Origin of the sequence: Mucilaginibacter sabulilitoris (assembly GCF_034262375.1) — a bacterium.
Lineage (GTDB): Bacteria > Bacteroidota > Bacteroidia > Sphingobacteriales > Sphingobacteriaceae > Mucilaginibacter > Mucilaginibacter sabulilitoris.
Genome location: NZ_CP139558.1, coordinates 1557130 through 1787815 on the forward strand (window position 1 = coordinate 1557130; position 230686 = coordinate 1787815).

Consider the following 230686-nt stretch of genomic DNA (forward strand, 5'->3'; position numbering starts at 1 on the left):
TATAACTGCTGATAAGGTGAAGGCCCACATTCAGCCTACCATGTATGGGATATTTTTTGAGGATATAAATCTTGCTGCCGATGGCGGTGTATATGCAGAGCTTGTAAAAAACCGTTCGTTTGAGTTTAACATGCCCCTGATGGGATGGAAGGAGCAAAAAAGGGATGGTGGTGATGGCCGTACAGAGGTAATTAACCGTGCCGTTGAACGGCCGGAGAATGCTCACTTTATAAAAAGTTATATCACAACCGATGCCGGTTTTTATGGTTTCTCGAACGAGGGTTTCCGCGGAGGGATGGGTGTTAAGGAAGGCGAGGAATACAGCTTTTCGGTGATCGCTAAGCAGGACGGAGATACCAATGTAAAACTGAATGTTGAACTGCATGGTGACAATGATGTTATTATAGGTAAAGCTGAACTTACCCCAACCGATAAGGAATGGAACCATTACAGCTTGAAATTTAAATCAAGTGCTACTACGCCAAACGCACAATTATATGTTTGGATGAGCGGCAAGGGTATCATCGACCTCGATATGATCTCCCTGTTCCCAGAGCATACCTGGAAAAATCGTCCGGGTGGTTTACGTGCCGATCTAGTACAGAAGCTGGCCGATCTTAAACCTGGTTTTCTACGTTTCCCCGGAGGCTGTATTGTGGAGGGCCGCGATTTAAGCAACCGTTATCAGTGGAAAAAAACCATAGGTGCGGTTGACAAACGCGAGAATATCATTAACCGCTGGAATACCGAATTTAAGCACCGCCCCACGCCTGATTACTATCAAACTTTCGGACTGGGTTTTATGGAATATTTCATGACAGCCGAAGATATCGGAGCTTCGCCTCTGCCAATTCTGAATTGCGGTATGGCCTGTGAGTTTAACACCGGCGAGCTTGTACCGTTAGATAAACTTGACCCTTATGTACAGGACGCGCTTGACCTGATTGAGTTTGCCAATGGCAATGCCAGCACCAAATGGGGCAAGCTGCGTACGGATCTTGGCCATCCGGCACCTTTTAATTTAAAAATGATAGGTGTTGGTAACGAGCAATGGGGTCCGCAATATATTGACCGCTGGAAAATTTTTACCAAAGCTATCAAAACTAAATACCCGGATATCAAGATCGTATCTGCCCTGGGGCCGTCGCCTGAAGGCAAGGAATTTGATCTGCTAAATAAAACATTCCGCAGTTTAGGAGCTGATATTTTAGATGAGCATTACTATGCGCCGGCAAAATGGTTTAGGGATAATGCCCGCCGTTATGATAATTATGACCGTAAAGGGCCTAAGATATTCGCCGGTGAGTATGCTGCACAGAGCAAATCAACCGTGAGCCCGCAAAATAAAAACAATTGGGAGTGCGCCCTTTCTGAGGCAGCTTTCATGACCGGTTTGGAGCGTAATGCTGATGTGGTGAACATGGCTTCATATGCACCGCTTTTTGCTCATGTGGAGGGTTGGCAGTGGACACCAAACCTTATCTGGTTTGATAACCTGAAAAGCTATGCTACGCCAAATTACTATGTGCAGCAATTATTTTCCCTTAATAAAGGCACCGATGTGGTTCCGCTTACCTTGAACAACGAAGCCGTAGCCGGGCAAAATGATAGCTATGCGACTGCGAGTTTAGACAAGAATACCAACGAACTGGTGATCAAATTTGTGAATACCAGCACATCGGCACAAAACGTGAGCTTTAAAATTACAGGTTCAAAAGGTTATCAAAAACAAGCTACTGTTACAACGCTAAAAGCTGATAGCAAAGACGCTGAAAATTCATTGACCGCGCCTACAACAGTTAGCCCTGTTGAAAGTACCGTTGACATTTCGGGCAATACCCTGAAGCTTGCTGTTGAACCATATGCGTTTAAAGTAGTAAGGCTTAAAAATAAATAAATTGAAAAAAATCTTTCTGATCATATCCTTATTGTTCCCGGGCATTATCAGCAATGCCCAGGAGCTAAGGACTAATATATCGGTGCATGACCCGGTAATGACCCGACAGGATAGTACTTATTATATCTTTGTACGGGTAATGGGATTGCAATGTGTTCGCCGGCTGATAGGGTACTGGAAGGCTGAAAAACCGGTATTTGCAACGGCCCCGCAATGGGCTGTTGATGGCATCCCCGGTTTTAAAGGTCACATTTGGGTTCCGAAAGCAGGATGGAGCAGGACGCTTAAAAAGATTTCATATTATACATTTACTAAAAGTGCAATATCTGAACATTGTACTAATTGCCAATTATTACAGCTGGTTATTTCCAATAAGTTGTTGTTAGTGCTTTTGTATTAATAACTGACATGTGATTATGTTATGATTGGTACTGGTAATTCAGGAATAATGTAAATGTGAGTATAAATGCATTTTGATAACGAAAAAACATTATTAGTAGAGGTAGCTCAAAATAATCCAGCCGCTTTTGAATTGCTGTTTAAACAATATCACAATAAAGTTTATAGTTATTCGATAAAAATTTGCCAATCGGCTTTGCAAGCAGAGGAAATAGTACAGGATGTATTTATAAAGGTTTGGATTAATAGGGCCAGCCTACCCAATATTGAAAACTTTGGTGCTTACATCCGTATTATGGCGCGTAACCAGGTACTACAGGTTTTAAAACGTATCGCGTTAGAAACCCGCTGCCATGCCTTAATGAACCAGGATTGGACAGAACAACAGAAAGAAACCGAAAATTATATCTATTACAACGACACAAGGAAAATACTGGATAGGGCCTTGAGCACATTGCCCCCTCAACAAAGGTTAATTTATAACATGTGTCATTTGCAGGGAATGAAACAGCAGGAGGTGGCCAATCAATTGCATATTTCGCGCCTTACGGTTAAAGCACATTTGCGTCGGGCCGTACAAACCGTACGAAGTATTGTACTTGTAGATTCCCATATATTGGTAGCCATCATTCTCAGTCAACTGTTTAAGAAATAAAAATAATTTCATTTTTTATTTTCCCGACTACTCCCTTTTTGCCGCCCGTTAATCATACTATAAATAGTTAATCAGCAACAATAATGTGGCTTTAATTAACTGTTCATTTTAATTTATGCAAAACAGGCGGCTGGAGTATTTATTCCAAAAATATATCAACAAAAACTGCACTCACGAAGAGTATATAGAATTAATGCTGCTGATAGATCAGTGTGATGAAAGTGTGCTTCGGGGTATGCTTGATAAAGCCTATGACAATCTGCCTGACGAACATTTATCCAAACATGCCGCAGGTAAAATCCTAAAAAACATAGTACAAACCAAAGTCGACCGGAAACACTTTTGGCCGCCGGCAAAATGGACCATAATAGCGGCTTCCATCACTATTATCTGCGCCATCAGCATCATTTATAAATCATATAAGCATGAGGCACCTGCAATAGCAATAACCCGCTCGCAATTATTAAATGATCACCAGCTTATTAAGTTTAGTGATGGGAGCTCAGTAACATTAAATAAATACAGCTATGTAAAGTACCCCAGAAAATTTAATGGATCAACAAGGGAGGTATCGTTAATGGGAGAAGGGTATTTTGACATCAGGCATGATGCCGGCAAGCCATTCCTGGTACATGTTGGTAAATTGACTATTACAGTATTAGGTACCGCTTTTAATATTAACGCCACTCAAAAAAACATTGCAGTAACTGTAACGAGAGGGAAAGTATCGGTAAGCGAACACGGTAAAGTTTTAGGTGCTATCACGCCAAATCAGCAAATGAACTACAGCGTGATAAACCAAACAGCCCGGCAGGTTACGCTGAATGCAGAACAAGTTGTTAAGTGGCAATGTGACGATATGTTTTTTGATGATATTACCATGGAAAAAGCCGCTGATTTACTGGCAACTCGCTTCAATACCAAAATAGCATTCGACAATGAGCGTGTGAAACACTGCAGGCTTACCGGTACTTTCACGCACAGTGAAAGTTTGAAGGAAATTCTGAAAGTAATTTGTGCTTTTAATAATGCTACTTATGAGGAATCTCAGGGCGGGGGCATTTTAATTAAAGGCGGTGGCTGCTAAAAAAACTATTTATTAAACTAAAAGAAAGTAGAATGATGAGAGATTACCAAAAGAATTAACGAAAAAATCTCCCTGTATCACCAGGGAGATCAATGTAGGCATATTACGGCGCCAACCGTAAATATGCATGTTTCAATTAATTATTTGAGAACCAATTAAAACCAATCAAAATTATGATTTTTTCTGAAAAACCAACAGAAAAGGGGGAGGGCTATGTGCCACCTCCAAAATCCAACTGTAAAAAATATTATTTATTTCACCGGCTCATGCGGATAGGTTTATTAACAGGATTTTTTTTAGCAACAACTGTTCAGGTATTGCTGGCGGGGAATGTATCGGCGCAAAAAACCAATGAAGTTCAGATTAATTTTGAATTAAAAAATCAGTCAGTAGTTGCGGCATTCAAAAAGCTGGAAAAAGCGACCCCTTTCCATTTTGTTTATCGCGATCAGGAGGTTGATCAGATTAATTTGATCACTATTCCGGAAAAGGAAAGATCGGTTGATGAGATTTTGAACCTCCTGCTGAATAACTCACAGCTTACATATAAACAAATAGATAACAGCATTCTGATCCTGAAAAAAGGTTCATCGCAAACTGATCTTTTAAATGGAAGAGGTGAAAGTGAATTCCAGGTTATAGAGGTAACAGGCACGGTAACCAGCAGTGATAATTTACCATTGCCCGGAGTGAGCGTAAGAGAGAAGAATACCAATAACGGTACCGTAACAGATGTCAAAGGGCATTTCTCTATCAAGGCTCAAACGGATAACGCAGTGCTGGTATTTAGTTTTATCGGCTTCGTGACTCAGGAAGCACCGGTTAGAAATCAGCACATTTTGAAAATCATCCTGGCCGAAAACGCCTCAAAGCTAAATGAGGTAATTGTTGTAGGGTATGGTACGCAAAAAAAGGGTAATGTTACCGGGGCCATAGCCAAAATTACCGACAAGCAAATTGAAGAGCGCCCGATAACACGAATTGAGCAAGCTCTGCAAGGACAGCTGGCCGGTGTTACTGTACGTAGTACTTCGGGTTCTCCGGGTAGCGATATCACTGTTAATGTTCGTGGGGCTGCTTCGATATCCGGAAGTGCAACTCCCTTATATGTGGTTGATGGGGTGCCTCTTGATAATCTTTCGGGGATCAATCCTGCTGATATTGCTTCTATAGATGTATTAAAAGATGCTTCATCCGCCGCAATTTACGGCTCACGGGGATCAAACGGGGTTATATTGGTCACCACCAAACGTGGCAAACCAGGTAAACCGGTTTTGTCTGTATCTGCCTATACTGCATTAGCCTCGGCCGAAAGAAAAGTTCAGGTAATGACTTCAGACGAGTGGATTGATTTTAATAAAAAATGGCTTGACAGGATTTGGACGAACACAACCGGTTTAGGTGCCGATGTGAGCCAGGCCGACAGGATTGCTTACGCACAGAGTAAGACAGGGCTGACTTATGCTACCCGTAATGACCTGCTTGGTATCCGTGGAACCTATGGCATTTACGACCCCTATTGGAGCAACGGCGCCTTAGAGCCAATTAACTGGCAGGATGTGCTGCTCCGCAGGGCACCCGTTAATGATCTTCAGGTTAGCGCGTCGGGAGCTAATGACATTATAAATTATTCCGTGTCTGGCGGTGCTTACCGGCAGGATGGTATCGTGGTTGGATCTTCTTATAGACGATATTCCTTCCGGGCAAACCTCGAAGCGAAGTTAAGCGACCGCGTTAAGATAGGTTTGAGCTTGTCGCCCTCTATAGGTACAATCAAAGGTGCTAATGTAGACGGAAAAGACAACGCGGTATCCCGTGCTTTAAGTTACCCGGGCTGGGTTTTGGCCGGTACGGGTAAAATGGCTGGTGCCTCGCCATATAAATACTATGATGGCTGGGGACCGGGTGCAAATGTAGTTAGCCCTTATGTACTGGCCGTTTATAACGACAGGCTCAATAATGATGTAAGGCTCAATTCCGCATTTAATACTACGGTTAATATCATTAAGGGGTTAAATATTAACGGCCTCATCGGCTGGAACTATCGTGGTAATTCGCAGCGCACTTATAGCCCTACATGGATACAGGGAACCTGGGACTCGGCCACGCCCGGGCAGCTGTCAAGTTCCAGAAAAACAACGCTGGCGTCTAACAGCGTTCTGTTACAGGCAACGGCCAACTACACCAAAGACATCGGGAAACATTCCATAACTGCCTTATTGGGTGCATCGCAGGAAACCTATTCGGATGAGAGCACAGATCAGGGGCAAACCGGTTTCCCGAATGACAAAACCTATATTTTTGATATTACCCGTGGTACAACTACTACATCAAACACCATTACCGGTTCAAGCAACGCGCTGATCTCTTATTTTGGCAGGGTACAGTACAGTTATGATAATAAATACCTGTTTTCAGGCTCGCTTAGAACTGACGGCTCATCAAAATTTGGTCCGAACAATAGGTGGGGAATATTTCCTTCCCTGTCAGCCGGATGGGTTATGAGCGAAGAGCCCTTGCTGAAAAAGGTAGACTGGTTGGGTACCACCAAATTAAGGTTAAGCTGGGGACAGGCCGGGAACGACAGGATTGGCAACTCCGTGTTTTTATCAAATATGGCCGCACTTAATTATCCAACAGGCGATGCGCAAACGGTTACCAGTGGCTTCGTGGTTAGTAACATATCAAATTCAAAACTGCGTTGGGAAAAAACAACCAGTTATAACTTAGGATTGGATATCGGGCTTTTTCGCGATAGGGTTAGTTTATCAGCAGATGTTTATTATAAAAAGACAACGGATTTGTTACTGAACGCGCCGGTATCTTTAACCACGGGTTTTGCGAACATGTATAATAACGTAGGCAGTGTTGATAATAAAGGGTTTGAATTGGAGCTGAATACTGTAAACATCCAGGGCAAAAGCTTCCGGTGGAATACCTCTTTGAATTTCTTCATTAACCGCAATAAGATAACTTCCTTAACCAATGACAATGCTGATATTAAGCTGGGCCAGGGTAATACTATTATTCAACGGGTTGGATCTCCTATTAACTCCTATTACCTGTTAAAAGCTACCGGCGTATTGCGTGAGGCTGATTTTAATAAGGATGGTTCTGGTAATTATATCGCTAAAATACCAATTTACTCGGGCCAGAAACCAGGTGATACCAAATATTTTGACGCTAATAATGATGGTAAAATAGATGCCAGTGATTACATCGTTGCCGGAAATTACCAGCCCAATTTTGAATACGGAATCACCAATACTTTCAATTACAAAAACTGGGATTTGAGCATCCTGGTACAAGGACGGGTAGGTGGGGATTTACTTTCCATTGGTTCACGCGGATGGAACAGGGCCACCAATGATCCACGGTATAATTATATGGATAGCTGGTTAAAAGATGCTTATTGGTCAGAAGCAGAACCGGGCAACGGGAAAGTTCCTGCATTTTTCTCGGCAGTAACAAGCCAATATGATACCAATTGGATGTACAGTGCCAGTTATGTACGCATAAAGAACGTTACCCTTGGCTATAACCTGCCAGTATTAAAAAGCACGTTTAAAAGATTAAGGTTATATGCCTCATGCGACAACGTATTCCTTTGGGATAGCTATTATCCTGGATATTCGCCCGAGGGTGCCACACAGGATAATGCTTCAGCCGATTGGGGTTCTTATCCTTTGGCCAGGACATTCTCAGTCGGCTTAACCGCAACATTTTAAATCAAATATTTAAATCAAGAGAGATGAAAAAAAATAAAATATGTCTGGTTGTTTTGGTTTGTTCGGCATTGTGTATGCAGGCTTGCAAAAAAACTATAGATATAGCTCCCATAGAAAACAACACTTCAACTTCATTTTACGCTAATGAAATTGAAATAAAACAGGCGGTTATAGGTATTTATGCCCGGTTAGGAAGAAATGGCACTAATACCGATTTTGCCACAGATTATTTTTGGCTGGCCTCTGAAAACCGCTCAGACTTATTATACATAGCAGGAGAAACATCTGCCCAGAATGACCAGCTTGATCTGCGCAAGTATTTGACCACGCCAACATCAGGTACTGTATCTGCCATATTTGCCCGTTTGTACCAAATCATCAAAGAGGCTAATAACCTGTTATATTATACCAAGGAAGATCAATACCTGAGATATCGGGCCGAAGCCAGATTTTTAAGGGCCTATGCTTATACTGAATTGGTAAGGTCTTTTGGACCGGTTGCATTGGTTACCTCGCCAATTGAAAACGATAAAGCTGTTGCGTTACCCCGCGCACCGGTTACAGAAATCTACACGCAAATTATTGCTGATCTGCAGTACGCTGCAGCGAACCTGCAAAAAGTGTACAGTGGCTCAGAGGCTGGTAGGGTAGGAAGCCTGGCTGCCAACGCCTTATTGGGTGAGGTTTACATGACCATGGCCGGGTATCCATTAAATGATGCATCTGCTTATCCGAAAGCAGAGGCTGTATATGCCGGTATTATTAACGATGTAAGCGCCCGGTTTGGTCCGGTGTATGCGCAATTGTTTACCCTGGCCAATGAAAATAAATACGATCTGTTTTCTATCCAATTTGCATCAGGCGGATTAAATACAGGCTCAAGTTTAGCTGGCTTTATTACCAGTTCATCATCCTCAGGAACACCTTTTCCGGAGTGGATGTATTCAACTTATACCATGCAGGGACAAGATATGAGGGTTGATAGCGCTTTGGTAAAGGAAATGAAACAGAATAAAGACCTCCGTTTTTCGGCGAGTATTGATACGGGCTATTATAGCGCGCTTAGCACAGTTCCCACGCGCACTTTTGTTTTGAAAAACATCGTCACCAAGTTTTTGGAAAAAGACAATACCAATTCAACCATTAAAGCCTGGAACGATCAGCCCAGAAACTTTCCGATTATCCGCGATGCAGATGTGTACCTGTTATATGCGGAGGCATTAATTAAAAACGGTAAAGCTGGGGTAGCAAAACAGTATGTAGACAAGATCAGGACGAGAGCCGGCTTACCTGCGTTACCAGGCGACCCAACACTTGATGATATTAAAAAAGAAAGGAAATATGAGTTCATCGGCGAAGGAAAACGGTATTTTGACCTGGTTCGCTGGGGAGAAACCGATGCAGTAACTATACTGGCTGCTTCTGCGGCTCACTATCATTCTAAATTAAATGGACAATTGCCAACTAAACGAGACCTCTTACTGCCGATACCTCAAAATGAACTGAAAACTCGTTCAAACTGGGCTCAGAATTTTGGTTATTAATTTGAGAATCGTATTTACTTTGAAATGACGCATTATAAAAAACATCCTATGAGCCGCCGGTCCTTTCTGACAACTGCTGGCATCGCAGCGGCGGCTACCGCGTTCTATCCGAAAACTGCGCTCTATGCTAAAGCGGTTGCGGCTCATCCACCTACAAAAGGTGCTATCTCTTTAGCCGGTGTCTGGCGATTTGCGATGGACCGAACCGACGAAGGTGCCAATACTGGTTGGTTCAAAAAACCACTGGCGGCGGATGCTAGTATATCCTTGCCCGGCATCCTTCAAACCCAGGGGTTTGGCGACGAGATCACCGCCGATACGAAATTTGTAGCAGCCCTCCCCCGCGACATGCGCTGGTATTTGTTGCCGCAATACAAGCCTTACACAGTGCCAGGTAACGTCCAGGTACCCTATCTCTCGCAACCCGTGCGTCATTATCTGGGTGTTGCCTGGTATCAACGGGATATCGATATTCCAAATGGATGGACGGGAAAACGCATTGAGTTGTTTCTTGAGCGAACGCGTTGGCAAACAGATGTTTATCTTGATGGCCAATTGATCGGAAGCAATCGTTCACTCGTGGCCCCGCATGAATTTGATCTGGGTATTCAAAAGCCGGGACAGCATCGTTTAACGATCCGGATTGACAACCGTATGCTGACGCCGGCTTATCGTCCCGATGGTCATGGGGTCTCCGATGGCGAAGGATCAACCTGGAACGGAATCGTAGGCCGGATTGAATTGTCGGCAACTTCCCTCGTTTGGATCAACGATGCCCAGGTGTTCCCTAACCTTGCCGCCAAGTCGGCACAGGTTCGCGTTTCAATCAGCAATCTGTCTGGCAAGGCCGGCACGGGCACCCTTTCCGCAGGGGCGGTGTCCGTGCAGGTTTCATGGGATGAGACCGGTGGCAAGGCGCTTATCGACGTGCCCATGCCCGCTGCAGGTCCGTGGTCGGAGTTCACACCAGAACTCCAGCAACTGCCGCTGACTCTTCGCGGGGGACTGGCCGACCATGACCTGAAGGTTACGTTTGGCATGCGTGAAATTAAGGTCGACGGGAACCGCATTTTGCTGAATGGAGAGCAACTCTACCTGCGGGCCACACATGATGGCGGCGGATTTCCTTTAACCGGCTATCCCGCAACAGATGTTGCCACGTGGAGAAAGATCATCGGCACCTGCAAGTCTTGGGGGCTGAACGGCATGCGCTTCCATTCCTGGTGTCCTCCAGAAGCGGCCTTTATCGCCGGCGATGAGCTGGGTTTCTATTTTCAGCCGGAATGCGGGATGTGGAATGCGTTCGACAGAGACGGCAAAATGCTCGCGGTGCTCAATGATGAAACCGAGCGTTTGCTGAAGGCCTATGGTAATCACCCGTCATTCGTCATGCTTGGCGCAACCAATGAGCCGGCTGGTGCTTACTCCCAGCAGCTCCCTCTATGGGACAAGGCCTGGAGGCAAGCTGATTCCCGGCGCCTTTACACCGATGGTACCGGTCGATGGGCCGTGCAGCCGGCCGGGCCGGGTACAGCCTTCGCCGCAGACTATCTTGTTACCGGCTCCGAGGCGCGCGGCCCCAGGTGCTGGTTCGGGTTAGATTACGAAGAGGGCTTGAAAAAGATAAGATCGGGCGCAACCATTCCTTGCATCGGGCACGAGATTGGTCAATACTGCGCATATCCGGATTTTGGAATTATCGAAAAATTCAAAGGGAAGCAGGCTAATTATAGCGCATTCCCAAAAGGAATCGACTCCGGCAAGGTGCCTTATATGCACCCGGGCAACTACATCATCATGCGGGATGGTGCCCGAACACATGGTATTCTCGCGCGGAACAAGCAACTCGCTCATGCTTCCGGCCGTTTCCAGGTCGCCTGTTACAAGGAAGAAATCGAAGCCCTGCTGCGCACTCCATCCTATTCCGGATATCAGCTGCTAGACCTGCATGACTATCTTGGCCAGGGTGGTGCGCTCATCGGCATGCTTGACGCTTTCTGGGAAGAAAAGGGATATGTTACCGCTGAACAGTTCAGCCGCTTCAATAATGCAACAGTTCCGTTGATCCGCCTGAAAGATCGCGTCTTTACTACCGATCAAAGCCTCACGGCGAGTGCTGAGGTAGCGCATTTCGGGCCTAAGACGCTTACTGCGGTTAAGCCCACGTGGCGGATTGTCGACAACAGCGGAAAATCCGTCATGACAGGCAGCCTTCCCACCCGTGACGTGACGCGTGGCAATGGTCAGGAACTGGGAACCATCTCGGCATCTCTTTCCAAGCTTTCCGCGCCAGCCTCTTATTCGCTCATTCTTGATCTTGCAGGCACCGGCTTCAGCAATCGCTGGTCCTTTTGGCTCTACCCGCCGGCGGCCAAAACCGAAGTTCCTTCGGACGTTCTGGTTTCGAGCTTCTGGGAAGAGGCGAAAGCACGCCTGAACAATGGGGGTAAGGTTCTGTTCCTATCAGGTGTGCCTGAAAATCCGTCTCGTGATCTATCTCTAACCACTACTCCAATCTTCTGGAATCGATTGATGAACCCGAGCCGGACATGGATGCTTGGACTTCTGAATGCTTCGGACCACGGGGCTCTTGCTGGATTTCCCACTGAAAACTGTTGCGACTGGCAATGGGTTAATTTGCTTCCGAAGACTATCGCGATGAATATGGAAGCCCTTTCTCCCACGTTAACCTCCGTGGTCCAACCGATCGACGACTGGAACCGGAATCTGCGGCTTTCTATGCTTTTCGAATGTAAGGTCGGTACCGGCAGGCTGATGGTCACGTCTTTCAATCTTTCGGATGAAGGAATTGAAGAGCAGCCTGCGGCCGCCTCGTTACGGAAATCAGTGCTTGACTACATGGCTTCGCCCATATTTAAGCCAGAAAATGTGGTTTCAATGCGTGAATTCGAGAGCTGGGTGCCTACGCGTTATGTAGCACCCGTCATTCTGAACTCGCCTCCTGCGACACATGACGTTGCCGATCCAGGACAGTTGAAAGGGTGAAGTGCCTATATATCTTCGGTTAGCTCACGATAGGGCCGGTGAACCAAAATCCGGGAGGAATAAGTACGACGCCACCACCGGTTTCACTATACGTGTTGATAGCAGCATTGATGTTTTGTGTATTAAGTGTAAATCCGTTTGCTTTGGCACCAAATTTTTCAATGTTAATGGTGTCTGTTTTAAAGGATGGAAGTTCAGCGCTCGGTAAATGCCGGCAGGAGTAAACATTAGTGCTTTTTTGCCCGTTCGCTTCTAAGCCTAAGCAAAATAATAGAATCACTAATAAGTTCAGTTTTTTGAAATGCATGTTATCAGGTATTTGTTTAATCCATCCTATACGGGTGATATTAAATAACCAACATAATCGGCTTTTTTAAAGCTGGATGAGTTGCTTTTGAGCTGATATATTCATTATTTTCTGGTAAGCTGCCAGGTTCCAGTTCGGCGGTGTACAAGATTTTTAATTCTGATGAAATATTTTATGAAACCGATTGTATTTGTTTAGTAATTTTCAATGCTTTTATCAATGAGATTTGATCGATAGCTTAGTTTTTTACTCATTCAATTTTTTTATTTTCATCTCTTGCTAATAGTCTAATTGCCTTTCAAAACCTCCAATAGCTGTTATTTGTGCTGTATCTTTAGCTAAAATAACAGCTATTGTAAATAATTACGCTCAGTTTTTTTAACGATTATACTGGTTCTATCCTTAATTCAATATAGTGGCTACATAAAATAAATTTTTGCAACCGATTGCATTTTTGTTAAAATATTTTTTACTTTAGTCATCAATTATAAACTAACCGGCTAAATACCCGGTGCTGTACACCAATATTTTAATCTTTTATTAACCTATTTAATAGCACGCTTATGCGAATGACAGTTTACTCAAAACAAAAGGTAACTGAATCAGGCAGGTTTCACTCTAAAGGTGTTTTTACTTTCGCTTTTATTGCCCTGTTGGCTCTTTTTTCCTTGTCGCTTTATGCACAAAACATCAAAATTCACGGACGGGTAATGGACTCATCCGGTCAATCAGTACCCGGAGCCATAATTAAGGTAAAAGGTTCTCAGATTGGAGTAGTAGCCGATGCTAACGGCAACTTTCAGGTTTCTGCACCAGGTAATGCCATATTGCAAATATCTTTTATAGGCTTTACTAAACAAGAAAAGGCTGTAAATAACCAAACCAACATCATTATTACATTGGCGTCGGAGACAAAAAATTTACAGGACGTGGTTGTAGTAGGCTATGGTAGTCAACGCAGAGAAGCTGTGACCGGTTCGGTAGCTTCAGTGAGTGGGGCTAAATTGAATGAGGTGCCCTCGGCTAATATCGCTCAGGCGCTGCAAGGCCGTGTGGCAGGTGTGGAATTGGCCCAAACTTCAACAAAGCCTGGCGCCACCATGCAAATCCGCATCCGCGGTACGCGTTCTATTAATGCGGAAAACGATCCTTTAATTGTCCTTGATGGGATTCCTTTCGGCGGGACTATCGCAGATATCAGTCCTGACGATATTAAAAGTTTAGACATTTTGAAGGACGCCTCTGCAACCGCTATTTACGGATCTCGCGGAGCTAATGGTGTAATATTAATCACCACCAAAAAAGGCAGCAAGGGGCAGGAGCCGCAAGTATCTTATAATGGTTATTACGGTACCAAAGACGTTATGAAATATCCGATGATGCAAGCCGACCAATATATTGCATTGCGGAAAAGAGCCGGATTGAATAAGAATCCCGGTGCAGACGAAGATCCGACAGGAGCGATAAATACAGATTGGCAGGATTTATTTTACAGAAAAGCCGCCGTACAAAACCATGATTTAAGCGTAACAGGTGGGGCCGCCAAAACCAGCTACAAATTTGGCGTAGGGTATTACAGGGATGAAGCCCCGATACCCCTGTCTCAATACAACCGTATTTCGCTGCGCGGCTCTGTTGATCAGGAAATAGGTAAGCTCTTCCGTATAGGATTTACAACTAATAATAGTTACAGTATCACCGATGGCGCCAATTTAGGTATGTATGGTGTTTTAAGCATGTCGCCAATTGCAAATCCGTTTAATACCGATGGAACCACCAAAAGAGTAGTTACCATGCCACAGGACATTCAATGGGTTTACACTAAAGGAACGATGAATGCTTTGGGAGATAAGTATATCAACAGGACAAAAGAATTTGGCTCTTACAACTCGGCCTATGCAGAAATGAAAATCCCCGGAGTAGACGGCTTAAAATATCGTTTAAATCTCGGTGGAAATTTTCGTTCGGGGTATACAGGAAGTTACACGGGTATAGGTGTTTTTAGCTCTGATGTAGCAAACCCTAACACGGCATCAGTCAATAATTCACTTACCACGCAATGGGCAATTGAGAATTTGCTTTCTTATGACAAGACTTTTGCTCAAAAACATACCATTAATGTGGTAGGATTATATTCATCAGAACAAATAAGCTATAACAGTTCATCTATCGGGAGAAAAAACCTCGCCGGCGACGACTTTCAGTATTTTAACCTGGGGCAAACTTCAACAGGAAGTAATGATGATATCACGATTGATCCTAACAACCAGTCTTATTGGGTTAGCGGCCTGAAATCTTTTATGGGCCGTGTAATGTATTCTTATGATGATCGTTATTTGCTGAGCGCTACCTTCCGTAGTGATGCTTCTTCAAGATTGGCCGAAGGCCATAAGTGGCACAGCTATCCGGCTGTTTCGGTTGGATGGAACATTCATCGGGAATCATTTATGCAGGGCCAGGATTGGATCAATTCCCTGAAGCTGCGGGTTGGTTATGGGCAAACATCCAACCAGTCTGTAGCGCCGTATGCCACCCTCGGTCAATTGAGCGTAAGACCTTATAACTTTGGCGCTACAAATGCCAACGGGTATTACGTAACTCAATTACCTAACACTTCACTGGGTTGGGAATATTCCAAAACGAAAAACCTGGGATTGGATTTCTCCCTGTTTCAGGGCCGGCTTTCGGGTACCGTTGAAGGCTATGTTACCAATACCAATAATCTTTTACTTAGCGTATGTCTGCCTGCTACCTCAGGTGTAAGCAGCTACACCGGGAATGTAGGCTCTACCCAAAATAAAGGATTTGAGATTTCGCTCAACGGGGTGATCTTCAGCGATAAAAATGGCTGGACATGGGAAGCTGGTGTAAATTTATATCGTAACGTTAACAAAATTGTGAGCCTTGCATCAGGACAAACACGTGATGAAAGTAACTGGCTTTTTGTTGGGCATCCTTTGAACGTAATATTTGATTATCAAAAAGTAGGGATTTGGCAGGCCGATGAAGCTACAGCTGTGAAGCAGTATGAAGGCAGCGGAGGTCAGGTAGGTATGATTAAAGTGCTCTACACCGGTGATCACAATCCGGACGGATCGCCTACCCGCGTTATTGGATCTGATGACAGGCAAATTATGAATGCCGACCCTAAATTTCAAGGTGGATTTAACACGCGGGTGGCTTATAAAGCGATAGACCTGACCATTGTAGGAGCTTTCCAGAACGGCGGTATATTGAACAGTACCCTATATGGTTCTAATGGTTATCTCAATCTTGAAGACGGACGACGCGGACAAATTGCTATAGACTACTGGACTCCGGACAACCCTAATGGGCAATACCCTGATCCCAACGGACCTAAAAATAGTAACAACCCTAAATACGGTTCTACTTTGGGCTATTTCAGTGCGTCTTACATGAAAATACGTACCATTTCACTGGGTTACAATTTAACAGGTAAATGGGTTCAAAATGCCGGGATAAAAAGGCTGCGTATTTATGCTACTGCACAAAATCCGTTTATATTCTTTTCTCCTTACTACAGCCAATCGAAATTGGATCCTGAACCTAACTCATACGCAAACGACAGCGCAAATATGGCAGTTGCCTACGGATATGGACAACGAAGGTTGCTTACGGTAGGATACAATACGCCTACAACACGTAACTATCTATTGGGTATTAATGTAACATTTTAAAATATAAGACAATGAAGCGTGTATATACGAACATATTCAGACTAACAGTCTTGACCGCATTCGTCTTAACAGGATGCAAAAAAATTCTGAATGAAAAGCCCCGTAGTATTTTTACTCCGGAATATTTTAAAACACAGGCAGGTGTAGTAGGTGGAATCACCTCATGCTATGCTCACCTGCGATTGATGTATGGTAATGGCTATTTTTTAAATTCAAATGAAATTAGCACTGATGAGGCTACCTGGGGCCAAAACTCCGATGGAAATGTAAGGAATCTCGATTTCTCAGGTGTAGGAAATATAGATCCTTCAACCAGCAATACCGGGATCCTTTGGGGAGCGGCATTTCCCAATATTAATACTGCCAGTGGTGTAATTGAGAATGGAGCAGCTGTGGGCGTTTCTGATGCACTGATTGCAGAAGCCAGGTTTTTCCGGGCGTTTGATTACTTTTTGCTGGTGCAAACCTTTGGCGGGGTGCCGTTGGATTTGGGCGGAGGTGAATTAAAATTTAATACATCTACCATAAGAACTTCAAAACGGAATACTGTACCCGAGGTCTACGCTAAAGCAGTGTTTCCGGATTTATTAATTGCAATTGATAAGTTACCGGCCACAGGACGTGTTGTTGGTGGGGTTACCAAAACGGCGGCGCGTCTTTTCCTGGCGAAAGCTTATTTAACCTATGCCTGGTGGTTGCAAAATCCAAACAATATTCCAACCTTTCCGAGTACATCAAGAACCGACCCCAATGGTCATGATGCGGCGTGGTATTTTCAGCAGGCCTATGATGTAGCGGTATCTGCTATTCAGGATCCAGGTCCGTTTGGTTTACAGCCTACCTTCTACGATGTAAGTGTAGCCACCAATGATCGCAATAATGAAGTTGTGTTGTATGCTGATCACACACAAACCAGCAGCATTTATAACGGCGGTGATTTAAGCTATAGTGGCGGCGGCTTTGGTACCGATAGCTTTGCACAATGGTTTGAGCAATGGAACTATACAAATATTAAAAGCAGTACTTCCAGTACAAGCTGGGCCCCTGTCAACTCTGTACAGCGTGCAGCAGTTCAGTCGTTGGGCCGTCCGTGGACAATGCTGGCTCCTCCACAAGCTATATTTAAAAACACTTTTGCCGATAAAACGAGCGATTCGCGTTATGACGGTACTTTCGTAACCCGTTACCGTACCAATTTTGTAGAGGCAGCTGTAAAAGTGAATAACGTAACTCCAGCCTATTTGTATAATGCTAACTTTTTGCCGGTAGCCGAAGGTGAACCGATCCTTACCTTTTTAAATGATGATGTAACAGGTGTGGATTATTCCAATTCAAAATTTAACAGTACCGTTGGCGCTGGAGTTTTACCCGGCCGGGCAGATTTTGTGATTGAACCAAGTGCATACAGCAGGATTTGTTACCCCGGTAACTGGAAACTGGGTCCTTACCGTACAGATAATAATGGTGGTTTAGGCCAACCCAACGGTAGCCTTACCCGGCCTTTTCCGGTGGCTAAATTCTCTGAGTTGTTCTTTATTGCGGCCGAAGCTGCGGTTAAAGGCGCCGTGACGAAAGGGGTTAGCGGTACCTATGCAAATGATGGTACTGCAAGGGGCCTGATTAATGTTATCCGCGGACGTGCAGGGAAATGGCGTTGGGATAATGGTAATAATGTGGCTAAAATACAGGATAACAGTGCTGAAGTGATAGCCGCTACACCTGCCGCCATCGACATTAATTACATTTTGGCCGAAAGATGCCGGGAGTATTTTGGAGAAGGTTATCGTTGGCTTGATCTTGTGCGTACACAAAAATGGGCTGAGTTAAGCGGCACCTTTGTAATAGCGGGCAAGACAAACGCCAACGATTGGAACGATCATACAGTTGGAACGTTTACCCGTACTATAACCCCAAATTATTATTTGCGCCCCATTCCCCAATCTCAGTTAGATGGAATGGATATGAGTGCAGCAGATAAAAAAAGCTATCAAAATCCGGGATATTGATTTGCTTATGCATCTGTTAATTAACAGTTAAGATTGTACTATTAAGGGGAGATGGGTTCATCTCTCCTTTTATTATTTTTAATAAATTACTCATCCGAACCATTCTGCCTGATATGAAATCCTCAGTCCCCTTAGTTTTTAACCAACAAAATCTTTTAAAATGGTTTCTTTTTCAACAAAGTAAAATAGGTTTGAAATTTTTGCCATTCATTTTAATATTAATACATTTTCAATCCATTGCTCAGCAAAAAGTGATTAATCAGGCTAAGGCGAGAGAAAGGATCAATATCAATAAAGGCTGGCTGTTTATGCGCTACAACGGCAAAGCTGACGACCTGATCTATGATGAGCGCCCGGCTGTTTTCAACCGCAAAGATGACATCATAGCAGATAGCAGACCCTCGCAAACTGTATTTGAAGGCACTTCCGAAAAAGTATTAAAAAAGTGGATACTGCCAACAGCAAATGATTTTATTAAAGATTCCTCAAAGCGTTTTGTAAGACCACAGGGCAATCCAGGCAACAATTTTCCTTTTGTACAAAAGGGTTTTAATGATAAAAATTGGGAAAGTATAAATCTACCTCATGACTGGGCGGCGAAAGGCCCATTTTATAAAGAAGCAGATGCTATTGTTGGCGGAGGCATGGGGCGGCTGCCCATTCAGGGTGTTGCCTGGTACAGGAAAAAGATCAATATTTCGGCGGCGGACCAGGGTAAATCTATTTATCTGGAAATTGATGGCGCTATGTCTTATGCTATGGTGTGGCTGAACGGAAACCTGGTGGGCGGCTGGCCTTATGGTTACAATTCTTTCAGACTTGATTTAACTCCGTATATCAGATTTGGTCAGGACAATCAAATAGCGATCAGATTAGATAATCCGACCAATTCATCCAGATGGTACCCTGGTAGTGGATTATATAGAAATGTCTGGCTGCTTAAAACTCATTCTGTACAGGTGGCCCAATGGGGAACCTTTGTACATACATCCAATGTTTCTGAATCTTCCGCAACGGTGAATCTGGACGTGAACATTGAAAATAAAGGCAGGACCGATAAGCAGGTGAAAGTAGTGACTGACATATACAGATTGGACGAGCAGGGGAGCAGGTCAAAAAAGATTAGCAGTTTTCCTGTATCGGCAATTAATCTTGGCAGTCATGCTAAGTATTTGGTAAAAAGCCAGGTTTTGATAAATAACCCGGCTCTTTGGGGGCCTTTGCCAAAGCAAACTCCCAATTTGTATGTAGCTGTAACCCGTTTATTTACGGATAATCGGCTTGTTGATACATACGAAACACAATTCGGTGTCAGGGATATCAGGTTTGACCCTGTTAACGGAATATTGGTTAACGGGAAGCCTGTTAAAATACAAGGCGTTAACCAACATCATGATCTGGGGGCGCTCGGCGCTGTATTTAATTACAGGGCGGCAGAAAGGCAACTGGAATTGCTGCGGGAACTGGGATGTAATGCTATCAGATTATCTCATAATCCGCCCGCTCCCGAACTATTGGATATGACAGATCGGATGGGTTTTTTGGTGATCGATGAAATATTTGACTGCTGGGAACAGGGAAAAACACCGTTAGATTTTCACCTCATCTTCCCGGATTGGTATGAAGCGGATACCAGGTCATTTATCAGGAGAGATAAAAACCATCCTTCCATTATTGCCTGGAGTTTTGGCAATGAGGTAGGGGAACAATATACCGCAGAAGCAGGAGCAAACGTAGCCAATAAATTAAAGGCAATTGTAAAAGATGAGGACCCGACGAGGCCAGCGACCGCTTCAATGAATTATGCAAAGCCGGATATGCCATTCCCTAAGGTTATGGATATTATTTCGTTAAATTATCAGGGTGAAGGCATCCGGGATGCACCGGCTTATGCCCATTTGAAAGGAATTAAAGGTCCCCCTTTATATCCGGCATTTCATGACAAATTTCCTGAAAAACTTATCATTAGTAGTGAAACAGCATCTGCGTTAAGTACACGCGGGACCTATATATTTCCGGTATTTAATGGATTTAGTGCACCTGTGAGCGACACGACAGGCGGCGACCCGAAGAATCAATATGTAAGTGCGTATGAGCTGTATACCGCTCAGTTCGGTGCTTCGCCAGACAAAGTATTTGCCTCACAAGATAAGCATCCTTTTGTAGGCGGGGAGTTTGTTTGGTCGGGTTGGGATTATTTAGGAGAACCGACTCCTTATTACGGAGCGCGGAGTTCATATTCTGGTATCATAGATCTCGCTGGCTTTAAAAAGGACAGATTTTACTTATATCAGGCAAGATGGAGGCCCGATTTACGATTCGCTCATATTCTACCGCATTGGACCTGGCCCGGCAGGGAAGGAAAAGTTACGCCGGTCCATGTATTTTCCTCGGCAGATGAGGCTGAATTGTTTCTTAACGGAAAATCACAGGGACGAAAAAAACGCGGCGAGTATGAATATCGTTTCAGATGGGACGAGGTAAAGTACGAGCCTGGTGAAATCAAAGTAGTGAGCTATAAGAATGGCAAGCTCTGGGCAACAGAAACGGTTAAAACTGCGGGCAATGCCGTTAATTTACAATTAATCGCCGACCGAAATGAGATCAGAGCAGATGGATCTGATCTGTCTTTTGTAACATTAAAAGTTTTAGATAAAGATGGGAACCTGGTGCCGCAAGCTAACGATAACATTACTTTTTCAATATCCGGTCCTGCAGAGATTGTAGCTACGGATAATGGAGATCCGACAGACCTGGTGGCTTTTCCTTCAAAAGAGCGGAAGGCATTTAGTGGCATGGCATTGGTCATTATCAGATCGAAAAGCAAACAGCCGGGTAAATTAATATTGACAGCAAAGGCTTCAAATATGAAGTCAGCGGAACTTGTTTTATCCAGCAGGAATTAATTTAAAAGTAGAAGGTATATTAAACAGCACAGCCGGTTGGATTTTCCAACCGGCTGTGCTGTTTAATTAGGGTTTATCGGTTCGGAAAGGTGCGGCAGGTAAACCTTCTTTGTTAATCAGGTTCGGGTTAACCGGATCGTCGGCCCAGGCATAACGTACATACATCGGATGAGGTACTTCATCACTTGTTAGCACGACTGTATTATTTTCAATTTTTGCCTTCGCCCAAACAAATACCTTGTCAGCTCCAGCAATTGCGAACTCCTGTGGCTCCTCATTATCTTTGGTGACTAAACCAAGGCCGACCGACTTAAAAACAACGGTGATTTTATTGTCATCAATGGTTGCTGATTGGAAAACCGGTCCCGAGGCTACTACCTCATTATCATGATAAGCTGTTTTTTGCGCTGCTAAGGCAAGTCGCTCGCCTACTTCCTTTTTCGCATCGGGGTGAATATCATTCCACTCACCAATATCAATAGCCACGGCCATAGCTGTGTTTGGAACGGATAATGAAGCTGCCTGCGCCTCGCGAAAGGCGGCCCATTGACTTTCGGAAGGTAAATAATTCATGTCCATGAATCCGGGGAGCTGAACAAAAAGAAACGGCGCATCCGGATTTTGGAATTTTTGCCGCCAGTCGGCAATCATTGCCGGTTGTAGGTTAGCATACTGGTCAGCTTTACCTGTATTTGCTTCCCCCTGGTACCACAGAAATCCTTTAATTCCATAATTAAGCAAAGGGGCAATCATGGAATTATACAATGCAGTTGGCTGATTTTGAGCGTTAAAGCTACCTCCACCCGAGAAAACGTGCTGCGGAACTTTTACGAGGCCAACCTTGTATTGCCAGTATCCGGTCAGGTCAACCGTGTCGGCCCCGGCAATAAGTTGATAAGGTTTATCAGGCACAAAGCCACCTTTACCGGCGTTATTGGTAACGCGCACCACGAACAAGTTTTTGCCCGGTTTCAGTACCCCTTCGGGAATGGTATAACGCCGTTGCGGATACATATAAGCGGTGGTACCAACTTGCTTTCCATTGATGTACATGACATCCGCGTCAACGATACGACCCATAAAAACCTTTGCCGGCGCGGTAAGCATTGACTGTGGAATATTAAACTCCCGGCGATACCATACTACACCATCCAGGTTATGAACGCCCTGATCTTCCCAATAACCAGGAACTGCAATTCTGCGCCATCCTTTTGGTATGTAATCGGGGGCGAACCACTTTTCGGTTAGCCCACGATCTTCCGGCTGATGCAGCGGGACAGCATGTACCGGCCCTCTTTTCAATTTGTTAACGAAGGCCGTGTCTCTGTTCCTCGTTGCTATATTTTCAATGTCTGGAAAAGTTTTAAGACTTTCATCACTCATCCAGGCCTCAATCGGAGTACCGCCCCAACTTGCGTTGATTAACCCAATAGGGATGTGATATTTTTGATAAAGTGCGTCAGCAAAAAAATAAGCAACAGCAGAAAATTCGCCAATATTGACTGGTTCGGTTTTTTTCCATGAACCACCAGGGACATCCTGTTGCGATTCCTGCATATTCGTAGCATTCGCTACCCAAAAATGCCGGATTGCCGGGTTGTTTGCGGCAGCAATTTCTTTGGCGTACCGGACACTATGTAATTTCATTTGATGAACCATATTTGACTGCCCCGAGCAGATCCATACATCACCGATAAGAATGTCAGTTAATAAAATGTGATTTGTTCCGTCAATTTGCATGGTGAACGGTCCGCCGGCCTTCATGGGCGGTAGTATTATCATCCATTTCCCGTCAGTAGCGGTATTGGTTTTGAATGATCTGTTGTTAAACTTAACCATAAGTTTTTCCCCTGCCGATGCCCATCCCCATACTTTTATTTTTGCGTTGCGTTGCAGCACCATACCATTACTGATCAGTTTTGGCAAGCGTACTTCCGAATACGAAGTATATCCTACAAGCAGAAACATTGTCAATATGAACAGGCTTTTTATTTTCATCATTATATAGGTTTATTAATAGGTTGTTTATCACTTCTCATCGCGCTAACGGTTCATTTCAAATAAAGTAGCTGCAATAAACCGGTCTTTAACTTTTACACAAAGTAAATGTGAAAAATAAAAATAATAAAAGCAATCGATTGCATATAAATATTTAATATGTATTTTGCAGCTGCCAATCAAGAAAACTTAAAGTTCATTTTAATTATGAGAAACCATATTAAACATATAGGCGTAAAATTATGCATAGTGCTTAATCTATTGATGGTGATGAGATCGGTTGCACAAACTGAAACTGGAAAAGAATTAAAGGAGAGCTATCGAAATTATTTTCCAATAGGAGTGGCCGTGTCTGCCCGCACATTGAAAGATCCGGCACAATCTGAATTGATATTAAGACAATTTAACAGCATTACTCCGGAGAATGCCATGAAGATGGGGCCTATTCACCCGGAAGAGAACCGGTATTTCTGGCGTGACGCCGATTCCATAGTGGCGTTTGCACAAAAACATAATTTGCGTGTAAGAGGGCATAACCTTTGCTGGCACGAACAAACACCCAAGTGGCTGTTTTACGACAAGAATGGCAAACTGGTAACTAAAGAGGTTTTGCTAAGACGTCTCAGGGACCATATTTACAATGTAGTAGGCCGCTATAAAGGGAAAATTTATGCATGGGATGTGGTCAATGAAGCAGTTTCCGATGACAGTACCAGGTTACTGCGTAACTCCTTATGGTACCAGATTTGTGGCGAAGATTTCATTTTAAAAGCCTTTCAGTATGCGCATGAAGTCGACCCGCAGGCGATACTTTTTTATAACGATTATAATACAGAGCGCCCTGAAAAACGTGAAAGGGTGTACAGATTGCTCAAAAAGCTGGTAGATGCAAAGGTGCCGGTAAATGCTGTCGGCTTGCAGGCACATTGGTCTTTCGATGAACCCACTTCAAATGAACTTATAGCCACCGTTAAAAAATTTGCCTCTTTAGGATTAAAGGTACAGATTACAGAACTTGATATTTCCGTATATCCGTGGGAAAAGAACCATCGTACGTTAAGGCCCGGAGAGGATACATCTTATTCGCCTGAGCGCGAGCAAAAGCAGGCTGATCAGTACGATATGGTATTTAAGGTGTTCCGGAAATATAAAAAATACATTACCGGCGTAACGTTCTGGAATGTTTCAGACCGTTACACCTGGCTGGATACCTATCCTGTTGAGGGCCGCAAAAATTATCCTTTACTGTTCGATCAAAACTTACAGCCCAAGAAAGCATACTGGCGGGTGGTTAATTTTTAATCCTATGAAAAAAATCATAATAATCTCTTTACTTGTATTAACGGCATGGGCCGTGCGCGGCCAGGCGCCCGGGCGCGAAAGCTATGTTACTGAAAAGAATGGAGCGGGGTATTTCCCTTTGTTCGTTGCAGAAAAACCTGTATTTATTTATACAGATGGCCGGGATTATGCAGGCGTTAAAAGAGCTGCAAACAGTATGATGGGCGATATTAAATCGGTAACAGGTAACTTGCCTAAACTTACTGATAAGATGAATGCGAAACATATTGTGCTCATCGGAACCCTTGGTAAGAATGATAAGATTGACCAGCTGGTCAGCCGGAAAAAAATCAACGTTGCTGCAATCGAAGGCAAATGGGAAACTTACTTTATTCAAATAGTACAAAAGCCCTTTCCGGGTGTTGAAAGTGCGCTGGTTATAGCAGGCAGCGACAAACGCGGGACCATTTACGGTTGCTATGATCTTTCGGCGCAGATTGGTGTTTCGCCTTGGTATTGGTGGGCGGATGTTCCTGTCAAACACAAAAAAAACTTATATATACTTCCCGGCAGGCATACTGATGGCGAACCGGCCGTAAAGTATCGTGGAATATTCATTAACGATGAGGCTCCGGCATTTTCGGGTTGGGCGCACGAAAAATTCGGTGGCGTAAATCACCAGGTGTATGAAAAAGTATTTGAACTTATTCTGCGGCTTAAGGGTAATTATTTGTGGCCGGCCATGTGGGGAAACGCCTTTAATGATGATGATAAGCTAAACCCTGTATTGGCAGATGAATATGGCGTGGTAATGGGCACATCTCACCATGAACCAATGGACAGGGCGCAGCAGGAGTGGAAACGTTACGGAAAGGGTGAGTGGAATTACGAAGCCAACAAGCAAGTATTGCAGGATTTCTGGCGTAAAGGCATTGAAAATATGGGTTCAAAAGAAACCATTGTTACCGTCGGGATGCGGGGCGACGGCGATATGCCCATGACTGAAGGTAGTAACATATCACTACTTGAAACCATTGTTAAAGATCAGCGGCAGATTATTAAGGAGGTGCTCAAAAAAGATCCGGCTGAGGTTCCGCAAATGTGGGCGTTATATAAAGAGGTACAGGATTACTATGATAAAGGCATGCGGGTGCCGGATGATGTTACCCTGCTGCTTTGCGATGATAACTGGGGCAATATCCGTAAACTCCCATCATTAACCGAAAAGCCACGCAAGGGCGGTTATGGTATCTATTACCATTTTGACTATGTAGGCGGACCGCGTAACTATAAATGGCTCAATACTAATCCCATCTCAAAAACCTGGGAGCAAATGCACCTGGCTTATGCTTATAATGCGAGGCAGGTATGGATTGTTAATGTTGGTGATCTGAAGCCGATGGAGTTACCGATCAGTTTCTTTCTTGACTATGCCTGGAATCCCAGCCGCTGGACAGCCGACAATCTTCGCTGGTATACAGAGGCGTGGGTTAAACAGCAATTCGGAGCGCAGCATGTTAAAGAGATATCTGCGATACTTACCCGGTATACACTTTATAATGGAAGAAAGAAGCCGGAACTGCTTGACCAGAATACCTATAGCCTAACCAATTACCAGGAGTTTGAGAAAGTAGTGGCAGATTATAACCAACTGAGAGATAAAGCTGAAAGAATATCGGCCATTATTGCACCCCAATATAAAGATGCCTATTATGAACTGGTACTGCACCCGGTGCGGGCTTGTGCTAATCTGAATGAGATGTATTTGGAAGCAGCCAAAAACAAGTACTATGCAGAGATAGGGAATGCGCAGGCTGCAAATGCAGCTGCTGTAAAAGTGAAAACGTTTTTTGATAAGGATAAGGAAATCTCAAATTACTACAACACAGTGCTGGCTAACGGTAAGTGGAATCACATGATGGATCAAACCCATATCGGCTATACCTATTGGCAGCAGCCGCCAATCAATAAAATGCCTGATTTGGCTGAGTCAGATCCTTCCCATCCAAAATCGATCGCTTTGTTACCGGTCTACCACTCGCAGCCCACAGATCACGGTACTCCTCCAAAGGTTTTTAACGAACATGAAGGCTATATTGCCATTGAAGCCCAATATTTCAATAAGGCTATAAAAAGCGATACAGTAAGCTGGATGGTGATACCTGATTATGGTAATACACAATCAGGTGTTACGCCGTGGCCGGTAACTGCCTCAAGAGTGAGGTCCGCATTAAACACGCCGCACCTCGAATATGATATAAATCTAACGGATACAGGAATGGTGTCTGTATATACCTGCGTATCGCCTACGCTCGACTTTAGGAACAAGGATGGGCTATTTTACGCGATATCTATTGATGATGAAAACCCGCAGTTAGTTAATATCACTACTACGGTAGACGGTAAGGAATGGGCGATGGCAGTAAGCGATAATATCCGTAAGCTGGTGACTAAACATCATATAACCAAAGCCGGCAAACATTTACTTAAATACTGGATGGTTGATCCTGCGGTAGTAGTTCAAAAGTTGATAATTGATGCCGGAGGGTTGAAGTCAAGCTATTTGGGTCCGCCGGAAAGATAGGTATAATCAAAGCCCCGGCTCCTTTAGGAGGAAGCTTTGATTATATAAGTGTTCAGAAGCTTGAATTTAAGACACTGAAGCGGAAAAACCTAACGTGTTCACGTTCACAACGTATGAACAATCATGAACATTAATGAATACTTGATAATCAGGTATTTGCATTCTTCCGGGCACTGTGGTGTATAGTCGTTTTATCAATATTGTTATGTTGATAACTAAAAACCAACAGAGTTACCGCCGTCTACAACTAAAACCGTACCGGTTACATACTTAGCTGCATCAGAAGCCAGGTAGTAAACGGCTTCGGCAATATCGGTCGGTTCGCCCAACTTTCCCATCGGTGTCCTGGACATAACCTTGTTTTTCCGCTCCGGGTCGTTGTTAAGCGCCTGGGCCGACATGTCTGTAGCGATAAAGCCCGGAGCAACGCAGTTGACACGGATGCCTTTCGGCGAAAGTTCGGTTGACATAGCCCGGGTCATGCCTTCAATGGCCGCCTTGGTGGCCGAATAGGCGATAACATAGGGTATGCCGTACCTTGACGCCATTGAACTGATATTAACAACACTTCCAGATTCTTTTTCAGTCATATATTTGATCACTTCGCGGCTAATGGCAAATACTGATATTAAGTTAGTTTGCAAAACATGCTGAAAATCTTCATCCGTAACATCAAGAAAATCTTTTTTTTGATTGATACCGGCATTGTTTACCAAAATGTCAGGTATACCATATTCTTTTACAATTTCGTTAATAAGCGCAGGAATACCCGCCAGATCATTCAAATCATATGATTTATAAACACAAAGGGGGCCAAATTTTGCGGCTGTTTCAGCCAGTTTTTGTTCGTTGCGGCTAATCATGATAGTTTTGATGCCGTTTTCAACAAACTTCTTAGTTGTTGCTAAACCCAGGCCCGAGGCGCCGCCGGTAATGATAGCAACTTTAGTTTCAGAAATCATTTATTATTGTTTAGGTGTAAAACAGGTTACTTTCTTAATGAAGATTCTCGTACCAAAAGCTCGGAGCGTAAGATAACACTATGAGCAGGCTGTACGCTATCCTTGTCAGTTAGATAATTGATCATCATTTTAGCGGCTACTTCTCCCATCTCATAGCCCTTGTAATTTACTGTGGTAAGATTTGGTTCAACCACGCAGCATGTGGGGTCATTGTTAAATCCTGCAAAGGCAAGTTGCTGGGGTATTTTAATCCCCGCCTGCTTAACCGCTAACATACAGGCAATAGCGCAAATATCATTTGATGAAAATACACCATCCGGCAAGGGTGTCATTTGTAAAATTTGCTGAGCAGCGACGGTACCGGCGGCTGCGCTTAAATCGTTAACAATTACCAGGCTGTCGTCAAACGGTATCCCCCTGTCTTCCAGTGCTTTTTTGTATCCGTCAAAACGATCTTTATAAACATTCCTTAGTAAGTTGCCTGTAATATGAACAATGCGTTTACAGCCCTGGTCAATCAAATGCAAGGTAATTTCATAGGCTGCTTTAAAATTATCAATATGGATAAGCGGGCAATTTTCGAGTTCAGTTACCCGGTCAAAGAATATGACAGGTGTTTTTCGTCTGATAAATTCTCTAAAGTGGTCAACATCTGTTGTATTATAAGCAAGAGATACTAACAAACCCTCCACCCGGTTATTCAACATAGCGTCAGCGTTGCTGATTTCCCGTTGCATCGTCTCCAATGACTGGCTAATGAAAAGGCCGTAATTCGCGTTGTTAACAACTTTTTCAATACCGGCAATCACATCAGACATGAAGTTGCTGTTAAGACGCGGAACAATGACTCCAATAACTTTACTTTTCTTTTTGCGTAAATTACTGGCAAAGCTGTTAAAATGATATCCCATTTCTTCGGCAGTTTTTCTAATCAGCTTTTTGGTGTTTTTGTTAACCCGGGGATGGTCTTGAAGTCCCCGGCTCACGGTAGCGGCAGAAATGTCAAGCTTTTTCGCGATATCATAAATTGTTATGTCTTTTCCGTTATCTGCCATGCAGTTTTTTTTAATATAAGTTAACAGGTAAAGATAAAAAAATGAATTAGAAAATCGAAAAAATGGCAATCGATTGCCATTTTTATTTTACATTTGAATTTACGAAGAAATAGCTATGATACCCAATTTAGAGCAAACCTTTCGGTGGTTTGGACCAAATGATCCGGTTACCTTAAAAGCCATCAAACAAACAGGCGCTACAGGAATAGTAACGGCACTCCATCACATCCCTTGTGGTGATGTTTGGAGCGTTGAAGAAATACAAAAAAGAAAAACATTAATTGAGAGGGCCGGCTTCAGATGGTCGGTGGTGGAAAGTGTAAATATTCATGAAAGCATTAAGATAGGTTCATTAGAGCGGGATGAATATATCAGTAAATACATCGAAACACTTAAAAACCTGAATAAATGCGGCATTGGTATTGTTTGCTACAACTTTATGCCTGTGCTCGATTGGACGCGTACACATCTGGATTATCGTTTAAACAATGGTGCTTCGGCTTTGCGTTTTCACGCGCCGGCACTTGCAGCATTCGATTTGTATATTTTACAGCGGGATGGCGCTTACAAAGATTTTACTCCCGAACAACAAAATGTTGCTAAAGCCTATTTTGATAGCCTCGGCGAGCAAGAAAAGGAAGTTCTGAAAAATACCATATTGGCAGGTTTACCTGGTACAGAAGAGGTATATACCGTTGAAGAATTTAAGGAGCACCTGCAAAAATATTTAACGGTTAATGCACAAGTGCTCAAAGGTAATCTTGCTTATTTTCTGCAATCCGTTATACCTGAAGCAGAGCGTTTAGGTATTAAAATGTGCATCCATCCTGATGATCCGCCATTTCCGGTGCTGGGATTACCACGTGTAGTTTGCAATGAGCGGGATTTACATGAGGTAGTAAATGCTTATCCGTCACCATCCAATGGTATCACCCTTTGCACGGGCTCTCTTGGTGCAAATCCCGGGAATGATATTCCTGGTATTGTAGACCGTTTGGGCGCTCATATTCACTTTTTACACTTGCGTAATGTAAGGCTTGAACCCGATGGCAGCTTTTACGAAGATGAGCACCTGGCCGGTAGTACCAACATGTATGAGGTGATGAAAAGTATTGTAAAAGAACAGATCCGACGAAAATTGGCCGTGAGAGATGATATTGCCATACCAATGCGGCCAGATCATGGACATAAAATACTTGATGACTACCGTTATGATACTTATCCTGGCTACTCGGTTATCGGCCGCTTGAAAGGACTGGCAGAGTTACGCGGCCTGGAGATGGGTATTAAAAAAGGAATAGAAGAAGTAGTGTAACATCAATTGATCGTCTTTTTTAATGACGGAATGCCCGCTGTTATTAATTAATCGGCTAACTTGAAAAAATCGATAAACGTTTATATATTAGCAATCGATTGCATTGCTTGCTTTTGTAGGCAGGTTTGTCGAAAGCTTCATTCCAGTTGTCACCTTTAACCTGGTTTTATGAGACCTGTGATATTATTCAGAAAGATATTGCTGACTGTTCTGACAGTCGCGGCAACCAGCACCGTTTGGGCTGATAACGGCTATAAACTATGGCTGGAATATCATAAAATAACGGATGCAGCCAAGGTGAAAATTTATACATCACAATTGGGAACAACTTTTTTTCAGACAAAATCGGCACAAAGTGGGGTCGCTTACAATGAGCTTTCTTCCGGATTGATAGACATGCTTAATCTCAAGCCTGTTAAAGTAAGTAGCGTGAAAGATGGTGGGCTGATTATCGGTACGCGTAACGAATTGCGTGATATAGATCATGTTATAGCAGCCGATAGCCTTTTTGAGCGTATTGGCAATGAAGGGTACATTATAAAAAATATCGTTATAGCCGGAAGAAAAAAAGTTGTGGTGACTGCAAACACGGATATTGGAATATTGTATGGTGTTTTTGGTTTTCTACGGCTACTTGAAACACAAACAGATATTAATAAATTGAACATTGTCGAATATCCGCGAACAATGTACCGCATACTTGATCACTGGGATAACCTGAACCGGACCGTTGAACGCGGATACGCAGGTGCATCTATCTGGAATTGGCATAAACTGCCAGGATACATCGATCAGCGGTATATTGATTATGCCCGCGCCAATGCCTCTGTCGGTATTAATGGTTCTGTATTAAATAACGTAAATGCCAACGCGCTGATACTCACAACAGATTATTTGATAAAGGTAAAAGCATTGGCAGATGCCTTTCGGCCTTATGGCATCAAAGTTTACCTGTCTGTTAAATTTAGCAGTCCGATAGAAATTGGTAAACTAAAAACAGCAGATCCACTTGATCCGCAAGTACAGCAGTGGTGGAAAGATAAGGCAAATGAAATTTACCATTATATTCCGGACTTTGGCGGTTTTTTGGTCAAGGCTAATTCAGAGGGCCAACCAGGGCCGCAAACTTACGGGCGAACTCATGCCGACGGTGCTAATATGCTCGCAGACGCTTTGGCACCTCATCATGGCATTGTGATGTGGCGTGCGTTTGTGTATGATAACAATGTTCCTGATGATCGGGCTAAACAGGCTTACAATGAATTTAAGCCTTTTGATGGTAAGTTCAGACCTAATGTGATTATCCAGGTTAAGAATGGTGCGATAGATTTTCAACCTCGTGAACCGTTTCACCCATTATTTGGTGCAATGCCTAATACTTCGCTGATGATCGAGTTTCAGCTTACCCAAGAGTATCTGGGGTTCTCCACTCATTTGGTTTTCGAAGCGCCTTTGTTTAAAGAGTGCCTTGATGCTGATACCTATGCCATGGGTAAGGGGGCTTCGGTAGCAAATATCCTGGAAGGTAAATACAATCGCAAGCTGATAACCGGAATGGCCGGTGTTGCAAATATTGGTTCTGATATCAACTGGTGCGGTCATCCGTTTGCCCAAGCCAATTGGTTTGCATTTGGGAGGTTAGCATGGAACCCCGGACAAAGTTCGGATAAAATTGCAGATGAATGGCTTCGTATGACCTTCAATAACGATCTGACCTTTGTTAAGCCCATGAAACGGGTTATGCTGCAGTCAAGGGAAACCGCGGTAAATTATATGACCCCGCTGGGTTTACACCATATTATGGGTGTAAATACGCATTATGGGCCGGGCCCCTGGGTAGATGACGCCGGACGCGCCGACTGGACGGCTGTTTATTATCATAAAGCTGATTCCGGTGGCATAGGTTTTAACCGTACAAGTACAGGTAGTAATGCAGTTAGCCAATACCTTATACCTGTACGTGATAGGTTTGAAAATTTGAACACTTGTCCGGAAAAATATTTGCTGTGGTTTCACCACGTAAAATGGACTTACCCTACAAAATCAGGCCGTAATCTTTGGAATGAATTAGTCTATAGATATTATACGGGCGTTGATTCGGTTAAAAGTATGCAGCAAATATGGAATAATATGGCTTCAAAGGTGGATGCAGAACGTTTTACAGCTGTGAAGCAATTAATGAGCATACAATATCAGGAGGCGCAGCGCTGGCGGGATGCATGCGTGTTGTATTTTCAGACTTTCTCGCAGCTGCCGATACCGCCCGGATATGAAACACCTGCTCATGCGCTGTCCTATTATCGTGACCAAAAGTTTCTTATGGCGCCCGGTATAGGGGGCAATCAATAATCACATTATTTATAAATCTTCAAAATATGTTTGATATCAACACCAAAAAGAAGCTGATGTTACCGTTCCTGTTCATAGTAGCAGTCAATGCATCAGTATCAGTCGCGCAATCGAAAAAAGAGTTTTTAACAGAACCGCTTATTAAAAATATATATACTGCCGATCCATCTGCGCACGTATTTAACGGGAAAATTTATATCTATCCATCACATGATATTGACGCGGGCATTCCAGAGAATGATAACGGGGACCACTTCGCCATGCGCGATTATCATATCTTTTCCATGAATGACATAGGAGGACCCGTTACAGATCATGGAGTAGCCCTTGATATTAAAGATATACCATGGGCAGGCAGGCAACTCTGGGCGCCCGATGCAGCTTATAAAAATGGCATTTACTATTTGTACTTTCCGGTGAAGGACAAAAATGATATTTTTCGTATTGGGGTTGCTACGTCTAAAAATCCATCAGGGCCTTTTAAGGCAGAACCTAATCCTATACCGGGCAGTTTCAGTATAGATCCTGCTGTATTTACTGACACTGATGGTAAAACCTACATGTACTTCGGCGGTATTTGGGGCGGGCAACTGCAGCGATGGGCGACGGGTAAGTACAACGCTAATGGATCGAAAACAGATTTACAGCAGGATAACGCGCCAGCGCTGAGTTGTAAGGTGGCGTTATTAAAGCCCAACATGAAGGAATTCGCCGGAAAGGTAAAAGATGTAGTGATAGTGGATGATGCCGGAAAACCGTTACTGGGAAAAGACCACGACCGCCGCTTTTTCGAGGGTTCCTGGATGCATAAATATCAGGGTAAATACTATTTTACTTATTCAACCGGCGACACGCATTTCTTGTGCTATGCCGTTGGTAATAATCCTCTCGGTCCATTTACTTACAAAGGTGTATTCATGAAACCTGTGCAGGGATGGACAACCCATCATTCAATCATAGCGTTTAAAGGTAAATGGTATATTTTTTATCATGATACGGAGCTCTCCGGAAAAACGCATTTGCGCAATATTAAAATGATCGAACTCCATCATAACAAAGATGGGAGTATACAGTTAATTGATCCGTTTAAATGATGGTTTCATCCCTGAACTGCTCAGGGTTCGGTATCAATCTTATTTTCTTGTTATTTTACGGATGGCGTTATTCGAGAGATCAGCAACAAATATGCCGCCAGGGTTTACCGTAAGACCTGTAGGGCCCCTAAATGTTGCCTGAGCCGCAGGGCCATCTTGAAAACCTTCTGTCAATAAGCTGGTAATTGGTGTTAAAACCTTGTCGTAGGACAAATGTAGTATCTGATATTTTCGTTGAGTTAACGAAGATGTATCACTGGGCGAAGAGCGTGTTATGGATATAAAAGCATTTTCATGGGGGGAAATGTTGAAATTTTTATCCCGGTTTGTTACCGCTAAATCATTGATGAAACTCTGTTGACTGGGGGCTAATTTATAAAAAGTAGTTACTTTTCCATCCAAAGTTATTTTCCGTATGGTCTGCCCGCCGGTGCTTACACCATTTCCGTCAACAACCCATAAGATTCCGTCATTAGCATATCGTATGTTACTTGGATAACTAAAGCGTGCATTTCCTCCTTGTCCATCTACAAGGCCAATTTGACCGGTTTTACCAGCGAATATAGTAGTGTTACCTTGTTTTGTTATTTTCACAATACGATTATTTAGCTCGTCTGCAACGTAAATGGTGCTATCGGGTGCGATCGCCAGGTCAGCAGGATTGGCGAAAGTGACACTTGCCGGGATGGTAGTTACAACATTATTTTTATCGATTTTCACGATACTGCCGATGTCAGATGAAAATGTGATGCGCGTTAAATAAACTGATCCGTTTGCCCCCGCTTTGATTCCGTATGGGCTGTCCAGGTTGGGCAGTCTTGACACCTTTCCCTGCTGGGTTATTTTATATATCAATCCACCGGCATTTGGGGAAGATACATATAAGGTCCCGTCGGCGGCGCTGCATATGTGATAAGGAAATTGAACTTTGGGCAAGTTGTTAGAATTCAAACCGGAAACCAGGGTGCTTACAATGTAAGATGAGCTCAATGAGAATTGCTGTGGACTTTGCAAAGCGATATTTTCCTCAGATGTCTGAGGTTGTATTTGGCTTTCTTTTTTGCAGGTTTGGAAAGCGAGGATGGCGTAACAAATTATAATTAATTTCAACGCACCATTGAATATTGTTTTCATATGAAACTAATTTATATTTAGATTTTGTTAAAAGAATATAGCTTAGCTGACCAGGAGTATAATAAAGTTACTACTAAAACATATTCGGATAATACATCCCAATTAATTGTGTAAAAACCGTAAAGTTTTAACTATATTCTTTATAATATCTTATATAAGCTACATAAATAAAGTGCAATTAACGGTTGCTCCCATCCTTAAATAACCTTCAGATGGTTTATTGAACACTTTTACTCTTTGCCCGGAATACAAGCAATATAAACCATATTATCCTCAATACATTCCTGGGACAAACCCTCAATAATTTCGAATATTCACTTGCAAACGCAAGCCGTTGCAACGCGTGTAAAGCATATTTATTAATAAAATAAACTAAAACAATCGATTACTTTATAAAAAAATTATAAAGTTGTTAGTTTTATTTAAAATATATGTTAAGTTTGACGTAACCTATTATACAAAAATGACTGTTGTAAGAAAACACAGCCTATTACGAAAAGAATTACTTAAGCAGTTTTATTATCACAAGCAGCTTACATTAACGGAGTTAAGTAAGCTTACTAATAAAAGCCTGCCATTAATTACCAGTGCCGTAAATAGCTTGGTAGAGGACGAATATGTACTGGAATATGGTTTGGCACCGTCTACTGGTGGCCGGCGGGCATTGTCGTTTTTATTAAATGATAAAAAACAGAAATACATTGTAGCAGTAGCGGTTGATCAACTGCTTACGCAGGTTGCTATTTATGATTTGATGAATAACGCCAAGGTAAAACCTGAAACAAAGCAACTCGTTCTTTTAAAAGATGATGCTTCATCTCTTGAAAGCTTTACCGATTTCTTAAAAAATTACATTGCGGCGTCTGGTATACCCGCCGAACAAATACTGGGCGTTGGTATTGGTATGCCCGGGTTTGTAAACGCAATGGAGGGGATAAACTATACTTTCTTTAAGCCCGAAGGTAATATCACGCTCAAAAACTATTTGAGTGGCCAACTTAATTTACCTGTGTACCTTTATAATGATTCAAGTTTGATTGCACTTGCCGAGTTAAAATTCGGTATTGGAAAAAACTTAAAAGACGTACTCGTAATCAACATCGGGTGGGGCATCGGACTTGGAATGATTGTTAACGGTAGTCTTTTCAGGGGGCATACGGGTTATGCCGGGGAGTTTAGTCACATCCCATTGTCGTTAAGCAATAAGATATGTTCCTGTGGTAAAAGAGGGTGCCTGGAAGTAGATACTTCATTACTGGTGATGATAGACCGTGCTAAGTCGGCAATGGCAACAGGCGCATCATCAAGTATGGAACAGATTTTTAACGATACCGGAGATCTGCCGGTTGAACATTTTTTACTTGCCGCCCGCGACGGCGACCCGCTGGCGGTATCTATTGTATCAGATGCGGCTTTTTTAATAGGTAAAGGCATTTCAACTTTAATTCATATCATGAACCCTGGCCTTATAATTTTAAGTGGGACCGGCGCTCTTGCCGGTAAAATTTTAATGGCTCCCATTCAGCAGGCCATTAATGAATTCTGTATTCCGTGGCTGGCCGAACAAACTGAAATACGGGTATCTCAGCTCGCTTCTGACGCCAAACTATGGGGCGCCGCGACACTTGTTATCGAGAACTGTGATTTCTGAACCCTCAACTTAATCAAATATGAACAATCTATCTAATCCTTAATAAATAACCATTAATTACAAACACATGAAACAAATGTACTTAAGGTGCACAGCTTTGTTGTTACTGAGCATGGTAACAATAACCGCTTTTGCGCAAAAGGTGGTTACCGGAACGGTAACCGAAAAATCCGGACAAACCATGCCCGGTGTAAACGTCACTGAAAAAGGTACCACAAACGGTACTTCGACAGACGCAAATGGAAAGTTCAAAGTTTCCGTTAAACCAGGTGCTGTATTAACAGTTTCCTTTATCGGTTATAAAACCGTGCAGATTTCGGTAGGTTCACAAACAAACATCAATGTTGTTTTGGAGAGCACCGAGAACGCCTTAACCGAGGTAGTAGTAACCGCTTTGGGCATTAAAAGAGAGAAAAAATCATTAGGCTACGCCGTACAGGAAGTCAAGGGGCAAACCCTGGCCGATACCAAAGAGCCTAACCTGGTTAATTCGCTTTCTGGCCAGGTTGCAGGTTTACAAATTACTCGCTCTGCCAACGGCCCGGGTGCTTCTTCACGCATTACCTTAAGGGGTAACAACTCATTAACGGGCTTAAACCAACCGCTCATTGTGGTTGATGGCACGCCGATGGACAACTTTATCGGAAATGCAGTTGATGGGAAGGGAAAAGCTAACAATGATTATTATAACCCGAGCAGGGATATGGGTAATGGTTTGGCCGATATTAATGCAGATGATATTGAAAGCATCAGTGTTTTAAAGGGTCCGTCTGCGGCCGCGCTTTATGGTTCAAGAGCTGGTAACGGTGCTATATTAATAACCACCAAAACCGGTAAATTACAAAACGGCCTGGGCATTACAGTAACTTCATCATTTGGATCTGAGAATATCTTCGCGCGGCCAAAGATGCAAACTCAATTTTCGCAGGGATCTAACGGAATTTACGATGTTGCTGATGACGGAAGCTGGGGAGCAAAAATAGATGGGCGAACCGTTACCAAATGGGATAGCTCTAAAACCGCCCTGTCTAATTACGATAATATTGATAACTACTTTAAAACCGGTTTCACATCAAATCAGGGTATTTCGTTGCAACAACAATTTAAATCAACCTCAGTTTATACCTCCTATAACCGTCTTGACGATAAAAGTTATATCCCCGGAGCAAAATTGATCCGTAATAACCTTACGGCACGTACGGTAAGCAAATTTGGCGAAGGTGATAAGTGGACGGTAGATACCAAGGTACAGTATATCAACTCGAGCGCGATTAACCGTCCGCAGGCAGGTTATAACCCTAACAATTATTTCTATTATCTGCAAATGTTACCTGTGAACATTGATATACGCGATTTTCAAAAAGCTAAAGCTGCTAATGGCAATATGCTTTGGTGGCATGACGGTCAGGAAATTAATCCTTACTGGTCTTCACAATACAATTTAAATAAAGATGTAAGGAACAGGTTCTTGCTGAATGCATCGGTTAGGTATCAGTTTAATAGCTGGTTAAGCCTTGAAGGCAGGGGCGGTGCAGATACTTACACCATTAATGCCGACAGCAGACAATATGCAGGTGCGCCGGCTAATCTGGGAGGTTCTTACGGCGTAAGAAGGACATCATTTACCGAAACCAACTACAGTGGTTTGCTTACTGCTAAAAAAGATAACCTATTTGGTAAATGGGGCGGTACGGTAACCCTGGGTGGTAACTTAATGAATCAGCAAAATTCTTTTTTGAGTGCCAGCGCGGGTACACTGAATGTACCTAACCTGTTTGCCATAAACAATGCTGTAGGTAACCCCTCATTTGACCAGGGATTATTTCTGCATAACATTTATTCTGTTTACGGTTCATTGGGCATAAACTATGATCAGTTCCTGTTTGTGGACGGAACATTTAGAAACGACTGGACTTCTACGCTGAACGTGGCAAATCACTCCTATTTCTACCCGTCAGTGAGCACTTCATTAGTATTTAGCCAGTTACTGAATAAAAGCGGAAGCTTGCCATCATGGATAACCTACGGTAAATTAAGAGGCTCATTTGCACAGGTAGGTAACGATATGGACCCATATCAGTTATACAATACCTACACTATTTCTAAAGACCCACTGGGTAACACCAACGCCAGCCGTAACGATGTACTTTATGATCCCAACGTGAAAAGTGAATTGATCAAATCGTACGAGGCCGGTTTAGAAATGCGCTTCTTTGACAGTCGCTTAGGTTTTGATTTTGCTGTTTATAAATCAAACGCCACCCGCCAGCTCATCAACCTGCCTTTAGATAACCTTAGCGGTTATGCCTTCAAAAAAATAAATGCGGGCGATGTGCAAAACAAAGGATTGGAATTGATGGTTGATGGCCGGATTGTAAACAACCCTGATGGGTTTAACTGGAATACAACAGTAAATTACTCCATTAATCGCAATACTATCAAAGCTATTACGCCTGATGTTAAACAGTATCCACTTGGAAGTTATGATAATGTTGCTGTTGTTGCCCAAACCGGTGAGCTTTATGGTTCTATTTATGGGTCATCATTTAAAAGGGTTAATGACCCCAGCAGTCCTTACAATGGTCAATTATTGTTAACTTCAGCTGGAACACCACAGACTGGCGACACCAAATTATTAGGCAACCAACAGGCCACAAGCTTATTAGGCGTAACCAACTCTTTTGCTTATAAAGGCTTTAATTTTTCATTCCTTGTTGATGCCCGCTTTGGTGGTAAAATATTCTCCAGCACTATAGCACACATGGAGGCCTTAGGTACTTCAAACAAAACGGTAGTAAACGGCGGCAGGGAAGATTTTCTGGTTGATGGCGCGGTGCTTAATCCTACTACTAACCAGTACGAGAAAAATACCGTGAAGGTATCTCCACAGAATTATTGGGCAGCTGTTAGCACAGGAAACCAGGGTATAACCGAAGCAAACTTATATGACGCTTCAAACATCCGTGTACGTAACGTTCAATTGAGCTACAACCTGTCAAAAAAATTATTGTCGGGTACTGGTATTCAGCGTGCTAAAATAGGCGTGTCTGTAAATAACCTTTGGTTAATCACAAGCCACATGAACGGTATGGATCCTGAGTCTGTTTATGCAACAGGAACTAACGCCACAGGCTACGAAAGCGGGAGTGCTCCTACCACGCGTACTATTTTACTTAACTTAACTGTTGGCTTTTAATTAATAGCATATCATTAATAATATGAAAACGATACTAAAAAAATCATGCCTGATAGCTTCAGCAACACTGATGCTGACTTCATGCAAGAAAATGACCGATATAAATAACGATCCGTTTGCCGCTAATGGCGATCAGGTTCAAACCGAATATTTTATAAACAACTCTATTATTGGCGCGCAGCAGGACCCGGGCCTTTCAGAACGTATGTTTATCCTGTACTGGGTTCCTGGCGGGCGCGGTTTGCAGGATGAGGATGGCGAAACCTTTTCACAAGGCGGCTTTGTTGACGATTGGGCATCTGAGTATTACAGGCAATCATCGCAATGGCAAAATAATGCTAATACCGCCATACAAATTGGTAACGATCAAATTGCTAAAGGCACTTCCAAGCCATATACCAAAAATTTGATACAAGTAGCCAGGATATGGAGAGCCTATTTAATGAGCGAGTTTAGCGACACTTTTGGCCCAATGCCAACAGATGCTTTTCAGGGAAAAAACCCCGAGTTTAAAGATGTAAAAACTGTTTACTACTTTTTGCTTGATGAACTGAAAGATGCCGGTTCAAAACTTGATCTTACTGTTACCAACCCAGGTACTACTGTAACCAACGAAGATCCTGCGTATAAGTATGATTACGCCAAGTGGCGTAAATATGCCAATTCTATGCGTATGAGGCTGGCAATGCGTTTGTCTGAAGTTGATCCGAGTAAAGCAAAAACAGAGTTTGAAGCCGCAGCGGCTACCAATGATTTTATTACTACCGCTGATGATATGTTCAGCGTAGTAGAATCACATGGCTGGGATCCGTTGGCCAGTGTATTCCGTAAAGAATCATCATGGATGGGGCTTCCTATATCTGCAACCTATAACAACCTTGCAGTTGGTTTAGGCAGTATCAAATCTGCAGATCAATTGTCCGCAGGTTTTCAGTCGGCCATTAAACCGGCTAACTGGATGGGACAACGTTTTACAGACCAGTTTGCCACCAAAACAAATGATCCGATGGCTGGTTACTGGTTTAACGGCCTGCCGTTTACTATTGACCCGCGGGCTTATAAAATTTACAGTATCCCCGGCGATATTACCAATGTCAATTATCCGGCCATAGGAGGTAGCTTTACTACATCCCAGGCTAATATGAAAAACGCATCAGGAACTGTTGTTAAAGTGATAAACGCTAAATATACCTGGAACGCGAAAGCTGATGGTAACTGGGGTGCAAAATCTGCAATGAACCAGCCTATCACCACCAACGGTTGCAAACCGTTGCTAAGCCTTACTTACAGGAATGGTAATAATAAGAGAGTGTTTTTTGGTCCATGGGAAACTTATTTCCTTTTGGCAGAAGCTGCCGAACGTGGATGGACTACTCCTGTTGCTGCACAAACAGCTTACGAAACAGGTATTGCTAAAAGCTTCGAATACTTTGGTACCTCCGGTAATTTAGGTGCTTACCTGGCTTCAACTGATTATAACCGCGATGGTACGTCAGTTAGCTGGAGCCATACTGCTGAGCCGCCTGCAAAGCGTACCATGAATTATGAAGATGGTTTAACAGGTGTTGCCGGAACGGTAGATGCAATATATCCTAAAAATGATCTTTACAAAGCCGGCGCCGTGAAAAATGACCATTTAACTAAAATTATAACACAGAAATTTTTGGCCCAGCTGCCATGGCTTCCACTGGAAACATGGAATGATCACAGAAGGTTAGGATTGCCATTTTTTGAAAATCCGGCCGTCGAAGATATCATGCCAGATCTTCCTGCTTTGAATAGCGGTAATTACACTACTGGTAATATCAAATTCTTGCCGCAACGTGTAAAATATCCATCCAACTTAAAAAATGCCAATGTTGATGGTTATAATAAAGCCGTTACAGCATTAGGCGGAGACGACGCAGTTGTTACACCATTATGGTGGGCAAAACATTAATAATTAAAATTTCAATTAAAGGCCACCTCTAAAAAGGTGGCCTTTGTTTTTATGTTGATATGCAATTATATTAAACGCAATTTAGATCTGCGCTTTTATTAGCTTTATTTTGATCATCTATTAGCTTTTTATTTCAGCATTTGTATGTTTTGCAGCCACACTTTGACTTCTTCGCGTGCTTGCTTTTCTTTTTCTCCTTTAATTACAAAGAGAACCCCGTCCCTTTCTACACCTCCTTTAATGGAGAAACCTTCAGGGATTTTACTGTTTGGACATAACTGTTTTACCGTATCGAAACCACTCCCCACGCCATAACCGGCATTGGTATTAAAAGGAATAATGGTTTTCCCGCTCAGGTCATATTGATGCAAAAAGCTTTTCATTGGTGGCGGCATCTTCATATCCCAGGTTGGAAAGCCTACGAATACAGCGTCATATTTTTCGATGCTGTCAATTTTTGTTTTCAAGGGCGGCAGAAAACCAGTTTCGTTTTCGTTCACCACCTGTTGCACGGTTGCCCTGTAGTTTTCGGGATAGGGTTTTTGGAGTTCAAGTGCTGCCAATTTTCCGCCAACATAGCTATGTATGATCTCAGCAATTGCCTTAGTATTATTTGTTCGTGATAAATATACGATCAATATCTTTTTGGGAGACGGGGTCTGTCCATTTGAGCACGCCGATATCGTGCATAAGAAGATAAAAAGGAAGTAAAATAGCGCTTTTCTCATTTTTGCAGATTGATTGCTACTTGCGTTAGTGTTGCGATGGCTGTGATTGGTTATTTCCGTTCATTTTGACTGGTCTAAGCAGCGTTGAAAAGGTGAGTGAACCCATCTTCCATTTGCCATTTTCTTTAAGGTATACCTCAGTTACCATAAAAGCATGGGTAACTTCATTTCCACCAACTACTGCCAGCAAGTCAATGTCATTTAACACGATGGCCGTATTACCAAAAATATTTACCGAAGCGCCATAAACCTCCGCTTTCTTATACCAAATAAAGCCACCTTTAATGGTATTCAGCTCTTGGGTTTCCCCCCAGCTTCCACCCATATGAACAAAAACGCATTTCTCATCAAACAGTCCGTTTAAAGACTCTACGTTTTTGTCGGCCATCCATTGCCATTTAGTTTTCGATTGGTCAAGTATTTCCTGCTCTTCTTTTGTTGTGCTTGTTGTTGTTGAATTTGGCAGTTTAGCCTGGGCGTGTAATAGCTGCACACTTACTATGAACAGAAATATACCGATAATTGCTTTCTTCATAATTTAGTTTTAAGGTTATCTGTTGGTTAGTTTTTGGCACCGTTATACTCAACATCGGTTACACGTTGTAGCCATTCGGTCTTGTTCACTGCCCCTTTAGTGCTTACCGCTATGTAAGTGAATATACTTTTAGGCGCCGCGCCGTGCCAGTGTGCCACGCCAGGAACACATTTGATCACATCGCCTTTATGCACTACTTGTATAGGTTTTCCTTTTTCCTGGTAATAGCCTGTACCTTCGGTTATCATGAGTATCTGCCCGGCCGGATGAATGTGCCAGTCTAACTTCGCGCCTGGTGCAAATGTTGCCGTAGCAATGTTGCAATCAATCACGCTGTCGGCCTTGTTTAATTCGGTAAGCCATACATCACCTGTGTGATTATTGGTTTTTGATAATTCGCCTTTAGGGAAAATTGACACGGTTTGAGCTGTGGCACGCGTTGATACTACTGCTCCTAATAAGACTAACACGTACAATAGTTTTTGCATGATTCCTTGATTTATATAATACTCTTAAATACGTTTTTATTACTTTAAAATGTCCGGTTTTATACCAGTAAAAATGGGATCAACATCTACCAATTCCAGCGACCTGACCATGTTTTTGATTGTTTCTTTATATTTTTTGAAATGAGCCGTTTGTCGGTGTGTTTCGTATGCCGTGCTGTCAGCATATATCTCCATCACCGTGATATGGTTAGTTTTGATTTTGTCTGCCACAGAATAAAGCATCAATACTCCTGGTTCTGTCCGTAATGAAGCTTCACCAATGTCTTTTAGTGCCGCTTTATAATTGTCTATTTGCGAGGTATCAATTTCTATCCGGGCAATTCTTACCACTCGTTTTTTATTTTGAGCAATTGCATTGTTTAATGTCATGACCAAGAGTGCGATCAGTACCACTTTTAAAATATTGGGGATGCCGTTTATCTTTTTCATATGATAATAAATTACTATTAACGGTTTATCATTTTCTGTGCCTGCTCCGAATAACGATGGCCATGAACCTCAATATTAGACAGCGCTTCGTTAATGTCTTGTAAGTCCTTATTTGATAGCTCAATATTAGCGGCACCCAAATTTTCTTCCAGGCGATGTAATTTGGTTGTCCCGGGAATGGGTACTATCCACGGTTTTTGCGCAAGTAGCCATGCCAATGCAATTTGTGCAGGGCTTGCATCTTTTCCGGCAGCAATGCTTCCTAACAGATCTACCAAACCCTGGTTGACCCTACGGTTTTCTTCTGAGAAACGGGGAACAGTGTTGCGAAAATCTGTTTTATCAAACATGGTGTTTTCGTTGATGGAACCGGTTAAAAAACCCTTACCCAACGGACTGAATGGAACGAAGCCAATACCAAGTTCTTCAAGTGCCGGCAATATTTCCTGTTCGGGTTCGCGCCACCAAAGCGAATATTCGCTTTGCAAGGCTGTAACAGGTTGTACAGCGTGGGCTTTGCGAATAGATCCTACTCCGGCTTCTGACAGACCAAAATGTTTTACTTTCCCTTCCTGTATTAGGCCTTTAACAGTTCCGGCCACATCTTCAATCGGAACGTTAGGGTCAACGCGGTGCTGATAAAACAGGTCGATCACATCTGTTTTTAAACGCTTAAGAGAGGCTTCTGCTACTGTTCTGATGCTTTCCGGACGGCTATCTGCGCCCAATGGCGGTTTTCCTTCTGTAAAACCAAATTTAGTAGCGATCACTACCCGGTCACGATAAGGTGCTAAGGCTTCTCCAAGTAACTCTTCATTATCAAAAGGCCCATATGCTTCGGCTGTATCAAAAAAAGTAACACCTCGCTCAACAGCTGCATGTAATAGTTTTATCGAATCGCTTTTATCCGTTGCAGGGCCATAGCCAAAGCTCAATCCCATACAACCCAAGCCAAGTGTTGATACTTCCAGACCGCTTTTTCCCAATTGTCTCTTTTTCATGTTTTCTTTTTAATAAGTATTTAGTTATTCAGTTTCCGCTGTCAGGCATGCGCTCAGGAGCTTGCCGGTAATACAAATGTGAGGTGTTTCATCGATCCGGATATGATACAGATTACGGATGTTTTTACCATTATTACTGATTTGGAAAGATTGAGTATCAATCCATTGATAATTAACGTAAATTAGAGTTGAAAATAACCGGTTATGGATAGCATGCGACGTTTCAACACTATTAGTGAATACAATGCCTTTAATAAAAATGAAACGAAACACCCGTTAATAAGTGTGGTGGATCTGTCAAAAGCCGACCCAAGGCAAGGTTCACGCATGTATTTTGGCTTTTACATTGCGTTTTTAAAAGATGTAAAATGCGGCGACCTGGCATATGGCAGAGACACCTACGACTATCAGGAAGGCACGTTGGTTTTCATGGCACCGGGACAAGTTGCCGGTGTAAACAGTAACGGCGAAACCTACCAGCCAAAAGGCTACGCGCTCGCGTTTCACCCCGACCTGGTACACGGCACGTCGCTTGGCCGCCGTATCCAGGAATATACTTTCTTCGGTTATCAGTCAAACGAAGCATTGCATTTGTCCGGACGGGAAAGGAGCATTGTTTTAGATTGTTTCTCAAAAATAGATTATGAACTAGAGCGCGGTGTAGACAAACACAGTAAACGGCTCATCGTATCGAACATAGAACTTTTTCTGGATTATAGTGTTCGTTTTTATGAGCGCCAATTTATTACCAGGGATCATGTATATCAAGGTGTTTTAGAAAAATTTGAAAAACTGTTGAATGATTACTTTGCTTCTGACAAGCCACAGGATGTGGGATTGCCTTCGGTTGCTTATTGTGCAGAACAACTCCATTTATCACCCAATTACTTTGGAGACTTGGTAAAAAAAGATACCGGCAAAACTGCGCAGGAATATATACAAACTAAGCTAATAGATGTAGCCAAAGAAAAGATTTTCGATGGCAGTAAGACCATTAACCAGGTGGCATATGAGCTGGGTTTTAAATACCCTCAGCATTTTGCAAGGGTATTTAAAAAACGTGTTGGCCACACACCACAGGAATACCGCTCACTGAATTGAGTATAGCATCTTGCAGCAAGCGGCAAGATTTCACCACGTGAGATTGGTGATTTAGTTAATTACCTGAAGGTAATGGTGTTCTTGGGTGAGATCCGGAGCACTTTTTGAATGATAGATTAACCGAATTATAAACAAATTGTATGACCACAATTACAGTAAATGGAAAACAGCACCAGGTAGATGCTGATCCAAACATGCCTTTACTATGGGTGATCAGGGATATTATTGGTTTAACCGGTACAAAATACGGTTGCGGGGTAGCACAGTGCGGTGCGTGTACAGTGCATTTGAACGGAGATGCCGTACGCTCATGCGTTACCAAATTGAGCCGGGCAGCAGGCCAGCAGGTTATTACTATTGAGGGTTTATCACAAAACAACGATCATCCGGCCCAGGTGGCGTGGAATGTAGAAAATGTACCGCAATGCGGTTATTGTCATTCTGGCCAGATCATGTCGGCAGCTATACTGCTAAGAGAAAACTCAGATCCGAGCGATGCTGATATAGACACCGCCATGGCGGGTAACATTTGCCGTTGCGGCACTTACCAGCGCATTCGCAAAGCGATTCACGTGGCTGCCGAGCTGCAGAGAAAGGAGGCAGCAAGCAAATGAGAAAGGTTATTTCAATAATCGTTATAATGCTGACAGTAATAGGTATCATGGCTTTTGCATTAAATAATGATAAAAGACATAATAACGAAAGTCCTCTATCATCGCTACCCGTTGTTAAAAAAGACAGTGTAGCTTCCGTTAAAGCCTTTAAGCAGGTATATACAGTTCTGATGAGCGCACGTTGTATGAATTGTCATCCATCAGGTAATATACCACTTCAAGGAGATGACAGTCACCTGCATACGATGTCTCCGCAGCGTGGAATTGACGGGAAAGGCGTGTACGCTATGAAGTGTTCCAACTGCCACCAGCCGACCAATACGGCGGGATTGCATGCCCCTCCCGGAAATCCAAACTGGCATTTGCCACCTGCTGATATGAAAATGGTTTTCCAAGGCCGTACACCCCGCCAGCTGGCTAAACAATTAATTGATCCAAAACAGAACGGACACAAGGATTTGAAGAAACTGATAGCACATGCCGACGACGGCCTGGTATTAGCCGGCTGGAACCCCGGCGAAGGACGAACACTGCCGCCGATGAGCCATGCCGCGTTTAAAAAAGCATGGATCACCTGGCTTACAACAGGTGCATATGCGCCAAAAAAATAGAAGATTGGCAAAAATGAGGCTGATGCAGGCAGGAATATTTTAAACAGGGTTACAAAAGGTAAAAATTAAAACGAGGAGCCATGAACCATATTTCAAGAAGAAGTTTTTTAAGAGCTGCCGGACTTACCGGTACCGCTCTTTTTGTGGGGCTGTATTTTCCTTTAAATGCTGAGGAAGCTAAAGTGACTACCACAGATGCAGCAGAAGCTACCGGGTTTGAATTTAATGCCTGGATCCGTATTGATACTGATGGTAAAGTTACCTTAACTGACCATCGTGCAGAAATGGGCCAGGGTTCTTATCAGTCTGTACCGCAGATCATCGCAGAAGAACTGGAGGTCAATCTGAAGGATATTAATGTGATCTTTGCGCAAGGCAACCCCACAAAATTCGGAAGTCAGATCACCGGCGGAAGCTCCACTGTCAGAGGGTCATATAAAAACCTGCTGAAATTAAGCGCCACAGCACGTGAAATGTTGATTACAGCAGCGGCAAACCAATGGAACGTCCCTGCAAATGAATGTTATGCCGAGTCGGGCTACGTTATTCACAAACCCTCCGGAAAGAAATTGAATTACGGAGAACTGGTAACAGAGGCGTCAAAGCTTCCGGCTCCTCAGGAAGTTAAACTTAAAGAAATATCCCAATATAAACTGATCCGGAAACCTTTGCCCCGGATGGATACCCCTTTGAAAACCAATGGGGAAGCTATCTTCGGTTTAGATAAAAAATTGCCGGGGATGCTTTACGCTTCTGTCGAGCGCAATCCGAGGTTACGTGGCAAAGTAAAAAGCTTTGATGATTCTGCAGCCTTGAAAGTTCCTGGTGTTAAACAGGTATTTAAGGTGCAGATGTTTGTTTTTAATACCACACGTGACGGCGTTGCGGTTGTAGCTGATTCTACATGGGCAGCTATGCAGGGCAGAAAAGCCTTACATGTTGAGTGGGATGACAGTGGTTTTGAGCATGTAAACACCAGTGATATTTATAAAGCCCATGAAGAATTACTTAAAAAAGAGGAAGGACTTTTTTTTAAAAAACAGGGCGAACCCAGTCAGATTTTAGCAAAGGCCGGTAAAAAGATAGATGTGATTTATCAAACACCTTATCAGATGCACGCTGCCATGGAGCCGTTGAATTGTGTTGCCCATTATCAAAATGATAAAATAGAAATCTGGGGACCGATACAGGCCCCGGATTGGGTACAGGGCGACATTAGCGATAAATTTAAGGTGCCTAAAGAAAAGGTAATTGTGAACATGACCTTTTTAGGAGGGGGATTCGGGCGGAAAGCTTTTTTGGACTATACTCAAGAAGCTGTTGCTATCTCCAAACAAATAGGCGCACCTGTACAGGTAGTGTGGACAAGGGAAGATGATATTACCCAGGGCCCATATCGCGCCGGGATCTCTTACAGGGGAGAAGGATCAATTGAAAACGGCGAGATCAGCGCTTTGAAGTTTAAAATGGCCGGTCAAAATATAGATCATTGGAATAATGACAAAAGGGATAAGGCAAACGATAGCACTACAGAAGGTTTCCTGAAACCTTATTTTGACAGTGTTAAAAATATCAGTTTTGCAGACGTGCCGTACGAAATGCCTTTACCCAATATGTGGTGGCGCTCGGTTTATGCTTCAACAAATGGTTTTGCCTATGAAAGTTTTATAAACGAAATGGCTGTTTTAGCAGGGCAAGATCAGTTAGATTTCCGAAGGAAATATTTAAAAGATGAGCGTTGCCAGCAGCTAATAAATAGAATAGAAGAAGTATCGGACTGGAAAAACAAAAAAAAGAACGAAGGATACGGCGTAGCCATAACTGAGTGTTTCGAATCTACAGTAGGCCACGTTGTAAAAGTTTCCAGGAAAGCAGATGGGAAAGTGAAGATCGACCATGTTTGGGCGGTGATGGATTGTGGCTGGTACGTTAACCCCGATATTATTAAGGCGCAGGTTGAAGGTTCCATTTTGATGGCGCTGGGTGCGGCCACCATTCATGAGATCACTTTTAAAGACGGGTTAGTAGAACAAAAAAATTTTTACGACTATCTGATGCCGCGTATGAGCGACATGCCACCTGTTGAAGTGCATATTATGGAAAATACAGCGGATGCCGGAGGCGTGGGTGAGCCGGGTCTACCTCCTTTTGCACCAGCCCTTACTGATGCCATATATGATTTAACAGGAAAACGGATCAGAAAACTACCATTTAATTTAAATACAGTTTAAGCCAGATAATATCAAGGTACTTTATAGTATGTTATCAAAAACTTTCAATTCGTAAACCGTTCAAAGATGAAAGAAATTATAGACATCGTAGCGGCTTACGAGAAAGCTTTAAAAGAGCAAAAGAAAACCGCACTGGCCACTGTGGTGCTTGTGGAAGGTTCTGCTTACCGCAAGGCCGGTGCCAGGATGCTGATCACGGAAGACGGGCAATTAACCGGCGCCATCAGCGGCGGCTGCCTTGAAGGTGACGCTTTGCGAAAAGCCAGGATGGTCATCATGCAACAGGAACCACTATTGGTTACTTACGACACGATGGATGATGATGACGCCAAGCTTGGTGTTGGCCTGGGCTGTAATGGCATTATACATATTCTGATTGAACCTATAAACGATAAACAGACAAATCCGATAACTTTATTGAAGGCTGCTATAGCTTCAAACGGTTATTCCGTACTGATTACTGCCTTTTCTATCGAAGACAGGAAAAGGTCACAGCCGGGTTCCTGTTTGTATTTGGGTAATGATCAAATCATCTCCAACGGATTGGATGGCTTGCCTTATAAAAATGAATTACTGGAGGATGCAAAAAATGTGTTGGATAACCAAAGTTCAGCTATTACTTCTTACCGGGGTTATACCGTATTTGTAGAGTGTGTTAAGCCGCTGATCTCCCTGGTTGTTCTTGGGGCCGGTAATGATGCTATTCCACTAATCAGGATTGCTGCTGTATTAGGTTGGAATACCACCATTGTAGATGGGCGCCCCAATTATGCGACTGCTGAGCGCTTCCCATCTGTTAAAAAATTATTGATTGCCAAACCTGACAAAGTTTTAGATAGCCTGGAAATAAGCGAGTGGACGGCCTTTGTGCTGATGACCCATAACTATAATTATGAAATAGCTTTTCTGAAAGAGCTTTTGCCTTTACACCCTTCTTATATCGGAATTTTAGGGCCAAAGAAGAAACTGGAACGCCTGCTGGATGAACTGGGGGAAAACGGAACCGTTATAACGGAACGGAACCTGGAAACTATTCACGGGCCTGTCGGTCTGGATATTGGCTCAGAAACATCCGAAGAGATCGCACTGTCAATTATCGCTGAAATAAAAGCGGTATTTTCCAAAAGAAACGGAAGATCATTAAAATATAAAACAACCGTTATACACAGCGTTTAGATGCACGCTGAAGTTCAGCGAGCTTTAAATCCTCTACCCAAAGCGTACTTATTCACTCTTCTAAGTAGCCTACGCACAAACTCTTAACATAATAATAGTGATTTGTTAACAGTACAATACACTCCTTTTTCAGACTATACTACTAAATGAACGCAGATAAATTGTGTACAGGTAATTCGTCAACATTGCCTGTATAGAACGATTGCTGCAGAAAAAATCAACAATTGCCAACTATTACTAAACAACTGATAAAAATAATTTCAAACGATGAAAAAGATCATAATGCTATGTCTGATACTATTTACGCTTATGCGCACTACATCCGCGCAGATACAGGAAAAAGAAGATATTCAAAGGCACGTTTTTCTTCCCGATATACCGGGTTATAAAACGCTAAAATGCGATTTTCACATGCACACCGTATTTTCTGACGGACACGTATGGCCATCTTTTCGTGTAAATGAAGCGTTGCGGGACGGACTTGATGCTATTTCAATCACCGAGCATATTGATTTTGAAGGCTTTCCGGACGAAATAAAAAGAGACTATAATAAATCATATGAAATAGCTACAGACGCTGCTAAAAATAAAGGTCTGCTAATTATCAAAGGAGTCGAAATTTCGCCAAGGGTACCACCTTATCATAACAATGCCTTGTTTCTTACTGATGCAAACATATTGCCGATAAACTATATGAAGAGCGGGAAGAAACAGTTTGTCATGAAGGATAATATGACCCATGAGGAATTATTGGCCCCTTTTCTTGAAGCCAAAAAGCAGGGCGCATTCGTTTCCTATAACCATCCCGGTTATTCCTGGTGGGATAAAAAAGATACGGCAATATTTACTTCATTTCATAAAGAACTACTGGACAAAAAAATACTGTCGGGTATCGAAGTAGTTAACTCGGGCGTTTATAATATCATTGCACATCGGCTGGCCATGAAATATAACCTGACAATGCTGTGCAATACCGATGAACATTATGACATGTATCCCCGATATGCAAAAACGCATCGCCCCATGACACTTGTTTTTGCAAAGGATAAAACCACTGAGGGAATTAAAGAAGCCTTAATATCACGCCGCACGGCTTTATATTTTGATGACTATATCATTGCCAGACCAACTGAGGCGGAAGCGTTTTTTAAAGCTGCAGTGCAGGCTACAACCGAGAGGCAGACAAGAAATGGCGAACCTATTCTGCTAGTGCATTTGTTTAATAACAGCGATGTTCCGTTTCACGTGAGAGCTGCAAGCGACTACAATATTGAAAAATATCCATTAGGCCAAATCTCATTGGCGGCACATGATACAACTACAGTGATTTTAAAGGCAATTTGGAAATATCCAAAAGAAACCACGTTAACAATGCACGTGACTAACATATTGGTTTCGCCGGATGAAGATCTAAATACCCGCTTTAAATTGTTAACCGGAGAGGATAAGAAATAATGAGCCCCTTATAAAAATCGTTTTCATTTTTCTTTTGATATGTGGCGGCAGAGATCATCCCAAAGTTCACGCTACGAGCTGAGGTTACCTGTTTAGAGCCGTCAAGTTTAAGAAAAACATGAAAAAATTTGCGAAGCTGATCGGCTGCACATATATTTGCAACTGATCAGCTTCATAATTATCAAACCAATGAGACGAGATGTTTTTCAAGCCATAGCAGATCCTACACGGCGGGCAATTATTGCGCTCATTGCCATACAGGCTATGACACCAAATGCCATTTCCGAACATTTTAACTCTACCCGGCAAACCATTTCCAGGCATTTGAAAATATTAACAGAATGTGAATTGGTAAAACAGGAGTACCAGGGGCGCGAGATCTATTACCAGCTGGAAGTGGAGAAAATAAAGGAGATAGACAAGTGGATAGAACAGTTCAGAAAAATATGGGAAACCCGTTATAACCAGCTCGATGATTTTTTACTAACCATACAAAACAAAAAAGGAAATGAAAAATAACCTGCAATTCGACTTCCTTGTAGACAAGGAAAAAAACACGCTCACCATCAAACGGGAATTTCTTGCCGGCCGTCAATTAGTATGGGATGCTCATACCAAAAGCGAACTGCTCGATCAATGGTTTGCGCCCAAGCCATTAACCACTAAAACCAAATCAATGGATTTTCGCGAGGGCGGGCATTGGATTTATGCTATGGTTGAACCTAACGGTACAGAGTACTGGGGCCGTACAGATTACCTCACCATTCATCCCATTGACAACTACACAGCCCTGGACGCGTTTTGCAATAATGAAGGGGAAGTTAATCCCGATTTACCTCGTGCAAACTGGGATGTAACTTTTACTGACCTGGGCGCTAATGCTGTTGTTGAAACAGTTGTTACCTATCAATCGTTAAAAGATCTGGAAACCGTAATCAATATGGGTATGCAGGAAGGAATGACTTCAACACTCGAAAGATTAGACGATCTGTTATTGATTCTTAACAAATAAGCCTTTATGAAACAGAAAATTATTTTTGTATTAAGCCTGCTTTTTGGTTTGATGTTTATTAATGCGGGGTTAAATAAGTTCCTGAATTATATGCCTGTCCCTGCAGACATGCCCGAGAAAATGCAAAAAATGGGAGCCGCTTTTATGGAAATAGGCTGGCTCATGCCTTTAATAGGCTTTGCCGAAATTTTGGGTGGAGTACTCTTTATTATCCCCAAAACAAGAGCATTAGGGGCAATTGTAATTTTTCCGGTTATGATAGGTATTGTACTTACAAATAGCATTGTGGCACCCTCTGGTTTGCCCATTGCTTTGCCGTTATTTGCCATAAACCTGTGGGTAATCTGTGAAAACTGGAAAAAATATTTACCGATGATCCGATAGATATGAAAAACTTTGATCCAAAGGTTGATGAGTACATAGCCACATCTGCAGATTTTGCAAAACCTGTTTTAGAACACTGGCGACAGCTTATTCATGACAATTGCCCGGATGTCGTAGAAGCGATCAAATGGGGTTTCCCGCATTTTGACTATAAAGGAGATTTTATGTGTGTGATAGCTTCCTATAAAAACCATTGCTCTTTTACTTTTTTAAAAGCGGAGTTAATGAATGATGCCCGGTTGAAAGATAGTAAGACGTTGAAACCCATTCAACGTTTTCTAGGTAAAGTTACAAAGTTGTCTGATCTGCCACCTGATGAGGAGTTTATCGGGATGCTGAAGGAAGCCATGGTTTTGAATGAAAAGGGAATAAAAGTAATGGCGCCGAAATCTGATAAGCCCAAAGTGCTTGAAATGCCGGACTATTTTTCGGAAAAACTGGCCGGTAATGCAAAAGCTAAAGCCGTTTTTGAAAGCAAATCTGACTCTTTTCGCAAAGATTATATTATTTGGATAAGTGATGCCAAAACTGACGCGACGCGGCAAAAAAGAATGGAAGAAGCAATAGAATGGATAGCCGAGGGTAAAGGCAGATTCTGGAAATATGAAAAATAGATAATGAAGGTGGCAGAAATTAACCCTGCCGCCTAACCATTTCATTGATCCAGATGGGGGCAAAAGGCGAAGTACATCCCTTAGATACCGGATAGTCGCGATAAATTCCCAGTCGCTCTCCAATGGTAATTTCACTCATATACACGTAAGCCACTTCCTATGGTGTGATTAGTCCGGCTGGTTTTTAAACCAGCCGGGATCTTTTAGTTTTTAACACCTCCAAACGCGGCGAAGTAAGAGTTTTTATGCAGTATTTCCACATTGGTAAAGCCAACCTTTTTTAACAAATTCGTCTGATAATTTACAGAACGGGGAGTATCTTCATGAGCTATGTAATCTAAAACTTTCCGCCTGTACTCTGCTCCTCCAAGCGTTTCTAAATAAGCAGCATATTTATCATGAAAAAGCTTGTTGAGCGGCAATGAATCATGGGTTATCAAGTCAGATATCCATATACAGCCGCCGGGTTTTAAGGTTTTATATATTTTGGTAAAAACGGCCTCCCAATCATTATCATCACGCAGGTGATGCAACGTGGCGGCGGCCAAAATAATATCAAAATGATTATCCGGCAAATCGAGGTTACGCATATCGTCCTGTATAATGGTAACCTGGCCAAGCGTTTGTGAGCTTACGCGTTCCTGCGCTTTGCTCAGCATGGGCATACTCAAATCATTTAATGTACAATTTAAATTGCTGATCTTGCTCAACATTCTGAGTGTGTAGTTGCCCGCACCGCAACCAATATCGAGCAGGTTTTTTGCATTTGGATTGATATATTTTGCAGCCTCTGTGCAAAGTTCCATAGTTAAAGGCGCATCAATGGTTGTCGCCTGACCAGTGTCGAGGTTCGAAAAGCGATCAACATCGTTATCAAATCTTGCTCTGATCTCGTCATTTGTAGCTTTGTGCGAATAATCTGTTTCCATAATTGTATTGATTTTGATTTGTCAAAACTATCTGATATTGTGATATTTGAAAAATATCAATTTTATCAATTATTGATATTTATAAGGTATCAAAGAATGGAATTAAGACATTTGCAATATTTTAAAACAGTTGCCGAACAGCTGCATTTCAGAAAAGCAGCAGCGAGCCTTTTTATCTCGCAGCCGCCTTTGAGCAGGCAGATTAAAGAGTTAGAGGAAGAGTTAGGGGTACAGCTTTTTCTGCGCAACAATAAAAGGGTTATATTAACCGACGCAGGCAAATACTTTAAGCAGGAAGTGGATGCCATTTTTGCCAGGCTTGAAGAGAGTAAAAACATGACAAGACAAATTCACCTGGGCGAAAGCGGAGAACTGGCTATAGGTTATATAAGTTCTCTTTATCAGCCCCACCTGGCTGTAGTTTTGAAGGCTATGCGGGAGGCATTTCCGTACATAAAAACAAGTTTATATGAGCGTCCCACCATTAAACAAATTGAATCACTTGAACAGGGCACGCTGGATGTAGGGATACTAAGAGCCCCGGTACATTCTGATAAACTGCAACTGCAAACATTGTTTTTTGACCCGTTTATGGTGGTTATGAGTAATCAATATAAAAAAGTCAATAATACAGAAGAACTCGCCCTCGTTATAAAAGATAAGCCATTCATTTTTTATAACAAAGAATATGCCCCTCACTATAATGACAAGCTGATTGAGATATGTAACCGCATGGGTTTTAAGCCAGACATTGTCCATGAGGCCAACAATGTAAACTCTATTTTACAGTTAGTAGAAGCCGGGCTGGGAGTTTCCATTTTACCATTATCGCTCAGGCAACAATATGACTATCTGAAGTTATCGTTTATTGAACTGGCGGATATCCCTGTCAGTACAGAAGTAGTTTTGGCTTACAAAAAATCAAATCGAAATCTCGCTTTAAAGTGGTTTATTGATAATTACAACAAGAGGATTTAAAAGGTACTTCCGGGAAATAAACCCTAAAAGATGAAGGAAAATTCCACAATAGTATATAAAGTAAATTCTCTTTCATATGAGCAAGGGTTTTTGGTAATACACCTATTTAAGTTTAAGCAATAAGGTAATAATATATTAACTTGGATTTTGCTTTAAAGCAACCTGAGAAGCTGTTATTTGAGATGCAGGCAGCAGGTTATACAAACCTGGTGTCACAAACGTTGTTCTATGCATCATTCATTCATCGCGGTTATCTTTCCCTTTATAGGCCAGGTTGATCTAAGCGGTTACCTTGTGGCAGTTTTTATTCTCTGTATCCTGTCAGTCATCGGGTTTGAATTTGTAAACGGATTTCACGATACAGCTAATGCTGTTGCTACTGTGATTTATACCAAAGCACTCAAACCGGTACACGCAATACCATGGTCGGGCGCATGGAATTTTTTAGGTGTTTTCCTGGGCGGCGTTACTGTTGCCATGGGTATTTTGAAGCTTGTGCCACTCGACACATTGATGACCCTTCCTGTTAGTATAGGAGCCTGCCTTGTTTTGTCAGTACTGTTAGCTTCCATCATCTGGAACCTTGGTACCTGGTACCTGGGCATTCCTTGTTCCAGCTCACATACTATGATAGGTGCAATGATAGGTGCGGGCCTGGCTTTTACCTGGTATTATAATGGGCCTGGAGTGAATTGGGAAAAGGCAGAAGAAATCGGTTCGTCACTCATCCTATCGCCAATTATTGGCTTTGGTGCAGCCGCTTTACTAATGTTGTTCCTGAAACATGTAACCAAATCACATGCCCTTTTCCATATTCCATCAGGTGAAAATGACCGGCCGCCTATACACATCCGGTTGCTATTGATCACCACCTGTACATTGGTCAGCTTTTTTCATGGCAGTAATGACGGGCAAAAAGGAGTGGGCTTGTTCATGCTTATCCTGATTGCTTTCCTGCCCGCCCGTTTTGCTGTCAATCATGCTGTTCCTAAGGACAAGGTAACAGCCGCACTGAATCAAACAGAACAGGTAATTGGTAACAAACTCCATAATAATACTGATAAAAAAACAGTGTTAATGAAACTTGTCGCAGCGGTCAATCAAATGAAAGCATCCCTGGCAGAAAAGAACGAGAAAGAAGTGGCTAAAACCTATCGTTACCGTAAACAGGTGGAAGGCGTAGTTAAAGATATCAGGGAACTGTTAAAAGATAACCGGGTGATGTTATCCGGACATGAAAAAGAAATACTTACATCTGCCGCCAATGAGCTGGAACATGTAACTGATTTTGCACCGATATGGGTGATTGCCATCATATCCTTTTCGCTCGGGCTGGGTACCATGATTGGGTGGAAAAGGATTGTAGTGACTATTGGTGAAAAAATTGGCAATGAACACCTGAACTATGCCCAGGGTGCAACCTCAGAAGTAATTGCCGCTTCTACTATCGGCCTGAGTACTGCATTTGGTCTGCCGGTAAGTACAACACACGTTTTATCCAGTGGTATCGCCGGCGCCATGGTGGCTTCAGGAGGCAAAGGCAACCTTAATAATAACACCCTGAAAAACATCGCACTGGCATGGGTATTAACATTGCCCGTATCAATTATTTTAGCTATGTTACTGTTTATGTTATTTCATTTGTTTATATAACATCTAACTATTAAAAATGAAACAGATCCTGGTTGCCACTGATTTTTCACCCAGCGCTGCAAATGCAATGGAATATGCCATGTCGCTCGCTGTATTGCTGAAATTAGAAGTATGCGCTATTCATGCCATTCACCCTACAGAAGGCATTAATAACAGTACATATAATGCCATTTTTATTGAAGATTACTACCGTAATAAAAGAGAAGCGTTAAGGGATTGGGCATCGGTTTATACAGTTAAAGAAGAATTTAAGAATGTAGAAGTTACCACGCTTTGCGATGTGGGCTTTTTAAAAACGGTTATAACCAATTATATCGACAACCACGCTGTGGAACTGTTAACTATGGGAATCACTGGTGCTACGGGCCTGAGCGGAATTGTAGGCAGTAACGCCAGTATGATGGTTACTAAAGTAAAAACGCCAACCTTGATCATTCCCCTGGAGAGCCGGTTTCCGGATGTTCCGGTTATTACGCTGGCTACAGATTATGAAACAAAGCTATCTCCCAACGATGTAACCGCACTCAACGAAATGATCAAAGCATTCCGTGCCAAACAAATGCAGGTATTATATGTGGAAGAAAATTCAGATGCTAAACATATTCAAACAGGGGAGGCCCGGCTGAAAGAACTCATTCCTCACACCGAACTTATGTTTAATTACCTGAAAGACAGTAGCCCATTCAGCGGTATCATGGAATTTATCGAAAATAATGAAACGGATATCCTGTGCCTGGTTAAACATCACCACAATATTATTTACCGTTTGTTTAACCGGAGTACCGTTAACCAGATCATGAACCGTTCTGTAAAGGCTATTTTGGTACTGCATGAATAATATCGATAAATAAACGAGCCAGCCACGGCACAAAAGTTAATCAATATTATCTTCCAGTCGCTCTTCATCCAAATCCAGTCGCCTTTCAATTATACGGATAACGTCATCGTCAAACTCCGCTTTACGGCGGAAAACATGCAGTTGTTTGCGCTCATGTTCAGCAATTTGCATCATTACTTTTTTATATCTTTTGATCATAGCTACCGCTGTAGCTTTTTTTCCATCATCGTCACCAAGGTTCTCGTACACGCCATTTTTGAAAACTAAGAGGTCCATCCTGTTTTTAATCATGCCATTCTCCTCAACATCTTTTGGATATTTTGACTTTAGCTCATCAATAGCGGCTGAAAAAAGACGTTGTTCAATCTCTAATAATTGCTGCTGATCCTGTTTTTCGCCGGGAAGGGTTTCCGGTCGCAACATACGTATAACCCACGGAAAGGCTAAGCCCTGCCCAACAAGTGTAACAATAATAACCGTAAAGGTGATAAATAGGATGAGGCTTCTATATGGAAAAGGCTGCCCACCCGGTAACATTAAGGGTATCGATAGCGCAGATGCCAGAGATACAACACCACGCATACCAGCCCAGCTGATTATCATTGGGTTTCGCCAGCCTGGATGGCTTACCGCTACCGTTATATATTTGCTGATGAAAGTGGTGAATATTGATGATATATAACCGGCAATAAGCCTAACCACAATAATAATTGCCGAAATAGCTATAGCGATGAATAGCGCTTGAGAAAGCGGAAAGTTTTTTATTCCCTGCATAATGTCAGGGAGCTGCAGCCCTATCAGAAAGAAAATAACAGCGTTCAATATAAAAACTACAGCTGGCCATACTGCATTAGATTTTAGCCGGCTGGTGTGCGCAAAAATAAAGTGATTTTGATAAGCTATAAACACCCCTCCGGAAACAATTGCCAGTACGCCGGATGAATGAACGGCCTCTGCACTAAGATAAATTAGATAAGGTAATACGAATGAAAGTGCGATATCCATATTTGGTGTTGTTGGTAACCATTTATAAATTGCATAAAAAGCCAGTCCAAAAAATAAGCCGATCGCTATTCCCGATACAACTACGAGCGAAAAATTGCCGATTGCATGATACCAGACAAAGTTATTGCTAACTATTGCTGCAAGGGCAAACCTGAATATTGTTAAGCTGGTTGCGTCATTGAGCAAGCTTTCTCCTTCAAGAATAGCTACGAGCCCTTTGGGCAAACGCACATGCTGTAACACAGAGGTTGCTGCGGCTGCGTCGGGCGGAGAAATGATTGCACCCAAAAGAAAACCCTGAGCAAGGGTGAATCCCGGAATGAGCCAGCAAGATACTAATGCCACCACTGTTGATGTAAGCATTACATAACCAAGCGCCATAACGGTGATTATGCGCCGCCATTTCCACAATGCCTTAGTTGATGTATTTTGGGCCGCATCGAAAAGAATGGGAGGCAGAATAAGTAGGAATACGAGATTGGGATCAATATGGATACCAGGAATTCCTGGTATAAATCCGAGCACGAGTCCGGCTATAACCAGAAAAATAGGATAGGGTATATCCAAACGCCTTGCAATCAAAACTAAAAATAAAACGCTGATGATTAGTCCCAGGCAAAGTAGTAAGTTTTCGTGCATGTGTAGCTTAATTTGAATTTGTGAATCAACTATATGTATTGTTCCAAATAATCCGCACCCTGATATAAACAAAGTTCGCAATTACAATTCATGAACTGCCAGGTGGTTTAGAATAAGGTAAGCTTTATAATTGTTAATATTACTTTTTTGTTAAAAAAGTGGTCAATGTGTAACGACATGAGTAAAATCGATGTCATATAGTTATGAAACTACCACAAGTGTTTTTTTTAACCTTATTCTCAATATTTCTATTCAACCGTGCTAATGCTCAAACAAAAAATGGTAAAATTTCGGGAGTGGTCTTAGATGATGCTAAGAAGCCGCTCGATGGGGCAACTGTGATTTTACTTACAGCAAAAGACTCGTCAGTAACAGGTACCAAACTGGCCAATCCGGATGGCAGTTTCATTTTTCAAAACCTAATAGATAATACTTATATCATTAAAGTAACTTATATAGGCTATAAAAATTATCAAAGCGGTCCTGTAATTGTTACTCAACAAAAGGCGGTCAGTTTATTGCCATTCAATTTATCGCTGGCCGGGAAAAAATTGAATGAGGTAGCCGTAACAGCTCAAAAATCGTATGTACAACAAAAGATTGACCGCACAGTAGTTAATGTTGGGGCACTGATATCCAATACTGGTGCCAACGCACTGGAAGTGCTTGCCAAAAGCCCCGGTGTACAGATAGATGCAGATGGCAATATTACCTTTAAGGGGAAGAGCGGTGTATTGGTAATGATTGATGATAAACCTACCTATCTTTCGGCGGCAAACCTGGCAACTTACCTGCGTTCCCTGCCATCTTCGTCGTTGGATCAGATAGAGCTGATGGATAATCCGCCGGCTAAATATGATGCTGCAGGCAACGCGGGCGTAATCAATATCAAAACTAAAAAAAATACTACCAGGGGTTTTAATGCGGTAGTATCAGCGAATTTTGCCCAGGGTTTTTATGGCCGCATGGATGAAAGCATCAACTTTAATTACCGTATAGATAAAATTAATTTTTTTGCAAACGTTGCTTACAACAAACAGAAAACTTTCAGAAGGCTCGAGATAGACAGGAATTATTTTGATACAAACGGAGAGCCTACCTCATCTCTGCAGGATATTTCCTATTTCAGGCCTTCAAGCAATAATACCAATATCAAGGCAGGATTAGATTATTTTATATCGCCAAAAACAACCTGGGGTATAGTATTTACCGGCAACCTGTCAAACGATCACGACAGCAGCCCGGTATACAGCTTGTTATATGGCAAAAGCGGCGAGCTGGATTCGACCATTAACACCCTCAATACTTCCAAAAATAAATTTAACAGCAAGGGTATTAATGTAAACTATACTCATAAATTTGATAGCGCGGGCAGGGCGCTTACATTCGACCTGGATTATATTCACAATGACGCAGGTAGTAATCAGCTATTTGTAAATAATACTTTTTTGCCCGATGGTACTCTAACAAATTCGCAAACGCTGACTGATAATTTGCCTTCTACCATCAATATTTACTCCGCCAAGGCTGATTATACCCACCCGCTTAAAGGCAAGGCAAAGCTGGAGGCCGGTGTTAAGAGCAGTTATGTAAATACGGATAATGCCGCTAATTACTTTAATGTGATTGACAATGTAAACGTTATTGATTATAATAATACCAACCGGTTTTTATACAAAGAAAATATAAACTCCGCGTATGTTAATTTCAATAAAACCTTTGGCAGGTTTTCATTGCAAACCGGCCTACGGTTAGAAAATACCAACGGAGATGGACATCAGTTGGGAAATGCCCAAAAAGCCGATTCATCATTTGTTAAACATTATACCAACCTGTTTCCAACGGCCTATTTCTCCTACAATTTGGACACCGCGGGTCACAACGTATTGGTTCTTTCTTACGGCCGCCGGATCGGCAGGCCAAACTACGGAAGCTTAAACCCATTTACCTTCTTTGTAGACAAGTTTACTTATTTCTCCGGCAATCCGTTCCTGAAACCGCAGTTTACGGATAATTATAAACTGGCCTATAGTTATAAAAGCTTGTTTACTGTAGCGGTTGCTTATAATTATACAACCGACGTTCAAAATGAAACCATTCATAAAGACGGCAATGTGTTTGTTAGTACTACAGGCAACATAGGGCAACAGAAAACACTGGATTTTTCAGTCAATACCAATTTGCAGCCTGCCAAATGGTGGACGGTAAACCTGTACGCCGAAGTATATAACAATACCTACCAGGGCGAATTCTACACAGGCTACCTTCATCAGTCAAAAAATACGTTTAGCGCCAATGGTAATAATCAGTTCACTTTATCAAAAACATGGAACGCTGAATTAAGTGGTTGGTTTAATACCAGTGGCACTTACGGCCAGTTTGTTTCAATACCTACAGGCATGCTCAATGCTGCTGTTCAGAAAAAAGTATTAAACAATAAGGGTTCAATCAAGCTCAATGTGCGGGATGTATTTAAATCGTTTAGTCCAAGCGGTACTATTACCAATATTGTGGGCGCTACCGCAACCTATCACAACTTTGTAGACACGCAGGTGGCAACCCTCTCATTTACCTATAGTTTTGGGAGATTAACCAATGTACCGGCCAAACGCGATACCGGCGGTGCCGATAGCGAACAGGGTAGGGCACATTAATTTTAAGGCGAAGTTTGTATTTGCTACAAATGCCCGGCATAACCGGGCATTTCAGAAACATGTAAGGATCTATAACTATGATTTTATTTACTGGTGGAGTACAACTGATTAAAAAGTAATTTAAACGTACCGTGCGATTGTGCACGGAAAGTTATTTCGGGACCGAAGGCATACAGCTCACCTTTACCAACGGGAGCAACAAAGGCGGCAACACCATCTTTTAAATAACTCTGTCCCCATGCCCAGCCGCTCCTAAGCGGTTTGTCTGTAGCAAACCAGGCAATAGGTCTAACCCCTTTTTCGGCAGCATTACTATCCAGTTTGAAAACCTGGCTGTTGTCAAAATCAATGTCTGCAACATTGTTCATTCCCCAGGCGGCGGGTATAGTTGGGTCAACAGTTACGCTCAGGATACTGCCTGGTACATAGTACTTGGTTCCGGGCAATGGCTTGTCTTCATTTTTACTGTTCTTTTCAACAAGGGCGTTATGAACAGGCAAACCAAGATGATAGGCCAGGTTTGTGCTGCTCCCGATGGTCACTATTGAGCCACCGTCTTCCAGGAAAGCTTTAAGCTGTGGGATTGATTTTTCGGCAGTTATTTTACCCAGCCTGTTTTTGAATTCTGCCGGTGTGTCTTCCGGTTTGGGTTCACGGTCACCAAATAAGCTGTTCCTGTTTATCCTTTCTCCGCCAATTGGGGGTATGCCCCTTGTTACAAATATGATCACATCATATTTGCTGTGCAGGTTACCCGCATCCACATCCTGCGGATAGACCACATCATACGCAAAATGGTATTGCTCCATGATCCAGCGGATCCAACCTGAAGGTATCGAGCCGCCATACATATCCCAAAGCGCAATACGCATTGATGATATTTTAACAGCATTGGCGGGGCGCTGGGCTATTCCTGTAGCTTTTACGCCCAGTTTATCTGCAGCTTTAGCCAACACCGCTTTGGCATTGCCCCTGGCCGGCACAAAGAAAGTTCCGGTTTCTGACATACCTGCCGCACCTTTAGGTAAACGGTAAACTTCAACCCCTGCTTTAAGTAAATCATTAACGGCAATGAATGCATTATTTATCTGTGAGCTTAGTAAATAACCTGCTCCCGGAGTTACGGCAATCGTTTGTTTTGCCGGTGATTGCAATTGCCCGTATGGAATACGCTGAAATGGTCCATTAAAATTATCAAGGATACGATCAAAATGAACCCCCATTTGAAACGCCAGCGTCCATCCGGCAGCATCATAAGGTTTAATTGGCGGGCCGCCCGGATAAAGAAAGTCATTTGGGTGATCCTGCGGCTCAAACATATCCAGCACATGCGGACGAAACGCCTGGGCGGTTTTTACGATATAGGAGCCTGCCGGATATTTTTTGCCGGCTACGGTAAATTCTGCTGTCGCTTTATTAACCTGAATGCCGGCCTTGATCAACGCGTTAATAAACTTTGTAGCGGTTGGGAAATCGGGCTGATCGGCAGGTAGGATATAACCTCTCGGATCGCGAAGCTCCGGGTTTTTCAACACCGAATCGTAGTATTTTATAGGGATATTGTTACCTCTTGTGCTCCAGCCCATCGGGTCATCGGGGTTACCTTCTCCAGCGCTTGCACCAGCTCGTTTGCTTGTATCTTTCTGATCACTTTTATAGGCCTTCGTAATAGCTTCTGAGCGTTTTGGCGATAGTGTCCAGTGGTCTTCATTGCCTCTTTCAATTGCGTTTTTACCCATACGGTAAATATTGAAAAGCACCTCATCGTGCTGGCGTGCGGCATAATCAAGTACCGCGTAATTAAGCGATACAGAATAATCTATCGACTGGCGAAAATGCCATACACTCTGCGGTAAAACCGGGTTTGGCGTAGCCCCGTTGGGGATAAGGCGTTGCGGTACAACCGGGATATTCTCGGGAGTCGGGCCTCCAATAATTTCGGTAAGCAAACCGATCATATTATGGAATTGTGTGGTGGTGCGCAAACCACCATTGTACCAGGTAGAAAAGCTTGAACCGGTGAGCCTTGTATAACCCGGCTTGTTTTCGGTATTAAGCCTGCTGTACATAGCTGCTCCAAGCGCGTCTATCCCGGTTATCATTAACGGATCAAAAACGTAGTTGAACGGATCGCGGTAGGGAGGGCCAGCAAGTACCGAACCTTCCGGTCCTCTTTGATGATGATTGTACATAATTTGAGGGAACCATTCCAAAAACAGCTGATGGTTCATATTAGTACTTTCCTTAGTATTCATCATGTAAAAATCGCGGTTGTTATCATGCCCGATGTATTTTTCATACAGGCGTGGGATATTGAGGTTGCGCTTTTTAGGATCGCTATCCTTCATATACCAGTTTGATACAAGCTCCATTCCATCAGGGTTGGCATGCGTCATCAGGATAATCACGTTATCCAGTATCCGCATAGTTTCCGGGTCTTTACGACTGATGAGCTGATACGTGGTTTCTATTAACTGATGCGCGCCTACAACTTCTGTAGCATGCAGGCCGCCGTCAATCCAAACAACGGCCTTGCCTTTAGCGGCCAGTGCCCGCGCCTGCTGGTCAGACAAGCCCTCGGCCCGCGCCAGTTTTTGTGAAATATCCTTGTATTGAGCAAGATTTTTGATGTTAGCCGGCGACGATATGATCATCATATACTGATGGCGCCCCTCTTCGGTAAGGCCAATATCTACCAGTTTGGTGCGGTTAGATGCCGCGGCCAGCTTTTTAAAGTACTCCGCAGATTTGGCATAATTGGTTAGCTGATAATCATCGCCAATATTAAAACCAAAAAAGCTTTTTGGAGATGGTATGGTTTGTGCTGCCGCAATAGAAACCCACAGGCATAACAATGCAACGATAGCATAACAATTTTTTATTTTCATAAGATAAGTTTTAGTTGTATACCATGGTAATTAATTATTTTAAATAAATCATTTACGATAGTCCAATGCCGGTTTTCTATTACCAAGCATAGCATCATACTTAAAATCTGTACCTCTTTTATCAGCCAGTTCTGCGTTGGCTTTCTTCACCAGTTCTGGGTCTTTAAACAGGTCATATGCCGAAAGAGCCAGGGTTTTAGCAGCCACCATCATTCCTTTGGTGCCAATAGTACTACCCGCCGCCGCCACATTTTGCCAACTGTGGCCTGATGAACCGGGTACAAATGTTGCTGCAATAAAACCAGCGGTAGGAACAGTCCAGCTTACATCGCCTACGTCCGAAGAGGCCCCTCCCGCTTCGGTTGAAACACTAAAGGGTTTAATTTTTTCGGTTTCTGCTAAAGGAATGGTTTTATTATTACCCGTTAAGGTGGCCTGTATTTTTTCAGCAAACTGTTTTTCTGATTCGGTATATGTAAATCCATTTACAAGCCGCAGATTATTATCCATCACTTTGGATAAGGTTAAATTTGGCAGCATATTATACACACCACCAATTACCTCATAATCCATCCGGGTTCCGGTGCCCAAAGCTGCTCCTTCGGCTGCTTTTACCACCTGTTCCCAAATCTCTTTAACGGTTTGCATTTCAGGATTCCGTACATAATAATAAACCTCAGCAAAAGCAGGCACCACATTAGGCGCTTCCCCGCCATGCGTAATTACGTAATGGATTCTTGTATCTGAAGGGATATGCTCACGCATCATGTTCACCATGTTATCCATTGCTTCAACAGCATCCAATGCCGACCGCCCTTTTTCGGGTGCTCCCGATGCATGTGAAGCAACCCCGTAAAACCTGAACTTAGCATTTTTATTAGCAAGCCATGGTTCAATGGCCGCCGAGTTTTCATTACCCGGATGCCAGTGCAGCACAGCGTTTACATCATTAAAAAGCCTGGCCCTTACCATGTACACTTTGCCTGATCCACCCTCCTCAGCAGGGCAGCCATATAAACGAATAGTTCCTTTTGTACCTGAATTTTTAAGCCAGTCCTTAATCGCGATAGCTGCTGCCACAGATGCTGTGCCGAATAAATTATGGCCGCAACCGTGTCCTGCTGCACCACTAACCAATGCTTTTTGCTCGGGTTGGTCTATATTAGATAAACCGGGCAATGCATCAAACTCTGCCAGAATACCAATAACAGGCTCGCCGCTGCCATAAGAAGCCACAAATGCGGTAGGGATTTCAGCAACACCTGCTCTTATATCAAACCCGGCATTTTTTAGTTGGTCCTGAAGCAAAGCGGAACTTTTTATTTCCAGGTACCCCGGCTCTGCATATGTCCAGATCTGATGAGCTATGTTAGCATAGTTTGCTTCCTTACTTTGTATGGATGCTATGATTTTTTCTTTCTCCGTGTTTCTCTGTGCAAAGCCTATAAACACAACGCCCGAGAAAAAACTAAGCAATATGATTCTTTTAAGCATGAAAAAAAGTTTTGATATTTTGTTAAATCATCAATATAATTTTGTTTGCATCATTTGCTGAAATACAGTTGGTTAAATAATAACCGAAATGTACTTTGCGACTGGCCGCGGAAGGTAATTTCGGGTCCGAAAGCATATAATTTACCAGCACCAACAGGCGCTATAAAAGCAGCCACACCATCTTTCAAATAAGCTTGCCCCCATGCCCAACCGCTGTGCAATGGCTTATCGGTATCAAACCACGCCAGGCGTTTTACTCCTTTTGAATCAGCATCAGCATCCAGTTTAAATACCGGGCTCCGGTCAAAATCAACGTCATTTTCTGCAGGCATACCATAATTGGCGGGCTCTGAAGTTTCAAAGCGAGTGCTTAGCAAACTACCTGGTATATAGTATTTTAATGCGGATATGGGGCGCTCTTTACCATCGGCTCCATTTACTACTAAAGCATTGTGTACAGGCAAGCCTAAATGATAGGCTAAATTGGTGCTGGTACCAATAGTTACTATACTGCCGCCACTTTCCATAAATTTTTTAAGCTGAGGAATGGATTTCTCGGCCGTGATCTTACCAATCCATGGGCGGAATTCTGCCGCTACCGAATCGGCAGATGGCTGCTTGTTACGAAATTCGGAAACATCGCCTCCCTTGCCAAGCGGAGGAATAGCGCCGGTTACAAAGATCAGTACGTCGTATTTTTTACGAAGGTCACCCGCGTCAATCTCTTGCGGATAAATGATTTGCGCGTTATAGTGATATTGCTCCATTAACCAGCGTACCCAGCCCGACGGGATAGAGCCACCATAGGTATTCCAGACCCCGATACGCGTTGGAAAAATTTTAACGCCCCCTGCAGGGGCTTTCTCTACGCCCGTAACTTTGAGGCCCAGGCTTTTGGTTTCTTTAGCGAGTATCGTTTTTGCCTCGACGGATGCCGGAATATAAAAAGTACCTGGCCCGTCTTCGGGCATGCCTGTAACACCGTTTGGTAAACGGTAAACCTTGGCACCCGCTTTAAGCAAATCATTTACCGTTATAAAACCATTGTTGATGGACGGGCTTATCAGATAACCAGCCTTTGCATTCGTAGTAAGATTTAATGAAGGAGGCGATTGCAAACTACCGTAAGGCACTTTTTCAAACGGTCCGTTAAAACCTTCGGTCATGCGATCAAAGTTAACGCCCATTTGGAATGCCAGTGTCCAGCCGGCAGCGTCATAAGGTTTAATTGGCGGGCCGCCCTCGTATTGAAAATCATTTGGATGGTCCTGTGGTTCAAACATATCAATCACATGCGGACGGAAAGCCTGATCTGTTTTAACGACGTAGGAGCCCGCCGGATAATTTTTGCCTGCCACGCTGAAGTCGGTAGTTGCCTTCTGAACCTGGATGCCCGATAAAAGCAAGGCATTGATAAACTTAACGGCAGTTGGAAAATCGGTTTGATCTGCCGGGATAATATAAGCCCTCGCATCCCTGTTCTTGGGGTCTTTCAGCACCTGGTCATAATATTTTGCCGGGATATCGCCTTCCCTGCCAAAAGCAAACTCGCCCGATGAATTCGCACCACCTACGCTGTCCTTTTTTGATGGCTTCTTTTCTTTCTTATAAGCCATGTTTATAGAATCAATATACTTTGGATAAAACGTCCAGTGGTCGGTGCTGCCGCGCTCAATGGAGTTTTTACCCATACGATAAATATTGTATAGTAATTCGCTGCGGTAACGTGCAGCGTAATCAAGCACCGCGTAGTTTAAGGATACCGAGTAATCTATAGATTGACGAAAGTGCCATGTTTGCGGAACAATAGGATTTGGAGTTGCCCCATTCGGAATCAGACGCTCCGGAACCAAAGCCACGGTTTCGGGGGTTGGGTTTCCGATGATCTCGGTAAGTAAGCCAACCATGTTATGAAAATAGGGGGTAGTGCGTAAACCACCATTCCACCAGGTTGAGAACTGTGACCCTGCACGTTGTGTATATCCTGGTTTACCCTCTACATTAAGCCTGTTGTTCATGGCAGCGCCAACTGCATCAATACTGGTCACGATCAATGGGTCGAACACATAATTAAAGGGGTCGCGATAGGGTGGACCGGCCAGTACTGAACCTGCCGGACCGCGCTGGTGGTGGTTGTACATGATCTGCGGAATCCATTCTACAAACAGCTGCCTGCTGATGTTCTGACTTTCCTTCATGTTCATCATGTAGAAATCGCGGTTGTTATCATGCCCAACGTATTTTTGCCAAAGACGGGGTACGTTGGTATTGCGTTTTTTAGGATCTTTTTCGCCCATGTACCAGTTTGATACCAGCTCCTGCCCGTCGGGATTGGCATGTGCCAACAGAATAATATCATTGTTGAGGATGTTCATGGTTTCGGCATCGGTACGGCTTACCAGCTGCCACATGGTTTCAATAAGCTGATGTGCGCCAACCACTTCAGTAGCATGCAAACCGCCGTCAATCCATATTACTGATTTTCCTTCGGCAGCGAGGCTCTTAGCCTGCTCATCAGTAAGCGCATCGGCATGGGCCAGCTTTTGAGAGATATCCTTGTAATGATCAAGCTTTTTCAAGTTTTCGGGTGATGAAACGATGAGCATATATTGATGCCTTCCTTCTTCTGTCATGCCGATATCCACTAATCGTGCACGGTCAGAGGCAGCCAACTTTTTAAAATACGCCTCCGTTTGCGTATAATTTGCCAACTGGTAATCATCTCCAATATTAAAACCAAAGTGTTCCTTTGGTGAAGGAACTGTTTGTGCCTGCAATACCGACGCGTAAAACAGCGTGGGTAAAACAAGCATCCGGTTAAGTTTTTTGATCATGGTTTATTTTTTAATAGTGTTTAGTTCCTGATTTATTTTGACATACCTGCTTCGGTAAGCAATAGTAACATGGCCCTTTGTGTGGCTACATAAGCCCGTTTATCATCAAGCCACCATTCGCCCAAAGCATGGGCGCCGCCCGATTTGCCCCCACTGCCGATAGTAACTGCCGGGATACCTTTTGAAATAGGAATATTAGAGTTGGTTGAACCTACCCCCAGACTGGGAGAGGCTTGTAAAAAGCTCGCGGTAGCAATGGCCCGCTGCACAAATGGAATGCTGGGGTCTTCCATACCCGAAGGGCGTTCGCCAATCAGTTTCACATCAACGGTAAGATTAGGGCCGAGGCGTTTCATCTGGTTCTCCTCTGCCAGTGCCTTTTGAACGGCATCCTGCAGCATCTTATCTATCCCCACCAGGCGCTCCTGACTTTCAGACCGCATATCAACCTCCATCCATGACTCAAAGGGGATGGAGTTAACAGACGTTCCGCCGCCAATTACGCCAACGTTGTAAGTAACTCTTACACCTTTTTCGCGGGTAAATTTATCGGCATCCAAAACCCAGTAATGAATAGCGCGGGCTAAGGCATTGTGCGGGTTGGCCAAGCCAAACGCACCTGATGAATGCCCCCCCAAACCTTTAAATGTAATACGGTAACGGTGCGAGCCTAAACCCCGGTGAACAACCCTGTCAACACTGGTACCGTCAATGGCGATGTACGAATCTATTTTACCCGGCCCCGAACTACTGAAAAGGTTTCGTACTCCACGCAGATTACCCTGGCCTTCTTCCCCAACTGCGCCTATGAACAGGAGGTCGGCATCGGTTTTTATTTCGTTCTTTTTCATTGCTTTAAGTACGGTGAGTACTACGGCAAGCGCCCTGGTATCGTCAGATATGCCCGGAGCATATAGCGTATCGCCCTTGTGCGCTATCTTAACGTCGGTTCCTTCGGGGAAAACGGTATCCATGTGTCCTTCCAACGCCACTGTTTTTTTGCCCTTACGACCTTTAACCTTGGCTATTACATTGCCGGCCGTATCAGTCCATACAGAATCTGCTCCGGCGGCTTTTAGCATCTCGGCAAACTTTTTGGCTCTTACGGTTTCCTTATACGGTGGCGCGGGTATTTCGGTAAGCAGGATATGATCGGCCAGGGTTTGCGGTTGTAGATCAACAATGGTTTGCAGCGCCTTTTTTACAACAGATTTGCCTGCAATAGCACTCACCTCCTGGCTGTACTGTTTACCGGCAATAACTGTTTTTTTTACCTCCGGCGTGTCTTCCTGCGCGTATAATTTTGGCACAGCAAGCGTTAGTAATAAAAGCATTACTGCTTTTATTATATATTTTTTGTTCATGCTCATGTTAGCTTTTTTACGGGTTTAACTTCTATTTACCCGCAACTTATGTTACAGGTTTTTAAATTGGTTACTGCCGGTTACTGGCTTTTAAACCTTGCACCGGTACGGCAATCGCCGGGTTCGCCCCGCGCTTCATCAACAATGTTATTAAAGAAGGTAACTATCCTACGGCCATCATTCAGGTTCAGAATAAACTTGAATAAAAAGTAATCATTCACCTTAACATCATTTAGAGATATGCCTGTTATAGACGCCAGTTGTGCCGCAGTAAATGTGTACGTTTTGGGCAAATCGGTTGCCGTATCAAACAGTTTATCATTAGTACCAACTATGCTCGGAAGCGGAAACTGTGCGATGTTTGGATACTGGTTACCCGGATAAGAAATAACAATTGGATAGGCCGGCACACTTGCTTCGGCCCTGTTGAAACTGCTGTATACTTCAATTGATTTTACACCGCTTGTACCCAAAGCTTCCGAGCTAAGCACGAACGAAAATTGTTCGCCAGCCAAATTGGGGTCTTTCAGGTTAAAAAAGGCAACTTTAGCGGTTTGCCGTGTAGGCAGCGCTGATTTTGTGGTATCGATGGTTACAATAGGGACTGCCGTATAAGTATAGGCCTCCCACTCGTAATGCACCTTTTTACAGGCTGTCAATCCCATCAAAACCAGTGACATCACCAGTATGAGATTTTTCATATATTTTTTTGTTTGGTAATCCTTCATGTTTATTTAGTTAGGTTCAATAAATTATCAGTAAACCATATTATTTATCCCAAAAAACGGGCGTAATTTGCTGTGCTACCTGAAGCTGGCTGCCGTTAGCGCTAAAAAAGGTATTGGCAGACAATTCTGTTTGCGAATAATAAAGCCTGAGCGGAAACACATTAAGCGGCGATAACAGTGTGCGTAAAACCGGCAAGCCTGTTCGTCTGTAATCGTTGTAAACCTCCATGCCATTGCCAAAATCGGCAATGTATTTCTGCGTCATTACCAGGTTTAGCTTCCCGCTGTTATCTGCGGCATCATATTGCTCCAGCAACCTGTTTACGAAACCAGTTATAGCCGTGACTGATAATGTTGTACCGCCATTTGCAGCCGCGTAGGTACTTATACTATTTAAATTAGCGGTTACCGCATCGCTAAAATTCTGGCGTGCATCGTCGCCGGTCGCTAAGGTTAATGCGGCTTCGGCCCTGATGAATTTAACCATGGCATTGGTGATGAGCGGCATAATGCCGGCGCCTGTACCATCGGTAACAGCTACCACTTTTGCCGAACCCGTAGCGCCGGTGTTATCCAAATAAATGTTTGCATCTGTGAGGTTGTTGATGGGACTGTTATCATATAAACCACCTGCCGGATAGATGCCAAAGACCGACCGGCGCGACTGATCTGCCGGGGCGGCGGTACCGTCGCCGGGATTACGGCCGTAATAGCCGTTGCTGTTGGTGGAGTTATTCAAGCCAGCCGTAGCATTTTGCCTGAAGATAAAATAACGTAAACGGGGATCATCGCTGTTAAATAACATATCTATCCATGACTGGCTGGCATAAAATGTTTTTCCTGCCTGATAGTCGGCCCGGTGCCAGGGATGGCGGTTGTTGGGGTTTTGATTAGATCCGAATTTGAAAGTAAAATCGCCGGTATTGCTGCTTATTAACGGCGCCCCGCTGCTGATTATGCCTTTAATAGCTGTAGCCGAGCGGGCAGGGTCAACTAAACGGATCTGGTTGTATAATTTTAGCTTTAATGAATTAGCCATGCTTATCCATGAGCTTTTAGTACCTCCGTAAAACACATCCGCAGAAGATGGCACCAGCGTTGTCGCGGTTACTTTACCGGCGTCGGCTATACCTTCATCTATTAAAACCAGCAGCTTCTCATAAATATCGGCGCCCTTGTCTAACGCGGCGTTTGGATTTTGCCGGCCCTGTTCGGCGGAGGCATAAGGTATATCGCCCCACATATCAACCATTAAGCTATATAAATAAGCCTTTTCAAATTTGGCTACAGATACATAACCCCATTGCTGCTGCGCCGTGCCGTTGCTGATAACCAATTCAAGGTCATTAAGGGTTTGGCTGTAAAATCCATCCCATGAGTTGCTAAAATCATCGCCCTGTTGCTGAAAACGGCTTTGCCCGGTAGAGAAAACGGTTTGTTGTACGAAAGTTGAAGTGCCGCTGTTGAGCTGGTACATATTGGCCACCAGCGATATTTCTGTTGATGGAAGCAGTAATGACAACTGTGCTGTTGTAGGGTTGTTAGGATCGGCGTTTATGTCTACAAACTTTTTGCACGAACTACCCGCAAGCAAAACACCTGTTAGCAGTAAAATGTATCTTTTATTTCTGAGTTTCATAAAAATACTTAGTTTAAATACGTTTAATTTTGTTGCTTAAAAGCTGACCCTTAGGTTAATACCAAATCTTTTAGTTGTGGGAACCGCCAGGTTATCATAGCCCTGTGAATTACCCACACCTAATGAACTTACTTCAGGATCAAAATTTGTGTATTTAGGAAAGTTTGGTGCATAGTACCACAAATTGCGGCCGCTTACAGAAATGGTTGCCGAGCCAAATGGCGTTCCCTTTAAAACATTTTTGGGTAACTGATATGACAGGGATACTTCGCGCAGGCGAAATACGGTAGCATCAAATATAGATCCTTCGTTAACACCTCCGGGCCCTAAGCCACCACTAAAAAAATAATCTTCATAAGATATGGCTACGTTATTAGGGATCTCCTTACCGTTGGCATCAAGCAGGGGTTGCAAGGTAGATGCGTTACCCAGTACCCCGGGTGATACGATAACTATTTCCCTGTTTTCCGTGTCTTTGGTTACGCCGCGGGCCATCATTTGGCCAACCGTGTTGGAGTAAATATCGCCGCCTTTTTTCCAGTCGAACAATACACCTAACGAAAAACCTTTGAAATTGAACGTATTGGTGATGCCCAGTATAAAATCGGGATTGGGGTTACCTATAGGCTGCAGGGAACCAGAGATGAGCGGTTTACCTGTATTAGGATCTATCAGGATTTGACCAGACGCGTCGCGGGCATAAGCCGTACCATTAATTAAGCCGTAAGGCTGACCAACAATATGTACACTGCTGGTACCATCGGCGCCACCGTAAACAAATTTCTGGTAGCCACCCAAATCATTAATGATATTGCGGTTACGGGTAAACACGGTTGATACATCCCAGTTGAAGCCCTGGCTGCTGCGGAACGGTGAAAAATTAAGCCCAACCTCGATACCTTTATTGGTTGCCCTGCCCAGGTTGAGTATCTGGGTGGTAAAACCTGATGAAGGAGCAGCAGTTACTTCAAATATTTGCGATGTGCTTTTTTTGCTGTAATAAGTAAAATCGAGCCCAATGCGGTTATCAAAGAACTGTAATTCGGTACCTAATTCCAGCTCGGTAATAAACTCGGGTTTTAAATTATCATTGGTAAGCAAATTTGCCAGGGTAACTGAGTTGTAAGTGCTCCCGCCGGCGGGAGTAAATGGCGTACCTACTGAACCGGTACCCGATGACGACCCGAGTGGTGAATTAACAAGATAAAACTCGGCTGTTTGATAGGCTGATGCCTCATTACCCACCCGGGTATAGCCCGCCCTTATTTTACCAAAGTTAAGGATGTTGTCAGGAATATTTAATGCCTTGGTAAATATTAATGAACCATTGGCGCCACCGTAAAAGTAGCTGCGGTTATTGGGTGGCAGTGTTGATGATATATCATTACGGCCTACAAGATTTAATGAAGCATAGTTTTTATAATCTAAGGTAATATCCGTAAAGAAGGCATAAAACCGTTGCTCCAATATATTGCGGTTGTTTACCAGCTGAACAGGGGTAATGGAACTTGTGTTGGTAATGGTATTTAAATCGGCAACAATCATCCCATCGCCATAAAATGCCTTACGGTTGGTTAAGCGCTGGTTAATGTTATTACCCAGTATCCATTTTAATGTAAGGTTATTATTTATAGCCTTATTTACGGTAACCAGCAAGGTATTGTCAAGCTCCTGGCGATAAATATCATCAGTAGTTATACTTCCGTTAGGGTAGGATGATGAACCTTTTCCCCTTACGTTTAGCCTCCTGTCGGTATAAGCGTTAAAACCTGCTGTGTTTTGAATGTTTAACCAGGGCAGGGGATCAAAGCCCAGTACTAAGTTTCCATAATATCGGTCGACATCACTTGTGGAAACACTATGTTTAACAGACCAGTAAGGGTTATCGACGCCGGTATAATCATACACGTTGGTGCCATCAATAGGATTTTCGTAGGGATAGTGTGTTAAATCATAACTGGTAGGCGTGTACATGAGCGCCGACATGATGGAGCCGGTAGAACCACCGATAGGCGGTGTTTTTTGCCTGGTAGTTACATAGTTAATGGAACCGCTTGCATAAAATTTATTATCGAGCTTGATGTTACCCCCTATATTGATAGAAGTACGGTTAATTTCGTTATTGGGTACTACGCCAGTATTAGTGGTTCGGGATAAACCAGCTGTAAAATTGCCTTTTTCGCTGCCCGAAGATATGTTAACAGCGTTTTCGTACACGCTACCTGTTTGAAAAAAGTTTTTTACGTTTTGGTCTGCATAAGACTTGTAGGGAACCTGGATGGGGGTAATACCATCGGACTCATAAAACTGCGGAAATACGGCCGAACTGAACTGCCGGGTTAGCTGTGCAGGTACCGTAGTGCGGGTAGGCAGTAAACTTGGCACACCTACATAAGGTTGTCCCCACGAAGCGTATACGCCCTGCCTGTAATCATTATTGGTACCCTGACCATATTTATCCTGATACTCTGGCAGGCCCGATACATTTTCAAAGGCATAAGAAGTGCTGTATGTAATCTCGGTACCCTTACGGCTTTGCTTTTTGCCAGATTTGGTGGTGATGATCACCGCGCCATTGGCGGCCCTTGAACCATATAAGGCTGCTGCTGCTGCGCCTTTAAGCACCGTCATGTTTTGAATATTATTCGGATCGAGGTCAAAAGCACGGTTGGTAACCCCAGATGCTCCTACGCTGGTAGCGCCAACATTGGTAAAGCTGGAGTTATCAAACGGAACACCGTCAACCACAAACAGAGGTTGATTGTTGCCGTTCAAAGAGGAATTACCGCGGATGGTAATATTAGTACCGCCACCGGCAACACCACCCGACGATTGAATGTTTACACCCGCAACCTTACCGGTTAACGCCCTTAAAGGGTCGGGCTCTGATTTCTGAGCCAGCTTATCGGCATTTATGGTACTTACCGAGTAGCCTAATGATGATTTGTCACGCTTGATACCCGCAGCTGTTACTACAACCTCGCTAAGTGTTTTTGAATTTTGAGTAAGCTGCATATTGATCACTGTCGATTCGCCAACGGTTACTTCCTGCGTATCAAAACTGATGTAGGTAAAAACCAGTACACTGGCATTATTGGGAACAGTTATCCGGTAATTGCCATCCATATCGGTAACGGTACCTGCCTTTGTGCCCTTAACAGATATACTTACACCTGGCAAGGTGGTTCCGTCGGCTTTGACCGTGACTTTACCGGTAACGATGTGGTCTTTAATACTGGCTATCCAGTTACTGCTATCCTTAGCCTCGCTAATTGAGGCTACTTCGTGATTTTTTTTTAAGATGATGTAACCGCTGTGTTCGTTTACGCTATAGTCAATATCCAGTTTAATCAGTAATTTATTCAGTATGTCGCTTAGCTTTTCCTGACTGGCATTAACGCTTACCTTGCTTTTAAGCGGAATTATGCTGGAGCTGTAAACAAATTTTACCTCAACTTTATTTTTAATGTTATTGAGCGCGTCTTCCAGGGTAACATTCTTTAAGTTGATCGAAAGCCTTTTATTTAAAATATCCTGCGCATAATCAGGATTAGCGAATGCAACGCCTGACAGCATAATCACAACCATAAATTGTAAAACTGAAATTCGCATAAGCTTAATTAAAAGAACCTTTTTCTTTTCCTTACATTTTTGCATACATTTGTTTGTTTTGTTGATTTTTGAATGGAATGAGACAAAAAAATCCCTTACCCACAGCAATGGGTTATCTTATTAATAAAAGACCTGGGAAAATTTAGGGCAGAGGTGGCTTCAACATCTCTGCTTTTTTTGTGAAGAGGGTTTTTATTTAATCATACGCCTTTCTTTTAGTTTTAGTTAATTAGTTATTTATTTGATCAGTTAGTTGGGTTATCAGTTATGGTTACCGCGCCCTGCTTAATTGCAAATTCAAGATTAAGCGCCTCGCACATCATGTTCATCGTGTTTACTAACGACTGGTCGGTAAAATCGGCCGTTATGCGGGTGTTGTTGGGGCGTAAGGCCTTATAGTTAATTTTTACCTCAAACTTTTTTCCTATCCGGTGTAAGACCTCACCGATAGTGGCGTCGTTAAAAAACATGTCATACTCGGTTCCCCTGGTAAGTGAGGCCACTTCTACAACCGGATGCGTTTCCTGTATAATTGTTTTTTTTACTTCAGAGAATGTCCCTTTTTGGTGAGGGCGTAAGGTAACTGCAGCTGCATTGGCGGAGCTCAGAAAAACCCGACCCGTTAAAACATTCACCTCTATTTTATTTGAAGTTCTCTTTATATTAAAGCTTGTACCCAACACTCGGGTAGTTAAAACACCACAATGAATGATAAACGGATGGGCAGCATCTTTAGCAACCTCAAAAAGCGCTTCTCCCTCCAAATCAACATTACGCAAATTGCCCTGAAACTTCACCGGATAACTCAATTTGCTGTTTCCCTTTAACCAGACAATAGTACCGTCTGAAAGGATACTTTTTGTAATATGGCCGGCCGAGTTTGCAACCGACGTGTAGCGTTGTATGTTAAAAATATCTTTGAGCTGGTTACTGAAAGCAAAAACAGCAATGCCCAGTAAAACAAAGCATGATGCTACTTTTAACCATAGTCGCATCCTTATTATAACAGATGTACGTTTGGGGCTACCAACCGGTCCTATCCTGTTCATGAGGTCAGCATAGGTTTTGCTTTGAGAAGCATCCTTTTCTGTTTCTGTTAAATTGCCGAACGCGCTTTCATCAGTAATGTGCCTTAGCCATTCCTCAACTTTAAATTTTTCTTCCATGCTTAACTGATCTTTTAAATACAGATCAATTAATGTTTCAAACTCTTTGTCTCGCATCCATTTTAACTGCAATTTATTACAGCGTTCTATATGTAAGTAAACTCAGGAATACAAAACACCTATGCTTATTTAAGATTTTTTTATAAAAAATTAACATTTGTCACAAAATATGCAATCAAAGCGTAAAATAATTGTTAAAACGGTAGGAAAATATGAAAATGGGAAAGATGATTACATCAAAAAGTCACCTAATGATGAGCGTAAGTATTTTAACGCTTTAGTTAATTGATTTTCGACGGTCTTATGAGAGATATTCAATAAATTTGCTATGTTTTTTATGGACTGATGTTCGTCGCGGCTCAACCTGTAAATTTGCTGGCACTTTTCGGGGAGTTTGGACACTTCGTTTTCAACTTTCGATCTCAGATCGGAAAAATAGATATTCTCTTCGTTTGAATTATCAAAGAATATTTTCTCGAAATTGAAATAACTTTCGGCATAGTACCTTTTTACCTTTTCAGATTTGAGGTAGTTTAACGTTTGAAACCTAATAGCTGTAAATAAATAAGCTTTGAGAGAATGAGTTATGTTTAATTCGGAGCGCTTGTTCCATAATGAAAAAAAAGTCTCCTGTACAATTTCTTCGCAAATAACCTTATTTCTTAATATATTGTAGGCATAACTGTAAAGATCTGTGCAATACAGGTGATAAATATTTTCAAATGCAGATATATTTCCCTCTTTTAAAGAAAGAAGTGTGTTTTCTTCGCTATATTTGATAATTTTTTTAATGATTTTTTATATTTAGTAAAAAACTACGATAAATATAAAAAATTAAGTCAATAAAAATTGCATTTATGGCAATTTATACCCAATTAAAATCAAAAATATTACATTATTTGTTTCTGAATTTGAAAAATGATCAATACATATAACTTATATGTATCGAAGAGTATCAGAATCTAAAAAAAATCATTCGTTTATAATTATTGAGGCGCGCTTTTTCAGAAGTTGATCTGAATAGCTTGTGAAGTTTGTACTATTACTACAAAAAGTCAATTGATAAAAGTATTATTACTGTTCTTGTATGCTCTTATTTATTACTCCCAAGATAATTTGTGAATTTAAGTTCTAAATGATTATTTTTAATTGACCAATATGCCGTCATAATCATATTTATTGCCAAATAAACATGATTTTATAACCTTATTATGTCCTGAATTTCATGTTAGAGAACGTTAATAAAAGCCTGATTGACTGGGACCATCTGGATATAACAGATCATAGCTTATCCATGCTTGCCTATTGGGATCAAAATTTAATATGCAGGTATGCCAACCAGGCTTATTTAGATTGGTTTGGTAAGGGTGAGCATGAGATGGTTAATAAAATAAAGATGCAGGATTTATTGGGTGATTTTTTTCACAAATACCTGCCATTTATAATAGGGGTTCTGGAGGGCAAAGTACAGCGGTTTGAGCGCGAAATCGAAACCCCGTCGGGCGAAATACGACGCGCCATTGCTACCTTTACTCCAGATTACGAAAACGAAAAAGTAAAAGGCTTTTTTATATATGTATCAGATGTCACAAGCAAAAAAGCAGAAGGATATTTAAACGGTTTCCCCGATCCCGAGAATAATATTTCTGAAGGAGAGAAGATACTTGATGAGGTAGTAAAAACATTAAAATCTTGTTTACTAACCGGATTCCCGGGAATTACGCCGCTTGCCAAACTGCATTTTATATCTGAATCCAAGCTTAAAAGGGATTTTAAAGCTAGATATAACTCTAGCATTTTTTCATATTACAGAACCCTGCAAATGGAGCTGGCCGAAAAATATCTGCATGAAAAAAAATTCAATAAAAAACAGCTTGCCATAGTACTTAACTTTTCTAATCCTTCTAATTTCTCGGCTTGTTATAAAAAATATCGGGATTCAAAAAAAGCAAACAGCTTGCTTGAAAACATCAATAAAGCTATTGATGAACGATATAAAACTTTTGTTTCACAAGCCCCTTATGCAATTGCTATGCTTGATAAGGATATGAAATACATGGCATTTTCAAATCAATGGTTAATTGATTATGGTTGCCAGGAAAGGGAATTAATAGGGACCGTTCACAAATATATTTTACCCGAACTTGAAACAAAACTTAAGGAAATTTATAAAATATCGTTAACCGGGGAGGTCAATAAATGCGATGAAGAATTTGTAGAAAAGATAGATGGCTCTAAGCTATGGATCAAATGGGATATCAGGCCATGGTACAATTATAATAACGTAATTGGGGGACTATTGATTTGCACGGAAGACATTTCTGCCTTAAAACTAAAGGATTTGGAAAATGCCAAGATGTTAGAGATTCTGAATAAAACCAATGAAATAGCGCGTATTGGAACATGGAAAAGAGATTTTAAAAATAATACAGCTACCTGGAGTAAAATAACAAAGGAGATATTAGAAGTGCCTGAGAGTACAGAACCTGCTCCGGGTATAACTTATGAATTTTATAAAGAGGGCCGCAGCAGAAATTTAGTAAGGAAAGCGTTTAAGAATGCATTGGAAAATGGTTTAGAATTTGATATCGAGGTAAATCTAATTACATACAAGGGTAATTTAAAGCGGGTAAGGATAATAGGCTACCCTGAATTGTCTGATGGAACACATGAAAGAATTGCCGGTATATTTCAGGATATTTCAAAGTTTACCTAAGCTTAAAGAATACTTTACAGGTAAACGGAAATAAATTTAATAAATTTATAATTATATGGTTCTGATGGGGGTATAAATTAGCTGTGGATACACCAAATAGGAGTATTTATAGCTGAATTGACCCTCTACAGGTATAAATTGGTCTTTTACGAGTGTTAATTCTGTTTTTGTAAAGTGTAAGTTTGTTTATCCCTACCAATTTATTGTATGCTCGTCGAAATATTTTATGGAGACGGGAATTAAGAGCCGATAAAAGTTTACTTCCGATCGGAGGCAAATCAGTATCTAAAATTATGTTGTAAATAATTTTTTTATATGAATAGCTCCCGGCAGAAAGTCAGAAATAATAGAGTGTTAAACGGATTCAAGATTTATTAAGTTACGTTTTTAGAAAAAAAATTATTTTTTTATATAATCAGAACTAAAGTGAGTTAATACCCCAATAACTTTAACCTTATTGACCATGAACGAATGTATACTTATCATTGACGACGACGACGTAATGAGGAGCTTAGCGGCTAAGATTTTAAATCAAGTCGGTTATAATGTAATACAAGCCAACAATGGTAAAGCCGGCGTTAGCTTAGCCTCCCAAATGAAACCTGATCTGATATTATGTGATATCATGATGCCGGAAATGGATGGTTTTGATGTTTTACAACTAATAAGCAAGAATCAGGAAACAGCAATTATCCCCTTTATATTTTTAACAGCAAAAACAGACAGGCTTGATTTTAGAAAAGGTATGGAAATGGGTGCCGATGATTACATCATTAAACCATTTAACCGTACCGAATTGCTAAACGCGGTTGAGTGCCGATTAAAGAAAAACGAAGTACGTAAAGTTTCTTTTACCAAGGCTCTGCAAAACCTCGATAATTTGGCAAATAATTCGAAAGATGAAAAAGCCGAATTAAAAGCTTTAATAGCAAGCCGTAAAATACGCCAGGTTAAAAAGAAACAGATATTATATTACGAGGGCGATCAGCCAACCGGTATATATCTTATTCTTGACGGTTGTATTAAAACCATGAAATTATCAGATGATGGGAGGGAGTTTATGACAGGGCTATATAAGGCTGATAATTATTTAGGTGTAAATGCCCTGCTGTTAAATGAAGTCTATAAAGAAACAGCCGTGGCGGTTGAGGATGCCACTGTATGCCTGCTTCCAAAAGATATTATTTTATCGCTTCTTACACGCTATCCTGCAATTAGTCAGCAGTTTTTAAGGATACTTTCAAACAATATATCCGAAAAAGAAGACCAAATGCTGGAGCTTGCCTACAATTCGGTAAGGAAACGCTTGGCCCAGGTATTGTTGCGGTTAAATAAAAAATCAGACGATCCATTATTATTAAAAGTATCCCGCGAAGAACTGGCGGGCATGGCAGGTATGGCTATGGAAACCGTTAGCCGAACTTTAACAAATTTTAAAGATGAAGGATTGATTGAGAAAAAGAGCGGGCATATTATGATACTTGAACTTAACCGGCTTGAAAAAATAAAGAACTGATTAAAACCAGTTTTTATTTTTCGATGATGAATGTAAAATAATTTCTCTCTGAAATTATTTTTGAACCTTTTATAAGACTCGCGATTTTATCCCTTATAGCTTAACAGAGTTCCCCGGAAGCAAAATTCCGGGGAATTTTTTTTGTTTCACATTTTATTCAAAACCAATTATTTAGCTATCGGAATGCCATAATTTAATGTGATGAATCTCATTTTTAAAAGTGACGGCTGTCACTGCAAAGCTGATTCGGGGTAACGATATTTAGTTTTTAAACAACGAAGGCATTTCATTTAAAAAAATAGCGCTTATGTGTGGAATTGTAGGTTATATTGGGTTCCGTGAAGCATGGCCCATAGTAATTAAAGGTTTAAAAAGATTAGAATATCGCGGCTATGATAGTGCAGGTATCGCTATTATAAACACCAATGGTTTTAATATTTATAAGAAAGCCGGAAAGGTATCCTTTCTGGAGGGTTTCACCGAAGATAAAGACCGGAGCGGACATATAGCAATGGGGCATACCCGTTGGGCCACCCATGGTGCCCCATCTGATCGTAATTCACACCCACATAGCTCAAATGACCGGCGCCTGCACATTATCCACAATGGTATAATTGAAAATTACGCTACACTTAAAGAAGAATTGATTAACCGCGGCCATCAGTTTGAAAGCGATACCGATACTGAGGTTTTAGTCCATTTAATACAAGAGATCCAGGAAATAGAACAGATTGATTTGTTGGAAGCTGTTCGCCTGGCTTTAAATTCTGTAATTGGCGCTTATGCCATAGTTATTATGGACAGGGAAAACCCAGACCAGTTAATTGCTGCAAGAAAAGGAAGTCCGTTGGTTATCGGTGTTGGAGATAACGAATATTTTATCGCATCTGATGCTACCCCAATTGTGGAATACGTTAAAAATGTAATTTATTTAAAAGATAATGAAATTGCGCTGGTAAAACGCGGAGGCCTGTTAGTTAAACGCCTTGATAATGTGATACAAACCCCTTTAATACAAGAATTGGAATTAAAGCTGGAAGAACTTGAAAAAGGAGGCTTTGATCATTTTATGTTAAAGGAAATATACGAGCAGCCACGTTCTATCAGGGATTGTATGCGCGGCCGTATTAATTGCGAACAAGGCAAAATAGCATTGGGCGGTATTAAAGAATATGCCGAAAAACTGAAAAACGTTGAGCGTATAATAATCGTTGCCTGTGGTACATCATGGCACGCGGGTTTAACAGGTGAATATTTAATTGAGGAGTATTCCCGTATACCGGTTGAGGTTGAGTATGCTTCTGAATTCAGATACCGCAACCCTATTATTACCGAAAAGGATGTAGTAGTTGCCATATCACAATCGGGCGAAACTGCTGATACTATGGCTGCTATTGAAATAGCAAAAGAAAAAGGGGCAACAATTTTTGGAATTTGCAATGTGGTAGGTGCATCAATACCTCGTATCACACATGCGGGAGTTTACACACATGCCGGTCCTGAAATTGGGGTAGCTTCGACAAAAGCATTTACCGCGCAGGTAACTGTTTTAACATTAATGGCTTTGTACATTGCTCAACAGAAAGGTACATTAACAACATCTAAGTTAACCAGCCTTTTAACCGAACTGAATGGTATACCTGAAAAAATTCAGGCAGTTTTAGCCACCAATGAGTTAATTAAAAATATAGCTGAAAAAGTTAAAGATTCCAGAAATTGTTTGTTTTTAGGACGGGGAAGCGGTTTTCCGGTTGCACTTGAAGGGGCTTTAAAGTTAAAAGAGATATCGTACATTCATGCAGAAGGCTATCCTGCAGCCGAAATGAAACACGGGCCAATTGCGCTGATTGATAAAGAAATGCCTGTTGTTTTTATTGCTACAAAAAATTCTTCGTATGAAAAAGTTGTCAGCAATATCCAGGAAGTTAAAGCTCGTAAAGGAATTGTTATAGCTATTGTGACCAGCGGCGACCGGGAGGTTGAAAAAATGGTTGATTACTGTATTGAAATACCTGATGCCGATGAAGCCTTTTTACCATTACTGGCAACCATCCCTTTACAGTTGCTTGCTTATCATATAGCTGTAATGCGTGGCTGCAATGTTGACCAACCACGAAATCTGGCCAAGTCGGTTACTGTTGAATAAGCCGGTGCAGATTTAAAAAATAAGATCAATTTTTTATAAAAATCGCGTCATCCGATAGTTACTGAAAGCCACCTGAATCCTTCACAATACAATGCTAAGATTTTAAAAAAATCTTAGCATTTTTTGTTTCATAGCGGTGTTAATTTTAGCGTTTGTGAAGTTGTAAAACCAGGCATATTTCGTGCGTTATTATTTACATTATCTTAACGTTTAAATCACCTCTTCTTTAATTTTTATTAACCTTAATAAATGGATTATTTAACTAATTAAATATTGAAAAAAAAAGTTTCATTTTACCCCTGAAAGCTCTAAAAAATATCTCCGAAAATTACTCAGGTGGAGTTGCGTTTTGTACAGATTTTTTACAGTATGTGTAAATATAAGCCTATGTTTCTTTACACTTCTTGTAAAAAAAAATCACTTGTTTACAATTTAATTTCAATCGTGAAATTATATATAGTATTGATGGACAATTAGATATATTTGATTTGTAAAACCAAAGCAACTATAAACCATATCCTTATCACTCATGATTATGAAAATACTTACACGAAGCTCCCTCTTGTTACTGCTGGCAATAAGTGCCTGTGCACCACGGAGAGACCTGGTTTATTTTAGTAATATGGCAAACACTACTTCGGTAGCTGATGTACAAAACCCTGATATTCGTATCCGTCAAAACGACATTATTAGTATCACAATGAATAGCCTTAGCCCAGAGTCAAATTTGCTGTTTAGCAGCAATAAAAATCCATCGGCAGATCCTTCTTCAAAAGGCTATAGGGTTAACAAAAATGGCAACATTAATTTACCATTGATAGGTGACTTTAAAATAGAGGGAATGACCATTGAAGAGGCCCAAACCGGAATCGAAGCCGCATTGAGCCAGCACGTAAAAAAACCCGAAGTAGAGGTTCAGATCGTAAATTTCAAAATTACAGTTATTGGTGAGGTCAACAAGCCGTCCACATTTGTTATAAACGATGAAAAAGTTAATCTGCTTGAGGCCCTGGGAATGGCCGGGGATATGACCGTGTACGGTAAAAGAGATAATGTTTTGATTATACGTACCGAAGATGGACATAAAACTATGAAAAGGCTTGATCTGAATAGGCAGGAAACATTGAACTCGCCTTATTTTAATCTCAGGCAAAATGATATTGTTTATGTTGAGCCAGACCGGGCCAAGGCTATTGAGTATAGCTCAAATACCCGGATAATTCCAATTGTTGTAGCTTCTATATCAGCAGTGGCGGTTTTAGCAGCCGTGTTGTTAAGAAGATAATATAATAAACCGATTGCCAATTGTTAAAAACTGATATTATGGCCGCAAATTCTATTTCTAAACCCGCTGCGCATTCTGAAAATTTTGCCGATAAGCTGATGCCGTATTTAAAACGCTGGTATCTATTTTTAATAACGTTTGTTATTTGTATGGGCGCTGTTTGGCTTTATATTGATTTTGCTATACCTCAGTATAAAATAACCAGCACCTTGCTTATACCTGATGATAAAAAAGGCGACGGGATTTTAAAGGCAACAGCGTTTAGTGACCTTAACATGTTTATGGAAACTAAAACCGTAGACAATGAAATGGAGATTTTACGCTCCAGAGACCTGATTTACACTGCGCTAAAAAAGCTCAATCTGGATGTGGCCTATTTTGATATCCAGGGTCTTAAAACACGTGAGCTGTATGCTGAGGACGTCCCTTTTAAAATCACAATCAAAACACTGGGTAAACTCGCTTATCGCAAACAACTAAAATTGAAAGGTTTGTCTGCCGGCACTTTTAGGTTGGAGGACGGAGAATTAAGCTGGATATACCGTTACGGACAACAAATTAAGCACAAAGATTATTCATTTATAGTGGATAAAGGCCCGGCCTTTTCAAACGCCGACAGGCTTACACAAATACAATTTAAAAACCTGCATCAGCAAGCTGCATCTTACAGTGCAACCAAGCTCAACGTAAATCCTGTAGTAAAGGAGTCTAATACATTAATCTTGAGCTTGTTAGACCCTGTTCCTGCCAGGGGCGTTGATATTCTGACAACCATTATCACTACTTATAATATTGAAAATGTACAGAAGAAAAACGTTACTGCCATTAATACTATCTTGTTTATCGACAAGAGGTTAAAATCTATGGAACAGGATCTTTCTACAGCTGAAGGAGGAATAGAAGCTTTCAAGCAACAGAATGGAACAGTGGACGCAAGCAGCGACGCACAGCTGAACTTAACAAAATCTACAGAGTACAATCAATTGCTGGATGCTTCAAATGTGCAACTGGGTATTATACGTTCTCTTGAAAAATACCTGAGCAGTTCAAGCAATCAGTTTAGCGTAGTGCCCAGTACTATGGGATTAAAAGATCCGGTACTAAATACTTTGATCAGCCGCTTTAATGATCTGCAACTGGAACGGAACAGAATGCTGAACAGCGCCAACCTGAGCAACCCGCTGGTACAAAACCTCAGTGAGCAGATAGCCAGTCTGCGTGTTAATATCAAAGAGAATTTAGCAAATATTAAAAATGGGGTTGTTATAGAAAATAACAACCTGAAATCAAACTACCAGCACTATGATTCCAGGGTTCGTTCGGTACCGGCTCTTGAAAGGGGCTTGCTGCAGCGCAGCAGGGAACAAAGCGTTAAAACAACTTTGTATCAATACTTATTGCAAAAACGCGAAGAAACAGCTTTGTCATTATCAGCAACTATCCCAACCTCGCAGTTAGTGGATAAGCCAGCTTACGATTCTACACCTGAATATCCTAAACAATCTTTATTGTATTTATGCGGAAGTATTGTTGGCCTGTTACTACCTGCTTTATTTATCTATGTACGGGAGCAGTTTAATGTAAAAGTTAAAGATTCTTCAAGCTTAAATTATATATCGGGTGTGAAAATATTAGGCGAATTAAGCCATAATGAAGTTAAAAGCCCGATAGCTATAGAAAGGGGAGGGAATTCAGTTATATCGGAGCTTTTCAGATACATACGCACCAACCTCGGAGCAGTAAATCCCGATTCACCGCATAAGGTTATGCTGGTTACTTCCTGTATGAAGGGGGAGGGCAAAACATTTTTCAGCATCAATTTGGGTTTAACCCTGGCAATGCTTAATAAAAAGGTACTGATCCTGGAATTCGATCTGCGTAAGCCCGATCTGCTTCAAAAATTGGGCATAGAGCAGCAAAGGGGCATTACAGATTTTCTGCAAGGCTATACAGACGAATTGAACGATTGTATCCAGCCTTATGATAATGCAGAGAACCTTTATGTACTGGGTTGCGGTTCACTGCCCAAGGATCCTGCAGAACTGCTTTTGGATGAACGCATGGATATGCTTTTTGAGTGGGCGAAAGACAGGTTTGATTATCTGATCATCGACACCTCACCGGTTGGCGCTGTTGCTGATGCTTTTAGCCTTGCCCAATATGCAGATCAGAGTATTTACCTGGTAAGGTATAATTATACGAGCACACATCAATTAGACATCCTCAGGGATATTTATGATAACGAAAAATTTAAAAACCTGATGGTGGTTTTTAATGATGCTAAAAAAGAAAATCGTCCGGCTTATGCTTATGGCGGTTATGGTTATGCTGCTGAAAAAAGCAGAAAATAATATTTTATAAGAGCTTACCGGCCTTTAGCCGGCAATTAATTCAAATTTAATTTTTAAAAAGAAGAACTATGTAAGTGGTATGGCGAAGCTATACATAGTGCCGAACTAACAGTTTTTATTCGCCAAAACAAAAATTGCAGCAAAACCAATGGTTGCACTGCATAAAAAACGACAGGCTTTATTTAACCTGTATTAAACCCGGGGCTTTACCCGGTAAACCTAAATAAATAGCTTTTTAATTTTTTAAGAAAGGGGTCATGTAAGTGATATGGCGAAGCTATTGAATAAACTCAAGCAACGATCTTTTCAAAATAAATATTATGGAACCTAAACAATTACATGAAAAAAAATGGCTGGTAGTTTACACAAGGCCCAGATGGGAAAAGAAGGTTGACACATTGTTAAAACGGCAGGGCATTGAATCATACTGCCCGGTAAGGCAGGTTCAGAGCCAATGGGCCGACCGCAAAAAAGAAGTTAACCTCCCCATATTCAATTCGTACGTTTTTGTTCGGGTTAACCTTCGCGAAGAGTCAATGGTGCTGTACTGCATGGGGGTTATGGGCTACGTTTATTATATGCAAAGACCCGCTGTTGTGCGGGATAATGTTATTGAAGAGATTAAAAGGAACCTAACCCTTTATAAAGATTTAGAGGTCATTAATCTGCAGGATATATCAGTGGGCGACCGTGTGCTGGTAAAACAAGGTGCTTTTGCCGACCAGCCGGGCCAGGTAGTTCAAATACAAGGTAAAAATGTGCTCATGATTTTTGACAACATCCACTGCGCACTGGTAACACGAGTGCCATTTCAACACATCGCTATAAACAACCTTAAACAGAATAATAAAAATGCTACAAAATAACAAAATTGGAATCATTGGCCTCGGATACGTAGGCCTGCCGTTAGCCGTAGAGTTTGCCAAGCAGTACAAAGTGTTTGGTTTTGATATCAATCAGAAGCGCATTGATCAGCTTAAGTCGGGGTTTGACCATACCAAGGAAGTTAGTGAGGAGGAATTGAACGCTGTGATCACTCCTGTTTGTACAACACCAAAGGGCCTGTACTTCACCAATGAAGCGGAAGCTTTAAGGGCATGCTCCATTTATATTGTAACTGTACCTACCCCGGTTGATAAAAATAACCGGCCGGATCTGAGCCCGCTGATCAATGCGAGTTTGTTGATAGGAAAAGTGCTTAAAAAAGATGATATCGTTATTTACGAATCAACAGTTTATCCGGGTGTAACAGAAGATGAGTGTATGCCTGTATTGGAAAAAGCTTCCGGCCTACGTTTCAATGTTGATTTTTTTGCAGGCTACTCGCCAGAGCGTATCAACCCGGGCGATAAAGTACATACTGTAGCCAACATCCGCAAAATAACATCAGGCTCCAACGCTAAAACTGCCGAGATTGTAGATAATCTTTACAACTCGGTAATTAAAGCCGGAACATTTAAGGCTGATTCTATAAAGGTAGCTGAAGCTGCCAAAGTTATTGAAAACGCCCAGCGCGATATAAACATTGCTTTTGTAAATGAGCTGGCCATGATTTTCAATAAATTGGGAATTGATACCCATAAGGTTTTAGAAGCAGCCGGAACCAAATGGAACTTTTTAAACTTCCGTCCCGGGCTGGTTGGGGGGCATTGCATTGGCGTTGACCCGTATTACCTGGCGCAAAAAGCACAGGAGGCAGGTTATCACCCCGAAATTATATTGGCAGGGCGCAGGATAAATGATTCTATGGGAGCTTATGTGGCAGATCAGTTCATTAAAAAAATGATCTGTAAAGGAACATCTCTTATAGAGGCCGAAGTACTGGTACTTGGATTTACTTTTAAAGAAAATTGCCCCGATGTACGTAACACACGTGTAATTGACATTGTACGCCGCTTGCAGGAGTATAAAGTGAAAGTGCATATACATGATCCATGGGCTAATGCTGATCAGGCAAAAAATGCATATGGTGTTATTTGCGAAAACGGCGAATCAAAAGAGCGTACTTATGATGGCATTTTACTGGCGGTCGCTCATGAAGAATTCAAAGAGATGGATCTTAAGGTTCTGAGTAAACCAAACGCGGTATTGTATGATTTAAAAGCGTTTTTACCTGATGATGTAGTTAACGCCAGGCTTTAAACTTATTTACTATGAGTTTTAAAGAAAAAGCTGTTTCGGGCATATTATGGTCCTTATGGCAACAGCTAAGTGGTAAGTTGATAAGCTTTGGAATTTCCATTTTCCTGGCGCGAATACTCGACCCCGCAGAATTTGGATTGATTGCAATGCTCTCCCTTTTTATTGCAATCGGAAATTCTTTGTTAGACAGTGGCTTAACAGCATCCCTGATCAGGACAACAGATGCAGACCAGCGCGATTTTTCGACCATATTTTATTTCAATCTTATCGGGAGCACCATTTTATACGGAGTGCTTTTCCTTACAGCCCCGCTGATAGCTGATTTTTATCACCAGCCTATTTTAAAAGCAGTTGTAAGGGTATATGGGCTCATCCTTATATTGAACGCGTTTTTTGGTGTACAAAGCACCTTGCTTATTAAAGACATGAAATTTAAGAAGCAAACCAATATTCAAATACCGGCTGCTATAGGCGGTGGCATATTGGGTATAGTGCTGGCTAAGTTAGGGTGGGGCGTTTGGAGCCTGGTTTGGATGGGATTGTGCACCTCGTTTTTATCAACAGCCATGCACTGGATCTATTCGTCATGGCGGCCGGCATTACTGTTTGATAAGGAATGTTTTAAAAACCATTTTCATTTTGGTTACAAAATGACATTGTCGGGTTTATTGGATACCATTTATCAAAATTTATACCTGATTATTATTGGCAAGTACTTTTCAGCAGCTCAACTTGGATATTATTCCCGCGCCGACTCTATTAGTCAGCTGCCAATCGGAAATATCTCTTCTGCTATCAACAAGGTTACTTATCCAATGTTCGCTAAAATCTCCAACGATGTTGTGCAGCTTAAAAGTGTATACAAAAGGCTGATGCAGCAGGTGATTTTCTGGAATGCGCCGATAATGATCTTCTTATGTGTAATTGCCGAACCTTTGTTTAGGTTTTTGCTCACAGACAAATGGTTACCAGCTGTTCCGTACTTTAAAATTTTATGTATATGCGGCATCATGTATCCGCTGCATGCCTATAATCTGAATGTTTTAAAAGTGCTTGGCAAAAGCGCCTTGTTCCTGAGGTTGGAGATTGTTAAAAAAGTACTTAGTGTAATAGGAATATTTTCATTCATTTCTTTTGGAATTTATGGGCTGCTCTATTTTCAGCTGTTCTTCAATTTTGTAGCATATTACATTAACTCTATATACAGCGGCAAGCTGATTGACTATCCTGTAAAGGAACAAATTGAAGACATATTACCAATACTGATACTGGCAGGCAGTATAGGAGTAGGATGTTATTTTCTTGACCTGCTGCTTGCTCAACTGTTTACTCCCGATCTGATAAGAATAGCTGTGATTGCCGTATGCTATTCTATGCTTTACTATGCCTTTAGCCTGCTTATCAAACTGTCGGCTATGAAAGATTTTAAACAATTAATCCTAAAAAAATGATACCTGTAACCAAGCCTTTTTTACCCGCCGAGAGAGAGTTTAAAGCTTATGTAAAGACCATTTGGGAGCGTCAATGGCTCACCAATAATGGTCCGCTTGTAAATACGCTGGAATTAAAACTTAAGGAATATTTGAATTTGGATCATTTGCTGTACGTTTCAAATGGTACCATTGCACTGCAGCTGGCCATTAAAGCGCTTGATTTAACCGGCGAAATAATTACAACGCCCTTTTCATTTGTTGCCACTACCAGTACTATTGTGTGGCAGGGATGTAACCCCGTATTTGTAGATATTGATCCGGAAACTTTTAATATTGATCCGGGTAAAATTGAAGCAGCTATCACTCCGCGAACATCAGCTATCCTGGCAACGCATGTTTACGGAACCCCTTGCGATATAGATGCAATACAGCAAATAGCTCATAAATATAACCTTAAAGTAATTTATGATGCCGCCCATTGCTTTGGTACACGTTACAAAAACAAATCAATATTTGAGTATGGCGATATAAGTACCACAAGTTTTCATTCAACAAAACTGTTTCATACCATTGAAGGAGGGGCCGTGTTTACCCGCCAGCCAGATCTTTTGAAGAAAATGGCAATCATGCGTAATTTTGGCTACTCCGGAACAGATGAGTTTTCTGAGCTGGGTATTAATGCCAAAAACTGCGAATTTCATGCCGCTATGGGCTTGTGTAATTTGCCCCATATTGATGAGATCCTTAAAAAGAGAAAACTCTTATCATCCCATTATTTGCTCCGTTTAAATAAGCTTGATGTAAAGTTTCAGAAACTGCACAATGTTGATGAATATAACTATGCTTACTTCCCTGTTCTTTTCAGGAGCGAAGAATTAATGAAGGAGAGCAAGGAAAAGTTGGAGCTGGCACAAATTTATTGCCGTCGGTATTTTTATCCATCGTTATCGGCTTTGCCTTATGTTAACAACATGGAGATGCCGGTTTGCGATGACGTTGCCAAACGTATCATGTGCCTGCCGCTATATCATACTTTAACCCTTGCCGATGTGGATCTGATTTGCCGCCTCTTGTTGAGAACTCAAAATGCCGATCAGAACAACGTAACCGAACCAGCACATTTTGGCACGTTGATTACCACCCAGATAGAATCGGAGATCAATACCGGAACTGTGAAAATAGATGCCTGACAATGAGTGATCAACAGCCAACGGTTAGTATTTGCTGTATAACCTATAATCATGAGCGGTTTATTACTCATGCTATTGAAGGTTTTCTGATGCAGAAAACCAATTTCAGGTTTGAAGTGATTATCGGTAACGATTCTTCTGCTGATCGAACAGCCGAAGTTGCAGCAGAATTTGTAGCAAAATATCCCGATAAGATCAAACTGGTTTCTACGGAAGCAAATATGGGGATCCATAAAAACCTCATTAATACCCTTAAAGAATGCACCGGCAAATACGTGGCGTTTTGCGAAGGAGATGATTTCTGGACCGACCCGTATAAATTACAAAAACAGGTTGATTTTTTAGAAAACAACCAGGACTACATCATTTGCTGTCATTATACAAGAGTGGTTGATCCGGATAATAACACCATTTATGTTCATCCTAACCCCAGGCCTTTTGTATACACTTATCTGGATTTACTTGCCGGTAAACAGGAAGAAACCAAAACAGCTACTGTTGTATATAGAAATATTCCGGAAGTACATGATATAATTAAAGAGCCCTGGTTTTTTAAAAGTTATGCCGGTGATAAAATGTTTAAACTTTGGGCAACAATGAATACCGGGAAGAAAATCTATGTAATTCCGGAAGTAATGAGTTGTTATTGCAATCACGCTGGTGGAATATGGAGCATGATTGATACCAATGTGAGGAAGGGAATGATGATAAGCGATTTTAACCTGATTATCAAAAATTTCAATTATCCGGCACGACATAAAAAAAGACTACTATATCTCTACATGAAAAGATATTTTTTGTTCGAGATGCGCAATTCAAAAATTAACAAAGCCTTTAGTACCATTAAATATTTACTATAAAACTACCCCAGAAATTTTAGCCATGAACACAAACGTTGTTATGCAAAAAAAACAAAAGTTGTTTTTTGTAATATCATCCTTAAATGGAGGCGGAGCGCAAAGGGTATTGATCTCGTTGGCCAATCATTTTGCTCAATTAAAATGCGAGGTTGTTGTTATTGCACTTAATTACGAGGAACCATCGTATGCCATTGATAAAAGGGTAGAAGTTGTATATCTGTTGAATGAACGGAGACCCCAATTATGGCACAGGGCTTACTGCATGTTCCAAACCTTTTTTAAGCTAACCAGCTTGTTACATAAGAAAAAGCCTGATTGTGCTGTAGCCTTTATCACATCGGCAAATTTGTGGACTGGCATTACCTGTAGTTTGGCAGGAGTACCTTTTATTGTGTCTGAGCGTACATCGCCAAACCGTACCGTTAACCAGTTCAATTTTCTGTTGAAACGTATAGCAGCCATACTATATAAGAAATCATCAGCAGTGGTAGTGAGCGCTAAGGGCGTTGAAGATTGTATGCTCGAAAATAATGCCTTTAAAAACCTTACCAACATCAGCAGAATTACCAATGCCGTGCCGGTATTTAAAACACCATCGGATACAAGGGTACACAACAGGAGATTTATACTGGGTGTAGGCCGGCTTGCTTTTGTAAAAGGATTTGATCAACTCATAGAAGCTTATCATTTGGCCGGTGTGCGAGATGCAGACTTGCTTATAGTAGGCGACGGAGAAGAAAGAGATAACCTTGTTGTGCAAATAGCCAGCCTCGGTTTAAGCGACCGGGTAAAGCTTTTAGGATCTAAACCAAACCTGCAGGATTATTACAGCCAGGCCGAAATATTTGTTTTACCCTCAAGAAACGAAGGCTATCCAAATGCGTTGGTTGAGGCCATGAGCTTAGGCTGCCCATCTATTGCTATGGATTGTGAGTTTGGGCCCTCTGAAATTATAGATGATGGCAGGAATGGTCTTTTGGTTAAAGATAATACCGTTATCGGTTTATCCGAAATGATAAGCACCTTGATAGATGATCCGGCTTTAAAAGCCAATTTAAGCAAAGAGGCAGGTTATATTAATTATACAAACAGTGCCGATAGGATATTTAAAAAGTGGGAGAACTTGATTTTAAAACATGCTTAATAAAACAAAAAAATTATTTACTAAATCAACCCGATAAAGTATTTATGGTGCAATATTTAATTCGTCTGGATGATCTTTGTCCAACTAATAACCTGAAAAAATGGGAGCGGTTCTTTCACCTGTTCGATCTTTATGATATCAAACCCATTATAGCAGTTATACCCGATAACCAAGATCCCAAACTAAACGCCTGCGGCGATTTTAATCCGTATTACTGGCCGCTGGTTCGTCACCTCCAGAAAAAGGATTATATCATCGGGATGCATGGTTTTGAACATCGCTATCAGGTTAGTAATTCGGGCATATTTAAAATTAATAAACGCTCTGAATTTGCGGGTTTGCCATTATATATCCAGGAACAAAAAGTAAAAGCGGCAGTGTCAATTTTTAAACGAGAGGGTGTAAAAACCCCGCTTTTTATTGCGCCGGCACACAGCTTTGATCGTAATACGCTTAGGGCTCTTGATAAACACTCAGATGTAATGATCATTAGCGATGGGCTATTAAGTTCGCCCTATATCAGGTTTGGGTTTGGGTGGGTACCGGTACAATTGTCTGAGGTAGCAATAAAATCGAGTGACACCTGGACATTTAATTATCACCCCGAAACCTGCACCGATGAAGAGTTTGAGAAACTCGAAAAATTTATATCCGAAAATCATAAATACTTTGTCTCCCTGTCGCAATTAACTTTTAAGGACTATACTTTGAAAGATTATGTCAGCGAATATTACTGTGTTTATCATAGGTTGCTGCGAAAATTCGCAAAAGCGCAATTGAGCTGGTTCCGTAGTCTTAAACTGGCAAGGCAATAACTTGCCGTCACCTGGTACAGAAATATATACCTGAGTTTTTTTAATACTAATATTATGAATATCCCCTTTTCGCCACCATTTATTGATGAAGCCGTAATTGATGAGGTTTTACATACCCTTCGGTCTAAATGGATCACCACCGGTCCAAAAGTAGCGGCATTAGAACAGGAAATAGTAAAACTAACCTCGTCAAAAGCTGCTGTTTGTGTAAACTCATGGACCTCCGGAGCTATACTCATGTTAAAATGGTTTGGTGTAAAAGAAGGCGATGAAGTTATTGTACCGGCCTACACCTATTGCGCTACCGCATTAAGTGTTTTGCATTGTGGTGCAACACCGGTAATGGTAGATGTTAATGAAGATTGCTGCATATCACCAGAAGCTGTTCGTAAAGCTATAACTCCAAAAACAAAAGCAGTTATTGCCGTAGACATTGCCGGGTGGCCATGTGATTATAATAAGCTAAATGAAATTATTAATGAGGCTGAAATAAAAGATCTGTTTGTTGCAGAATCTATTAAGCAAAGCTTCCTTAACAGGATCATGCTGATTTCCGACGCAGCGCATTCCCTCGGAGCTAAAATTGATGGCGAGGCGGCTGCCCAAAAAAGTGATATAACTATTTTTTCTTTTCATGCGGTTAAAAATGTGACCACCGCCGAAGGTGGTTGCATTTGCCTGAATCTGCCAGATCATTTTGATACCGCTTCCGAATATAAATATCTGAGGATGTACACGCTTAATGGTCAAACCAAAGACGCGTTCTCAAAATCATTGGGCGGCGGCTGGAAATATGATATTATTTTCCAGGGGCTTAAAATTAACATGCCCGATATTTGCGCCGCCATAGGGCTTGCTCAAATAAAACAATACGAAACACATTTATTGCCCGCCAGAAAACAAGTAGCATTAAAGTATTGCGATGGCTTTAAAGGAATGGATTGGTTTGTACCTCCATCTTTAAAAGATGAAACCCGCGAATCAAGCTATCATCTATTCCCGCTGAGGATCAAAAATATAACAGAAGAACAGCGCGACCAGATCATCGAAGATATAACCGCTACGGCAGTTACCGTTAATGTGCATTTTATACCCATGCCTATGCTTACCTATTTTAAAAAACTTGGGTACCGCATAGCCAACTATCCTATGGCGTATAAACAATATGCCTGCGAAATTTCTCTTCCAATATATCCACAGTTAACCGACGAAGAGATTGCGTTCATCATTGCATCTGTTACTGCCGCTGTTGAAAAACAAGTTGGAAATAACCAGGCGCTTGACCTGGGAATGGAAAGCCTGAAACCGGCTGGCATAGATTTTTAAAATAGCGCTATGATCTGGAAAAGAATTTTTGATGTTTGCCTTGCATTAACAGGCATCATACTGTTTGCGCCACTGTTTATCATCATCGCCGTGATGATCAGGGTTGACTCTAAGGGAGGTGTGTTTTACATTCAGCGTAGGGTTGGTCGTTTTGGTGTTGATTTTAGCTTGTTCAAATTCAGAACCATGTACACCGATTCGGATCGCGGTGGACTTTTAACTATCGGCTTCCATGACTATCGTATCACCCCAACAGGTTACTGGTTGCGTAAGTATAAGCTTGATGAATTACCGCAATTGTTTAACATACTTATTGGTGATATGAGCTTTGTAGGGCCACGCCCCGAGGTACGCAAATATGTAGAGTTGTATACACCTTATCAGCAAAGGGTATTGACTATCAAACCAGGAATAACAGATTGGGCATCTATTCATTATTTCAACGAAAATGAACTGCTTGCACATGCCGAAGAACCTGAGAAACTTTATGTCAGTAAAATTATACCATCTAAAATCAATTATAACCTGAGCTACATCGATCAACATGATTTATGGACCGATGTTAAGATCATATATCAAACAATAAAACGAGTAGTTAAAAAATAGGTTTCGGCTATGTTAATCAGAAAGATGATCATTCTTGGCTTATTGGGTTTATACCTGTACGCCGTGGCTTTCGGTATTTTCATGACAGATATCATCAGGCTGCCAGCACCTCTGATTTTTGGTTTACCGTTACTTGTATTTATGAACGGTAAATTAAGAGCCTTTGGATATTTCAAAGAAATGGCTTTGATCACCGTGTCACTATTCCTGTACTACGTTGTAGGTATGGATGATTTTAAAACCTTTTTTGCGGCTTTCATCACTATTGTAGTTTGCGCTCTTTATTTTGATTATTTTGTAGCGTTAAGCAAACGACGTTTTAATATATCGGTATTTGTGTTTTTCGCGCTTTTGCTGTTTTCAATGATCATATTGGTTGGAGATCATTTTGCTCCAAGCATCATTGATCCCATAAGAAGTATACTGGCGGGTGAGCAAGTTCAGCAAAGCCCTTCGGGTATAGCGGTAACACAATTTAACTTCGGTTACCAGGTTGCAGCTTTTGCTACTTTCGTTTTTGTTTTTGTATGCGCTTTCAAACGGAATTTTCTGATTAAATCAATTGCTCTGGGTGTATGCCTCACCTGTCTTTATCTCGGCATGAACCGTTCGGCATTTGTTTGTTTCATAGCTGTTGTGTTCTTGTTTTTATTAAGCTACTATCGCGCTAAAGCTTTATTCGTAATTGCCGCGTCTGTACTTATTGGCTTTGCAGTATATTTTTATGTACTTAAAGACGATCCGGACAACAAAAACAACATCCTTGCAAAAAATGAAGCAAAGAGCGATGATCAGTATAACCGTACAGATCTGGTTACCGAGAATTTAAAAATTTGCGCCGACTATCCGTTCGGCCTGATATTTTACGGCAAAAGCTGGGAGGACGTTACTTACAGGCACCCATTGTTTGCATTTGGGTTAACATCACATAATTCATATTTAATGTTCCTGACCTTTTTAGGTCCGTTCTTTGGTTTCGGATTGCTTATCGCTATGTATTATAGGTTTATGCGAATGTTCCGGTTACTGATAAAGCATTCCAGGTTAAAAGATAATGCGTTAATAGTAAGTTTATATTTCTCGTTCCTGGCGGTTTGTTTAAATGCACTGTCGCACAACGGCTGGTTACTAAGCGTTGACGGACCTACTTTATTTCTGTACTTCAGCATTCTTCAATGTGAAAAAATATACCCTATTCAAACTGAAGAAGTTAAAGATGAAGAAGAGCCGGCTTTAGAAATGGCGTATTAAGCTCCTTGTTGCTTTAATTGATTATTCATACAATGAAAAAGAAGATATTTCTGATTGTTCCTTCATTAAGGTCAGGCGGTTCTGAACGCGTTTACTGGCTGCTTTCTCAATATTTTAATAAAGAAGAGTACGCAGTGTCTGTTGTTTTAATAAATGCCAAAGAGCAATGCTTTTCAAGCAAGGTTGAAGGTATATCGTTTATTGATTTGAACACCATAAAGGCATCCAAATCATTTTTTAAATTATATACACTGTTAAAAGCAGAAAAACCTTACGCCGTTTTTTCAACTGCAGATCATATCAATATTTTAACCGCAATGGTTTGCTGCTTTTTAAAGGTGCCTAATCTTATTGCAAGGGCATCCAATAATCCGCAGCAAATGAAAAAGTTTTATGGTAAAAAAGCCAACTTTTATAATTATTTCAGTCGTTTCTTTTTTACCCGGTTTAATTTTATTGTTTGCCAGTCTGGCGAAATGCAACAGTCCATTTCAAACTTATATGGCATACGCACAGAGAAATTAAAGGTTATACCAAACCCAGTTTTACATACATCTATTCTTAAAGATTACACTCCCACCTCTGAAAAAAAGAGATTAATTATTGTAGCCCGTTTATCGGCCGAAAAGGGAGTGGGAAGGTTGTTAGATGTGATGCGGGAATTACCTGAAAATTATGTTTTAACAATAGCAGGCAATGGCCCCCTGATGGATTCGCTTAAAGCCGAAACAGAGTTGCGTAAATTGAGTGACCGCATCACCTTTTTGGGCGAAGTTAGCGATGTACCGGCAAAAATAGCACAGCATGACCTTATGGTGTTATGCTCATTTACCGAAGGTTTTCCAAACGTAGTTCTGGAATCATTGTCGGTAGGTGTTCCGGTGGTTAGTTACCGGGTAGGTGGTATACAGGATCTGATTCGTGAGGGTTTTAATGGTTACGTGGCAGAACAGGATGATGCAGAAGGCTTTAAACAACTGATCATGCAGGCCTGCGCTAAGCCCTGGTCGCATGAGCAAATTAAAGCAGATGTGTACAACAGGTTTTCTCTTGATAAAATAGGTCAGGTTTACGAAGACCTGTTACATGCATAGTTCAACATTAAAAAATTAATCAATATGTGCGGAATTTACGGATCTACCATATACTATAACGATGATGTTGTCAAGGCCAAATTAGAAAGGATAAAATTCCGCGGACCTGATCATTCGGGCTTTGAGCGTGTTGGTTCCATTACTTTGGGTCATAACAGGCTGGCGATTGTAGATCTGGACCCCCGCTCTAATCAGCCATTTACCTATTTGCACCTGAAGGTTGTTTTTAACGGCGAAATTTATAACTATCAACAAATTAAAGCCACATTAAAAACATTAGGTCATGTATTTCAAACAGATTCGGATACTGAAGTGCTTGCCGCAGCTTACCTGGAGTACGGTGCAAATTGTGTTGAGCATTTTAACGGCATGTTTGCATTTGTTATTTATGATACCAAAGAATACAAACTGTTTGGCGCCAGGGACAGGCTTGGAAAAAAACCTTTTTATTATGCTCATAACGGCCTTGATTTTGAGTTTGCCAGTCAACCATCACAGATCACATTGGGCAGACAGGTTAATTTAGACCTAAAGGCCATTAATGAATATTTTGTATGGGGATACGTACCCGAACCACGGTCGGCCTGGGAAGAAATAAGCAAGCTACAGGCAGGATACAGTTTCACTTTTGATATTGCGACAGGGCAATTCAAAACAACAAAATACTGGGACTTAAATGATAACCATTTAAATACTTATAAAGGCAGCTATAATCAGGCTCAGGTCGAACTTAAAGAACTGTTAACAGATGCGGTTAATATCCGTATGCATGCAGATGTGCCTCTCGGTGTTTTTCTTTCCGGGGGAATTGATTCTTCGGTAGTAGCCGCTCTTGCCGCCGCGAATACAAAACAGGTAAAAACATTTTGTATAAAATTTAATGAAAAAGGGTTTGATGAAAGTGTTTTTGCCGGCAACATTGCAAAATATTTAAATACAGATCATCACGCAATTGAGTGTCATTATGACGAGGGAATGTCATTAATAGGCGATTTTGGAAGATACTATGATGAGCCCTTTGCCGATTCGAGCGCTATTCCTTCTTTGTTGCTTAGCAAGTACACAAAAAAACATGTAACAGTAGCTTTAAGCGGCGATGGTGGTGATGAAAGTTTTATGGGTTATTCCAGGTATAACTGGTTAAATCGGGCAAATAAGTTTTTCAACTGTCCTCGGGCTTTACGTAAAGCAATAGCAGGACTTGTAAAGTTATCACCCAATTATCGCCATAAGCTGATTGCAATGGGCATTGGTGTAGAGTCAATTGATTTGCTGTATGTACTGATGCTTGGCGGCCTCGAATATTCTTGGCTTCAGCAACCCGAACTGGGTTTAGAAGTGCCTTTCAAAAATATATTATCCGCCGGGTCCGGAAGCTTTTTACAAAAAATGTCGGCCTTTGATATCAAGACATATTTAAACGGCGACATTAATACCAAGGTAGATAGGGCCTCAATGGCATTTGCGGTAGAAGCACGCGCGCCACTGATGGATCACCGGATTGTGACGTTTGCCCAGCAGCTTCCGGATAGTTACAAATTTGGTAACGGGGTTCAAAAGAAAATACTAAAGGATATTTTATTTGAGCATGTTCCCGCTTCATTTTTTAACCGGCCTAAATCAGGTTTCAGTATGCCGCTAAAACACTGGTTCAGGCATCAGTTAAAGGATTATGTATTTGATAATCTTTCAAAAAGCGAATTAGAAAATATTCCTGGCATTAACGTTCCAAGAACAATGACGATGATAGATGAGCACATGACAGGTAAATGGAACCGCTCATCACAGATTTGGAAATTACTGGTATTTGTACAATGGCTTAAAGCACAAAAAACAAGCCCTGTATCTGAATATCAAATGGTTTAAAAACCGGGCATTGTAATTTTTACCCCGGTGTACTGCTGAATAAAAAATTACAGAATGAATTTAATCAACCCCATACTCCCGCTTTTTCACAAACTATTTACTTTAGAAAAATGGAATATCGGTTATGTATACCAAACGCCCGAAAATTTAATCCATTCAAAAAAGCTCGATGGCGAAATAAACTGGCTGCGCGAATGCAGCGCTGATGAGGCTGCTGATCCTTTTGTGATAAATATAAACGGGAACAAGCTGGTATACTACGAAGAACACAGCTTTTGGAAAGGAAGGGGCGAGCTGATGATGATGGATAAGTTGAGCTTTAAAAGCAAAAAAAAGGTATGTGGGATTACTCCAAATTCAATCCATCTTTCATACCCGTACCTGTTCACCGTAAAAGATAAACTATATTGTATACCAGAAACATCGGCAGCAAAGCAAATTGCCTTGTACCAGGTAGATAAAGACAGCCCTCAAAAGTTTAAGAAAATACGCATTCTTTTACAGGGTGATAAATATGTAGATAGTTCCATTATATTTTATCAGGATAAATACTGGTTGTTTACCAGTGTATCTGGAAAGCCGGGAGAGCTGCACATTTTTTATTCAGATACACTGCTCACAACATTTAAGGCGCACGCTTTAAACCCAATTGTTGTTGATACACACACAAGCAGATCTGCCGGAAGGTTATTCATTGTTGACGAAAAACTTTATATGCCAAGCCAAAACCCCGAAAAAGGTTATGGCGGTTCAATCATGATAAATGAAATTACGCATATCACCGAAACAGAATTCCAATATCGAACCGATTTTGAATTATTACCCCAGTTGCCCTATGACCGGGGTTTGCATACCATAAATTTTGCAGAGGGATTGCTTATTGTAGACGGAAAGCGCAGCGTACGAAGTGTATTAAACCCGCTGAAAAAAATTGTACTGAAAATAAGGAAACGAAAAAAAGCAGCCAAAAATGTCAGAGGTTAAACAAAACGTTGTTTTTATATCCATGTCTGACGCGGCCAATGGTGCCGAAAATGTGCTGCTCATGGCCTCTAATGCTATTGGTGCGCCCATATTGTTTCTGAAAAAAGTTAAGACAGGTGGCTTGCGTATCCCGGCCGAACAGGAATTTCGGTACGCAACTGATAAGAATATGCTGATGGGCTTTTTAGGGCTTATCAATTTAATAAAGCCATATCGCCGTGATTTTATTATCATGAGCACCCATCCCTACTTAAATGCTTGCCTGGGTTTTTTAAAAAGAACAGGGTATTTAAAATCGCAGCTTATTGTACGGGAATGTACTTCTGTTTTTACCAGGTTTGCGGGCTTTAAAAAATTAAGTTATCAGCTGGCATACCAGTTAGGTTACCCCGGCGTAAACCTGGTTGTTTGCCAAACAAGCTTAATGCGCTACCAATTTTTACAGCATGTAAATTTTGTACCCGATCATAAAGTAATTGTGCAGGAAAATCCTGTAGACCTGCAACAAATTCTTACAAAGGCAGGAGCTTCATTAAATGATCCTGATACTGATGCCAATTTTATTTGTGCCGCTGGTAGACTCATTCCGGAAAAGGGTTTTTCGGTTTTGATATACGCATTTAGCTGCATTGAAGAACAATATCCTGATTTAAAGTTATTGATACTGGGTGAAGGACCCGACAGAATCGAACTAACAAAATTAATTGAAACACTTGGGCTTACAACCCGGGTAATACTGAAAGGCCTGATTGATAATCCGATACCTTATTTTAAAAAGGCGAAAGTATGTGTGGTATCATCAATTAAGGAAGGTTTCCCTAATGTTTTATTAGAAATGATGACCATGAACCAATCGGTTGTTGCCACACTATGCGCTGGTGGAATAGAAAACATTCCAGGAATTTTAACAACAAAAGTAAATAGTGTTAATGAGCTTGCACTTACTATTGAAAAAGCTCTTAGCAAGGATGTTTGTAATGAAGGTGAAATAACTAAACAATACCTCCATAACAGAACACCCGAAAAGTTTATTAACGCTTTGCTACATAATCTCAACTACATACCTACTACCATGAACATCCAACAAGAAGGACACCAGTTACACTTTAAATTAAAATCGTATGAAAAAAGAAATTAAACTTCTTGGAAGAGTGATCTTATCTGTTATGGTAGTAAGTGCAGTTATATTATTAAATGGTTGTAAAAAAGAACTGACAGACCCAAATCCAACAAAAGACAAACCAGTAGAAGTAAAACCGCCAATAGAAATAAAGCCTGGCCTGTTCCGGGTAGACTTTGATGGACTAAGATCAGACGGAGGATTTTCCTATAAGATCGGCTATGTACTTGAGGGAGGAGATTCAAACGAAGAACCCGAAGTATCAAAACTGAGATTGTTTGAAAACGGCGTTGAGCTACATCCGCCGCATACCGATCATCAGGCCATCCGCGACTATGGTAAAGGCCGATACAGCCATTGGGGAACAACTTTGTATTTTTCTACCACTGATAATACCGATCCGGTAGCCAATGGCAGAGAGTATGCCTATACTTTAGATGGTTCGGGATATCCGACTAAGTAAATACATCTGTAAGGAGGCACCATTATAACCTTTATTAATGATACGCCGGAGCATAAATGAGCAATGCGAACAACCATCGCCCGCTCTTACCGGTATTAAACCTTTATTTCCCGGATATGTATTTGATAAGTGCTTTATATCAAGGCTTATCCGGGAATAAAACTAAATCTTATTTGGCATGGCAATAAAAGCCCCGGCAAGATTTATAAAATTATTCTGCTTGAATCAATAAAGCCTTCCTGTATTCTCTTTATCTGGAAGCTCCATTTTTTTATTCATTAAACTTAAAATCTTATGAAAATTTTAGTTACCGGCACAGCTGGTTTCATTGGCTATCATTTGGCAAAACGCTTGTTGGAGAGAGGCGATACCGTAGTAGGCATCGATTGTATAAATGATTACTACGATGTAAGGTTAAAATATGCCAGGTTGGAAGATACCGGCATTGCCACATCAGAAATAGAATATGCCAAGCCGGTTAGCAGCACTACCCATCCTAATTACACATTTATAAAATTAGATCTGCTGGATAAAGAGCAGCTTGAATTATGCTTTCAAACGCATAAGTTTGATGCTGTTTGTAACCTTGCCGCACAGGCAGGTGTAAGATATAGTTTAACTAATCCCGAGGTTTACATTGATTCAAACATTAAAGGGTTTCTGAATATATTGGAGTGTTGCAGACATTTTAAAATAGGACATTTAGCTTATGCCAGCTCATCAAGTGTTTATGGGTTAAATAAAAAGATGCCGTTCACAGAGCATGATATTGCTGATCACCCGGTATCATTATATGCAGCATCTAAAAAAGCTAATGAAATGATGGCGCATACTTATAGCCATCTGTTTAATGTACCCACTACTGGTTTACGTTTCTTTACGGTTTACGGACCGTGGGGCCGGCCAGATATGGCGCTTTTTATTTTTACAAAAGCAATGTTGGAAGGTAAACCTATCGAAGTATTCAACAATGGTAATATGAAACGCGATTTTACTTATATTGATGATATTGTAAGTGGAATTGTGCGTGTAATTGATACCCCGGCAGAACCAAATACCAACTGGGATGCACAGCAGCCTGATCCGGCTACTTCAAAAGCTCCTTTCCGTATTTTTAATATTGGCAGGGGAGCACCGGTAAGTTTGCTTGATTTTGTAAGTGAAATAGAAAAGCAAACACATATAACCGCGAAAAAGATATTTTTACCGATGCAGGAGGGGGATGTGGCAGAAACATGTGCTGATGTATCTCATCTCGACGGTGTTTTGAACTATAAACCTAAAACTACCGTACACACCGGAGTTTCCAGATTTATTAGCTGGTACAAGTCTTTTTATAAAATCGGTAAGCAGTATTCTGAACCTGCAATCTCTGATGTTGAAAACCCAGTTTTGTCATAGAAATGTCAGTAAGTGTGCAAATTTATACAATCGATTTACAAATGTATTTTACACATTTTAAGAGCGAAACGTTGTATTAAAGCAGTTTTTGAACCTTTTTTGATATAAGTCTATTCTTCCCGTGTAATTTTTTTGTGGCAATTTTTCAAACGCACTACCGTTTGATGGCCTTAATTAAAAAAATATACATGGAAAGAAAAACAAAACCTTTTACAAGAGTGGTAACAGTCAGCTTAATGCTAAGCGCAGTTGTCTTCTTTGGCAGTTGTCAGAAAAACGGAGAAGCTCCCGCGGGCAATATGCAAGATGACAGCGCGCTAACAACAAGTTTGGAGACTGATGCCGTAACAAGCACCACGAGTGCAACATCGAGTTTATTAACAGTAAGTTTAACGGGTTTAAAATCAGATGGAGGGTATGCCTACAAAATTGGATATCCTTTGAGCAAATCAGGCGATTCAAATTCCCAGCCATCAGTTTCAAAGCTCCGGCTGTTTGAAAATGGCAAAGAATTAAACCCAGCCCATTCAGACCATCAGGACATACGCGACTATGGTAAAGGGCGCTTCAGCCACTGGGGAACTACCCTGGTTTTTTCAGCCTCTGACAACTCTAACCCAGCGAAAAATGGCCGTAAGTACACCTATACTTTAGATGGTACTACCGGAACAACCACAGCTGCAAAACCACCAGCAAACCAATCATCAACAGCTCCGGCGTCAAGTGCCGGCCTTATTGGTTATGCCGCATACAACGGTACAACAACTGGAGGCAAGGGTGGTGCTTCGGTTACAGTGACCAGTCTTTCGGCTTTAAGGGCTGCATTAGATGATGGCACCAGCCGGATTGTTTACGTAAGCGGTACTATTAAAGGATCGGGCGATGACGCAGTTTATGTGAAATCGAACAAATCGATCATTGGAAAACCGGGTGCTGTAATTGAAGGTGTTTCGCTATACATATTTACTGTTAGCAACATTATTATCCAGGACATTAGGTTTAAAAACTATGTAACAGATGCCGCGGTTATGATCAAGATGCAAGCTCATCATATATGGGTTGACCATTGCGAGTTTTCAACAGACCGTAACCATGGCTGGGACTACTGGGGTAAAGATATCTCTATCACTCGCGAAGCTGATTATTGTACAGTTTCATGGTGTAAGTTCCATGATACTAACTTGTCTGTTTTGATAAGCGGCGGTATCGAAGGTCATGAATCTGATAAAGGTCACCTGCACGTAACTATGCACCACAACTACTGGTATAACATTGGCGAAAGAGAGCCTTCTATGAATTACGGCAGTGTACACATGTTTAACAACTACCATTTAAATAACGACAGTTATTCAATAGGTGCACGCGCTGGTGGTACGGTACGTACAGATAATGAGTATTTCTCAAACTGTCATAAACCGATTACCACAGATTTAGACGGAGATCCTCCGGGTTACATCAGTGGTGCTTCAACAAACACTTATGTTAACAGCGGTAAAAATGATATAACCACAGGAACATCAACCTGGGTACCGCCATACTCTTACAAAACGGCTTTGGATGCAGCTGCAAATGTACCTTCTTTGGTTACAAAAGGTACTGGTCCAAGATCAACATCTGTTAATTAATTGAAATTATCTTAAATAAACATTAAATACTCCCCAACTGCCAAAAGGTGGTTGGGGATATTTAAAAAAGATCGCGTTTATATAAACCAACCTTACCTGTTACAATCTATTGCAATAAATATACTATTGCCTGCATTTAGCGCCTGCTAAATTTTGCATTTTATCATATACCAATTATCTGTTCAATAGTATCTCTTAACTATTTGAACAAACTGTTACCAGCTTATTTATAACGCCTTTATGGCGACAATTTAAATCATACACGAGTAGCTGATACTAATTTAATATATACATGAACAAAGCAGGACAAAAAGTACTGATCGCATGTGATTCGCCTAAATCGCTGATCGATTTCAGAGGTAAGCTGATAGAACAGTTAGTACAGCGCCATAAGGTATGTGTATTTACACCGCGTATAACACAGCAGGGTATACGCGAAAAACTGGCATCATGGAATGTTGATGTTTACGAAAATGAACTTAATGGCAGTAACGTATCTGTTTTTTCAGATATGAAATATATCATACAACTGTTTAAACTGATCAGAAAATTAAGGCCCGATGTTTTTTTTCCATACACCTTTAAGCCGGTTATATACGGAACGCCCCTGGCAAAACTATGCAGGGTTAAAAGAATCACCCCAATGCTAAGTGGGTTGGGTTATAATTTTACGCCAAAAGGCAAGACCGGGTTACTGAGCAGCATAACCCGCAGGCTTTTAAAATTCAGCCTTATAGGAAGCCGCCGGTTAAGGATCATCTTCCAAAACAAAGATGATTATCAAACACTGCTTCAGCATCAAATTTTAACAACTAAGCATAAAGTGGGTATAGTTAATGGTTCGGGCGTTGATCTTGATCATTATGAATATACACCCCCAAATACAAAAAAAGTAAGCTTTTTAATGATAGCCCGTCTCATAAATGCCAAAGGCATAAATGAATACTATGAAGCGGCCCACAGCATTCGCCTCCAGTACCCAGATGTACAGTTTAAACTCATTGGTACATACGGACCTAACGTTGATACAATAAGTAATGACTTATATGAGAAAATAAAATCGGGTGAAACAATTACTTATGTAGGCGAGGTTAATGACGTTCGACCTTTCATCAAGGAAGCTTCGGTTGTTGTGTTGCCTTCATATTATGGCGAAGGCGTACCTCGTTGCCTGTTAGAAAGCATGGCTATGGGAAGAGCGATTATAACCAGCGACTCCGTAGGTTGTAAAGAAACTATTGAGTCAGCCCCTGGGGCAAATGGTTTCCTGGTTCCGGCAAAGAACGTTCCTGAGCTTGTTGCCAAAATGAAATTTTATCTCAGCAATAGCCTTGCTATATACTCTTATGGTATAAACGGGCTGGCTTTTGCCCGCAAAAAATTCGATGTGCATCTGGTTAATGCCGAGATGCTCAAAATTATGCAGCTAAACTAAATGTCTGCAGCAAAGAGCCTTAATTAACTAATAAACTTGATGAAATGAAGAACCGATTAATTTACTCGGAACGAACGTTAAATGATTTTAAGAATGTAATGGACGAATATGGTTGGGTTGCGTATGAAAGTGTTGTGAAACCAGATTTTATTGACATTATAAACGAAGATCTAACCAAAGCCTATCAACTCAGACGAACCATCCAGGAAAAGAACGGGATCAGTGCTAACATGCAAGGTACACTGCACCATTTACTGGAGCGGGAAAATTTCGCCCTTAGTTTTCTTGAAAACATGTATTGCGACGAGGAGATTAAGTATTTTTTAGGAGGCAATTACATTCTAAATGGTATTAATGCAGTTATTCACGCTAAACAGGCGCATCCTTATTTAAGTAATATGCACCGTGATGTACGGACCTTTATGGCCGATACAAAATTTCTGGTACAGATGATCGTAACGCTCGATGATTTTACTGAAGAAAATGGAGCCACCTATTTTCTGTCGGGCTCTCATAAAGCAGATCTTAAACCTGATACAGCTTATTTTTACGAACATGCCGATAGAGCTGTGGTACCCAAAGGTAGTATTATCCTTTTTAACTCAAATATCTGGCATGCTGCCGGTGAAAACCAAACCGCGGGTTTAAGAAGGGCATTGACACTGGGCTTTACCAAGCCTTTTTTTAAACAGCAAATGGATTACTCCAGATTTTTGGGTTATGAGTTTGTAGCCTGCCTCAGTGCAGAACTACGCCAGGTTATTGGGTATAATGCCCGTACCCCCGAAAACTTAGATGAGTATTACCAACCTCCGCACTTACGAATGTATAAGAGCGACCAGGGCTGAATATAATAGCCGAAACCAATCACTTATAAATTTTAACAATGCAGAAGACCAAACCTGCCCCTAAAACCATTGGTGGGTATTTTGAGCTGCAACTCACCCCCGGTAAGGAGCATTATCCCGATTTAGTCCGGTTAAATACCGGCCGCAATGCTTTGGAATATATACTAAAGCAAAAAGGGTATACCAAAATATATATACCCTATTTTACCTGCGATGTTTTACTTGAACCCATTAAAAGGCTTGATGTAGCATATCAGTTTTATTCAATTAATGAACAGTTTGAACCTATTATTGATTTTGAAATTGAACCCCACGCCTGTTTCCTGTACACCGATTATTTTGGTATAAAAAAGGAAACGGTAAAAAATTTAAGCGAACAGATCAAAAATCTGATAGTTGACAATTCCCAGGCTTTTTTTTCTGAACCCTTGCCTGGTATTGATACCTTTTATTCATGCAGGAAGTTTTTCGGAGTTCCGGATGGAGCCTATTTGCAGATCAATAAAAAACTTGGCAAAAAATTGCCGGTTGATTCATCCACTAACCGTTTCTCCCATCTTATTAAAAGTATTGAACTGGGTATAGAAGCCGGCTATTCCGATTTTAAAGCAAACAATGATGCTTTGACAGATAATGAAATTCGGAGCATGTCGGTTTTAACACAGAAAATTCTTTCGGGGATAAACTATGCAGACTGTGCCAGGATCCGGCGGCAAAACTTTAACTTTTTGCATAAACACCTGCAGGCTCATAATCTGTTCAAGTTTGATATTCCTGATGATTGTTCGCCAATGGTTTATCCATTTTTAAGCAACGACCGCGATCTGAAGTTACACTTAATACAGAAGAAAATTTTTGTGGCTACTTACTGGCCGAATGTATTTAAGTGGACCAATAACAAAATGTACGAAAATTACCTTGCCCGGTGTTTGGTGCCCCTACCAATAGATCACCGGTATAACCTTCAGGACATGTTTTTTATGTTAAACATTTTACAACAGTTTTTATGACAATTTCAGTATACATACGCCCCCTTGTATTGGAAGACGCACAAACTTCCTATTTATGGAGAAACGACCCGCAGGTATGGACATTTACCAAGTTTAGGGCCAGCCAGCGTATTACTCCCAAAATAGAAACCGCGTGGCTGCAGGATAACCTTAATAAGCCCGATCAAATGCGCTTTGCAATATGTTTAAAAGAGCTTGATACTTACATTGGTAACGTTCAGTTGCTTGACATACGGGACCAAAGCGCCGAACTGCATCTTTTTATCGGAAATAAGCTTTACTGGGGAAAAGGTATTGGCTACCAGGCTACCATGCTTATATTAAGATATGCCTTTTTTTATCGCGAACTGGAAGATTTATATTTAAGGGTGCACCCGGCTAATATTCCCGCCTTATCAATTTATGAAAAAGCCGGCTTTGAAATCACAGGTGAAAAGGACGGCCTTGTTAGGATGAGTATATCTAAGAAAAAATTTGTGGCTCTTGAGCATGCGGCAGTTAAGTAGCCATTTCTAAAACCAGATTAAACCTTATGATCAAATTATTCACTATCCATGACAAGCTGGAATGGACTTCTTATGTCGATAAGGCTGCTGAATACGATTTCTATCATACCTGGCATTATCATATGTTAGAGCCAGATAGCAGCGGCTCACCTACGTTGCTTGTTTATCAAGAACAGGATAATTTTATAGCATTTCCGTTTCTGAAGCGGGTAATTCCAGAATCTGATCTTTTTGATCTTAGCTGTGTATATGGCTATTCGGGCCCGTTCTCAAACAGAAAGATGGAAGATCTGGATGATACATTCACAGAAAACTTTAAGGAGGCTTTCCTGAATTTTCTTTCACAAGAAAAATACGTTTCTGTGTTTTCAAGAATGCACCCTTTTTTCAAACAGCAATTATTGCTCGAAAAATTTGGCGGAGTACATGAAAATGGCCGTACTGTGGTTATTGACCTCTCTGAAAGTATTGAAGAGCAGCGCAAAAAGTATCGCCAGTCAACTATGGATGCTATAAAACATGCCTGGAAAAGAGGGTTCAAAATTAGGGAAGAAACCGGGCCCGAAGCCATCGAATTATTTACAAGTATTTATACTGATAACATGAAGCGGGTTCACGCTTCAGATTATTACTTCTTTAATGAAGCGTATTTTGAAAAGATTTTAAATACCCCTGAATACGATGCCCGCTTGCTAACGGCCTATGATGGCGATACAGCAATTTGTAGCACCATCGTTATGTTTACAAGCGGCATTATCCAGGCCCATTTAATAGGAACACGCAGTGGTTATGAGCATCATAGTCCTGCTAAATTTATGGCTGATGAAATTTCAGTGATAGGCCGCTTATTTGGCATGCGCTATTATAACCTGGGTGGCGGCCTTGGCTTTAAAGAAGATGCACTTTTTAAATGGAAATTAGGTTTTACAGAACATTGCCTTGACTTTAAAAGCTGGCGCTACATTGTAAACCCCACCAAATACCAGGAGCTTCTTGATAAAAAAAACATTGATAAGAACGCCGATATCGACTTCTTTCCTTTATACCGATACGCCTAAATTTTTTAAACCCCTTAATCTTATTTGTCATGATTTACATCAGAAATTTAATATTTCAGGATAGAATTCACTCCAGGTGGTTAGTGTTATTAATTGACCTGATGATAGTCTTTGTATCACTTTGCCTTTCTATCTCATTGAAAGATAAGCTCGATTTGAAGCAGGATAATATTTACTACATGATTTTTTATTGTAGTAATGCTATTTTAATTTTCCTGATCATGCGTACCCACACGCGTATTATAAGGTATTCTAATACTAAAGATATGCTGCGCATTTTTGTAGCAGTACTGGTAAGCAACGCTGCATTCATGTTCCTGTGTAATGTATTATTCGCGCCCTACCTGAGGTTTAGCCTTAGCGGTTTGGGCGATATTTTGCTTATTAACTTTTTCATATCATCATCATTATTAATGGGGATGCGCATTGTGATAAAGGATTTGTTTGTATATCTGGAAGAACCTGTGCAAACCGAAAAGAAAGAAAATGTACTGATATATGGTTCGGGTATGTCATCTATTTTAATTAAAAATGCAATTGAGGGTCAAAAAGGACTCATGATACAGGTTCAGGGCTTTATTGATGTCAGTTCAGATAAAATTTATAAATGTGTTGAACAAAAACAGGTGTACCCCATACGCGCGCTTGACGGATTAAAGAAAAAATTTGATATCAAAACGATGCTGGTAACCTCCGAAGATCTGAATGTTGACGGTAAACGTAAAGCTGTTGATAAATGCATTGAGCTTGGCATAAAGGTTATTACAGTTCCACCGTCAGATCAATGGCTTAACGGAAAGCCAAACTTAAACCAGTTTAAAGACCTGAAAATTGAAGATCTTTTAGAAAGGGCACCTATTGAGCTATGTAAAGATCATATTTTGAGTGAGCTTAGCGGTAAACGTATTTTGGTTACCGGTGCCGCCGGTTCAATCGGGTCAGAAATAGTTAGGCAGGTAATGTCTTATAATCCCGAATGTGTGATATTGTGTGATCAGGCCGAAACTCCGTTACATGACATCCAGATGGAAATTGAAGATGGTAAAAATACATGCAAAACAAAAATGTTTATAGCCGATATTCAAAATACCGGCCGTATACGGTCACTCTTTAATTTATATAAACCGCAAATTGTTTTTCATGCTGCCGCGTATAAGCATGTGCCAATGATGGAAAATAATCCCACCGAAGCTGTATTGACTAATGTTTGGGGTACCAAAAACGTAGCCGATATTTCCCTGGAGTTTGGGGTAGAGAAATTTATCATGATCTCTACAGATAAAGCCGTTCGGCCAACCAATATCATGGGCGCTTCCAAACGAATTGCAGAAATGTATATCCAGTCGTTAGGTACCGAAATTAATAACAATCAGGATTTTTACCCGGTTGATGGAAACGGTGCAACCGGCCAAACCAAATTTATAACAACCCGTTTTGGAAATGTGCTCGGATCCAACGGCTCTGTAATACCCAGGTTTAAAGCGCAGATTGAAAAAGGCGGACCAATAACGGTTACCCATCCGGATATTACTCGTTATTTTATGACAATTCCTGAAGCTGTGCAGTTGGTGCTTGAGGCAGCCATAATGGGTAAAGGGTCTGAAATATTTTTGTTTGATATGGGACAACCGGTTAAAATAGCCGATCTGGCCGCTAATATGATCAAACTGGCGGGTTTTACTCCTGGTGAGGATATGAAAATTGTTTACACAGGTTTAAGGCCCGGGGAAAAACTGTATGAAGAGTTGTTGAATGAAGAAGAGCACATCATCCCAACCTATAATAAGGACATAAAAATTTCCAAAACCATACCTAACTCGTATACCGAAATTAATACGGTAATTAAAGAGTTATTAGAACTTGGCTTATTGAATAATACCGACCAGATGGTTCTCAAAATGAAAGCAATTCTACCTGACTTTATTAGCAATAATTCGCAATATGAGAAACTGGATCTGAGGCTTGCCAATACCGAAACACTGTAATACGACTTCAAACTCAATACGTTCTGTATTGAATATGCCGGGTTTCAAAAAAACAAATTCACTTGACGAGAATCACGGCCAAATGTGACCAAGATCATTTTTTAGAGCTCTGTATAACCTATTTTTATAATGTTGAATTTACGACGAATTTATAGCTGTATATCAGCTAAGAAAATTTAAAATGGTAATCATCATATATAAAATTTGAGTTATGCACAGTAAAATCGATTATCCAGTTATTAGTTATGATAATAATAACTCTGGTAGCATTGGTAATAGTTCGGACGTAAACTTCGGGCAAGTACTGGAAAGAGTGGTTCGGAGAGACCGTATGGGCATCAGTGAACTTGCAAGAAGACTAAACGTAAGCCGCAGAACCATTTACAACTGGTTTGAAATGGAAAAGCTTAGTATTGACATTATAAGCAAGATTGGCTTTGTTATAGGTCATGATTTTTCAAATGAATTTCCGGACGAGTTTGCTAAAACAAATAGTTACTATACCGATGATGAATCATTTAAAGATATGGCAAATGCCCCGGAACAGCCAAACGCTATTTATTACTGGATGGACAGATATATAAAGCTGCTCGAGAAATTTAACCAGGTTTTAAGCCATGATGTAAATCATGAAAACATGGTTTAGGGTTCTTTGAACTGCCCGTAGTTGGCAGTTAAATAGTATTGTTTGGGTATCAATACGAAAAAAGCGGACAACTGAAAAGTTGGCCGCTTTTTTTTTGCCTGAAATTTTATCATTACTGTATTCTCTAAGAGTAACAGGTATTTCCCCTGTCGCGGGCGCTTCCCAATAAAAATATTACATGAGGCAACCATAGAATGATTATCTTCGTATTCTTATTTAGAATAAGACTAATGTTTAAATGATAAACGTCATCGTTGCTGACAACCAGATACTCACCCGGGAAGGTTTGTCGGCAGTTTTAGCTTCTGTAAAAGATATACGTGTACTGGGTTGGGCCTCTACTCCAGCCTTATTAGATAATATGATCCGTGAACTGGAGCCAAAAGTAGTGATCATTGATCATGATGAGGGCTTCAGTTTGGATGATATTAAAAATATAATTGCACGTTACAATTTTATTAATGTTCTGGTATTGTCAAACAATCAGCAGCGCGTTGCTATACTCGAAATGATGTATAAAGGGGTAAAAAACCATATCAGCAAAAGCAGTCGCAAGGATGAAATTATTAACGCAGTTTATGTCACAGCGCGCGGAGAACAATACATTTGCGAACGTACTTCAAAAATATTATTTGGCGATAGGCCTGCAATAACCGAAACCAGTGAAGCACCATCGTTGTCATCCCGTGAAACCGAAATCGTTCACCTTATAGCAAAGGGCCTAACCAATAAAGAAATTGCCGAAAAGCTATACCTAAGCGTGCATACCATAAAAACGCACCGTAAAAACATCATCAAAAAATTAGGGTTTACCTTTAAAAATGCAGCTGAACTTGTTTTAATGGTAGGGTATCTTAATGATCTTATTATTTAGACTAATTCCAAATATACCCCCTGGGGGGTATTGTACCTCCTCTATGGTGCAACTAATTTTGAATCGTTCTAAATACACTAAAATCATTATGAAAAAAACCTCTACTGTACTGACGATTTTATCGGCTGTCTTAATTCTGGCTTCAAGTTGTAAAGACAACAAAAACGACAACCCCACACCGACCTACGATATTCCAACAACCTATAATTTCACCAACGCAGATTTTAGTGATGCCACTACCCGTTTAAGTATGGTTACTGAAATGTCGAATTTAATGAAGGTAGCTACAACCGGTACCCTTGATGGTCAGACATTAAAAAATATGTTTGCCAACACAAATTCACCTTTTACCGGTGCAGCCGCGGCTTATAATACTTCAGGCTTACAGATAAAAAATCAATGCGCTACCCTTTTACAAACGGATGTGTCAAATTATATTGACACTTTGGTAAAGGCCAGCAAATCAGGCGTACCGGCAAGCAGGGGAGTTGCAGGTGTTGGTGCCAGCTCGGCAAATCCGGCTTCAAAGTACGCGTTGAACGGCAGAGGGGCAAACTATGCGCAAATCTTCAACAAAAGCGTAATGGGCGGTTTAATAACTTACCAGATTGTTAACAGCATGAGCGCCGCTATGGGTTCATCGCTTGATAATACTACTGTGGTTGCCGGCAAAGGTACCGCGGCGGAGCATAACTGGGATATAGCGTTTGGCTATTGGGGTGTACCTATTGATTTCCCTACCAATAAAACCGGTGCCAAACTTTGGGGAAGCTACAGTACCCAGGTTGACTCAGGTTTCCATGCTAACAAAATTTTAATGGATGCTTTCCTGAAAGGCCGTGCAGCTATCAGCAACAAGGATAACAAAACCAGAGATGAGCAGGCTACAATTATCCTGCAAACTATGGAAAGATTAACCGGCGCCGCTGTTTTACAGGAAGTTAAAGAAATAAAGGAATCATTAAATGATAATATGGCCAGAAACAGCCGCCTCTCTGAGTGCTATGGATTTGTTTATTCATTAAAATATAATCCTAAACGTAAAATTACCGATGCGCAGATAGATGCAATCCTGGCCCTGTTCCCGGCAAGCTTTTATGATTTAACCTTAGAGCAGGTGAACGCCATCCGCGATGCTGTAGCTAAACAGTACGATTTTGAATCGGTAAAAGACATTCTTTAATCAGGTAAATAATAAATGAGCAAAAAATTAACCACCCGTACTGTAATTGTGCGGGTGGTTTTACTATAAAAATCCAAACTATGCGTAAATTCATTTATACAGCTTTAATAGCTGTTTCGGCGTTTGTACTCATCCAATCGTGTTCAAAATCAAACTCCGGTTCCGGACCAGCTGATGGGGGCGATAAAGGCTCGTCATTTGATCGTAAGGGCATGCTCACCAATCTGAGTACCAATATTATAATCCCGGCATATACAGCTTTTCAAACATCGGTTACTAATTTAGATGCCGCTGTTACTGCCTTTAATACAGCCCCTAATGCTACCACATTAGTAGCAGCGCAAACCGCGTTTAAAGCTTCCTACCTGCAATGGCAGTCAACATCAGAATTTGATTTTGGCCCGGCAGCCGATGTCACTTTAAGAGCTAATACCAATACTTATCCGCTTGATGTCGGTCAGGTAAATGATAATATTACCGCAGGTACATACGATCCTGATTTTCTGAAAAACCTGTCGGCTAAAGGTTTGCCCGCCCTTGATTACCTGTTATTTGGAACAGGAGTTGATAATAATGCCATACTATTGCAATACACAAGTGATGCTAAGGCAGCTAATAGGAAAGCATACCTTGCCAAGCTGTCGGCCGAACTGAAAACTAATATAACCAAAGTAACGGCTGCCTGGAACGGCGCTTATAAAGCCACTTTCTTAAATGCTACCGGTACAGATGTAGGCAGTTCTACCGGGCAATTGATTAACCAGCTGGTTTTTGATTACGAGATACTTAAAAATTATGAAATAGGTATTCCAGCAGGTGTACAATCAATGGGTACCACATTCCCGGAGAAAGTTCAGGCATATAATGCTAAAATTTCGGTACAGCTGGCACTGGCTCATTTGCAAGCCATACTTGATATTTACACCGGTAAAGACGGAATAGGACTTGATGATTATTTAATTTCTGCCAAAGCTAAAGCTTCAGATGGCAGTTCGCTCAATGATACTATTTTAAAACAATTCGCTACTGCAAAAACCAAATTACAGATATTAAAAGATCCATTGTCTGATAATATCAAGAACAATAATGCCGCTGTTACCGCTGCTTATACTGAGTTGCAAAAGCTAACGGTATTGCTAAAAACGGATATGACATCGTCATTAGGGATATTGATTACCTACGGAGATAACGACGGAGACTAAAAACATGCTCAGTTCCGTAAAGGAAAAGTTCCTGATATTTTTTAATGCACAAAGGCATATTGCTCCCCTTGCTGTTTTACGTATGGCATTCGGGAGCATTATGCTTGTTAGCGTTGTGCGTTTTTTATTGAAGGGCTGGGTTAATGCTTTTTATATCAAACCTAAACTTCACTTTACTTTTTATGGGTTTGATTGGGTAAGGCCATTGGGAGCCTTGGGAATGTATGCGTTATTTGCCCTGCTCATCGTTACCGCATTAATGGTAACTATCGGGTTATTGTACAAGATAGCCATAACCAGCTTTTTTCTGTGCTTTACCTATGTGGAGCTTATTGATAAAACTACCTACCTGAACCATTATTACTTTATCAGTATAATGGCTTTTTTAATGATACTGGTTCCCGCAAACCGTTACTTCTCGGTAGATGTATGGCGTAAACCAAATTTAAAGGCAACCATGGTGCCGGGCTGGTGCATTGGAGTATTTCAGGTACAATTAATAATAGTTTATTTCTTTGCCGGAATTTCCAAACTCAATCATGACTGGCTTATTGCGGCAATGCCGCTCAGGATATGGCTGCCGGCCAACAGCCAGTTACTTTTGATAGGTGGGTTGTTAACCCATTTATGGGTAGCTTATGTATTCAGCTGGTTCGGTGCCATATTTGACTTACTGATAGGTTTTTTGTTGTTAGCCCCCCGTACCAGGAAAGCGGCTTATTTTTTTGTAGTTGTTTTTCATCTGTTTACAGCCTGGTTTTTCAAAATAGGCATGTTCCCTTACATCATGATCTTTGTCACCATTATTTTCTTTTCAGAAAATACGCACCTCAGGATCATCGCTTTCATCAAAAAAATATTCCGGATTACCGGTACCGACACAAGCCAGCAGGTTTATCACGTGGCAGTTCCTAAAGCAAGGCTCATTTACACATTACTGGTTGTGCATTTCATTATCCAGTTAGTGTTACCATTTCGCTATTTGTTATATCCCGGTAAATTATACTGGACCGAAGAGGGTTACCGCTTTTCATGGCGCGTAATGCTGATGGAGAAAGGCGGTACTGCTTTTTTCCATGTTAAGGACCCGGCAACCGGGCACAAAACCGAGATTATCAATTCGCAATACCTTACTCCATTCCAGGAAGCACAGATGAGCACTCAGCCGGATATGATACTGCAGTTTGCACATTTTCTGGCCCAAGAATATCAAAACAAGGGTATTAAGGACCCGATAGTTACCGCTGAAAGTTACGTAACACTAAACGGTAGCGGCAGCAGGCTGTACATTGACAGTACGGTTAACCTGGCTAAAGAAGAGGACTCTTTCGGTCACAAAAAATGGATACTTCCATTTCATCATCAAGCACAATGAAAAAAACTTATATACTAATCTGTTTATTGATACTAACAGCCGCTTTCAGATCATCGGCGCAAACTTTTACAGTTAAGGGTAGTGTTACATCTGAAGTGGGAAAGGGTGTGGCCGACGCTACGATAATTTTAAAGAATACCGCCATTGTGGTTACCACAGATGCATCAGGTAACTATGTAATTAAAAACCTCAAAGGCGGAGATTACTCGCTTTCTGTATCAAACATTGGTTATGAATCACAAACAAAGGAGATAAAGATTAATGCCGATATCACAGTTAACATTACCCTCAAGCCGGCAGTTTACCAGCTGAAAAACGTGGATGTAAACACTCAAAAGGAAAAAACATTTGGTGTTACACGCTTAAAAGCTGTGGAGGGCACCACCATTAATGCCGGTAAAAAAAGCGAAGTGATAGTATTGGGCGATATTACCGCTAATGCCGCTACTAATAATACCCGCCAGATATACTCAAAGGTAGCAGGATTAAATATTTGGGAAAACGATGGCGCCGGTATACAACTGGGTATTGGCGGCCGTGGATTAAACCCTAACCGGGTTACCAACTTTAACACACGTCAAAACGGTTATGACATCAGTGCCGATGCATTGGGTTATCCCGAAAGTTATTACTCGCCGCCGGCCGAACTGCTCGATAGGATTGAAATACTGCGTGGCGCATCATCGCTGCAATATGGTACTCAGTTTGGCGGGCTCATCAACTTTAAATTAAAAGAAGGGCCAACGGATAAGCCGTTTGAGTTTACCTCCCGCGAAACAGCCGGTTCATGGGGCTTTTTTAATACCACTAACAGCATTGGTGGCACGGTAAATAAGGTACAATATTATGCCTTTTTTCAGCATAAACAAGGCGATGGCTGGCGGCCAAATTCAGAGTACAATGTAAACCTGGGTTATGCTGCTATTACCTATAAACCAACCAATAAGCTGTCGTTAACCTTTCAATATACCCGTATGGATTACCTGGCGCATCAGCCCGGAGGATTGACCGATGCCGAATTTGCCGCTGATCCACGACAATCAGTAAGGGCCAGGAACTGGTTTAAAGTTGACTGGAACCTGGGCGCCGTAATATTGGATTACCAGATCACCGATCATTTAAAATTCAATTCCCGGTTTTTTGGCTTAATGGCCGACAGGGACGCGCTGGGTAATCTCGACTTTATTAATCGCACAGATCCTGGTACAGACAGGCAGTTATTTAAAGACAGGTATCGTAATTATGGTAACGAGAGCCGCTTTCTATACTCGTATAAAATAAAAGATCAGGCTCAAAACCTGTTAGTTGGTTTCCGATATTATCGCGGCGCTACCAATCGTCAGCAGGGTTATGGCAATGATGGATCAACAGGTAACCCATCTGATTTTACTTATGTAAGTGCCGGCGCGCCGGATTATTCAAACTATGATTTTCCTAATTACAATGAGTCGGTATTTGTAGAAAATATATTCCGCATCAACTCAAAATTCAGCATTATTCCGGGTTTAAGGTTTGAGAACATTATTACCAAGGCCGATGGTGTTTATCAGAATGTAAACCGTGACCAGGCAGGTAATATTATTTTTGATGAGCAAGTAAATGATATCAGAAACAGCAGGCGGCATTTCCTGATTGGAGGCATTGGATTTAGTTATTTCCAAAGCCAGGGCGCGCAGCTTTACGCCAATATCTCTCAAAACTACAGGGGTATCAATTTTAATGACATCCATTCTACCAATCAAAACAAACAGTCGGACCCTAACCTGCAGGACGAAAAAGGATATTCTGCGGATTTAGGCATGAGAGGTAATCTGTCAGAAGTGTTTAATTATGATGTAAGTTTCTTTTACATCAACTACAACAACCGCATAGGTGATGTGCAGATGGTTAACCCGGTAACTTTTAATATATATCGTTTACGCACCAATGTGGCACAGTCGCGCAACTTGGGCTTTGAGTCATTTGCCGAATTGGAACTTTTACATTTTTTTAACCTGCAACGAAACGATAATAAACTTTCGGTGTTCAGTAACCTGGCACTCATTAACGCCCGTTATGTAAATAGTAAAGAGCCCGCTTATGAAAATAAAAAGGTAGAACTTGCCCCCGATGTGATATTTAAAACCGGGCTTACTTATAAGCACCGGAAACTTTCGGCCAGTTACCAGCTGGCTTATACCAGCTCGCAATTTACTGATGCTACAAATGCCACATTTACAGATGATGCCATTAACGGATTGATACCTGCCTATACCGTAATGGACCTTTCGGCCGATTACCAGATCAGTAAAATATTTACGCTGCAGGGATCAGTAAATAACCTGGCCGATAAAAGATATTTTACCCGAAGGGCCGATAGCTACCCTGGCCCCGGAATAATCCCGGCAGATGCACGTAGCTTTTTCCTTACCCTGCAGGTAAAATTATAGGTTATATTATAAATGAATTAATAACAAAAAAGCCGTACACACTGTACGGCTTTTTTGTTAAGCAAGACCATAAGCTTGTGGCAGTACGCCCCAGGTAATGTCTGCAATTTCTTTGATTAATTCATTAACCTTTTCAAAGTTAGCAGTTTGAGGACCACCGCCTACAACAGTAAATAATGGCCTTTGTCCGGCCGGCATTTCAACAAGGGCTAGCATCGCGTCAGCTACTTCCTGCGGATCGCGACTATCGGTAGTGGGTTCAAAGAATTTAAGCAGCGCCTCCTGGAAGTTAAGGGTATCGGTCCCGTAATATTTCTCTACATCTGCGTTATCGGCCTTTATCGATTTTGTAGTGATGTCGGTAGTTTGATAAGCGCCGGGTTGTATGGTAACTACATCAATACCTGACGATTTCAACTCATAATGATAACCTACAGATACAGCATCTAATGCGGCTTTAGTACCATTGTAAGTACTCAGGATGGGTATAAAATGTCTTGTTTGAACACTTGTAACGTTGATAATTAAGCCAGCTTTTTGTTTGTGCATGTAAGGGAGCACAGCTTTCATAGTACGCTCCGGTCCGATGGTGTTTATCTGATAAAGCATTTCAGTTTGTTCTATAGATAAAGTCTCTCCGGTACCCAGGTATGATACACCGGCATTATTAATTAATACGTCAACAATACCACCTGAGTGTTTTGCAATTTCAGCCACCGCATTTTTAACCGATTCGTTGCTGGCTACATCAAGCTCAATTACTTCTACATGGGCATTATTATCTGCTGCCCATTGCTTTAATTCACTGGCTGTTGCCGCGTTGGAGCCGTTGATGTTGCGCATGGTAGCATAAACAGTATGGCCTTTAGCTGCCAATGTTTTAACAGCCTGAAGGCCAAAGCCGCTACTGCTTCCTGTAAGGATGATCTTTTTCATTTGTTGTTAATTAAGTTTTTGTGTTTGTTATTATTAGCTATAAATACTTACTTATGTGTAAGTAAGTATTTTAATTAAATTTTTTTAATTCTTTTTTATACGGCTTTTACTGATTTACGGAGTTGGTCTATTACGCTATTAAAATAATTAGCGCCGAGCGCACGGCCAATCTGGAGCGAGCCTGGTAAAGTAGCGCCCCATAAATTGGCCATTTTTTCTGCAGTACCTTCAAATTTAAAGTCGCCTCTGTCTAAACCTTCCTGCAGGGTATTGGTCAGCCATTTGCTAACTATGTTTAGGTATTGCGTAGCTGCTATGCGTATATTTTGAGGTACATCATTGTACGAAGAGCAAAATGTGCCTATCATGCACATCTTATTATTGTCGTTAAAATACTGATCGTAATTATATAGCAGGGCTTCCAGCTTTTCCATTGGGGTTGCATTTTCAACCTGTTTGGTCATGACCTCAAAGTCTCGCCTGTCTTTTTCAATCACAGCTAAACCCAAATCTTCTTTGGTTGGATAGTAATGATGAACCGCGGCGTTTTTAATGTTTAACTGGGAAGAGATCTGCTTGTAATTAAAAGCATGATATCCAATTTGCTGAATAAAACTCCTTCCCAATTCAACTATCTTTTCTTTGGTACTCAATGCAGTGTCCATCTGGATTAAATTTTGATGAGCAAATGTACTTACTTGCATGTAAGTATCAATCTATATCAAGTTATATGACAAGACAATTACAAATGGTGATTTATTCAAAAGGTGAGTTCCTTGATCATGGTTGGGTTGTTATAGTTGCAATAGCGCACCCAATGTGGGCTTATTTTAAAATATACAATACCATGCAGGGTTTCCGCACGCAGTCGTGCGTCTTTAAACGTATCAAAATACAGGTTTTTGTACAGATCGTCAGCTCCGTTCAATTCCGTAGCCATTCCTTCGTATTGCAGCGTAATTTCATTGTCCCAGCCAATTACCAGGGCAACGGCCGGGTTGTACAGCATATTACGATATTTTCTGGAGATGTTGGCGGTATCAAAAACTATTTCGAGGTTGGGGGTAACAGCAATACCTATTAAAGCAGCTTCGGGCGCAGCATCTTTGTTAACGGTGGTAAGCACTGCCAATGAGTGCTTTTTGATAAAATTGTATATAAATTGTTTGTTCAAGCCCATAATCAATAATTAAATCATCCTCACAGTAATTTGTTTGCTTGTGCCCTTAAATTAAAAAATTAATATGAGCCCATGGGAAGTAAAATGGTATTATGTACGCGACTCGTTCGGTAAACTCATCAAAAGCATAAATCATAGAAAGTATATTACCGCAGTATAGCTACCCAGCCCGACAACGGCTTATCGCCATTTTTAAGATCGATCATATAATAATATGTACCTGGCGGCAATTTACCGCCATTGTAAATCCCGTCCCAGGCCCTGCCATAGCCTACTGAATGGAAAAGTAATTGGCCGTAACGGTTAAATACATCTACAACGCATGCCGGAAAAGGTAACAGATCATTAATGAGCCAGCGGTCGTTGAACCCATCGCCATTAGGGGTAAATGTATTGGGGATATTGATTGGAGAAATTACATTGACCGTAACCGGAACGGTGGTTTCGCAATTTAATGATGATGTAGCCGTAAGATAGTAGGTTATGGTATTTGACGGGCTGGCCACCGGGTTTGCAATACTTATACTACTTAGTCCTACAGCCGGACCCCATCGCAGGCTTACTATATCGCCATGTAGTTCAGGGTTCAAAGTAATATTGTCTCCTTGTTTTATGGTGGGATTATCATTGAATATAATTTGGGGCGCGGGCTTTATATGTACAATTATGGGTAAACTGGGTTGAGGTACTGTACAGCTGATATGGTTTGATACAATACAAATAACCACATCCCCGTCATGCAAAGTGCTGCTGTTAAAAAACGGGCTGTTGGTTCCCCGATTAGTATTATTTACACGCCATTGGTAGCTGTTTACATAATCACCTGAGGGTATTGTCGCTACAAACTGAACCTCATTACCAGCGCATACGGTAGCATTAAGTGGATATGAAGCTATAGCAGGCGTAATGCCATTTGGATTTGTAGTTGACCCAAGCGAGTTTGTTACAATTATCGGAATAGGTTTGGAAATTTGTGTGCCCAAAGTAGCGGGTGTATTTGCATTGCCATTATTATTACCAACTACACCGTTACCTGCTATTGTAGTGAGTTGACCTGTGGGCGTTATGCGCACAATACGTTCATTATCGGTATCAACTACTATTAAATTACCAAACGGGTCAAATTTAATACCTATAGGGTTATTCAATGTCGCCTTATCGGTAGGTATTGCTGCATGTAACTGGAGCGTTGTTACTACACCCGATGGATCAATTTTGCGTATAGCATTGTTTTTAGAATCAGTAACATATAAATTGCCGACGTTATCCCTTACTATTCCTTTGGGTAAATTAAAAGTTGCAGCAGCTCCGGCACCGTCATCAAATCCCTGCCCGGAATGACCTGCTATAATAGTAATGGTGCCATTAGGAGCTATTTTTTTGATAGCACTGGTATAATCGGTGACATATAAATTACCCTGCATATCAGTAGTGATACCTATCGGGGTATTTAATTTTGATATTAAGGGTGAGGCGGTCAACGTAGTTACCATGCCTGTGGGTGTCACTTTCCTAACCAGGAAATCATTTTGCGTCACGTATAAATTACCCGCGCCATCTATAGCTATACCGCGAGGATCATTAAAGCTGGCTGAAATACCGGTCCCATCAACAGATTCATTTTGGCCGTTTCCGGCTAATGTGCTCACCTGTGCGTCAGGGGTAATTTTTCTTACCCTGTCACTTTCGTCAACCACGTATAAATTGCCCTGCGGGTCAATAGTTATGCCGTTAACTACGTTGAACTTTGCAGTAATGCCTGTGCCATCAGCGTAACCGCAGCCACTTCCGCCGGCAAAAGTAGTTACCGTGCCGTCAGCCGCTATTTTTCTGATACTGCAGCTATAGCCATCGGCTATATAAATATTCCCGGCGGGGTCTGTTACCGCGTCTGTGGGTACGCTAAAGGTAACGGCTTGGGGGTTAGGGCGTATGGTACTCGCGGTTAGCGTTATGGTTTTGTTGCCCAGATCTGCGCAGGTGAGGTTTTGCGGAACAGGTATAGTGGTTACCGGCGCCCCGTCGCAATTAAATATCTGGCCCAGATCAGATGCCTGAAGTGTGTAATTCCCGTTTTCGTTAAGTTTAATCACTATAGGTTCAGGTTTGGAAAATATCTGCGGAACGCTGTATGAGGTAACCATAAAAAAGGTTGCGGCGGTGCCACCATAAGTGTCGGCTGCCGTAAGTGTTACAATGGTTGGCTCATTTACTGTTAAAGGTGTACCGGCAGCAGGAACCTGCGTTATATTGACATTAGTACAAGCGTTAGTTAAACCGGCGCTGGTGGTAAAGTCGGGCATGCTGGCGTGGCAATCATCTGTAGGGATGGTTACATCAGGATGGTTTGCAAACACCGGCGTGCTAACTACTATTACCTGTACAGGTAATGTAGCGATATTGCCAGGGCCATTGCTTGCCGTTACGATTACTGTTTGTGGTCCCAGTGACGAGCAGTCAAAACTGGCCGGACTAACAATAGCCATAAAGTTTGCAGCCCGTGGACTAATATTATCAGTTACATCTGCTGGTAACACCGTTCGGTGACCAGTAGCGTCGAGCTTTATAATAACGGGCTGAGGCAATTTTGGCGTGATTACCGGGGTTTGAGCCTGCACATTATTTAAAAAAAAAAGAGTTGATAAGCAAAGCAGGAATGTCTTTTTTATTGTGTCAGATTTGTAGGTATGGAGTTTAAGGTTTTGGTAACCCCGGATGGTTAAGATAAAAGCTGAAAATATATTCTTCCCTTGCATCATAGAGAATGATTTAAGGTGCATCACATCATCTATTGGTTAACAAATTACGTCAAAAGTAATGTTCATTATATTCACTCAGTAGTGTTCATGTTATTCATTTCAAGATGGAAGGTTCATTTAAGCAGTAAACATGGCTATGCTTTTATACCAGCAGTTTACTTAAACGTTTAAATACTTTTTGTAATTATTTTGAATGATTCTAAATAATTTAGCTTTCTTTGCATTAATTTAGACTCAATCCAAATAATAAATGAAAACTTTTCCCCTGCTGCTCTTATTTTTAACACTTACATTATCGACACAAATCTTACAAGCCCAACAACAAAATGCTACTATCACCGGAAAGGTTGTAACAACAGACAATAAGCCCGCCGAAGCTGTTTCGGTTGGTTTAGCCGGAACAACAAAAGGCGCCATCACCAAGTATAATGGGGAGTTTACAATAGTAAACGTACAACCTGGCAATTATAGCCTGGTATTTACCGGCATTGGTTATAAAAAACTTACAAAACACATTACACTTACCGATGGGCAAACCGCAAAAATTACGGTTACCATGAACGATGACGAACAACAGCTGCAGGTTGTTGAAATTACCGGCCGTAAAGAAAAAACCTATAAAACCACGGCCACTTTTATTGGTAATAAAACGCAGACGGATATTAAAGACCTGCCCCAATCGGTATCATATGCCAGTAAAGAGCTGATCTCAGATCTTGGCGCTACACGTATAGGCGATGTGGTTAAAGTATTTAGCGGTGTTAACCAGTTTACTACCTATGATGACCTTACCATACGTGGGTTCAGGGTAAATGGCGGGAGCAACACTCAGCTGTTAAACGGACTGCGCACCAGTACTGGTTTCTGGAAACAACCATTGACAAACTATCTGGAAAGGGTAGAGGTTTTAAAAGGCCCGTCATCGGCATTATACGGTAACGCCAGCCCGGGTGGTGTGGTTAACCGGGTTACCAAAAAACCACTTAATGAAACCCGCCAAACCGTCAGTTTTTCATTAGGAAGTTTCAATACCTTCAGAGCTTTGAGTGATTTTACCGGTCCAGCTAACAAAGACAGCTCACTACTTTATCGCCTCAATTTGGGTTACGAAGATGCCAACTCATTCCGCGATTTACAGTTTGATAAAAATATTATTGTGGCGCCTTCATTGTCATTTGTGGCATCACCTAAAACGCGCATCAATTTTGACCTGGTGTATAATAACTCCAAAAGCCGTTTAGACAGGGGGCAATCAACCCGTATGAATGATCTTTATTCAACCCCTTCTTCACTATCCATCAATACCGGGAATGACAGGTTGAATGAACAAACCTACATCGTTACACTTTCGGGCAGCCACCAGTTTAATGATAAGCTGAGCTTTAACGCTGCTTATTCAAAAACAGGTTATCAGGAAGATCTTTACGAGCACCGTAGTGCCAATGCTTACGCAGTTGATGGTAATAACACCGCTATACCAAACCTTGTTGCCATGCAAATATTTTCAAGGGTGCGTAAACGTTATGTTGATAATTTTAGCGGTTATTTTAATTATAAAGACAATACCGGCATACTGGAACATAACATTGTGGCCGGGTATGATTATGGTAGCGAAAAACTGCCCGTTGGCGCATCACAGTTAACAGCTTCGGGATATCGCAATGCCGCTAATAACGGAAGCATCGGTAGTTATGACCCTACCAAAAAAGCCAACTATTTACTGGATAAAAATGGCAACCCGGTTCCTAACGTGCCATCATTTAATCTTGACGATGTTTTAAACTCACAGCGCATGCAGGATGACAGCAAAGACTTTTTTGCCCAGGTTGCTGTTGATCCTACCTATTATTATCTGAATGCCGGTTATGTGCAGGATCAGATAAAGCTGGGTAAATTCCAGGCATTGTTAGGCGTACGCTATGAATACTATACCGATTTTGCCAACTATAAAAAGTCTACAGAGGCAAAAACTCATTCCAGCGCATGGTTGCCAAGGTTTGGTTTAGTGTATACTGCCAATAGTAATATTAATTTTTATGGTACTTATGTAGAAGGATACAATCCGCAAACAGCATCTACACTATCAAATCCAAATGCCGGTGGTCCGTTTAAACCATTAACCAGCAATATGATTGAGTTTGGTGCTAAAAGCAGCTGGTTAAATGACATGCTTACCATAAGCACCGCTGTGTACCAGATTGATCAGAACAATACACTTTACAATGCCAATGTTCCAGATCAGCCCGATTTGTTGAGACAGGTAGGTAAAGAGCGTTCAAAAGGTATCGAGTTTGATATTGCCGGTCGTATTACTCCAAACTGGAGCATTTTAGCATCATACGCTTATAGCGATGCCAAAATTACACAAAGCCTTATCCCTGCCGAAGTTGGTCAGCAAAAGCCAAACGCGCCAAAAAACATGGCTAACATCTGGACCCGTTATAATGTAAACCGCGGATTATTTAACGGGTTGGGTATTGGCGCCGGCGCTAACTATGTAGATAAACGTTCGCTATCACTTAATCTTGCGCAGGGCATACCAAACTATACATTGGTAAACGCTGCACTATATTATCAGGTGGGCAAGGTGCAATTACAGTTTAATGCAAATAACATTACCAATAAAAAATACTGGGTTGGCGGTTATGATTACTTAAGGCTGTTCCCGGGAGCGCCGTCTAACTACCTGTTAACATTAAATTACACTATTAAATAATATCAGCTTGAAAAGGTTTAAAGCAATAGCAGGCTGGCTGCACTTATGGATAGGTCTTGTAACCGGTATTGTAGTGGTAATTATTTCGGTTACCGGCTGTATACAGGTATTTGACGAGGAACTGTTTGAGCTTTTTCATCATGATTTAGTTAATGTTAAAGAAACCGGCCCTGCAAAGCCGGTTTCTGAGTTGCTGATCATTGCTCAAAATGCAGTTGGCAAAAAAAAGCCTGTTACTAACATTAAAATAAACGAGGCAGGCCATAGTTATGTGTTTTCGGCTTCAAAAGATAATAAGCCAACCGATATAGGATGGACCTATTTTAGTCAGTTTAAGTATAACTACGATATTTATATCAACCCTTATACTGGTAAGGTACTTGCAGTGGTTGATCCGAGATATGAGTTTTTTAATGTTGTTGAACAATTGCACAGACAGCTTTTGCTTGTAAAACCGGTGGGTAGTGTTGTTGTGGGAACATGCGTATTGCTTTTTTTGATCATGCTTATAACAGGTTTTATTTTATGGTTACCCAAGAATTATAAACAGCTAAAACAAAACATAACTATTAAGTGGAAGGCTAAGTGGAAGCGTGTTAATTATGATATCCATAACAGTTTTGGTTTTTATGTATTGCCAGTAGCCATGATCATCGCCATAACCGGATTGGTATGGTCATTCACCTGGTGGGAGAACGGTATCTTTAAAATATTAGGCTCACCATCTGGAAAAATTGTATTAACCCGTAAAGCCCCGGTTAAAGCTAAAACTGATACTGCTGCAAAAAATACTATAGATTTAATCTATAATACTATGCAGCATAAAATAGGTAATAACTATAAAGCTATTGGTATTAACTTGCCAAATAAAAAAAGTAACGCGGTAATGGTATATACTTATGGTAACAGGATAGATAGCTGGCGTAACATGAGCTACTATTACTTCGATAGCCACACAGGTAAAATGTTTGATAAGCTGGAGCAATTGAATAAACCACTTGCGCTAAAATGGCGAAACTCAAATAAGGATATCCATACCGGCCGCATATATGGCTGGCCTACCCAGGTATTGGCATTTGTAGCGAGTTTAGTTTGTGCCTCATTACCCATAACCGGCTTTTTAATATGGTGGGGTAAACAAAAAAAGAAAAAGAAGAAACCTGTTATGAAGCTGGTCGAACCCTCATTAACTTAATTTCGATAACCTTTGCCACCGCTTAGCCATTCAGTAATACTGAATGGCTTTTTTATTTAATAGATTTTTTTTAAAAAAAAACTTGCGCAACCAAATTGTTGCATTTATATTTGCAACCAAATGATTGCATAATGATTATAAGAAGGGACGTATATCAGGCAATTGCCGATCCGACAAGGCGCGAAATAATAGAAAGGATATCTCAGCAACCGCTGAATTTAAACGCCGTGGCCGAAACGTTTGACATTAGCCGGCAGGCAGTTTCCAGGCATATTAAGATATTAATGGAATGTGAGCTGGTTGTTATCAGGCAAAAGGGAAGAGAGCGGTATTGTGAGGCCAAACTAGAAAAACTTCATGAAGTGGCCGATTGGGTAGATCAGTATAAAAAACACTGGCTATCGAGGTTTAAAGCACTTGATAATTATTTAACCGAAATACAAACCAATACTAAAACAGATGAAAACAAGTAACACAACAGAGGTGGCAAATACTAAGGATGAAGTATTTATTACACATATTTTTAATGCACCCAGGGAAGTAGTATTTAAAGCCTGGACAGAGCCGGAACAATTACTGCGCTGGTTTGCTCCCGATGGCTGCACTATCGACTTTAAAAATATCAATGTGCAAACAGGTGGTACTTTTCACTCCTGTATTCACGACCCCCAATTTGGCGACTGTTGGTGTAAAGGCACTTATCTGGAAGTTATTTATCCCGAAAAGCTCGTGTACACAATGGCGCTTACTGACGAACATGGCAATGATCTGGAATCTGCAGTCGACGCTGGTAAGGATGCTAATATGCCCAGGGAAACTGTATTGACGGTTACTTTTGCCGAATATGGTAATCAAACCAAACTTACCCTCCACCAGACCATGCCCGAGGACATTGCGAAACAAACAGGCGCTTATCAAAGCTGGATCAAAATGCTCCATAAGCTGGAAGAACTCGTTTAAGCGGTGGATTAAAATTTTAGTTATTTTATTTCCATTGATAGCTTTTTAATCAAATAGCCATAAATTGCCCTGCTCATGAAAGATATTCCGGTACATCAGCTAAAAGAGCGGGTAAACACAGGCCTGGAGATAAGGCGTTTTGTTGCCGGTGAGGTGCCCAAGAAATACGAAAACCTGGGTGCCCACCGTGACGATCACTATATTTTTTTTGTAATTGAAGATGGTGCGGCATCACTGATGATAGATTTTCATGAATTGTCTTTCTCTTCGTCTACACTTTATTATATCTTACCAGGGCAGGTACATCATCGTATCCGTAATGAAGTAGGTTGTGGCTGGTTCATCGCTATTGATTCACTGCTGATATCGCCCGATTATCGTAATGTATTTGAAAGCAGGCTGCAGCTGCAGCAACCATATCCCTTAAATGAGGAGCAATTGAAATTGTGTACCGGTATCCTGAGCCTCATGTGTGAAAAATATCAGGAAGAAAATCCTGGTCCTTTTTATCTGCAGGTAGTACATTCCCTCTTGCAATCATTTGTAGGTATAGCCGCGGGTTGTTATAGTGATTTTGATAAACAGCATAATTTACTATCAAGACCAGATCAATTGGCGCAGCAATTTAAAAAACTACTGCTAACAAATATCAGGCAGATTAAAAGTCCATCTGCATATGCTGCTATGCTTCATGTTTCTGAAACCTATTTAAATGAAGCATTGAAAAAGGTAACAGGCTTTTCGGTAAGTTACTGGATACAGCAGGAAATAGTGCTTGAAGCCAAGCGATTACTTTATTACAGCGAAATGAATGTAAAGGAAATTGCTCATGCGCTGGGGTATGAAGATCATACTTATTTTTCGAGATTGTTTAAAAAGGTGGAAGGTACTACGCCTTTACTATTCAAATCAGATTACCGTAAATAGTCCAATAATTACCGTGAGTGTGTTATTGTTTTACGGTAAATAAGCCGGTTTCTTTGTATTATAAAAATAATACACATGGAAACATCCACTTTTCAAAAAATCAGAAAAAAAGCCGGAAAACTGTTTGATCACAAATTGCAAACCGGCTGGGTGCTCGAAGTAAGGCAATGGGAACCCTCAACACTTATAGAGGTTGATTTGCATTTGCCCATGGCTAATATTGCGCAATGGAATGAAGTACCTTATATAAAATTCAAGGTTGACGACCTTACCTTCAGAGACTATACCCCATCGGGTTGGGATGCTGAAACCTGCACCTGTACAATTTATGTAGATGCCGCTCATCATGGTCCCGGCAGCCGATGGTCAAAACAACTAAAAAAGGGCGATACGGTGAACTATCTTAAAATAGGTACCACCCACCACAAACCGGTAGCCACGTCGGCGGTGGTTGCCCTGGGAGATGAAAGCAGTATGGGCCATTTGCTGGCCCTGCAGAAAATGGTATTGCCCGATACCCGGTTTTCTGGCAGCCTGGTAATCGGTAACGAGCATCATCGCAGGCTATTCCACGAATATTTTTGGTCGCCATTGGAGCCGGTCGCGCGTAAAGACATATATGGCCACCACAGTTTAATGGAATGGGTGCTTAACCAGCACTACAGCCTTGAGAATACTGTTTTTTATTTGGCCGGTAACAATACAATGGTGGCACAACTGCGTAAGCTGCTTAAGCACCAGGGATACCCATCCGGGCAAATTAAATTGCAAGGTTTTTGGTCGTAGTACAACTTCCGGATTAGCAGTATATCAATTCGCCTGCGGCGGGGTATACTGCTATCTCTGTCTCCTTCTCCGGATCTTACTCCAAGATCTCATAGTAGTATATCGTCCTTCTGCCTACTGATTAGTCTAAAGTTTTTATTGCATTTACTTAAGTATTCTTTCTGAATTTTTCATGAAGAATAAATTGAAATACTTGCGGTATGCAATTACTTAAGGTGTTCTTGGCAATACATAAAACTAAAATATTAGTTTTATGTATCCTCATAAATTGATATGCAGATACATATTTATTGTATAAACTCAATTAAGTACAAGGCAATAAATGTGCGTAAATTACCCTTAAACGATTAAGTTTAAATTTTTTGCAGGTTTTTCGTAACAAATAGTTTACCTTTAATAACCAAAACATAAAGCAGCTAAAAATTAACCTGAAAAATTAACCGTTTTTTAATCTTAAAAAGTTTGGAAATGTATTTAATGTATGTATGTTTGTACATATATCTAATGTAACCAATTTTTTACAAAAAGTGTTTTTTCACATTTAAATACGCTTTTTAACCGAGTATCACATTTAAATCGCCTGCATGAAAATACGTGTACCTGCTGTTTTTATATTCTTATGTCTGTTTTATCTGAACACAAAAGCGCAGGTAGTTAATAATACTGCGCTTGCAAATACCATACTCACCGATACCCGCTTGGATACTATACAGGGCAGGGCTTTAAATTTACTTTCAGGATTTTCGGCAGGCACATCCTACAATGAAGTATGGATACGTGATTTTAACACCTTTATAAAAGGGTCATTAAAAGTACATCCCAAGGAAAAGGTAAAAGAAATGCTCCTGATGTTTTTTAAGATCCAAGGCGATGATGGCAATATAGTTGATGGGGTAGTTGATAGTGCAAAGGCAGGAGTGGGCTATAAATACAGATATTCGAGGTTACTTCCTGGCTGGGCCGCTCACAAAAATACAGTTGAAACTGATCAGGAATCATCGTTAATACAAGCAGTAAAAAAATATATTGACCTTACAGGTGACGGCTCCATACTTACTGAGGTTATCGGTGCTAAAACGGTTCTGCAAAGAATGGAAGGTGCTTTTGCCTATATCCGCAAAGATAGATGGTCTGAAAAATATGGTCTGGTTACCGGAGCTACTACAATCGATTGGGGCGACGTGCAACCTGAAACCGGTTGGGGAGTGGCTATAAATGACAAAACCAAATGGGCCATTGATATTTACGATAATGCCATGTACGTGATAGCTATTCATGATTTCCTGTCTATAAAACCTAAAGATTATAAAACGAGGGAAAACTGGGCCTCTGTAGCGGCAACTATTAGAAAGAACGTACGCAAATACCTGTGGATGCCGGCGGCTCAAAAATATCTGCCTCATATTTATTTAAATGGCAGCCCGTTTTCAAAGGACTTTAACGAGAACGAAATTTTATACACCGGCGGATCTATATGCGCAATAATGGCCGGATTTAATACCCCTTCAGAAATCAAAGAAATAAACAGGCAAATGCTGGCCGCCGCAGCAAAGGAAAAGCATGCCACTATCGGGATAACCGTTTATCCGCCTTATCCCAAAGAACAGTATCCCAATATGCATCCTTATAATTATCAAAATGGCGGAGACTGGACATGGTTTGGCGGACGCATGACCGGCGCCCTGGTTGCAAATGGTTTGGTAAAGGAGGCATATGCTGGATTAACACCAATGATTGACCGTGCAATTGCAAACAAGGGCTTTTACGAGTGGTATGATGTGCAAACAGGGGCCCCCAAAGGTTCGGGCGATTTCAGGGGGGAAGCGGGGGTTTTGTTTGATGCAATTACAGTTTTAAATCAGTGGGCTATTAAAAATAAGTAAACTAATTAATATTGTAAATATTTAGAAACCAAGTACTTAAAATTAAATTTCATGAAAAAAAATAATGTCACAAAGGCAGCAGGAGATGCTTTGTGCTTTTTTAAGCAACATTTATGCCTCCAGTATTGCTGCCTGCCGCCGTAGTTAATACAGGTTTCGAATATCCTATGTGATATCTTCTTAAAGAATCAATTCCCATATTTTAAATTAATGTTATGAAGAAAAAACTTATCTACTCAATCCTGTTTTCGCTATTATCTCTGCAGGTAATGGCCCAGATTAAAATTAGCGGAAAGGTTACCAGTTCGCAAGACAACTTACCTTTACCCGCGGTAAGCATCAAAATAAAAGGCACGGCTGCCGGTACGCTTACAGATGCCAATGGTAATTATACCATACAGCTAACAAATGCCAATAGTGTTTTAGTGTTTTCATACACCGGTTTTGCTACACAGGAAGTAAATACCGCAGGCAAAAGCACAATAGACGTTAAATTACAAGAAACATCAAGCGCTCTTAATGAAGTAGTAGTAATTGGTTATGGTACAGCAAAAAAATCTGACCTTACCGGTTCTGTAACTACTGTTAAGGCCGAACAACTGCTCGACAAACCCGTGCCTAACTTATCACAGGCGTTACAGGGTAAAGTTGCAGGTGTTGATGTAAGTGTTAACAGTAATGCACCAGGTGCTGCCGCAAAGGTGCGTATCAGGGGTATCGGTTCCGTCAACTCAAATATTGACCCTACTTATGTGGTTGACGGTGTAGTTGGTGTTGACCCTAACTCTATCAATCCTAATGATATCGCATCTATCGAAGTTTTGAAAGATGCGTCGTCAACAGCAATTTACGGTGTACGTGGCGCCAATGGCGTGGTCATGGTAACTACCAAACGTGGCCGCAAAGGAGCAACTACCATTAGCTATGAAGGAAATGTAAACAGGAGTGATTTGTATCGTTCTGTGCCAACACTTAATTCTAAAGAGTTTGTTGACATTTACAATCAATCATTTGCCAATGGTGCAAAATTTGACCCTACCGGTGCTGTTCAAACACCAGCAAAGGCGTTAAACCACACCAATTTCCCTTTACTGTTTGATACCAATAACAATCCTATTTATGATACTAACTGGGAAAAGGAAACTTACAAACCGGTTTATTCACAAAGCCATCAATTGAATGTTCAGGGTGGCAGCGAAAAATCTGTTTATAGTTTATCATTAGGCTATCTTAACCAAAATGGCTTAACACCAACCTCTAACTTTAAACGCTATTCAGTTAAAATGACTATGGATAACGATGTTAAAGATTGGTTGAAACTTGGTGGAAGCATCAACGGTGTTTTTAGCCGTCAGCGTTTAGTGTCAGACGGTAATGGCGGTTTGAACGTCCCTCGTGCTGTGAGCGAAGAAGTGCCAATTGTGCCGGTTAAATATCCTGACGGTACCTGGGCTGGTAACTATGATATTGCCGGTTTAGAAGGTGCTCCAAACCCTGTACAAACTTCAAATGAGCGTTATGCACTTAACAACACATTACAGGTTTTAGGTAACATTTATGCTCAAATCAAGATCTCATCTGAACTTGATTTCAAAACAGACTTTGGTTATACCCTTGCCTCACAAAAAAATGATTTATATTCGGGTTTAAACTTACAGCACATGTCTGCCGATCAGGGTGGTGTTGCAAGTATCAATTCCAATACAAACTATTTCTGGCAAACTGAAAACTACCTTACCTGGAACAAAAAAATCAATGACCACCAAAGATTTACAGCATTAGCTGGTATATCCTTCAGCAGGGCTGTGTATGAACGATCAAATGTAGAAACACAGAACTTTATTGATGATTTTTTTCAATATAACAACCTTGGTGCAGGTTCTGTAAGAAGCGTGTCTACTTCTGATGAAAACCCAAGTGTTCCGGGGGCGCTTTATCCAGGCTCTTTAAACTCGTACTACGGTCGTATCAGCTATAATATTGATGAGAAGTATTTATTCACTGCAACCGGTCGTTATGATGGTTCATCAAGGTTCAGCAGCAAAAATAAATTCGCTTTCTTCCCATCAGTAGGTGCCGCATGGCGCGTATCTCAGGAAGATTTCCTGAAAAACAGTGAAACGGTATCTAACTTGAAATTAAGGGCCAGTTTTGGCTACACAGGTAACCAGGAAATTGGTAACTACCGTTCATTAGCTCAGTATGGCACAGGTCAAACTGCGCAAGGTGGACAAGCGGTTATCTCTTTATTACCGAGCTACCTGGGTAACCCTGACCTGAAATGGGAAAGAACCCGCCAGATAGATGGTGGTATCGAGTTAGGTTTATTCCACGGTCGTGTTAATTTAGATGCCGATTACTATCAACGTACTACTACCGACATCTTATTACAGGCACCTATTCCATGGAGTGCAGGTTTTACCACAGCAAACGTTTATAAAAACGTAGGTTCGATGAAAAACTCAGGTGTTGAATTAAGCTTAAGCACTGTGAACGTTAAAAGTTCAGATTTTGAGTGGGTAACCAATTTTATATTTGCAGCTAACCAAAACAAAGTTACCAAACTGAATGATGGTGGTGCCGATATATTCCCTGGCCCGAACTTCTTAGGACAAAACTATGTAATACGTGTTGGCGCGCCAATAGGCTCATTTTATGGTATGACCCGTTTAGGAACCTATGGCGACAATGCAGCTGATATTGCTGAAGCCGCTAAACATGGTTTAAAAGCAGGTGACCGTAAATACATTTACAATGCCGATGGTAGCAATTATTATAGCATTATCGGTCGTTCAAATCCAAAATGGACTGGTAACTTTAACAGTACCATCAAATACAAAAACTGGGATTTTTCATTTGATATCCGTTTTGTACAGGGCGTAAATACGGCTGCTAACTTTAAACACTCTTCTGAAGACAGGCAAACTATCTCAAACAGCTTAAAAACGGTATTGAATGGTTGGACTCCAACTAACCAGAACACCATGATTTCACAAGTGCGTAACTACAAATATGCACAGGATTCACACTTTGATACCTGGTGGGTTGAAGATGGTTCATTTATCCGCGGTCAAAATTTTGTGTTGGGCTACAGCTTACCGGCTTCTGTGTTGAAAAGCATGAACGTGAGCCGTTTCCGTATTTATGCAAGTGTTCAGAACCTGTTTGTTATTACTGATTATACAGGTTATGATCCTGAGGTTGATACGTTCAACACTGTTTATGGTTCAAACCCTGCATTTTCGCAGAACATCGACTTCTTTGCTAACCCACGTCCCCGCGTTTGGAACTTAGGTGTGCAGGTAGGATTTTAAAACTTGTGGTATGATTAACAACGATAGAAAAACAGTAGCGAAGGATTTATTAACAACCACCTAAAATCAAATGAAAATGAAAACATTAAAAAATATATTAGTAGCAACCTGCCTGGTACTTTCATGCTCGTCATGCAAAAAGTTTTTGGAAGAGCATCCTAAGTCTGTACTAACGCCGGATGCCGATCTTTCAAGTGCAAAAGTAGCCCGGGCGTTGGCTAATGGCGCCTATCAAAACTTCTCTGGTATATTGTCTGGCCAGGATGGCTCATACGGTGGTAACACCTGGAACCTGATGGAGTTTATGACAGGTAAAGCAAACAGCGATCTGGGCCAAACCGGCTTTGTAAGCTTCCAGACACTTACCTATAGCAATACATCATTCTATATGGATACCTGGTGGAGACAAATGTACCTGGGTATAGGTGCAACCAACTTAGCCATTCAAAGAATACCGCTTATTAATGCACCCGGTTTAACTGATGAAGCTAAAAACAACATGATTGCAGAAGCCCGTACCATGCGTGCATTGTACTACTTCTTCCTGGTACGTCTGTATGGTGCCGTTCCTAAAATTATTGAACCACCAAAGGATCTTAATCTTCAGGTTCCGCGTGTACCGGCTAAACAAATCTATGATGAAGTGATCATCCCTGACCTGCTGGCTGCAGAAAAATCAACCCTGCCATGGAAAGATGCTACCGGTAAAGTGTCAATGGGGGCAATAGAGTCAATTTTAGCCGATGTGTATTTAACTTATGCAGGCGCAGCTATCAATGGCGGTGCCGCTGCTTATACCGAATCAGCTAAACGTTCATTAAATGTAATTCAAAATGGTGGCTATACCCTGTTCCCGAATTATACCGATATGATTGTACCTGCAAACAAAAATACAGGTGAGTTTATTTTACAGGTACAGTACGCAGCATCTGTTCCAATTAACAACCCACTTACCGCGCTTACTATTCCTAACTTTTCAGGGATATCTAAATACTCAGACGAGTATGGTTCAGTTTGGCCAACAGATCAGTTCATTGCATCGTTCCCAGCTGGTGATAAGCGTGTTGCTGAAAAGCAATTCTTTTACACTAACTATGTGAGTGCAAAAACTGGTCAGCTTGTCACTTTTAAAAACCATTACATTTACAAATATTTTGATGTAAATGCAGTAACCAACACTGCCAAGTCAGATTTGAACTACTCTGTTTATCGTTTAGCAGATGTTTACCTGATGTATGCGGAAGCATCAAACCGTGCAGGTGGTCCAAATGCAAACGCTATCGCTTACGTAAATGCTATCCGTGCAAGAGCAAATCTTGCTCCGTTGACTGGTGCTGTAACAGCTTCTCAGGATTTATTTGAGCAGGAAGTTTGGATACAACGTTACTACGAGCTTTGCTTTGAAAACAAAATGTGGTTTGACATGATCCGTACCCGCAAAATACATAATGATGTTACCGGTGCATGGGACAATTTTGTAGGTCATAAAACAGTGTTTAATGCTACATATAGTGAAAAGCAATTACTGTTCCCTTTACCAAAACAGGAAACAGATGTTAACCCTAAATTATTACCTAATAACCCAGGTTTTTAATTAGTAAAGGTTAATTTATAAACAAAAGGGCCGGTTTATTTACCGGCCCTTTTGTTTTTGTTGATTTGTTCGATAGCAATATTTTCTGCCTGTTTTATTTTTTGCTTTACCTTACTAAAAAGGAGCTCGCTTCTGCCTGTAACATTTTGTTCATCATCATCATGCCACCAGTGGAACAATTGTGATATATCACTGCTCATATGCGGATGTTGCAATAACAGCGTATCCAGCTCATCTAATTCCTTTTCAGAAGCCTCATTAACTAACTTTTTAGTCGCCAGGTTCCAGATGTGATCTTCAATAGTCATACAGCAGTAGGTTACTTTGGGTTTACAGGCAGATGCACTTATATAGTAAAATGCGTGCCATAGTAATAATATATTGATTAATAGATGTTTATTTTAAAGTTATGTTGCACTTGATGTGCGAATTCGTACAAACTGTTCGCTTTTAAACTTCGATGAAAGTTTGTTTCATGGTTGAGGTAGTGTGTTTTTTAAGAAGTTTAAAAATATAGTACTATGTATTGTATAGTACTGTGTTTTATATTAACTTTGTTAAGTTTTGCATCTGATTATTAAACTATCCAGGTGTGGGAATAATAATATAGCATAGTCATTAAAAAATAATACACATAAATCATGAAAAAAGCACACATCACTATGGTTGCCCTGGTATTTATTATCTCGGTAACTGCCTGCAAATTTGGAAAAAGGCACACCACCATTATGGAAAATGGTAATGGCAATACAGTAAAAATAGAGTATTGGGGGCAAACCTATTTTAATGCCGAAGGCACAGCAATTAAAAGTATTTCGCCAAATGGCTCTGTAAAATACACCCGTGACGATAAAACATTAATAGCCGAGAGTGATTATCGCGGTAAAATTACTTACGAACTGAATGATGGCGAAAAACAAACCACGCTTGATGAAAGTGGAAAGGAGTTTTTAGCGCAAGCCGTTAAGGATATGATCAGACACGGACATAACGCAGATGGCCGGTAAGTAAAAAACAGGTATGCGCCATACCTGTTTTTTTTATTATTGAAAACAGTTATAATATTTAAGAGGTTTATTTGTTAAAACTTTATGGAAATGAAATTTTATAGCCGCGTATTAGGTGTATTTTTAGTAACCTTATTTAATTATAGTTTAGTTAGCGCACAAACAACACCAATGAAAGCCACCAAAAGCACTGATCAATCCTTGCAAGTAAGCCGAAAAAAAATTGATTCCCTTGATAAAGCACTCATAGCCCTGGTAGGCGAACGGGAAAGAGTTGTAAAAGAAATTGGTATTTATAAAGCTAAAAATAATATCCCCTCGCTGCAGGCCGACCGTTTTAAACAGGTACTTGAAAAGAGCATTGAGGCAGGAAAAAAAGAAGGGTTGTCAGCAACTTTTATAACTGAACTGATGAACGCTATTCATAAAGAAAGCTTGCGGATAGAAGATGAGATTAAGGCTCAAAAGTAATATCATATAACCAAACCTGTTGTGGCTTTGACTACAGGGGTAACATGAACACCAGCGATATATAGAACACGTTAAAGTTTGTATCAAAAAAGCAGGTTTCATCTAAATATGATAATTGTATTTAACCGCATCAAAAATTAATTCTATCTGTTAGTTTCAATAACGGAACTTGTTGATTATGAGAATTTTTGAAAAATAGATAATTGTTAGTAAACCGTATCATTTTCGTATCAAGTAATTATAAATCAATTATTTATGCAAGTCTTCTTGTTTTATTTTCATTAACTTTAATAAATTTGAAACGCCGGAAATGTTAAATTTTTGCACTAACCAAGCCTGGCTTTCCTGATTACGTTAAATTACATGAAGAAAGAACTTTTGATTGCCTGCTGTATAGCGGGTAGCTTAGCACGGGCTGGCTCTGTAAATGCTCAGAGTAACGCATCATTTTCTGTCGATAACAAATCGGTTAAAGTGATCGTTTCTGAAAAGGAAGCCGGTTATAAGCTTACACCAACAGAAACACTTCAATTTACTGATAAACCACAACCGGCTGAAACGGAAGTATCCGTTTTTGTTGATCCGTCAAGGTCATTTCAAACTATGCTGGGCATTGGCGGCGCTTTAACCGATGCCGTTGCCGAGACCTTTTATAAACTGCCTAAAGACAAGCAAAAAGAATTTTTAACCGCTTATTATGATCAGGATAAAGGTATTGGGTATACCCTGGCGCGCACCAATATTCAAAGCTGTGATTTTTCGAGCGCGAGCTACAGTTATGTTAAGGAAGGTGATGCCGATCTGAAAACATTTGACATCAGCCATGATAAAACCTATCGTATTCCATTTATAAAAGCAGCTATTGCTGCTGCAGGAGGTAAATTAAACCTGTTTGTTTCGCCATGGAGCCCACCGGCTTTTATGAAAGATAACAATGATGTACTGCATGGGGGCAAACTCAAGCCCGAATTTGACCAAAGCTGGGCCAATTTTTATGTGAAATTTATAAAGGCTTATGAAAAAGAAGGTATCCCGGTATGGGGCCTTTCGGTACAGAATGAGCCTATGGCCAAACAAACCTGGGAGTCATGTATGTTCACCGCCGAAGAGGAGCGAGATTTTGTAAAGAACTTTTTAGGCCCAACTTTACATAAACAAGGTTTAGCTGATAAAAAACTAATTGTTTGGGATCATAACCGCGATTTGCTTTATCAGCGTGCCAGTACCATTCTGGAGGATCCGGAAGCTGCAAAATACGTTTGGGGTGTGGGCTTTCATTGGTATGAAACCTGGACCGGCGCGGGGCAGCAGTTTGAAAGCACCAGGCGCGTACATGAATCATTCCCTGATAAAAACCTGATATTTACGGAAGGGTGTATCGAGAAATTTGATATGGCCAGGATCAATGACTGGTCGCTGGGCGAAAGGTATGGCTTGTCAATGATCAATGATTTTAATGCAGGAACAGTAGGCTGGACAGATTGGAATACCCTGCTCGATGAAAAAGGTGGCCCTAATCACGTTGGCAATTTTTGCTTCGCACCAATTCATGCCGATACCAAAACAGGTAACCTGATCTATACAAGTTCATATTATTACCTGGGGCATTTTTCTAAATTTATTCACCCGGGAGCTAAACGTATAAGCGCTGTGGCCAGCAGGGATAAGCTGTTAACCACTGCTTATATCAATCCCGACGGTAAACTGGCTGTTGTGGTGATGAATCAAACCGACGAAAAAATAGAGTACAGTCTGTGGATAAAAGGCAAAGCCGCTAAAACCACCAGCCTGCCGCACTCTATTGCTACTTTGATAGTAGAATAACAAGCTTTTATTAATCAACTATATCTCAGCGAGGTGGTGGATCATTTATGGTCCACCATTATCATTTTAGGGTAGTTTAACTAAACACCACCGTTTTATTTTTATAAACAAAAACACGGTCTTCAAATACCATTTTTAGGGCGTTTGCCAATACGGCCGTTTCAATTTCCTGACCTGCTTTAACCATAGTAGCGGCAGTAAACGAGTGACTTACCGGAATAATCTGTTGAGCAATGATAGGCCCTTCGTCCAGCTGGTTCGATACAAAATGTGCCGTAGCCCCAATTAATTTTACGCCCCGCTCAAAAGCCTGCTTGTACGGATTGGCCCCAATAAACGCGGGTAAAAACGAATGATGAATATTAATAATGCGCATTGGGAACTTAGCTACAAAATCAGGCGATAAAATGCGCATAAACTTGGCCAGCACAATATAATCGGGATTGTATTGATATATTACATCGGTTATTTGCTGCTCAAGCTCCTGTTTGCTTAGCTGCTCATGCGATATATGGTAAAAGGGCATATCAAATCGTTCACAGATATCTTGCAAGGTAGCATGATTACCGATTACACCTTGTACCGTGGCTCCAAGTGTTTTAAAATAGTTACGAATCAATATATCAGCCAGGCAGTGATATTCCCTGGTAACCAATACCACTATTTTTTTATGAGGAATAGGATCTACCAGTATAATTGCACCAGATGGCAGCACCTCCTTTAAGGTGTCTTCAAGCCCGTTGGTATCACCGTCTTCAACCTCCAGGCGCACAAAAAACAAGTCCTCGGCTTTATCAACATGCTCACGCATAGAAACTATATTGAGTTGGTGCTGGGCAAGTATGGTGGCAATGGAACCAACCAAACCAACACGGTCTTTACACTGAATAACAATAATCATGGGTATAAAAGGTAATAAGCAAAAAAAGAAATCAGGCGTAATTTACAAACAGGTATTCTTTATGCAAATAATTATCTTAGTTTAAAATAATCATACTGTATCGTTTAAGTTTAGCCGCTCGTAATGAGTAATATAAACCTTATGTATATGATGAAATATTTTGTTTTATTAATAACCGTATGCGCGCTCTGCAGTGTATCTTCCTGTAATAAAGAAAAACTGCCGCACTCTGATTCTATTGTTGGCGAGTGGCGCTGGGTAAAATCTGTAGGCGGCATCGGGGGATTTACCCTAACACCAAAAACGGAAGGTTTTACACAAAAATGGGTATTCAATGCTGATAGTACTTTTAAATCCTTTAAAAATGATTCCCTGACCATTCAGGGTAAATTTTCCATAGTCAGAAATTACAAGTATTCTGAGTCGGAAACCGTTGATGTGTTAAAATGGGGTAACTCAATTGATGATTCTTTCGTTATTCGTAATGACACTCTTTTTACCAATAATATATTTATAAGCGACGGTTTTGGAAGCACTTACGTCAGAATAAAATAGGGCTTAACCGCAAACTGTTAATCCGGAATGAAATTTACCTGATTTTCCTGTTCAAAGGTTACGTAAACACGGCGCCAGGGCTCGTCATTAAGCAGTTTCCATTGGTGAGCAGTGCCGGTGGTGTCGGTGGCAACAAGTATTTCGCCGGGTTTGAGTACAAAAGTTTCGCCTGTGCGGGTTTCAAATTGCAATATACCTGATAGCGTTATCACATATTGATCATGAGGGGCATTGTGCCAGTCTAAAAACGAATGCGGCGGCGATTCCTGAAAGCGTATCGCTGACGCCTCATTAAATAAACCTTCGGCCACTGTACCTGTTTGCACGTGCGAGTGACCATCAGTACCCGTATATAATTTATAAGCTTTTATCATTTTATTTAAGGCTGTAAGCAATGGCGGCTAAGGTATTATTTTAGCCGTAAGAGATGCATAATAACATTGTAAATTAATTGGGGTAATGGGTTTTTAAAACTTGCGGGCGGTTAATTGGTTCATTAATTTATGAGTTCAACTGCATCAATCAGGAAATTTCAGTTTTTCCCCTTTGTTATCAGTTTATTGATCACATTAACTATTGGCTTTGTGGCCGCGTTTTTTACCCGGCCCGAAATACAAGGCTGGTACAGCACCCTTAAAAAGCCATCGTTTAATCCGCCCCCGCAGGTATTTGCACCGGTGTGGACAACTCTTTATGTGTTGATAGCTACGGCTGCTTACCTGGTCTGGAAGCATAGGAGCCGTAAACCTGTTTATAAAGTTACCCGTGGTATTTATTTTATCCAGCTGTTTTTGAACTTTTCATGGTCTATTGTGTTTTTTGGCCTGCATCAGGTAGGAGGGGCCCTTGTTATAATTTTATTGCTTTGGGCAAGCATTGTTTTAACCATACAATGGTTTAGCAAATTCAATAAAGTTGCGGGCTGGTTGCTGTGGCCCTACCTGCTATGGGTTAGTTTTGCGGCTGTGTTAAATGGCAGTATATATTTCTTAAACAGTTAGCCGTAAAAACACTATTTTTATTGCGTATATTTTTGTACGCTGATTAAAAATGAAGAAACTTTTACTTCTATGCTGCCTTTTTATGGCTGCCCACAGCTTTGTTTTTGCAAAAGCTATAGCTATAGATCATTTTGTAATAAAAGAAAACCCGTTTGCGGTTGATGAAGTGGCTGTAGTTGCTACTGATACTGTCGGCGTAATACAGGAAAATGTGAATGGAGTGTTCACCTTTGTGATGAACGGTTTCCAGGAACAGCTAAAGTTTGAAAAAGGGACGGCATTTTACCGGCATAAGCTCGATCGTTCAAGCTTTTTATATGCCAAGCACATGAACGATAGCGGCACTCACTCTATACTTTACTATATTTATAAGCACGACAGTAAGCTGAGCCCTTTTCATATCAGCTGGATATTGCTGCTGGCAATTCCCCTTGCTTTGGTACTGCTGGCCTATATGTTTAAGCGGTTTATCATTATAGCTATCATTATATTCTGCATATTCCTGTACTTTAATTACCATAACGGCTTAAGTATCCCTACCTTTTTTGAAAGTATAATTGATGGTCTGAAGGGAATGTTTTAGGAGAGAAGAGCTTAAAGACATAAAGCATAAAGCCGCTAACTGGTCAGCTCATGACAACAACCTGAATAGTTCAATAATTCACTAACTCAATAATTAAAAAGGTAGTCCGATACCAAAGTTCAGCTGCATGAAATTATAGTTCTCGCCGTTAAGTTTGTTGTAATCGGCTTTAAACGAGCCGCTGCTGAATAATTCGCCGGGATGTTTAAGCAATACCCATTGGTCCGATCCGTTAAATTGTGGGTCTTTAAATTTAAATGCAGCATCCAGCCTGAAAACAAAAAAACTCAGATCAAACCGTAGCCCGGTACCTATACCTATAGCCGTTGACTGCAATAAATTGTTAAATCTGAATTCGCCATTTGGATTTTCTGCTTTCTTTCCTAAACGCCACACGTTACCGGCATCCATAAATACGGCGCCTTTTAGTTTGGCGCCAAAAAAATTATTAGCCAGTGTATAACGGTACTCTGCGTTGGCAATTATTTTTATTTCGCCAAATTGATCGATGTATTTTAAACGGGAACGGTTGGTAGTATCGGTTCCGTAATAAGTACCACGGTTAAACTGTCCTGGCCCCAGGGTTCTTGGCAGCCAGGCCCTGATGTCATTAGCGCCGCCGGTATAAAAATTCTTCTCAAATATCAATTCGTCGCTGTTACCATAAGGTACACCAATACCCGGATTAATGCGGAATACAAATTGACGCTCACCGCCTAATGTGCGATAAATGCGCAGATCAAGCTCCGTTTTCGCATATTGCGAAAAGGTATATCCAAAAATTTTGTGTTTGTTATCAGCATCTGTTGGGGCATTGAATAAATTACTTGCCAGGTTCAGGAAATTACCGCCTATATCTAAACTACCACGGAAATACGTAAAGTTTTTATAGGAATTTAACTCAATGGCATTGTACTGAAAAGTGTACTGACTACCAGTGGTAAATGTAGTACGGCCTATAAGCTTGATGTAAGCTAACCTGTTTTGCTTAAGCAGTTCTGTTTGTGCTGCGGTATCGATGGTGCCCCTTGAAAATTCAATATTAATAGGGGTAATAGTGTGCTGTTTACGACCCGTTTCAAAGAAATCATAAGTAATGGAATTGATAAAACTTTCGCGCTTTACCAGGTCCTTTTGAAAAAAGAGCGAATAGTTACTGGAGAAGGTAGTATGCGGTACACCGAATTTACCTAACGACGGAAAACTAAACGGGGTTAAAATACGGGGATATATGAGGTTAACCCCAGCCCTCAACTCCTGGTTCTGGATGCTTTGTCCATTATCAAATAAAATACTCCAATTAATTTTTACCTGTAAAATGGCAGCCTGTTTAAACATGTTGCGGTTAGTAAAAGTGTTGCCTACGTTGTAACCAAAGCGGCCGCCACTAAACAATACCTCGCCTTCAACCCGGTCTGACATTTTTTTAAGCGGAACAATGTCTATTTTGGTATTGAGCCGATTGGAGCTATCGGCCAGTTTTTCATAAGTGGGGTTGGGCACGTTCCGGAATACATTTAATTCCGAAAGGCGTGTTGTAGTAAGCGTTTGCTGGTCCAGGTTATATATCTGACCCTTTCTCTGAAAAGTATAATCAATTACCGATCGTGGTTTAAACCTGCCAGAAAAATCAACAAACCTGAATTGCGAATCTACCTGCAGTGTATCTGCTTTTCCGGGTGTACGGCCGTTACTGCGCGATATGGTGACAAGCGTATTGTTAATAGTATAAACAGGGTGTTCTGTTTTGCCCGGAGGATTATCAATTATCATTTTAACATCAACCACACTGTTGTTAAACGTAGAGTCGTAGTTATAATTGATATATTGACGGAAAAAATCATAATAGCCATTACGTTTCATAAGCAGGTAAAGCTCGTCGCGGTCATGGGCAAGGCTATCCGTATCAAAACGGCCGCCGGGCGAGATATGTGAAATGATGTTGCGGTTTTTATAAAAAAGGTTCCTGATATTTTTGTCGGCAATACTGTCGCTTATTTTACGTATCCGGAACATTGGCCCTTCCTCGGTAGTAAAAACCAGCTCGGCCTTTTGCTTTTTAATAATAACGCTATCAGTCACCTTAGCTTTCAGGTAGCCGCGATTTTGGATATACCTTTCAATCTGTAGGCGCGAATATTCAACCAGGTTACTGTCAAGAATAGAGGGTGCTTCGCCAATATTCTTTTTGCCGTTTTTACTGAATGTATAATAAAATTGCAAATTGAGCCAGTTGTTGGGTTGCTGCTCTTTATCAACGTAATTTACAGCCGCCTCGGCAAATTGCTCGTCAATACCTTTAATAGTTATTTTGCGTACAAGGGTCTGGTCTTTTTTAATGCCGCGTGTAATACTGCAGCCAGAACCTATAATGAGCAACAAAATACTTAATATTGTAAGGCGGTAAACAGCAGGTATACTATATGCTTTCAAAATCACAAATCAGTTTATTAACATCCTTACAACATAAAAAATTTAGAAGGGAACATGGTTCTTTTATGGTTGAGGGCTATAAATCCGTTACTGAATTTATAAACTCTGCATACCAGGTTGATACCATTTATCATACCCCCGCACTTGCCCCAAAATTGCTGAATTTATCCCGAAAAATAAACTTTCAGGAGATTTCATTAAATGAACTCGAAAAAATCAGCACATTGAAAACGCCGCAGGAGGTAATTGGTTTGGTTAAGATACCAATATGGCCCGTATTAAATTATAACAGCCTGAAACAAAAGTTTTCACTGGTGCTCGACAGCATACAGGATCCGGGTAACGTGGGCACCATTATGCGTACGGCCGACTGGTTTGGCATTCATGATATTATTTGCTCGGAAGATACGGTTGACGTATATAATCCTAAAGTAGTGCAGGCCACTATGGGGTCACTGGCACGGGTAAATGTGCATTATGTTAATCTTGCTGAAGTTTTACCGCAAATTGAGCTGCCCGTATTTGGAGCGATGCTAAATGGCGAAAACGTATATAATGCTGATTTTGGAGACGAGGGACTGTTGGTAATGGGTAACGAAGGCAATGGGATTAGCCCCGGTATTGAACGGCTGATAAACACTGCCATAACCATTCCAAGAGCTGGAAATGCCGAGTCGTTGAACGTGGCTATAGCTACAGCCATACTGTGTTCTGAAATAAAAAGAAATTCTATGAAATAATTGTTGGCTTTCCAATAAATAAATTACTATTTTTGCAGTCCTTAAAAAAATGGTCGGGTGGCCGAGTGGCTAGGCAGAGGTCTGCAAAACCTTTTACAGCGGTTCGAATCCGCTCCCGACCTCAAGGGTTTAAAAAAATTAAAAATACAACACCATGGGCGTTACTCGTTTAAAAAGAAAAGATAGAAAAAACAAAACTACTTCACGTTTAGAAGTTCAGTTTTTGAAACTGGCTACTAACCTGGAGTACGGAAGCCGTTCTGCTGAGTCAAAACACAGCCAGATCACTAAAAACAACGAAGCATTAGCAAAAGCTATTGCTGCAAAATAATTCTATCCGTTTTTAAGGCGCCTTCGCGCTTAAAAAAGATCTTATAAATCCTGTTGGTTTAAGAAACCGGCAGGATTTTTTTATGGAATGTTGATTGGGGTGACTGCGTTGATAAGTGTCTGAACCATGATTTTCGGGATTAAAGGATTGCCCGGATTTTTCTTAAGGAATAGCCTTTAGTTGTTGGCTGTCATGGTGAGCTCTGTCGAAGCATGGTGGGTAGACCTCTACGCGTGATCCTTCGACAAGCTCGGGATGACATGCCTAAGCATAGTTGATGGTGTTGGAACGATGATTAAATAGATTAAAGGATTGCCCGGATTTACTTTTCAGAAATCATGTTATCCTGTAATCCCGAAAATCGTGGTTCAGAAAAAAAGTTAATTAGGCAGACAATAACTTCTTATTAATCCTGCCGATCAACCCCGGCCCTTCGTAAATAAAACCGGTATATAGCTGTACCAGCGCCGCCCCGGCTTCCAGTTTTTCCATCGCGTCATCGGCAGAGTGGATACCGCCAACGCCAATAATAGGGAACGAGCCATTTGATTTTTTATGCAGATAGCTGATCACTTCTGTTGAACGTTTGGTTAATGGCTTGCCGCTCAGTCCGCCCGTTTCGTTTTTTAAATTTTCGGCAGTAGTTAAATTTTCACGACTAATGGTGGTATTGGTGGCGATAATACCTGCTATGCCGGTTTGCTGCACAATGTCAACAATGTCGTCAAGTTGTGAATTGGTAAGGTCGGGCGCAATTTTTAACAGGATAGGTCTGCTGATACCTTTTTTTGAATTTCGTTGCTGCAAGGTGTTCAATATGTGCATAAGCGGCTCTTTCTCCTGCAAGGCGCGTAAGCCAGGGGTGTTGGGCGAGCTCACATTTACCACAAAATAATCAACCACATCAAACAGGCGGTCAAAGCATTTGATATAATCGTTGACCGCGTCTTCATTGGGAGTAACCTTGTTTTTACCAATGTTGCCACCAATGATCAGCTCTTTTTGCGTACCCTTTGCATTTCTGCGGAAGGTGGCTATGCGCTCTGCCGCCACATCAACGCCAAAATTATTAAAACCCATACGGTTAATGAGCGCGCCATCTGCAGGCAGGCGAAACATGCGCGGCTTGGGGTTACCGGGTTGAGGCAAGGGGGTAACGGTGCCTATCTCTACAAAACCAAAACCTATGTTTGCCATTTCGCCCATCAGTTCGGCATTTTTATCAAAACCTGCGGCAAGGCCTACCGGGTTTTTAAACTTCAGGCCAAATACTTCTTTTTCAAGTCGCGGGTTATTTACATCCCATACGGTCCTGCTCAAAGCTGCACCGCCCGGCAAGCGGTTAAAGCGCTTTAAATTGCGGGTCACAAAATAATGTACTTTTTCAGGGTCGAACTGGAACAGGATGGGTTTTAATAAAAAATACATGCCGCGAAGTTAGCACATTACTTAATGTGTGTAAACCAGAAATTTATGATTTATTAACTGGCGCTGGTGTTAATTGTTTAATTATTGATACAAACCATCACAAAATTTAAAAAATTCGGGTAAAAATGTAAATTCGGAAAATTCTGTTTCATACCAATTATCAACTTCAATATGTTTAATAGATTTAAACCAAGCCGCAGAAACTTTATCAAAACCGCATCTGTAGGTACACTGGCCGCTGTGGGGATCCCTCAAATTGTATCAGCTGCCTTAGCTACTGAAAAAAGTGCCTCTAAATTAAAATTCAGTACCGGTGATGTGGTATTATTTCAGGGCGATTCCATTACCGACTGGGGCCGCGACCATAAGAAAACTGAGCCAAATACTACCAGTGATTTAGGCTCTGGCTATGCGCTGATAACAGCCTCCAAACTGTTGCTTGACCATGCAGATAAAGGCCTAAAAATATTTAATAAGGGTATAAGCGGTAACAAGGTTTACCAGTTGGCCGAACGCTGGGATACAGATTGTCTGGCGCTAAAACCAAATGTATTGAGCATACATATTGGGGTAAATGATTTTTGGCATACCCTAACTGGTGGCTATACGGGCACAATTGATACCTATATTGCCGATTATAAAAAACTGCTTACCCGTACCAAACAAGCCCTGCCTGATGTTAAGCTGGTGATATGCGAGCCATTTGCATCAAAAGGGGTTAGGGCGGTTGATGATAAATGGTACCCAACCTTCCCTCAGTTTGGTAAAGCGGCCCGCGATATTGCCAATGAGTTTGGTGCCATATTTGTACCTTACCAGGCAGCTTTTGATAAAGCGGAAGCAACAGCTCCGGCTGCTTACTGGAGCCTTGACGGGGTACACCCAAGCGTAGCCGGCGAAGCATTGATGGCACAAACATGGATTAAGGCGGTAGGAGCGTAAAGCCAAAGGCTTAAAGCAAAAAGCCCCAAGCCGTATTAATATTGAACACTGAATTTGAAATATTCAATGATGAAGTGATTTTTTTGTGATAAAGTATTTACTGGTAGCTGTTTAGGTTGTATTATTTATCATTCGTCATTGGATATTCATTATTCGATATTACTTTTTTGCCTTAAGCTTTCGGCCTTCTGCTTTAAGCTCAAAAACAGTATCTTTGCGCGCAAATGATTGCTATAAATAACCTTACGTTTGAGATTGGTGCGCGTGCCCTTTACGATGAAGCCAACTGGCATATAAAACCCGGAGAAAAAATTGGTTTAATAGGTGCCAATGGAACCGGTAAAACAACCCTCTTAAAAATTATTGTAGGCGACTATAAGCCCACATCGGGCACCATATCAATGGCTAAGGACCTTACTATGGGTTACCTTAACCAGGATTTGCTCTCATACTCATCAGATAAAACTATTGTACATGTGGCCATGGAAGCTTTTGAGCGCCAGAACCAGCTGCATGATGAAATAGAAAACCTGCTTAAAAAGCTGGAAACTGACTACACCGAAGATCTTTTGCATAAACTGAGCGACAAACAGCACGAGTTTGAACTGCTCGACGGTTATAACATTGAATATAAGGCACGCGAAATATTAGCAGGTTTGGGCTTTAGCGATGAAGATTGCCAGCGAAAGTTAAGCACTTTCTCGGGCGGGTGGCGCATGCGTGTTATGCTTGCCAAAATATTGTTACAGGCACCCGATATATTACTCTTGGATGAGCCTACCAACCACCTTGACTTACCGTCGATCCAATGGCTGGAAGATTACCTGAAGGCATTTAACGGCGCTATCATCATCGTATCGCACGATAGGTGGTTCCTGGATAAGGTGATCAACCGCACGGTTGAATCGCGCAAGGGAAAACTTACCGTTTATGCGGGTAACTATACTTTTTACCTGGAAGAAAAAGCCCTGCGCGAAGAAATTCAGCGTGGCGAGTTTAAAAATCAGCAATCAAAAATTAAACAGGAAGAGCGCCTGATCGAACGTTTCCGCGCCAAGGCATCTAAGGCAAAAATGGCGCAATCACGCATTAAAATGCTTGATAAAATGGAACGTGTAGATGATGTGGATGATGATAATCCTTCGGTTAACTTCGCCTTTCGCTTCTCTAAACAATCGGGCAGGCACGTGGTAACGTTAGAGGATATCACCAAAAAATACCCTGCTATTGATATTCTTGACCATACCGAAGCCGTAATTGAAAAAGGCGACAAGATAGCCCTGATTGGTGCCAACGGTAAGGGTAAGTCGACCCTGCTGCGTATTATCGCTTCGGCTGATAAGGAGTTTAAGGGAACCGTAACTACCGGGCACAATGTAAGCACTACTTTTTTTGCCCAGCATCAGTTAGAGTCGTTACACCTGGAAAACCAGATATTACAAGAGCTGCAGGCCTTTGCACCAAAACATACCGATACCGAACTGCGTACCATCTTAGGGTCGTTCCTGTTTACCGGCGATGATGTATTTAAGAAGATCAAAGTATTATCAGGAGGTGAAAAATCACGTGTGGCTTTGGCCAAAGCGCTTACCGCCGACGCCAACTTCCTGATACTGGATGAGCCCACCAACCACCTGGATATGCAATCGGTAAATATCCTGATACAGGCATTAGAGCAGTATGAGGGTACTTTTATCGTAGTATCGCACGACAGGTATTTCCTTGATAATGTGGCCAACAAAATCTGGTTCATTGAAGATCAAAAAATAAAAATTTACCCGGGTACTTATGCCGAGTATGATGAATGGGCTGCGAAACGCAAGTTAGAGCCTAAAACTGCTATCCCTGCACCTCAACCTAAAAAGGAAGAGAAAAAACCTGAGCCGGCTAAACAACAGCACCAAGGTGAAAACAAACACCAGCAACTAAAAAAATTAAACCAGGACCTGGCCAAAATGGAAGAACAAATTGCCGAACTGGATAAAGCAGTAAAAGAGCTGGAAGCCAAACTGGCCGACGATAAAATTTATGCAGACAACACCAAATTAAAGGAAATCAAAGCCACTTACGCCCAAAAACAAGCCGAACTAAAACAGGTTCAGCAAAAATGGGAAACACTGGCCGAGCAAATTCTGGAGCTGGAAGCGTAATCTTAACAGGCCTGTCATCCTGAGCTTGTCGAAGGAGCGTGCGGTGGTCTTCCACACCATGCTTCGACAAGCTCAGCATGACAGCCATTTTTAACAAAGCTCGATATGAGAAAGTATTTATACCTATTCGTTCTCCTGTTTGTTACCATCCAAGGCTTTGCCCAATCACCTTACAATAACAACGTTTATAACTCCGCCATTAAAAGCGTGGAGTTTTACAATACACAAAAACAAGGTTCGTTTCCCATTATTTCATTAGGGTCAGGTGAAAAAGTACTCTTAGCTTTTGACGACCTGCGGGGTGGCAGCCGTAATTATTATTACACTATTGAACATTGCGACACCCGGTGGAATTCTTCAAACCTGTCACCAGCCGAATACCTGCAAAGCTTTCAGGACGACCGCTTGTATGATTATACCTATTCTACAGGTACCATTCAGAAATATACCCATTACGAAATAAAAATACCCAACAATAACATTGGTCCTAAAATTTCGGGTAATTATGTGCTGAAGGTTTATGAAGATGGCGATCAGTCAAAATTGGTACTCACACGCAGGTTATATGTTCTGGGCAAAAAGGTTTCGATAGCAGCCGATATAGTAGCGTCACCGGATGTACAGAAAAAACAGACCAATCAAAAAATCAATTTCACTATTGATTACACGGGTCTGCCGGTGCAAAACCCGTCGACGGATGTGCGTGCTTTTATTATGCAGAATGCCCGCACCGAAACCGGCGTTTTAACTACACAGCCCACTTATGTGCGCGGCTCGGCGCTTATTTATAATGATATTGCTATTAATGACTTTCCCGGTCGTAACGAGTTCAGACTGTTTGATACGCGTACGCTCAAGCTTAACTCGCAACGTGTTGCCCGAATTATTAAGGATACCGCCAACAACGTTATTTTGCTGACCGATCCGGTACGTGATAGTCCAAACTATCTGCTAACCTACGATAACGATGGTAAATTTTTTATACTGAACCAGGATGGCCGCGATCCTCGCATTGACGCCGACTATGCTCACATGTATTTTAGCTTGGCCGTCAATCGTCCCGAAACAGAGGGCAGCCCGTATATAGTTGGCAGTTTTAATGATTACAAGCTTGACGAACGCAGCAAAATGACCTTTGAAAATGGCAAATATTATATCAACCTGCTTTTAAAACAAGGTGTTTATGACTATGAATACATTTGGGTTGATAATAAAACCAAAAAGGCCGATGATGTACCACTGGAAGGCAGCCATTTTGAAACCGAGAACGAATACCAGCTATTGATCTACTATCGCCCGCCCGCCGCGCGCTGGGATGAGCTTGTGGGTTTTGGGGAATTAAATTCGGTGAAGAAATAGGGGAGAGGACTCACCCCGGCGTTGTTTGCCAACCCTCTGCAGCTTCGCTGCAAAGAGGGCTAAAAATAAAAATTGTCATGCTGAATGGAGTGAAGCATCTGTTGTACAACATGCTTAGCTCGTTAATAGATCCTTCGTTCCTCTGGATGACAAATTGAATATTAGTTTCTCCCAACTCTCTTTGCGGCGCAGTCGTAGAGGGGGATCCAGCGCAGCGCAGATCGAGTGAGTCTAACGCATCTGCTCAAAAAACGTATCTTTGCACAAAAGCCTTTAAATATGACAGGAAAGTCGCCTAAGGAATCATACACCATCATGAATGAACTGGTATTGCCCAATGATACCAACACCTTAAACAATTTGATGGGCGGGCGCCTGCTGCACTGGATGGATATTGCCGCCGCTATATCGGCACAAAAACACTGTAACCGTATTGTGGTAACCGCCTCGGTTGATAACGTATCGTTCCAGTCACCAATTAAGCTGGGCGATGTAATTAGTATTGAAGCCAAAGTAACCCGGGCGTTCACCACCTCGGTTGAGGTGCGGATGGATGTTTGGGCGCAAAATATACCCTCGGGAACCCGTGTAAAAAGCAATGAGGCTTATTATACTTTTGTAGCTCTTGATGCCGAAGGACAAAAAACACAGGTACCCGCATTATTACCCGAAACCGACGAAGAAATTAAACTGTATGAAGGCGCGTTGCGCCGCAGGCAATTGAGATTGATTCTCGGCGGTAAAATGCTGCCTGCCGATGCTACCGAACTCAAAGCCCTTTTCTTTGGCGAACAACTCCCGCTAAACCTTCGCGATTAATGTTTTAGTAACAAAGCGTTATATTTATGGTCTAATGAGTATATATGTTGCATTAGCTAATAAAACCAATAGCCATGAGATACTTTTTATGCTTTTTACTTCCCCCGCTGGCCATATTAACCACAGGCAGGATAGGGGCATTTATATTAAATATATTTTTAACCCTGTTTTTCTGGATACCGGGAGTTATTCATTCCATACTGGTAACTAATGATTATTATGAGGCCAAAAGACACCGCCAGCTAATGCGTGCTACCCGCCGGGCAAGGGCCTGGTAAATGGGTTGATGTGCAAATGGTTTAGTTATTTGAAATCTACACACCTAAAATCTGCGCATCCGAAATAATATCTGCACATTTGCACATCTAAAATCTGCACATATCTGGATGATGCAAAAAGGTAAGCTCTTAATTATCGACGACGAAGAAAGGTTGCGCAACCTGCTGGCGCGCATCCTGCAGCTGGAAGGCCATGAAGTAATAACCGCCGCAACCGCCAAAGAAGGCCTGCGCAAACTACAGCAAGAACATGTTCACGTAGTTTTAAGTGATGTTAAACTACCCGATATTGATGGCATCACCCTTTCCGAAACCATAAAAAAAACTTATCCCGCTACCGAAGTCATCGTGCTTACGGCTTATGGTACCATTAACGATGGTGTAAAAGCCATCAAAGCCGGTGCCTTTGATTACATTACCAAAGGCGATGATAATGAAAAAATCATCCCGCTGGTAAGCAAGGCTATGGATAAAGCTTTACTGCAGGAAACCGTGATAGAGCTGCAAAGCAAGCTGAATGATAAATTCGGTTTTGAAAGGCTGATCGGTAAATCTACCGCCATTAGTGATGTGATTAAGCTGGCTCAAAAAGTAGCTTTAACCGATACTACCGTTTTATTGTTAGGCGAAACAGGTACTGGCAAGGAAATTTTTGCAGAAGCTATTCATCAGGCCAGTAACCGAAGTTCCAAATCATTTGTGGCGGTAAACTGCAGCGCTTTTACTAAAGAACTGTTGGAGAGTGAACTGTTTGGGCACAAGGCCGGTTCATTTACCGGCGCGTTAAAAGATAAAAAAGGCCTGTTTGAAGAGGCCAACGGCGGCACTATATTTTTAGATGAAATCGGGGAACTCGACCACGACTTGCAGGCCAAACTGCTCCGCGTGCTGGAATCACAGCAGTTTTTAAAAATTGGCGATACCAAGCCTACGCAGGTAAACGTACGCATACTGGCTGCTACCAACCGCAACCTGCAAACTGAAATAAACGATGGGCATTTCCGCTCCGATCTTTTTTACCGTTTATCTGTTTTCCAGATCACCCTGCCTGCCCTGCGTGAGCGTAAAAAGGACATCAGGCTTTTGGCCGAATATTTTATGCAGTACTTTGCGCAAAAGGTTAAAAAGACCGTAAATAAATTAGGTGATGACTTTGTTGATAAACTGGAAGCCTACGCCTGGCCCGGCAATATCCGCGAACTCAAAAATGTTATTGAACGTGCCGTGATCCTGGCCGATAGTAATGTTTTAGACGAAAGTCTGCTGCCTTATGAAATTCAGCAGCAACAGGTAAAGGCAGGCAGTCCACTATCGGCTTTTGACCTGTCGTCTGTAGAAAAGCTGCATATACAGCGTGTATTAAACCATACCCATGGTAATCGAGCCGAAGCCTCCCGGCTTTTGAATATTGGCGTGGCCACTTTATATCGTAAACTTAAAGAATACGGGTTGGAATAACTATAAACAGGCGAAAAATAATCGCTTAATAAATTGAAATAGAGCTGATAATAATATCAGGAATTGTTTATTTTTACCCGAAATAAAAATATTTTACTTACACATTAAAAAATCTTTTTATTCTATATTTTTAAACGATTAAAACTGAATTTTAAAATCAAATTAAACAGCCTATAATACGCTTTATACAAATAAAATAACCTTCTCTTTATCATGAATTTTAAATTTAAAGCGCTCCTGGCATTATTAACAGGAGTAGTACTTTTTTATGCCGCTTGCCGAAAAGATAGCCGGGTTAATCCCACGCCCGTTACACCTATTGATACCGTTAATGCCGCAACCAGCCAAATAGCCTTAAACATAGCTCAAACATTAACCGGAACTTATGGCGGTGTCAATATCAAAAATGGTCTTGTTTTGCCCGAATTTACTTCAAGGTATAATTCAAAGCCTATAATATCGGGTCTTTTTAGTTTGTGTACTTTTTTTCCGGATACGGTTGTTAATTACGGCACCAATGTGGGCGACACTGTTAAGTCGCAGTCGAGCGGGTTGTTTAAGTTTTATTTCAGCTGTGATACTTTAAAGCGGCCGAGGGTTAATGGCTACCCGGCTTTTTCATTTGTAAACGGTTATGCCGCTTATGATTCGCTGGCTACTATAGGTTTGGCGCCAAAGGGTGCATTTGTTTATAATATCAAGGCTTTTTATAATGCAAAGGCCCTTGATACCTTAAATACAACGCTAAAAATTAATGGCAGCGATAGTAAACTTATTTCGGTTTCCGGAAGTATCAAATCATTTGTTGATACCACAGCCACAAAAAAGAATGCAATCTCATCATCTGTGCATGCTTATTACGTTTTAACAGACGTAGTTGTTGACCTGACCAAAAAAGGTGACTTCACCGGAGGATCGGCAACGTTTGGCGCTGTTGGTTCCGTTAACGATGTTAAATGGTACTATACCGGCGTTATCAAATTTTTAGGCAACCAGAAGGTTAGTATCGTAATTAACAATAAAACCTATAATGTAGATTTGCTTACCGGTAAAACTACCAAAGGTTAGGTGCCAATCGGGTACGGATCTGGTTATCCATATATTCCCGATGATCGTTCACTTTGATAATGGCCTATCATTTTGATAGGTTTATTACATTTTAAAGTTTTCCTGTAATATATAAAAACCCAATTAAATAACTGTAAAACAGCTATTTAATTGGGTTTTGTTTTTTGTGGCATCTACTTGGTAAAGCCCCTTGTAAAAACTTACTAATATGGATGTTTTACAAGTTGTTATTTACGTGGTGGCCTTTATAGTCATCTTCTGGCTCTTTTTCAAATCAGTTAATTATTTCGAAAAAATCTAATCACCATGATCGCATTATTCATTGTGGCCATAGCCGTGTTCATATACATGGTATATGTGCTGCTTAAACCCGAAAAATTTTAATTATAAAAAAACATGAACTCCGAAATCTCAGGTGTAGTATTTACCTACCTGCTCACGCTTGCGCTGGCTATACCATTAGGCCGTTACATTGCCCGTATTTTTAAGGGCGAAAAAACATGGCTTGACTTTATGGCTCCGCTCGAACGTTTCATTTTCCGTTTCAGCGGCATCGACACCAAAAAAGAAATGAACTGGAAACAGCATTTATTTGCCCTGCTTACCATTAACAGCGTGTGGCTTATTTATGCATTTGTTTGTTTAATGGCTCAGGGCCATCTGCTGCTTAATCCCGACGGTAACGCGGGCCAATCGGCCGATACTGCGTTTAATACAGCTATCAGCTTTTTGGTGAACTGTAACCTGCAGCATTACTCCGGCGAAAGCGGCGCTACCTATTTTACACAGCATTTTGTGTTCATGTTCCTGCACTTTGTTTCTGCAGCTACCGGTATTGCCGCGTTGCTTGTTGTATTCAGGGCCATGAAAGATAGGGTGACTGATAAACTGGGCAACTTCTGGGATTATTTTGTAAAAGTCAATACACGTATATTATTGCCTATAGCATTTGTAATAGCGGTTATTCTGGCTTTTAACGGTATGACAACCAGCTATGCCGGTAAAGATACTTTTATAAGCATGCAGGGCGATACCGTTCACGTATCCCGTGGGCCGGTTGCTGCCCTGGTAGCTATCAAGCATTTGGGTACCAATGGGGGAGGTTGGTTCGGGGCAAATTCAACTCACCCTATTGAGAACCCAAACTATTTAACAAACATTACCGAGATGGTGGCTCAGACGCTGATTCCGATAGCGCTGGTGTTTGCATTAGGCTTTTATTTGAACAAGAAAAAATTCGCCTACGTTATATTCGGGGTTATGACCATCGGGATGTTGCTTCTGCTCATACCCACCATGAATGCCGAACTCGGCGGTAACCCGGCTATCACCCACATGGGCATAAGCCAACCAACTGGCGTTATGGAGGGCAAGGAGGTAAGGTTTGGTCCTGCTGCCTCTGCCTACTGGAGCATTGTAACCACCGTTATTTCAACGGGTTCCATAAACTCCATGCATGACAGCGCCATGCCGGTATCAGGCATGATGATGATGATGGGCATGATGGTCAACTGTTTTTACGGTGGCTGCGGCGTAGGGATACTCAACTTTTACATCTTTGTCATCATCGCGGTGTTTATATCGGGATTGATGGTAGGGCGAACACCTGAATTTTTAGGGCGAAAGATAGAGGCCCGCGAAATGAAGATTGCCTCCCTGATAGCTTTATTGCATCCCTTTATAATACTGGTAGGTGTAGCCATATCATCTTACGTGCTGGTACACATGCCGGGCGCCGATTGGGCGGTTAAACCATCGGCCTGGTTAAATAACCCGGGTAACCACGGTTTTTCTGAGATGCTGTACGAATATACTTCATCTGCCGCTAACAACGGTTCGGGCTTTGAAGGTTTGGGCGACGGTAACATATTCTGGAATTTTACTACAGGTATTGTGATGATCCTGGGCAGGTTCTTGCCGATTATTGGTCCGCTGGCTATAGCTGGTTTATTGGCCAATAAAAAATTCATTCCAGAATCGGCCGGTACGCTTAAAAGTGATACCTCAACCTTTGGAGTGATGATCTTCGCTGTGATTATAATTATTGCTGCATTGTCATTCTTCCCGTCACTGGCTTTAGGCCCAATTGCCGAACACTTTTCATTAAAATAATCATGAACTCAAATCAAAATACATTATTCCAGGGCGATCAGATGATGGATGCTTTAAAACAATCCTTCATCAAGCTAAACCCGCGCATCCTGTTCCGCAACCCGGTGATGTTTACCGTGGAGATAGGTACATTTGTGATGCTCATTGTAAGCATTTACTCCTTTGCCAATAAAGGTCAGGGCAGCTTTGCCTATAACTTTACGGTATTTATTGTTTTATTATTAACCGTGTTGTTTGCCAACTTTGCCGAAGCCATAGCCGAGGCACGCGGCAAGGCCCAGGCCGAAAGCCTGCGTAAAACCCGTGAGGAAACACCTGCCCGTTTGCTGGTTAACGGTAAAGAGCAAAAAGTAATGTCGTCACAATTAAAAAAAGGCGATGTATTTATATGTGAAACCGGCGATAATATCCCTACCGATGGTGAGATTGTTGAAGGTATTGCTACCATTGATGAGTCGGCCATTACAGGCGAATCGGCACCGGTGATCCGCGAAGCAGGTGGTGATAAATCATCTGTTACAGGCGGTACAAAAGTACTGTCAGACAGGATTAAGGTTATGGTAACTACCCAGCCCGGCGAAAGTTTCCTTGACAAAATGATTGCCCTGGTTGAAGGTGCTTCACGCCAGAAAACACCAAACGAAATAGCGCTTACCATATTGCTTGCGGGCTTTACGCTGATATTTGTTATTGTTTGCGTTACCCTGAAACCCTTTGGCGATTATGCCAATACGCCCATAACCATAGCAGCTTTTATATCACTGTTTGTGTGTTTGATTCCTACTACTATCGGCGGCCTTTTATCTGCCATCGGTATAGCAGGTATGGACAGGGCTTTGCGTGCTAACGTGATCACCAAATCGGGTAAGGCTGTAGAAACAGCCGGTGACCTTGATACTTTACTGCTTGATAAAACAGGTACTATCACTATAGGTAACCGTAAAGCCACCCAGTTTTGGCCAGCTTTAGACATTTTGCCAGAGCAATTGATTAAAGCCGCAGTACTGGCCTCGCTTGCTGACGAAACACCAGAAGGTAAATCAATCATTGAGCTTGCCGGGCATGATAAGTCATTTTTAGATATCAAAGCTCCTGAAGGATCTGTATTTATCAAATTTACCGCCGAAACCCGTTCCAGCGGTATTGATACCCCCGACGGTTTGCAAATTCGCAAAGGTGCGTTCGACTCCATGAAGAACCTGGCGCATAGAGCTGACAAACAGGTGCCTATCGAGGTAGAAGACCGTGTAAAGGCTATAGCATCCAATGGCGGTACTCCGCTGGTTGTATCCCAGAACAACGTTATACTGGGCGTAATTGAGCTGCAGGACATTATTAAAACCGGTATTGCCGAGCGTTTTGAGCGCCTGCGTAAAATGGGTGTTAAAACCGTAATGGTAACTGGGGATAACCCGCTTACTGCCAAATTTATTGCCGAAAAAGCGGGTGTTGACGATTTTATTGCCGAGGCTAAGCCAGAGGATAAAATGAACTACATCAAAGCAGAACAGCAGGGCGGTAAACTGGTAGCCATGATGGGCGACGGTACAAACGATGCCCCCGCGCTGGCCCAGGCAGATGTTGGCGTAGCCATGAACAGCGGTACTCAGGCGGCAAAAGAAGCCGGTAACATGGTTGATCTGGATAACGATCCTACCAAACTTATCGAAATTGTGGAGATAGGTAAACAGCTGCTCATGACCCGTGGTACACTTACTACTTTTTCTATCGCTAATGACGTGGCCAAATATTTCGCAATTGTGCCGGCATTGTTCATGGTTTCCATACCCTCATTAAGAGCGTTGAACATCATGGATCTGCATAGCCCGGAATCGGCCATATTATCGGCGGTGATCTTTAATGCTATCATTATTCCGTTGCTGATACCACTTGCCTTAAGAGGTGTAGAGTATAAGCCGATAGGGGCAAGCGGGCTGTTACGCCGTAACCTGCTCATATATGGACTTGGAGGTATACTGATACCATTTGTGGGTATAAAACTGATAGACCTTGCAGTAGGCTTATTTATATAATTAATCGGACGTGAGATTCTTATCTCACATCTCAAATTAAAATTAAAAAAATCATGAAAACATATTTGTTGCCCTCATTAAAGTTAACACTCATTTTGATTGTGATACTTGCAGGCATATATCCACTGGCGATAGCAGGGGTAGGAAAATTAACTCCCGGCCATGGCGATGGCGAAACCATCACTTACAAAGGCCGTGTAGTGGGCTATGCGCTCGAAGGTCAAAAATTCACTAAAGACGAATACTTCTGGACCCGTCCATCAGCTGTAGATTATAACGCGGCAGGTTCTGGTGGTTCCAACAAAGGCCCGTCAAATCCCGATTACCTGAAACAGGTTGAAGACCGTATCAAGGACTTTCTAAAACACAACCCCGGCGTAACCCGCGCGCAAATCCCTGCCGAACTGGTTACTGCTTCGGGTAGTGGTCTTGATCCTGACCTTTCACCAGCAGGTGCACAGATACAGGTTGCCCGCGTAGCTAAAGCACGCGGCTTATCAGCCGATCAATTAACCAAACTGGTTGATGAGCATACCGAAAAACCACTACTGGGTGTATTTGGCCCTGCCAAAGTAAATGTGCTTAAGCTGAACGTGGCTTTGGACGAACTAAAAAAATAACCGGGACTCGTGCGATTCCCCTCTCGAGAGGGGGCAGGGGTGTGTTTTTTAAAATTAACCAAAACATACCCCTGCCCATCGCCATGAACCATGCGCCCCCAAGCGGGGATTTAAAATAACATGATCACAACAATGAAAACATTTATACTACTACCTGCAATTTTATTGATGACTACCCTGCTGGTCAAAGCACAGGATACCGCTAAAACAGATCCGCCGTTAACCATCACGGGCTCGGTAGATGCTTATTATAAATATGACTTTTCCAAACATGCCAATATACCCACCAGCTTTGCAACCGATCATAATTCCATGTCAATAGGTATGGTTGACCTTGGACTGAAGAAAAAAGTAGGTAAAGCGGCATTTGTGGGTGAGCTTTCCTTTGGTCCGAGAGGTCAGGGGCAGTCTATCCCCAATGCAGGTGATAATGGCGATTCGTTCCATATCCAGAACTTATACATGTCATATGATGTAACCGATAAGTTTGTACTGACCGGTGGTTATATGTCAACCTTTATCGGTTATGAAGTAATCAGCCCGGTAGGCAACTTTAACTACTCTACCTCGTACCTGTTCACCAACGGTCCGTTCCAGAATGCAGGTTTCAAGGCCACCTATTCGTTCTCGGATAAAGTAAGTTTAATGGCCGGTATCTTTAACGACCAGTGGAATGCCTACAAAGCCAATACCGGAATGAATAACTTTGGCGCACAGCTGATGATCGCCCCGGTAAAAGGGTGGACAGCCTACCTGAACGTAATAACGGGCGGCACAGCAGGTACCGAGTTTGACCTGACCACGGCTTACCAGATCACCGATGCCTTTAAATTGGGCCTGAACGCAGCTGATTACAAAGCAACTAATGGCACCAAAGGCGGTTTCACCGGAGTGGCCTTGTATCCACAGCTGGCGGTATCCAAAGATGTGACTTTGGGTTTAAGAGGGGAGTATTTTAAAACCAAAGCGGGCGACTTTGCCCTGGCTGGTCCTGACCCGGGCGAGCATGTAACAGCGGTAACCTTTACAGCCAACATCAAGGCAGGGCCGTTATCACTGATCCCGGAGTTCAGACTGGATAATAACTCTACCGAAGCCTTTACCAAAAGCTCGGGCGATCCTACAAAATCTGCCTCGCAATTTGTTATAGCAGCGGTTTACGCGTTTTGAAAAATGACCTCATCCAACCCTCTCCAAAGGAGAAGGCATATAGAAAATGAAGTTAAAAAGTCCTCTCTTTTGGAGAGGGTTAGGCGAGGCGGAAGATATGTATGGATTGTTTTTATAATTAATTTTTGGTTGTTAATTATAATTTAGTTTGATGAACATTCATACTGTAAAAGGGGATTTTTCGGGATCTCCTTTTATTAGTTTTATAAAAGCAGTTATCAGCAATGAAAATGATAATTTTAAGTACAGGTAGTGCGGTTCTCTTTCAAAAGAGCGGCTTTACAACAACATCATCATGAGCGAAGAAAATAAGGAGCAGTCGGTTGAGCATTTTCTTGAACTGATAAAGCGTTCGCGCAGGGGAAAGTTTAAGGTGTACATAGGTATGAGCGCCGGTGTGGGTAAAACCTACCGCATGCTGCTGGAAGCCCAGGCTTTGCTGCGTAATGGTATCGACGTTAAAATTGGTTATATTGAAACGCATAACCGTAAAGAAACCGTGGCCCAGTTAGAGGGTTTGCCCATAATACCCCGCCGTAAATTATTTTATAAAGGCAAAGAGCTGGAAGAGATGGACCTGAAAGCCATCATCAGCCTGCGCCCCGAGGTTGTAGTGGTAGATGAACTTGCCCATACTAATATTGAAGGCAGCAGCAACGAAAAACGCTGGCAGGATGTAATGGAAATACTGAACGCTGGTATTAACGTGATCAGTGCGGTGAACATTCAGCACATGGAAAGCCTTAACGAAGAAGTGCAGCGCATCACCGGTGCTACCATTAACGAGCGCATACCCGATAAGGTTTTACAACTGGCCGATGAGGTGGTGAACATTGACCTTACCGCTGATGAACTGATTGAGCGTTTAAAGGAAGGAAAAATATACGACGAAAAAAAGGTTCCTTTAGCGCTGAGCAATTTCTTTCAATGGGAAAGGATATTGCAGCTGCGGGAACTGGCCCTGCGCGAGGTGGCCCACCAGGTTGAACGTAAAATTGACATTGAGGTACCTAAAAATATCAAACTGCGGCCTGAATTGTTTTTGGCCTGTATTAGTACAAATGATGAGTCGGCAAAGGTAATTATCCGTAAAACGGCAAGGCTGGCATCATACTACCGTTCCAAATGGTTTATGCTGTATGTGCAAACCTCAAAAGAAAGCAGCGATAAAATAAACCTGGCTTCGCAGCGCCATCTTATTAATAATATGAAGCTGGCAACCCAGTTAGGCGCCGAGGTTTTAAAAGTAAAAAGCGACCAGATAGCTAAATCAATATGGGAAACCGCCGAAAAACATGATATTACCACCATTTGCATTGGCAAACCCCGGTTTAAGTTTTACCAGCTTATCATGAAAACAGCAGTGTTTACCCAGCTATTAAATAAAATGTCTAAAACTGATATTGACCTTGTAATACTATCATAACATGACCATTAAAAATAAACTCCGTACCGGCATTGGTTTTTTGTTTGTACTGGCATTAATATGTTGTGGCTTATCCGTGTATTTCCTGAATCGCCTTTCGGCCGATGCAGGCGCCATTTTGAAGGATAATTACAAATCGCTGCAATATGGGCAGCAGATATTGACGGTTATTGATGCCAATAATGGTTCGTTGAATCAGGCGCAGTTAACCGTAATTGACAACAACCTCAGGCAGCAGGAACACAACGTTACCGAGCCCGGCGAACGTAACCTTACCGATTCGCTACGCGGCGTGTACGAAAAAATTAAGCTGCTTAACCATCACGTGAATCTTAAACCCCAGCTGCAGATACAAGCGCGGAAACTGGTTTATGGTATTATGCAGCTGAATATGGGTGCCATTGCGCACAAAAATGATGTGGCCAAAGGGACAGCAAATCGTGCTACCATACTGGTTGCCTTTTGCGCCGTGTTTTTGTTTACGGTTGCCTTTACTTTCGCGGTAAATTTCCCTGGCTACATTGCTAATCCGCTCAAGGAGTTAACAGCTCGTATTAAAGATGTAGCTAACCGGAACTATCACCAGCAGATCGACTTTAAATCTGACGATGAGTTTGGCGAACTGGGGCGCGCTTTTAATACCATGACCAAAAAGCTGGATGAGTTTGAAAACAGCAACCTGGCCAGTATCCTGTTTGAAAAAACCAGGATTGAAACCATCATCAATACCATGCACGACGCTATTATAGGGTTTGATGAAAAACTCTTTATCATATTTGCCAATGATGTGGCCTGCTCCCTGATTGGCATGAGTGCCGAACAGCTTACCGGTGAGTATGCTCCCGATGTTGCCCTTGAGAATGATCTGCTGCGCAATCTGCTGGTGAACGATCAGCCCCGGTTGAAAATATTTGCCGATAACCGCGAAAGCTTTTACTCTCGCGAATCATTAAATGTAAGCAGCAAAGGAAGAGTGATAGGAAAAGTGATCATCCTGAAAAACATAACCGAATACCAGCAGTTGGATGAGGCCAAAACCAACTTCATCGCTACCATATCGCACGAGTTAAAAACCCCTATCTCATCCATAAAAATGAGCCTGAAGTTACTGGAGGATGCACGCATTGGTAGTGTAAATCCAGAGCAGAAGCAGTTGCTTGAAAATATTGAGGACGATGCCCGCCGCTTGTTGCAGATAACCGGCGAGCTGCTGGATATGGCACAGGTAGAAACCGGCAAACTACAGCTTAACTTTGGCAGTACCCACCCTATAAATATTGTAAACTACGCGGTAAAAGCCATTAAATTTACTGCCGATCAGAGACAGGTTGCTATTAATGTTCAATGCGACGAAAGTTTGCCCGATGTACATGCCGATCTGGATAAAACTACCTGGGTGCTCATCAACCTGTTATCAAATGCTATTAAATACAGTCACGAGAAATCAACAGTTGATCTGGTTGTTAAAAAACATCATGGCGATGAGATTGAGTTTTCGGTACAGGATCATGGCAAGGGGATCGAAGAGCAATACCTTTCGAGGTTGTTTGATCGTTATTTTAAAGTCCCCAATGCCACGGCCGACCAAACCGGTACTGGCCTGGGCCTGGCCATAGCTAAGGATTTTATTGAAGCTCAATCGGGTAAAATACAGGTTAAAAGTGAAATAGGTGCAGGCAGTAAATTTTCGTTTACACTGAAGCGAGCTACCGATTTGGTTTAGCTTTAGAAAAATTGCTACTGTTATGCTAAGCTCCGTCGAAGCATGGTGAATTGGCCTCCGTACCTGCCCTTTCGACTCACCCCGATCTCCGCTTCGCTGGATCACTCGCCTTCGCCGCAAAGAGGGTTGACGGCCATTCACCCCTGTCATCCTGAGAGGAATGATCTATTCGTGAACTGTACATTTAATATAATAGATGCTTCACTGCGTTCAGCATGACAATTGATTTTACAGAGAAGTTTTAAAGAGAGAAGTCATGCTGAACTTGTTTCGGCATCCTACATGCAGGATTATATAACGGATGGGCTAAACTTACAGAGAGACGCTGAATACAAGTTCAAGATGACAGGCCTTTTCTATATTCAATTTGTCATGCTGAGTGATTAAATCCTTGGCCTCTGAAGGAGAAATGACATAGCTTTGCTGAGCCGTGCAGTGTGTCCGATCAAGTTATAGTGCTTATTGCCTGTTGCTGAGTATGGTTCTGAAGTATAGAGTCTGAAGGTATGGTACGATCCTTACAAGAGTGATTTGTCCGATGGGTAGCCTGTCTTTTCTTTAAACTCCTTCGGGCACGGCTTCTTAAAAAAGGATATAAGGATGGAAAAGATGCATTTTCATGCAGCGGGCATAGATATAGGCGCCCGTAAGCTATTCGTGGGGCTTGAAGGTCAGCCGGTTCGTTCGTTTGAAACTTTCACCAGTGATCTGGAATCACTTAAGCATTATTTATTGGAGCATAAAGTAAGTACGGTAGCCATGGAAGCGACAGGAGTTTACTGGTATGTGCTTTATGATATTCTTTTGGATGCGGGATTAGATGTGTGGCTTGTTGACGGTCGGCAGACACGGCAGTTACCAGGCAGAAAAACAGATGTAAAGGATTGCCAGTGGATACAGCAGTTGCATAGCTATGGTTTACTGAACCGCTGTTATGTTTCAGAGGGGCATATCAAAGAATTGCGTAGTTATCAGCGTCTTCGGGAGGATCACCTTCGGAGTGCGGCCATGCATGTTCAACACATGCAGAAGGCACTGATAGAAATGAATATCCGTTTGCCGGAGGTATTAAGCCAGGTCCATGGAGTAAGCGGCATGGCGTTGATCGATGCGATACTGCAGGGTGAGCGTGATCCTGCTAAGTTGTTTTCACTGTGCCATAAAAAGATCAGGGAGAATAAAGGAGAAGAACTATTGAAGGCCTTGCAGGGCCATTATACAGCCCAGGGGCTTTTTGCCTTGGGTCAGGCCTATAAGGGCTATGGTTTTTATCAGGGTCAGATACAGGAATGCGACAGTCAGATTGATAGTGTTTTACAGCGGATCAACAGGGACAAGAGCCTACCGCCGGGAATAAGCGGCGGGAAACGCAAAGCGATCCGTCACAACAAACCTAATATCGATAATCTGGGGGATCACTTGTTGAAAATATTTGATGGTAAAGACGCGACCAAACTCCCGGGTATTACAGATTACAACTGGTTACAGTTATACACAGAGGTAGGTTCGGATCTTAGCCGATGGCCAAGTGAAAAACATTTCACCAGTTGGCTTGGTTTATCGCCGGGGCATGACCGTTCAGGAAAGAAAAACAAAAGTAAAAGCAAGGGTAAGCCGACCGTTGGGCAAATATTCAAACAGATGGCCCATGGATTATTGAACAGCAAGTATATCGGCTGGGGTTCATTTGCAAGAAGATTAAGGGGTAGAAAAGGCCCCGCGATAGCTATTAAAGCTACAGCCAGAAAACTGGCTGCTCAATACTGGCGTTTAATCGTAAAAGGCGCCGACTTTGTAGAGAAGGGCCTTCACTCGTATGAGAACATTCTTAAAGAACAGAAACAAAGGCGATTAGAAAGACTCGCCCTTGAATTAAATATGGAACTTGTGCCTGCTTAAATTATTATGTCATGGGTAGGAACGAAGGATCTATTTGTGAACGTCCTGTTTTCCGCTTGCCTTAAGTTATGCAATCCTGGCAATCTTTTAATCCGTTTAATCATGGTTCAAACAAACAACCGCAAGTTTCTAATAAAAATATTTTGCATTTTAACTATTAATCGTAATATTGCAATATAATAATTAATCAATTCTATTATGAACAATCAGGAAGCTATAAACTGGATAGGTTTTAAAGAACAACTGCTCATGCACCCTAATCTTGATCTGCAATTTCAATATGCCGAGAACAAGCGGGTTGATGCCTCGTACCATATTACCGAAATTAAACAGGCGCCTATTGTGTCGGTTGACTGTGGCGGTAAAATGAACAGCTGGACGGAGATCATTGTACAATTGTGGGAACCTGCAGCACAGCAGCAGGACAGGGCCATGAAAGTTGGTAAAGCTTTATCTATTATAGAACTGGTTGAAAAAACTTTACCGCTAAATCCGCTGGCTACTGTTAAAATAGAGTTTGGCAATTCGGAATTTGATACCCGGCAAATGTTCCCAAGCAATATTACTATCGATGGCGATGACCTGGTGGTTGATCTTCGTCCAGATTCGGTACAATGTAAAGCTATTGAAAGGGGCGGAAGCTGCGGTACCACAACCTCAGGCGAAGAATGCTGCGCCCCGGCAAATGAGAAACCAAAGGTTGAGTTGAAAAATTTGGCTGCAACTACCGCGTGCTGTACACCAGGAGCTGGATGCTGTTAAATTTGTATTACTATGCAGATAAAACCGGCCGATAATTACAGGGAAAACATTGTACAAATGTTAAACTCAGCAAAGTTGCCTGCCGGCGACCTGCCGGAGTCGTTAGCGAATTTTTTAGTGGCGCTAAACGATGATGGTATCGTAATGGGTACGGCTGGACTTGAGGTTTACGGCGATGATGCTTTGCTCCGCTCGTTAGTGGTTTTGCCGAAGCACCGTGGTAAAGGAGTAGCAAACCATTTGATTACAGAGATAGAAAACCTTGCCAGGCATCATAAGGTAAACACTATTTATTTGCTTACCGAAACAGCTCAGAGATATTTTAGTCGTAAGGCATACCATGAAATTAACCGGGAGGCGGCATCCAAACAAGTTCAGGCTTCGTCCGAGTTTAGTCACGTATGCCCTGTGTCGGCCGTCGTAATGAAAAAACAATTAATTTGATATGAAAAATATACTGGTTCTGTGTACAGGCAATAGTTGCCGCAGCCAAATAGCGCATGGTTACCTGCAAGCTTTTGCCGGGGATAAAGCGCAGGTATACAGCGCAGGCGTGGAGGTTCATGGCGTAAATCCTAAAGCTGTAAAAATTATGGCCGATGATGGTGTGGACATTAGTCACCATACGTCAAACAATGTAGATGAATATATGGATATCCCGTTCGATTATATCATTACAGTTTGCGATAACGCCAAAGAGAACTGTCCGTATTTTCCGTCAAAGGCACAGCGCTTTCACCAGAATTTCCCCGACCCGGCTAAAGCCACCGGTACGGAGCAGGAGGTAATGGATGAATTTAAACGGGTGAGGGATATGATAAAAACGTATGCGGCTTATTTTGTCGAGCAATACGTGTAAACCAGTTTTTGATTATTAAACGCTTTAATCGTAATATTGCTTGCAATGGGTTTAACCAAAACAGAAAACTTTACCGAGGCTCAAAACGAGCTGGCCAAAATGCTCAAAGCGTTGGCGCATCCCGCGCGCATTGCTATTATCGAGCATTTAATAAAAGCCAATGCCTGTATAGGTACAGATCTGGTTGAAGTACTTGGTTTGGCCCAACCCACCACCTCGCAACACCTGCGCGAACTTAAAGAAGCCGGACTAATCAAAGGCACCATTGAAGGGACATCCATGAATTACTGTATTGATCAGGTAAAATGGAAACAATATGCCGATAAATTGAACGCATTTTTTGTGCCCGTGAATTTCCCCGAAAACTGCTGTTGATTTTTTTGAATTTAATTATCGTTTTATTGCAATATATAAATGTAATGAATGCAAATAGCTGTAATCCCGCAAAGCGGAAAAAATTGTCGTTTTTAGACAGGTACCTTACTTTATGGATATTTATGGCAATGGGTGCGGGAGTGGCTCTAGGCTATTTTGTACCATCGGCTAAAAACTATATCAACCAGTTTCAATCAGGTACAACCAATATTCCCATAGCCATTGGGTTAATGCTGATGATGTACCCTCCGTTTGCCAAAGTGCGGTTTGAACAATTGGGACGTGTGTTTAGCAACATTAAGATACTGTCCCTCTCGCTGGTCATGAACTGGCTCATAGGTCCCGTGCTTATGTTTTTGCTTTCGGTAATTTTTCTGCGGCATCATCCGGCTTATATGGTTGGGCTTATCATGATAGGGCTGGCCCGTTGTATTGCCATGGTAATTGTATGGAACGAACTGGCCGACGGTAACCGCGAATATGTTGCCGGGCTTGTTGCTTTTAACAGTATATTCCAGGTGCTTTTTTATAGCCTGTTTGCCTGGCTGTTTGTTACGGTTGTGCCCCCATATTTCGGGCTTGCAGGTTTGCACATAAATATCGGCATTGGGCAAATAGCGCAAAGCGTACTTGTTTACCTGGGTATCCCGTTTTTCGCCGGATTTTTAACGCGTTATATTTTACGCAAAATAAAGGGCGATATGTGGTACACTAATCACTTTCTGCCTAAAATAAGCCCCATAACATTAATTGCATTATTATTTACCATTTTGGTGATGTTCAGTCTTAAAGGCGATCTCATAGTGCAGATACCATTTGATGTGATCCGCATTGCTATTCCGCTGGTTATTTACTTTGCTATTATGTTCCTGGTGACCTTTATGGCTGGTAAATGGCTCGGTGCTGATTATGCCCAAAACACAGCACTTGCCTTTACGGCTGCCGGTAATAATTTCGAACTGGCCATTGCGGTATCAATCGGCGTATTCGGCATGAACAGTGGTGAGGCTTTCGCCGGTGTAATTGGGCCACTGGTAGAGGTGCCAGCTTTGATAGGTCTGGTTAATGTGGCCTTTTGGTTGCGGAAGCGGTATTATGTACAAGATCTCAAAATAACGAGTCATGCTGAGTTGTTAAATCGGGGGGCTGAAGGGAAATGACGTTGCTAAAAGGGCTGTCATGCTGCTTGTCGAAGCATAGCGGGCAAAGGCCTTTCCGCACGAGTCTTCGACAGGCTCAGACTGATAGCCCTTTACACGTTGAAATCGAATACGTCATGAGTAACCTATTTCAGCTTTTCACAGGACAAGGATGCTGAAACAAGCTCGGCATGACTGTTTTATCAATTTACCTCAATAATTTTTACGTCCCACGCCCCCAGCTGCAAAGTTGATTTTGACGCGATGCTGCTGTCCGATAACAGCTCCTTACCATTACTATAAGGATAAGTTAGGCTGGTTTCCTTATCCGAATAATTGAAATAATAATGTACCGTTTTGCCGTTCTTATTAACCCCCGATTTGGTGATTACAGGAAAGGCGATCTCCTGGTCGGTGCCCCATAATCCTACTTTTTTAACCGCATCGGTCAGTATTTTGTCGGTCACGGCGCTGCTGGTGAGGCAGCCTATATAGGTGGCCAGTCCCTTGCCATAGCTGTTCTCGGTAATGGCGGCGTATTTACCCCAAACCGGGTGGTCGTAATAAGCCAGTACCTTGGCTGTCGATGGGGTGATGAGCTCCATCCAGGTATTAATTTTCTTATCCTCGGGCTTCAAATTAAAATCATCGCCCTTTAAGCTTACATTTTCGGGTACGGTGAACTGGCTGTAGTAAATACCGCAAGCCTCGCCGATAATACCCGGTTGATGGGTGGTACGCACTTTCACATTCTGATCGGAAAAGCCACTTTTTAAAGTATATATCACATGACCTCCGTTTTTTACAAAGCGGTTAAGGCGCTGCAGCAGGCTATCAGGCGCGGCATACAACAGGGGCACGATCAGCAGTTTATAGTTTTCAATGTTCTGGCTGGTGGGGTCAACAAAATCGCAGCTCACATTCATGTGGTAAAGCCCATCATACAGCTGGCGCAGCACATCATTATAGCCTGTGTGTACACCCCAGCCAAAGCCAAACGCCTTAAAACCGCTCAGCGCCTCATTGCTGAACAGTATGGCTACATCACTTTTCTTTTTAAGGTTGATAATTTGAGGACTGAGCCTTGCAAAATCTTTTCCGATTGTTTTTGCTTCATCATAAACCGGGTTGGGCTCAAAATCATGACTCAACAACCCTTTCCAGTAAGTTTCGGCCGAGTTATGGATGGAGTGCCATGGCCAGTACTCCACCATGTTTGCCCCCGAAGCAATATGGCTAAAAGCTTGCAATCGGAGCTGACCGGGGTAGGGTGTCCATTGCGGAAAACCCTGTGCTTCGGTTTCCAGTACCAGGTAGTTTTTACCTCCTTTCATTGATCGGGTAACATCGCCTCCGAAAGAAATTTCGGCCCCCGTTAGCTTATCCTGGCTGGAGTGGTAAATATCAACCCCGGCAATATCCAAAGCCTTGGCAGCGGCAAAATGGTCAACATCGGGCTGTATACCGAAAGAATAACCACGCCATTCAAAATCAAAGTTGTGGGTAATAAACTGGTCGGGCCGTTTGTATTCGCGTACAATAGCAGCCTGCCAGGCCAGGTAATCGGTAACCAGCTGCCGCTGAAATTTAGCAAACTCCGCTGCCAGGCTGCCGTTGATGGTACCGACCATCGACGGAAAATCCTCCCAGTTGTTTATACGGTTGCTCCAATAATCGAGTCCGAAAATTTTATTGATGTTATCGAGTGTTTTGTACTTTGCCTGCATATACTTTACAAACAAAGCCTGCACGTTGGGCCCCGATGTACCGTACGATTTGGTTTCGTTATCAACCTGATAACCAATAACCGCAGGATTATCCTTTACGTGCTCCATCATTTTCCTGATCACCCGGTTGGCATAAAAACGGTAATCGGTATTGGTAATGTCCATATTTTGCCGTACCCCGTAGTGGTTTGGGCCTGATGGGGTGATGGCCAGTATTTCGGGGTGCTTTTTTACCATCCAGGTAGGCACGGCGTAGGTTGGCGTACCAATAATTACGCTGATGCCCGCCTTGTGCATGGCGTTCAGCACCCTGTCAATATGTGTAAAATCAAATACGCCGTCCTGCGGTTCAACCGTGCTCCAGGTCGATTCGGCAATGCGCACCACATTTATGCCGCAGTCCTTCATCATCTGCACGTCTTTGCCGAGCCTTTCGTACGGCATATACTCGTCGTAATAAGCCACACCATAAAGCAGCTTGTCCATTTTGGGGTACTGGGCAAAAGTATAGCCGCCAAAAAGCAATTGCACCAATAAAAGCAATAGGTAATTCTTCTTCATACAAGGGGTTTTTAGGATGAACAGGTTATGGTGATGAATGTACAAATTAATTGTGTCTTTAACACACATTATGAAAAAATAGTAAGCAGAAAAAGCTTGCTGAGTTTATGAAGGAGCGTTATTTTGAGTAATTGAAGTATAAAGCGTGTTATTTGTGAAAGAAATGTAGTAGTATATGGCCTTTTTGGTAATGTATAAAAACAGATATTAGCCCCGGTTGTAAAACTATAACCAATATATAAACCCATGAAAATATTTGCCCGCGTTTTAATCATGCTGCTGTTTTGCCTTTGCCTGTTGCAGGTAAAGGCGCAAACTAAAAGACTTACTTACTGCAACCCGCTTAATTTGGATTACGGTTATACGCCTTTCCCCAATTTTGCCGAGTGGGGTCAGCACCGCGCCACTGCCGACCCGACCATGACCTTGTTTAAGGGTAAATACTATCTGTTTAGTACCAACCAGTTTGGTTATTGGTGGAGCGATGATATGCTGCATTGGAACTTTGTGTACCGTAAATTTTTGAGGCCCTACAACCAGGTGCAGGGCGACGAGCTTTGTGCCCCCGCTACATTGGTTTTGGGCGATACCCTGTTGGTGATCGGCTCAACTTATAATAAAGATTTTACCCTATGGATGAGCACCAACCCTACGCAAGACGACTGGAAGGCCGCTAAAGATTATTTTAAAGTAGGCGCCTGGGACCCCGGCATGTTTGCCGATGATGATGGCCGGGTTTACATTTACCACGGCTCCAGCAACACACTGCCGCTTTATGGGCAGGAGATTGACCGTAAAACCTTCGAGCCCATAGGCCCGAAAAAAGAAATGGTAAAGCTTAATCCCGATAAATATGGCTGGGAACGTTTTGGCGAGCATAATGATAATGTGTTCCTACTGCCCTTTATTGAAGGTTCATGGATGAATAAATACAACGGTAAATATTACCTGCAGTTTGGCGCGCCCGGCACCGAACAAAGCGGTTACGGCGATGGTGTTTTTATAGGCGATAAACCGCTGGGTCCATTTACCTATCAAAAGCATAATCCATTTTCATATAAACCCGGAGGCTTTGCCAAGGGGGCCGGGCATGGGGCTACCTGGCAGGATAAGTATGGTAACTACTGGCATATCTCTACCATGGGCATATCGGTAAAAAATAACTTTGAACGCCGCATCGGTTTCTGGCCGGCCGGGTTTGATAACGATGGTGTGCTGTACTGCAATACCGCCTACGGCGATTATCCGCAATACTTACCCACCGGTCCCGAAGATCACCTGAAAAGCAACTTTACCGGTTGGATGATCCTGAATTATAATAAACCGGTCGAGGTTTCGTCAACCCTGGGGGCTTATGAACCCAACAATGTTGTTGATGAGGACATTAAAACCTATTGGAGCGCCAAAACAGCAAACAAAGGCGAGTGGTTTAAAACCGACCTGGGCGCTGTAAGTACAATAAAAGCCATCCAGATCAATTATGCCGATCAGGATGCCACATTTATGGGCAAATCGATGGGGGTTTTTCATCAGTATATAGTTTATTCGTCGCTTGATGGAAAAACGTGGAAACCACTGATAGACAAAAGCAAAAACAAAACCGATGTACCGCACGACTATATAGAACTGAAAGCTCCGGCAAAAGCCCGCTACCTGAAAATGGTGAACCTGCACATGCCTACAGGCAAATTCGCGCTGTCAGGTTTCAGGGTATTTGGCCTGGGGAATGGCGCAAAGCCTGATACTGTTAAAAGTTTTATCGCCCTCAGGGGCGACAGCGAACGCCGCAATGCCTGGCTCAAATGGAAGCCCATCGATAACGCTACCGGCTATACCATTTACATGGGTATAGCACCCGATAAGCTCTACAACAATATGATGGTGTATGGCAAAAATGAATTTTATTTTAACGGTATGGATAAAGACCTGCCATACTATTTTCAAATTGAAGCGTTTAATGAAAATGGTATTTCCCGGCGCACAAAAGTGTTAAAAGTGGAATAAAAGTTTAATTTTTGCACCATTTTTAACACTTTACAGGCTTAATACATACACTTTTTTGTTAAAATAACGCTTATGCTAAAATCAATACCGGTATTAATAATAAGTTTGATTTTTTATGGTACTCTGCACGCACAGCAGCCTGATAGTACGCTAAAAAAATCGACGGTAAAATCACTTACCGACAAACAGTACAATGCCCTGCTAAAAGGGGAGGACCTTTACGGCATGCCGCTGGTAGCCGAGCTAAACCATTTCCCCATGCCTGATAAGGTTATTAAATATAAAAAGGAACTTGATCTTAGTCCTGTACAGATCACAAAAATTAGCGTCATAGCAACCGAACTTCACCGTAAAAGGGTTGAGATGGGGGGATTTATTATTACCAATGAGGAAACCCTTGATAAACTTTTCCGTAAACAGAGTTTGAATAATGGTGATGTTATTTTTTACGCTAATCGCTCAGGTTTATACTATGGCGAGCTTAGGAACGCCATTTTGCAAGCCTGTTTGAGCACCGGCGATTTATTGGCGCCGCAGCAAATTAAAAAGCTGGAAACTTTGCAAAATCGTAATTGATAATATCCCATTTGATTTACTTAATTTAGCAGCCCCAAATAAATAGTATGAAGATTACTTTTGATTTTGAAAAGCCACTGGCCGAGCTGATACAGCAGATTGACAAGGTGAAGCAGGTTGAAGACAAGAATAAGCTTGACATGTCTGCAACAATAGCCGAACTCGAAGCAAAGCTGGAAGCCGCTAAAAAAGAAATATACTCCAACCTTACCGGCTGGCAAAAAGTACAGATCTCCCGCCACCCCGAACGCCCATATACCCTGCAATATATTGAACTGATGTGCGATGATTTTATTGAATTACACGGCGACAGAACAGTTGGTGACGATAAAGCCATTATTGGCGGTTTCGGAACGCTGAACGGTCAAACAGTAATGTTTATCGGTCATCAGAAGGGGCGCAACACCAAAGAACGCCAGTACCGCAATTTTGGTATGGCCAATCCCGAAGGTTACCGCAAGGCTTTAAGGCTCATGAAAATGGCCGAAAAATTTAATAAACCGGTAGTTACACTGATAGATACCCCGGGGGCATTCCCTGGCCTGGAAGCGGAAGAGCGCGGGCAAGGTGAGGCGATAGCCCGTAACCTGCTCGAAATGTCGGTACTTAAAGTGCCGGTGATCTGCGTAATTATTGGCGAAGGTGCATCAGGTGGTGCTTTGGGTATAGGCATTGGCGATAAGGTACTGATGCTGGATAATTCTTGGTACTCGGTAATATCACCCGAAAACTGTTCTACCATCCTCTGGAAAACATGGGAAAATAAAGAACGTGCTGCCGAAGTATTAAAACTTACCTCATCAGAAATGCTTAAAAACAAGCTGATAGACGGTATCATAAAAGAACCGGTTGGCGGCGCTCATCAGGATCCGGTAGCTATGGCAGCCATCCTGAAAAAGCAACTACTAAAAGACCTCAAAACCCTTGGCGAACGTGAGATCAACGAACTGGTTGCTGAACGCATAGATAAGTTCTGCAGCATGGGTGTTGTTATTGAAGAATAACAGAATTGATATAAAAGAGAGCGGCTTTAGCCGCTTTTTTTGTTTGGTACACTTTCTACATGTCATTGCTGAGCGTGGCCATCTCCCTACTTACACAGCGACATTGCCTGGCGTATAACTGCTTTGGCCGCGGGAGGGCCAGTAACTTTGTAGCCACTAAGTAACCAAAGGGCTTTCAGCAGAAATGCTTCTTTTTGCACAATGCCTTTACCCTGCAATGCAGCAGGAACCACGGGCCGCAATTATTTTGCCCCACTTCGTTAATGCCCACGCTTCAGCAAAAACTTGCTATGCCCCTGCACCGCGCAAGTCCGCCATGTTCTGCCTGCTTTCGCCCGAAGCTTATCTGCTGACAAGAGAAAGAATGAATGTGTGAGGGTAGGCTGTCATGAGCTTGTCGATGCATGGTGGGTGGGTCTCCGCGCACGCCCTTCGACAAGGGAGACAGGCCATATCTAATTAAAAAGAGAGGTGTCATGCTGAGCTCCGTCGAAGTATGGTGGGCAGTCTCTGCGCTCAATCATTCGACGTGCTCGGGGTAACAGGTAGAATAAAAAAAAGCCTGTTTGTATATTATACGAACAGGCTTTTTACTAATAGAATAATATATTACTGTTTTGGTACAGCTCCAAATTTGCCTTCGTATTCTTTTAACTGCGCGCTGAATTTAATATTTAAGCTGGTTTGCTTAAACTCTTTGGTAAAATCAACCAGGCCTTTCAGTATCGACATAGAATATTGAATATCGCGGCTGTCGGTGCTGGTTTCGCCTTTTTGAAGCAGCGTGTAATTATAGTTGAGCAGATCAATCACATAATCATTAACCTGGGCCGACAGTTTATTACCCAACGGTATATCACCCAGCCGGTACGAGCTTTCAATCATATAGTATTTGCGTACCGCTACTTCGGTTGAGTTAATAATGCCGGGCATTACTTCGTCGTATTTTTTAAGCGCGTTTTTTGCCATATCAGGATGTCCTTCTTTTATCAGGTTATCCGTTAAGTTGGAGTAAAGCCTGGTAATTAACGGATAAAACATGGTCATGGATTCATGGTCAAGGTAACTCGCGTTTTTCATGTTGCCCCACTTGAATTTAGTCATCATGTTATGATACATTTCCGGTGTATGACTGTTTTCCAAAGCGTTTGCACTGGTATCTGGTTTAAATGGCAGCAAGCGGTAAGCAAAGCCCTCGTTATACAGATATTTATCAAGGCCCATCATATTTTCATTGGGTACCGTTACCGAAAAATAAATTGGTCTTTTCCAGTTATTATGGCTCAGCATATCCATCATGGCCAAAATATCTTTGGTTACGTAGCGGCCATTAAAGGTCCAGTCCATTTCAGGTGTAATCCTGTCTTTTTCGGCAGCACTTACAGTTCCGGTTTTTATCACCTCGTCGGGGTTAACAGTAAGCTTAAAGTTTTTGGCCGGCAGGTAATTGGCAACATCGCCATTATTATACTCTACCATGGCAGCCTTATCATCAGAGGTAATAAAATCAAAAATCTCCTTTAGCTCTACTGAGCCGGCAACTTTCTGATCGTTAAAATAAATAACATCGCGCACACCTGGTTTAAACTTATCGTTCGGCATGGTGATCGGCAATGGCTCCGACTCATTCATCTTATTTTTCATACCGCGGATGTACCAGTCGGTACCCAGCAGGCTTAAATTCACAATGCGTACGTCGGGACGTACATTTTCAACTTCCTGTATATACCAAAGCGGGTAAGTATCGTTATCGCCGTAAGTAAACAATATGGCGTTTGGCGCGCAGGAGCTGAGGTAATTATAAGCCATATCATGCGGCGTAAGCTTGGTTGAGCGGTCATGATCATCCCACTCCTGGTTGGCCATTAATATTGGTGCGGCCAGCAAACATACTATGGTGGCTATGATGGCGCTAAGCCTGGGGTTGAGTTTCTTACTTAAAAAGTCGGCAATGCCCAGCACGCCTATACCTATCCATATAGCAAAAGCGTAAAACGAACCTGCATAAGCATAGTCACGTTCACGTGGCTGCAACGGATCCTGGTTTAGATACAACACAATGGCAAGGCCCGTAAAAAAGAACAGTACGCCTACCACACCCGCGTTTTTCTGATCGCGGTAAAAGTGGAAGAACACACCAATAAGACCGATAATAAGTGGCAGGAAAAATAAACGGTTATAGCTTTTGCTCTCGGTAACTGAGTGGGGCAGCGGTTTGCTAAAGTTCCATCCACTAATCCAGTTGCCGTCTACACCGGTATTGCTGGTTTGCCCGTCAAGGTCGTTTGTGCGGCCAACAAAGTTCCATAGAAAATAACGGGTGTACATCTGGTTAACCTGCCAGCTGCCAAAAAAGCCCAGGTTGGTGGCAAAGGTAGGGTGTTCGGTTTCGCCCAGCCTGGTCCATGATCTGTAAAATTCAGGGTGACCGCCCTTGTCACTAAACATACGCGGAAACAAGGTATTGCGGTCATAAACGGTTGTTAATTTTTTGCCCGCAATTTCATATTTGGTTTCACCGCGGCGATAAATATTGGCACCTTCGGTTTGCTCGGTTGGCTGCGAATCAAAGAACTGACCATACAGTAATGGAGTATCGCCATACTGATCGCGGTTAAGATAGCCGTTAAGTGCGAAAGCGTTTTCGGGGTCACTGTTATTCAAATTAGGATTGGCTTTTGCCCGCACCACAATCATTACAAACGAACTGTAGCCGAACAGGATAAACAGCAGGCAAATTAAAAATGTATTTAATGCAAAACGGCGTTCGCGTATTTTAACAACATACTCCAACAGGGCTAAAACAGCCAGGCCTACAACAAAACCAATTATGCCTGCGCTAATGCCTAGTGCCAGTATAAAACACACAGCGGCTATTATAATTAGCGGTTTTGAAGGCTTAATCGTATAATATATGCCAAAAACTATGGTGGCTATTACCAAAACAAAAAACATGACCGCGCCGCTGCCAAAGCCCAGGCCCAGGGTATTTACAAAAAGCAGATCGGAAAAAGCCGCGCCTTTTACGGTGAATTGTATAACCCCCCAAAGCACAAATGCAACGGCAACAATCCCGGCGAAAAATGCCCAGAAAGTACCCGATGGGGTTGTGTTTTTAGCCTTGCGGAAATAAATTACCAACGCAATGGCAGGTATTACCAGCAGGTTTAGCAGGTGGATGCCGATAGAAAGCCCCATTACATAAGCAATAAATACGATCCATTTATCGGCGTGCTGCTCATCGGCATGGGCATCCCATTTTAATATGGCCCAAAACACCACAGCAGTACATAAAGATGATTGCGCGTAAACTTCCGACTCAACCGCCGAAAACCAGAACGTATCTGACCAGGCATAGGCCAAAGCGCCAACTAAACCGGCGCCTATAATCAGGATAAAGTTTGTTTGGCTTATCTCTTCACCTTTTTTTATTAATAGCTTTTTTGCCAATGCGGTAATGGTCCAGAACAGGAACATGATGGTTGCGCCGCTGGCCAGGGCCGAGGCCATATTGGCCCAATAAGCCACTTTAGTACTATCGCCAAAGGAAAGCAGGGTAAATACCTTACCAATCATGGTAAACAGCGGAGCGCCGGGCTGGTGTGCTACCTGCAAACGGTAAATACAGGCAATAAATTCGCCGCAATCCCAAAAGCTTGAAGATGGCTCTAAGGTTAAAATATACGTTAGCGTAGCAATAATAAAGGCTATCCAGCCGAATATATTGTTGGTTTTATTGTAACTCATGTCTGAACTTTACGATAGAAAAAAAGGTTTTATGCAGCCCGAAAATAATAAAACTATTACGATGTGGAAATGAAAACCTTTGTATTAACACTTTTTAACCCATATTTGCGCCTAAAACGCAGATAAAAATACTTTTTTCAAATTCTATTTTGAGAGTAAAAAAAACGTCTTATATTTGCATTCCTTTTCGGGGAGTGCAAAACAAACCAAAGGAGATTGCCTGATAGTATAATGGTAGTACGACGGTTTTTGGTACCGTTTGTCTAGGTTCGAATCCTGGTCGGGCAACAAGAAAGATTTCGGATTTCTGATTTTCAATTTCGGATTTAGGTCTGAGGGAAAATTGAAATCCGAATTGCTTTTTATAGGGGTTATTATTTAAAAGATAGCTACCGGGTTAGATCCGAAATTAAACATCCGAAATAAAAAATGCCATTACAATTTAATCCCGTTAAGTTATTTGCAGGATCAGGCTCAAAGGAGCTGGCAAAAAAAATTGCTGATGCTTATGGCCGCGAATTAGGTGATGTAGTGCTTTCGCGTTTTAGCGATGGCGAATTTCAGCCACACTTTAATGAATCTGTAAGAGGGTGCGATGTGTTCCTGGTTCAAAGTACCCACCAGCCTACTGATAACCTTATGGAGTTATTGATGATGATTGATGCCGCCCGTCGTGCATCGGCACATTATGTAAATGCAGTTATCCCTTATTTTGGATTGGCCCGTCAGGACAGGAAAGATAAACCTCGTGTAGCCATTAGCGCGAAGCTGGTAGCTAATTTATTGGTTGCGGCAGGCATCAATCGTATCATGACCATGGATTTGCACGCTGCGCAGATACAGGGATTTTTTGATATCCCGGTTGATCACCTTGATGCTTCAATCATTTTTGTACCTTATATCAAAAGCCTGGGGTTAGAAAATTTAACTATTGCTTCGCCGGATATGGGCGGGTCATACAGGGCACGCAGCTTTGCGAAGTTTTTTAACGCGGAAGTGGTAATTTGCGATAAGCGCCGTAAACGCGCCAATGAAATTGAATCGATGACATTGATTGGCGATGTTACCGATCAGGATATTGTGCTGATTGATGATATATGCGATACGGCCGGTACACTGGCCAAAGCCGCAGGTTTAATTATGGAACGTGGTGCACGCAGCGTTCGCGCGGTTTGTACGCATCCGGTATTATCGGGCAAGGCATATGAAACCATTGAAAATTCAGCCTTAGTCGAATTGATAGTTACTGATACTATTCCGTTAAAACAGCAAAGCTCTAAAATAAGGGTACTGTCAACAGCCGAGTTGTTTGCTAGGGCTATCAGTAATGTAAATGAACATGGCTCAATAAGCCAGCTGTTCAAGGTAGATTAAGTATAGCGTATAATTCATAGCTGATGGTTCATAGTAAAGCCGTTGCCATGAAGAATTGAAGAGAAAAAGAACTTATGAGGATTAGGCCATGAACAATGATCTATGAACCATGAACTAACAATAAATAATAAATACAAACAAATGAAATCAATTGCTATTAGCGGTTCTCCAAGAGAGAACGTAGGGAAAAGAGACGCTAAAGAACTGCGTTACCAGGGTCTGGTGCCTGCAGTACTTTACGGTGGGCCAACCCAAACCCACTTTGCAGTGTCCGCAGCTGATTTGAGAGCCGTAGTTTACACTCCGGTTGTTCATTTCATCGATCTTGAAGTTGCTGGTGTTAAATCACAGGCTATTATTAAAGATATTCAGTTTCATCCTTTAACTGAACAAATTATCCATGTTGACTTTTTATTGCTTGACGAGAAAAAGCCAATCACTATCGAGATCCCTGTTAAATTAACCGGAACTTCTCCAGGTGTTAAAGTGGGTGGTAAATTAGTTCAAAAACTAAGGAAACTGCGCATCAAAGCATTACCTAAAGATCATTTAGATGCTATTGAAGTAAGCATTGAAGCTTTGGAAGTTGGTAAATCAGTAAAAGTAGGCGAAATTAAATTACCTAACCTTACTATCACCAATGCCCAGGAAGATACCATTGTATCGGTAACTACTTCACGTGCATTACGTCAGGCTGAGCAGGAAGCTGCTTCAGGTAAAAAATAAGCACCTAACCCCTGAATGGGGAACGAGAGCTGATTTTAAAGAAAAGCGATGGGTGTAAGCCTATCGCTTTTTTGTTTAAATAATAATACTTTTGCCTGCCCCAAAATTAACTTTGAAGTTAACCGGGAAATTAAAACAGGAAGTCATCCCGAATTTATTTCGGGATCTCTCGCGCAAAGTAAAACTCGTAATGTTACCTTGCAGGTGGGATGCTGAAACAAGTTCAGCATGACGCTAACACAATCAAACAAATAAAAAATTCCCCCTTTAGGGGGGTAGGGGGCATGAAATATCTAATAGTTGGTTTAGGAAATATAGGTCCGGAATACGTAGATACCAGGCATAATATTGGTTTTATGATATTGGATGAGCTGGCCAGACAGGAAGGGGCAAAGTTTTATAATATGCGGTTGGCCTATTATACCGAAGTTTCCTTTAAGGGGCGCAGCCTGCATCTCATTAAGCCCACTACCTATATGAACTTGAGCGGCAAAGCGCTAAACCACTGGATGAAAGATCTCAAGATACCGGTTGAGAATGTGCTGGTGCTTGTTGATGATATTGCCCTGCCGCTGGGTACGTTACGGTTAAAGCCCAAAGGCAGCGCTGCCGGCCATAACGGATTGAAACATATTGAAGCTACCTTAGGTAATAATAACTATGCCCGCCTGCGTTTTGGCGTAGGTGATAATTACCCTAAAGGCCGCCAGGTTGACTATGTGCTGAGCGGCTTTGACGACGACGAAAAACCCGAACTCCCGGGCCTGATTGATCGCTCCATTGAGATGATCAAAAGCTTTGTTACCATTGGTACTGAGCTCACTATGACCCGGTATAACAAGTGAAAATATGCGGGAATCACCCAAAACTAATAATTTAGTTAAAAAGTGTTAAATAGTTTCTCATTGATGCAACAGTTGGGTAACTTAAAGCGTCTTATCCACCAAATACCTTATGAAACAAATTCTACTGATCCTGCTTTGCTGTTATTTTTCAGCGTTTGCCATGGCGCAAACACAAAATTCCCCAACTAATATAACAGTAAAAGGGGCAGTAATAGATTCGGCCTTGAATAAGCCATTGGGCTATGTTACCGTTGCCCTGCAAGATGCAGTTACCCACACCCCTGTAAAAAGTACCCTCGCCAAAGACGATGGCAGTTTTGAAATAAAGGCTCCCGAAGGCAAAACATACCAGTTAGTAGTAGCTTTTATTGGCTATGCCACCAAAGTTTTACCTGTAAAACTCACCGGCAATGAGTATAACGCCGGGAAAATTCTGCTTTCGGCTGCAAGTAAAGAGCTAAAAGAGGTTACCATAACGGCTGTAAAACCTGTTATGAAACAGGAGGTTGACCGGTTGAGCTACGACGTAACCGCCGACCCGGAGAGCAAAGCTATATCCGCGCTTGATATGATGCGCAAGGTTCCGCTCTTATCGGTTGATGGCGATGATAAGATACGCTTGAAAGGCAGCGGCAATTATAAAATCCTGATAAACGGTAAAGAATCGGCGCTGATGGCCAAAAACCCATCGGATGTGCTGAAAGCCATGCCTGCAACCAATATTGAAAAAATTGAGGTAATTACTACTCCCCCCGCAAAATACGATGCCGAAGGCTTGTCAGGTATTATCAATATTATCACCAAAAAAAACGCCGACCAGGGTTATAATGGCAGCATTAATATACGCTACAACACGGTTTGGGGGCCGGGTTATAACCTTAACGCCACGGTAAAACAAGGTAAATTCGGTCTGTCAGGCTATGCCGGTTTTGGTACGCAAAAACAAGTGACCGCCGCAACTCATAATACGCAAACACAATTTATAGATCAATCTATATCAAGCGTATTGAATCAAAACGGTACCAATACTTTTGGCGGTAAATATAAATATGCCAATGCCGAGTTGAGTTATGAAATAGACAGTCTTAACCTGCTTACCGGTTCATTTGAAATTTTCCAGGGGCATTTTGACCAGAATGGCCAGCTGCAATCAAACCGGTTTAACAGTATTGGGGCGCTTGACCAGGCTTACCATAATGTGGTGAGCAGCGGTAGTAAAGATAAAGGGGCAGATATTTCTGTTAATTACCAACGGAGCTTTAAAAATCATAAGGATGAGTTGCTTACTATGTCGTATAAATACAGTTACTCGCCCAGCGACCAGTCAAGTGCAAACTCGTTTACCAACAGGTTTAACTATGATGATGAAGATAACCCCGATTTCAGGCAGCGTAATAATGCCGGTAACCGGGAGCATACCATTCAACTCGATTATGTGTATCCGCTAAAAAAAATAAACATTGAAGCCGGAGCCAAAGCCATACTGCGTAATAACTTCAGCGATTTTAAACGCGATGACCTTGACCCTGCTACCAATCAGTATGTGCCTAACGAGGATCAAACCAGCACATTTGATTATCACCAGGATGTTACCAGCTTTTACAACTCGTACCAGTTAAAGTTAACTGGCTGGACCGCTAAAGCAGGTCTGCGTGTTGAACATACCCAGATCAGAGCCGACTTTATGGGCGAGCCGCTCGACAAGGGATATAACAATTTTATACCTTCTATATCTGTACAGCGCAGCATGAAAAGCAGCAGTATCAATTTAGGCTTTACACAGCGTATACAGCGCCCAGGTATTTATCAGCTTAACCCTTTTATTGATCGCTCAAATCCTAAATTCATTAATACGGGTAACCCTAATCTTCGTCCGGAGCTTAATAACACCTTTGAACTTACCTATAGCAACTTTAAAAAAGCATCGGTTACGGTAGGCTTAAGTTATGCTTTCTCAAATAATTCTATTCAGAATGTGAGCCGCTTGCAGGTTGATAGTACCTCATCAAATAAGGTAGATACCGTAACCTATACCACTTTTCAAAACTTGGGCAGTAACCGTACCCTGGGGCTTAACGTTAATACCAATTTTTCTATCATCAAGCCATTTACCGTTAGCCTAAACGCACAGGTTTCGCATATTTGGTTAAAGGGCACATACAATGGCCAATTCTTTAAAAATGATGGATACATTGGCAACGCATTCGCCAGCTTTACCTATAAACTGGGTGATACCTACCGCCTGGGTTACAATGCAGGCTTTTTTAGCGGCGACGTAACTTTGCAGGGTAAATCGAGCAACTTTATTTATAATTCTTATACAGTTGCTAAAGACCTGTTTAACAAAAAGCTCACGGTAACATTGGTTGCCAACAATCCTTACAGCAAATACAGAACGTTTTCTAACAGTTCCCGTACGCCTGATTTTACGCAAAGTACTAACAGCGATAACCCTTATCGTCACTTTGCTATCAGGCTTAATTATAAATTTGGTAAGCTTAACGGTAATATTAAAAAGAGCCAGCGTAGCATAAATAATGACGACACCAAAAACAGTGGTAAAAGTAGTGGTGCAAATCAATAAATTTGCAGCATGAAAGTGTACGGAATTACCAATTGCAATACAGTAAAAAAAGCCCTCGACTGGTTTAAGGAAAATAAGGTTGATTATGATTTCCAGGATTTTAAAAAGCTTGGTGTAAGCACCGAGAAACTACAGGAATGGGACAACAGGGCAGGTTATGAAAAATTTCTGAATAAGCAGGGCCTTACCTGGAAACAGCTTGACCCGGCTGTTAAAGAAAGCGTAAAAACCAATACCGACGCCCTTACCTTGCTGCAGCAAAAAACAAGCATGATAAAACGCCCGGTTATTGAGGATGGCGACTTCCTGTTTTTTGGTTTTGATGAGCAGGTTTATAAAGATCACTTTTTGAATAAATAACCACCAGATAAATAGTACAAAGTAATTAACATAGCCTATAAATCCTCTTTATCTACCTGATTTATAGGCTTTGTTTTTAATTAATATTCCCGTAACAATCGTTTTACCAAGAACATTCAGGTTGTTTTTTTGTAGTATAATTGCCTTATAATATATTATAACTACAACTGAAAATGAATTTAAAACTACTGGCCGGTTTCAGCATGGCCTTTATGTTGGCAATGGGGGTATCCAATGCACAACAAACTACCCCTGGCTCAGATTACAATTACCACGAAACTTTCGGCCCATCGTTTTACTCCAAAAATGGATCAGAATATCGTGCGGCAAGCGGCGAGCCGGGCCCCAAATACTGGCAAAACCGTGCCGATTACCAGCTGGCAGCCAAACTTAATGATCAAACAAATGAAATTACAGGCTCTGAAGTTTTAACCTATACCAATAACAGTCCGCAAAATTTAAGTTTTTTATGGATGCAGCTTGATCAGAACCTTTTTAAGTCCGACTCACGCGGTACAGCCATAGTACCGCCGACAGGCAGCCGTAACTGGGGCCGTGGCGAAGCGTTTGATGCCGGCTACAAAATAAAATCGGTAAAATATGCAAACGGCAGCAATGATTTTGTTGATGCTAAATTTATCGTAACCGATACCCGCATGCAGGTTTTTTTACCAAAGGAGGTGACAGCCAACGGCGGACAGGCTAAGCTTAAAATTGAATATGCATTTATCCCGCCAAATTATGGGTCAGACCGTATGGGCTACCTGCAAACCAAAAATGGCAAGATTTATACAATTGCCCAGTGGTACCCGCGCATGTGCGTGTATGACGATGTAATGGGTTGGAATATGCTGCCTTATACCGGGCCTGGTGAGTTTTACCTGGAGTATGGCGATTTTGATCTGAGCATCACCGCTCCGGGCAACCACATCGTGGTAGCATCGGGCGAATTGCAGAACCCCCAGGAAGTGTACACTGCCGAACAGCAAAAACGCTGGGCCGAGGCTGCTCAAAGCGAAAAAACAGTAATGATCCGTACCGCGAAGGAAGTTAAAGACGCGGCATCGCGCCCGGCCGGTAAAACCGAGCTTACCTGGCACTTCAAAATAAAAAACGCGAGGGATGCTTCATGGGCGTCGTCAGCTGCGTTTATTGTTGATGCAGCAAAAATGGACCTGCCAAGCGGTAAAAAAACAATGGCTATATCTGCATACCCGGTAGAAAGCGATGGCAACGGCGCCTGGGGCCGCTCAACCGAATACGTAAAAAAATCAATAGAGTATAACTCGGCCAAATGGTTTGAGTTCCCTTATCCTAATGCTACTGCCGTTGCGGGTATAGTGGGAGGTATGGAATATCCGGGTATTGTATTTTGCGGTTACAAAGCCGAGAGAGAAAAACTCTGGGGTGTAAACGACCATGAGTTTGGCCACACCTGGTTCCCGATGATTGTAGGTTCAAACGAGCGCATGTATGGTTGGATGGATGAAGGCTTTAATACTTTTATTAATACGCTATCGACCACTGATTTCAACAATGGTGAGTATAAAAAAGGGAAGGTTGATATGCACCACACCGGCGATCTTTTCACTAAGCCCGAACTGGAGCCCATCATGAGCCAGCCGGCCAACCTGAAAGAAAAAAATACGGGTACCTTGTTGTATAATAAGCCAAGCGCTGGTCTTATTTTACTGCGCGAGCAGATATTAGGCCCCGAGCGTTTTGATTTTGCCTTTAAAACCTACATCAACCGCTGGGCGTTTAAACACCCAACCCCCGATGATTTTTTCCGCACGATTGAAAACGCCTCTGGCGAAAGCTTACAATGGTTTTGGAGAGGCTGGTTTTTAAACAACTGGCGTTTGGATGTTGCTGTAACCGATGTTAAGTATGTTGATAACGATCCTTCAAAAGGTGCAATGATTACCATTGATAACCTGGGAAAAATGGCAATGCCCGTTATTTTGGAAATAAAAACCAAAGGCGGCCAAACCGACCGTATTAAACTGCCGGTTGAAATTTGGGAGCGTTTCTCATCATGGACATTTAAATATCCATCAAGCGATGAAATTGAATCCGTTACCTACGATCCTGATAACGTACTGCCCGATTATAACCCTGACAATAACGTTTGGAGAAAATAAAGATAAAAACCCGGTTAACGCCGGGTTTTTTGTTGAGTATATCTCCTTGTCACCTCGATAAAGTATGAGGAGAAAGATGCATCACATATGTCTTTTTGTATAGCCAAAGTATAGCCAAAAAAATCCGGCTGTCATGCTGCGCTCCGTCGAAGCTCAGGGTGACAGGCCACCACTCGAGAATGTCGTGTTCGCACCTGTTCGGTTGCGCTTGCGACTGTACGTTGGTGTTCGCACTTTCAAAAAAAGAACACCTGTTATTCCCGGACTTACAGCAGGTCTTTCAGGTGCTTATAGTTTGCCTTTACGGTATCCAGCACCTCATCCATGTGGCCGTTAAGCATGAGTTTGGTCATGGATACTGCCAATCCTTTTACCTGTTCGAATTCAATTTTGGGTGGCATAGCCAAAGCATTCGGGTCGGTAAATACGTTTACCAATGCAGGTCCGTCAAAAGCTAACGCATCGGTAATAGCCTGTTTAACCTCGCCCGGTTGACTGGCAGTTATACCTTTCATACCCATAGCCTGGGCAACCAATGCAAAATCAGGATTGTACATATCGGTTTGCCAATCGGGCAGGCCGGCAACTTCCATTTCCAGCTTCACCATACCCAACGAGCGGTTATTGAAAACAATGACCTTAACAGGTAGCTTATACTGAACAATGGTAGCCAGATCGCCCAGCAACATAGATAAACCGCCGTCGCCGCAAAGCGCTATTACCTGCTGACCGGGGCGGGCCATCGCGGCGCCAATAGCCTGCGGCATGGCGTTAGCCATGGAGCCATGATTAAATGAACCTATCATTTTACGCTTGCCTGTAGCATTAATATACCTCGATCCCCATACGCATGACATGCCTGTATCAACGGTAAATATGGCATCATCGGCAGCAAGCTTATCCAACATGCTGGCCACAAACTCGGGATGTATCTTATCTTTCTCGCCGCTGTCGTCAACATAGGTTTGCATTTTATCCTTTACATCGGCATATACCTTCAATTGGGCTTTTAAAAAGCTATCGTCCTGTTTTGGTGTGATTAAAGGCAGTAGTGCGGTAAGTGTATCCTTTATAGTTCCGCACAAACCCACATCAATTTTTGCCCTGCGACCAATGCGTTCGGGTTTGGTATCTATCTGCACAATCTTGCATTCGGTGGGCATAAAAGGTGTGTACGGGAAATCGGTACCCAGTAAAATGAGCAGGTCGCTTTCATGCATGCTGTGGTAGGCCGATGGCAAACCTAAAAGTCCGGTCATGCCCACTTCATTAGGGTTGCCGTACTGTATATCCATTTTGGCTCTGAAAGAGTAAGCCACCGTAGCATGTAGCCTTTGTGATAGCGCCACTATCTCGTCATGCGCTTCGGCGGCGCCGATACCGCAAAAAATGGCTATTTTCTGATGATGGTTAATTAATTCGGCAAGCCGGTGCAGATCAGCATCTGAAGGCCTGATCATCGGAATGGGATTAAAGTTTTGGGTTGATGTATCTATTTCAACAGCATCCATACTGGTAACATCACCCGGCAAGCCAATTACGGCTACGCCTTTTTGGAGCAGGGCGTTTTGAATTGCCGCCTGTAACATGCGGGGTAATTGTTTGGGTGTAGTAGCTACCTGGTTATAATAACTGCAATCATCAAACAATTTTATAGTGTTGGTTTCCTGAAAATAATCTGTACCAAATTCAAAACTGGCTATGGTTGATGCAATGGCAATAACCGGCGCGCCCGAGCGGTGGGCGTCATATAGTCCATTGATCAAATGTACATGCCCCGGGCCGCTGCTGCCTGCGCAGCAGGCAAGCCCATTGAGCTGTGCCTCTGCACCCGCTGCGTAAGCCCCCGTCTCCTCATGCCTCACATGTACCCACTGTATACTGCCCTCGCGCCTTACGGCATCGTTTACCTCATTCAGGCTGTCGCCGGTTACAGCATAAATTCTTTTTATACCGGCGTTCACCAGCATCTCAACCAATTGGTCTGCAACGTTTTTTGCCATGTTGTTTTTTAATTATATAAACCAAACCCAACAGGGCTGCAAGAGTTTTTTAAATTGTAAATATTTTGAATACTAATGCGTAAATCCCGGTTAACACAAACATTTAAAAGTGTAAAACAAAGTGTATAAAGTGTAAAGTAATTATACAGCACAGATACAAATAAACTGCAAAACCACTTGAGCATGGATTTAGTGCATTTATAAAACCTAATTTTAATGTACTAAAACTGTATCACACTTATTAAAACCGGCATAGAAAATTTGAGGGTATTGAAGAGTTAGGGCATGTAAGTGCGCCAGTAATAAATTATAATTATAAAACAGCTTATGCTTTTTAACTCTGTTAGCTTTGCCATTTTTTTATCCATAGTTTTTTTACTATACTGGTTTGTGGCTAAAAAGTTAAAGTACCAGAACTTTTTATTGCTTTGTGCAAGCTATTACTTTTATGCCTGCTGGGATTGGCGCTTTCTGTTTCTACTCATCTTCTCTACTTTACTGGATTATTTTACCGGACTCAAGATAGCTGAAACTGATAATCAGCATAAACGGCGATTTTGGTTTTGGTTAAGTATTACTGTAAATATTGGTTTTTTGGCGGTGTTCAAGTATTATAATTTCTTTGCCGAATCTTTTGCCGATGCTGCTCTTAATTTTGGCGTACATGTAAGTCCGTGGACGCTAAAAGTGATACTGCCGGTAGGTATTTCTTTTTACACCTTCCACGGCCTGTCATACATAATTGATATTTATAAAAATCGTATAAAAGCCGAAAGGAATTTTGTTGATTACGCTTTCTTTATCAGTTTTTTCCCGCTCCTGGTTGCAGGCCCTATTGAGCGGGCTACCCATCTTTTACCACAGATAAAAAAGGAAAGAACCTTTGATTATGCCAATGCTGTTGATGGTTTAAGGCAAATATTATGGGGCTTTTTTAAAAAGGCAGTAATAGCCGACCAATGTTCGCAATTCGCTAATATGATTTTCGCTAATTCAGATCACTACCCTGGCAGTACATTAATATTGGGCGCCTTTTTCTTTACTTTTCAAATTTATTGTGATTTTTCGGGCTACTCAGATATGGCTATAGGTATAGCAAGGCTTTTTGGTATTGAACTGCTGCGTAACTTTGCCTTCCCTTATTTTTCAAGGGATATAGCCGAATTTTGGCGGCGCTGGCATATCTCGTTATCAGGTTGGTTTCGCGATTATTTGTATATACCGCTGGGTGGCAGCAAGGGTGGAATCTGGATGAGGGTAAGAAATACCTTTATCATTTTTTTAGTGAGCGGCTTTTGGCATGGTGCCAACTGGACCTTCATCGTATGGGGGCTCCTGAACGCCTTGTTTATTGTGCCATCTATTATTCTTAATACCAATCGCGACAATCTCGAAATAGTGGCCAGGGGAAAAAGCCTGCCAACTATAAAAGAGTTTTTTCAGATGGTGCTTACCTTTTTGTTGGTTGTTTTTGGCTGGATATTTTTCAGGGCCAATAACCTGGAACATGCATTAAACTATATAGGCAGAATATTTTCCAGATCCACGTTTTCTGTTCCGCAACTGGATGCCAGCGGTTTTGATGTTTTGAATACCCTTTTATTAATTGTTGTTTTTTTACTGATTGAATGGGCCGGGCGTGAACATCAGTACGCTATTGCCACGTTGGGCCGGTTTAAGAAGAGAAGCTACCGGCTGGCGTTTTATTTTACATTGATCCTTACCATATATCTGTTTATGGGCAGGGAGCAAACATTTATTTATTTTCAATTTTAAATCATGAACAAGTTTTTAAAAAGAACGGTATCGTTTATTATCATGACAGCCTGTTTGCTTGTTTCAGTCATATTTATACCTAATTACGTTGTTGATAAAAAATCAAAGTTTACCATCCAGCAGCATAGAAAAATGGTTTTGTTTGGGCACTCGCACCCTGAATGCGCTTTTAACGATACCCTGATTACAAATTTTCAAAACCTTGCATACTCGGCCGAACCTTATTTTTATACCTATCAGAAAATAAAAAAGGTATTATCACAAAACCCCCATATCGAAACTGTTTTAATTGAGTTTTCAAATAATCAGATAGATGAGAAAATGAACGACTGGACCTGGGGGTACAAATATATGTCGAGCATGTTCCCGAAATACGCCTCTTTTATGGACAGGGAAGACATAAACCTGCTGATCAAAAACAACCCGAAGGATTTTATGAGTTGCATGTCAATTTCTACCCGTAAAAATTTAGTAAGGGTACTTACCGGCAACTATAACTTTTCTGACGAAATGGGCGGCTATTTACGGATCGGAAAACTGTATGATAATGGTAAGACAGCAAACGACGCCAAAGATAAAGTGAGTGCAAAATTTTCGGATGTTAATGTTAGCTATCTGAAAAAGATAGTTAACTATAGTCGTGCCCGGAATAAAAAGGTTTTCCTGGTGAGAAGCCCCCACCATAAAAAATATGAATACCTGAAAAACGAAACTGCTTTTGTGAAAATAAGGAATACGGAATTTGCCGACGTCGATTTTTTAGACTTTAATAATTTTCCATTACATGACGACGACTTTGCTGACTATGGGCATTTGAATTATAAGGGTGCAGATAAATTTTCAAAATGGTTTAATACCATGGTAGATTCCGGATTGCTACAGGATGAAAATATACAAGCTTTAATTGATCAAAATCTTAGTCCAACAAGTATGTAACCTATATGCCACTACAACAAAAGAGACAGACCTAAATAAAGTCTGCCTCTTTTTATGTGTCAATATATAGTGAAGCCGGGAACGGCTGTTAAATTCGGGTATTACAAATTAAAGGCGTAGGCAATTCTTAATCCAACAAAGTTATTGCTGCTGCCGTTGGTATAAAATTTACTGTTGCTCTCATACCTGACACCTGCATCTATATAGTTTTTAGCACCTACCTTAAACATTACACCTACTTGTGGTGAGTATACAAAGGCTGCTGATTTGGTAGCGCCTAAATCAGATTTGTTAACAATGAATGATGAACCTGCTTCGCCCTGTATATAAAAGTTTTTAACAGGAAAGTATTTTAAACCAGCCATAACCGGTATTAATTGAATATCAGGAGCATTAGATACATTGTTTGCATAAATATTATTGAAACCGGTAGTGAAAGTGGCATAAAGCTGATCTCTTACAATTGGTAAATCTGCCTGTAATGAACCACCAAAATTCCAGCTGTAATTGTCATTCAGTTTACCAATAGGCAAACCTGACTCAATACCGGCACTTAACCGGATGCCGGAACCAAGTGAAGTAGTTTTTGGAGTAACAGAGGGTGTAATATCTTGTGCTTTAAGGTTCAAGGAAATAATTGATAATAATGAAACTATTAAAACACTTAGTTTATTTAAAGTTTTCATGATTGTTTTGGTGTAGTATGAGTTGTTATATATGATAGAATTTAGAATGTTCTGTTAAAAGATCATCTGTAAATGATTGTTAAAACCTGATAAGTTCCCCAGTACAACTGGAGTAATCTGCCTTTTAATAAGTTTAAGTTTTCCTTTTTCATGACCGTTATTTTTAATTGACATGTCAAAGGTACTGCGGTTATGGAGGCACATCAATCTCAATAAATCGGTTTTAACAACCAATTTTTCCGGCAGATGAAAATTACCGTCAGGCAATAGTCATAACGGGTATTTTGGCAAGGGGGAGAGGATTACAGTTGCTTAAATTCGGTTGGATTATAACCTGCAAAGCGCTTAAAGAAACGGCTGAAGTGCGAACTATTATCAAAGTTTAGCCGCTCGGCAATTTCCTTAATGCTAAGACCCGATGATGATAAAAGATACTGGGCTTCCAGGTACATGCGATTATGGATCACGTGGAGTGCGTTTTGCCCTGTTTCGTTCTTTACTATCTCTGTTAAATATTTGGCAGATATAAATAGTTCATCCGCATATTCCTGCACGGTTTTAAGGGTGAGGAATTTATCTTCTACCAGTTTTTTAAACTTATACACCAGCTGGTATTGTTTACTGAGGTGCCGGGTAGAGTGCAGCAGGCAGCTTTCGCAGGCCCGGTTCATTTCATACAGCAGGTCTGTTAACAGCAGGCGCAATATCTGTAAATGGAAGGCGCCTTTTTCCCGGCTTTCATCACTTATTTTTTCGTAAAGCGCTTTTAGTGAAATTACCGCTTTTTGAGGCAGACCATAAATAGGCGGATAATCTGGGTTCACCTCCAGCAGGTTATCTACAATGTTTTCTTTCAGGAAATTATGCGTCAGAAACTCTTTTTTAAACAATACCTGGTATAGGAGCAAATCGTCAGAAGCATCCTCAAAAGAAGTAATATACGCCGGCGATACCAGGTGAATGGAATTAGGGTAAACCTCAAATACAAAATGGCCTATTGTTTTTTTGCAGCTGCCGTTAAGACATAATATCACCGAGTAGTAATCTGTTTTAATGGGCAAACCGTGTGTTAAGCCCGGTTCATTACCTAATACTGCAAAATCGTCCTGGTTCCAACCGCCGTCAGCAATCCCAAAACTCGATTGGTTAGTATTTGCATTCGCGATGTGCCGGTTAAGTGCAGAAGGGATATCTAAAACAGTTATTTTGTTACTCATATGTAAAAGCAGGTAGCTTCAAATATAAGGGAAATTGCATGGTTTTGCAGCTTAGTCAAATTGCAGCCGTTCGGCTTTTAGCTTTTTTTGAACATCCTGCTTGTAGTTGCGGCCTATGGGCAATTCATGACCGGCTATTTCAATGCTATAAGAGTAAAAAGAATCTATTTTGGCCAATGCCACCATAAACGAGCGGTGTATTCTCACAAACTTATTTTCGGGAAGCATTTCTTCTAAAATGCTGATCTTTTGCCGGGTAATGTAGGTGTGGTCTTTCGTTACTACTTTTACATAATCGCGCAGGCTCTCTATCCATAAAATATCATTTACATTTACTTTAATGGTTTTACGCTCGACCTTAAGGTATATAAATGTTTCATGATCATTAACCATTGTTTCATGGGTAACAGCAGGCCGGGACTTATTTTCGGTTAACTGATAAATTTTATCAACGGCACGCAAAAAACGCTCGAAAGAAATGGGCTTCAGCAGGTAATCAACCGCGTTTAATTCAAAACCTTCCAGGGCATACTCACTGTGGGCGGTGGTGAAAATTACTTTCGGCGGATTTTTTAGGCTTCGCAGCAGGTCGGTACCCTTAATGCCCGGCATTTGTATATCCAAAAACATCAGGTCGATAGTTTTTTGCTGCAATAGCTGAAAAGCTTGTATGGCATCCGCGCATTTGCCAACCAGTTCCATTTGGTTAAACTGCGCCAGGTATTTTTCCAGTACCTCTATAGCATGTGGCTCGTCATCAACTATCAGCGTGCGGATCTTCATACGTTTACCAATTGTTTTAAGGGCTGTTTAATCGTATTCAGGTCCATATCGAGAATGATAAGGAAAGTTTCATCCTCATTCATGATCTTAAGCTTTGAAGTAGCAGGGTATAGCAAGTCGAGCCGTTTCATTACGTTTTTTAAGCCAATGTGGCCACGGTTTGTTGCTTCACCATTATCGGGCTGTTTCTCGGGATTATTGTTTGCTACCTTTAATTTAAAATGGTTTCCGGTGATGCTCATATCAATATTAATCCATACCAGTCCGGTTTTTTCGCTCGTGCCGTGTTTAAAGGCATTTTCAATAAATGGCAGTATTACCAGCGGGGCTATTATTTTATTTTGGGGGCTGCCGGTAACGGTAAAGTTAATGTCGATACGATCTTCATAGCGCAGTTTTTCCAGCTTAATATATTGCTGTATCATCAATATTTCTTTTTCTAGCGGTACCTCACTGGTATTGCATTCATACAGCATGTACCGCAAAATACCCGACAGGTCAAGAATAAGCTGCGGTGATTTAGGTGAATTATCTAAACTTAAAGCGTAAAGATTATTTAGTGTATTAAACAAAAAATGAGGGTGTACCTGTGCTTTTAAAGCGCTTAACTCAGCTTCTAAGGCTGCTTGTTTGCGCTCGTACCACATTTTAAACAGCTTAATAGCCAGCACAAAACCAATAATGAGGTTTACACCCTTTAAAGCGTTCACCATGCTTTGCATATCAAGCATGTTCACAAAAAAAGGTTGCTGGGTGGCTTTAATATAACCGGGGTCGATAATGTTCATTACCCTCACGAGGTAAGGGTTTACAAATAATATGGCCACAGCCCGGGTTAAAAATAATGATACAACTATCAGGAATATTAACAGCGACGTGAATTTTAAATAATCCTTAACAAACAGGTACCGCGGAATTATCCAATAGGCAATTGCATAATAGTATGCAATTTGAACAGGCATAAAAAACAGGTTATTTCTTAATGAAATCCAAAAACTGGTTTGTACCGAATAAAGGCTTGCTACTATTAAGTAAACGACAGCCCAAAACAACAAGTGCTGGTAAACACGTGGTATTTTTATTTTGCTAAGCCCCCTGTCAATGACGTCATTCATATAGCTAATTTACTCTATAGCAACCAAAAGATGCGAAATCTTTTATTAAATGCGACAAACCGCATGCTTTTGTAGACAGACTGCAGAGAATTTTTTAACTGGAGTAACTATTTTAGTACCAATGCTAATAGGCTGATAAAAGCAGGTGTTTGTCGCCATTTAACTGCTGAATAGCATAGCTGTTTTTTACTGATTTATAGCCGGGTTAATTTAGTTCGATGAATTAAAAACCTGAGTTATGAAAAAGATAATAATAACAGCATTGATTCTGGTAAGCGCGTTATGCGGCTGGGCTCAAAACAAGGTAGAGGCTAATCATGGTTATTGGGTAGTGGAGAGCAATGTTAATAAGCCCAAAATACAAACCATAAGGTTTTATAGTGATGACGCTAAACTGCTTTACGAGGAAACGGTAAATACCGGACTAAATTTAAAGCGCAAAAAAGTGCAGCTGGCTTTGAACCAGATTTCGAACAAGCTGTACGAAAATAAAGAATACATAGAAGGCAAAAAGCTAATTGCCCTCACGTTTAACATAAAACGATAACGATCTTTTTTAATTATACTTTGAACAAGGGTTGGCGCGAGGCCAGCCCTGTTCTGTTTTATAAGTTTAGTAGCAGTAATTAGTATCAGGATTTATGCAATCACTAATTCCTTCACTCAATAATTCGCTAATTAATCTCCTGCTCAACCCAGTTGCCGTCTTCTTTAATAATGCCAATCAGTTCATCAAGCGCGTTGGCCGAGCTGATGTTTTTCTTTACAGCTTCCTTGCCACGATAAAGGGTAACCTTATCAGTACCTGAACCTACGTAGCCATAATCGGCATCGGCCATTTCGCCCGGGCCGTTTACGATACAGCCCATAATACCGATCTTCAGTCCTTTGAGGTGACTTGTACGGCTGCGGATCATCTGGGTGGTAACCATCAGATCAAACAAAGTACGGCCACAGCTTGGGCATGATATATATTCTGTTTTGGAAATTCTGGAGCGTGTAGCCTGCAAAATGCCAAAAGCGGTTGAGGTAACAACATTAGTGGGCAATTCAGGCGCGTCTATCCAGATACCATCGCCAAAACCATCAACTAATAATGCCCCCAGATCTGTAGCAGCGTATAGCTGAAGTTTAGTGGTGAGTAGTGAGTGGTGAGTGGTGAGTTCATTTTGTCCGTTGTTTGAACTATATGTTTTTTTTTCTAACTCATCACTCATCACTCCAAACTGATAACTTCTTTTTACGATTACCGGTACTTCTAAACCCAGTTCTTCGAGTTTAAAGAAGAAGCTTCGCTGATCGGCCATGCCGTGCAGGGCTGTGGTTTCCAATACCAATACCAGTGAATTGTCAAAAGGCAAAGCGCCAAACTCGTCCGAATCAATATCGGCCGGTAGTATCCTTACCAGGTTTAATTTAGATGAGCGGTTAGCATCAGCAGCAATATATTCTGCTAATGAAAACACGGGATGGCAATTGATTTTGTCACCCAGTTTTTGCCAGGTTTTATAGTTGTAAAGCTGCTTTAAATTACTCGGGAATACAAACGATGGCAACTCATCGGCCAAGTAAACAAAATCAACCGATTGCTCGGCCATATTATATTTATCAAGCAGAGGCGAGTATATATATCCCGCATCTTTTAACACCGCCGGGTCTTTTAAATTTTTGGCCGACAGGTCAACCACCACCCTTGGTACCATATGACCGCCAATAAATGCATTAGCCTCGTAGGTATGGCGTTTTTTGTATTCGTAGGGATTATGCTGCGCAGGTGAAAGATTAAACGTTAAAGGTGAAAGGTCTTTCTCTTCCATTTTATCATTATCTTTTGTCTTTAACCTTTCGCCTTTCGCCCTTTCAACGTATCGCTTCACCAGCTCAATGGCAACAGGTGCTTCAGCTTCAGGCTCTTCGGTGAGGGAAACACGAACGGTGTCGCCCAGACCATCCTCCAGTAAAGTGCCTATACCAACGGCAGATTTAATACGACCGTCTTCACCGTCGCCGGCCTCGGTTACGCCAAGGTGCAGCGGGTAGTTCATGCCCTCGGCAACCATGGTTTCAACCAGTAAACGGTAGGCTTGAACCATTACCTGCGGATTGCTCGATTTCATAGAGACCACGAGGTTGTAATAGTTCAGCGTTTCGCACATGCGCATAAACTCCATGGCCGATTCTACCATGCCCTGTGGGGTATCACCATAGCGGCTCATGATACGGTCGCTCAACGAACCGTGATTGGTTCCGATGCGCATGGCGGTGCCATATTCCTTGCAAATACCAACCAGCGGCGCGAATTTTTTGTAAATGCGTTCCAGCTCGCCCTGGTATTCCTGATCGGTATAATCTATCTGGTCGAATTTCTTTTTATCGGCGTAGTTGCCCGGGTTTACACGTACTTTTTCAACAATGCGTGCAGCCACTTCGGCGGCGTTTGGAGTAAAGTGTATATCAGCAACCAGCGGCACATTATATCCACGCTGGCGAAGTTGTTTTTTTATCTCGGCCAGATTTTGAGCCTCTTTAATGCTGGGAGCAGTAATACGTACATATTCACAACCGGCATCAACCATACGGATGGATTGCTCAACCGTACCAATGGTATCCATGGTATCGGTAGTGGTCATGCTTTGTATGCGGATTGGATTATTGCCGCCCATAGGCACATCGCCAATAAAAACCTCACGGGTAACAAACCGCGAATATTCAGTTAGCGAATTGCAATAACGGCCCTGCAGCAATTTAACAGCATCAGTATTCATGCTTAGATAATTAATAAGATGCAAATTTAATGAATATGTTGGGGATTAGCAGGGCAATTATGTAAAGCATGAATTAATATGACCTAAAGGATAGTATAGTAATATGTTTATTTTAGCGACCTATAACCTTATCTGTATTATGAAAAATAACTTATGGCTTGCTTTTCTGCTCGGAATATTCATTTCCTGTAAGAGTAATACTAAACAGCCTGTTTTGAAGTCAACTGAAACTACTCCATTGATGGATAACTCAAAGCTACTCATAGCCGAATTTAAACCGATAATTCAGGGAGTATGGGTAAAAAGTGCCTACATAGACAAGGTGATTCAAACAAAATCGCCATTGGCTGCAGCCGGTGAGGATAATGGAATGACCACAATGATTATTAATACAGATCAAATAGCGGGTGATAGTATTTCAGTGGGAGCAGGCTGGAACAATCATGATGGCAGTAATTTGATACTCAGGTTTAAAGCGGGATCTCAAAAAGCAACTATACAATTTGGTACAGGCGACCTTGGGTATTCTGTAAAAGGCAGAGATACTATTTTAACGACTTATTGGCCGGGTGAAAAAGATAAAAGCAAAATGATAGCTACCCATTATAAAAGAGCATTTAAAAAAAATACTGAAGAATTGGGCCTGGGTTTAGATTATATGATCAATAAAGGAATTATTGCAGGTAATTATATCTTGACTGATGATTCCGGAAATAAATCTAAAGTGAATTTTAATGCTGATGGAAGCGTGAATGGCATTTTGAATTTTAAAAAGTACGGTATTAATATCGATCTGAATTCAGATGTAATGGATAATCTGGATGAGATCGGATTTGATTTTAATAGGAAAGGTCATAAATCTTACTCATTTAAGATCAATGCCGACACTTTAATGCTCTATGAAACCAAGCCTAATACCGATTCGACATTATTGATTTTGGATGAGTTAAAGTATAAATTAGTAAAGCAAAAATAATCTCTAAAATAGTCTGTCCTTAATTACCAACGTACCTGCTATCATATCATGCAGGCATTGCTGCTTTTTATTGAAAAAGGCTAACAGATAGCCAATGAAAAACGTACCCACCGAAAATATTTTCGAAAGATTACGACCTATAGCTTTGCCAGTACTGATGCGGTTGCCGTACATATCAACTACCCTGATCTTTAACATCTGCTTGCCGTAGGTGGCCTGTTTTGCGGAGCTTTCCATAATGATCTGGTAAACTGCCCGGGCCACGGGAGTGATGCCCAAAATGATGAAAGTAGTAGTAAGGCGGGTTTCTTTATCCTGTATAAACAGTATTACAACAATAAAAGTAATGATGATAAACACCCCGAAAAGTATAAACCAATCAAGCACCGAAGCCAGCAGGCGCTGATCAAAACTGCCATAATATTGTACCAGCAATGTTGGTTTGGCAAAGCCTAATAATTCCCTGAGTTCGGCAATTTCCTGTGCTTCTTTGTAATCATCCATTTCAGGGGTTTTTACAAAGTCGCCGGGTTTTATTTGAAAGGCTTTTAATTCATCGAGGCTAAAAGGCCCTTCAGGTTTACCTTCAATTACCAATATGTAGGTTTGAGCCATGCGGGTTATTTTTATTAGGAATGCTGAATGGGATAAAAGTTACACCAAAGTCGATATTTTACTCTAATGTATTAAAAATGGCGGTTAACCAAATTGTCATTCTGAGCGACAGTGAAGAATCTATTCTTGAATATGCAAATCGGCGATTAGATACTTCGTTCCTACCCATGACATAATAATTTAAGCAGGCACAAGTTCCATATTTAATTCAAGGGCAAGTCTTTCTAATCGCCTTTGTTTCTGTTCTTTAAGAATGTTCTCATACGAGTGAAGGCCCTTCTCTACAAAGTCGGCGCCTTTTACGATTAAACGCCAGTATTGAGCAGCCAGTTTTCTGGCTGTAGCTTTAATAGCTATCGCGGGGCCTTTTCTACCCCTTAACCTTCTTGCAAATGAACCCCAGCCGATATACTTGCTGTTCAATAATCCATGGGCCATCTGTTTGAATATTTGCCCAACGGTCGGCTTACCCTTGCTTTTACTTTTGTTTTTCTTTCCTGAACGGTCATGCCCCGGCGATAAACCAAGCCAACTGGTGAAATGTTTTTCACTTGGCCATCGGCTAAGATCCGAACCTACCTCTGTGTATAACTGTAACCAGTTGTAATCTGTAATACCCGGGAGTTTGGTCGCGTCTTTACCATCAAATATCTTCAACAAGTGATCCCCCAGATTATCGATATTAGGTTTGTTGTGACGGATCGCTTTGCGTTTCCCGCCGCTTATTCCCGGCGGTAGGCTCTTGTCCCTGTTGATCCGCTGTAAAACACGATCAATCTGACTGTCGCATTCCTGTATCTGACCCTGATAAAAACCATAGCCCTTATAGGCCTGACCCAAGGCAAAAAGCCCCTGGGCTGTATAATGGCCCTGCAAGGCCTTCAATAGTTCTTCTCCTTTATTCTCCCTGATCTTTTTATGGCACAGTGAAAACAACTTAGCAGGATCACGCTCACCCTGCAGTATCGCATCGATCAACGCCATGCCGCTTACTCCATGGACCTGGCTTAATACCTCCGGCAAACGGATATTCATTTCTATCAGTGCCTTCTGCATGTGTTGAACATGCATGGCCGCACTCCGAAGGTGATCCTCCCGAAGACGCTGATAACTACGCAATTCTTTGATATGCCCCTCTGAAACATAACAGCGGTTCAGTAAACCATAGCTATGCAACTGCTGTATCCACTGGCAATCCTTTACATCTGTTTTTCTGCCTGGTAACTGCCGTGTCTGCCGCCCGTCAACAAGCCACACATCTAATCCCGCATCCAAAAGAATATCATAAAGCACATACCAGTAAACTCCTGTCGCTTCCATGGCTACCGTACTTACTTTATGCTCCAATAAATAATGCTTAAGTGATTCCAGATCACTGGTGAAAGTTTCAAACGAACGAACCGGCTGACCTTCAAGCCCCACGAATAGCTTACGGGCGCCTATATCTATGCCCGCTGCATGAAAATGCATCTTTTCCATCCTTATATCCTTTTTTAAGAAGCCGTGCCCGAAGGAGTTTAAAGAAAAGACAGGCTACCCATCGGACAAATCACTCTTGTAAGGATCGTACCATACCTTCAGACTCTATACTTCAGAACCATACTCAGCAACAGGCAATAAGCACTATAACTTGATCGGACACACTGCACGGCTCAGCAAAGCTATGTCATTTCTCCTTCAGAGGCCAAGGATTTAATCACTCAGCATGACAAAGTGGGATAGATTTTTAAGATAAATACGGTTTCCACCAGTTGGAGTTGTATTCTCCGGTAACTTCTGTAGGCTCACCGGGTTTGGGTACAAATAACTGTATCCTTTTATCCGCCGCAAGCTTTTCCAGGCGTTCAACAGGCTCATACCAGGCATGCGGGGCCAGGTTGAATGTGCCGTAATGAATAGGCATCATCAATTTGCCTTTTAATGCCAGGTGAGCATTGGTTGCATGATCAGGCCCCATGTGTATATCGGGCCAGTATTTACCGTAGGCGCCGACTTCGAGCGTGGTAAGATCGAAAGGGCCAAAAGCTTCACCTATTTCCGCAAAACTTGGCGACCAGCCCGAATCGGCGCCAAAATAAATATTATGCATAGGGCCTTTAATTACAAACGACGACCATAAGGTTTCGTTCCGATTAATTATCCCCCGGCCCGAAAAATGCCGCGATGGAGTTGCCGTAACAACGATATCATTACCTATCATTACGCTGTCGCCCCAATCCATTTCGGTAATATAATTTGCTACGATGCCCCATTTGCGCAGGTATTGCCCTACACCCACCGAGCAGTAAAAGGGAATGGTTGAGCCTGCGAAATATTTTATGGTGTCTTTATCAAAATGGTCATAATGGTCATGCGATATGATCACAGCATCCAACGGAGGTAACTCGCTTAACAAAAGCGGTGGTTTAAAAAAGCGTTTCGGTCCTATGAGCTTTGAGAACGATGCGCGATCGCCCCAAACCGGGTCGGTCAGTATGCGTTTGCCATCAATTTCAATCAATATGCTGGAGTGCCCTATCCAGGTAATGCGTAGACCGCTCGCAGGTGAGTTCTGGTAAGCGCTTGTATCGGTTTTAAAAGGGCCTATTGTTTTTTTGGGGTTATTCTCGGCCTTATTGTTCAGGTACTCCCGTAAAATGGATCCCATTTTATCAAAACCTGCTTCATCGGTAGGTATTACGTTGATGTATTTTTTCCCTTCTTTTTTGGATCCTTTTAAACTCATAGAAACAATTATAATATTATATATCCAGTAAGAAGTAATTCTTACTGAAAAGTTACGATGAGTTTTGTGAAGTTGCTTTTATTGACGCAGGAATGATATTCGACTTGCCATGCTATCCCCGCAGAAATGATATTGCCCTGTCACAAAACTCCAGAAGGGGAGCCGGCAGTGTATCACTTGCGTAAGGGTGTGAACCGCCAAAAGTATGATCGCCTTCCGGGAAAATTACAAATTCGGCATTGGGTTGCGCCTGGTGAAGTTCTTCAGCATGGGCTAATGGTACTGTAAGGTCGGCGTCGCCATGGGTTAGCAGCCAGGGTTGTTTTACTGCGGCAGCCTTTGCCGGTATATTCAGGCGCAAAGGATGGCTATCCAGATCATCAAGCAATGATGATTTGAGCGGCATTTGCTGCCCGGTGCGTGAATTGTGCATGTATATGATGCCTTGTAACCGCCACTGTACTTCTGATTGTTTTGGCCATAGGTTACGGAAACCGGATATAGAAGCCATGGTAACCAGCTTTTTTATCCTGCTGTCTTCGGCTGTTTTAATGATGCCGATACCACCGCCCATGCTATGCCCAATCAAAAACACGCCTTCGGCCGCTGCCATACCCGAACCGCTACAGGCAAAATCAATAATAGTATCCAGATCCTCCAGTTCTATTGAAAAGGTATTATCGCTGAAAGCTATCAGGTCCGCAAAATTAAGCGGGTCATCTGGCGTGGTGCCATTATGCGAAAAGTTAAACTTTAAATACCTGAACCCGTTGCGGGCAAAATAATCGGCCACCATATGGTGCGTGCCCCAATCCTTAAACCCTTTAAAGCCGTGTGCAAATATCACCAGCGGCGCGTTTTTAAGCACATCGTCATACGTTACATCAATGAGCATCGGACGGCCTTTAGCACCAGGCAGGGTATAATTATCTTTGCGGATCATGGGGCGGAAATTACAATTTTTACAGGTAAAATAGGGCAAAAAAAAAAGCTGTCCGAAGTCAAAGACTTCGGACAGCGGGATAGAGTAAAATATCGTTATTCGCAAACAACCGCTTGAACCGGCTCCAGCTCAATGGGCTTATCAGCGATAGTTTCATTTGCTACTTGTTTTTCTTTAACAGTAACAAAGCTGAGTCCTAATGACAGCAGCAGGAGGGGCACTGTCATCCAGATCACTTCATGAATACCATAATGGGCAATAATTAAACCGCCCAGCAGGGTGCCCACTGTAATGCCGGCGTTAAAAAATGATGGCAGTAAACTATTCACAAAATCAAGCGCCGTGCCCTGTATACCATCAATAACATGCAGGTTGGCTACTAAAAAGCCGCCGGTATGTACAAGTCCCCAAACTGAGAGTATAGTAACCATAGGGATAAACAAACCGCCAAATTTATACGCCAGTAAGTGCATCACTACCAGCGCTAGTAAAAACAAGCGGGTGGTGCCCAGTATATTTTTACTCAATGCAATACCTGTAAGCCAGTTGCCTATAATTCCTGTACCGCCAAATACCAGCAGCATTACGCTGATTTGTGCGCCGCTCATGTGCGAAACTTTGTCGAGATATTCGGCAAGATAACCATAGGTGGCAAACATGCCGGCCAGTATAACAGTTGCGGTTAACAGCTTTACCCATAATTGTGCGCTGCTTAATAATTTAACCTGGCTTTTAGGGCTTTCGGCAGCCTCATCAACAGGCATCGACGGCACAAATATAGCCAGTGCTCCAAAAGCCAGTAAGTTAATCATTGCCGAAAGAATAAAAGAGATACGCCAGCTAAACAGGTCGGCGATATAGGTAGTGAGGGGTACGCCCAGCACGGTAGCTACACTTAAACCAGCCATTATTATGGCAATAGCTTTAGGAGCATCTTTTGGCCCGGCTTGTTTGGAGGCGGCCGTCATGGACACTGCCCAGAATACCGGGTGTAAAAATGCCGGCAAAATGCGGGCTATCATCAGCACTGTGAAGTTAGGAGCAACTGCCGACAGCAGGTTTGAAACTACAAATATGCCCAATACCAAACACATGATGATTTTACGGTTCATTTTTGCAGTAAGCATATTAGTAAAAGGTCCCGCCAGCGCAACAGTTAAAGCAAAAGCGCTCAGTAGCCAGCCCGCTGTATCAATAGAAATATGGAATTCCTTTACCAACGCCGGCAATATCCCGATAACGCCAAACTCGGTAGTGATGATCCCGAAAGCCCCTAAGGCCATGATATAGATAGATTTTTTCATAGATTTTAGTATTTAAATATTCAAATATTTCGATATGTATTAAAGGGGAAATGTAATAGCATGTTAAAAAAGTGTTAATCTTTGAGATTGTTCAAACAACCAATGTATTCGTCGAGTACCTGCTGGTTGAGTACGTATTTAAGGTTGCGACCCTCTTTTTGGGGCAGCAGCAATTCGGCATCTACCAATTGCTTTAAATGGTGTGATACTGAAGGTTGGGTAAGGTCGAGCAGATCATTTACTTCGGCACAATACAAACAGTCTTTCTTTTTTTTAAACTGTTGTAAAATAGCTATCCTGTGAGCATCGCTCAGGGCACGGGATATTTTTTCTATTTTTTTGTTGTCCATCATTTCTGCCTGATCTTTATTTGGTGATGATGACAATTATTCACCGGTACAAAGGTCGATATTGGTATTGATATATAGAAATGTTTCTATACGTTTATTTCTTTAATGACAGTAATATGGTTTAAGTAGCCCATCTTCTTTTACGTTCAAAACGTAAATACAGATAAACAGCGGTAGATTTATGTCCCCGAATTGTGTAATATTTTCCCCTTTTTTCTCAGATTGATGTTTTTGGTTTCACAACTATATGAAGTATTTTCCTGTATGTGTAATTTTTTCAGGTTCAGTTAATGCTATTTTTAAACATTGTGTTGATAACTGACCATTTTGTTCATTTTGGAAGCGTGATTGCATATTGTTAGTCTAATCATCCTGTATATGAACAAACATAATGGTCAAATAGTAGAATATGTGATCCGGCGAAACGGACACAATTTGAGTGCTTTATCTAAATTGTTGAGCGTTAACAGAAGGTCAATTTACAATTGGTTTGCCGACAGAAACCTAAAGTCTGAAATTATTTATCGCATTGGAACCGCGGTTGATTATGACTTTTCAAAAGAGTTCCCTGAAATGTTTACCAGCGATAGTTTTATGAAGGCTGCAAACCAACGCTTTCTTGATACTACAGCGTTAAATGATGAATCTGAATGGCAAATGAAATACATTACTTTGTTAGAGCAATATAATGCTATGCTTATACGAAGAATGAGCGCCTGATTGTTGTTAAGCGCATTGATAAAACATATATATTTCCTAAGCCTTGTTACACTTTCTTACCGTTAAATGTAATATTATATAGATCGGTCCGACGGTCTTTTATATTTTGCACGCTGCCGTATTCATGCAGCTCATCAAGCAAGGAAAGGTCAACATCTGCTATTACAATCATTTCAGTGTTAGGGGTAGCTTCTGATTGGATGCCGTTGGTAGGAAAGCCAAAATCTGAAGGCGTAAATACAGCCGATTGTGCATAGCTGATGCCCATATTATTTACATTGGGCAGGTTACCCACGCAGCCGGCAATGGCAACGTAACACTCATTTTCAACCGCACGGGCCTGGGCGCAAAACTTAACCCGGTTATAACCGTTTTGCGTATCTGTTAAAAAAGGCACAAACAATATCTGCATGTCCTGACTGGCCAGTATGCGCGACAATTCCGGAAACTCTACATCATAGCAAATCAGGATGCCTATTTTACCAGCGTCGGTTTCAAATACTTTTAGTTCATCGCCGCCGCGGATACCCCATGAACTGATCTCTGACGGTGTTGGATGTATCTTATAAATCTCTTCCATGCTCCCGTTACGCCTGAACAGGTACGACACATTGTAAAGCGAATCTTCGAAAATGGTTGGCATGCTGCCCGCTATGATGTTTACATTGTATGATACCGCCAGTTTTGAAAACTCCTCAATAATGGGTTGGGTATATTTTGCCAGCTCGCGCATGGCCTTGGCCGTATCCAGGTGATTATAGTCGGCCATGAGCGGTGTATTAAATAGCTCGGGGAATAAAACGAAGTCCGATTGATAATCGCTCACCGCGTCAATAAAATATTCGGCATGCTTCATCAGCTCGCTTATATTATTATAAGTACGCATTTGCCATTGTACTAAACCTATGCGTACTACTGTTTTTTGATTAATGGCCGTGCTGATCTCTTCGTAATAAACATTGTTCCACTCAATAAGTGTGGCAAAACCCTTTGAACGACTGTCTTCGGGCAGGTAATTGCGCAGCACTTTACGCACGTGAAAATCATTGGCCAGTTGAAACGACAGGGTAGGATCATAAATTTCCTTGTACTTTACCTTGTCAATATATTGGCGCGGGGTAAGGTCGTTCTGATATTTTTGATAGTTGGGGATACGGCCGCCGGCAATAATGCTTTTCAGGTTCAGCTTTTCGCAAAGGGCCTTACGGGCCTCATATAAACGGCGGGCCAGTCGCAGTCCCCGGTAATTGGGATGTATAAAAATATCGATGCCATATAAAACATCGCCTTTTTCGGTATGGGTTTTAAAGGTACTGTCGCCGGTTATTTGCTTATAGGTATGGTTGTCGCCAAATTTTTGATAATCAACAATAATGGCTAAAGCACAGCCAACTACCACGTCGTTAACGGTGATACAGATCTGCCCTTCGGGAAACAGCCTGATGAGCCTTTTAATAGAGTTAGCGTCCCAGTAATCCTCGTCCATATCCATATAGGCCGATTTCATCGATTTTTTAAGCTCCTGGTAATCCTGTACCTCCAGGTTACGCATTTCAACGCTTTGCAGATCCATATTTTTGTTTTGTGTCTTTTTCTTTCTAATAACCCATTACCCGGTATAAGGTTTCTTGTGCCACATATCTAAAGTATTGGTACCTGATGTAAGGCTAAGTGATGCTGAAGTTACAGAATAAGGTAAGTAATGCGGAATAATGCTATAATAAGAAACCAAATTTATAAAATGATTAATGCCTTCAAGATCGTTACCAATGATAAGTATGATAATACTTGTGTTTTTTAAAAAACGCATTGCATAATATACATATTTTGTTAACTAATGTTTTGAGCATTTTATATGTGGTTTTATGGTCATTTATCATAATTTACTGCTATTTATAACCATTCTAAATACACCTGTTTGACAAAGTATTGACATTGCATCGCTTTTATAGTGATATTTTTGTTGGGTCAAATTTAAAACTGCTTTGAAGTATTTAAAGGTTATTGCTTTTACACACAAACAGATTGAACTGAAGGAATTAGGTAGATTGGTAGTTTGCCAGGAAAATCTGACAGAAAAACTTCAACAAGTAAAAACTCAATTTGGGATACCAGAGATATTTTATCTGGCTACGTGCAACCGTGTTGAATTCGTTATGACAACTCCTCATGCGGTTGATAAGGATTTTGCCAGGAGGTTCATTGAGTCATTTAATACAGAGTTGTGTGATAAGTCATTAAGCACGTTTATGGAGAGCGCTTCTATCTATGAAGATCAGGAAGCTATGATTCACCTGTTGCGTACCTCATGTTCATTAGAAAGTTTAATAGTTGGCGAAAAGGAAATATTAGCCCAGCTGCGCAAAGCCTATGAGCACTGCCGCGAGGCTGGCCTTACCGGTGATGGTTTACGCATGGTGATGAACTGTGTGGTTAAAACCGCTAAAGAAGTTTATACCCATACCAATATTTCAAAAAATCCTATTTCGGTTGTATCATTAGCTTATCGTAAGCTGCGTGACCTGAACCTGTGCGCAAGTGATGCCCGTGTACTTATTGTTGGCGCCGGCGAAACTAACCGCAATATTTCCAAATATCTTCAAAAGCATAAGTTTACCAACTTTGCGGTATTTAACCGTACCATATCAAAAGCTCAGCAATTAGCTGCTGATTTGAAGGGTGAGGCTTTTGACCTTGAAGCATTAAAAACATATAATAAAGGTTTTGATGTGATCATCACCTGTACATCGGCAGTAGAACCTATTATCACCACTGAAATATATCAATCGCTGCTTAACGGCGAAACCGGCCGTAAAACTATTGTTGACCTGGCCATACCAAACGATACCGCTCCCGAAGTATTAGAGCAATTCCCTGTAAATTTTATCGAAGTACATTCCCTAAACGAGGTTGCCAAACGTAACCTGCAGGAACGTTACCAGGAACTTGTTCATGCCGAAAGCATCATTGAACAAAATATAGCCGAGTTCTGCACCCAATTAAAACAACGCCGTATCGAGCTGGCCATGCGCCAGGTGCCCGAAAAAATTAAGGAGATCCGCAACACTGCCATCAATTCTGTTTTTGCCGACGAAGTTCAGGGCCTTGATGAACAATCACGCGAAATCCTGGAAAAGGTGATCAATTACATGGAAAAGAAATATATCAGCGTGCCCATGATTATGGCCAAGGATATATTGATCAATGAAAACTAAAGTTCAATTTTCTTTTATTCTTTGCTGCCGAATTTAGCTTTGCTGCCGCGAGTTTAACGCAGCGTAACTCGTTGTAATCCATAAATTAAGCTTCCAGCTTAATTACTATATCAATAGTATATCTATTAAACCTTTGTCCCCTGCATAATCACGTGCGCTGCTGTACAGGTAATGTTCAGGTTTATCAACCCATCCAGCTGTAACGGGATTATTATGGATATAATCAAGTTTTTGATCTATTACTTCATTACTCCATAATTCAATTGGATGATTCCCTTGTTGCCAGAACTGATATTGTTCATTATTTGGATTTCTCTTTCCCATCCGTTCAAAAAACCACAACAGCCAATCTTGCCTGCTTTCCTCTGTATTCTCACTGATAGCTTTGATGATCATTTTAGAAGGGTGTCTTTACATATCTCTTAAAATATCCTGCATAGGCTTATCCTTAGTACCCATTATTAAATGAACATGATTGCTCATAATTACCCACGCATATAATTGAAGCCCCTTATTGTCGATACAATATTCAGACTTTCGATAACAATGTTTCTATATTCCGTCCTGGTAAAAACATCAATCCATTTTACTACAGTAAAAGTTACAAAAATAAGGGCGATCCTGATCGCGGAATTTATAATTGCTACTCATTGCGGGTAATTTAGTAAAGTTGTGTTAAAGCTGGAAGCTTTAACCATGATTGCCACGAGTTACGCTACGCTAAACTCGCGGCAGCTAAAGTTACACTATGCTAACTCATGGCAGCTAAAATTTTATTTTAACGCTGAAATTGCAAATAGCTGATTATCAGGTGTTCATTAATGTTCACGGGGTTGTGAACGTGAACAGGATAAGGCTTTTCAATTACAGCTCAGGCTTTTTCCACTTCAATGCCATAAGCGACAAATTTTTCATCCAGCTATTGGGCAACTATCATTATATACATCTTATCTGCGTCATCTGCCTTGTAATCCCCTCTTAATCCATCCATAACAGTCATATTGTTGCAATTAGAAATATTTCGTGGAAATCTTGTACCTTATCATGGCTTTAAAAAATTAAATTTGCAACTGTAAAACAAATCATTCTTTTGGACAGAACACTGATAATAGGAACCCGCGGCAGTGAATTGGCACTTTGGCAAGCTAATTTTGTAAAAGACAGCCTTGCCGCGATTAACGTTAACGCCGAACTAAAGATCATAAAAACCCAGGGCGATAGGATACTAAACCTAAGCTTTGATAAGTTAGAAGGTAAAGGTTTTTTCACCAAGGAATTAGAAGAAGAATTATTGGCCGGTACCATTGATATTGCGGTACACTCGCACAAGGACCTGCCAACTGAAAACCCTCCGGGACTCATCATCGCAGCAGTTTCAGAACGGGAAGATCCGGCTGAACTGTTGTTGATCTTGAAAGATTGTGTAGATGTGCACCAAAAGCTTTCGGTAAAATACGGCGCTATTGTAGGCACATCATCAAACAGGCGCAAGGCCCAGCTATTGGCTTACCGCCCCGACCTGGAGATAGAAGATCTGCGCGGCAACGTACCTACCCGTATAGGTAAGTTGCGCGATGAAAAATATGATGCCATTATGGTGGCGAAAGCAGGCGTAACACGCCTGGGTTTAAACCTGAGCGAGTTTCATGTAGAGGAATTAACTCCTGCTGAACTGATTCCCGCACCGGCACAAGGCGCACTGGCTATCCAAATACGGGAAAGTAATCAAGACGTCTTTGAAATTCTGCAAGCCTTGCATCATCCTGACGTAGCCGAGGAACTGGCTGTTGAAAGAACAGTGCTGAAAATGTTTGGCGGCGGGTGTCATTTACCTTTAGGTTGCTATTGCCGTAGGGACGAAGGCATGTTCCAGGTGTTTACTTCAAAAGCGAATGAAGGTGATGAGTTCCCCGACAGATTGTTTATAGAAGCCCCAACCACCGAAGGGCTGGCCGAAAAGATAGTAGCCAAGTATGCTAAGGATCGTAAATTTCCATCAAAAGTATTTATCTCACGTGAACTGTCTGAACATAGTTATTTTAAAAAAGCTATGGAAAACCGGAATATCCAGGTAGAGGCCCGCTCGCTGATCCGTACCGTACCGGTAATTACCAGGTTTGATTCATACATATTAAAAAACATTGACTGGGTGTTCTTTTCCAGTAAAAATGCGGTAGAATATTTTTTTCAGTTAAACCCGCAATTCCCTAAAAAGGTAAAGTTTGGCGTAATGGGCAGCGGCAGCGAAGAGATGCTGCGCCGTAAAGGTTACTTTACTGATTATGTGGGCGAAGGTACTGATACCGCCGAGGTTGCTGAAGAATTTGCCAAGCTGGCAAACGGGAAGATTGTGCTGTTCCCCGGTGCAGAAAGTCCGATGAGGAGTATTCAGCAGGGGCTTTCGGCCGATACAAAGATCATTGATCTGCCGGTATATGAAACTGTGCTGGAAGAAGAAGTAGAAGCCAGCGGAGCGGATGTTATGGTGTTTACCAGTCCGTCAAACGTAGAGGCCTACTTTGTTGATAACCTGCTCGATCCATATCAAAAGGTAGTGGCTATAGGTAAATCAACAGGGCGCAAATTTGATGAAATGGGTGTAAAATACACCCTGCCTTACTCACCCGACGAAGTTGGGTTGGCAGAGGCTGTGTTTGGGCTTTAGCCCCCCGACCCCTAAAGGGGAGGTTCATATTAAACAATTTAAATTTCAAGTCCTCTCCTTTGGAGAGGATTTAGGTGAGGCCATATGTTACAAAGACCACGTAGAAACCGGAAAAGTGAAGTGATACGCCAAATGGTGCAGGAAACACATGTTAGTGCTGCTAACCTGATATTCCCGCTGTTTATTGTTGATGGTACGTTTCAAAAAACGGAAGTAGCATCGATGCCGGGCATTTACCGTTATTCCATTGATAATTTATTGCGCGAAATAGAAAGCTGCCTTAAACTTGGTTTAAACTCTTTCGACCTGTTTCCTAATATTGAGGAATCGCTGAAAGATACTATGGCTACCGAAAGCCACCGCGATGATAGTTTATATCTAAGGGCCATCCGCGAGGTTAAAAAGAACTTTCCGGAGGCTTGCGTTATCACTGATGTTGCCATGGATCCATATAGCAGCGACGGACATGATGGTATAGTTAAAAACGGTGAGATCCTGAATGACGAAACGCTGGAAGTGTTAGGCAAAATGGCATTGGCTCACGCCCAATGCGGCGCGGATATCATCGCCCCATCTGATATGATGGATGGCCGTGTAGGATATATTCGTAAAGTGCTGGATGAAAACAGTTTTACAAACGTTTCTATCATGTCATATTCGGCTAAGTATGCAAGCGCTTTTTATGGTCCGTTCAGGGATGCCTTAAATTCGGCTCCTAAATTTGGGGATAAAAAAACTTACCAAATGAACCCTGCCAACCAGCGTGAAGCACTAATAGAAGCTAACCTTGACGAATTGGAAGGCGCTGACTTTTTAATGATAAAACCGGCACTGCCTTACCTTGATGTTATTAAATTAATAAAAGACAACACCGAATTGCCGGTTGCGGCATACAATGTAAGCGGCGAGTATGCCATGATCAAAGCCGCCATACAAAAAGGTTGGCTTAACGAGCAACGCGCCATTACCGAAGTACTTACCAGCATCCGCAGGGCAGGTGCCACGGCTATATTAACCTATCACGCCAAAGAGGTGCTGGAGAATAAATGGCTTTAAATAAGTCAAAATTCAAAAGTGAAAATTCAAAACAAATACTGAATTTCTGACTTTTGAATTTTGATTTTATGACTTATAAAGATGTTAGATTCAATAAAAAAAATGTTTTCGGGAGAGGCTAATGAGCCATTGAACACAACGGGAAAGCCTGATATCAGCAGGGAAAAATCTGCAGAACTGTATGCTAAGGCAAAAACGTATTTCCCTGGTGGAGTTAACTCACCAGTAAGGGCATTCAAATCTGTTTATGGCACTCCTTTATTTATACAAAAAGGTGATGGCAGCCATATTTGGGATGCCGATGGAAATGAATTTATTGATTTTTGCTGCTCCTGGGGACCACTTATCTTAGGCCATAACAATACCAAAGTAAGAGAAAAGGTTACAGAAGTAATGCAAAACGGCATGTCGTTCGGGGCACCAACCGCCTTGGAAAATGAACTGGCCGAACTGATACTGAAGAACAATAAATTGATTGAAAAGCTGCGTTTTGTGAGCTCCGGTACCGAGGCTGTGATGTCGGCCATCAGGCTGGCAAGAGGTTATACCAAACGCGATAAAATATTAAAGTTTGAGGGCTGTTACCATGGTCATGTGGATGCCCTGTTGGTTAAAGCCGGCTCGGGACTTGTAACCTTTGGCGAAACGTCATCTGCAGGTGTACCCAAATCATTTGCCGATGAAACCATAGTGGTATCATTAAATGATAAGGAAGCTTTAACCAAGGCCTTTGAAGAGTTTAAAGATCAGATAGCAGCCATTATTATAGAGCCTATACCTGCTAATAATGGTCTGTTGCTGCAGGAAAAAGAATACCTGCAGTTTTTGCGTGATGTATGTACACAAAACGGTACCCTGCTGATATTTGATGAGGTAATTTCGGGCTTCAGGGTGGGTTTTGAAGGAGCGTCGGGCCATTATGGCATCAAGCCGGATATTATTACCTATGGCAAAATTATAGGCGGCGGTATGCCGGTTGGAGCCTACGGGGCATCAGCTACTATTATGGGTAATATATCGCCGGATGGTGCTGTTTATCAGGCCGGTACATTGTCTGGTAACCCTGTGGCAATGGCCGCGGGTATTGCTCAATTGAGCGAGTTGCTAAGAATGGGCTTTTATCGCGACCTGAACAATAAAACAGAGGAGTTCAGGGAATCGGTACAGCGTTTTGCTACGGCGCGTAACTATAAGTTCAAAGTGTTCGGTATTGGGTCTATATTCTGGTTTGCTTTTACAGATAAAGAGTATATTCGTAAAGCTGAAGATATTGACGCTGCCAGTATGGAAAAATTTAAAAAGTTCCACCGCGAATTGATAAACCGCGGTATTTACCTGGGGCCATCAGGCTACGAGGTGGGCTTTATATCATCGGCACACACCAAAATAGACCTGGAGAAAACAAAACGTGCTATATTTGATAGTCTTGATTTAGTATTTAACGGGAAGTAAGACCCCACCCAACCCTCCCGAAGGAGAGGGCTTTGAATTGGGGAATGAAATTTAAATTAAAAGTCGACCCTTTCGGGAAGATTTAGAGGGGATTATAAAATGAAGAAGCCATTTATTATTTTTTATGCGCTCATCATATACGCCATATCCGAATTGGTTTGGTGGGGGTATATGCTGATGAAATTGCAGCCTGAACGCATCGGGATGATCCTTGGTGAGGGCTCCATGTTTATATTGATATTTGTGGTTGGGGCTTATAGCCTGCACGCGTCTATCAACAAAGAGCGTAAACTGCAGGAACAGAAAAAGAATTTCTTGCTTTCGGTTACGCATGAGCTAAAATCGCCGTTGGCATCTATCAAAATATTGCTGCAAACCATTCAAAAACGGACTTTAACAAAAGAGCAGCTTGTTGATTTTATTGATAAATCATTATTGGATGTGGAGCGGCTGGATGATATGGTTGAAAATATGTTGCTGGCGTCAAAAATTGATAACCGCTCCTATACTTTCCCTAAGGCCAGTTTTAACCTTTCTGTATTGGTTGATAGTATTGTTAACCGTTTACAGATCACCAAATGCGATTGCAACCAGCAGATAATTGATGCCGAGATTGAACCGAAAATAGAGATCACCGGTGATAAATTTGCGTTAACATCGGTGGTTACAAATCTTATTGAAAATGCTGTTAAATACTCCAGCCCGTGCTCTGCAGTAGGAGTTAAGCTGTTTTCAAAAGACGACCGGGTTTTCCTGGAAGTAGCCGATCAGGGTATTGGAATAGCCGATAATGAAAAAACACGTATTTTCGATAAGTTTTACCGTGTGGGCAGTGAGGATACCCGTAACACCAAGGGTACCGGACTGGGCCTTTATATTGTAAAAGAAGTACTTGATAAACACCATGCCAGCATTAGGGTTAGGGATAACCGCCCCGCAGGCAGTGTTTTTGAAGTTGTTTTTGGATTAACCTAAATGAAAAAGTAATATGCCAAACAAGAAAAGAATTTTATTAGCCGAAGACGAAGAACATTTGTTGGAAGCCATCAAACTTAACCTTGAGCTGGAGGGTTATAAAGTTTCTACAGCTAAAAACGGTAAAAAAGCGCTGCAGTTATTTAAGGAAGAACGTTTTAACCTCGTGATATTGGATGTAATGATGCCCGAAATTGATGGCTTTGTGGTTGCCGAAACTATCAGGCTTGAAAATACGGATGTACCCATTATGTTTTTAACCGCTAAAAACACCAATGAGGATAAGATTGCAGGTTTGAAAAAGGGGGCCGATGATTACCTTACCAAACCTTTTAACCTGGAAGAGTTAATATTAAGGGTAAATAACCTGGTAAAACGCAGCCTGAAAGGTGAAGACCTTAAGGAGTTTAACAGTTATAAGATTGGCGATAAAACCATCCACTTTAACTCATTTGAGCTGGTAAATGCAGATGAAACTATTACACCGCTTACCAAAAAAGAAACCATGCTGCTGAAACTGCTTATTGAACGCAGAAACGATGCAGTATCGCGCGAACAGATCCTGGAAACGGTTTGGAATTATGACGTATATCCTTCAACCCGTACTATCGATAATTTTATCCTAACCTTCCGTAAATATTTTGAACCAGATCCTAAGAATCCGGTTTATTTTCACTCTATCCGTGGTGTAGGCTATAAATTTACCGATAATCAGCATTAATGTTCAGTAATAGGGTACGTATATTTATCGCATTTGTTTTCCTGTTATCGTTTGGCTTGCTGGTATACCTGCGTATTTACGAACTCGCAGCGGTAGCAGTAATGATGATCTTGCTGCTCATTTGGGATTACTTTAAGCAGGGAACCCTAATTGTGGCAGCCAAGTATTTTCATGCTAAAGATTATGCTAAAACCGAGGCCTCATTAAAAGAAATTACAAGGCCCGAATGGCTCAGTAAAAAACGACGCGGTTTTTATGAGTATATCTCGGGAGGGGTTTGCATACAAAAACAGGATTTTGAAGCTGCCGAAAGACATTATGAGCTTGCGGCTCAATATCCATTGCACACTGTTAATGATCACGTAGCGGCATTAGTTACAGTGGCAAACCTGAACATCAGGTTTGGTAATTTTGAAAAAGCCAAAGCCTATTTACAGCTAACCGAAAAACACGAAGGAAAAATTTCTGCCAAAATGCAGGAAGTAATAGGTCGCCTTCATCAGGAATTAAAAAAACATTAAAACAGTAGAGACGCATTATATGCGTCTCTACAAAATAAACCGCAGAGACAGATTACATCTGTCTCCAATTATTATGAGAGATTCGTTATTAATAAAAGCAGCTTTTTCCGAAAAAACAGAACGCCCGCCGGTATGGATGATGCGCCAGGCAGGTCGTTTCATGAAAGAATACTGGGAAATAAAAAACAAGTACTCTTTCCTGGAGATGTGCAAAACCCCAGAACTGGCCGCTGATGTTACCATGCTGCCGGTTAACTTATTAGGTATTGACGGAGCGATCCTGTTTTCGGACATATTGGTTACCGGAGAGGCTATGGGCGGAGATCTGAGCTTTACCAATGGCATTGGTCCTAAATTTGCCAACCCGGTACGTACACAGACCGATGTTGACAATCTGCGGACCGATGTGGTACACAAGCTACAATATGTGGCCGATGCTATTAAAGTGATACAACAACGCCTAAACGGCAGCATCCCACTTATTGGGTTTGCCGGTGCGCCGTTCACCGTTATGAGCTACCTGGTTGAAGGTGGTTCGACAAAAGATTTTAAGCTTACTAAGTTGATGCTGCACAATGAGCCCGAACTGGCTCATCAGCTGCTTTCAAAAATTGCAGCAGTTACAGCCGACTACCTGAACATGCAGATAGCTGCCGGAGTAAATGCCGTGCAGATATTTGACAGCTGGGCACAAGCCCTGGCGTGGGATGATTACAAAGAATTTAGTCACCGTTATATCGCCGAGATTATCAGCAAGCTGAACCGTAAGGATATTCCGGTAATATCGTTCTGTAAAGGTAGCTCGGTATTCGCGCCTTTAATGGCCGAAGCTAAGCCCGATGTTATTTCTATCGATTGGAATGTTGACCTGCTTGATATTAAGAAACGTTTACCCGGGGGAATAGCCGTTCAGGGTAATCTGGATCCGCATATATTATATGCCGATAAAAAAGTAATTAAAGACCGCATATATCGCCTGTTCGACCGGATGAAGGACGAGCAAGGTTTCATTTTTAACCTGGGCCACGGCATTATGCCCGATATCCCATTTGATAATGTGAAATACGCGGTGGAGATAATAAAAGAATACACGAACTAATTTAATGTCATTGCGAGCGCAGCGTGGCAATCGCGACCCATACAGAGCGGTTTGCAAAGCTCGCGATTGCTTTGTTCCTCGCAATGACATCATGTAACACAGGGGGGCTATATGTTCGAATACGTAAAAGCTATACACATCATTTTTGTAGTCTGCTGGATGGCGGGACTGTTTTATGCTGTACGGTTGTTTATCTATCATACAGAAGCGCAGGACAAGCCCGAGCCTGAGCGTAAAATACTTTCAGCCCAGTTTGAGATCATGGAGCGTAAGCTATGGTATATCATTGCGGTACCTTCCATGCTGCTTACTATAACTGCGGGTATCATTATGCTCATCCTACAGCCAGTCTGGTTGCAGCAGGGTTGGATGCATATTAAGCTAACCTTTGTAGTGCTTTTGGGCGTTTACCATCACATGTGCCAAAATAAAATTAAACAAATGGCTGGTGGCGTGTTTAAATGGACATCAACCCAGCTGCGCCTTTGGAATGAACTGGCTACCATATTCCTGTTCGCCATAGTTTTCCTGGTAGTACTCAAAAATTCGCTTAGTTGGATTTTTGGCGTCGTTGGCCTTATCGCTTTAGCGATTATATTGATGATAGCCGTAAAGATTTATAAGCGCTACAGGACAAAAAAATAAGAACCTAATAGCTTACTTTTTTTAATGTAATTTCATTCACTACACCATTATTAGTTAGCTTAAGTTGAGATATGCTAACAAGTTCAAATTTCTTCAAATGTTTATCAATAACAATTAGATAAACATTATCTTTCTTTTTAGCTATCTTAAATTCACAATATTCCGTCAACGCACTCATAGAGGAGGGCTCTCGGCATATTTGTGCCTTATTTTGTAGAAAAGCATTTCTTTTATAAAATGTCCACTCAATAAAGCTACAGCAGCTGTTCCTTTGATAGAAATAATTTATATTATCATAAAGTTTTATGGTGTCTGCTTTATAATAAGCGCTGTCTGTGTTGCAAATTATCCATGCCCTACTACCAACTGAAATGCTTTTTTTTGACGATTGATTAATACTTGATTTTAAGAGATTAGATAATTGATTTTTGGTAAATCTTAGATTTTGACCTAAGCTCTGAAACGAGACAAAAAGTAGAAGCACAATAAATCCTATTCTCATCTAATAAATCTAAATATATTTTCGCCGTCATGCAACCATTTACCATAGCATCACATCTTACTGTTATAAATGATGTTTTTGGAACCAAAGTTTACCACCAGCCAACTGATCGACAGCTGTATAGCCGGCGAACGCAAAGCACAGGAATTGTTATATAAACAATTCGCGGCCAAAATGCTAGCTGTGTGTATGCGTTACGCTACCGATAAGATGGAGGCGGAAGATATGCTGCAGAATGGCTTTATCAAGGTGTTTCAAAAAATAAGTGATTACCGCGGTGAGGGATCATTTGAAGGTTGGGTAAGGCGCATTATGGTACATAGTTCCATTGAATATTACCGCAAACATCATAAAATGCTACAGGTGGTAGATATTGATGAGGCTGGACAGGAACCCACTGTTAACCCATTAGCTTCATCAGATCTGGATGCCGGGGTGTTAATAAAGCTGATACAACAGCTGGCGCCAGGTTATCGCATGGTATTTAACCTGTATGCACTCGAAGGATATTCGCACAGGGAAATTGCTGGTATGGTGGGTATAAGTGAAGGCGCATCAAAATCGCAGCTATCAAGAGCACGGAATATATTAAAAGAACAAATTGCAAAAATGGAGGGCAAAAGTTATGGATACGCGGGATAATGAGCTGGATAAGTTGTTTCAATCGGCGCTTGATGGTCATGAAATAGAACCGTCGGCCGTTGTATGGCAGGGCGTTACCTCCCGATTGGATGCCGATAAACGAAAAAGGTTGCTGATACCTTATTTGAGTATTGCCGCGTGCATTATATTATTGGTTACAGCGGGTATCTTATTTGTACCTAAACCGGTAAAAGTAAGTAATGAACAAACAACTGATAGGATAGCCAAAAATAGTCGATCAGTAAAGCGTGCGGCTATTATTAAAGCGGACGCTAATGAACAACCTGTGGATCAGCAAAACAAAAAGACTTCGCCGGCAGTTATAGCACCTGTTAACAGGCTTGCACAAACTAAGCTCATCAAGGCAAATAAAAACGTGATTAATAAGGCAGTGGTTGTTCACGAACAAAAAAACTACATTACAAAGCAGGATAGTGCGGTTCAATTGGCTTTTGTCAATCGCGGTAATGATCTGGAAAATCCTACCGTGCCGGATTTGGGCGATGTTACTAAACCGGCTGCTGTTGATGCACCTGTACTTAAAAATAAAGTGGTATTAGTAGCTATGCAATTACCAGGTACTAACAATAAACCGGTTACGATTAAGCCTGTTAAAAGACACCGTATCCGCAGCCTTGGCGATGTGTTTAATGTAATGATAGCGGCGGTTGATAAACGAGAAGATAAGATTATTGAATTTAGTAATACCGACGAGGATGACGCCACCATTACCGGTGTTAACCTGGGCATTATTAAAGTGAAAAAAGAAAAATAAATATATATTACACCATTATATGAAACGCCTGATTTTTACCATCATTATATGTATTACTGCATGCGCTGTGTTTGCCCAAACCACCGCCGACTCTACCCATACCGATAGCGTTACCAAAAAGAAGGTTCACGTAAAGTTGGGTGTTGGTGATGACGCGCCGTCAGTTTCCAATGAACCCGATACGGCTTACCATGCCCATAAAGCGCCGGGCTTTTCATTTGGTGTAACATTTTCACGTATTGATCTGGGTTTTGCCACTTTGATTGATCACGGAAGCTTTACTTTATCACCCAATAACCAGTTTTTAAGCTATCGGCAATGGAAAACCAGCAACTTTGGGTTTGACCTGGTGCAGTTTGGCTATCGCTTTAACAGCGCCTTTAAAATATACGTTTCGGGTGGTTTCGACTGGACTCACATCCGCCTGCGAAACGATATCACCATTCAAAGAAACACACCGGTGTTAACTTATACCGAGGATGATATCAATTACAGCAAAAACCGCTTTTCATCAAGTTACCTCCGCATACCCTTATCATTTTACTATCGCAGTCATGAAGATGCCAGTGGAAACCATTTCAGACTGGTTGCTGGCCCGGAAATTGGTGTACTGCTTAATGGTCGCGTAAAGCAAATAAGTGATGAAAACGGCAAGCAAAAGTTTAATGACGATTATCATTTTACCAGGCTGCGCCAGGGCGTGTTTGTACGTATGGGTTATGGTTTAATGGGTATTTATGCCAAATATTACTTTACCGATATGTTTGAAAACAGCCCGGCCCAGGAAGGTTTAAAAAATTTCTCCTTTGGGTTAACGGTAGGGTTTTAGATATTCTTCAAAAGTTTGTGTTTTTGCTAAATATGGATACCTAATTGTGTAAAAAATGTGTATTAATTAATCGTTAATTAGTAGGTTAATCAGGTATTTTTATATAAACAGCCAGTTATTAACTCTTGTATCGCAGCGCGTTTGAGGGAGTATGCCTTAATCGTAACAGATTTGAGAAATAGTCGCGTTTACCTGCTTATTTACATCACATGAGAAAAAACACAACCCCTATTGTTCTATTTTCTTATGTTTTTAAAAAAAATGTCTGTCCGCTCCGGAATTCAGTAATTATAATCTTTTGCCTCATCTGTACGGTTATTGCACGGGCTCAAACACCCATTGACAGCATAAACGCGCTGATTAAGAAAGCGAAAACAGATACCGGCAGAATTAATCGCTTAATTGATAAAACAGCAGCATTAGTAGAAATTAATCTTGATTCTGCAGCAGAAAGTGGGAGCACCGCTGTTTTTGAAGCTGTTACCGCGAAGTATTTAAAAGGTGAGGCCAATGCCCGGCGATTAATGGCCACTATATTATCTTTTAAGGGTGATTACGCCTCTGCACAAAAAAATTTAACGTTAGGTATAAAAATATATAAAGAATTAAAAGACGAAAGCGGAGTGGCTAAAATGTATTCTGGCTATGGCATGATGTATGGCATGCAAAGTAAATATGACAGCTCCATTGTGTTTTATAAAAAAACAATACGTATCGCCAATAAGATCCAGGATAATTTATTACTTAATAAAGCTTATCAAAATATTGGCATCTCATACCAGATGCAATCGAACTATAGAGAATCATTAGTTTACTTTCAAAAGGCATTAGGGTTTTTTGAAAGTATAAATGATATAAACTCGCAAAGTTACATCTGGTTAAATATGGGCCTAACCTATAACAACATGGACGACAATGCGCGGGCCGAACAATCATTAAAAACGGCGATCCGGCTTGCGAAGAAGAGCGGTATTAAAAATGTAGAGTTATATGCCTACTCCAATCTTGCAGCTACCTATTCAAAACAAAAAAAATTCGACAAATCTTATTTATACGCCATGAACGCGGTTGTTATCGGCCGCGAAACCGGCGATTTGGGCATAACTGCTGCGAGCTTGTCAAAAGCCGTAATGGCGCTCGCCGATCAGGGAAAGCTGCCCGAGGCATTAAAGCTCGGGAAAAAATCTGTTGGGGTAGCCGATTCGTCAAACCAACCTTACAGCCGCTACCAGGTATATGCAAGTATTGGTAGCGTACTTAAAAGGCAAGAATCATACGATGATGCCATTGTTTATTTTAAGAAAGCCTTTAACGCGATTAGGAGCGCCAATATTGTTGACGAAGCTACAGGACAATCATATTACGAATTGTCTGAATGTTATGAGAAAGTTGGTTTATATAGGAATGCATATAAGAATTTTAAAAGATCTTCGGAGATTATTGATTCTATCAGAAGCACCAAGAATATAAGAAAGGCCACGGAACAGAACATGACCTATGAGTATGAGAAAAAGCAGCAAGCACAACTCATACAAAAGCAAAAACAGGATGCTATGATGAGGATATGGCTGGTGATTTTTATAGCCATACTGATCATATTTGCTATCATTATTATTGGTTACAGACGAGCATTCAGAAATAAGCAAAAGGCAAACGCACTGCTTAAGGACCAGAAACAGGAGATAGAAAGTACTTTAACCGCGTTGAAAACCACTCAAAAGCAATTAATACAATCAGAAAAAATGGCCTCGCTCGGGCAGCTTACTGCCGGTATTGCCCATGAGATACAAAACCCGCTTAATTTTGTTAATAATTTTTCCGAAGTAAGTGCCGAACTAACCACAGAACTAAAAGAGGAGATAAAAAATGGAAATACAGAAGATGCCCTGGCTATTGCCGACGACCTGAAGGAAAATTTAAGCAAGATACAGCACCACGGTAAACGTGCGGATAATATAGTTAAGGGAATGCTTGAGCATAGCCGAACCAGTACCGGCGAAAGGCAACCAATCAATATCAATAGTTTAGCAGAAGACTTTTTTAAACTATCGTATCATGGAATGCGGGTAAAAGACAAATCGTTTAACGCTGAGATGATCACAAATTTTACCGATCAGGCTATAGTAATGGGTGTTCAGCAGGATATAAGCAGGGTAATGCTCAATTTGTTCAATAATGCCTTTTATTCGGTGAATCAAAAGCGAAAGGTTGCCGGTGAAAATTATAAGCCAACAGTTACAGTAAGTACAGAACATAACGGACGTTCAATATTGCTTAAAATAAAGGATAACGGTAATGGTATATCGCCTTCTATAAAAGATAAAATATTGCAGCCATTTTTTACCACAAAGCCAACAGGCGAAGGCACGGGTTTGGGCTTGTCGCTTAGCTATGATATTATTGTGAACGGGCATAATGGTAGTTTTGATATTGATACACAGGAGTTTGAATATGCGGAGTTTATAGTATCCCTGCCAAAAGCTTAACAGTAAGATGGCACTTTAAACTATTTTGTATCTTTACAACCCATGTCAGATACACCTTTTTTGCAGGCTATTGCGGTAAGTAAAATATATTCGGGTAAACACCAGGCCGGCGTTAAAAAAACAGATATTGTTATACAGCAGGGTAAAATAACTGCCATTATTGGTGAAAGCGGGAGCGGGAAAAGTACGCTGCTGCGCTTGTTGTATGGTTTGCTTTCGCCTGATGAAGGGGTGGTTGAATTTAAAGGCGAACGTATTTGGGGGCCTGAAGAAAAGCTTATCCCTGGTCATGACGCCATGAAAATGGTTACCCAGCATACCGATGACCTTAATTTGTTTGCCAAAGTATGGGATAACGTTGCAGCCATGTTACCTGCAACCGATCTGAATGCCAAACAGCAAAAAACCGAACAAATACTACAGCAACTAAATATGGCCGGCATGGCCGATAAACGGGTAGCTGATTTAAGTGGCGGCGAAAAACAACGTGTTGCTATTGCCCGGGCCATTATAACTCGCCCGCAGATTTTATTGCTTGACGAGCCCTTTAACCAGGTAGATACCTCTTTCAGGGAAGGCTTGCAGCACGACATCAGGCAGATTGTGAAAGAGATTGGGCTAACGGTGATCATGGTATCGCATGACCCTGCCGAGGTACTCTCTATGGCCGATGACCTGATAGTGCTGAAACAAGGCGAGATAATAGAGCGGGGACACCCTAAAATTTTGTATCAATCGCCGCGTAACCTTTACACCGCGCAATTGCTTAGCAACTGTAATATCCTTACTGCTTCGGAGGCTAAACTTTGCAGTATTACGATCAATGCTGAGCATGCTGTAATATATCCCGAATGGATAAAGGTAAAAGTAATTACCCAGGCAAAAAACTGGGTGGTAAAGCAGGTTCTGTTCAAAGGTTTTTATGAAGACCTGATCCTTGAGCATAGCGGCACCCTGTTGCGTGTAGTAAATGAAGAACCCGGTAAATATAATGAAGGGGATAAAGTTGCTGTAAGGGCAGGGAAGTGGTTGGAATATTAACTTACTATAATGTCATTGCGAGCGAAGCGTGGCAATCGCCCCGGGTGGGTAAAGTTCGCGATTGCTTCGTTGTTCCTTCTCGCAATGACATGTTTATTTTTAAACCAGGTACTCAAACAATGTCCGGTCTTTATTCAGTTCAATCACGTTAAAGCGATGAGCTAACATGCGTTTTAACAGCGCCGGGTAATCATCGGCCGATTGCAGTTCGATACCTACCAGTGCAGGGCCATTTTCTTTATCATTCTTCTTGATAAATTCAAACCTCGTAATATCATCATGCGGACCTAATACATTGGTCACAAATAATTTTAAAGCACCTGGGCGTTGTGGAAAACGTACAATGAAATAATGTTTAAGACCTTCATACAGTAGTGATTTCTCTTTGATCTCCTGCATGCGGGCAATATCATTGTTACCGCCGCTCACTATACAAACCACTTTTTTTCCTTTGATCTTATCTTTACAGGCATCAAGTACCGCAACGGAAAGTGCACCGGCAGGTTCGGCTACAATGGCATCTTCATTATATAACTTCAATATAGTGGTGCAAACCTTGCCTTCGGGTACCAGTAACATATCGTCGAGTACATTACGGCAAATTTCATAGGTTAAGGTACCTACGCGTTTTACCGCCGCACCGTCAACAAAGCGGTCAATCTCCGGCAATGTAATAGGCTCGCCCTGTTCCATCGCTTTTAACATTGATGGGGCGCCTTCCGGTTCTACACCTATCAGGTAAACTCCCGGCACATGCTGCTTTAAATAAGTGCCTGTACCAGCAGCCATGCCGCCGCCACCAATAGGCATAATAACAGCTTCAACCCCGGGCAGGTCTTCTAATATCTCTAAGCCAACGGTTCCCTGCCCTTCAATAATACGGTAATCATCAAATGGGGGGATAAATGTCATCTCATGAGCTTCGGTATATATCAATGCCTCACGTAGGCAGTCGTCAAAAGTATCACCAGTTAAAACTATCTCGATATTACCATGCCCATGCATTTCTGTTTGGGTAACTTTTTGTTTTGGAGTTATCTCGGGCATAAAGATTACACCTTTGGTACCTAAAGCATTACAGCTAAAAGCTACACCCTGCGCATGGTTACCTGCGCTGGCACATACTACGCCGCGACTTAACTCCTCAGCGCTGAGCTGGCTGATCATGTTATATGCACCACGAAGTTTATAGGAACGCACTACCTGCAGGTCTTCGCGTTTGAGGTAAACCTCACATTCATATTTTGCCGACAGGCCGGCATTGTATTCAAGCGGCGTACGCC

The 230686-nt window shown here is 41.7% G+C and carries 179 protein-coding genes and 2 tRNA genes (2 of these 181 running past the window's edge); 133 read left to right on the forward strand and 48 right to left on the reverse strand.

Annotated elements, in window-relative coordinates; genetic code table 11:
- The 7 genes from SNE25_RS06825 to SNE25_RS06855 all read left to right on the forward strand — a co-directional run.
- Window positions 1-1897, forward strand: partial view of an alpha-L-arabinofuranosidase C-terminal domain-containing protein gene (locus tag SNE25_RS06825; RefSeq protein ID WP_321564346.1) — the 3' portion only. It extends 74 nt beyond the left edge of the window; the window shows 1897 of its 1971 coding nt (coding positions 75-1971); its start codon lies beyond the left edge, outside the window; it ends in the stop codon at window positions 1895-1897.
- A 1-nt stretch (window position 1898) separates the two neighbouring features.
- Window positions 1899-2297 (forward strand): glycoside hydrolase family protein, encoded by a 399-nt coding sequence (locus SNE25_RS06830; RefSeq protein WP_321564347.1) that lies wholly within the window; start codon window positions 1899-1901, stop codon window positions 2295-2297.
- A 66-nt stretch (window positions 2298-2363) separates the two neighbouring features.
- Window positions 2364-2951 carry an RNA polymerase sigma factor gene (locus tag SNE25_RS06835; protein WP_321564348.1) on the forward strand — a complete coding sequence of 196 codons (588 nt, stop codon included), beginning with the start codon at window positions 2364-2366 and terminating at the stop codon, window positions 2949-2951.
- A 115-nt stretch (window positions 2952-3066) separates the two neighbouring features.
- Window positions 3067-4038 carry a FecR family protein gene (locus SNE25_RS06840; RefSeq protein ID WP_321564349.1) on the forward strand — a complete coding sequence of 324 codons (972 nt, stop codon included), beginning with the start codon at window positions 3067-3069 and terminating at the stop codon, window positions 4036-4038.
- A 173-nt stretch (window positions 4039-4211) separates the two neighbouring features.
- A complete protein-coding gene (locus tag SNE25_RS06845) occupies window positions 4212-7766 on the forward strand; it encodes a SusC/RagA family TonB-linked outer membrane protein (protein ID WP_321564350.1) in 3555 nt (1184 codons plus the stop codon).
- Window positions 7767-7789: 23 nt separating this feature from the next.
- Entirely contained in the window at window positions 7790-9310 is a 1521-nt protein-coding gene (locus SNE25_RS06850; RefSeq protein WP_321564351.1) for a RagB/SusD family nutrient uptake outer membrane protein, read from the forward strand.
- A gap of 24 nt (window positions 9311-9334) precedes the next feature.
- Window positions 9335-12316 carry a sugar-binding domain-containing protein gene (locus SNE25_RS06855; protein ID WP_321564352.1) on the forward strand — a complete coding sequence of 994 codons (2982 nt, stop codon included), beginning with the start codon at window positions 9335-9337 and terminating at the stop codon, window positions 12314-12316.
- A gap of 19 nt (window positions 12317-12335) precedes the next feature.
- Here SNE25_RS06855 and SNE25_RS06860 read toward each other — a convergent pair whose 3' ends face one another.
- Complete coding sequence (locus tag SNE25_RS06860) at window positions 12336-12623, reverse strand: hypothetical protein (protein ID WP_321564353.1); 288 nt, start codon at window positions 12621-12623, stop codon at window positions 12336-12338.
- A gap of 569 nt (window positions 12624-13192) precedes the next feature.
- On the opposite strand from SNE25_RS06860, the gene SNE25_RS06865 reads away from it, so the two are divergent.
- From SNE25_RS06865 to galB, 3 genes are all read left to right on the forward strand, one after another.
- Window positions 13193-16321, forward strand: a complete 3129-nt coding sequence (locus SNE25_RS06865; RefSeq protein ID WP_321564354.1) for a SusC/RagA family TonB-linked outer membrane protein — start codon at window positions 13193-13195, stop codon at window positions 16319-16321.
- Window positions 16322-16332: 11 nt separating this feature from the next.
- Window positions 16333-18327 (forward strand): RagB/SusD family nutrient uptake outer membrane protein, encoded by a 1995-nt coding sequence (locus tag SNE25_RS06870; protein ID WP_321564355.1) that lies wholly within the window; start codon window positions 16333-16335, stop codon window positions 18325-18327.
- Between the two features lie 113 nt (window positions 18328-18440).
- On the forward strand, window positions 18441-21233 hold the full coding sequence (gene galB / locus SNE25_RS06875; protein ID WP_321564356.1) for a beta-galactosidase GalB: 2793 nt from the start codon (window positions 18441-18443) through the stop codon (window positions 21231-21233).
- 66 nt (window positions 21234-21299) lie between these two features.
- On the opposite strand, the gene SNE25_RS06880 is transcribed toward galB, so the two are convergent.
- Window positions 21300-23234 carry a sialate O-acetylesterase gene (locus SNE25_RS06880; RefSeq protein ID WP_321564357.1) on the reverse strand — a complete coding sequence of 645 codons (1935 nt, stop codon included), beginning with the start codon at window positions 23232-23234 and terminating at the stop codon, window positions 21300-21302.
- Between the two features lie 204 nt (window positions 23235-23438).
- Here SNE25_RS06880 and SNE25_RS06885 point away from each other — a divergent pair, with 204 nt between their 5' ends.
- Both SNE25_RS06885 and SNE25_RS06890 read left to right on the forward strand, forming a co-directional pair.
- Window positions 23439-24533 (forward strand): endo-1,4-beta-xylanase, encoded by a 1095-nt coding sequence (locus SNE25_RS06885; protein ID WP_321564358.1) that lies wholly within the window; start codon window positions 23439-23441, stop codon window positions 24531-24533.
- A gap of 4 nt (window positions 24534-24537) precedes the next feature.
- Window positions 24538-27096, forward strand: coding sequence for a glycosyl hydrolase 115 family protein (locus tag SNE25_RS06890; protein WP_321564359.1), 2559 nt, complete (start codon window positions 24538-24540; stop codon window positions 27094-27096).
- Between the two features lie 215 nt (window positions 27097-27311).
- Here SNE25_RS06890 and SNE25_RS06895 read toward each other — a convergent pair whose 3' ends face one another.
- Together SNE25_RS06895 and SNE25_RS06900 are read right to left on the reverse strand one after the other, a co-directional pair.
- Complete coding sequence (locus SNE25_RS06895; RefSeq protein ID WP_321564360.1) at window positions 27312-28058, reverse strand: SDR family NAD(P)-dependent oxidoreductase; 747 nt, start codon at window positions 28056-28058, stop codon at window positions 27312-27314.
- 26 nt (window positions 28059-28084) lie between these two features.
- Window positions 28085-29113, reverse strand: coding sequence for a LacI family DNA-binding transcriptional regulator (locus SNE25_RS06900; RefSeq protein WP_321564361.1), 1029 nt, complete (start codon window positions 29111-29113; stop codon window positions 28085-28087).
- A 115-nt stretch (window positions 29114-29228) separates the two neighbouring features.
- Between SNE25_RS06900 and uxuA the strand changes: the two genes are divergently transcribed.
- The 3 genes from uxuA to SNE25_RS06915 all read left to right on the forward strand — a co-directional run bounded on the left by uxuA (window position 29229) and on the right by SNE25_RS06915 (window position 33871).
- Entirely contained in the window at window positions 29229-30428 is a 1200-nt protein-coding gene (gene uxuA / locus SNE25_RS06905; protein WP_321564362.1) for a mannonate dehydratase, read from the forward strand.
- Between the two features lie 168 nt (window positions 30429-30596).
- Window positions 30597-32777 (forward strand): alpha-glucuronidase family glycosyl hydrolase, encoded by a 2181-nt coding sequence (locus SNE25_RS06910; RefSeq protein WP_321564363.1) that lies wholly within the window; start codon window positions 30597-30599, stop codon window positions 32775-32777.
- A 26-nt stretch (window positions 32778-32803) separates the two neighbouring features.
- Entirely contained in the window at window positions 32804-33871 is a 1068-nt protein-coding gene (locus SNE25_RS06915) for a glycoside hydrolase family 43 protein (RefSeq protein ID WP_321564364.1), read from the forward strand.
- A 39-nt stretch (window positions 33872-33910) separates the two neighbouring features.
- Here SNE25_RS06915 and SNE25_RS06920 read toward each other — a convergent pair whose 3' ends face one another.
- Window positions 33911-35005, reverse strand: a complete 1095-nt coding sequence (locus SNE25_RS06920; protein WP_321564365.1) for a virginiamycin B lyase family protein — start codon at window positions 35003-35005, stop codon at window positions 33911-33913.
- Window positions 35006-35468: 463 nt separating this feature from the next.
- Between SNE25_RS06920 and SNE25_RS06925 the strand changes: the two genes are divergently transcribed.
- The 3 genes from SNE25_RS06925 to SNE25_RS06935 all read left to right on the forward strand — a co-directional run bounded on the left by SNE25_RS06925 (window position 35469) and on the right by SNE25_RS06935 (window position 41791).
- On the forward strand, window positions 35469-36656 hold the full coding sequence (locus SNE25_RS06925; RefSeq protein ID WP_321564366.1) for an ROK family protein: 1188 nt from the start codon (window positions 35469-35471) through the stop codon (window positions 36654-36656).
- Window positions 36657-36723: 67 nt separating this feature from the next.
- A complete protein-coding gene (locus tag SNE25_RS06930) occupies window positions 36724-39852 on the forward strand; it encodes a SusC/RagA family TonB-linked outer membrane protein (protein WP_321564367.1) in 3129 nt (1042 codons plus the stop codon).
- 22 nt (window positions 39853-39874) lie between these two features.
- A complete protein-coding gene (locus tag SNE25_RS06935) occupies window positions 39875-41791 on the forward strand; it encodes a SusD/RagB family nutrient-binding outer membrane lipoprotein (RefSeq protein WP_321564368.1) in 1917 nt (638 codons plus the stop codon).
- A 128-nt stretch (window positions 41792-41919) separates the two neighbouring features.
- On the opposite strand, the gene SNE25_RS06940 is transcribed toward SNE25_RS06935, so the two are convergent.
- From SNE25_RS06940 to SNE25_RS06960, 5 genes are read right to left on the reverse strand one after another with little or no spacing between them, the layout of a single operon-like run.
- On the reverse strand, window positions 41920-42519 hold the full coding sequence (locus tag SNE25_RS06940) for a flavodoxin (protein WP_321564369.1): 600 nt from the start codon (window positions 42517-42519) through the stop codon (window positions 41920-41922).
- Window positions 42520-42544: 25 nt separating this feature from the next.
- The gene (locus SNE25_RS06945) at window positions 42545-43054 is read right to left on the reverse strand and encodes a nuclear transport factor 2 family protein (protein WP_321564370.1); all 510 of its coding nucleotides are present in this window, start codon (window positions 43052-43054) and stop codon (window positions 42545-42547) included.
- Window positions 43055-43080: 26 nt separating this feature from the next.
- Window positions 43081-43542 (reverse strand): cupin domain-containing protein, encoded by a 462-nt coding sequence (locus tag SNE25_RS06950; protein WP_321564371.1) that lies wholly within the window; start codon window positions 43540-43542, stop codon window positions 43081-43083.
- Window positions 43543-43581: 39 nt separating this feature from the next.
- Window positions 43582-43992, reverse strand: coding sequence for a putative quinol monooxygenase (locus SNE25_RS06955; protein ID WP_321564372.1), 411 nt, complete (start codon window positions 43990-43992; stop codon window positions 43582-43584).
- 17 nt (window positions 43993-44009) lie between these two features.
- Entirely contained in the window at window positions 44010-44993 is a 984-nt protein-coding gene (locus SNE25_RS06960; protein WP_321564373.1) for an aldo/keto reductase, read from the reverse strand.
- A gap of 204 nt (window positions 44994-45197) precedes the next feature.
- On the opposite strand from SNE25_RS06960, the gene SNE25_RS06965 reads away from it, so the two are divergent.
- The 10 genes from SNE25_RS06965 to SNE25_RS07010 all read left to right on the forward strand — a co-directional run bounded on the left by SNE25_RS06965 (window position 45198) and on the right by SNE25_RS07010 (window position 54191).
- Window positions 45198-46094, forward strand: coding sequence for a helix-turn-helix domain-containing protein (locus tag SNE25_RS06965; protein ID WP_321564374.1), 897 nt, complete (start codon window positions 45198-45200; stop codon window positions 46092-46094).
- Between the two features lie 140 nt (window positions 46095-46234).
- Entirely contained in the window at window positions 46235-46708 is a 474-nt protein-coding gene (locus SNE25_RS06970) for a (2Fe-2S)-binding protein (RefSeq protein WP_321564375.1), read from the forward strand.
- Window positions 46709-46734: 26 nt separating this feature from the next.
- Window positions 46735-47319 carry a hypothetical protein gene (locus tag SNE25_RS06975; RefSeq protein WP_321564376.1) on the forward strand — a complete coding sequence of 195 codons (585 nt, stop codon included), beginning with the start codon at window positions 46735-46737 and terminating at the stop codon, window positions 47317-47319.
- A gap of 80 nt (window positions 47320-47399) precedes the next feature.
- Entirely contained in the window at window positions 47400-49550 is a 2151-nt protein-coding gene (locus tag SNE25_RS06980) for a molybdopterin cofactor-binding domain-containing protein (RefSeq protein WP_321564377.1), read from the forward strand.
- A gap of 66 nt (window positions 49551-49616) precedes the next feature.
- On the forward strand, window positions 49617-50726 hold the full coding sequence (locus SNE25_RS06985) for an XdhC family protein (protein ID WP_321564378.1): 1110 nt from the start codon (window positions 49617-49619) through the stop codon (window positions 50724-50726).
- 267 nt (window positions 50727-50993) lie between these two features.
- The gene (locus SNE25_RS06990) at window positions 50994-52181 is read left to right on the forward strand and encodes an Sb-PDE family phosphodiesterase (protein ID WP_321564379.1); all 1188 of its coding nucleotides are present in this window, start codon (window positions 50994-50996) and stop codon (window positions 52179-52181) included.
- Window positions 52182-52370: 189 nt separating this feature from the next.
- Complete coding sequence (locus SNE25_RS06995) at window positions 52371-52700, forward strand: ArsR/SmtB family transcription factor (protein WP_321564380.1); 330 nt, start codon at window positions 52371-52373, stop codon at window positions 52698-52700.
- A complete protein-coding gene (locus SNE25_RS07000; RefSeq protein ID WP_321564381.1) occupies window positions 52690-53193 on the forward strand; it encodes an SRPBCC family protein in 504 nt (167 codons plus the stop codon). The genes SNE25_RS06995 and SNE25_RS07000 overlap by 11 nt, the downstream gene beginning before the upstream one ends.
- 6 nt (window positions 53194-53199) lie before the next feature.
- A complete protein-coding gene (locus SNE25_RS07005) occupies window positions 53200-53577 on the forward strand; it encodes a DoxX family membrane protein (protein WP_321564382.1) in 378 nt (125 codons plus the stop codon).
- A 2-nt stretch (window positions 53578-53579) separates the two neighbouring features.
- On the forward strand, window positions 53580-54191 hold the full coding sequence (locus SNE25_RS07010) for a YdeI/OmpD-associated family protein (protein WP_321564383.1): 612 nt from the start codon (window positions 53580-53582) through the stop codon (window positions 54189-54191).
- Window positions 54192-54394: 203 nt separating this feature from the next.
- Here the strand turns inward: SNE25_RS07010 and SNE25_RS07015 are convergent, their stop codons facing one another.
- Window positions 54395-55120, reverse strand: a complete 726-nt coding sequence (locus SNE25_RS07015; protein ID WP_321564384.1) for a class I SAM-dependent methyltransferase — start codon at window positions 55118-55120, stop codon at window positions 54395-54397.
- A gap of 96 nt (window positions 55121-55216) precedes the next feature.
- On the opposite strand from SNE25_RS07015, the gene SNE25_RS07020 reads away from it, so the two are divergent.
- The 3 genes from SNE25_RS07020 to SNE25_RS07030 all read left to right on the forward strand — a co-directional run bounded on the left by SNE25_RS07020 (window position 55217) and on the right by SNE25_RS07030 (window position 58589).
- Complete coding sequence (locus SNE25_RS07020) at window positions 55217-56098, forward strand: LysR family transcriptional regulator (protein WP_321564385.1); 882 nt, start codon at window positions 55217-55219, stop codon at window positions 56096-56098.
- 228 nt (window positions 56099-56326) lie between these two features.
- Entirely contained in the window at window positions 56327-57751 is a 1425-nt protein-coding gene (locus SNE25_RS07025) for an inorganic phosphate transporter (protein WP_321564386.1), read from the forward strand.
- A 16-nt stretch (window positions 57752-57767) separates the two neighbouring features.
- Complete coding sequence (locus SNE25_RS07030) at window positions 57768-58589, forward strand: universal stress protein (protein WP_321564387.1); 822 nt, start codon at window positions 57768-57770, stop codon at window positions 58587-58589.
- Window positions 58590-58625: 36 nt separating this feature from the next.
- Here SNE25_RS07030 and SNE25_RS07035 read toward each other — a convergent pair whose 3' ends face one another.
- Complete coding sequence (locus SNE25_RS07035; RefSeq protein WP_321564388.1) at window positions 58626-60233, reverse strand: Na+/H+ antiporter; 1608 nt, start codon at window positions 60231-60233, stop codon at window positions 58626-58628.
- Window positions 60234-60436: 203 nt separating this feature from the next.
- On the opposite strand from SNE25_RS07035, the gene SNE25_RS07040 reads away from it, so the two are divergent.
- On the forward strand, window positions 60437-62887 hold the full coding sequence (locus SNE25_RS07040) for an outer membrane beta-barrel protein (protein ID WP_321564389.1): 2451 nt from the start codon (window positions 60437-60439) through the stop codon (window positions 62885-62887).
- An 83-nt stretch (window positions 62888-62970) separates the two neighbouring features.
- Here the strand turns inward: SNE25_RS07040 and SNE25_RS07045 are convergent, their stop codons facing one another.
- The 9 genes from SNE25_RS07045 to SNE25_RS31820 all read right to left on the reverse strand — a co-directional run bounded on the left by SNE25_RS07045 (window position 62971) and on the right by SNE25_RS31820 (window position 79407).
- Entirely contained in the window at window positions 62971-65775 is a 2805-nt protein-coding gene (locus SNE25_RS07045) for a M14 family metallopeptidase (RefSeq protein WP_321564390.1), read from the reverse strand.
- 48 nt (window positions 65776-65823) lie between these two features.
- Window positions 65824-67269, reverse strand: a complete 1446-nt coding sequence (locus SNE25_RS07050) for an amidohydrolase (protein ID WP_321564391.1) — start codon at window positions 67267-67269, stop codon at window positions 65824-65826.
- A gap of 50 nt (window positions 67270-67319) precedes the next feature.
- Window positions 67320-70103 carry a M14 family metallopeptidase gene (locus tag SNE25_RS07055; RefSeq protein ID WP_321564392.1) on the reverse strand — a complete coding sequence of 928 codons (2784 nt, stop codon included), beginning with the start codon at window positions 70101-70103 and terminating at the stop codon, window positions 67320-67322.
- Between the two features lie 32 nt (window positions 70104-70135).
- On the reverse strand, window positions 70136-71473 hold the full coding sequence (locus SNE25_RS07060) for a M20/M25/M40 family metallo-hydrolase (protein ID WP_321564393.1): 1338 nt from the start codon (window positions 71471-71473) through the stop codon (window positions 70136-70138).
- Window positions 71474-71547: 74 nt separating this feature from the next.
- Window positions 71548-72168 carry a hypothetical protein gene (locus SNE25_RS07065; protein WP_321564394.1) on the reverse strand — a complete coding sequence of 207 codons (621 nt, stop codon included), beginning with the start codon at window positions 72166-72168 and terminating at the stop codon, window positions 71548-71550.
- Window positions 72169-72235: 67 nt separating this feature from the next.
- Window positions 72236-73834, reverse strand: coding sequence for a SusD/RagB family nutrient-binding outer membrane lipoprotein (locus tag SNE25_RS07070; RefSeq protein ID WP_321564395.1), 1599 nt, complete (start codon window positions 73832-73834; stop codon window positions 72236-72238).
- A 36-nt stretch (window positions 73835-73870) separates the two neighbouring features.
- Entirely contained in the window at window positions 73871-77446 is a 3576-nt protein-coding gene (locus SNE25_RS07075; RefSeq protein ID WP_321564396.1) for a SusC/RagA family TonB-linked outer membrane protein, read from the reverse strand.
- 245 nt (window positions 77447-77691) lie between these two features.
- Window positions 77692-78669 carry a FecR family protein gene (locus SNE25_RS07080; protein WP_321564397.1) on the reverse strand — a complete coding sequence of 326 codons (978 nt, stop codon included), beginning with the start codon at window positions 78667-78669 and terminating at the stop codon, window positions 77692-77694.
- A 174-nt stretch (window positions 78670-78843) separates the two neighbouring features.
- Entirely contained in the window at window positions 78844-79407 is a 564-nt protein-coding gene (locus SNE25_RS31820; RefSeq protein ID WP_407667037.1) for an RNA polymerase sigma-70 factor, read from the reverse strand.
- Between the two features lie 430 nt (window positions 79408-79837).
- Between SNE25_RS31820 and SNE25_RS07085 the strand changes: the two genes are divergently transcribed.
- The 34 genes from SNE25_RS07085 to SNE25_RS07250 all read left to right on the forward strand — a co-directional run bounded on the left by SNE25_RS07085 (window position 79838) and on the right by SNE25_RS07250 (window position 122497).
- Window positions 79838-81328 (forward strand): PAS domain S-box protein, encoded by a 1491-nt coding sequence (locus SNE25_RS07085; protein ID WP_321564398.1) that lies wholly within the window; start codon window positions 79838-79840, stop codon window positions 81326-81328.
- Between the two features lie 463 nt (window positions 81329-81791).
- Window positions 81792-82844, forward strand: coding sequence for a response regulator (locus SNE25_RS07090; protein ID WP_321564399.1), 1053 nt, complete (start codon window positions 81792-81794; stop codon window positions 82842-82844).
- 307 nt (window positions 82845-83151) lie between these two features.
- Window positions 83152-84990, forward strand: a complete 1839-nt coding sequence (gene glmS, locus SNE25_RS07095; protein ID WP_321564400.1) for a glutamine--fructose-6-phosphate transaminase (isomerizing) — start codon at window positions 83152-83154, stop codon at window positions 84988-84990.
- 535 nt (window positions 84991-85525) lie between these two features.
- Window positions 85526-86275, forward strand: coding sequence for a polysaccharide biosynthesis/export family protein (locus SNE25_RS07100; protein WP_321564401.1), 750 nt, complete (start codon window positions 85526-85528; stop codon window positions 86273-86275).
- 38 nt (window positions 86276-86313) lie between these two features.
- Entirely contained in the window at window positions 86314-88626 is a 2313-nt protein-coding gene (locus SNE25_RS07105; protein WP_321564402.1) for a GumC family protein, read from the forward strand.
- Window positions 88627-88946: 320 nt separating this feature from the next.
- Complete coding sequence (locus SNE25_RS07110) at window positions 88947-89492, forward strand: UpxY family transcription antiterminator (protein WP_321564403.1); 546 nt, start codon at window positions 88947-88949, stop codon at window positions 89490-89492.
- Entirely contained in the window at window positions 89479-90768 is a 1290-nt protein-coding gene (locus SNE25_RS07115) for a nucleotide sugar dehydrogenase (RefSeq protein ID WP_321564404.1), read from the forward strand. The genes SNE25_RS07110 and SNE25_RS07115 overlap by 14 nt, the downstream gene beginning before the upstream one ends.
- 11 nt (window positions 90769-90779) lie before the next feature.
- Entirely contained in the window at window positions 90780-92219 is a 1440-nt protein-coding gene (locus tag SNE25_RS07120; RefSeq protein WP_321564405.1) for a lipopolysaccharide biosynthesis protein, read from the forward strand.
- On the forward strand, window positions 92216-93391 hold the full coding sequence (locus SNE25_RS07125) for a DegT/DnrJ/EryC1/StrS family aminotransferase (RefSeq protein WP_321564406.1): 1176 nt from the start codon (window positions 92216-92218) through the stop codon (window positions 93389-93391). The genes SNE25_RS07120 and SNE25_RS07125 overlap by 4 nt, the downstream gene beginning before the upstream one ends.
- A gap of 2 nt (window positions 93392-93393) precedes the next feature.
- Entirely contained in the window at window positions 93394-94251 is an 858-nt protein-coding gene (locus SNE25_RS07130; RefSeq protein WP_321564407.1) for a glycosyltransferase family 2 protein, read from the forward strand.
- A 22-nt stretch (window positions 94252-94273) separates the two neighbouring features.
- Window positions 94274-95395, forward strand: coding sequence for a glycosyltransferase (locus tag SNE25_RS07135; protein ID WP_321564408.1), 1122 nt, complete (start codon window positions 94274-94276; stop codon window positions 95393-95395).
- Between the two features lie 44 nt (window positions 95396-95439).
- Window positions 95440-96210: a DUF2334 domain-containing protein gene (locus SNE25_RS07140; protein ID WP_321564409.1), complete on the forward strand. Its 771-nt coding sequence runs from the start codon at window positions 95440-95442 to the stop codon at window positions 96208-96210.
- 54 nt (window positions 96211-96264) lie between these two features.
- Window positions 96265-97536: a DegT/DnrJ/EryC1/StrS family aminotransferase gene (locus tag SNE25_RS07145; RefSeq protein ID WP_321564410.1), complete on the forward strand. Its 1272-nt coding sequence runs from the start codon at window positions 96265-96267 to the stop codon at window positions 97534-97536.
- Between the two features lie 9 nt (window positions 97537-97545).
- Window positions 97546-98142, forward strand: a complete 597-nt coding sequence (locus SNE25_RS07150; RefSeq protein ID WP_321564411.1) for a sugar transferase — start codon at window positions 97546-97548, stop codon at window positions 98140-98142.
- A gap of 9 nt (window positions 98143-98151) precedes the next feature.
- Window positions 98152-99393, forward strand: a complete 1242-nt coding sequence (locus SNE25_RS07155) for an O-antigen ligase family protein (RefSeq protein WP_321564412.1) — start codon at window positions 98152-98154, stop codon at window positions 99391-99393.
- A gap of 32 nt (window positions 99394-99425) precedes the next feature.
- Window positions 99426-100487 carry a glycosyltransferase gene (locus SNE25_RS07160; protein ID WP_321564413.1) on the forward strand — a complete coding sequence of 354 codons (1062 nt, stop codon included), beginning with the start codon at window positions 99426-99428 and terminating at the stop codon, window positions 100485-100487.
- 24 nt (window positions 100488-100511) lie between these two features.
- Window positions 100512-102353, forward strand: a complete 1842-nt coding sequence (asnB, locus tag SNE25_RS07165) for an asparagine synthase (glutamine-hydrolyzing) (RefSeq protein ID WP_321564414.1) — start codon at window positions 100512-100514, stop codon at window positions 102351-102353.
- Window positions 102354-102407: 54 nt separating this feature from the next.
- A complete protein-coding gene (locus SNE25_RS07170) occupies window positions 102408-103337 on the forward strand; it encodes a glucosamine inositolphosphorylceramide transferase family protein (protein WP_321564415.1) in 930 nt (309 codons plus the stop codon).
- The gene (locus SNE25_RS07175) at window positions 103324-104475 is read left to right on the forward strand and encodes a glycosyltransferase (protein ID WP_321564416.1); all 1152 of its coding nucleotides are present in this window, start codon (window positions 103324-103326) and stop codon (window positions 104473-104475) included. The genes SNE25_RS07170 and SNE25_RS07175 overlap by 14 nt, the downstream gene beginning before the upstream one ends.
- A complete protein-coding gene (locus SNE25_RS07180) occupies window positions 104459-104920 on the forward strand; it encodes a hypothetical protein (RefSeq protein ID WP_321564417.1) in 462 nt (153 codons plus the stop codon). Before SNE25_RS07175 ends, SNE25_RS07180 begins: the two co-directional genes overlap by 17 nt.
- Before the next feature lie 294 nt (window positions 104921-105214).
- On the forward strand, window positions 105215-106321 hold the full coding sequence (locus SNE25_RS07185; protein WP_321564418.1) for an NAD-dependent epimerase: 1107 nt from the start codon (window positions 105215-105217) through the stop codon (window positions 106319-106321).
- 188 nt (window positions 106322-106509) lie between these two features.
- Entirely contained in the window at window positions 106510-107946 is a 1437-nt protein-coding gene (locus tag SNE25_RS07190; RefSeq protein WP_321564419.1) for a pectate lyase family protein, read from the forward strand.
- A 292-nt stretch (window positions 107947-108238) separates the two neighbouring features.
- Window positions 108239-109381 (forward strand): glycosyltransferase family 4 protein, encoded by a 1143-nt coding sequence (locus tag SNE25_RS07195; protein WP_321564420.1) that lies wholly within the window; start codon window positions 108239-108241, stop codon window positions 109379-109381.
- A gap of 44 nt (window positions 109382-109425) precedes the next feature.
- Window positions 109426-110229, forward strand: a complete 804-nt coding sequence (locus tag SNE25_RS07200) for a phytanoyl-CoA dioxygenase family protein (protein ID WP_321564421.1) — start codon at window positions 109426-109428, stop codon at window positions 110227-110229.
- A 38-nt stretch (window positions 110230-110267) separates the two neighbouring features.
- A complete protein-coding gene (locus SNE25_RS07205) occupies window positions 110268-111239 on the forward strand; it encodes a hypothetical protein (RefSeq protein ID WP_321564422.1) in 972 nt (323 codons plus the stop codon).
- On the forward strand, window positions 111236-111745 hold the full coding sequence (locus tag SNE25_RS07210) for a GNAT family N-acetyltransferase (RefSeq protein ID WP_321564423.1): 510 nt from the start codon (window positions 111236-111238) through the stop codon (window positions 111743-111745). The genes SNE25_RS07205 and SNE25_RS07210 overlap by 4 nt, the downstream gene beginning before the upstream one ends.
- A 26-nt stretch (window positions 111746-111771) precedes the next feature.
- Window positions 111772-112803 (forward strand): GNAT family N-acetyltransferase, encoded by a 1032-nt coding sequence (locus SNE25_RS07215; RefSeq protein ID WP_321564424.1) that lies wholly within the window; start codon window positions 111772-111774, stop codon window positions 112801-112803.
- Between the two features lie 29 nt (window positions 112804-112832).
- Entirely contained in the window at window positions 112833-114788 is a 1956-nt protein-coding gene (locus SNE25_RS07220; RefSeq protein ID WP_321564425.1) for a polysaccharide biosynthesis protein, read from the forward strand.
- 211 nt (window positions 114789-114999) lie between these two features.
- Window positions 115000-115434, forward strand: a complete 435-nt coding sequence (locus SNE25_RS07225; protein WP_321564426.1) for a helix-turn-helix domain-containing protein — start codon at window positions 115000-115002, stop codon at window positions 115432-115434.
- Window positions 115435-115672: 238 nt separating this feature from the next.
- Window positions 115673-116308, forward strand: coding sequence for a response regulator transcription factor (locus SNE25_RS07230; protein WP_321564427.1), 636 nt, complete (start codon window positions 115673-115675; stop codon window positions 116306-116308).
- An 88-nt stretch (window positions 116309-116396) separates the two neighbouring features.
- Window positions 116397-117491, forward strand: coding sequence for a DUF4856 domain-containing protein (locus tag SNE25_RS07235; protein WP_321564428.1), 1095 nt, complete (start codon window positions 116397-116399; stop codon window positions 117489-117491).
- Between the two features lie 80 nt (window positions 117492-117571).
- On the forward strand, window positions 117572-118693 hold the full coding sequence (locus SNE25_RS07240) for an imelysin family protein (RefSeq protein ID WP_321564429.1): 1122 nt from the start codon (window positions 117572-117574) through the stop codon (window positions 118691-118693).
- A gap of 4 nt (window positions 118694-118697) precedes the next feature.
- A complete protein-coding gene (locus SNE25_RS07245; protein WP_321564430.1) occupies window positions 118698-120068 on the forward strand; it encodes an HTTM domain-containing protein in 1371 nt (456 codons plus the stop codon).
- Window positions 120065-122497, forward strand: coding sequence for a TonB-dependent receptor domain-containing protein (locus SNE25_RS07250; protein WP_321564431.1), 2433 nt, complete (start codon window positions 120065-120067; stop codon window positions 122495-122497). Before SNE25_RS07245 ends, SNE25_RS07250 begins: the two co-directional genes overlap by 4 nt.
- 57 nt (window positions 122498-122554) lie before the next feature.
- On the opposite strand, the gene SNE25_RS07255 is transcribed toward SNE25_RS07250, so the two are convergent.
- From SNE25_RS07255 to SNE25_RS07270, 4 genes are all read right to left on the reverse strand, one after another.
- On the reverse strand, window positions 122555-123433 hold the full coding sequence (locus SNE25_RS07255) for an SDR family oxidoreductase (protein WP_321564432.1): 879 nt from the start codon (window positions 123431-123433) through the stop codon (window positions 122555-122557).
- A gap of 95 nt (window positions 123434-123528) precedes the next feature.
- The gene (locus SNE25_RS07260; RefSeq protein WP_321564433.1) at window positions 123529-124098 is read right to left on the reverse strand and encodes a TetR/AcrR family transcriptional regulator; all 570 of its coding nucleotides are present in this window, start codon (window positions 124096-124098) and stop codon (window positions 123529-123531) included.
- Between the two features lie 95 nt (window positions 124099-124193).
- On the reverse strand, window positions 124194-124613 hold the full coding sequence (locus SNE25_RS07265; protein ID WP_321564434.1) for a pyridoxamine 5'-phosphate oxidase family protein: 420 nt from the start codon (window positions 124611-124613) through the stop codon (window positions 124194-124196).
- Between the two features lie 146 nt (window positions 124614-124759).
- Entirely contained in the window at window positions 124760-127231 is a 2472-nt protein-coding gene (locus SNE25_RS07270; RefSeq protein ID WP_321564435.1) for a T9SS type B sorting domain-containing protein, read from the reverse strand.
- A 391-nt stretch (window positions 127232-127622) separates the two neighbouring features.
- Here SNE25_RS07270 and SNE25_RS07275 point away from each other — a divergent pair, with 391 nt between their 5' ends.
- The 9 genes from SNE25_RS07275 to SNE25_RS07315 all read left to right on the forward strand — a co-directional run bounded on the left by SNE25_RS07275 (window position 127623) and on the right by SNE25_RS07315 (window position 140747).
- Window positions 127623-130088, forward strand: a complete 2466-nt coding sequence (locus SNE25_RS07275; RefSeq protein WP_321564436.1) for a TonB-dependent receptor — start codon at window positions 127623-127625, stop codon at window positions 130086-130088.
- A 7-nt stretch (window positions 130089-130095) separates the two neighbouring features.
- Entirely contained in the window at window positions 130096-131283 is a 1188-nt protein-coding gene (locus SNE25_RS07280) for a PepSY-associated TM helix domain-containing protein (RefSeq protein ID WP_321564437.1), read from the forward strand.
- Between the two features lie 131 nt (window positions 131284-131414).
- Window positions 131415-131756 carry an ArsR/SmtB family transcription factor gene (locus SNE25_RS07285; RefSeq protein ID WP_321564438.1) on the forward strand — a complete coding sequence of 114 codons (342 nt, stop codon included), beginning with the start codon at window positions 131415-131417 and terminating at the stop codon, window positions 131754-131756.
- Window positions 131743-132243 (forward strand): SRPBCC family protein, encoded by a 501-nt coding sequence (locus tag SNE25_RS07290; protein ID WP_321564439.1) that lies wholly within the window; start codon window positions 131743-131745, stop codon window positions 132241-132243. Before SNE25_RS07285 ends, SNE25_RS07290 begins: the two co-directional genes overlap by 14 nt.
- Window positions 132244-132318: 75 nt before the next feature.
- On the forward strand, window positions 132319-133170 hold the full coding sequence (locus SNE25_RS07295) for an AraC family transcriptional regulator (protein ID WP_321564440.1): 852 nt from the start codon (window positions 132319-132321) through the stop codon (window positions 133168-133170).
- A gap of 75 nt (window positions 133171-133245) precedes the next feature.
- Window positions 133246-133956, forward strand: coding sequence for an SIP domain-containing protein (locus SNE25_RS07300; protein ID WP_321564441.1), 711 nt, complete (start codon window positions 133246-133248; stop codon window positions 133954-133956).
- A 584-nt stretch (window positions 133957-134540) separates the two neighbouring features.
- Entirely contained in the window at window positions 134541-135839 is a 1299-nt protein-coding gene (locus SNE25_RS07305) for a glucosidase family protein (RefSeq protein WP_321564442.1), read from the forward strand.
- Between the two features lie 215 nt (window positions 135840-136054).
- The gene (locus SNE25_RS07310) at window positions 136055-139153 is read left to right on the forward strand and encodes a SusC/RagA family TonB-linked outer membrane protein (RefSeq protein ID WP_321564443.1); all 3099 of its coding nucleotides are present in this window, start codon (window positions 136055-136057) and stop codon (window positions 139151-139153) included.
- 76 nt (window positions 139154-139229) lie between these two features.
- Window positions 139230-140747 (forward strand): RagB/SusD family nutrient uptake outer membrane protein, encoded by a 1518-nt coding sequence (locus tag SNE25_RS07315; RefSeq protein WP_321564444.1) that lies wholly within the window; start codon window positions 139230-139232, stop codon window positions 140745-140747.
- 35 nt (window positions 140748-140782) lie between these two features.
- On the opposite strand, the gene SNE25_RS07320 is transcribed toward SNE25_RS07315, so the two are convergent.
- Window positions 140783-141055 carry a hypothetical protein gene (locus SNE25_RS07320; protein ID WP_321564445.1) on the reverse strand — a complete coding sequence of 91 codons (273 nt, stop codon included), beginning with the start codon at window positions 141053-141055 and terminating at the stop codon, window positions 140783-140785.
- A 333-nt stretch (window positions 141056-141388) separates the two neighbouring features.
- Between SNE25_RS07320 and SNE25_RS07325 the strand changes: the two genes are divergently transcribed.
- The 3 genes from SNE25_RS07325 (at window position 141389) to SNE25_RS07335 (ending at window position 144049) form a co-directional block, all read left to right on the forward strand.
- Window positions 141389-141754, forward strand: coding sequence for a hypothetical protein (locus SNE25_RS07325; protein ID WP_321564446.1), 366 nt, complete (start codon window positions 141389-141391; stop codon window positions 141752-141754).
- 90 nt (window positions 141755-141844) lie between these two features.
- Window positions 141845-142225: a chorismate mutase gene (locus tag SNE25_RS07330; RefSeq protein ID WP_321564447.1), complete on the forward strand. Its 381-nt coding sequence runs from the start codon at window positions 141845-141847 to the stop codon at window positions 142223-142225.
- A 363-nt stretch (window positions 142226-142588) separates the two neighbouring features.
- A complete protein-coding gene (locus SNE25_RS07335) occupies window positions 142589-144049 on the forward strand; it encodes a glycoside hydrolase family 30 protein (RefSeq protein WP_321564448.1) in 1461 nt (486 codons plus the stop codon).
- A gap of 76 nt (window positions 144050-144125) precedes the next feature.
- Here the strand turns inward: SNE25_RS07335 and purU are convergent, their stop codons facing one another.
- Window positions 144126-144950 (reverse strand): formyltetrahydrofolate deformylase, encoded by an 825-nt coding sequence (gene purU, locus SNE25_RS07340; RefSeq protein ID WP_321564449.1) that lies wholly within the window; start codon window positions 144948-144950, stop codon window positions 144126-144128.
- A gap of 147 nt (window positions 144951-145097) precedes the next feature.
- Between purU and SNE25_RS07345 the strand changes: the two genes are divergently transcribed.
- Window positions 145098-145505: a hypothetical protein gene (locus SNE25_RS07345; protein WP_321564450.1), complete on the forward strand. Its 408-nt coding sequence runs from the start codon at window positions 145098-145100 to the stop codon at window positions 145503-145505.
- A gap of 17 nt (window positions 145506-145522) precedes the next feature.
- Here SNE25_RS07345 and SNE25_RS07350 read toward each other — a convergent pair whose 3' ends face one another.
- Window positions 145523-145879 carry a cupin domain-containing protein gene (locus SNE25_RS07350; protein WP_321564451.1) on the reverse strand — a complete coding sequence of 119 codons (357 nt, stop codon included), beginning with the start codon at window positions 145877-145879 and terminating at the stop codon, window positions 145523-145525.
- Window positions 145880-146008: 129 nt separating this feature from the next.
- Between SNE25_RS07350 and SNE25_RS07355 the strand changes: the two genes are divergently transcribed.
- Complete coding sequence (locus tag SNE25_RS07355; RefSeq protein ID WP_321564452.1) at window positions 146009-146506, forward strand: TspO/MBR family protein; 498 nt, start codon at window positions 146009-146011, stop codon at window positions 146504-146506.
- Between the two features lie 49 nt (window positions 146507-146555).
- Complete coding sequence (locus SNE25_RS07360; RefSeq protein WP_321564453.1) at window positions 146556-147089, forward strand: hypothetical protein; 534 nt, start codon at window positions 146556-146558, stop codon at window positions 147087-147089.
- A gap of 93 nt (window positions 147090-147182) precedes the next feature.
- Here SNE25_RS07360 and tamL read toward each other — a convergent pair whose 3' ends face one another.
- Complete coding sequence (gene tamL / locus SNE25_RS07365) at window positions 147183-149522, reverse strand: translocation and assembly module lipoprotein TamL (protein ID WP_321564454.1); 2340 nt, start codon at window positions 149520-149522, stop codon at window positions 147183-147185.
- Between tamL and SNE25_RS07370 the strand changes: the two genes are divergently transcribed.
- The 3 genes from SNE25_RS07370 to SNE25_RS07380 all read left to right on the forward strand — a co-directional run bounded on the left by SNE25_RS07370 (window position 149513) and on the right by SNE25_RS07380 (window position 150593).
- On the forward strand, window positions 149513-150262 hold the full coding sequence (locus SNE25_RS07370) for a TrmH family RNA methyltransferase (RefSeq protein WP_321564455.1): 750 nt from the start codon (window positions 149513-149515) through the stop codon (window positions 150260-150262). The two genes, tamL and SNE25_RS07370, sit on opposite strands and share 10 nt — an antisense overlap.
- Window positions 150263-150313: 51 nt before the next feature.
- Window positions 150314-150384: transfer RNA gene (locus SNE25_RS07375), tRNA-Cys, on the forward strand.
- A gap of 32 nt (window positions 150385-150416) precedes the next feature.
- Window positions 150417-150593, forward strand: coding sequence for a spore protein (locus SNE25_RS07380; protein WP_321564456.1), 177 nt, complete (start codon window positions 150417-150419; stop codon window positions 150591-150593).
- 384 nt (window positions 150594-150977) lie between these two features.
- On the opposite strand, the gene SNE25_RS07385 is transcribed toward SNE25_RS07380, so the two are convergent.
- A complete protein-coding gene (locus SNE25_RS07385) occupies window positions 150978-152021 on the reverse strand; it encodes a quinone-dependent dihydroorotate dehydrogenase (protein WP_321564457.1) in 1044 nt (347 codons plus the stop codon).
- 171 nt (window positions 152022-152192) lie between these two features.
- Between SNE25_RS07385 and SNE25_RS07390 the strand changes: the two genes are divergently transcribed.
- The 20 genes from SNE25_RS07390 to arsB all read left to right on the forward strand — a co-directional run bounded on the left by SNE25_RS07390 (window position 152193) and on the right by arsB (window position 174234).
- A complete protein-coding gene (locus tag SNE25_RS07390; protein ID WP_321564458.1) occupies window positions 152193-152963 on the forward strand; it encodes an SGNH/GDSL hydrolase family protein in 771 nt (256 codons plus the stop codon).
- A gap of 224 nt (window positions 152964-153187) precedes the next feature.
- Window positions 153188-155113 carry a ribosomal protection-like ABC-F family protein gene (gene abc-f, locus SNE25_RS07395; protein WP_321564459.1) on the forward strand — a complete coding sequence of 642 codons (1926 nt, stop codon included), beginning with the start codon at window positions 153188-153190 and terminating at the stop codon, window positions 155111-155113.
- A gap of 105 nt (window positions 155114-155218) precedes the next feature.
- The gene (locus tag SNE25_RS07400) at window positions 155219-156472 is read left to right on the forward strand and encodes a type IX secretion system plug protein (RefSeq protein ID WP_321564460.1); all 1254 of its coding nucleotides are present in this window, start codon (window positions 155219-155221) and stop codon (window positions 156470-156472) included.
- Between the two features lie 279 nt (window positions 156473-156751).
- Window positions 156752-157291: an acyl-CoA thioesterase gene (locus SNE25_RS07405; protein ID WP_321564461.1), complete on the forward strand. Its 540-nt coding sequence runs from the start codon at window positions 156752-156754 to the stop codon at window positions 157289-157291.
- A gap of 74 nt (window positions 157292-157365) precedes the next feature.
- On the forward strand, window positions 157366-157569 hold the full coding sequence (locus SNE25_RS07410) for a YqaE/Pmp3 family membrane protein (RefSeq protein WP_310102883.1): 204 nt from the start codon (window positions 157366-157368) through the stop codon (window positions 157567-157569).
- A 111-nt stretch (window positions 157570-157680) separates the two neighbouring features.
- A complete protein-coding gene (locus tag SNE25_RS07415) occupies window positions 157681-159027 on the forward strand; it encodes a sigma-54-dependent transcriptional regulator (RefSeq protein ID WP_321566210.1) in 1347 nt (448 codons plus the stop codon).
- A gap of 213 nt (window positions 159028-159240) precedes the next feature.
- Entirely contained in the window at window positions 159241-160095 is an 855-nt protein-coding gene (locus SNE25_RS07420; RefSeq protein WP_321564462.1) for a hypothetical protein, read from the forward strand.
- Window positions 160096-160401: 306 nt separating this feature from the next.
- The gene (kdpF, locus tag SNE25_RS31825; protein WP_169611101.1) at window positions 160402-160479 is read left to right on the forward strand and encodes a K(+)-transporting ATPase subunit F; all 78 of its coding nucleotides are present in this window, start codon (window positions 160402-160404) and stop codon (window positions 160477-160479) included.
- 12 nt (window positions 160480-160491) lie between these two features.
- On the forward strand, window positions 160492-162207 hold the full coding sequence (gene kdpA, locus SNE25_RS07425; protein WP_321564463.1) for a potassium-transporting ATPase subunit KdpA: 1716 nt from the start codon (window positions 160492-160494) through the stop codon (window positions 162205-162207).
- Between the two features lie 2 nt (window positions 162208-162209).
- A complete protein-coding gene (kdpB, locus tag SNE25_RS07430) occupies window positions 162210-164240 on the forward strand; it encodes a potassium-transporting ATPase subunit KdpB (protein WP_321564464.1) in 2031 nt (676 codons plus the stop codon).
- A gap of 53 nt (window positions 164241-164293) precedes the next feature.
- Window positions 164294-164860 (forward strand): K(+)-transporting ATPase subunit C, encoded by a 567-nt coding sequence (locus SNE25_RS07435; RefSeq protein ID WP_321564465.1) that lies wholly within the window; start codon window positions 164294-164296, stop codon window positions 164858-164860.
- A 132-nt stretch (window positions 164861-164992) separates the two neighbouring features.
- Complete coding sequence (locus SNE25_RS07440; RefSeq protein WP_321564466.1) at window positions 164993-166030, forward strand: outer membrane beta-barrel protein; 1038 nt, start codon at window positions 164993-164995, stop codon at window positions 166028-166030.
- A 295-nt stretch (window positions 166031-166325) separates the two neighbouring features.
- Window positions 166326-167456 (forward strand): sensor protein KdpD, encoded by a 1131-nt coding sequence (locus SNE25_RS07445; RefSeq protein WP_321564467.1) that lies wholly within the window; start codon window positions 166326-166328, stop codon window positions 167454-167456.
- A 1-nt stretch (window position 167457) separates the two neighbouring features.
- Window positions 167458-169179 (forward strand): HAMP domain-containing sensor histidine kinase, encoded by a 1722-nt coding sequence (locus SNE25_RS07450; RefSeq protein WP_321564468.1) that lies wholly within the window; start codon window positions 167458-167460, stop codon window positions 169177-169179.
- A 600-nt stretch (window positions 169180-169779) separates the two neighbouring features.
- A complete protein-coding gene (locus SNE25_RS07455; RefSeq protein ID WP_321564469.1) occupies window positions 169780-171078 on the forward strand; it encodes an IS110 family RNA-guided transposase in 1299 nt (432 codons plus the stop codon).
- 198 nt (window positions 171079-171276) lie between these two features.
- Entirely contained in the window at window positions 171277-171840 is a 564-nt protein-coding gene (locus SNE25_RS07460; RefSeq protein ID WP_321564470.1) for a DUF6428 family protein, read from the forward strand.
- A gap of 12 nt (window positions 171841-171852) precedes the next feature.
- Complete coding sequence (arsN2, locus tag SNE25_RS07465) at window positions 171853-172284, forward strand: arsenic resistance N-acetyltransferase ArsN2 (RefSeq protein WP_321564471.1); 432 nt, start codon at window positions 171853-171855, stop codon at window positions 172282-172284.
- 1 nt (window position 172285) lies between these two features.
- Window positions 172286-172699 (forward strand): arsenate reductase ArsC, encoded by a 414-nt coding sequence (locus SNE25_RS07470; protein WP_321564472.1) that lies wholly within the window; start codon window positions 172286-172288, stop codon window positions 172697-172699.
- 45 nt (window positions 172700-172744) lie between these two features.
- Entirely contained in the window at window positions 172745-173074 is a 330-nt protein-coding gene (locus SNE25_RS07475) for an ArsR/SmtB family transcription factor (RefSeq protein ID WP_321564473.1), read from the forward strand.
- A 44-nt stretch (window positions 173075-173118) separates the two neighbouring features.
- Complete coding sequence (arsB, locus tag SNE25_RS07480) at window positions 173119-174234, forward strand: ACR3 family arsenite efflux transporter (RefSeq protein ID WP_321564474.1); 1116 nt, start codon at window positions 173119-173121, stop codon at window positions 174232-174234.
- A gap of 182 nt (window positions 174235-174416) precedes the next feature.
- Here the strand turns inward: arsB and SNE25_RS07485 are convergent, their stop codons facing one another.
- A complete protein-coding gene (locus SNE25_RS07485) occupies window positions 174417-176501 on the reverse strand; it encodes a beta-galactosidase (protein ID WP_321564475.1) in 2085 nt (694 codons plus the stop codon).
- Between the two features lie 246 nt (window positions 176502-176747).
- On the opposite strand from SNE25_RS07485, the gene SNE25_RS07490 reads away from it, so the two are divergent.
- The 3 genes from SNE25_RS07490 (at window position 176748) to SNE25_RS07500 (ending at window position 180085) form a co-directional block, all read left to right on the forward strand.
- Entirely contained in the window at window positions 176748-178505 is a 1758-nt protein-coding gene (locus tag SNE25_RS07490; RefSeq protein WP_321564476.1) for a family 43 glycosylhydrolase, read from the forward strand.
- A gap of 72 nt (window positions 178506-178577) precedes the next feature.
- Window positions 178578-179081, forward strand: a complete 504-nt coding sequence (locus SNE25_RS07495; RefSeq protein ID WP_321564477.1) for a hypothetical protein — start codon at window positions 178578-178580, stop codon at window positions 179079-179081.
- 47 nt (window positions 179082-179128) lie between these two features.
- Window positions 179129-180085, forward strand: a complete 957-nt coding sequence (locus SNE25_RS07500) for an acetyl-CoA carboxylase carboxyltransferase subunit alpha (protein WP_321564478.1) — start codon at window positions 179129-179131, stop codon at window positions 180083-180085.
- Between the two features lie 609 nt (window positions 180086-180694).
- On the opposite strand, the gene SNE25_RS07505 is transcribed toward SNE25_RS07500, so the two are convergent.
- The gene (locus SNE25_RS07505) at window positions 180695-183832 is read right to left on the reverse strand and encodes a protein O-mannosyl-transferase family (protein ID WP_321564479.1); all 3138 of its coding nucleotides are present in this window, start codon (window positions 183830-183832) and stop codon (window positions 180695-180697) included.
- A gap of 217 nt (window positions 183833-184049) precedes the next feature.
- Here SNE25_RS07505 and SNE25_RS07510 point away from each other — a divergent pair.
- From SNE25_RS07510 to SNE25_RS07540, 7 genes are all read left to right on the forward strand, one after another.
- Window positions 184050-184120, forward strand: a tRNA-Gln gene (locus tag SNE25_RS07510).
- A 141-nt stretch (window positions 184121-184261) separates the two neighbouring features.
- The gene (locus SNE25_RS07515; protein WP_321564480.1) at window positions 184262-185206 is read left to right on the forward strand and encodes a ribose-phosphate pyrophosphokinase; all 945 of its coding nucleotides are present in this window, start codon (window positions 184262-184264) and stop codon (window positions 185204-185206) included.
- Window positions 185207-185347: 141 nt separating this feature from the next.
- On the forward strand, window positions 185348-185932 hold the full coding sequence (locus SNE25_RS07520) for a 50S ribosomal protein L25/general stress protein Ctc (protein WP_321564481.1): 585 nt from the start codon (window positions 185348-185350) through the stop codon (window positions 185930-185932).
- Between the two features lie 284 nt (window positions 185933-186216).
- Window positions 186217-186777, forward strand: coding sequence for an aminoacyl-tRNA hydrolase (gene pth / locus SNE25_RS07525; RefSeq protein ID WP_321564482.1), 561 nt, complete (start codon window positions 186217-186219; stop codon window positions 186775-186777).
- Window positions 186778-186886: 109 nt separating this feature from the next.
- The gene (locus SNE25_RS07530; RefSeq protein ID WP_321564483.1) at window positions 186887-189361 is read left to right on the forward strand and encodes a TonB-dependent receptor domain-containing protein; all 2475 of its coding nucleotides are present in this window, start codon (window positions 186887-186889) and stop codon (window positions 189359-189361) included.
- A 9-nt stretch (window positions 189362-189370) separates the two neighbouring features.
- Complete coding sequence (locus SNE25_RS07535) at window positions 189371-189721, forward strand: Spx/MgsR family RNA polymerase-binding regulatory protein (RefSeq protein WP_321564484.1); 351 nt, start codon at window positions 189371-189373, stop codon at window positions 189719-189721.
- A gap of 173 nt (window positions 189722-189894) precedes the next feature.
- Window positions 189895-191865, forward strand: coding sequence for a M1 family metallopeptidase (locus SNE25_RS07540; protein WP_321564485.1), 1971 nt, complete (start codon window positions 189895-189897; stop codon window positions 191863-191865).
- A 266-nt stretch (window positions 191866-192131) separates the two neighbouring features.
- Here the strand turns inward: SNE25_RS07540 and SNE25_RS07545 are convergent, their stop codons facing one another.
- Entirely contained in the window at window positions 192132-193868 is a 1737-nt protein-coding gene (locus SNE25_RS07545) for a thiamine pyrophosphate-dependent enzyme (RefSeq protein WP_321564486.1), read from the reverse strand.
- Between the two features lie 327 nt (window positions 193869-194195).
- Here SNE25_RS07545 and SNE25_RS07550 point away from each other — a divergent pair, with 327 nt between their 5' ends.
- On the forward strand, window positions 194196-195644 hold the full coding sequence (locus SNE25_RS07550) for an MBOAT family O-acyltransferase (RefSeq protein WP_321564487.1): 1449 nt from the start codon (window positions 194196-194198) through the stop codon (window positions 195642-195644).
- Window positions 195645-195647: 3 nt separating this feature from the next.
- The gene (locus SNE25_RS07555; RefSeq protein ID WP_321564488.1) at window positions 195648-196580 is read left to right on the forward strand and encodes a hypothetical protein; all 933 of its coding nucleotides are present in this window, start codon (window positions 195648-195650) and stop codon (window positions 196578-196580) included.
- A 101-nt stretch (window positions 196581-196681) separates the two neighbouring features.
- On the opposite strand, the gene SNE25_RS07560 is transcribed toward SNE25_RS07555, so the two are convergent.
- The 4 genes from SNE25_RS07560 to SNE25_RS07575 all read right to left on the reverse strand — a co-directional run bounded on the left by SNE25_RS07560 (window position 196682) and on the right by SNE25_RS07575 (window position 200381).
- Complete coding sequence (locus tag SNE25_RS07560; protein ID WP_321564489.1) at window positions 196682-197266, reverse strand: hypothetical protein; 585 nt, start codon at window positions 197264-197266, stop codon at window positions 196682-196684.
- A 302-nt stretch (window positions 197267-197568) separates the two neighbouring features.
- Complete coding sequence (locus SNE25_RS07565) at window positions 197569-198483, reverse strand: helix-turn-helix domain-containing protein (protein ID WP_321564490.1); 915 nt, start codon at window positions 198481-198483, stop codon at window positions 197569-197571.
- A 51-nt stretch (window positions 198484-198534) separates the two neighbouring features.
- A complete protein-coding gene (locus SNE25_RS07570; RefSeq protein ID WP_321564491.1) occupies window positions 198535-199266 on the reverse strand; it encodes a LytR/AlgR family response regulator transcription factor in 732 nt (243 codons plus the stop codon).
- Window positions 199263-200381, reverse strand: a complete 1119-nt coding sequence (locus SNE25_RS07575) for a sensor histidine kinase (RefSeq protein ID WP_321564492.1) — start codon at window positions 200379-200381, stop codon at window positions 199263-199265. The genes SNE25_RS07570 and SNE25_RS07575 overlap by 4 nt, the downstream gene beginning before the upstream one ends.
- Before the next feature lie 238 nt (window positions 200382-200619).
- On the opposite strand from SNE25_RS07575, the gene SNE25_RS07580 reads away from it, so the two are divergent.
- The gene (locus SNE25_RS07580) at window positions 200620-200928 is read left to right on the forward strand and encodes a hypothetical protein (protein WP_321564493.1); all 309 of its coding nucleotides are present in this window, start codon (window positions 200620-200622) and stop codon (window positions 200926-200928) included.
- 127 nt (window positions 200929-201055) lie between these two features.
- Here the strand turns inward: SNE25_RS07580 and ispG are convergent, their stop codons facing one another.
- Window positions 201056-203146: a (E)-4-hydroxy-3-methylbut-2-enyl-diphosphate synthase gene (ispG, locus tag SNE25_RS07585; protein WP_321564494.1), complete on the reverse strand. Its 2091-nt coding sequence runs from the start codon at window positions 203144-203146 to the stop codon at window positions 201056-201058.
- A gap of 139 nt (window positions 203147-203285) precedes the next feature.
- On the opposite strand from ispG, the gene SNE25_RS07590 reads away from it, so the two are divergent.
- Complete coding sequence (locus tag SNE25_RS07590; RefSeq protein ID WP_321564495.1) at window positions 203286-204122, forward strand: hypothetical protein; 837 nt, start codon at window positions 203286-203288, stop codon at window positions 204120-204122.
- Between the two features lie 3 nt (window positions 204123-204125).
- On the opposite strand, the gene SNE25_RS07595 is transcribed toward SNE25_RS07590, so the two are convergent.
- The 6 genes from SNE25_RS07595 to SNE25_RS07620 all read right to left on the reverse strand — a co-directional run bounded on the left by SNE25_RS07595 (window position 204126) and on the right by SNE25_RS07620 (window position 210095).
- Window positions 204126-204737: an RDD family protein gene (locus SNE25_RS07595; protein WP_321564496.1), complete on the reverse strand. Its 612-nt coding sequence runs from the start codon at window positions 204735-204737 to the stop codon at window positions 204126-204128.
- Window positions 204738-204917: 180 nt separating this feature from the next.
- The gene (locus tag SNE25_RS07600) at window positions 204918-206216 is read right to left on the reverse strand and encodes an IS110 family RNA-guided transposase (RefSeq protein WP_321564497.1); all 1299 of its coding nucleotides are present in this window, start codon (window positions 206214-206216) and stop codon (window positions 204918-204920) included.
- A gap of 247 nt (window positions 206217-206463) precedes the next feature.
- Window positions 206464-207462, reverse strand: coding sequence for an MBL fold metallo-hydrolase (locus SNE25_RS07605; RefSeq protein ID WP_321564498.1), 999 nt, complete (start codon window positions 207460-207462; stop codon window positions 206464-206466).
- A gap of 112 nt (window positions 207463-207574) precedes the next feature.
- Window positions 207575-208405, reverse strand: a complete 831-nt coding sequence (locus SNE25_RS07610) for an alpha/beta hydrolase family protein (protein ID WP_321564499.1) — start codon at window positions 208403-208405, stop codon at window positions 207575-207577.
- Between the two features lie 95 nt (window positions 208406-208500).
- A complete protein-coding gene (locus SNE25_RS07615) occupies window positions 208501-209709 on the reverse strand; it encodes an MFS transporter (RefSeq protein ID WP_321564500.1) in 1209 nt (402 codons plus the stop codon).
- A gap of 74 nt (window positions 209710-209783) precedes the next feature.
- The gene (locus SNE25_RS07620) at window positions 209784-210095 is read right to left on the reverse strand and encodes an ArsR/SmtB family transcription factor (RefSeq protein ID WP_321564501.1); all 312 of its coding nucleotides are present in this window, start codon (window positions 210093-210095) and stop codon (window positions 209784-209786) included.
- Window positions 210096-210437: 342 nt separating this feature from the next.
- Here SNE25_RS07620 and SNE25_RS07625 point away from each other — a divergent pair, with 342 nt between their 5' ends.
- Window positions 210438-210779: a hypothetical protein gene (locus SNE25_RS07625; RefSeq protein ID WP_321564502.1), complete on the forward strand. Its 342-nt coding sequence runs from the start codon at window positions 210438-210440 to the stop codon at window positions 210777-210779.
- Window positions 210780-210825: 46 nt separating this feature from the next.
- On the opposite strand, the gene SNE25_RS07630 is transcribed toward SNE25_RS07625, so the two are convergent.
- The gene (locus SNE25_RS07630; RefSeq protein ID WP_321564503.1) at window positions 210826-212352 is read right to left on the reverse strand and encodes a carbon-nitrogen hydrolase family protein; all 1527 of its coding nucleotides are present in this window, start codon (window positions 212350-212352) and stop codon (window positions 210826-210828) included.
- Window positions 212353-212388: 36 nt separating this feature from the next.
- On the reverse strand, window positions 212389-212589 hold the full coding sequence (locus SNE25_RS07635; RefSeq protein WP_321564504.1) for a hypothetical protein: 201 nt from the start codon (window positions 212587-212589) through the stop codon (window positions 212389-212391).
- 175 nt (window positions 212590-212764) lie between these two features.
- On the opposite strand from SNE25_RS07635, the gene hemA reads away from it, so the two are divergent.
- Window positions 212765-213994, forward strand: coding sequence for a glutamyl-tRNA reductase (hemA, locus tag SNE25_RS07640; protein ID WP_321564505.1), 1230 nt, complete (start codon window positions 212765-212767; stop codon window positions 213992-213994).
- Between the two features lie 105 nt (window positions 213995-214099).
- Here the strand turns inward: hemA and SNE25_RS07645 are convergent, their stop codons facing one another.
- Window positions 214100-214390, reverse strand: coding sequence for a hypothetical protein (locus SNE25_RS07645; RefSeq protein ID WP_321564506.1), 291 nt, complete (start codon window positions 214388-214390; stop codon window positions 214100-214102).
- Window positions 214391-215084: 694 nt separating this feature from the next.
- Here SNE25_RS07645 and hemC point away from each other — a divergent pair.
- From hemC to SNE25_RS07710, 13 genes are all read left to right on the forward strand, one after another.
- Window positions 215085-216659 (forward strand): hydroxymethylbilane synthase, encoded by a 1575-nt coding sequence (hemC, locus tag SNE25_RS07650; protein WP_321564507.1) that lies wholly within the window; start codon window positions 215085-215087, stop codon window positions 216657-216659.
- A gap of 84 nt (window positions 216660-216743) precedes the next feature.
- On the forward strand, window positions 216744-217715 hold the full coding sequence (gene hemB / locus SNE25_RS07655) for a porphobilinogen synthase (protein ID WP_321564508.1): 972 nt from the start codon (window positions 216744-216746) through the stop codon (window positions 217713-217715).
- Between the two features lie 81 nt (window positions 217716-217796).
- On the forward strand, window positions 217797-219167 hold the full coding sequence (gene hemL / locus SNE25_RS07660; protein WP_321564509.1) for a glutamate-1-semialdehyde 2,1-aminomutase: 1371 nt from the start codon (window positions 217797-217799) through the stop codon (window positions 219165-219167).
- Between the two features lie 99 nt (window positions 219168-219266).
- On the forward strand, window positions 219267-220142 hold the full coding sequence (locus SNE25_RS07665) for a sensor histidine kinase (protein WP_321564510.1): 876 nt from the start codon (window positions 219267-219269) through the stop codon (window positions 220140-220142).
- A 13-nt stretch (window positions 220143-220155) separates the two neighbouring features.
- Entirely contained in the window at window positions 220156-220863 is a 708-nt protein-coding gene (locus tag SNE25_RS07670) for a response regulator transcription factor (protein WP_321564511.1), read from the forward strand.
- Window positions 220863-221384, forward strand: a complete 522-nt coding sequence (locus SNE25_RS07675; protein WP_321564512.1) for a hypothetical protein — start codon at window positions 220863-220865, stop codon at window positions 221382-221384. The genes SNE25_RS07670 and SNE25_RS07675 overlap by 1 nt, the downstream gene beginning before the upstream one ends.
- 73 nt (window positions 221385-221457) lie before the next feature.
- Window positions 221458-222483, forward strand: coding sequence for a uroporphyrinogen decarboxylase (hemE, locus tag SNE25_RS07680; protein ID WP_321564513.1), 1026 nt, complete (start codon window positions 221458-221460; stop codon window positions 222481-222483).
- Between the two features lie 111 nt (window positions 222484-222594).
- Complete coding sequence (hemJ, locus tag SNE25_RS07685) at window positions 222595-223128, forward strand: protoporphyrinogen oxidase HemJ (protein ID WP_321564514.1); 534 nt, start codon at window positions 222595-222597, stop codon at window positions 223126-223128.
- 574 nt (window positions 223129-223702) lie between these two features.
- Window positions 223703-224272 carry an RNA polymerase sigma factor gene (locus SNE25_RS07690; RefSeq protein WP_321566211.1) on the forward strand — a complete coding sequence of 190 codons (570 nt, stop codon included), beginning with the start codon at window positions 223703-223705 and terminating at the stop codon, window positions 224270-224272.
- Window positions 224256-225047 carry a hypothetical protein gene (locus SNE25_RS07695; protein ID WP_321564515.1) on the forward strand — a complete coding sequence of 264 codons (792 nt, stop codon included), beginning with the start codon at window positions 224256-224258 and terminating at the stop codon, window positions 225045-225047. Before SNE25_RS07690 ends, SNE25_RS07695 begins: the two co-directional genes overlap by 17 nt.
- A 19-nt stretch (window positions 225048-225066) precedes the next feature.
- A complete protein-coding gene (locus SNE25_RS07700) occupies window positions 225067-225876 on the forward strand; it encodes an outer membrane beta-barrel protein (protein ID WP_321564516.1) in 810 nt (269 codons plus the stop codon).
- Between the two features lie 209 nt (window positions 225877-226085).
- Window positions 226086-228362 (forward strand): tetratricopeptide repeat-containing sensor histidine kinase, encoded by a 2277-nt coding sequence (locus SNE25_RS07705; RefSeq protein ID WP_321564517.1) that lies wholly within the window; start codon window positions 226086-226088, stop codon window positions 228360-228362.
- Window positions 228363-228404: 42 nt separating this feature from the next.
- A complete protein-coding gene (locus SNE25_RS07710) occupies window positions 228405-229403 on the forward strand; it encodes an ABC transporter ATP-binding protein (RefSeq protein ID WP_321564518.1) in 999 nt (332 codons plus the stop codon).
- Window positions 229404-229502: 99 nt separating this feature from the next.
- Here SNE25_RS07710 and ilvA read toward each other — a convergent pair whose 3' ends face one another.
- Window positions 229503-230686 carry the 3' portion of a threonine ammonia-lyase IlvA gene (gene ilvA / locus SNE25_RS07715; protein ID WP_321564519.1) on the reverse strand. The gene runs 67 nt beyond the window's last position, so 1184 of the gene's 1251 nt are visible here — the last part of the coding sequence; its start codon lies beyond the right edge, outside the window; the stop codon is at window positions 229503-229505.

Bases quoted from the DNA above. Each gene is read 5' to 3' on its own strand.
- SNE25_RS06835 (WP_321564348.1), top strand. From the start codon at position 2,364: ATGCATTTTGATAACGAAAAAACATTATTAGTAGAGGTAGCTCAAAAT.
- SNE25_RS06840 (WP_321564349.1), top strand. From the start codon at position 3,067: ATGCAAAACAGGCGGCTGGAGTATTTATTCCAAAAATATATCAACAAA.
- SNE25_RS06845 (WP_321564350.1), top strand. From the start codon at position 4,212: ATGATTTTTTCTGAAAAACCAACAGAAAAGGGGGAGGGCTATGTGCCA.
- SNE25_RS06850 (WP_321564351.1), top strand. From the start codon at position 7,790: ATGAAAAAAAATAAAATATGTCTGGTTGTTTTGGTTTGTTCGGCATTG.
- SNE25_RS06855 (WP_321564352.1), top strand. From the start codon at position 9,335: ATGACGCATTATAAAAAACATCCTATGAGCCGCCGGTCCTTTCTGACA.
- SNE25_RS06860 (WP_321564353.1), bottom strand. From the start codon at position 12,623: ATGCATTTCAAAAAACTGAACTTATTAGTGATTCTATTATTTTGCTTA.
- SNE25_RS06865 (WP_321564354.1), top strand. From the start codon at position 13,193: ATGACAGTTTACTCAAAACAAAAGGTAACTGAATCAGGCAGGTTTCAC.
- SNE25_RS06870 (WP_321564355.1), top strand. From the start codon at position 16,333: ATGAAGCGTGTATATACGAACATATTCAGACTAACAGTCTTGACCGCA.
- galB (WP_321564356.1), top strand. From the start codon at position 18,441: ATGAAATCCTCAGTCCCCTTAGTTTTTAACCAACAAAATCTTTTAAAA.
- SNE25_RS06880 (WP_321564357.1), bottom strand. From the start codon at position 23,234: ATGATGAAAATAAAAAGCCTGTTCATATTGACAATGTTTCTGCTTGTA.
- SNE25_RS06885 (WP_321564358.1), top strand. From the start codon at position 23,439: ATGAGAAACCATATTAAACATATAGGCGTAAAATTATGCATAGTGCTT.
- SNE25_RS06890 (WP_321564359.1), top strand. From the start codon at position 24,538: ATGAAAAAAATCATAATAATCTCTTTACTTGTATTAACGGCATGGGCC.
- SNE25_RS06895 (WP_321564360.1), bottom strand. From the start codon at position 28,058: ATGATTTCTGAAACTAAAGTTGCTATCATTACCGGCGGCGCCTCGGGC.
- SNE25_RS06900 (WP_321564361.1), bottom strand. From the start codon at position 29,113: ATGGCAGATAACGGAAAAGACATAACAATTTATGATATCGCGAAAAAG.
- uxuA (WP_321564362.1), top strand. From the start codon at position 29,229: ATGATACCCAATTTAGAGCAAACCTTTCGGTGGTTTGGACCAAATGAT.
- SNE25_RS06910 (WP_321564363.1), top strand. From the start codon at position 30,597: ATGAGACCTGTGATATTATTCAGAAAGATATTGCTGACTGTTCTGACA.
- SNE25_RS06915 (WP_321564364.1), top strand. From the start codon at position 32,804: ATGTTTGATATCAACACCAAAAAGAAGCTGATGTTACCGTTCCTGTTC.
- SNE25_RS06920 (WP_321564365.1), bottom strand. From the start codon at position 35,005: ATGAAAACAATATTCAATGGTGCGTTGAAATTAATTATAATTTGTTAC.
- SNE25_RS06925 (WP_321564366.1), top strand. From the start codon at position 35,469: ATGACTGTTGTAAGAAAACACAGCCTATTACGAAAAGAATTACTTAAG.
- SNE25_RS06930 (WP_321564367.1), top strand. From the start codon at position 36,724: ATGAAACAAATGTACTTAAGGTGCACAGCTTTGTTGTTACTGAGCATG.
- SNE25_RS06935 (WP_321564368.1), top strand. From the start codon at position 39,875: ATGAAAACGATACTAAAAAAATCATGCCTGATAGCTTCAGCAACACTG.
- SNE25_RS06940 (WP_321564369.1), bottom strand. From the start codon at position 42,519: ATGAGAAAAGCGCTATTTTACTTCCTTTTTATCTTCTTATGCACGATA.
- SNE25_RS06945 (WP_321564370.1), bottom strand. From the start codon at position 43,054: ATGAAGAAAGCAATTATCGGTATATTTCTGTTCATAGTAAGTGTGCAG.
- SNE25_RS06950 (WP_321564371.1), bottom strand. From the start codon at position 43,542: ATGCAAAAACTATTGTACGTGTTAGTCTTATTAGGAGCAGTAGTATCA.
- SNE25_RS06955 (WP_321564372.1), bottom strand. From the start codon at position 43,992: ATGAAAAAGATAAACGGCATCCCCAATATTTTAAAAGTGGTACTGATC.
- SNE25_RS06960 (WP_321564373.1), bottom strand. From the start codon at position 44,993: ATGAAAAAGAGACAATTGGGAAAAAGCGGTCTGGAAGTATCAACACTT.
- SNE25_RS06965 (WP_321564374.1), top strand. From the start codon at position 45,198: ATGGATAGCATGCGACGTTTCAACACTATTAGTGAATACAATGCCTTT.
- SNE25_RS06970 (WP_321564375.1), top strand. From the start codon at position 46,235: ATGACCACAATTACAGTAAATGGAAAACAGCACCAGGTAGATGCTGAT.
- SNE25_RS06975 (WP_321564376.1), top strand. From the start codon at position 46,735: ATGCTGACAGTAATAGGTATCATGGCTTTTGCATTAAATAATGATAAA.
- SNE25_RS06980 (WP_321564377.1), top strand. From the start codon at position 47,400: ATGAACCATATTTCAAGAAGAAGTTTTTTAAGAGCTGCCGGACTTACC.
- SNE25_RS06985 (WP_321564378.1), top strand. From the start codon at position 49,617: ATGAAAGAAATTATAGACATCGTAGCGGCTTACGAGAAAGCTTTAAAA.
- SNE25_RS06990 (WP_321564379.1), top strand. From the start codon at position 50,994: ATGAAAAAGATCATAATGCTATGTCTGATACTATTTACGCTTATGCGC.
- SNE25_RS06995 (WP_321564380.1), top strand. From the start codon at position 52,371: ATGAGACGAGATGTTTTTCAAGCCATAGCAGATCCTACACGGCGGGCA.
- SNE25_RS07000 (WP_321564381.1), top strand. From the start codon at position 52,690: ATGAAAAATAACCTGCAATTCGACTTCCTTGTAGACAAGGAAAAAAAC.
- SNE25_RS07005 (WP_321564382.1), top strand. From the start codon at position 53,200: ATGAAACAGAAAATTATTTTTGTATTAAGCCTGCTTTTTGGTTTGATG.
- SNE25_RS07010 (WP_321564383.1), top strand. From the start codon at position 53,580: ATGAAAAACTTTGATCCAAAGGTTGATGAGTACATAGCCACATCTGCA.
- SNE25_RS07015 (WP_321564384.1), bottom strand. From the start codon at position 55,120: ATGGAAACAGATTATTCGCACAAAGCTACAAATGACGAGATCAGAGCA.
- SNE25_RS07020 (WP_321564385.1), top strand. From the start codon at position 55,217: ATGGAATTAAGACATTTGCAATATTTTAAAACAGTTGCCGAACAGCTG.
- SNE25_RS07025 (WP_321564386.1), top strand. From the start codon at position 56,327: ATGCATCATTCATTCATCGCGGTTATCTTTCCCTTTATAGGCCAGGTT.
- SNE25_RS07030 (WP_321564387.1), top strand. From the start codon at position 57,768: ATGAAACAGATCCTGGTTGCCACTGATTTTTCACCCAGCGCTGCAAAT.
- SNE25_RS07035 (WP_321564388.1), bottom strand. From the start codon at position 60,233: ATGCACGAAAACTTACTACTTTGCCTGGGACTAATCATCAGCGTTTTA.
- SNE25_RS07040 (WP_321564389.1), top strand. From the start codon at position 60,437: ATGAAACTACCACAAGTGTTTTTTTTAACCTTATTCTCAATATTTCTA.
- SNE25_RS07045 (WP_321564390.1), bottom strand. From the start codon at position 65,775: ATGAAAATAAAAAATTGTTATGCTATCGTTGCATTGTTATGCCTGTGG.
- SNE25_RS07050 (WP_321564391.1), bottom strand. From the start codon at position 67,269: ATGCTTAAAAGAATCATATTGCTTAGTTTTTTCTCGGGCGTTGTGTTT.
- SNE25_RS07055 (WP_321564392.1), bottom strand. From the start codon at position 70,103: ATGATCAAAAAACTTAACCGGATGCTTGTTTTACCCACGCTGTTTTAC.
- SNE25_RS07060 (WP_321564393.1), bottom strand. From the start codon at position 71,473: ATGAGCATGAACAAAAAATATATAATAAAAGCAGTAATGCTTTTATTA.
- SNE25_RS07065 (WP_321564394.1), bottom strand. From the start codon at position 72,168: ATGAAAAATCTCATACTGGTGATGTCACTGGTTTTGATGGGATTGACA.
- SNE25_RS07070 (WP_321564395.1), bottom strand. From the start codon at position 73,834: ATGAAACTCAGAAATAAAAGATACATTTTACTGCTAACAGGTGTTTTG.
- SNE25_RS07075 (WP_321564396.1), bottom strand. From the start codon at position 77,446: ATGCGAATTTCAGTTTTACAATTTATGGTTGTGATTATGCTGTCAGGC.
- SNE25_RS07080 (WP_321564397.1), bottom strand. From the start codon at position 78,669: ATGCGAGACAAAGAGTTTGAAACATTAATTGATCTGTATTTAAAAGAT.
- SNE25_RS07085 (WP_321564398.1), top strand. From the start codon at position 79,838: ATGTTAGAGAACGTTAATAAAAGCCTGATTGACTGGGACCATCTGGAT.
- SNE25_RS07090 (WP_321564399.1), top strand. From the start codon at position 81,792: ATGAACGAATGTATACTTATCATTGACGACGACGACGTAATGAGGAGC.
- glmS (WP_321564400.1), top strand. From the start codon at position 83,152: ATGTGTGGAATTGTAGGTTATATTGGGTTCCGTGAAGCATGGCCCATA.
- SNE25_RS07100 (WP_321564401.1), top strand. From the start codon at position 85,526: ATGAAAATACTTACACGAAGCTCCCTCTTGTTACTGCTGGCAATAAGT.
- SNE25_RS07105 (WP_321564402.1), top strand. From the start codon at position 86,314: ATGGCCGCAAATTCTATTTCTAAACCCGCTGCGCATTCTGAAAATTTT.
- SNE25_RS07110 (WP_321564403.1), top strand. From the start codon at position 88,947: ATGGAACCTAAACAATTACATGAAAAAAAATGGCTGGTAGTTTACACA.
- SNE25_RS07115 (WP_321564404.1), top strand. From the start codon at position 89,479: ATGCTACAAAATAACAAAATTGGAATCATTGGCCTCGGATACGTAGGC.
- SNE25_RS07120 (WP_321564405.1), top strand. From the start codon at position 90,780: ATGAGTTTTAAAGAAAAAGCTGTTTCGGGCATATTATGGTCCTTATGG.
- SNE25_RS07125 (WP_321564406.1), top strand. From the start codon at position 92,216: ATGATACCTGTAACCAAGCCTTTTTTACCCGCCGAGAGAGAGTTTAAA.
- SNE25_RS07130 (WP_321564407.1), top strand. From the start codon at position 93,394: ATGAGTGATCAACAGCCAACGGTTAGTATTTGCTGTATAACCTATAAT.
- SNE25_RS07135 (WP_321564408.1), top strand. From the start codon at position 94,274: ATGAACACAAACGTTGTTATGCAAAAAAAACAAAAGTTGTTTTTTGTA.
- SNE25_RS07140 (WP_321564409.1), top strand. From the start codon at position 95,440: ATGGTGCAATATTTAATTCGTCTGGATGATCTTTGTCCAACTAATAAC.
- SNE25_RS07145 (WP_321564410.1), top strand. From the start codon at position 96,265: ATGAATATCCCCTTTTCGCCACCATTTATTGATGAAGCCGTAATTGAT.
- SNE25_RS07150 (WP_321564411.1), top strand. From the start codon at position 97,546: ATGATCTGGAAAAGAATTTTTGATGTTTGCCTTGCATTAACAGGCATC.
- SNE25_RS07155 (WP_321564412.1), top strand. From the start codon at position 98,152: ATGTTAATCAGAAAGATGATCATTCTTGGCTTATTGGGTTTATACCTG.
- SNE25_RS07160 (WP_321564413.1), top strand. From the start codon at position 99,426: ATGAAAAAGAAGATATTTCTGATTGTTCCTTCATTAAGGTCAGGCGGT.
- asnB (WP_321564414.1), top strand. From the start codon at position 100,512: ATGTGCGGAATTTACGGATCTACCATATACTATAACGATGATGTTGTC.
- SNE25_RS07170 (WP_321564415.1), top strand. From the start codon at position 102,408: ATGAATTTAATCAACCCCATACTCCCGCTTTTTCACAAACTATTTACT.
- SNE25_RS07175 (WP_321564416.1), top strand. From the start codon at position 103,324: ATGTCAGAGGTTAAACAAAACGTTGTTTTTATATCCATGTCTGACGCG.
- SNE25_RS07180 (WP_321564417.1), top strand. From the start codon at position 104,459: ATGAAAAAAGAAATTAAACTTCTTGGAAGAGTGATCTTATCTGTTATG.
- SNE25_RS07185 (WP_321564418.1), top strand. From the start codon at position 105,215: ATGAAAATTTTAGTTACCGGCACAGCTGGTTTCATTGGCTATCATTTG.
- SNE25_RS07190 (WP_321564419.1), top strand. From the start codon at position 106,510: ATGGAAAGAAAAACAAAACCTTTTACAAGAGTGGTAACAGTCAGCTTA.
- SNE25_RS07195 (WP_321564420.1), top strand. From the start codon at position 108,239: ATGAACAAAGCAGGACAAAAAGTACTGATCGCATGTGATTCGCCTAAA.
- SNE25_RS07200 (WP_321564421.1), top strand. From the start codon at position 109,426: ATGAAGAACCGATTAATTTACTCGGAACGAACGTTAAATGATTTTAAG.
- SNE25_RS07205 (WP_321564422.1), top strand. From the start codon at position 110,268: ATGCAGAAGACCAAACCTGCCCCTAAAACCATTGGTGGGTATTTTGAG.
- SNE25_RS07210 (WP_321564423.1), top strand. From the start codon at position 111,236: ATGACAATTTCAGTATACATACGCCCCCTTGTATTGGAAGACGCACAA.
- SNE25_RS07215 (WP_321564424.1), top strand. From the start codon at position 111,772: ATGATCAAATTATTCACTATCCATGACAAGCTGGAATGGACTTCTTAT.
- SNE25_RS07220 (WP_321564425.1), top strand. From the start codon at position 112,833: ATGATTTACATCAGAAATTTAATATTTCAGGATAGAATTCACTCCAGG.
- SNE25_RS07225 (WP_321564426.1), top strand. From the start codon at position 115,000: ATGCACAGTAAAATCGATTATCCAGTTATTAGTTATGATAATAATAAC.
- SNE25_RS07230 (WP_321564427.1), top strand. From the start codon at position 115,673: ATGATAAACGTCATCGTTGCTGACAACCAGATACTCACCCGGGAAGGT.
- SNE25_RS07235 (WP_321564428.1), top strand. From the start codon at position 116,397: ATGAAAAAAACCTCTACTGTACTGACGATTTTATCGGCTGTCTTAATT.
- SNE25_RS07240 (WP_321564429.1), top strand. From the start codon at position 117,572: ATGCGTAAATTCATTTATACAGCTTTAATAGCTGTTTCGGCGTTTGTA.
- SNE25_RS07245 (WP_321564430.1), top strand. From the start codon at position 118,698: ATGCTCAGTTCCGTAAAGGAAAAGTTCCTGATATTTTTTAATGCACAA.
- SNE25_RS07250 (WP_321564431.1), top strand. From the start codon at position 120,065: ATGAAAAAAACTTATATACTAATCTGTTTATTGATACTAACAGCCGCT.
- SNE25_RS07255 (WP_321564432.1), bottom strand. From the start codon at position 123,433: ATGAAAAAGATCATCCTTACAGGAAGCAGTAGCGGCTTTGGCCTTCAG.
- SNE25_RS07260 (WP_321564433.1), bottom strand. From the start codon at position 124,098: ATGGACACTGCATTGAGTACCAAAGAAAAGATAGTTGAATTGGGAAGG.
- SNE25_RS07265 (WP_321564434.1), bottom strand. From the start codon at position 124,613: ATGGGCTTGAACAAACAATTTATATACAATTTTATCAAAAAGCACTCA.
- SNE25_RS07275 (WP_321564436.1), top strand. From the start codon at position 127,623: ATGAAAACTTTTCCCCTGCTGCTCTTATTTTTAACACTTACATTATCG.
- SNE25_RS07285 (WP_321564438.1), top strand. From the start codon at position 131,415: ATGATTATAAGAAGGGACGTATATCAGGCAATTGCCGATCCGACAAGG.
- SNE25_RS07290 (WP_321564439.1), top strand. From the start codon at position 131,743: ATGAAAACAAGTAACACAACAGAGGTGGCAAATACTAAGGATGAAGTA.
- SNE25_RS07295 (WP_321564440.1), top strand. From the start codon at position 132,319: ATGAAAGATATTCCGGTACATCAGCTAAAAGAGCGGGTAAACACAGGC.
- SNE25_RS07300 (WP_321564441.1), top strand. From the start codon at position 133,246: ATGGAAACATCCACTTTTCAAAAAATCAGAAAAAAAGCCGGAAAACTG.
- SNE25_RS07305 (WP_321564442.1), top strand. From the start codon at position 134,541: ATGAAAATACGTGTACCTGCTGTTTTTATATTCTTATGTCTGTTTTAT.
- SNE25_RS07310 (WP_321564443.1), top strand. From the start codon at position 136,055: ATGAAGAAAAAACTTATCTACTCAATCCTGTTTTCGCTATTATCTCTG.
- SNE25_RS07315 (WP_321564444.1), top strand. From the start codon at position 139,230: ATGAAAACATTAAAAAATATATTAGTAGCAACCTGCCTGGTACTTTCA.
- SNE25_RS07320 (WP_321564445.1), bottom strand. From the start codon at position 141,055: ATGACTATTGAAGATCACATCTGGAACCTGGCGACTAAAAAGTTAGTT.
- SNE25_RS07325 (WP_321564446.1), top strand. From the start codon at position 141,389: ATGAAAAAAGCACACATCACTATGGTTGCCCTGGTATTTATTATCTCG.
- SNE25_RS07330 (WP_321564447.1), top strand. From the start codon at position 141,845: ATGAAATTTTATAGCCGCGTATTAGGTGTATTTTTAGTAACCTTATTT.
- SNE25_RS07335 (WP_321564448.1), top strand. From the start codon at position 142,589: ATGAAGAAAGAACTTTTGATTGCCTGCTGTATAGCGGGTAGCTTAGCA.
- purU (WP_321564449.1), bottom strand. From the start codon at position 144,950: ATGATTATTGTTATTCAGTGTAAAGACCGTGTTGGTTTGGTTGGTTCC.
- SNE25_RS07345 (WP_321564450.1), top strand. From the start codon at position 145,098: ATGATGAAATATTTTGTTTTATTAATAACCGTATGCGCGCTCTGCAGT.
- SNE25_RS07350 (WP_321564451.1), bottom strand. From the start codon at position 145,879: ATGATAAAAGCTTATAAATTATATACGGGTACTGATGGTCACTCGCAC.
- SNE25_RS07355 (WP_321564452.1), top strand. From the start codon at position 146,009: ATGAGTTCAACTGCATCAATCAGGAAATTTCAGTTTTTCCCCTTTGTT.
- SNE25_RS07360 (WP_321564453.1), top strand. From the start codon at position 146,556: ATGAAGAAACTTTTACTTCTATGCTGCCTTTTTATGGCTGCCCACAGC.
- SNE25_RS07370 (WP_321564455.1), top strand. From the start codon at position 149,513: ATGCTTTCAAAATCACAAATCAGTTTATTAACATCCTTACAACATAAA.
- SNE25_RS07380 (WP_321564456.1), top strand. From the start codon at position 150,417: ATGGGCGTTACTCGTTTAAAAAGAAAAGATAGAAAAAACAAAACTACT.
- SNE25_RS07385 (WP_321564457.1), bottom strand. From the start codon at position 152,021: ATGTATTTTTTATTAAAACCCATCCTGTTCCAGTTCGACCCTGAAAAA.
- SNE25_RS07390 (WP_321564458.1), top strand. From the start codon at position 152,193: ATGTTTAATAGATTTAAACCAAGCCGCAGAAACTTTATCAAAACCGCA.
- abc-f (WP_321564459.1), top strand. From the start codon at position 153,188: ATGATTGCTATAAATAACCTTACGTTTGAGATTGGTGCGCGTGCCCTT.
- SNE25_RS07400 (WP_321564460.1), top strand. From the start codon at position 155,219: ATGAGAAAGTATTTATACCTATTCGTTCTCCTGTTTGTTACCATCCAA.
- SNE25_RS07405 (WP_321564461.1), top strand. From the start codon at position 156,752: ATGACAGGAAAGTCGCCTAAGGAATCATACACCATCATGAATGAACTG.
- SNE25_RS07410 (WP_310102883.1), top strand. From the start codon at position 157,366: ATGAGATACTTTTTATGCTTTTTACTTCCCCCGCTGGCCATATTAACC.
- SNE25_RS07415 (WP_321566210.1), top strand. From the start codon at position 157,681: ATGCAAAAAGGTAAGCTCTTAATTATCGACGACGAAGAAAGGTTGCGC.
- SNE25_RS07420 (WP_321564462.1), top strand. From the start codon at position 159,241: ATGAATTTTAAATTTAAAGCGCTCCTGGCATTATTAACAGGAGTAGTA.
- kdpF (WP_169611101.1), top strand. From the start codon at position 160,402: ATGATCGCATTATTCATTGTGGCCATAGCCGTGTTCATATACATGGTA.
- kdpA (WP_321564463.1), top strand. From the start codon at position 160,492: ATGAACTCCGAAATCTCAGGTGTAGTATTTACCTACCTGCTCACGCTT.
- kdpB (WP_321564464.1), top strand. From the start codon at position 162,210: ATGAACTCAAATCAAAATACATTATTCCAGGGCGATCAGATGATGGAT.
- SNE25_RS07435 (WP_321564465.1), top strand. From the start codon at position 164,294: ATGAAAACATATTTGTTGCCCTCATTAAAGTTAACACTCATTTTGATT.
- SNE25_RS07440 (WP_321564466.1), top strand. From the start codon at position 164,993: ATGAAAACATTTATACTACTACCTGCAATTTTATTGATGACTACCCTG.
- SNE25_RS07445 (WP_321564467.1), top strand. From the start codon at position 166,326: ATGAGCGAAGAAAATAAGGAGCAGTCGGTTGAGCATTTTCTTGAACTG.
- SNE25_RS07450 (WP_321564468.1), top strand. From the start codon at position 167,458: ATGACCATTAAAAATAAACTCCGTACCGGCATTGGTTTTTTGTTTGTA.
- SNE25_RS07455 (WP_321564469.1), top strand. From the start codon at position 169,780: ATGGAAAAGATGCATTTTCATGCAGCGGGCATAGATATAGGCGCCCGT.
- SNE25_RS07460 (WP_321564470.1), top strand. From the start codon at position 171,277: ATGAACAATCAGGAAGCTATAAACTGGATAGGTTTTAAAGAACAACTG.
- arsN2 (WP_321564471.1), top strand. From the start codon at position 171,853: ATGCAGATAAAACCGGCCGATAATTACAGGGAAAACATTGTACAAATG.
- SNE25_RS07470 (WP_321564472.1), top strand. From the start codon at position 172,286: ATGAAAAATATACTGGTTCTGTGTACAGGCAATAGTTGCCGCAGCCAA.
- SNE25_RS07475 (WP_321564473.1), top strand. From the start codon at position 172,745: ATGGGTTTAACCAAAACAGAAAACTTTACCGAGGCTCAAAACGAGCTG.
- arsB (WP_321564474.1), top strand. From the start codon at position 173,119: ATGAATGCAAATAGCTGTAATCCCGCAAAGCGGAAAAAATTGTCGTTT.
- SNE25_RS07485 (WP_321564475.1), bottom strand. From the start codon at position 176,501: ATGAAGAAGAATTACCTATTGCTTTTATTGGTGCAATTGCTTTTTGGC.
- SNE25_RS07490 (WP_321564476.1), top strand. From the start codon at position 176,748: ATGAAAATATTTGCCCGCGTTTTAATCATGCTGCTGTTTTGCCTTTGC.
- SNE25_RS07495 (WP_321564477.1), top strand. From the start codon at position 178,578: ATGCTAAAATCAATACCGGTATTAATAATAAGTTTGATTTTTTATGGT.
- SNE25_RS07500 (WP_321564478.1), top strand. From the start codon at position 179,129: ATGAAGATTACTTTTGATTTTGAAAAGCCACTGGCCGAGCTGATACAG.
- SNE25_RS07505 (WP_321564479.1), bottom strand. From the start codon at position 183,832: ATGAGTTACAATAAAACCAACAATATATTCGGCTGGATAGCCTTTATT.
- SNE25_RS07515 (WP_321564480.1), top strand. From the start codon at position 184,262: ATGCCATTACAATTTAATCCCGTTAAGTTATTTGCAGGATCAGGCTCA.
- SNE25_RS07520 (WP_321564481.1), top strand. From the start codon at position 185,348: ATGAAATCAATTGCTATTAGCGGTTCTCCAAGAGAGAACGTAGGGAAA.
- pth (WP_321564482.1), top strand. From the start codon at position 186,217: ATGAAATATCTAATAGTTGGTTTAGGAAATATAGGTCCGGAATACGTA.
- SNE25_RS07530 (WP_321564483.1), top strand. From the start codon at position 186,887: ATGAAACAAATTCTACTGATCCTGCTTTGCTGTTATTTTTCAGCGTTT.
- SNE25_RS07535 (WP_321564484.1), top strand. From the start codon at position 189,371: ATGAAAGTGTACGGAATTACCAATTGCAATACAGTAAAAAAAGCCCTC.
- SNE25_RS07540 (WP_321564485.1), top strand. From the start codon at position 189,895: ATGAATTTAAAACTACTGGCCGGTTTCAGCATGGCCTTTATGTTGGCA.
- SNE25_RS07545 (WP_321564486.1), bottom strand. From the start codon at position 193,868: ATGGCAAAAAACGTTGCAGACCAATTGGTTGAGATGCTGGTGAACGCC.
- SNE25_RS07550 (WP_321564487.1), top strand. From the start codon at position 194,196: ATGCTTTTTAACTCTGTTAGCTTTGCCATTTTTTTATCCATAGTTTTT.
- SNE25_RS07555 (WP_321564488.1), top strand. From the start codon at position 195,648: ATGAACAAGTTTTTAAAAAGAACGGTATCGTTTATTATCATGACAGCC.
- SNE25_RS07560 (WP_321564489.1), bottom strand. From the start codon at position 197,266: ATGAAAACTTTAAATAAACTAAGTGTTTTAATAGTTTCATTATTATCA.
- SNE25_RS07565 (WP_321564490.1), bottom strand. From the start codon at position 198,483: ATGAGTAACAAAATAACTGTTTTAGATATCCCTTCTGCACTTAACCGG.
- SNE25_RS07570 (WP_321564491.1), bottom strand. From the start codon at position 199,266: ATGAAGATCCGCACGCTGATAGTTGATGACGAGCCACATGCTATAGAG.
- SNE25_RS07575 (WP_321564492.1), bottom strand. From the start codon at position 200,381: ATGAATGACGTCATTGACAGGGGGCTTAGCAAAATAAAAATACCACGT.
- SNE25_RS07580 (WP_321564493.1), top strand. From the start codon at position 200,620: ATGAAAAAGATAATAATAACAGCATTGATTCTGGTAAGCGCGTTATGC.
- ispG (WP_321564494.1), bottom strand. From the start codon at position 203,146: ATGAATACTGATGCTGTTAAATTGCTGCAGGGCCGTTATTGCAATTCG.
- SNE25_RS07590 (WP_321564495.1), top strand. From the start codon at position 203,286: ATGAAAAATAACTTATGGCTTGCTTTTCTGCTCGGAATATTCATTTCC.
- SNE25_RS07595 (WP_321564496.1), bottom strand. From the start codon at position 204,737: ATGGCTCAAACCTACATATTGGTAATTGAAGGTAAACCTGAAGGGCCT.
- SNE25_RS07600 (WP_321564497.1), bottom strand. From the start codon at position 206,216: ATGGAAAAGATGCATTTTCATGCAGCGGGCATAGATATAGGCGCCCGT.
- SNE25_RS07605 (WP_321564498.1), bottom strand. From the start codon at position 207,462: ATGAGTTTAAAAGGATCCAAAAAAGAAGGGAAAAAATACATCAACGTA.
- SNE25_RS07610 (WP_321564499.1), bottom strand. From the start codon at position 208,405: ATGATCCGCAAAGATAATTATACCCTGCCTGGTGCTAAAGGCCGTCCG.
- SNE25_RS07615 (WP_321564500.1), bottom strand. From the start codon at position 209,709: ATGAAAAAATCTATCTATATCATGGCCTTAGGGGCTTTCGGGATCATC.
- SNE25_RS07625 (WP_321564502.1), top strand. From the start codon at position 210,438: ATGAACAAACATAATGGTCAAATAGTAGAATATGTGATCCGGCGAAAC.
- SNE25_RS07630 (WP_321564503.1), bottom strand. From the start codon at position 212,352: ATGGATCTGCAAAGCGTTGAAATGCGTAACCTGGAGGTACAGGATTAC.
- SNE25_RS07635 (WP_321564504.1), bottom strand. From the start codon at position 212,589: ATGCGTTTTTTAAAAAACACAAGTATTATCATACTTATCATTGGTAAC.
- SNE25_RS07645 (WP_321564506.1), bottom strand. From the start codon at position 214,390: ATGATCATCAAAGCTATCAGTGAGAATACAGAGGAAAGCAGGCAAGAT.
- hemB (WP_321564508.1), top strand. From the start codon at position 216,744: ATGTTACAAAGACCACGTAGAAACCGGAAAAGTGAAGTGATACGCCAA.
- hemL (WP_321564509.1), top strand. From the start codon at position 217,797: ATGTTAGATTCAATAAAAAAAATGTTTTCGGGAGAGGCTAATGAGCCA.
- SNE25_RS07665 (WP_321564510.1), top strand. From the start codon at position 219,267: ATGAAGAAGCCATTTATTATTTTTTATGCGCTCATCATATACGCCATA.
- SNE25_RS07670 (WP_321564511.1), top strand. From the start codon at position 220,156: ATGCCAAACAAGAAAAGAATTTTATTAGCCGAAGACGAAGAACATTTG.
- SNE25_RS07675 (WP_321564512.1), top strand. From the start codon at position 220,863: ATGTTCAGTAATAGGGTACGTATATTTATCGCATTTGTTTTCCTGTTA.
- hemE (WP_321564513.1), top strand. From the start codon at position 221,458: ATGAGAGATTCGTTATTAATAAAAGCAGCTTTTTCCGAAAAAACAGAA.
- hemJ (WP_321564514.1), top strand. From the start codon at position 222,595: ATGTTCGAATACGTAAAAGCTATACACATCATTTTTGTAGTCTGCTGG.
- SNE25_RS07690 (WP_321566211.1), top strand. From the start codon at position 223,703: ATGTTTTTGGAACCAAAGTTTACCACCAGCCAACTGATCGACAGCTGT.
- SNE25_RS07695 (WP_321564515.1), top strand. From the start codon at position 224,256: ATGGATACGCGGGATAATGAGCTGGATAAGTTGTTTCAATCGGCGCTT.
- SNE25_RS07700 (WP_321564516.1), top strand. From the start codon at position 225,067: ATGAAACGCCTGATTTTTACCATCATTATATGTATTACTGCATGCGCT.
- SNE25_RS07705 (WP_321564517.1), top strand. From the start codon at position 226,086: ATGAGAAAAAACACAACCCCTATTGTTCTATTTTCTTATGTTTTTAAA.
- SNE25_RS07710 (WP_321564518.1), top strand. From the start codon at position 228,405: ATGTCAGATACACCTTTTTTGCAGGCTATTGCGGTAAGTAAAATATAT.